The following is a 229,381-nucleotide window of genomic DNA, read 5'->3' as shown; positions in this document are numbered from 1 at the left end:
TACGTCTCGTTCAAATATGGCGAACAGGAAAGAGAGAAAGAAGGTCGTCATTTCAGTGATTTAACCGAATCAGGCCTGACCGCGCTGGTCAGCCCATTACCGGATATTCAGGTGGTGTCGATGTGGACGACGCAGGATAAACGCCCGGATCGTGCGGAAACCTGGCTTAACGCCTTGTTACGCAAAGATTAACTCCACTGCTCTGACTATCCTCTACACTCAAATCTCACACCATCATGAGGAAAGGCGATGTCGATTATCAAAAGCTATGCCGCTAAAGAAGCCGGGGCAGACCTGGAGCTGTTTGAGTACGACGCGGGTGAATTGGGTCAGGAAGATGTGGAAGTACAAGTGGATTATTGCGGGATCTGCCACTCGGATTTGTCGATGATCGACAACGAGTGGGGCTTCTCTCAATATCCGCTGGTCGCCGGGCATGAAGTGATTGGTCGCGTGGTGGCGCTGGGTAGTGCCGCGCAAAACAAAGGGCTGAAAGTCGGTCAGCGCGTGGGCATTGGCTGGACGGCGAAAAGCTGTGGTCACTGCGACGCCTGTATCAACGGCGACAATATCAACTGCCAGGAAGGCGCGGTGCCAACCATCCTTAACCGCGGCGGCTTTGCCGACAAAATCCGCGCGGGCTGGCAATGGGTGATCCCGCTGCCGGATACCATTGATGTCGAGACCGCCGGGCCGCTGCTCTGCGGTGGCATTACCGTGTTTAAACCGCTGCTGATGCACCATATCACCGCTACCAGCCGTGTCGGGGTCATTGGAATTGGTGGGCTGGGCCATATCGCCATCAAACTGCTGCGCGCGATGGGCTGTGAGGTGACGGCGTTCAGTTCGAACCCGGCGAAAGAGGCCGAAGTCCGCCTGATGGGCGCGGATTATGTGGTGAACAGCCGCGATCCGGGGGCCTTAAAAGCGCTGGCGGGCCAGTTCGATTTGATTATTAACACCGTAAACGTTGATTTGCAGTGGCAGCCGTATTTTGAAGCGCTGGCCCACGGCGGCGCGTTCCATACCGTTGGCGCAGTGCTGAAACCGCTGGAAGTCCCGGCCTTTACGCTGATTGGCGGCGACAGAAGTGTGTCCGGTTCCGCGACCGGTACACCGTTCGAGCTGCGTAAGCTGATGAAGTTTGCCGGGCGGGCGAAGGTGGCACCGACTACCGAGATGTTCCCGATGTCGCAGATTAACGAGGCGTTGCAGCATGTGCGTGACGGGAAGGCGCGTTACCGCGTGGTGTTGAAAGCGGATTTCTGATGTTCCCTTCACCCCTGCCCTCTCCCACGGGGAGAGGGAGAAAACCCGCACTCACATTTGTATCAGGAGCCAGGCGTAGCGAGGATAAGCGCAGCGCATCCGGCTAATGGCGCTGTGCGGCCTGATGCCATCACCCCTGCCCTCTCTCACAGAGAGAGGGCGAAAACCCGCACTAATATTTGCATCAGAAGCCAGGCGTAGCCCGGATAAGCGCAGCGCATCCGGGAAATGGCTTACTCCTTCGCCAGCGCCGCAAACACCTCTGCAATCGCCACGGCACCGGGGTCGGTGACGCCTTCCAGACTCTCACTGTTCACATAGGACGAACGGCCCGCGCCAGCGGTCTGCATGGTCGCGGTTTTGGCGGCACCCGCTTTTGCGGCAGACGCTGCGGCATCCAGCCCGCTATCGCGCAAGGCTTCCAGCGCCGGTTGCAACGCGTCGATAAGCGTCCGGTCGCCTAAGTCCGCGCCACCGTAGTGTTTCATCTGGTGTAGCCCACGGAGTAACGCCTCCGGCAAAGATTTACCATCATGAACAGCCTGACCTGCGGCGGTAAAGAAGATGGACATCAGCACGCCGCTGGAACCACCCATTACTGTTGCCAGCCGCTCGCCCACCAATTGCAGCAACTGCGCGGTGTTATTCAGCGGCAGCGCACCCTGCTCCAGCAAATGGATAATTTCCCGCGCCCCTTCGGCAAACGTCGAGCCGGTATCGCCATCGCCCACTTTGGCATCCAGCGCATTCAGGCGATTTTCGAGATCGACAAGTGTACGCGCCGCCGTCGAGACCAGCGTTTTTACCTGTGGGTTTTCCGACGGTTCGATTTCCAGTTGGTTATAAACCGGGTTGTGGCGCTGGGTTTTCATCGGCGCAAAAGGCACCGGTTTTTGCCAGCCGACGGTCTGTACATCGGCATTAATGGCTTTCTCAAATGTCTCGTTCAGGCGTAACAGCGAGAGGGAAAAGCCTTTCATATCCAGCGAACTGACCAGCGGCGCGGGGCCAATCAGATACGCAATCTGATCTTTTAGCGCCGAGTGTGCCAGCTCTTTGGTGAGCAGGGCCATTTCGAGCGCTGACACACCGCCCAGGTTGTTGATTAACACAGCAACGCGGTCATCCCCGGCCTGTGCTTTCAGCAGTGCAACCAGCGTCTCAATCAACTTCTGGCTGTTATGCGAGTCCACCGTGCTCGCGCCCGGCTCGCCGTGAATGCCGAGCCCCAGTTCCACCTGCCCATGCTGGATGCGGTCGTCTTCATCGCTGCTTCCCGGCAGGTTGCAGGTCTCCATCGCCAGCCCCAGGCTCCAGACACTCTCACTGGCCTGTCGGGCGATGTCGCGCACTTCGCTTAAGGATTTACCCTGCTCGGCGGCATAGCCTGCGATTTTATGCACCAGCGCCGTTCCGGCGATGCCGCGCGGCTGTTTATTGTCCGGCAGGGCGATGTCGTCGGCGACGATCACCATCTCTACTTTCAGACCGTAGCGTTTGGCTTTTTCTGCCGCGAGGCCGAAGTTAAGGCGGTCGCCGGTGTAGTTTTTAACGATCAGCAGGCAGCCCCGGTCACCGGTGACGGCAACGATCGCGTTGAGCACAGCATCAACGCTTGGCGAAGCAAACACGTCGCCGCAGACGGCGGCAGTGAGCATTCCCTTACCTACGAAGCCAGCGTGTGCGGGCTCATGGCCGGAACCGCCGCCGGAGATCACTGCAACACGGGATTTATCCCAGTCGGCGCGGGCAACAATACGAATAGCGGGGTCGATGTCGAGGCGAACTAAATTGCCGTGGGGAGCGGAAATCACCATTCCTTCAATGGCGTCATTGACCAATTGTTTTCGGTCATTAAAGAAGAATCTGGACATAGCTTCCTGAATTTTTTGAGAACCGTAAGGAAAGCGTAGCCAGGATAAGGGAAAGTGTGTCGATGAAATAGGGTGAGTTTAGTGCGGCCAGGCGCTCTCTCCCACAGGGAGAGGGAGAAAGCAGCCCGGATAAGGCGAAGCCGCATCCGGGAACAGAACAGAAACCTAGTTCTTACGCATCAGCAGCCAGAGGCTAATCAGGAAGAACGAAGTACTTGGCAGTAACGCGCCGATAATCGGCGGAATGCCGTATACCAGCGTCAGCGGGCCAAAAATCTGGTCCAGCAGATAGAATACAAAGCCGAAGCTGATACCCGTCACCACGCGCACGCCCATCGGCACGCTACGCAGCGGGCCAAAGATAAACGACAACGCCATCAGCATCATCACCGCCACGGAAAGCGGCTGGAAAATTTTGCTCCACATCTGGAGCTGATAACGCCCGGCATCCTGGCCACTTGATTTCAGGTATTTCACATAGTTGTGCAGACCGCTAATCGACAGCGCATCAGGGTCCAGCGCCACCACGCCCAGCTTGTCCGGCGTGAGGTTGGTCTTCCAGGTACCGGTCAGCGTCTGTGTACCGGTCACTTGTTTCGGGTCGGTCAGGTTGGATTCATCCACCTGCGACAGCCGCCACAGCCTGGTGTCTTTATCGAACTTCGCTAAAGCGGCATAGCGAACGGACTGCAAACGACGCTGATCGTTGAAGGAGTAAATACTCACCCCACCCAACTCATCATCGCTCTTCACCCGCTCAATATAGACAAAGGTCTCGCCATCTTTCGCCCACAATCCCTGTTGGGTGGAGAGCAGCGAACCGCCATACATTGACTGTGCGCGCTGGTTACGCGCCATTTGCTCGCCCTGCGGCGCCACCCATTCGCCAATCGCCATGGTTAACAGCACCAGCGGGATGGCAGTTTTCATCACTGACAGCGCCACCTGCATACGGGTGTAACCCGAAGCCTGCATCACCACCAGTTCACTACGCTGAGCCAACATCCCCAGCCCCAGGAGCGCGCCAAGCAGCGCCGCCATCGGGAAGAAAATCTGAATATCTTTCGGCACGCTGAGAATCGTGTAAAGCCCCGCCCCCATCGCGTCATAGCTGCCCTGCCCGGCCTTTTTCAACTGGTCGACAAATTTGATGATGCCAGAGAGCGACACCAGCATGAAAAGCGTCATCATGATGGTGGAAAAAATGGTTTTGCCGATATAGCGGTCAAGTACGCCAAACGCCTGCATTATACCGCTCCTTTGCCCATCACACGGGCGCGAATCCGACGCATCGGTACCGTGTCCCACAAGTTCAGACCCATCGCCAACGCCAGGTACGCCAGGTTAACCGCCCACATCCAAATCATCGGATCGATTTTGCCTTTTGCGGCATTGGATCGCAGGGAAGTTTGTAGCAGGAAGAACACCAGATACAACAGCATGGCGGGCAGCATCGACAGCACGCGTCCCTGGCGCGGGTTCACCACGCTCAGCGGCACGACCATCAGCGCCATCATAAATACGGTGAATATCAGAGTAAGACGCCAGTGTAACTCGGCCTTAGCGCGTGGGGTATCCGTGCGCCACAGCGTATCAAGCCCCATCTGCTCGGTATCGTCCGGGTCCAGCGTCACCGCCTGGTGGCCGATAATCGCCTGATAATCTTTGAAATCAGTAACGCGGAAATCACGCAACAGCGCCGTCCCTTCAAAGCGGGTGCCGGTGTTCAGGGTCACGACCTGAGAACCATCTTTCAGTTGTGCAAGATGGCCGGAATCCGCTACCACCACAGAGGGGCGGGAATTGCCTTTCGTGCGAATCTGCGCCAGGAAAACATCATGGAATTTGCTGCCTTCCACGCTTTCGATAAACAGCACCGAGTTACCGTCAGAGGCTGGCTGGAACTGCCCTTGCGCCAGTGCGGCCATGCCAGGGTTGGCTTTGGCGTCAGCCAGCACCGATTCCTGATGGCGCGATGACCAGGGGCTAAGCCACATGACGTTTGCCGCCGCCAGCGCACCGGTGAACAGCGCCAGAATCATCGCCGCTTTGACCAGCACCGCCCGGCTCAGGCCGCAGGCGTGCATGACCGTAATTTCACTCTCGGTATAAAGTTTGCCCAGCGTCATCAGCAGACCGAGGAACAGACTGAGTGGCAGGATAAGTTGCGCCATCTCTGGCACACCGAGGCCCAGTAGCGAGAGTACCAGGTTCGTGGGGATTTCGCCGTCGACCGCTGCGCCGAGGATCCTTACCAGTTTCTGACAGAAAAAGATCAGAAGCAGGATGAAGAGGATCGCAAACTGGCTTTTTAGCGTCTCCCGCGCAAGATATCTTATGATTATCACTTTATATTACGCCCGTAAAAACCAGTCTTTTTACTGGAAAATCGCTTGTTTCGTGGCTTAAACGTCATTTATTCTCTTGAGTCGTCGAAATCATCGCTAAGATTAATATACTCAGCGGTAAAACGTATCCGACCCGTATCTGACGTGCCGAAACCTAAGTATCGTTAAGATTAACACGAAGTCACCGCAACAGCGGACATGAGTTACGAAAGCTTGCAATTATATACTCAATGGATTTCGAGTTGCAGAAAGGCGGCGAGACTGTGAAGCCCCGGAACTTACGTTCAGTAAGTGGCTGGGGTAAGCAGGCGCAAGCCAACGCATCTGCGGTTTGAAAGAGGTCGAGTATATCTGTAGCCCCTGCTGTTGTCTTTAAGATTCAGGAGTATAGTGCATGGAGTTCAGTGTAAAAAGCGGTAGCCCGGAGAAACAGCGGAGTGCCTGCATCGTTGTGGGTGTTTTTGAGCCGCGCCGTCTCTCTCCGATTGCCGAGCAACTCGACAAGATCAGTGACGGCTATATCAGCGCACTGCTGCGCCGTGGCGAACTGGAAGGCAAACCGGGCCAGACCCTGCTGCTGCACCACGTTCCAAATGTCCTCTCCGAACGTATTCTGTTGATTGGTTGCGGCAAAGAACGCGAACTGGATGAACGCCAGTACAAGCAGGTCATTCAGAAAACCATTAATACCCTGAATGATACTGGTTCAATGGAAGCCGTTTGCTTCCTGACCGAGCTACACGTTAAAGGCCGCAATACCTACTGGAAAGTTCGCCAGGCGGTTGAAACAGCAAAAGAATCTCTGTACAGCTTTGACCAGTTGAAAACCAACAAGAGCGAGCCGCGTCGCCCGCTGCGTAAAATGGTCTTCAATGTACCGACCCGTCGGGAACTGACCAGCGGCGAGCGCGCAATCCAGCACGGTCTGGCGATTGCTGCGGGCATCAAAGCGGCGAAAGATCTCGGCAACATGCCGCCGAACATCTGTAATGCGGCCTATCTGGCGTCTCAGGCGCGTCAACTGGCGGACTCTTACAGCAAAAATGTCATCACCCGCGTAATCGGTGAACAGCAGATGCGCGAGCTGGGGATGCACTCTTACCTCGCGGTCGGCGCAGGCTCACAAAACGAATCGCTGATGTCGGTAATCGAATATAAAGGTAACCCGTCAGAAGACGTGCGTCCGATTGTCCTGGTCGGTAAAGGTCTGACCTTCGACTCCGGCGGTATCTCTATTAAGCCGTCCGAAGGGATGGACGAGATGAAGTACGACATGTGCGGCGCGGCGGCAGTGTACGGCGTGATGCGCATGGTGGCCGAACTGCAATTGCCGATTAACGTCATCGGCGTGCTGGCGGGCTGCGAAAACATGCCGGGCGGGCGCGCTTATCGTCCGGGCGACGTGCTGACCACCATGTCCGGCCAGACCGTTGAAGTGCTGAACACCGATGCCGAAGGCCGTCTGGTGCTGTGCGACGTGCTCACCTATGTTGAGCGCTTCGAGCCGGAAGCGGTTATCGATGTGGCGACCCTGACCGGCGCATGCGTGATTGCCCTGGGCCATCACATCACCGGGCTGATGTCGAACCATAACCCGCTGGCGCACGAGCTGATCGGCGCGTCCGAGCAGGCGGGCGACCGCGCATGGCGTCTGCCGTTGGGTGATGAGTACTACGAGCAACTGGATTCCAATTTTGCCGATATGGCGAACATTGGCGGTCGTCCGGGCGGCGCGATTACCGCTGGGTGCTTCCTTTCCCGCTTTGCCCGTAAGTACAACTGGGCGCATCTGGACATCGCCGGTACCGCGTGGCGTTCCGGTAAAGCCAAAGGCGCAACCGGTCGTCCGGTGGCCATGCTGTCGCAGTTCCTGCTGAACCGCGCCGGGTTTACTGGCGAAGAGTAAGCGAAATCCCCTCACCCTTCCCCTCTCCCCTAAAGGGCGTGGGGACGGCATTCTCCCTCTCTCTTGAGGGCGAATGACCGGGTGAGGGTGTACGATTTAAATTCACCACAAGAAGCCCCATATCATGAAGAACGCCACGTTTTATCTTCTGGACAATGAGACCACCGTCGACGGCCTGAGCGCCGTGGAACAACTGGTGTGTGAGGTTGCCGCAGAACGTTGGCGCAATGGCAAACGCGTGCTGATTGCCTGTGAAGACGAGCAGCAGGCGCTGCGACTGGATGAAGCGCTGTGGGCAAGGCCGCCGGAGAGTTTTGTACCGCATAACCTCGCCGGAGAAGGCCCCAGAGGCGGTGCGCCTGTTGAGATAGCCTGGCCGCAAAAGCGCAACGGCAGCCCGCGCGATATTCTCATCAGTTTGCGGACAAACTTTGCAGATTTTGCCACCGCTTTCACAGAAGTGATAGACTTCGTTCCTTACGAAGATTCTTTGAAACAACTGGCTCGCGAACGCTATAAAGCCTATCGCATGGCTGGTTTCAACCTGAACACGGCAACCTGGAAATAATGGAAAAGACATACAACCCCCAAGAGATCGAACAGCCGCTTTACGAGCATTGGGAAAAGCAGGGCTACTTCAAACCGAATGGCGATGAAAGCCAGGAAAGCTTCTGCATCATGATCCCTCCGCCGAACGTCACCGGCAGTTTGCACATGGGTCACGCCTTCCAGCAGACCATCATGGATACCATGATTCGCTACCAGCGCATGCAGGGCAAAAATACCCTGTGGCAGGCCGGTACCGACCACGCGGGTATCGCAACCCAGATGGTGGTTGAGCGTAAGATTGCCGCCGAAGAAGGTAAAACCCGCCACGATTATGGCCGCGACGCCTTTATCGAAAAAATCTGGCAGTGGAAGGCAGAATCCGGCGGCACCATTACCCGCCAGATGCGCCGTCTGGGCAACTCCGTGGACTGGGAGCGCGAGCGCTTCACCATGGACGAAGGCCTCTCCAACGCCGTGAAAGAAGTCTTTGTCCGCCTGTACAAAGAAGACCTGATATACCGTGGTAAGCGCCTGGTGAACTGGGACCCGAAACTGCGCACCGCGATTTCCGACCTCGAAGTGGAAAACCGCGAGTCCAAAGGGTCCATGTGGCACATTCGCTACCCGCTGGCTGACGGCGCGAAAACCGCCGACGGCAAAGATTATCTGGTTGTCGCCACCACCCGTCCGGAAACCCTGCTGGGCGATACCGGCGTGGCGGTGAACCCTGAAGACCCGCGTTACAAAGACCTGATCGGCAAATATGTGGTTCTGCCGCTGGTGAACCGCCGTATTCCGATCGTGGGCGACGAACACGCCGACATGGAAAAAGGCACCGGCTGCGTGAAAATCACCCCGGCGCACGACTTTAATGACTACGAAGTGGGCCGTCGTCATCAGCTTCCGATGATCAACATTCTGACCTTTGATGGCGATATCCGCGAAACGGCGGAAGTGTACGACACCAAAGGCAACGAATCCGACGTCTACTCAAATGAAATCCCGGCGGAGTTCCAGAAACTGGAACGCTTTGCAGCGCGTAAAGCGATTGTGGCTGCCGTTGACGCGCTCGGCCTGCTGGACGAGATCAAACCGCACGACCTGACCGTACCTTACGGCGACCGCGGCGGCGTGGTTATCGAGCCAATGCTGACCGACCAGTGGTACGTGCGTGCTGACGTGCTGGCGAAACCGGCGGTTGAAGCGGTTGAGAATGGCGAGATCCAGTTTGTGCCGAAGCAGTACGAAAACATGTACTTCTCCTGGATGCGCGATATTCAGGACTGGTGTATTTCCCGTCAGTTATGGTGGGGTCACCGTATCCCGGCGTGGTACGACAACAACGGCAATGTCTATGTGGGTCGTAACGAAGCCGAAGTGCGCCAGGAAAATAACCTGGGCGCCGACGTTGCCCTGCGTCAGGACGAAGACGTGCTGGATACCTGGTTCTCCTCCGCCCTGTGGACCTTCTCCACCCTCGGCTGGCCTGAGAACACCGACGCGCTGCGTCAGTTCCACCCGAGCACCGTGATGGTCTCTGGCTTCGACATCATCTTCTTCTGGATTGCCCGCATGATCATGATGACCATGCACTTCATCAAAGATGAAAACGGCAAGCCGCAGGTGCCGTTCCATACCGTCTACATGACCGGTCTGATTCGTGATGACGAAGGCCAGAAGATGTCCAAATCCAAGGGTAACGTTATTGACCCGCTGGATATGGTAGACGGTATCTCTCTGGCGGATCTGCTGGAGAAACGTACCGGCAACATGATGCAGCCGCAACTGGCGGAAAAAATCCGCAAGCGCACCGAGAAGCAATTCCCGAACGGCATTGAGCCGCACGGCACCGACGCCCTGCGCTTCACCCTGGCCGCGCTGGCCTCAACCGGTCGCGACATCAACTGGGATATGAAGCGTCTGGAAGGTTACCGTAACTTCTGTAACAAGCTGTGGAACGCCAGCCGTTTCGTGCTGATGAATACCGAAGACCAGGATTGCGGCTTCAACGGCGGCGAGATGGTACTGTCGCTGGCTGACCGTTGGATCCTGGCGGAATTCAACCAGACTGTGAAAGCCTACCGTGAAGCGCTGGATAACTTCCGCTTCGATATCGCCGCAGGCATCCTGTATGAATTCACGTGGAACCAGTTCTGTGACTGGTATCTTGAGCTGACCAAGCCAGTGATGAGCGGCGGTTCTGAGGCAGAGTTGCGCGGCACGCGTAACACGCTGGTGAACGTGCTGGAAGCGCTGCTGCGTCTGGCGCACCCGATCATTCCGTTTATCACGGAAACCATCTGGCAGCGCGTGAAAGTGCTGAAAGGCATTACCGCCGACACCATCATGCTGCAGCCTATCCCGCAGTACGATGCGTCTCAGGTGGATGAAACTGCGCTGGCTGATACCGAATGGCTGAAACAGGCGATCGTGGCGGTACGTAATATCCGTGCCGAAATGAACATCTCCCCGGGCAAACCGCTGGAGCTGCTGCTGCGTGGTTGCAGTAAAGATGCGGAGCGTCGCGTGAATGACAACCGCAGCTTCCTGCTGAATCTGGCGCGTCTGGAAAACATCACGGTTCTGCCAGCCGATGATAAAGGTCCGGTTTCCGTGACCAGGATTATCGATGGCGCGGAGCTGCTGATCCCAATGGCGGGTCTGATTAACAAAGAAGACGAGCTGGCGCGTCTGGCGAAAGAAGTGGCGAAGATCGACGCGGAAATTGACCGTATCGAAAGCAAACTGTCCAACGAAGGTTTTGTGGCGCGCGCACCGGAAGCGGTGATTGCCAAAGAGCGTGAGAAGCTGGACGGCTATGCAGAAGCCAAAACCAAGCTGATTGAACAGCAGGCCGTTATTAGCGCGCTGTAATCGCAACGGCTTTGGTATCCCCGGTAAGCGCCAGCGCCACCGGGGACAATTCCCGGATAGCGGCGTAAACGCCTTATCCGGGCAACGTTTCAGGTAGCCCGGGTAAGCGCAGCGCACCCGGGAACCTTCCTCAGAATACCGCCGGGAAGAATGACAGCCCGCGCGCCAGCAGATTCGCCGGATCTTTTGCCGGTTGCTGACCGTGGTTTTCCAGCGTCAGATTCTGCAACTCACCGTGAACATGCGTATTTTCCAGCACATAGCGGGTAAAGCGGACTTTCGCCCATGGATATGCCAGGAAAAGCGTAATCATGCACACCAGCGTATTGCTGATAGACAACCACAGCACGCGCCCAATAGTCACGGTCGATGAGAAGCGAATATGCCCGGCCAGCGTGACCTGCCCGTAAATATAATTACGCATTTTCACGAAGGCATAGATAAAGCAGACAATAATACCGAACAGGTAAACCAGATAGGCCAGCGCGATTTTGCCGTAAAATGGCCCGGCTAACATCGCCAGTTGTTCGGGGCTATCGCCCACCGCCTGGGAATATTGCATCAGCGTAAAGAAGGCCGGCACGATGATAAACAACGCCAGTGCCAGGAACGGGAAGAGCAGCAGCATCGAGAACAGCGCTATCCAGATGCACTTCTTGATGGAGTAGGTTGCGGCAAATTTCTGCGTACCGTACTGCAGATTATTCACCAGCATGCCATACCACTGGGCGGTATAAACCCCCTGCATAATGGCGGAACCCAGCAGCAACGCCAGTGTACCAACGCCAATACCCACAATAATCGCGGTATAGGAACCCATGCTGAGAGTGCTCGACATAAACAGCGAAAACACCACCACAGAGACCGTCATAATTAACAACGGGCAGCCCAGCATGACCCACCAGGCGCGCAGCGGGCTGGCGTAAAAGCTAAAGCGCACATTATTAATTTCCGTCATCAGGAATTGATAACGCAGGCCCTGCGTCACCAGCCATGGGAAGAAAAGTAAAAACAACCCTATCATACATAGGGATAACACCACGTTATTATGCGCCATGTTAATCAGGAATATGATATACAGCACCATGAGGCACAGCCAGCCTACAAATACTGACCGGCCGGTGGCATGATAAGAAAAACGCGCCCCTTCCAGATCGGTATTCTCATAAAAATAACGGCGGGCACGCACCAGCGCCCAGGGCAGGAACAACCCGAGGGTGACGATGGTGAGTAAAACGTTTACCAGCCAGATCCAGAAATATCCCGCGCCACTGCCCTGGAACACAAAATTCCGGGAAGGCGTCGCCGCAGCACCACCATTTTCGAAAGTCATAACAATCCTTATCGTAAATCAGAAACAACGCTAATTAAGCCATAGAAATATTGCGGTATTTTTATTTCCGTTATTAAGTTTAGTAAACTTTGTACTAAAAATGTAGCGCCCAATATTACTGGTCTTGTCAGCGCAGAAAAGTGATGGTATGGCAGGAAAACGACGATAAAAGCAAATAAGGCCGAAGCAGAGTCCGGCCTTTTGGTTTTATATGAAAGGAGCTATCGGCATCACGCCGCGGGAAAGCAGGGCGATAAAACCTTTTTCAACCCGCTCGTCATGATCCGTCAACACTACGTCGTCCAAATCTCCTTCAACATGGGTATGAAGGGCCTGGTAACGGATAAAACGTATTTTCATCCACGGATACGCAAGGCCAAGCGTGATCCCGGAGACGAAGACCAGCATAACCAGTTGTACCACAACGCCATAGAACGTCAGCGTGGAAGCAAAACGAATACAACCATCCGCCAGCGTCAGTCCATTCACAAAGTGGTTGCGGAACGCCTGCCAGATATAGGCCGATGAGAGCAAAATGGCGCCCAAATAGAGCATATAGCACAGCAGGATTTGCCCCGGAAATCCTGAGAGCACATCATCCCCGGAACCGTTAATCCCTCGCAGCATCGCCATACTGCTATAGGATGTCGAAAGTAAGTAAAACATTAACCCCAGAAACGGAACCAGAATACATAAAGAAAACAGACAGGCTTTAATGCAATATGTCGTACTGACGCGAATATCGAATTCATGCACACCGAACTGGCCGCCTTTGCCGATCAGAGAAAGCCATTTGGCATAAACGTAGCCATTGGTCGCACTCATTCCCACGATACCGATAAGCGCCAGAATAATAACCTTCACCAGTAAGCCATCAAAATCGTAACCGCTGAACATCATATTCCCGAGACCATAGATAACCACACACAGCAAAATAAGCAGTAGCGTGGGCAGGCCCATTATTATCCACCAGGCATTTTTCATTGAGCAATGAAAAGCAAAACGAACATTATTTAGCGTGGTCATCAGCGCATTGTATTGCAGGCTTTTCACCATAAAGAAAGGCATAACCAGCATCAGCAAAAAAATCACCAACGATCCCATTAAGGGATGGAGAAGTTCTGCCACAATAATGAGAATAAAAAGAAATATTGACATCAATAGCCAGCTCAGAAACAGCGCACCGCCCTTTGCATGATAGCCAAAGCGCGCACCGTTCAATTCCATGTTTTCGTATACGTAGCGCCGGGAACGTACCATCGCCCAGGGGATATATATCCCTAGAGTAATCACGCTCAGTAGAACATTAACCAGAGAGATAAGAAAATAATCCACACCTTTGCCATGAAATATAAATGTCTGCCGACAATTATTCTTATAACGGATATCACCGTTCATAACCACATCATCCTTAAATATAAACATTGATTTGATAAATAATGATTATCACTTCCGTGAAGCATGCTACGATAACGTATGCCTTAATAAATCACAGCACAATTAAACGACTTGCAGCTACTTTCAGAGAGTGCTATTAAATACGCATATAAATGCATATATTTTTATTGAGTGAGTGTATGAATGTTGTGGCCAAGCAGAGCGTGACATTACGCCGGATGACTGCCAGTGATAATGCCGCGATTGCCTCCGTTATTCGTCGGGTTTCCGCCGAATACGGTCTTACCGCTGATAAAGGCTATACCGTGGCGGACCCCAATCTGGACGAGCTGTACCAACTCTACAGCCAGCCGGGGCACGCCTATTGGGTAGTGGAACAGGATGGCCAGGTGGTGGGCGGCGGCGGTGTCGCCCCGCTGAAATGTAGCGAGCCGGATATCTGCGAACTGCAAAAGATGTATTTCCTGCCTGCCGCGCGCGGTCAGGGGCTGGCGAAGAAACTGGCGCTGCTGGCGCTTGAACACGCCCGTACGCAGGGCTTCACCCGTTGTTATCTGGAAACTACCGCGTTCTTAAGAGAGGCGATTGGCCTGTATGAGCATCTCGGATTTAGCCATATCAGCGGGCCGCTGGGCTGTACCGGGCATGTAGATTGCGAAGTGCGAATGCTGAAAACACTCTAAGTGTTCCCGGTCCTTTCCTTTTCTATGGGAAAGGACCGGAACCTCATCTTTACTGGTTCTCCGGCGCCATAATCAGACGAATCATTCCCGCAGCCTGATCCTGTGGCAACGTCAGCACGTTACGCCACAAATCCTGCACAATGTCGCAGGCGACTTTTTCTTTGCCGACGCCTTTGCGCGGGTCCGGCATGATCTCAATATCCTGACCGTATTTCTTGACCAGCGCTGCAATAATTGGCTGCAGATGCTGCTGTGCGTCCTGGCGCTCTTTATCTGTCACCGTGTGTCGGTTGACGCCGTAGGCAGCGCGCATCATCGCGGCATCAATATTCATGCGTTTCATCAGGAAATCGCTCGACAACATTTTCGCGGGATTGATCCCCCCTTTCACCGCCGGGAACAGGAAACGGAAGCAATTATCATCGCTGACTTTCTGAATGGCCACGGTTTGCTCCATATTGATCTGCATATAAGCAATCACATTCTCATCCGGGGCGTTTTGTAAACGCACCATCTGCACTCCGACGATCTGCGGTTGAATATAATCAATAATCTGCTGAGGAGTTTTCCCCTCTTTTTCCATTTTTTTCGCCGTGCTGCGAATAGTTTCCAGCAACTGCGGTTCTTGTTCACGCAACACCTGGTATGTCGGCATGCTGCTTATCGCACGGAACGCCACGTCCATTTGCGATTCACCGCTATTTTGCAGTAAGGGTGCAATATACTGCCGATAGCCCAGGTTCCAGGCCGCAATAGCAACCGCGATAATCACCGCCGAGGTGATGCCGCCGATTTTCCCTTTCCGGCGCAGGTACTGCGTAAGTGCTGCCGCCAGGCCAGCGACGAGGGCGGAGAGTAGAATAGACGTCCAGTTCATTTCAGGTTCCTTGTAACCATTTTGCTGATTGTTGTACCAGCCCGGCGAGGATTGTCACCTGGCGAGCGAAATAACTACGGATTCTGGCAGGTCAGCCCGGCACACCGCTGTGAAAACGAAACTCGGGATCCGGCGAGGTGATCAATTCGGCTTCGATCTCACCGAAATAGCGAACCCGTGGCGCGATATCCGTTTCCGAGACCTGTTGTGCCAGCGCAAGATAATCCTGATAGTGGCGGGCTTCGGAACGAAGCAATGACAGATAGAATTTCTGTAATTCCTCTTCCAGATGCGGAGCCAGCGCGGCAAAACGTTCGCAGGAGCGCGCCTCGATATAGGCACCGCAAATCAGCTTGTCGATAAGCGTAAGCGGCTCATGGGTGCGTACACCTTTGAGCATCCCTTTCGCATAGCGACTGGCAGTGATCTTCACATAAGGAATATTGCGGGCAAGCATAGCTTCGCGTACCTGCCAGAAATGGTGCAACTCTTCCTTGATAAGCAGCACCATGCTGTCGATCAGCGCCCTGCCCCACGGATCATCCGCTTTCGGCATCGCACCTTTGGCGATCTGCTTGTGCAACGCTACAAAGTCCGGCTCCGGCCCTTCACGAAAGGTAAAAGCTTCATAGGGTTTCAGCCATTCAAGCAACGCATCGGCCCCATTTTTATCCGCCACATATTTACGCACCAGTAGCATGGCGGTTTGCGCGGCTTTCAATTCGCAGACCATATGATCGGTGAGCAACAGCGGAAGGTTTTGCGGTTCGCGGGCTTTATCTATCCAGGCCTGAGGTGTTGGGCAATGCAGAAAATGTAAAACCGGGGAGAGTATTTGCGGGTAATCCATGGCTGTTCCTTGCACTGCGGCAGCCGTAGCTGCCGCACAGGGAAGACTTAGTGACGCACGCCGTCGTCGTCTTCATCCTCGTATTCATCTTCGTCGCCGTCTTCGTCTTCACCGTTCGGGTCTTCGTAGTAGGTGCCCCAACCGTCATATTCGACGTCAAATTTCTCGGCCAGGTTAATCAGTTGTTCCACCTGCGCGTCAATCAGCTCGGCTTTCAGGGCGGATTCGCTCAGAATGTCGCAGCAAATCACGACTTCGCCCTCTTCGAGCTCCAGCTCTTCCGGCTCGGTCACTTCGTAACCCAGTTTAAACGCTTCGACGGCCACTTTTTCCAGCGTCTCGAAGTCATCTGCCGACAGGTGATGCTCAATGGTGTAGAGCGCATCAGGATCGCTGCCATCTTCCAGCAATTCTTCAATAATCAGACGCGTCTCTTCGCGCTGTTCTTCCAGGTGTTCCGGGTTCGCCATGGCTCATTCCTCATAATGTGGCAGATAGAGATATTGTCACATACCGTTGGCAATGCCTCCACTCCTGGCGGAAAAGATTTATTCATTTGGCTTGCAAATGAATATTCATACATATAAATTGAATTTTAATTCAATAAGTGGCTTTAGCCAGGTGAGGGAACCATGTCGTCGTTTTACCAGAAACATTTTTTGAAATTGCTCGATTTTACTCCTGCTGAAATCAACGCTCTGCTGCAACTCGCCGCCAAACTGAAAGCCGATAAGAAAAACGGCAAAGAAGAACAAAAACTTACCGGCAAAAACATCGCGCTCATCTTCGAAAAAGACTCAACTCGCACCCGGTGCTCTTTCGAAGTTGCCGCATTTGATCAGGGCGCTCGCGTCACCTGGCTCGGCCCAAGCGGCAGTCAGATTGGGCATAAAGAATCAATTAAAGATACCGCACGCGTACTGGGCAGAATGTACGACGGTATTCAGTATCGCGGTTATGGCCAGGAGATTGTCGAAACCCTGGCGCAGTTTGCCGGTGTTCCGGTGTGGAACGGCCTGACCAATGAGTTTCACCCGACGCAGTTGCTGGCTGACCTGTTGACCATGCAAGAGCACCTGCCGGGCAAAGCGTTTAATGAAATGACGCTGGTTTATACAGGCGACGCGCGTAACAACATGGGCAACTCCATGCTGGAAGCGGCGGCAATGACCGGGCTGGATTTACGCCTCGTCGCCCCGACAGCCTGCTGGCCGGAAGCCAGTCTGGTAGCGAAGTGTAAAGCGCTGGCGGAGAAAAACGGTGGCAATATTACACTGACCGAAGATATCGCCGCAGGGGTGAAAGGGGCAGACTTTATCTACACCGACGTGTGGGTATCGATGGGCGAGGCGAAAGAGAAGTGGGCCGAGCGCATTAACCTGCTGCGTCCGTATCAGGTGAATAGCCAGATGCTAACGCTGACCGGTAACCCGGATGTGAAGTTCCTGCACTGCCTGCCTGCATTCCATGACGACCAGACGACGCTTGGCAAGAAGATGGCGGAAGAGTTCGGTCTGCATGGCGGAATGGAGGTGACCGACGAGGTGTTTGAATCGACGGCCAGTATAGTGTTTGATCAGGCGGAAAACCGCATGCACACCATCAAAGCGGTGATGGTCGCGACTCTGGCTCAGTAATCACTTCCACAGCGTGCTACGCCTACCGTGGCTACACTCAGGCGTAGATACAGTGAACATCTCCAGCTTTTTAGCTACGGATAATCGTTTTGCCGCATAACAACCACAGCGACAACTTTGTAACCGGTTGGCGCAGAGCGTGCAGCGAGGGGGTTGGGCCCCCGCTGAAATCGGTGAGACGAAGACCGATGACAAGGGCAGGCCGTCAGGGATGGGGCGAGTAACGCGAGTCAAACCGACCGCAGGCAGCGGGACGGGAGGCGAACGCAGTGCGAAGCACCGATTTCTTTGCGGGGCCGCGGGGATTGTAAAGGGGAACGCGGTGTTCCCCTTTTACCCGTTCACATGTTTGGAGGTGATATTCCGCCATGAATATACGGTGGACGGAACCCACCTCCCGAGCCGCATTTTTCCCCTCACCCCGGCAGGATGAGGGGAAACGGGTAACGCGAGTCAGGCTACTAAAACCTTCACAACCACTTTACGTACCTGTGCGGGCGCGCCCACGGCACACAGCGGTTTATGGACTTCGCCTGGGTAAAACACCACAAAATCCCCTTCGCTCAACACCACCGTTTTTTCCTGGCCGCCTTCCGGCAGGAACGCGATATCTTTATCTGCCAGCCAGTCGGTGTCCGGCGCGCCTGCGGGCAGCGTACTGAATGTCATCCCTTCCTGACCTTTGAGCACAATCTGGATATCCAGATAACGGGCGTGATATTCCGCGCGACGCTCGGCAAACGGCTGAGTCATGTCTTCCGAAACCAGATAAAACAGGTTGTTACCGTCAATATCATGCTTCCCGGTCGGGGTGGCATCCGTCACGTGGGCTTTGACGTGTTCAATGGCCTGGCGCAGTTCTTCCGGCAACCAGCTTTGTAAGTGGTGAATGTTGCCAACGATCATAGCTATCTCCTCAAGATAAAACATCGTTTCATTTTTAGCTTTTATACGGAAAAATGGCGATGCTCACCACCCCTTTTTAGCGAAGAGTTGCGCTTGCGCATGTTTATTCCACCGGGTTGTCAGTACGACTATTCACACGCCCGCAAAGTAATTATTTATTTATTAAATGTGCATTTATATGCAAATAAACCGATTGCCTGACGCAAATGTTGCATTAATCGCTTGAAACCGAAAAGTAGCTGAGTATAATCGCGGACAATTTGCCGGGAGGAAGCATGGTCCAGTGTGTTCGACATAATGTCCCTGGGCGTCTGAAAAAGGACGCAGGCCTGCCGTTTTTCTTCCCGTTGCCCACCCCATTCCATAGCCCCTCTATTGAGGGGCTTTTTTTTGCGCAGTCGTCAGGAGATAAACATGGCTAACCCGCTATATCAAAAACATATCATTTCCATAAACGATCTCAGCCGCGAAGAACTTGAACTGGTGCTGAATACTGCCGCCCGGCTGAAAGCCAACCCGCAGCCGGAGTTACTCAAGCACAAAGTGATCGCCAGCTGCTTCTTTGAAGCCTCAACGCGTACCCGCCTGTCGTTTGAGACCTCCATGCATCGCCTGGGGGCGAGCGTGGTGGGCTTTTCTGACAGCAGCAACACCTCGCTCGGCAAGAAGGGCGAAACGCTGGCGGATACGATTTCAGTTATCAGCACCTATGTGGACGCGATTGTGATGCGCCACCCACAGGAAGGCGCCGCCCGTCTGGCGACCGAATTTTCCGGCGGCATTCCTGTTCTGAACGCGGGCGACGGTGCTAACCAGCATCCGACTCAGACCCTGCTGGATCTGTTCACCATTCAGGAAACCCAGGGCCGCCTGGAGAACCTCAACATCGCGATGGTCGGTGACCTGAAATATGGCCGCACCGTGCACTCGCTGGCGCAGGCGCTGGCGAAGTTCAACGGCAACCGTTTCTATTTTATCGCCCCGGATGCGCTGGCTATGCCGCAGTACATTCTCGACATGCTCGATGAGAAAGGGCTGGCGTGGAGCATTCACGCCAGCATCGAAGAGGTGATGGCTGAGGTTGATATTCTGTATATGACCCGCGTGCAGAAAGAGCGTCTGGATCCATCAGAATATGCCAACGTCAAAGCCCAGTTCATCCTGCGCGCCAGCGACCTTATCGGCGCACGCGGCAACATGAAAGTACTGCACCCGCTGCCACGCGTTGATGAGATCACTACCGACGTGGATAAAACGCCGCACGCCTGGTATTTCCAGCAGGCCGGTAATGGCATCTTTGCGCGCCAGGCGCTGCTGGCACTGGTTCTGAATAGTGATTTGGCTCTGTAGGAGGAAGCGACAATGACACACGACAATAAACTCCAGGTTGAAGCGATCAATCGCGGTACGGTGATTGACCACATTCCGGCACAGGTAGGTTTTAAGCTGCTGACGCTATTCAAGCTGACGGAAACTGAGCAGCGTATCACTATCGGTCTGAACCTGCCGTCAGGCGAAATGGGCCGCAAGGATCTGATCAAAATCGAAAATACCTTCCTGACGGATGAGCAGGTTAACCAACTGGCGCTGTATGCCCCGCAGGCGACGGTAAACCGCATCGACAACTATGAAGTGGTGAGCAAGTCTCATCCGAATCTGCCGGATCGCATCGACAGCGTGCTGGTCTGCCCGAACAGCAACTGTATCAGCCATGCTGAACCGGTCGCCTCCAGCTTCGCGGTGAAGAAACGCCCACACGATATCGCCCTGAAATGCAAATACTGTGAAAAAGAGTTTTCGCATTCTGTGGTACTGGCAGGGTAATTGATGCAAAGGTGTACTCAAGTCAGTGACTGGGGCGAACAAACCTGGCCAACAAGCATGCAACTTGAAGTATGACGGGTATAATGAGCCCCGACCTTATTACCGCTGTAATTCAGGAGAAATCATGAGCAAAACTATCGCGACGGAAAATGCACCAGCAGCAATCGGCCCTTATGTTCAGGGTGTTGATCTCGGCAGCATGATCATCACCTCCGGTCAGATCCCGGTGGATCCAAAAACCGGTAGCGTACCGGACGACGTTTCTGCCCAGGCGCGTCAGTCGCTGGAAAACGTGAAAGCTATCGTGGAAGCCGCAGGCCTTAAAGTGGGCGATATCGTGAAAACGACGGTGTTTGTGAAAGATCTGAACGACTTCGCTACCGTTAACGCGACCTACGAAGCATTCTTTACCGAGCACAACGCCACCTTCCCGGCGCGTTCGTGCGTAGAAGTGGCGCGTCTGCCGAAAGATGTGAAAATCGAGATTGAAGCCATCGCAGTACGCCGCTAAGGCTTTCCCGGATGCGGCGCAAGCGCCTTATCCGGGCTACCCGCTCGTAGCCCCGGTTAGCGCAGCGACACCGGGGATCTCCCCCGCACATGCCTTAAAGTGACTCATCTGCCAAAGGCGGTAAAAATCGCGATTGAAGCCATCGTGGTACGCCGCTAATCTCGCTGAAAACATATTAATAGCCGCCATGGAGGGGTGATCATGGCAAAAGTACGTTTCACTGAGGAGCAAATTGCTGATTTTCTTCAACAATCCAAAAATGGGGTTCCCAACAACGTATTGTGCGAGAAATTTGGATTCAGCCCGAGCACGCTTCGACGCTGGCAAGAATTACACGCCCAACGGATACGCGGTGAGTTAAAACAAGCAGAAAAAACCGCGTCCTACGTCTTTCTGGGCTTCCTGATTTCGACTTTACTGCTCGCTTTTATTTTCTCAAAACCGGTTGCCAGTTGCGTCATTCCCTTTGTTTTACTTTACTGCCTGAGTTACATCCGCCGCTATCGCGCGCTGTCTGCAGAACATATCAAGGAAGGAGATACCTCCCTCGCACGTTCAGGCTTAGGAACGAATAATGTCTTTTATCAGTTAAGCTGGTGCCTGATTATTCTTTTCCTCTGCTCACTGGGGTATCTGTTCGTGCACCTGACCTTGAGATAATCGACCTGAACAAAACGGCTTCAGGTCGATTATTACAGCAAGTTACTGCCAGCCATACCGGCGGCTGTAGAACCCTTTTACCATCTGCGTCAGCGTCATGTATCCGGCCAGGATCGCAATCAGCCACGGGAAGTAAGAGAGCGGCAATGCCTGCAGTTGCAGATAGCTTGCCAACGGCGAGAACGGCAGCGCGATACCCACCAGAATCACCATCAGCGTCATCATGATCAGTGGCCAGGCGGCGCGGCTTTGAATAAAGGGCACGCGACGAGTACGGATCATATGCACAATCAACGTCTGTGACAGCAGCCCTTCCACAAACCAGCCCGACTGGAACAGGGTCTGCGCTTCCGGCACATTCGCCTTAAATACCCACCACATGACGCAGAAGGTCAGAATGTCGAAAATGGAGCTGATCGGGCCGAAGAAGATCATAAAACGACCGAGATCGGCAGGATTCCAGCGCTGCGGTTGACGAATCTGCTCGTCATCAACGTTATCAAACGGAATCGCCACCTGGGATACATCATAAAGCAGGTTCTGAATCAGCAAGTGCAACGGCAACATGGGCAGGAAGGGCAGGAAGGCGCTCGCCACCAACACGCTGAACACGTTACCAAAGTTAGAGCTGGCAGTCATTTTGATGTATTTCAGCATGTTAGCGAAGGTTTTACGCCCTTCAATAACCCCCTCCTCCAGCACCATCAGGCTTTTTTCCAGCAGGATGATATCGGCCGCTTCACGGGCAATATCCACCGCGCCATCCACGGAAATGCCAATGTCTGCCGCGCGCAGCGCCGGCGCGTCGTTGATGCCGTCACCCATAAAGCCCACCACGTGCCCTTCACGACGCAGCACGGTCACAATCCGTTCTTTGTGCATCGGCGTCAGACGGGCAAACAACGTGGTACGTTTTGCCAGCGCCGCCAGTTCGTCATCACCCAGATGCTCAATCTGGTTGCCCGTCACCACCTCGCCGACATCCAGCCCCACCTCCAGGCAGACTTTCGCCGCCACCAGCTCGCTGTCGCCGGTCAAAATTTTCACCGTCACACCGTTGGCTTTCAGCGCTTTCAGCGCCGGTGCCGTGGTCTCTTTCGGCGGATCGAGGAACGCAATGTAGCCTTCCAGAATCAGGTCTGATTCGTCCACACGATGGTAATCGCCGCTGCGTGCCGGGAGATATTTGGTTGCCACCGCCACCACCCGCAGCCCCTGGCGGTTCTGCGTTTCGGTGACGCGCTGAATACGGCGCAGCATGGTTTCATCCAGTGGCACGATATCGCCGTTGTAACGCACCTGGCTGCAGACGTTGAGGATCTCCTGCAACGCCCCTTTGCAAATCAACTGGTGTGCATCCGCGTTTTCGGCGACCACCACCGACATGCGACGACGCTCGAAATCAAACGGGATCTCGTCAATTTTCTGCCAGCGGGTCGAGAGCGTCCGGGCCGCTTCTGCTTCCACCCCTTCCAGCACCGCCGTATCGAGCAGGTTTTTCAACCCGGTCTGGTAGTGGCTGTTCAGCCAGGCACAGTGCAGCACCCGTTCACTGACTTTACCGGCGATATCCGTGTGGTTTTCCAGCACGATTTTATCCTGCGTTAACGTACCGGTTTTGTCGGTACACAGGATGTCCATAGCGCCAAAGTTTTGAATCGCATCCAGATGCTTGACGATCACTTTCTGTTTTGACAGTTTCACCGCCCCGCGTGCCAGCGTAGAGGTGACGATCATCGGCAGCATTTCCGGCGTCAGCCCCACGGCAACCGAGAGCGAAAACAGCGCCGCTTCCCACCAGTCACCTTTGGTGAAGCCGTTGATCAGCAGCACCACCGGCGTCATCACCATCATAAAGCGGATAAGCAGCATGCTGACGCGGCCAATGCCTTTCTGGAACGCATTCGGCTCGCTCTCTTGTTCACTCACCCGCCCGGCCAGTTGTCCAAACCAGGTGTTGCCGCCCGTGGCGATAACTACCGCCTGCGCCGTGCCGCTCACCACGTTGGTCCCCATAAAACAGAGGGTGTCACTTTCCAGCGGGTTGGTCTGATCCGCCGCACGGGTTTTTGCCACTTTTTCTACCGGCAGGGATTCACCGGTCAGCGACGCTTGCGCCACGAACAGATCGCGCGCCTGCACCACACGCAGATCAGCCGGGATCATATCTCCCGCCGCCAGCTTCACGATGTCTCCCGGTACCAGTTGGTCGAGCGGGATCTCCATCCAACGGGTTTCCCCCTGCTCATTGGCTACACGCAGCACCGTTGCGGTATTGCTCACCATCGCTTTCAGCGCATCCGCCGCTTTGGTGGAACGCGCTTCCTGGATAAAGTTCAGGAAGGTCGAGATAGCGACCATCAGCGCAATCACCCCGGCGGCAAACAGATCTTCCGACGCGTAGGAGAAAATACCCAGACAGGTCAGCAGCAGGTTAAACGGGTTGCGATAGCAGGACCACAGATGCGCCCACCAGGGCACCGGACGCTGACCGGGGATCTGGTTAACGCCGTGCTTTTCCCGCGCGTCCTGCACCTCTTTTTCATTCAGCCCTTCCGGATGGCTGTTGAGCTGTTGCCACAGTTCGGCGAGTTCCATCGTCGACAGCGCCAGGCAGCGATCGCTTAGCGAAGCCGGAACCTCGACGTGTTGAATATTAGCGGCGTCAGGCAGCGGGTCGCGCTGAACGAGACGGCGAGGTAAGTGGCGGTTAAGCCGGACCAGGAGTCGGGTGATATTTTTGAACATAGTAGTCATCCTTGCCCCCGCATCACGCGGGTGCCACTACACGTCATCCTTCGCGATGTCGCTTTGTTGGCTCGACATATCACGAAAGATGTTGTGCATTGCCGCAGGCACGGGCCATCCGCGCCAGCAGGCGTTTTCAGTTATGCAGGGACGTTTTGCGTCGCTGCCTTACGTTTCCGGTAAGGCAGCAAAGGCGGGCTTACCGGAAAGAGTGTCTCCGTCGCGGGAGAGGTGCGGGATCAGGGTCCATAAAACCTCCGGTAAGGGTGAAAAGAGTACGATTTCAAGCGTCGTTATTATAACTCCGGTGAATTAAACCGAACGTAAACCAGACTTTACCCATTGTCGTTTGGTTGAGTACTCACCAAACTTTCTTTATTCTGCTATCCGCCCAGAAGAGGAACAGGACAGGACGCATGCAAAACCGGCTGACGATCAAAGACATTGCGCGTTTAAGTGGCGTTGGGAAATCAACGGTGTCTCGCGTGCTGAATAATGAAAGCGGTGTAAGTGAACGTACCCGCGAACGCGTGGAAGCGGTGGTCAATCAACACGGTTTTTCGCCTTCCCGTTCCGCACGCGCCATGCGCGGTCAGAGCGATAAAGTGGTGGCCATCATTGTCTCCCGTCTCGATTCTCTTTCGGAAAACCTGGCAGTTCAGACCATGCTCCCTACCTTCTATGAACAGGGTTATGACCCGATCATGATGGAAAGCCAGTTCTCGCCGGATTTAGTCGAAGAACATCTGCATATGCTACGCCGCCGCAATATTGATGGCGTGGTGCTGTTTGGCTTTACCGGCGTCACGGAGAAGCTGTTATCCTCGTGGCGCGCCTCGCTGGTCCTGCTGGCGCGGGATGCCAAAGGGTTCGCCTCCGTCTGCTATGACGACGAAGGGGCCATAAATCTGCTGATGCAGAATCTCTACGATCAGGGCCATCGTCACATCAGTTTTATTGGCGTACCGCACAGCGACATCACCACAGGCAAGCGTCGCCACGAGGCCTATATGGCGTTTTGCGAGCGCCATCAACTCATCCCCAATTTCATTTTGCCGGGTCTCGCGATGAAACATGGCTACGATAACGTCGCCAGCGTGCTGACGCCCGACACCAGCGCCCTGCTCTGTGCAACGGACACCCTTGCCCTGGGAGCCAGCAAATATTTGCAGGAACAGCGCATTGATAACCTGCAACTGGCGAGCGTGGGGAATACACCGCTGATGAAATTTCTCCACCCGGAGATCGTCACCGTTGATCCCGGCTATGCCGAAGCAGGCCGCCAGGCCGCGGCGCAACTGATCGATCAGGTCAATGGCCGCACCGATCCACGTCAAATTGTGATCCCCGCCCACCTCGCCTGAGCCCCCTCTCGCACGGTTTATTGTGATCTTCGCTTGGTTTCGGGAACGTTCCCATTTTCAGTTATTGAGCCAATGGATATGCTTGCGCACATTCATCAGCAGTCATTATTTCTCTCAGTGGGGCATCACGATGAGCAAAGTCAGACAAGAGGATCTCGCCAGGCTTATTGAACTGGTCGGCGGACGTGAAAACATCGCTACGGTGAGTCATTGCATCACCCGCCTGCGTTTTGTCCTGAACGCACCGGACAAAGCCGACCCAAAAACCATCGAAACGCTGCCGATGGTCAAAGGCTGCTTTACCAACGCCGGGCAGTTTCAGGTTGTTATTGGTACCGACGTGGGCGACTGGTATCAGGCACTCATCAGTGCCATCGGCCAGGCCTCTGCCGATAAAGAACAGATCAAACGTGCGGCGCGCCAGAACATGAAATGGCACGAACAGTTGATCTCACACTTTGCCGAGATTTTCTTCCCCCTGTTGCCTGCGTTGATCAGCGGCGGTTTGATCCTTGGCTTCCGTAACGTCATTGGCGATCTGCCGATGAGTAACGGCCAGACGCTGGCGCAGATGTACCCCGGCCTCAAAACCGTCTACGACTTCCTGTGGCTGATTGGCGAGGCGATTTTCTTCTATCTGCCGGTGGGCATCTGCTGGTCGGCGGTGCGTAAAATGGGCGGCACGCCGATCCTCGGGATCGTGCTGGGCGTGACCCTCGTCTCTCCACAACTGATGAATGCTTACCTGCTCGGCTCCCAGGTGCCGGAAGTCTGGAATTTCGGGCTGTTTAGCATCGCCAAAGTGGGTTATCAGGCACAGGTTATTCCTGCCCTGCTGGCCGGTCTGGCGCTGGGGCTCATTGAAACGCGCCTTAAAAAATGGGTGCCGGATTACCTCTATCTGGTGGTCGTGCCGGTCTGTTCCCTGCTGCTGGCTGTGTTCCTCGCTCATGCCTTTATTGGTCCGTTCGGCCGCATGATCGGCGATGGCGTGGCCTTCGCGGTACGCCATCTGATGACCGGCAGCTTTGCGCCCATTGGCGCGGCGCTGTTTGGCTTCCTCTATGCGCCGCTGGTCATTACCGGTGTGCACCAGACGACGCTGGCTATCGACATGCAGATGATTCAGAGCATGGGCGGCACCCCGGTGTGGCCACTGATTGCGCTCTCTAACATTGCTCAGGCATCAGCGGTAACCGGGATCATTATTGTCAGCCGTAAACAGAACGAACGTGAAATCTCCGTCCCGGCGGCTATTGCGGCTTATCTCGGCGTGACCGAACCGGCAATGTACGGTATCAACCTGAAATACCGCTTCCCGATGCTCTGCGCGATGGTCGGCTCCGGTCTTGCCGGGCTGCTGTGTGGCCTGAACGGCGTGCTGGCAAATGGCATTGGTGTCGGCGGCCTGCCGGGCATCCTCTCCATTCAGCCCTCTTTCTGGCAGGTGTTCGCACTGGCGATGGCCGTCGCGATTATCGTGCCGATGGCGCTGACCTCGGTGGTTTACCAGCGTAAGTTCCGCCAGGGCACGCTGCAGATTGTGTAACTTTTTTGGGGCGCGATTGCGCCCCTTCGCTTTTACCAGGAAATCATTATGAATACCCTTCCTCACTGGTGGCAGAACGGTGTCATCTACCAGATCTATCCGAAGAGCTTCCAGGACACGACCGGCAGCGGCACGGGCGATTTACGCGGCGTGATTATGCGCCTCGATTACCTGAAAACCCTCGGCGTAGACGCCATCTGGCTGACACCGTTTTATATCTCACCGCAGGTGGATAACGGCTACGACGTAGCCAATTACACCGCAATCGACCCGCTCTACGGTACGCTGGAAGACTTTGATGAGCTGGTCGCTCAGGCCAAAGCGCGCGGTATTCGCCTGGTGCTGGATATGGTATTTAACCACACCTCCACGCAGCACGCCTGGTTTCGTGAGTCTCAGGATCCCGCCAGCCCGTACCGCAGTTTTTATATCTGGCGCGATGGCACACCGGATGAACTTCCCAATAACTGGCGCTCGAAGTTTGGCGGCAACGCCTGGCGCTGGCACGCGGCAAGCGAGCAGTACTATTTGCATCTCTTTGCGCCGGAGCAGGCGGATCTGAACTGGGAAAACCCGGCAGTGCGCAGCGAACTGAAAAAGGTCTGCGAATTCTGGGCCGATCGCGGTGTCGACGGTTTACGCCTGGATGTGGTCAATCTGATCTCCAAAGATCAGGATTTCCCGGACGACCATGACGGTGATGGCCGTCGTTTTTATACCGACGGGCCGCGTGCCCATGAATTCTTGCAGGAGATGAGCCGGGATGTTTTCCAGCCGCGTAACCTGATGACGGTAGGTGAAATGTCATCGACCTCGCTGGAACATTGCCAGCAATATGCCGCGCTGGACGGACGCGAGCTGTCGATGACCTTCAACTTCCACCATCTGAAAGTGGATTATCCCGGCGGTAAGAAGTGGGAGCTGGCGCGCCCGGATTTCGTGGCGTTGAAATCGCTGTTCAGCCACTGGCAGCAGGGCATGCATAAAGTGGCGTGGAATGCGTTGTTCTGGTGTAACCACGATCAGCCGCGCATTGTGTCGCGCTTTGGTGATGAAGGCGAACTGCGCGTGCCGTCTGCCAAAATGCTGGCGATGGTGCTGCACGGTATGCAAGGGACGCCCTATATTTACCAGGGCGAAGAGATTGGGATGACCAACCCGCATTTTACGCGAATCACCGATTATCGGGACGTGGAAAGCCACAATATGTTTGCCGAATTACGGGCCAGCGGACGCGATGCCGATGAGCTGTTGGCGATTCTGGCCAGTAAATCCCGCGATAACAGCCGCACGCCAATGCAGTGGTCGGGCGAGAAACATGCCGGGTTCACAACCGGTGAACCCTGGATTGGCCTGTGTGATAACCGCGACGAAATTAACGCGCAGACGGCGATGAACGATCCGGATTCAGTGTTTTATACCTATCTGCGTCTGATCGCCTTGCGTAAAGAGCAGCCGATCCTGACCTGGGGCGATTATGAGGATTTGCTGCCCGCGCACCCATGGTTGTGGTGTTATCGCCGTCAGTGGCTGGGGCAGACGCTGGTGGTGGCGGCAAACCTGAGCCGTGAATGCCAGCAGTGGCAACCTAAAGAGATGCCAGGGCAGTGGCAGCCGATCATGAGCAATTACGCCGAAATTTCCCCGGCGCCCGGTGAGATGACGCTGCGTCCGTTTGAAGCGGTATGGTGGCTGCAATCCGACGACTGACCTGGCCCCGGATGGCGGCGCAGGCGCCTTATCCGGGCAACGACCGGTTTTCTCCCTCTCCCCCGGGGGAGAGGGTTGGGGTGAGGGGAATATGCGGCTCAGGTGGTGGGTTCCGTTCACCGTATGTTCATGGCGAAATGGATCTCCCGAACACGTGAACGGGTAAAGGGGAACACCGCGTTCCCCTTTACAATCCCCGCGGCCCCGCAAAGAAATCGGTGCTTCGCACTGCGTTCGCCTCCCGCCCCGCTGCCTGCGGTCGGTTTGACTCGACGTCCTGTCTCGACAAACCTCAGTCCGCCATCCCTGGCGGCCTGACCTTGTCATCGGGTCTTCGTCTCACCGATTTCAGCGGGGACTCAACCCCCCTCGCTGCACGCTCTGCGCCAGGGGGGCACAAAGATGTCGCTGTGGTTGTCATACGGGAAAACGAGTCAGCCGTGGCTAAAAAGGTTGAAGATGTTCATAGTATCTACCCGCCCGTAGCCCCGGTTAGCGTAGCGACACCGGGGAGTGCGTTATATCCGCGCGTCCTATTACCTTACTGTTTTTGTTGAATAATTAATCAGATTTTTCTTGGTAGAATTTACAAAGCCGCCAGTGCCCGCCGTTTGTACTCTCCCTTTTTTACTTTGTTCTGAATCAAAAAAATCGCAAACTTGTTTGATGCAAATCACTATATATAGAACTTAGAATGCACGCCGACCCAACATATTGTATTAATCGTCTATTATTCCAACAAAGCAACGGCATCGACGCTGGCCGGAATTGTGGATAACAAGGGTCAGGATTCGGGGAACTCACTGTCGCAACAACACTTACCTCCAGTGAATAATTCCTCACCTCTGTGGATAACCTGTTTTTAATATGGAGTGATCATGACACCGCATGTGATGAAACGAGACGGCAAGAAAGTGCCGTTCAAATCAGAGCGCATCAAAGAAGCCATTCTGCGTGCAGCTAAAGCAGCGGGAGTCGATGACGCGGACTATTGCGCCACCGTCGCAGAAATTGTCAGTCAGCAGATGCAAAACCGTTCACAGGTCGACATCAACGAAATCCAGACCGCTGTCGAAAACCAGCTCATGTCCGGTTCCCACAAGCAGCTCGCGCGTGCCTATATTGAATATCGCCACGATCGTGACATCGCGCGTGAAAAACGGGGCCGCCTGAACCAGGAAATTCGCGGGCTGGTGGAGCAGACCAACTCCGCACTGCTGAACGAAAACGCAAACAAAGACAGTAAAGTCATTCCGACCCAGCGCGACCTGCTGGCCGGTATCGTTGCCAAACACTATGCCCGTCAGCACCTGTTGCCGCGCGATGTGGTACTGGCGCATGAGCGTGGTGAAATCCATTATCACGATCTCGACTATTCGCCGTTCTTCCCGATGTTCAACTGCATGCTGATCGACCTGAAAGGCATGCTGACCCACGGCTTTAAAATGGGCAATGCGGAAATTGAGCCGCCGAAATCCATCTCTACCGCAACCGCAGTGACCGCGCAAATTATCGCGCAGGTCGCCAGCCACATTTACGGCGGCACCACCATCAACCGTATCGACGAAGTGCTGGCGCCGTTTGTCACCGCAAGCTTTGCCAAACACCGTAAAGTCGCCGACGAATGGCAAATTCCGGATGCCGATGGCTACGCACACAGCCGCACGGAAAAAGAGTGTTACGACGCCTTCCAGTCACTGGAATATGAAGTCAATACGCTGCACACCGCCAACGGCCAGACCCCGTTCGTCACCTTCGGCTTTGGTCTTGGCACCAGTTGGGAATCGCGTCTGATTCAGCAGTCGATTCTGCGTAACCGCATCGCGGGGCTTGGTAAAAACCGTAAAACCGCCGTGTTCCCTAAACTGGTGTTCGCCATTAAAGATGGCCTGAACCATAAGTTTGATGACCCGAACTACGACATCAAACAACTGGCGCTGGAGTGCGCGAGCAAACGCATGTACCCGGATATCCTCAACTACGATCAGGTCGTGAAAGTGACCGGCTCGTTTAAAACCCCGATGGGCTGCCGCAGCTTCCTCGGCGTGTACGAAGAGAACGGCGAACAGATCCACGACGGGCGGAACAACCTGGGCGTCATCAGCCTGAACCTGCCGCGCATCGCGCTGGAAGCCAAAGGCAACGAAGCCGCGTTCTGGAAACTGCTGGATGAACGTCTGGTGCTGGCGCGTAAGGCGCTGATGACCCGTATCGCCCGTCTGGAAGGAGTGAAAGCGCGTGTGGCGCCGATCCTCTATATGGAAGGGGCCTGCGGCGTGCGTCTGAAAGCGGACGACGACGTCTCTGAAATTTTCAAAAACGGCCGTGCGTCTATCTCGCTTGGCTTTATCGGCATCCACGAAACCATCAACGCGCTGTTCGGCAAAGAGCATATGTTCGACAGTGAAACGCTGCGTGCCAAAGGTGTGGCGATTGTAGAGCGTCTGCGCCAGGCGGTGGATCAATGGAAAGAAGAGACCGGCTACGGCTTTAGCCTCTACAGCACCCCGAGTGAAAACCTGTGTGACCGCTTCTGCCGTCTGGATACCGCTGAGTTTGGCGTAGTGGATGGCGTGACGGATAAAGGTTATTACACCAACAGCTTCCATCTCGATGTCGAGAAGAAGGTAAACCCGTACGATAAGATTGATTTCGAAGCGCCATATCCACCGCTCGCCAGCGGGGGGTTCATTTGCTACGGCGAGTACCCAAATATTCAGCACAACCTGCGTGCGCTGGAAGATGTCTGGGATTACAGCTATCAGCATGTGCCCTATTACGGGACCAATACGCCGATTGATGAGTGTTACGAGTGTGGTTTTACCGGCGAGTTCGAGTGTACCAGCAAAGGCTTCACCTGCCCGAAATGCGGCAACCACGATGCAGCACGTGTATCGGTGACCCGCCGCGTGTGCGGTTATCTCGGTAGCCCGGACGCCCGTCCGTTTAACGCCGGGAAGCAGGAAGAAGTGAAACGCCGGGTTAAGCATCTGGGGAATGGGCAGCTAGATTAAGTTTTTTACCGACCTCTCCCCCTCACCCTCTCCCTCAAGGGAGAGGGGACCGATCGGAAGCAGCTTCAATTACTGTAACTTACCTGATCCGCGCTTTTCGCAAAGCAATTGGCGTCAGGACAAGGCGGCAAACGAGCGAATCCCGGAGAGCTTACATAAGTAAGTGACCCGGGTGAGTGAGAGCAGCCAACGCAGTAATGGCGTCAATTGAGAAGTGAAAATGAGGTTTCATCAATACTACCCTGTCGACATCGTCAACGGCCCCGGCACGCGCTGCACCCTCTTTGTTTCCGGGTGCGTACACGAATGTCCCGGCTGCTACAACAAAAGCACCTGGCGGTTAAACTCCGGCAAGCCGTTTACCAAAGAGATGGAAGACCAGATCATTGACGATCTCAACGACACCCGCGTCAAGCGCCAGGGGATCTCGTTGTCCGGCGGCGATCCGCTCCATCCGCAGAATATCCCGGATATCCTCAAGCTGGTGCAGCGCATCCGCACCGAATGTCCGGGCAAAGATATCTGGGTCTGGACGGGGTATAAGTTAAACGAGCTGAACGACGCGCAAATGGCCGTTGTCGATTTAATTAACGTGCTGATCGATGGGAAGTTTGTGCAGGATCTAAAAGACCCGGCGCTTATCTGGCGGGGCAGCAGCAACCAGGTGGTGCATCACCTGCGATAGTAAAACCCCGGCACAGATGCCAGGGTTATCAGTAGCCAGGATCAGGCGCTTGCGCCGCCATCCGGGTTTTCCCCGGCGGCGCGATGCTGCCGGGGCGACGAAGACACGTGATACAACGAGCCTGAACGGATTATTTCGCCACGATAAAGCGTTTGGCGTCATCCATATAGGCTTTGTCGCCTGCAGGGGCGATAATCGAACCAAAGTTCATGTGCGCACGCAGTTTCCAGCTCGCCGGGATATTCCAGGTACGCTGAACATCCGCATCCACCAGCGGGTTGTAGTGCTGGAGGTTAGCGCCAATGCCTTTCTCTGCCAGTGCCAGCCATACCGCATATTGCGCGATACCTGAACTATGCTCTGACCAAATCGGGAAGTTGTCGGCGTAGGCGGCAAACTGCTCCTGCAGCCCGGTCACGACGTCCTGATCTTCAAAGAACAGCACGGAACCCGCGGCAGCGGCAAAACCATCGAGTTTATCGGAGGTGGCGTGGAAGCTCTCCGCCGGAACAATTTTTCTCAGTTGCTCACGGACCAGTTCCCAGAATTTATTGTGCTCATTACCCAGCAGGATCAGCGCGCGAGAACTCTGCGAGTTGAACGCAGATGGCGCTTGCTTGATGGCGTCCTGAATCGTCTGAACAACGTCATCTTCCGGCAACGGCAGGTCTTTGCCCAGTGCATAAATAGTTCTGCGTTGTTTCGCTAAAGCAAGGTAGTTCTCTGGCATAACGCCTCCTGAAAGCGTGGTGAATTCCAACGGAGTTGAGATGTGCGTGACAGGCTGCTCCCGGGAAAGTAATGCGTTCAAAATTCGCTGAAACGAGTTCATGGTTCGCTGATTCCTGTCGGTCCCTTAAACGAGAGCAAACACCCCGCTGGCTGTTTGCTCTGACTGTGAAAAGAGTAGCCCTGCCAGCCAGTTAGGGAAAGCAGAACTATTTGTATCTATCATTCAAAAAAAGTGAAAGAACCCTTAGTGTGATTATTTACTAAACATATTTTTATTACTGCCGATAATGACGTAGTCTCGTTCTTTCCCGCGTAGATTCATCATCCAACGAGGCAGAAGGCTCCTTGCGTCAGGTCCTGGATTGCATTTTTCGGAGATGACAATGAACGGTATTGATAAAATTACCGCCGTAAGCGCAGGCACACTCGGTGATCCTCATTTATCGAATAATGAAAGTACGTTTGGTCTGCGAAATAAACCTAAATCAGCAGATGCTAATTCTGACACTAATAGCTCTGGCAGAGATGATAGCAGCACCAAACTTTCGCTATCGTCCAAAACAGCGGAGGAAATTAAGAAACAACATCAATTAAAACAGGAAGAAATAAAAAAGACTGACTACACCCTGGAGATGACGGGCATCCCGCTATTTCATGGTCGGCTGGTCTCGGTGGTGAAATATCCTGACGGGAGTGAAGAGATGGTTGATGCCCTCTCTGGCGTCAAATTAACGGCGCAAGACCTGCAGCAACAGTTTAGTCGCTCTACAGAAAGCGTTCAGGAATCGTTAAATATAGAGATGGCAAACATTGCAGGGACGCCGGGAGAGACTATTAAATCTCACGCCGGTAACGCAGAATAAATATTAAAAAATATAATCAATCTTGCTTGCGGAATAGTAAATCATTTACTACGCACACAGATATATAAAATAAGAAAACCTTATTTCCGCCAAGGAAAATAAGCACAAGGTTTAAATAGAATATTCGTTTTACTCTTTCGGAATATTAAGCAGTAACGTCTGGTCAGGTGGGGCGCGTTGTTTCAACGCGCAATCCCCATTAAAAGCGGCTAACGCATTCCATGGCTACGGCTTTAAATGACATGAAATCCTTACAGGCACTCAATCGGGATGCTGCCCGCTCGCGTAAAAACGTGACGAAAATATCGTATATTGCCATCGCCTCCTCATATTCACTTTTGCTAATGGCCAGCAGGAAAATAACGTGAGCCGTCTCCTCTCCCCACTGAATACCCTGGGGCACCAGCACCGTATAGACCACCGTCTTTTGCGCCAGCAGGCCCAGCGAGTGCGGCAGCGCGATCCCCTCACCCAGCATGGTGCTGACAATCGCTTCACGTTCCACGACCGAGTCGAGGAAATCCGCATCCACAAACCCTTCCCGCTGAAGCTGGGCACAAAGCGTGGTGAACAACGTTTGTCTGTCTAACGGCTGGTCGATAATCGTGAAATGCGAAGCATCGAAATACTTTTCCAGAATCCACGGCCGCGTTCTGTCCACCAGCACCAGTTTGCCGATCTGTTCAAGCTGGTAGTCCGTCGGGAACGGCGCAATGGTCACAATCGGCTTCTCTTTATCGCTGATCCTTGCCGTGGAGATAACAAAGTCTTCGCTAATGGCCTCGCACTGCTCATAGTCGCGCAGCGTCAGCGTACGGGTGACCTCTATTTGTGGATATTTGCGTTGCAGCACTGCCTCAATCATTCGCGCCATCGCGTTACCCGCATCGCACACCAGCATCACCCGCGGCTGGCGCTGATAGCCAATGTTGTAATGCCGCTCCAGCCCAACGCCGATGTGCAGGACCAGAAAACCGACTTCGTTTTCGCTGATCACATACGGCGTATATTTCCCCCAACTGGAAACCGCGGCCAGCGTCATGTCCCACGCCATCGGGTAGTGCTGTTTGATGTTATCCAGCAACGGATTAGGGATCATGATTTGATAACGCACCCGGGTGATCATGGTCTTGATATGGGTAAGCAGATCCGCATGTAACTGCGCATCGTTTTGCAGGTTGTAGTTATAGTGGGTGTTGATGTAATTGAGGATGTAATTGACCAGCGCTTCGTCATCGTCCGCACTGATGGCGCTGGGGGTAATGTCCTGCAACTGACGCCCGGCGATATGCACCCGCAGCCAGTGGACTTCCGAAGCCGCCAGCGGTTTTTCGGCAAGCTGTTGCAGCACGGCGGCAATCTCGCGCGCAGCATCCCGCACATTCTCGTCACCGTCTTCGGCGGTGAATTCTGACAGCGGAAACCCTTCGCTGATACGGCGTACCGCTACCGCACAATACAGGCGGATGAAGCGCTCACCCTCATCGGTCAGCCGAATATGATGCCGGGTAAAAACATCGCGCAGAATCACCGCCAGTTGCTCCGGTATCCCTTTATTGAGCGCCTCTTCGGTGACAAGCGGGTTGCGGGCATTCTGCTGCGTCAGTTCCCAGAGCAAATCCGTCAGGCAGGCACGCAGCGCCATTTCGCTGCCAAACAACTTCATACCGTGACGCGGCCGGGTTTCCAGCGTCAGGCGGTAGCGGGAAAACCACTCCCTCACCTCCGCCATGTCATTTTGCAACGTGGCGCGACTGACAAACCACTCGTCCGCCAGATCCTCCAGCTTGATGGAAAAGGCCGACGTCAGAAAACGCAGCAGAAGATGCTGTACCCGCTCCGCTCCGCTACGGGGGATACGCAGCGTGCGCGGACGCTCTGCCTGAAGGGTCTGATAACGGCTGGCATCGTCAATTTTGAGCTGATAACCGCTGCCACGGTTGAGGATAAACTGTGCACCGTGGCTTTCCAGCAAAGCATTCAGCGCAGTGATATCAGCCCGGACGGTACGCGTGGAAACCGACAGCCGCTGCGCCAGTTCATCCTGCGGCAGCGTCTCGTTCTGCAACATCATAAACAGTTGCGCTAAACGTTGGTTGGGGAATCGCACGTCGTTGTCCTCTTAACATGGCTTTTCTCCCCCTCCCTGAGGGAGAGGGTCGGTGTGAGGGTGTGTTAACCCACGCGCTGTTGGGTTATCGCCAGCAACTGGCGGACATCCGCAGGGCGGGTATCGCCGCTTACCTTATCAATAATAGAACTATAAATATGAGGAATGATTTTACTCACCCCTGCGTCCAGTGCGATCTGCAAAATCTCACCAAAGTTCTCCAGATCGATACCGCCTGTCGGCTCCAGCCAGAAGTCATAACGCGCGCACGCTTCCGCCACAGCCAGGTACTCTTCGCGACATTTCAGGCCGCCCATCGGGAAATATTTAATCGAACTGCCGCCCATGTCTTTGAGCAGTGCAATCGCCGTTTCCACCGGGACGACGCCATCCGCTGCCTGGCTGCTGAGCGGCCCGGTAGAGATTTTGACCAGACCCGGCGTGCCCGTTGGCGACACCAGACCGTTCACCACGGTCGCGTTCTGCCCGAGCAGCGCACGGCTGGTCGCCACCCCGGTAAAGACCTGGTTAACATGCTGCGGCTGTACTTCGCGGGAGATGGCGCTTACCATCGCCGACTGGTTCGGATCACCCGCTCCCAGGCCCACGGAGAGGGCATTGTCGATACGCGCCGCATACTCACGCATGTCTGCCACCGCGCTTGCCACATCCGGGTAGTTTTTGGAGAGTACCCCCACCAGCACATGACCTTCTGCGGCCTCGTAAATAGCGCAGGCATTCTCTTTGCTCCCCGCCAGCACATTCAGGCAGACACGGTCATGGTAAAAATTGGGCGTCAGTTTCATGCGCGGGGCTCCTTATTCAGTTCTTCGGCGATACGGTTCGCCACAATGTCCAGTTGTTCAGCGCTCACGCTGCGTACATCAGCTTCGATGATCCCTTCATTGGCTTTGTAGCCACGAAAATAAATGGCGTATTCCCCCTGTTTCAGGGCACTGACCAGCTCGCCGGTGGCAATGCCGGTGATCGCTTCATCAAACTTGATTTCGCTACGGGCGATATCACGACCGGCGCTGTCCCACACCACGCGGGCGCTGACGCCGTTGAGGGTGTTCAGCCTGTCGATAAACGGCGTCATTTTGGCGACCATCTCTGCGCCGCTCTCTTTGGTGGCGCTCAGATAGTGCTCGATGGCACATGTCAGTCCGAGGATGCCCTCTTTACCCACTTTCATGGCGCGCCCGATCCCCGCCGTCTGGCGTTTGACCCACTCCACGTATTGTGTTCTGCCGATGACCAGCCCGCTGGTTGGCCCTTCGATCGCCTTCGCACCGCTGTAAATCACCAGATCAGCCCCGGCACGGTAATAGCACTGCAAATCTTCTTCCGCCGCCGCATCCACAATCAGCGGCAGGTTGTGTTTACGTGCCACTACCGCCGCCTGTTCCACACTCAGCATGCTTTTTTGTACACAGTGGTGCGATTTGATGTAGAGGATTGCCGCCGTGCGCGGGGAGATGGCCGCCGCCAGTTGGTCGGCAGAGCACTCGTTGGCATAGCCTGCTTCAACCACCTTTCCACCGCCCAGCGCCACCATGGTGCCCACCGGGGCGCCGAAGTTGACGTTATGGCCGCGTGGCAGGACGATTTCGTTGTTCTCAATCGGCGTGCTGTGCAGGTTTTCCAGCAACCAGTCGCTGTCTTTCACCAGTACCGCCGCCACCGACTGGGCGATCCCCGCCGAGGCGCAGGAGACAACCGTCGCCCCTTCCACTTCCAGCAGCTTCGCAATGTAGTCGCCGGTTTTGTTCACCAGATCTTTCATTTCGAAGTAGTGATTCATGCCGTTCAACACGGCCTCAGCGACTTCCGGGCGCGGTGTGGAAACCCCCAGCATCGTCATGCGCCCGGAGGCGTTAATGACTTGCTTTAACTGATATTTTTCATAAATCGAAGACATGTTCCGCACTCCCTTGTTCGGTCATATAGCCCTTGCCTGCGCGAATAGCGGCAAGCGGCGTGAGTAACAGGTCGGCCTGCAGGGTGTCGTTTTCCGCGTCACGAAAGAGCGCGGGCTGACGGCGCAGGTCGAAAATGGTCAGGTCGGCGTCATAACCTACGGCAAGCCGGCCTTTGCGACGCAAACGCAGTCCGTCGGCGGCATGGTCGGTCACACAGGCAATCACCTGTGGCAGCGACATGCCAATAGCCAGGAATTTGGACATCACTTTCGCCAGCGAGAAGACCGGGCCGTTGATCCGGTTGCGGCAGTAGATATCAGAACTGATAGTCTGCGGCAGGATGCCAAGGGCAATAGCCTGTTTTGCGACGGCAAAACTAAAACTGGCGCTACCGTGGCCGATATCCAGACGCACGCCGCGCGCAATGGCACGCGTAATAGAGGCACGCAGTTCGCCGGATGGCGTCAGAATGCGGTTGGGTTTGCCGTTATAGCAGTGGGTGATGATGTCGCCGGAAGTCAGCAGATCGGCAATCTCATCCAGGTTCGGTGGGTTGTTACCGATATGAACCATCAACGGCAGGTCGCCGTTCTCTTGCTGGATTGCTTTGGCGCGCTCTAATGGCTTAATGCCGTTCTCACCGACGACGCTACTGCTCATACGCGCTTTCAGGCCGACGATAAAATCCGGATGGCGTTTCACCGCGTCGCGCGCGGCATCGGCGTCAATATTCGCCATGTTTGCCAGTTCGTTTTGCGCGATTAGCCCAACGCGAGAGATATTCAGTAGCGCATAGACCTCGGTCACCGCCTTGCGGGTAATGGCATAAAAGTCATCAATGTCGTCTGCCCCCGTACTCCCCGCATCAATGACCGTGGTCACACCCGTCGCGATACCGACGCTGTCCGGCAGGTCATTGTAAATCGGCGATTTGGAGTAGCAATGGACGTGGGAGTCAATCCAGCCCGCACTCACATAATGCTCACCACCTAAATCAACGGTTTTCATCGCCGGGCCGCTAATGTCGCCCAGCGCCGCGATGTTACCGTTTTCGATGGCGATATCCGTCACCGTGTCATCCACCAGACGCGCCCGGCGCAGGAGTAAATCAAACATGCGAATCTCCAGTGATAGCGGGCGCTTACGCGCCCGGTCAGATCAAAGTGCAATCGGGAAAATGGAGCCCAGCAGCATCGCCCCGAGAATGGCGCCCCCGGTAATCGGTTTTTGCCAGAGGTAGAACAGCAGCGCGCCAATCAGAGAGCCGATGCCGATAGGAATCGACGCGGTCATCGCGCTGAGGATTATTAACGGGCCAAGGAAACGGCCGGAAGCATTGCCCGCCCCCATCATGACGTCCGCCCCGTAGGTGGAGTCGCTCTGGTTGATGGTGAACTTACGCGCCAGGATGATGATGTAACCAATCGCCAGGCCAATCACCAGGCCGGTCGCCAGCGAAGCGATAAAGTTGGTCACCGGGAACATAATCCCCGCGCCCAGCAGTAGCGCGGGAACGCCGAGGCCAACGCCGGTTTGAATCGCCCCGCCGATGTCCAGAATCCCCACCAGTGAACCTTCGATAATGCGGGCGAACAGGAAGCTCGCGCCAAAGGCCGCCACCGCGCCGTACGCGCCGGTATCAATTCCCGATTTCAGCATCGCCACAAACGCCACTTCGTTAAAGGCACCGATTCCATAGAGGTAGTACATATGGGTCCCGGCGAAGACGCCGGAAGAGAGCAGACCGACAAAAATCGGGAATGACCAGTCGGCGTACCAAAAACCTTTATTCTGTTCCATCATCGTTCCTTACTTGCCGCTGAGCGAGTTATGGATGAGCTCCAGCCAGTTCGGCGCGCTCAGGTGGAAGGACTGGATCATTTTCAGATCGAAGCCACGGAAGAAGGCGCTCAGGACAAACAGGGCCACAATGGCGCTCATCATCACTTTGGTGACGCGATGCCAGCCGCTCTCTTCCACACCTTTACCAATCAGAATACCCAGCACCAGGCCCGGCACGGCGTTACCCATGATGAGCTGCGCGGCACCGCCAAAAACGGTGGCCCAGAAGCCGGATTTTTTCCCCGCATCGATCGCCGCCAGCCAGAAGATTACCGGCATGACGGTGTTGACCAGCAGGTTCGCCGCAGGCACCAGAACTTTCACCGCCGTCACCTGTAGTGCCGCCGGAACGGAGGAGGCCGTCAGGTTAAGGAAGGTCACGACGATCATGCCGATCAGGCCGCAGGCGATGGCCATCTTTTTCGGATCGTGGAGGGTTTCGCCGACGTTGCGGTTTTTCACCATCAACGCCGCCGCGCCCCAGTTCGGAATGATGCGATGATCAACGTCCTGAGTGAAGGAACCCGCCGCTACGGACGAGGCCCAGGCATTGAAGAAGAAACCTAACCCAAAGGAGAAGTGAGAAGCCGGATCCCCTTCACAGGAATTCAGCTCGCCGAGTGTACGAAATGCGCCCATCCCTTGCGTGGTTGGCGCATGAAACATGCGTGCAGCCCCAGCGCCTACCCCGACGCCCACAAGGCCGCCGATGATGAGCGATTTTATTAAAATTATCAGGAACATCAGTCTGCCCTTTTAGTCAAAATCAGCGTTGCGTGACGAAATCCACTTTGTCGAGATTGATGGCGGTCACGTTGACGGTGACATCCAGCTCCACGCTGTATGTCCGTCTTTCGCGGCGCAGAAAGAAGAACAAAAAAGCCTCTTTCCGCGTCGTTTCATGCGCATGAACAACCTGCACGTCCTGTGGCTCTATACGCAGTAAAATGTGCGGCGACGCTTTCATCACCGCGGCCTGAACATGGTTCAGCGCATCGGAAAACGCGCGCGCTTTCGCCTCGCCTTTCCCTTTAACCCTGACCGTGGTGGTGAACTGTTCTTTCATGGTTACGCGCCGTATTTTTTCTGCCACGCCTGCACCAGGCGCTCGCCTAACTCTTCTTTATCCATAAAGCCGAAACCCAGTACATTGCAGCCTTCGTTGATGGCGGTAACGCCCTCTTCAACCGAACGCATGCCGTATTTGGCTTTATAGCCGTGTTTGTTTTGCGCGGTGATAGCCCCCGCGCCGCCGCTGCCGCAAAACGAGATGCCGAACGTCGCGTTTTCCGCTTTCATCACATCGCCCAGCTTCATATCCGCCGCCACACCCGGCACCACCACGGCGCGCCCACCGGCTTTCTCAACACCTGCCGCCACTTTCTGGCCTTTCCCCAGACGGTCGCCAATCACTACGGTAATCTGTTCCATTGTTCGCTCCTTACAGGTTGTCTTTTGCCACTTCGAAGTGCACCGACAGTAGCCAGGCTTCTTCTTCCGGGAGGTTGCCAAATTGCGCCACGACGTCGCGGGCAAGTTGCATTGATTCAGGCGAGATTTCGTCAAACAGGCTGGCATCCACCTCCGGTAGCGGCTCGCCAGTCACCGACCGGTGCGCCATCGCGCGGACATGCGAGGTCAACATCTGCTGCTGCACCGCGTTAGGCGTGATGTTGTGCTGGCTCAGCAAGGTGTATACCTGCGTGAGCATATGCCCGGCCAGGCTTGCCGTTTGTTCCGCCCCGTCTCCAGCGTCGTTCATTACCGCTCCGTTTTTCACTCGTCTTACCCCGTTAATGGCCTGGAATAAAACTAACGTTGCAGGTTAAGAGTTTGTAGCGAGGAGTTTTCCACTTTGAAGTGGAAAGCCGGGAGACTTTAGTGATCTGCGCCACATTAATGCGCCCCTCCGGGGCTTTTCACTGTGCAGCGCTCACAGCTTTGATGGAAAAATGCGGAAAAACGGGGCTATGGGAGAATAAAAAAACGGCCAACATAAAGGGAAAAGTGTGACGAGATAAGGGTTCCTTATGAAAAAGGGTTAAAGGGCCGTTTTTAGCGCCTGCAAAAAGTAGTCGGTAAACGAGGAGACAATCGGCAGCAGCGGCCTGATCGGTAAGCGCAGCAAATGCATGGGCCGCGGAGGTGGCAGGTAGTCTGGTAGTACCGGGCAGAGCCGGCCGTCGTCGATATCCTGTTGTAACGTCAGAACAGAGTGCTGCACTATCCCCAGCCCGGCGAGCGCCGCCTGGCGTATCGCCTCGCCAGAATCGACCATCAGACGCGGTGTAATCGCAATCTCCAGCTTCCCGGACGGGCCTTCCAGTTGCCAGCTATGATCCGAGCGCCACTGGCTGAAACTGATGCAATGATGCTGCCTCAGATCTTGTGGCGTGAGCGGCGTGCCGTGGCGTTGCAGGTATTCGGGGGAGGCGGCGAGGATCATACGATACGGCGGAAGCGGAATGGCGACGATCCCGTCATCGTTGATATTGCCAATGCGTATCGCCAACTGGAAGCGCTCTTCAATCAGATCCACTTTCCGGTCGGTCAGCACCATTTCAGCATCGACCCCAGGATATTGCTGCAAAAATCGCGACAGGATGGGGGTGAGAACGCGCTGGCCAAAGGTCACAGGCGCGCTGATACGCAGCATGCCCGCGACATTGTCATACAGATGGTTTGCCAGCCCGTCCGCCTCACGAATGGTGGCAAGGATCTGCAGGCCATACTGGTAAAAACGCTGGCCGGCATCCGTCAGCCCTTGTCGCCGGGTCGTCCGGTGAATCAACTGGCATCCCGTTCTGGCTTCCAGTTCGCGCACATGTTTACCCACCATCGCCGGGGTGATGCCCAGCTCTTCCGCCGCCGCGGTGAAGCTGCCGCAGGTTACCGTGCGGACAAAGGACTCAACGCATTTTAAGTAATCCATTCACCACTCCAATTCTAAACTCCGGCTATCAAATCAACATAACAGAGTCCACTTTATCCGCCCATGACAGGGAGGAATAATCGTCACATTACCCTCTATTAGGTCATTTTATTATGCAATCACTGGTTTTCGATGAGTTTGGCTCTGCCGACGTGTTGTACTTGCGAGAGAGCGCCACGCCGCAGCCAGGGCCGGGCGATATTGTCGTTGAAATTTCCGCGGCAGGGCTTAACTTTGCCGATGTCTATCGGCGACAGGGACGCTATCCTCTTGCCGGAGATGCCCCCTGGACAGCGGGTTATGAAGGGGCCGGGCGCGTGGTGCAGGTCGGTGCGGGGGTCAGCGGCTGGCAGCCGGGGGATCGTATTGGCTTTACCGATGTGCCGCTGGCACATGCCAGCCACGTTATCGTGCCGCAAACCCATGCAATTCACCTTCCCGACTGGCTTAGCGAGGCGCAGGCCGCCGCCGTGCTGTTGCAAGGGTTAACCGCTGATTACCTGATCCACGATGTACTGCCGGTGTTGCCGGGGATGCGCGTTGCCGTACTGGCCGCTGCCGGTGGTGTTGGGCGGCTATTGACGCGGATGCTCGTCCACCGGGGCATTCAGGTGCTTGCCGTAGCATCAAGCCAGGAGAAGCAGGCCATCTGCCTTGCCCACGGGGCGGAAATTGCGGTGGGTTATGACACCTGGCAGAAACAGGCCGCAGGCTGCGATATCGTTTTTGACTCCGTCGGCAGCACCCTGTTGCAAAGCCTCGAAGCCGTGAAAGAAGGCGGCCGCGTGGTGCTGTTTGGTATGTCAGGAGGAAAAATTCCGGCCGTGGATCCTGCTGATTTTTTACTGAAATCCTCCGGGGTGCTGGGGGCCGATCTGTGGACTTACTTGACCTCGCGGGAGCAACGTCAACGGCGGGCGGATCGCCTGTTCGGGCTTATCAACGAGGGTCATGTCTCGCTGCCCGATATCACCACGTTTTCACTGAGGGAAGGGGCAAAAGCGCATCGTTTGCTGGAGAACCGGGAATTTAGCGGGAAAATCGTACTTGTCCCGTAGCGGGGAGAGAAGCGGGGCATTTGCCCCGCTTCGGGATAGTTAGCGGAACTTCTTGTGGTTGCTGTTGCGGGTGGCTTTGAAATCTTCAGCCGCCGCTTTTGCTTCTTTGACTTTGCCTTCGTTCGCCAGTTTCAGCGCGCCGTCGATCTGACCAATCAGCGTTTGCATCCCCTGGTGGTAGTCTTTCATTTCAGGGCTGTCCGGTGCTTTACCTTCCAGCTTCGGCGGTGTCGCTTTTTGCGCATCTTCGGCAGCCGTGCGCATTTTGGTTAACGCATCTTTAATGGTGGCGGCGTCATCTGCCTTCTCAACCACTTTAAGATTGTCATTCAGGATGCCCATGTCGTCTTCAAGATCGGCGGCGAATACATTTGCCGAACTCAGGACAAGGGTGGAGACAGCTAACATCGCCAGCAGTTTTTTCCGCATTGCTCACTTCCTTTTTTATTATTAAAAAAAGCCATACCCTCAATAATTCGAGATTCAGGCAGCCGGAAAACGTGTGAATTCGAGCCGTTTACATGGGTAAACGGCGGGGTGCGCACGTACAGCCAACGCGCCTGTAACCTGAAATATGGCGGGCATTACTGACCGGCGATTTTCATCTCCGGTAACAACACTGAACCACACTGAATATTACTACGTGTTTCGATATCGTCAGCAATCGTAACGATATTACGCCACATATCTTTCAGATTTCCTGCAATGGTGATCTCACTTACCGGGTACTGAATTTCACCGTTTTCCACCCAGAACCCCGCCGCACCGCGGGAGTAGTCGCCAGTAATACCGCTAACGCCCTGCCCCATCAGTTCAGTAACCACCAGACCGGTACCCATCTGCTTAAGCAATTGCTCAAAGCTCAGGCCGCGCCCGGCGATCCGCCAGTTGTGGATCCCGCCCGCGTGCCCGGTGCTTTTCAGCCCCAGTTTGCGTGCGGAGTAATTAGTCAGCAGCCACTGCGTTAATACGCCATCTTTGATGATGTCGCGACGCTCTGTGCGCACCCCTTCACTGTCGAACGGCGTAGAGGCCAGCCCTTTCAGCAAATGCGGATGTTCTTCAATGGTCAGCCATTCCGGCAGAATTTGCTTACCCAGCGAGTCAAGCAGGAAGGTGGATTTGCGGTACACCGAGCCACCCGCAATTGCCCCGACCAGATGCCCGAACAGGCCGGTCGCCACTTCATGACCAAAAATGACCGGCGCTTTCATGGTGGAGAGTTTACGCGGAGCAAGGCGAGAGAGCGTACGGCGCGCACACTCTTCCCCCACCCATTCAGGGCTTTGCAAATCGCGAATATCACGGCTGATGGTGTAAGCGTAATCGCGCTCCATATCCCCATTCTCTTCGGCGATAACGCAGCTTGAGAGTGAATGACGCGTGGAGGCATAGCCCTGCAGCATACCGTGGCTGTTGCCGAAGACTTTGACGCCGTAGTGGCTGTTAAAACTACCGCCTTCGGTATTGTTAATGCGCTTGTCGGCTTTCAGCGCCGCCTGCTCTGCGCGTGAAGCCAGATCAATGGCTTCGTCTGGCGTCACCTCCGCCGGATGGAAGAGATCCAGATCCGGTGCTTCGAAGGCCAGTAGCTCTTTATCCGCCACCCCGGCAAAGGGATCCGGCGACGTGTAGCGGGCGATATCCAGCGCGGCCTGCACGGTGCGGGCAATCGCATCCGGGCTTAAATCGGTGGACGACGCGCTGCCTTTGCGATTTTGATGATAAACCGTAATGCCTAACGCACCGTCGCTGTTGAATTCTACGTTCTCCACTTCACCGTAGCGCGTGCTGACGCTGATCCCGGTGGTCTTGCTGACAGACACTTCCGCACCATCCGCTTTTCCGGAGGCCAACTCCAGCGCGGTAGAAACCGCTTCTTCCAGTGCTTTGCGTTGTTGTGCAACTTGTGTGATTACTTTCATCGCCAATGCCATAATTAGAGGAGAGAATCTTTGAAGTCTAACAGAGAACCGTTTTTCAGTGCGCCCCTTAACTGGTAACATTAGCCTCTTTTTTGAGGAACCTGAGATGACAAAGCAGCCCGACGACTGGCTCGACGACGTTCCCGGTGACGACATCGAGGACGAAGATGATGAGATCATCTGGGTCAGTAAGAGTGAAATTAAACGCGACGCCGAGGAATTAAAACGCCTGGGCGCAGAACTGGTAGACCTGGGTAAAAATGCGCTGGAGAAAATCCCGCTCGACCAGGATCTGCGCGACGCCATTGAACTGGCGCAGCGCATCAAGATGGAAGGCCGCCGCCGCCAGTTACAGCTGATTGGTAAATTGCTGCGTCAACGTGACGTTGAGCCAATTCGCCAGGCGCTGGACAAGCTGAAAAACCGCCATAACCAACAGGTGGCGTTTTTCCACAAGCTGGAACAGCTTCGCGACCGCCTGATTGAGGAAGGTGATGACGCCATTGCGGAAGTGTTAGGCCTGTGGCCGGACGCGGACCGTCAGCAATTACGTACGCTTATCCGCAACGCGAAGAAAGAGAAAGAAGGAAACAAACCGCCGAAATCCGCGCGTTTGATTTTCCAGTACCTGCGCGAGCTGTCCGAAGCCGCAGAGTAATCTCCCCCGGATGTGCGGCTCGCCCCGCACATCGCTTTTCCTCTTTTCCCTGCCAATTCGTTTCCCCGGCCTTTTCTGGTTCTCTACTTTATTGCCGTAAATAACTAAATATGTACCTGGTACGTTTTCAATTTGCATCATGTACCCGGTACACTTATAGTGAACTCAGGAGTGGCTAAGGATCAGGGATTGATATGTTCACTTTTATTGAACTGCTGGGTTTCAGTAAGCGACGCCAGGCGCTTTTACCTGATGACGAATACCGGGCGTTTCAAGAAATGCTAATTGAAGATCCAGAAGCTGGTGACACCATCGCGGATACCGGTGGATTTAAAAAGATTCGCTGGCGTCGGCCCGGTATGGGCAGGCGCGGTGGTATCAGGGTGATTTATTACACGCTGACGAGCAAGGGGCGTATTTATCTGGCTTTGCTCTACCCTAAGAATGAAATGGATAATTTGACGGAAGCTCAAAAAAAAGCGCTTAAGCAATTATCCGACATGCTGGTATAACGCTAAAGCTCTGTAACTTCCACCAGGCGGCAAAGTCCGTCTACGAGCAGCGATGAGAGACAGATGAAAGACGAATTATTTGCCGATCTGCTGGCCAGTGCAGAAGAGATGGTGCGCATTGAAAAAGGCGAACATATTCCACTGCCGGAACATGTGCATACGTTTAGCGAGATTGATGTAAAAGCGATCCGTGAGGCAACCGGGTTAAAGCAACAGGATTTTGCCGTGGCGGTGGGCGTCAGCTATGACCTTGTCAAAAGTTGGGAGACAAAGCGCCGTCAACCCACAGGGGCGCCGAGAAAACTCCTCCTGCTCCTGCAGGCGAACCCATTTATCATTAATCAGCTAAAAGCCATTTAATACCCACCCTTTGCGCCACTCGTATCAGTACCTGGTGGCGCGATAAATGTCCTGTCATCTTCCCCTCACCTCGCTTGCCTGGCCTTCCAGGGATTTAAAAATTCTCTTACCTATGTTTTATCTATCTTATTGATATCCCAAGGCCAATTAAGCTGAATCGTTAAAGCTGAAATCATCCTGGTTCACAGATTTTATGCATGAACCTTCATGATTACATAGTTAAAAGCGATCAATAGCAGATTTTTGATCACTCAATTGCGCTTAATTACGCCAGATGAAACGGATCACATTTTTTAGCGTCAGCAATTATTAGATTTCAGGGGTCATGAAAATAATCGATTCAGCAAAAAAGGAATAAAAATGAAGAAAGCCCTGGTGTTATCAACCCTCGCTCTGCTTATTTCTGGCAACGTCTGTGCAAAAACATGGTTGCTGACAAGCGCTGAAAGCGGCGTAGAACAAGGAAACTGGCAGGTCACCAGCCAGCAGCTGAAAATTAAAGATCAGACTTTCAGCATTGAGCAAAAAGTCCTGCACGGCGGCAAGCAGGAAGGCAGTAAAATCATCACCATCAGCAGCCAGAATGGCCTGACTATCACTCTGAGCCCGACTCGCGGCATGAATTTGCTTCGTGTAGAAGGTTTTGGTGTGCGGATGGGCTGGGATTCACCGGTAAAAGAGGTGGTTAACCCGGCGTATATGAATCTGGAAAGCCGCAATGGTCTGGGATGGCTGGAAGGATTCAACGAAATGCTGGTGCGCTGCGGCTATGAATGGACCGGCCATCCGGTCACCGCTGACGGGCAGATTTATACCCTGCACGGCAAAGTGGGCAACACCCCGGCCTCACAGGTTTCCGTGGATGTCAGCGAGAAAGCGCCGTATGAAATTCGCATTCGTGGGCTGGTAAAAGAGAGCACCTTCAAAAAAGCCGATCTGCAAACCGAAATGGAGCTGAGCTATATTCCGGGCAGCAACAGCTTTACCCTGCATGATGTGCTGACCAACCATGCTGATTACGCGCACGATTACCAAATCATCTACCACAGCAACTTCGGCACGCCGATTCTGGAAGAGGGCGCGCGCTTTATCGCCCCTGTTGAGAGCGTCAGCCCGTTCAACGATTACGCCAAAGCCGGGCTGAAAAACTGGCAAACCTATAGCGGCCCGACCAAAGGCTTCGATGAAATGGTATTTAACTTCAAACCACTGGCTGACGCGCGTAAAGAGACCGTGGCGGCGGTAATTAACAAAGCCGGGGATAAAGGGGCGGCCATCAGCTTTAACACCCAGCAGTTGCCGGTGCTGACGCTGTGGAAAAATACCGACACCCTGAAACAGGGCTATGTGACGGGGATTGAACCGGGTACCAGCTACGCCTATCCGGTGACCATTGAACGCGAACAGAAACGTGTGAAGAAACTTGAACCGGGCCAGAGCACCCGTTTCGACCTGACCTACACCCTGCTGCACAACGCAAGCCAGGTGAAGGATGTGGAAAAACGCGTCGCTGATATTCAGGGAGCTAAAGCACCGCAGATCATCGACACGCCAATCGCCAAAGAGTAAGCATAAAAAAACCGCGCCATTCCCATCAGATGGCGCGGTTTCCTGAACATCTCACGCTTAACGTCTGCGCAATCCCGCTTTCTGGTCGAAAGAAAGATCGCTCAATTACTCTGCGACCGCTTCGGCTTTTTTCGCCAGCCCGTCCAGCAGTTTTTGATGGATGCCGCCGAATCCGCCATTACTCATCACCAGAATGTGATCGCCAGGCAGCGCAGTTTTGAGGATCATCTCTGCCAGCGCGTCGACATCGCCACTCCAGTGCGCAGGGACCACGCACGCGTCAGCCACTTCCGCCACTTGCCACGGAATATGCTGAGGCTGCAACAGGAAGACTTCATCGGCACGCCCCAGAGAAGGCGCCAGATCGTCCTTGCAGATGCCCATTTTCATGGTATTTGAGCGCGGTTCCAGCACCGCAATAATGCGCGCCGTTCCCCCCACTTTGCTGCGCAGGGCAGCCAGCGTCGCCAGAATCGCCGTCGGGTGATGCGCGAAATCGTCATACACTTTGACGCCATAGGCTTCACCGCGCAGTTCAAGGCGGCGACGGGCGTTCACGAACGAGCCCAACGCATCGGCAGCATCGGCTGGCGCAACCCCCACATGACGGGCAGCGGCAATCGCCATCAGACCGTTATGCATATTGTGTTCGCCGACCAGACCCCACTTCACCTGACCAACAGATTCACCGTCCAGCAGCACTTCCCATTCAGAGGCATCGGTGGTCAGTTTTTTTGCCTGCCAGTGTCCCTGTTCGCCCACCAGCTCCTGCTCGCTCCAGCAACCCATCGCCATTGTCTGTTTCAGGTTGATGTCGCTTTCAGGCCAGATGATCTTGCCCTGCCCCGGTACGATACGCACCAGGTGGTGGAACTGTTTCTGGATCGCTTTCAGATCGTCGAAAATGTCCGCATGATCGAACTCAAGGTTATTGAGGATCAGCGTACGCGGGCAGTAATGGACAAATTTCGAACGCTTATCGAAAAACGCGCAGTCATATTCATCGGCTTCGATGACAAAAAACGGGCTTTCCCCTAAGCGAGCAGACACCTCGAAGTTGCCCGGCACGCCGCCAATGACAAAACCGGGTTTATAACCGCAGGCTTCCAGAATCCAGGTCGCCATGCCTGCCGTGGTCGTTTTGCCGTGTGTGCCCGCCACTGCCAACACCCAACGGTCACGCAACACAAAGTCATGCAGCCATTGCGGGCCTGAAACATACGGAATGTTTTTTTCCAACACCGCCTCAACACACGGGTTCCCGCGCGTCATGGCGTTGCCAATGATGACCAGGTCCGGCGCGTTATCAAGCTGACTGGCGTCGTAACCCTGAATAAGTTCAATGCCTTGCTTCTCGAGCAGGGTGCTCATCGGCGGATACACATTGGCGTCCGAACCCGTTACCTCATGACCCAGTGAGCGCGCCAGCAGCGCCAGCCCACCCATGAAGGTGCCACAAATCCCCAAAATATGAATGCGCATTCGTCTCTATCCTTCTTATCTACGGCGCACATTTTACCCTCTTGTCTCACACGACGGAAATGCATTTAAGGATAATCCGTATTGTGCTGGCGCGATTCACCTGTGCGCTAACATTTGAATCTTTGTTAATATTGTTGCAGTCACATTACTCCATATAAAATGTAGGGACAGGGTATGAAAACGTTAGGTGAATTTATTGTCGAAAAGCAGCATGAATTTTCCCATGCTACCGGTGAGCTGACTGCACTGCTCTCGGCAATAAAACTGGGTGCCAAAATCATCCATCGAGATATCAACAAAGCGGGTCTGGTTGATATCCTGGGTGCCAGTGGCGCCGAGAACGTCCAGGGTGAGGTGCAACAAAAACTCGACCTGTTTGCCAATGAAAAACTGAAAGCCGCGCTGCGTGCGCGCGATATTGTCGCGGGTATTGCCTCTGAGGAAGAGGACGAAATCGTTGTTTTCGAAGGCTGTGAACACGCGAAATATGTTGTGCTCATGGATCCACTGGACGGCTCCAGCAACATCGATGTTAACGTTTCTGTCGGTACCATCTTCTCTATCTACCGCCGTGTTACGCCGGTAGGCACACCTGTCACCGAAGAAGATTTCCTGCAGCCTGGCAATAAGCAGGTTGCCGCGGGTTATGTGGTTTACGGCTCGTCCACCATGCTGGTCTACACCACCGGCTGTGGCGTACATGCCTTCACCTATGACCCGTCCCTGGGTGTGTTCTGCCTGTGCCAGGAGCGTATGCGTTTCCCGGAAAAAGGAACCACGTACTCCATCAACGAAGGCAACTACATCAAATTCCCGCTGGGCGTGAAGAAGTATCTCAAGTTCTGTCAGGAAGAAGATAAGTCCACTCAGCGCCCGTACACCACGCGCTATATCGGCTCACTGGTGGCGGACTTCCATCGTAACCTGCTCAAAGGTGGGATCTACCTGTACCCGAGCACCGCGAGCCACCCGGAAGGGAAACTGCGTCTGCTGTATGAGTGCAACCCGATGGCGTTCCTGGCGGAACAAGCTGGCGGTAAAGCGAGTGACGGTAAAAACCGTATTCTGGATATCGTGCCGCAAAGTCTGCACCAGCGCCGCCCGTTCTTCGTTGGCAATGAGCACATGGTGGATGATGTAGAACGTCTTATGCGTGAGTTCCCGGACGCGTAAGTTCGGCATCTGGTCCCGGGTGCGCTTCGCGTACCCGGGCTATAACCGGATAAGGCATTGATGCCGCATCCGGTTTTTTTGATTAATGCACAAAAGTCCGTTTTACACGTTCAGACATGCGGAAATAGGGTATCCAGATACAGCAAGCCACGATCGCGCGAATGAGGGTGCGTGCATCGTCATAGCCAAATGGAAGGTTCATCAGCGCGTTCGCCAGCCACAAATCCACGCCCACAAACACCACGCCGTAAAGAAGAAAAATGATGTAAGTAACTGGTAACTGGCGCTTTTTGCGCAGAAAGAGACTGCCCACATAAATAACGAGCAGGAATTGCCCGATAAACCCAAAAAGCTCAAAGTAAATGACCGCAAGCCCACTGGTGGTAAAGCTACTGCTGAATTCAAGCAGGGCGCGCGCGGTATTGTTAATGGCAAAAATACTCAACACTAACGCCACGAGCAGCCCCAGCGCGGGGAGATACAACCAGCCACCAATTTTCTTAAATTCTTTGGTCTCACACGCTTCGCAGTAATCGCTGCCCTTAAGCGCTTCGTTATCACACTGAATACAAATGTGTTTTCTGATCTCTTCCTGTGTGTCCATCTATCCTTACCCTGTATAAAAAATCCCGCGCGAACCTGCGCGGGGCTAATTATTATGCAGTTGGCTGCAAACGGAAAGAGGCCATCGCCTCCAGCAGTTCGCGGGACTGCTCTTCCAGCGAGCGGGTCGCGGCGGAAGATTGCTGCACCAGCGAGGCATTTTGCTGTGCCGTTTCGTCCATCTGGCTGACTGCGATATTTACCTGCTCAATGCCACGACTCTGTTCCTGCGACGCACTGGCAATTTCACGCATCAATTTGGTCATACGCATAACTTCGGACGCGATCTCATCCATCGTTTCACCTGCCTGCATCGCCAGGTCGCTGCCTTCGGACACATGGGCCTGAGAGCTACTGATGAGCTGGCGGATCTCTTTGGCCGCATCACCGCTGCGGCTTGCCAGGTTACGCACTTCGCCTGCCACCACGGCAAAGCCGCGCCCTTGCTCGCCTGCACGGGCTGCTTCAACGGCGGCATTCAGCGCCAGAATGTTGGTCTGGAAAGCGATACTGTCAATCATGCTGAGAATATCGGCGATACGGCTGGAACTGTCTGAAATATCGCGCATCTTCTCAATCACATAGCAGACCATTTCACTGCCGCGATCGGCAGTATCAGATACCGATTTCGCCAGTTGATGCGCCTGGTCGGCGTTATCCGCATTCTGTTTCACCGTGGCGGTGATCTGCTCCATGCTGGCGGCGGTCTGCTCCAGCGACGTTGCCGTTGATTCGGTACGTTGCGCCAGGTCGACGTTACCCAGCGACAATTCACGGCTGCCCGTATCGATTTGTGAGCTGGCATCACGCACGCGGGTAACGGAGTTAATGAGCGAATGACGCATATTCTCAATCGCTGCATTCAGGCGGTTGAACTCTTTACTGGCGGTACTGACGCTAACGGATGCCAGGTCTCCGGCGGCAACATGCTCCAGTTGGACAATTGAAGCATCCAGCGGTTTAAGCAGCATATGGCGCATTGCCAGCCAGGCCAGCACGATAATGCCCGCCGCAGCCAGTGCAACGACGACAATCAGCATCATCACAAAATTTTTGCTGGTCTGGACCGCGCTTACCTCAGCTTTACCACGGTTTTCGCCCCAGCTAAGAAACGCTTGAATATCGTTATCAAACTGCCGGGAAACCGGAACTAATTTGTTCTCCAGCAGATCATAATAGGCATCCGCGCTTTGTTGGTTTAACGCTGCCTGCATCGGCTTAATGCCCTGGTCCAGGTACACGCTGTAGCTTTTCGCAAGCTGAGCCAGCAGCGCTGCGCCCTGCTCGTCATCCACGCCCGCTTTAATGACGCTGTCCAGCGACTTACGCCCCTGCTCAATTTCGCTGTTAATGATTTTGACTGCACTGCCTGCATCGGCGAGCAGACCAACTTCCATCATGCGTACAGCCTGGCCCGACTCATTACGCGCACGCAGAATTTGCGTATAGCCTTCATTGAGGCGCGCCATCTTCTCACCTTGCAGAACGCTAATTCGTTCCAGGGAGGAGGAGCTTTTGCTGAGGGCATAAATTCCCATGCCGCTCACCACCAGCAGCAGGAAAGTCATAATAGCGAGGAGGGAAAGCAAACCAGTACGAAGCGAGAGCGTTCTGAGCATGATAGTTTTTCCGGTAGCAGAGATTCTTTCAGGCGTAAAATAAGCCTCATTGGCAGGTTATCGACCGCCACCGGAAAAACTTTACTTCTTTTTAATTATTTCAATGTGTTACTGCCTTGTTGCCGCTGTGCTAACGCGTGTAACAGGCGAGCTCTGGCGATTCTCCCATAGCACCGTAAGACCACGTTGTAACGCGATAAAAATAAACAATAAAATGCCGATCGCGATTTTGGTCCACCAGGAACTCAATGTTCCGTCAAAATTGATGTAGGTTTGGATCAGCCCCTGAATCGCTACACCGAACAGCGTACCCAATACCGTGCCCACACCACCGCTTAGCAGCGTACCGCCAATGACCACCGAGGCAATCGCATCCAGTTCAACCCCAACACCGGCCAGCGCATAACCCGCCTGGGTATAGATTGAAAAGACAATGCCTGCCAGCGTCGCCAGCCCGGTCGAGAGCATATAGATACGAATGGTGGTGCTGCGCGTTGAGATCCCCATCAGGTTCGCCGATGTTGCGCTGCCGCCAATGGCATACACTTCATTGCCAAAACGGGTACGGTGGGCAAGGAAAATCCCGATGACCACAACCCCTAACATCAGCAGCCCCATGGCGCTCAGACGCCCGCCGCCGGGAATCAGCCACGACAGGCCGGACAGAGTGTCATAGACCGGGTGGTTAATCGGGATCGACTCTTCGGAGACCAGATAACTGACACCGCGTAAAAAGAACATTCCGGCCAGGGTAATGATGAACGCAGGGATTTTCAGCGCGTCGATCAAAAGCCCCATAAACGCGCCAAACGCACAGCCCATCACCAGCACCAGCGGGAAGGCAACCAGCGGCGATATCCCCCAGAAGCCAATGGCTTTCGCCAAAAATACCCCGGTGAAAGCAATCACCGAGCCCACGGAGAGGTCTATCCCGCCGGACAGAATCACAAAGGTCATACCGACAGCGATAATGCCCAAAAAGGCGTTATCGGTCAGGATATTACAAATGACGCGTGTGGACGCAAAACCGGGAAACTGCGTCAGACAATAGAGATAACCCAGGATAAACACGCCCAGAGTGATCATCAGCGGTAAATTACGTTTTATCATGACCGCGCGCTCCTTTAATCAGTGCGATAAAGCGCGGCGACTGAACAATCAGTACGCACAGCACCACCACCGCTTTCACCACCTGGTTAAGCTCCGGCTGGAAGCCGGAGAGCAAAATTCCTGTATTCATGCCCTGAATAATCAATGCCCCTACCACCGACAGCACAAGGTTAAAGCGCCCGCCCATGAGCGATGCGCCACCAATCACCACGGCGAGGATGGCATCCAGCTCCAGCCAAAGGCCGGCGTTGTTGGCATCAGCCCCGCGGATATCCGCCGCCACAATCACCCCGGCGATAGCCGCACATACGCCGCTTAGCACATAGGCCAGCATCACCACGGTGCGGGTATTCACCCCGGCATTTTTCGCCGCGCGGATATTAATCCCCACCGCTTCAATAAACATGCCGAGCGCCGTTTTACGGGTAAACAGCCAGAAGATAACCAGTGTGGCCAGTGCGATAATGACCGGTGTCGGGAACAGCAAGAGCTTACCGCTACCAATCCAGGCCAGATTGGGCGCGTTGAAAGTGACGATTTGCCCGGAGGTAATCAGTTGCGCCACTCCGCGTCCGGCTACCATCAAAATCAGCGTGGCGACGAACGGCTGGATCTTTAAAATCGCCACCAGAACGCCGTTCCACAGACCAGCGAGGATCCCCGTCCCCAGCGCGGCAAGCAGCACTATCGGCAAGCCGTATCCGGCCACGGTCATTGACGCGGCGGTCGCCCCGGCGATGGCCATAACCGCACCGACGGAGAGGTCGATCCCTCCGGTCGCGATCACCAGCGTCATGCCGATGGCCAGTAACGCCACGGGCGCGGCACGGTTGAGAATATCAATCGGGCTACCAAACAGGCGGCCATCCTGTAGCACAATCTGGAAGAAATGGGGCGCCACCAGGCTATCCACCACGAGCACCAGAATCAGCGCCAGTATTTGTGGCGTCCCTGTGGGCCATTTAAAGCGGCGCTTCGGCTGCCCGGTTTGCGGGAGTGATTGAGGCATCACACTGTACTCCTTATGCCGCAATGGCATTCATGATCGCCGGGACCGACAGCTCAGCAAGCGGGATTTCCGCTATTTGCTTGCGATCGCGCATGATAATTACCCGGTCAGCGTAGCCCACCAGCTCTTCCAGTTCCGAAGAGATAACCAGTAGCGCCAGGCCGTCCGCGCACAACGTTTCAATCAGGCGGATGATTTCCGCATGCGCTCCGACGTCGATGCCACGCGTTGGCTCATCGAGGATCAGGAACTGCGGTTTGGTCAGCAACCAGCGGGAAAGGAGCACCTTCTGTTGGTTACCGCCGGAGAGAAACTCAATCGGCTGTTCCGCACTCGGCGTACGGATCCCTAACTGGCGGATAAAACGCTCCGCAATGGCGTTTTGATCGCGCCGGGGAATTGGCCGTAGCCAGCCGCGCTGCGCCTGCAAAGCGAGAACGATATTTTCCCGCACGGAGGCGGCGGCAATAATGCCGTCCGTTTTACGGTCTTCAGGGCAAAAACCGATACCGAGGCAGGAGGCCTGATGCGGTGAGCGCAGCGTCTGGGGCTTACCCTTGATCATCGCATTGCCGCTGTCGGCGGGCTTAATCCCGAAGATAACCTCGGCGGTTTCGGTGCGCCCGGAACCCAATAGCCCGGCCAGGCCTACGATCTCACCGGGACGAACCTCCAGATCGAACGGTGCTATCAGCCCTTTCTTACCGAAGCCTTTAAATGCCGCGACGGGTTTTTCGCTCAACAGGGTACGTCCCGCACGTTGCAAGGCGTTATTGTCCAGTTCACGTCCCAGCATCATTTTTACCAGCTCAATTTGCGGCAGTTCTCGCGTGTCGCGGCAGCCAACAAAGCTGCCATTACGCAGAACCGTGATGCGGTCGCTCACCTCGTAAACCTGGTCCAGGAAGTGGGTCACGAAAATCAGCGCAACCCCTTGCGCGCGGAGCTGGCGCATCAGGGTGAAGAGCATTTCTACTTCCTGGGTATCCAGGCTGGCGGTGGGTTCATCCAGGATCAGCACTTTGGCAGAAAGGTCGATGGCACGGCAGATCGCCACGATCTGCTGCATGGCGACGGAATAACGGTTGAGCGGCTCGCGCACATCGAGGGAAAAGCCGTAAGACGCCATTAACTCGGTGGCGCGTCTTTCCATCTCTTTGCGGCATATAAAGCCGAAACGACGCGGTTCGCGCCCAATAAACAGGTTATCCGCTACCGACATGTTCGGCAGCAGGTTGACTTCCTGGTACACCGTACCAATGCCCAGTTGCTGCGCATGGGCGGTGTTTTTAGGCCGGATTTCATTGCCTTCCAGCCAGATGGTGCCGCTGTTTGCATGGTAGACGCCCGTTAAGGCTTTAATCAGCGTGGATTTTCCCGCACCGTTTTCACCGAGTAACGCCATGATTTCGCCCCGACGCAGACTGAAATTGACGTTATCCAGCGCTTTAACGCCCGGGAAGTACTGGCAAAGCCCCTCTGTACGGAGGATCTCCTGGTGTTGTTCGGTGGTCATTATGCTCTCCCCCTGTCCCTCTCCCCGAAAGGGGGAGAGGACATATCGCGACAATAAGCAGGCGTACCCTCACCAGGCAGCCCTCCTCTCCTTTCGGGAAGGGGGCTGGGGTGAGGGTAACAACGGCTTAGTAGCCCATGTTTTTCTTTTTCTCTAACTCTTCTTTCGCCGTATCCGGCAGGTAGAGCGTGGATTTGGTGATGGTCAGCTTCTCAGGCAGGGTGCCGTCTTTTTTGTATTTTTCCAGCGCATCAAACGCCGGCCCGGCCATGTTCGGCGTCAGTTCGACGCTGGCATTGGCTTCACCGTCGATCATCGCTTTGTAGATATCCGGCACGCCGTCAATAGAACCCGTCAGGATGTCTTTGCCCGGTTTCAGACCCGCTTCTTTGATAGCCTGAATGGCACCGATCACCATGTCATCGTTATGGGCATAAACCATGCAGATGTTTTTGCCGTTGTTCTCCGCTTTAATAAAGCTTTCCATGACCTCTTTCCCTTTACTGCGGGTGAAGTCGCCGGATTGAGAACGAATGATTTTGATGTTGGACGCTTTAGAAATGGCATCGGCAAAGCCTTTCTTACGGTCAATCGCCACGCTCGCGCCTACGGTGCCCTGCAGTTCAACCACGTTACACGGTTTACCAGCGACGGTTTTCACCAGCCAGTCACCAATGAGTTGCCCTTCCAGCACGTTATTGGCGGTCACGGTGGTCATATAGAGGGATTTATCTTTCACATCAATTGAGCGGTCGAGCAGGAATACCGGGATTTTTGCATCTTTCGCTTCTTTCAGTACCGGCTCCCAGCCTGTTGCCACAACAGGTGCAATAAAGATGGCGTCCACGCCCTGGGCAATGAACGAACGCACCGCTTTGATCTGGTTTTCCTGTTTTTGCTGACCGTCAGCAATTTTCAGGGTAATACCGCGTTTTTGAGCTTCGCTTTTAGCGACGTTGGTTTCGGCGGCTCGCCAGCCGGATTCTGATCCGACCTGCGAAAATCCCACGGTTAACGGGGCGGCCATCGCCATAGACGACATGGCTGCTGAAACTGCTGTGACAAGAAGTAAGCGCTTCCACATAGGTGTATCCTCGTAGGGTTATTGTTGGCTACAACTTCGCCTGCGGGAAAACTATAGACAATTGGAGATGTAACAGAATGCGTTACATCACAAATCAGAAAAGTGAATAAATTGTTAGTTGCCAGTTGAGATCTGGCGCGCGAAAAGAGCCAGGTCGATCGCCTCTGCATCATGCTTTGAAAACACACAAATTTTCATTCAAAGACACGTCCAATTTATGCAGTGTAATCGCTTTCACATTTTTATTCAGGATGCAGCTATCTTTATGGACAATCCGGCTACATTTTCTGAAAAAAAAGGGGGCGTCAGGTGTGTCGCAATGTAAAACAAGCAAAGACATTCCCGATGAGTTGGCTATAATACCCGGCACTTGTTTGCCACACATTTTAAAGGAAACAAACATGAGCTTACTCAACGTCCCGGCGGGCAAAGATCTGCCAGAAGATATCTACGTTATTATCGAAATCCCGGCTAACGCAGATCCGATCAAATACGAAGTCGATAAAGACAGCGGCGCGCTGTTCGTTGACCGTTTCATGTCCACTGCGATGTTCTATCCGTGCAACTACGGCTACATCAACCACACCCTGTCTCTGGACGGTGACCCGGTAGACGTGCTGGTCCCAACGCCGTACCCGCTGGAACCCGGCTCTGTCATTCGCTGCCGCCCGGTTGGCGTGCTGAAAATGACCGACGAATCTGGTGAAGATGCCAAACTGGTTGCTGTACCGCACACCAAACTGAGCAAAGAGTACGATCACATTAAAGATGTGAACGACCTGCCAGAACTGCTGAAAGCACAGATCACTCACTTCTTCGAGCACTACAAAGACCTCGAAAAAGGCAAATGGGTGAAAGTAGACGGTTGGGACAACGCTGAAGCGGCTAAAGCTGAAATCGTTGCGTCCTTCGAGCGCGCTGCGAAGAAGTAATCCGTTTTATCTGAAAAACCCTGAACGCGGATAACGTCGGACAGGGTTTTTTTATGTCTTATTCCTCTGTCCTTCTCTGTTCCTGCCCTTTCAGCGCCCGTTTCTTAATCTGTCATAAAAACGTCACAAAATTCTTTTTCCATGCGTTTGAACGATATAACCCAAACACGCCCCACAACCGCCTTCCGACCTCTGTAAAGTCCGCCCCACGCGGGTCGATACCTCTTTTGTGACCATGCTCTTTCATTCCACCGGGGAACAACATGAAACTTAATCACTTCACAATTGGGCAACGACTCGGCCTGATGGCAACTCTGTTACTGCTGGCAACGCTGTTTATCGGCTTGCGGGGGCTGGCGATAAACAGTGACAGCTTTGGGCAGAATCAGAAAATGATGGCAACGGAGAAGGTGCTTGTTGAGAGCATTGATACCGCGCGTAACGCCCAGGTGCAGTTCAAAATCCAGGTTCAGGAATGGAAGAACACGCTACTACGCGGCTCTCAGGGACAAGAGACTTTTGATAAATACAAAGCCGCCTTTGTTTCCCAGAGCCAAAAAACGCAGCAACTGCTGGAAAAACTGAGCGCGATGTTGCCACAACTTGGCATGGATAACGCACAGGTTGAACAGACTCGCAAGCTCCATGCTGAGCTTGAAGCACACTACCTGAGCGCACTACAGCAATACGATCTGAGCGACCCTACCAGTGCCCAGCGCGTCGACAAACTGGTGACCGGCATTGACCGGGAGCCAACACGGATGATTGACGAGGTAGTAGAGCGGACGCTGAAACACGCCAATGCCATTCACGTGGAGACGGACGCGCGCAACCTGGCGCAATATCAGCAAACCCGCCTGATGTTGCTGATCGCCATGGCGCTGACCATGCTGGCCGGTGGGATTATCACCTGGTGGCTGGTGCGCAGCATTACCCATCCGCTGGCACAAGCCGTTACCGTTGCCCGCACGGTGGCCTCTGGTGATTTGCAGACAACCTTTAGTATCACCGGGCGCGACGAGACAGCCGAACTGATGCACGCCTTGCAGGAGATGAACGGCAACCTGACCCGCATCGTCCACGGTGTTCGCCACAGCACGGAATCCATAGCCTCGGCATCGGTGCAAATTGCCACCGGTAGCCGGGAACTCTCTTCACGTAACGAGGCGCAGGCGAGCGCGCTGGAAGAAACGGCCGCCTCCATGGAGGAGCTCACCTCTGTGGTGAAAAGCAACGCCGAGAACTCGCGTTTTGCCAGCACTATCGCCCGCGACGCATTCACTATCGCAGGCCAGGGCGGCCAGGCCGTGGAGCGCGTGGTGCAAACCATGAGCGACATCCACCAGCTCTCCAGCCAGATTAATAACATCATCGGTGTGATTGACAGTATTGCCTTCCAGACCAATATCCTGGCGCTGAATGCCGCCGTCGAGGCCGCACGCGCGGGTGCCGAAGGACGAGGTTTCGCTGTCGTTGCCTCCGAAGTCCGCGCCCTGGCGCAACGTTCTGCCTCTGCGGCGCGGGATATTCGTAACCTGATCGACAATTCCGTTAACCGTATCGCCGAAGGGAACGCGCAGGTACAAAGCGCCGGTTCCGCAATGACTGAAATTTTGCGTAGCGTGCAGCAGGTGAGCGAGCTGGTGGAGTCCATTTCCGCCGCCAGCAAAGAGCAGAGCACCGGTATCGATCAGGTGAACGTGGCGGTGACGCATATGGATACCGCAACCCAGCAGAACGCCACGCTGTCGCAGGAATCGTCGGCTGCCGCGCATCAAATGCAGCGCCAGGCAGAAGAGCTGTTAGAAGCCGTAAGCCAGTTCAAATTGCGGCAAAACGCCGCGTAATCAGCAGCAGCGCCATTCGCCTTTGAGTCGGAGGGCGCTGCATCTCCCCCGCTTTCATTAACTGTGCGATTCTTTATCCCCGAATTCATCACGCTTTGGTAAACATATACCTCTACAATGCATACCGTTGTGTGATTGCCCCCCAAGCCCGAAATAACCACAAGGAAACGTATCTCTATGCCACGGTTTCGTTTGCACTTTATCTCCCTGCTGACCGCCTTTTGCCTGCCAGCTTTTGCTCACCCGCTCACGCTGGAGACCGTAAAAAAAGCCGAGGACCAGCTTAACGCACGAGTGGGCTATGCCGAATTGAACCTAGCCAACGGTCAGATGCTGGGCAGCTATCGTCCACAAGAACGTTTTCCCATGATGAGTACTTTTAAAGTGCTACTGTGCGGCGCGGTCTTATCGCGGGTGGATGCCGGGCAGGAGCAGCTTACCCGTCGTATACAGTATCGTAAGCAGGACCTGGTCGCGTACTCGCCGGTAACGGAAAAACACCTTACCGACGGGATGACCGTGGCCGAACTGTGCAGCGCCGCCATCACAATGAGTGATAACACGGCGGGCAACCTGCTGCTGTCTGCGATCGGTGGACCGTCCGAACTTACGGCGTTCCTGCGTAAAGCGGGCGATCGGATCACCCGTCTCGACCGATGGGAAACCGCGTTGAATGAAGCGTTGCCTGGCGATGAGCGTGATACGACAACGCCTGAGGCCATGGCGCAGACGCTACGCCAGCTTCTCACCGGCAAGATACTGACACCAGCATCACAGCAGCAATTAATGGCCTGGATGGAAGCAGATAAAGTCGGTGGGCCGCTGATTCGCTCGGTCATGCCAGCGGGCTGGTTTATCGCCGATAAAACGGGAGCGGGGGAACGGGGTTCTCGCGGTATTGTTGCCGCGCTGGGGCCTGATGGCAAACCGGCCCGCATCGTCGTTATCTACATCACCGAAACGCAGGCGACCATGGACGAACGAAACAAAAAAATCGCCGACATCGGCGCATCGCTGATTAAGCACTGGTAACCGGACAACGCCTGCGGGACAAAAAACAACGCCACCCGAGGGTGGCGTGTTTGTATTAATACTGGTCTCTGTCTAACCAGTTGCCGGTAGGGATAAACGTTTTCCCCTCCACCGGCCGTTGGTACACATACATCCAGGCGCTGCCATAAGGCGTCTGGATAAGCTGCCGTTTATATTCGCCCCCAGCGGTACGTAGCGCGTCCAGTTCGCCAAGCGTTGTCGCATCAATGCGGTAAACTTCACCCAGCACACTGCCATCACCTGGTACAGCGCCAGGGTAGTGCCCCAGACTGTAGAGTTGATAATCTTCAACGCAATAATCGCCCAGCCACTGAGCATTGGTCATCCAGTGGCTGTTGCCTTGCTTGCGTCGTAAACTGCCGTAGACAAATATTCGCATTGCTAAAACTCAAACTGATAGAGCAGATCAAGTGCCTGATCTAAGCCAGACACCGCTTCCAGATACAGCTTAGGCATCAGGCGATAACGTAACGTGAGAGTCGCCAGTGAGTCAAAAATACCCACACCATATTTTACCTGTAGACCCGGCAGTACATAGCCGCTGACCACCACCTGGGAGGAGTCTCCCACCCCTTCGGTGTCCAGCGCCAGATTGCTTACGCCAAACGTCTCGCCGATTTTACCCACAACCTGACCACTTTGTGCAACCCCCAGGCCCACTAAGGCTGAAGTCATTGCCGCACTATCGCTTTGTCCGCTCTCCAGACCCTGCCCGCGAAGCAGGTAAGAGAGCGCCTCTTGCTGCGACATCGCCGGGTCGGAGAAGATCTCCGCTTTCGGTTCATCTGCCGTGCCGGTAATACGCACCCCGGCGGTCACGTCGTTCTCGGTGGCATCCGGGTTACGAATCGCCTCGATATTCAGCAGCGGCTGATCGACGGGGCCGGAGAAAATCAGCTCCCCCTTACGCACAATCAAATCCTGACCATAAGCGTGATAGCGCCCTTCCGGAATATTGATTTGCCCGTTAAGGCCAAGCCCTTGTTGATCCTGAGTGACTTTCAGATCGCCGGTCAGCCGTGCTTTCAGTCCGAAAGCATCCATCCGCACATTATTGCCGACATGCACAATCAAATTACTGTTAATCGGAATCGCCGCGCTTTTCGGTTTTTCCGGTTTCAGATCCGCATTGAGCATCACTTCATCACTGGAGGTGCCAACCGCGCTTTCCGGCAAATCATGCACGACGATCCGCGCCCAGGGCACATCGACCCGGCCATCGAGCGTAAACAGCGTCGGCGTAGCCTCGAACACCAGGTCAGGGGAGACGTCCAGACGCACCATAGGCGGCACGGTAATGCGCACCTTGCTCCCCTGTGCCGCCACGCGGGCACGCCAGTTGTTAATCTGGCTCCAGTCCGCATCACCGCTCAGGTTAATCTGTCCACGCTGGGTCCGCACCACCCCTTGCAGGGTCGACGTGGTGCCATTGAAGTTCATTGCCAGTTGGCTGGGCTGCATATCGAACGGCATGAAGTTACCTTCCACATCCACACCGTTGAGCTGCATCTGCCCGAACAATTGCGGGCTTTGCAGATTCCCGCCGAGCCGTAGGTTAGCGTTCAGCGTACCCGCCGCTTTCTCGCCGCGCGTAAAGATGGCGTTAGCCATCGCCAGCGAGAAATTGCGGATATTAACGTTACCGCCAAGGTTACGCCGCCCCTGCGGATCGGTGACCTGCACCTGCCCGTCAAACTGTCCGTTATTGGTCAGACGGATCAGCCAGCCTAAATCCGCACGGTTATTCTGCAACTTCGCGTTAAGGTTCAGCGTTTCGAAGGCGACCGGCAGCGGTGCATCGTTCACGACCTGGGTCACTTTGACGTTACGCCCGGATAGCGTCACTTCACCCTGCGGCAAGCCTTCTTTGGTGGCATCCCACGAGACATCAGCCTTACCGCTAAATGTGCCGCTGGCCTGGGTGGTATCCGGCATAAAGGGTTTCAGCATCGCCAGGTCGAAGCGGTTCAGATTGACCACCGCACGCCCCTGCGCCCCGGCATCAATCGTCTGCGGCACGCAAAGCTCCGCATTCGGGTTGGTCCAGCAGTGTGGCCCAATACTGATCTTCTGTTCCTGATTACGGTAATCCAGCGCGATTTCACGGTTCAGGGCAACTGGCCCGACGGGCGTGGTGAAACGTGTATCGCTAAGAGTGCCCTTCCAGCGCTGTTCGTTGCGATCAAAACTCCCGGCCAGTTTTAACTGCCCGGCGACCGGCTCGCCCTGCACCCGCAACTCAAGCTCGTGCTGCTTTTCACTGCCTTTGGCAGCAAGCGTTGCCAGGCTGATATTCACCCCAGGCTGAGAGAGGCGTTCAACCCGCACATTCATCGTACCGGCAAGCTGATCGGTCGATTTCACATCCCCTTTCACCAGGACACGGGCTACACGCAGCGCTTGCCAGCGCAGATTGTTGGCGGTGATATCCGCCATTACCTGTGGCGCATCCACCGTACCGCGAATATTCACCAGTCCTTTAGCCGTACCGCCCAGCCCTGGCAGTGCGTTATCCAGACCTGGCGCGTCGATGTTGGCATCCAGGTTAAGATCTTTTACCCCCAGTTCGCCTTTGACATCGGCTTTGTTGCGTCCCAGTTCCAGATGCAGCCCTGGAATGGTCCACTGCATATAGCTGTTGCCTTTAAGCTGCCCGTCAACGCTGACTTTATTTTGTTTCACGTTCCCGGCGAGTTTCAGCTCCGGGATATCAAGCTGCCAGGTTCCGCCGTAGAGACTGCCGCGCATTTTCGCCAGCCCGTTCAGTTTTGCAGGCCAGTCCGGGAAGGTTTTTGCGGTGTTGATACCGTCCAGCGTTAACTCACCGCGCCAGCTAATCGCCTGCTGCCAGTCGAGCAAGGCTTTGAGTTCGGTTTTCCCTTCCAGCGCGGCTACGCTCAGCTTGTCGATGCTGATTTGCTGCTCGTTACCTTTACCGTCCAGAGTGATGGTGGCTGGTGGTACGTCCTGACCCTTTACCGCCGTGCGGAACGACAGCGTGTAGTCAGTCATTTTGCCGGTCAGCTTGAGCTTAAGGTCGTCGGCCTGATACTGTTTTTCACCGGTAAATGGCCAGTAGAGCTGCTCGCTGGTGATGTCCAGATTGAGCGGCAGCCCCGCCTCGGCAAGCTGTGTTTGCCCACGCAGAACAATATCCACCGGGCCGGACAGGTTGACGCCAAACTCCAGTTGCTTGCGCATCTCGCCGCCGACTTTGAGTTTCACTTTCTCGCCTTTCATCGGATCGACATTCAGGGTGCTGTTGAGCGTGATATCCACCGGCCAGTTATCCCGCAATGTCGCTGTGCCCATGGCATTAAGCGTGCCCTGATTTGAATCGATATCGAACGCATCAAGCTTCATATTGCCGTCAATGCTGCTCACTTTGAGCAGCATATTGCTGACCGTAATATCAGTGTCGCCGGTTAAGCGAAGCTGCTCACCGCGAAATTCTTCAATATTGAGATTGAGCGGCAGATGCACATCCGTCATCTGCGGCAGCAGCGGTTTGGCGAAGAGTTGCTTAAGGGATTCACCCAGCGGCAGTTCATCCGGTTTCGGATTCTCAACCTTCGGCTCCACCACCTGTTCCTGCGCCACCTTCGCCACTTTCGGCAGGGCAATCAGCAGGCCGCTCAGCGAGGTGGGTTTCAGGGTCAGGTTCTTCTCTTCCCAGTTCAGGGCAGAGGAGAAGTTCATGACGGAGACGGTCGTGTCATCAATATTGATATTGACGTTATTGAGGGCCACGCGGCTTAACGTAATGGGATATGGCGTGGAAAGGTTTAACGGCCCGTTATCCTCTTCTTTCACCGGCGCGGCAGGTGGCATCTTTTTGGTATCGATGACCACATTGATATCTTTTAGCGAGATATCGTTCACGCACAGGCTACTGTCACGCAGGCAGCCCAGTTTCACCGCCAGATGAAACTCTCCTGCATTCACCGCGATACCCGGCTGATCGTAACGAATGTTTTTCAGCGATAAATCGCGCCAGCCGCCGGTCACCTGGCCGATTTCCAGCCCCGGAACCCAACGGTTGGCGGCCTTAAACAGCAGATGTAACCCGCTCGTCGTCCCGACGAGAAAAATAACCGTCCCCAGCACTAACAGGATAAACACCAGTACGCCGAGGCTTATCTTCTTCCATAAACTCATAATTCAGGCCCCAAACCGATGTAAAACTGTAATCCGTGCTCGTCTTTATCGCCGACCGGAACGGCCAGATCGAATTTGATCGGGCCAACCGGTGATTGCCAGCGCACCCCGACGCCGGTACCGGTTTTGAAATCACTGCGGCGGATATCGCTCACGGCCTCACCGCTGTCGACAAAGACCGCGCCCCACCATTTACCCGTCACGTTGTACTGATATTCCAGCGATCCGGTGGCCATTTTCGAGGCCCCGATCAGCTTTCCGTCATCATCCTTCGGCGCGATAGATTTGTATTTATAGCCGCGAATGCTGCGATCACCCCCGGCAAAGAAGCGCAAATCCGGCGGTACGCGGTTAAAATCGTCGGTTTCAATCCACCCCAGGTTGCCACGGGCCACAAAACGGTGGCGGTCATATAACGTGCGGATCCAGGCGTTTTGCGCCTGCATCACGATAAACTCCACATCCGAGCCCCAGGCGGTGCTGGAGTAATCGATGGAATAACGCTGGGAATCACCCCAGGTCGGCATCAGGCCGCCGCGCGAACGGGTACGGCTGATCATCACCCCCGGATAAAGCAGCATGGTGGTGTTGGTTACGCTCGCCTGCGTAAAGTGGTCGAGGCTCCAGCGCAGATTAATGGCGCGCTGCCAGCCGCTGGAGAGATCCCAGTAACGGGACACCGCAAGCGTGGTGGAGTCCGCTTCGGTATCATTTAAATCGGTGCGCTTAAATCCGCCCTGAATCAGATAATATTGCTCAAGCGGGTTTTTGAGCAGCGGAACTTTGTAGCTGAAATCAAGCTGTTGTTCCGGCGCAGAGACGCTGGCAGTGGTGGTAAAGCTGTGGCCATAGGAGTTTATCCACGGTTTTTTCCATGTGGCTTTGACGCGCGGACCTACGTCGGTGGAATAGCCGATGCCCGTCTCAATGGTATTTTCAATACGCGGTGCGACGACACCTTTTAAAGGTAGTACCTTGCTTTCTCTGGCTTTATCAAACTCCGGCGCCACCACCACCGAGTTAAACCAGCCGGTAGCCGACAGGCGGCGGTTAAGTTCCGCCAGATCTTTGGTCTGGTAGTAATCACCTTTTTTAAACGGCACCAGATTTTGCAGATACTCTTCGCGGATTTGCGAACCTTCGAAGGTCACATCTCCGAAACGGTAGCGTTGGCCGCTGTCATAGTCGATATCCCAGAATGCCTGATGCCGGTCAAGCGCGATGCCCAACTGGCTGTGGTTGTAGTGGCTATCGAAATAGCCTTTGCGCAAGGCAACGCGGGTCAGTGATTTCTTAAAACCGTCGTAATCACCGTGGTTCAGCACCGTGCCTTTTTCCGGGCGCTTTTTTAGCAATGCAATATAATCTTCATCGGTACGTGCACCGCCGCGCAGGATCACATCCGTGCCGCCGATGCGTACCGGTTGTCCTGCCGAGACACGCGCAATCAATACCTGCCGCCCTTTCGCCGGCGGTGGGCGAAGCTCGAACTCGATAGTGGGTTCGTAATATCCCAGCGCTTTCAAACCTTCACGGATGGCGTCATCAACACGCGCCTGAAATCGCTTGTCCGGCGTCACTTCGTCGCTCTCGATGGTGGAAAGCTGAGCGCGAACATTTTTCTGCAGCGCTCCGGTCAACCCTTCCAGTTGCAATCGGACGTTTGCCGACATGGCGCTATGGCTTGCCAGCAACAAACCGGCAAAACATAAAGTACGGATTTTTGGCACGTTTTCTCCTGAATATCCCTTGTTCCCACCCCTGGAAGGAAACGTCAACACCGCTCCGCGGCTTGTAAAAAATCCAATATGTGGATTGAAAAACGGACGACACCCCAAATATTTCTTATGTTTAAATCTAGTCTGATTTACCGCGTTTATTGTGTTAAAAGAGACGCTTCGTTACAACCTTAACCGCAATTTGCGCTTATGGGAGGCCTCACCATGAGTCTGTTTGATAAGAAAAACCTTGTTACTCAATCGGATGCGTTACCCGGACGTAACACGCCAATGCCCGTTGCCACGCTACATGCTGTTAACGAGCACTCCATGACAAACGTGCCGGAAGGGATGGAGACCGCTTATTTCGCAATGGGTTGCTTCTGGGGCGTCGAACGTCTGTTCTGGCAACTGCCCGGTGTCTACAGCACGGCGGCAGGTTACATGGGCGGTTATACGCCGAACCCAACCTATCGCGAAGTGTGTACCGGACAGACGGGCCATGCCGAAGCGGTTCGCGTAGTGTATGACCCGTCGGTGATCAGTTATGAGCAGCTTCTGCACGTGTTCTGGGAAAACCACGATCCGGCCCAGGGGATGCGTCAGGGCAATGACCACGGCACGCAATACCGCTCCGCCATTTATCCGCAGACGCCCGAGCAGAGCACCGCCGCCCACGCCAGCCTCGAACGTTTCCAGGCGGCAATGCGGGCCGCTAATGATGATCGAACTATTACAACGGAGATTGTTAACGCACCGCCGTTCTACTATGCCGAAGACGATCATCAGCAATATTTGCATAAAAATCCCTATGGATATTGCGGCATTGGTGGCATTGGCGTTTGCCTGCCGCCGCAACTGGCCTGATATTCCTTTATTACCGGTTCAGCTTCCTGAACCGGTTTTCACGAAGCACCTGCCCCCTGGGAATTCTCGCTTTAACTTTCGCTATTCTTTCTCAACCGGCCACGCTATTTACTCGTCATTACTGGTTTAATTTCGCATGCCTGAACTGTATTACGAGATAAGTGTATCCTGTTAATTTTATTGAGAAGTTTTTTATCTTTTCCACGTTTTGAACTTAAGTAAAATCTGTCATATATAACAATCTTTTTCATAAGCGTATTTCAGATAAATTTCCATTTAAGAGTGACACCACCTGTCGCAATATGCTCTTAGTATGTGTTACACACGTTGTAAGCGTGTTTTTGAGAAAGCGATGTGAATACCACCTGGAGGGAGATTTTATATGCCTTACTTAGCAGAAAGGATAACCACTCCACACGGTCAACTACTGGGCGTTAAAATCTACCCAAGAAAAACGCTTGTCCTGAACAGCCTCGAAAAAAAAAGAACTTATCTTTTTGATTTAATGAATGCCATTGGCAATAAAGCCGATTTTTTTAAAAAGCGTGATTTGTTCTGCCTGGTCTCCATCACCGATGAAGAGATCGCAATGCTATTAACGTTCGACTTAGTATTACAGGCAACGCTGGCTCGACTTCCTTTTGTAAAATTACAAATCAACCAAACATTTGAAACAGCCATACAGGATTTAGCAAAAAGTAAAAATGGTATCTGGCTGAGTCATGTAGGGAATGAAAACGCGCCCTTTACGCAGTACTGTGAGGCAATCGTTTTGGATGAAACCTTTACGAACAACGAGCTAAACAAAAATACGTTTCCGTATCTTATCCAAAATTTAAAGCGTTATTGCGAAAAAGTTATTATAAAAACAGACAATAATATTAACCGTCGGGCACTTGAAGAGGCGGGCATTTGGGCCTGTTGCGGACTTTATGCGCCAATACCGTTCAGTAAGGTGCATCAGTTGATGTAACCCCTTGTTGCGAAACGCCCTGCCCATTTGCAGTGTCATTTATTACGAAATGAATATGAATTGATATTTTTATTTATTTTTTAACATATAAACAGTGGAAAACTCCAGAATATCCTCAGGTAAGGAAGGACGTCTTACGACCATAAAAAAGCCGCCTTCATGGTGAAGTCAGTGCCAGCACCATTACTGCTTAACAACGTTCTTTGCACAAGTGACAATGTACAAATGCGCTAACTATCAAAGAAATAACCTTTGATAGGTATATATATTGATATTAATTATCGATCAATAAATGATTGATTAATAACTTTTAGCGATCAATATTAGATATATCTAGGCATTAACAAGGAAAGGATATGGACCGGGTTAGCGTAATACCCATTCACAGCCTGAATGGCACAATTGTTGGATTTTCAATGGACTGTAGCGATCATCCCCCGCACAGCCATCACCTGAAGTATTGTTCTGACTTCTCTGTCGAAAATGGGCTTTTGTTTTATGTTAACAACCCCAGGAATCTTACAGATACTGCAGAACAGTTTCCACACCTGACATTAATGAAACAGGAAGATCCTGCGTTATTTGGGCTATGGCGGGAAAACGTCCGCCAGGCCGTGGTGATTAATCGAGACTTCTACCATAAACAGGTGCAGAAACCCACTTTCCCTGAACTGATTAAGAACATCCGAAAATCATATTCGGATCGCGTCATTATCGACGGCGTACAAAGTACGTGGGAATTTTCAGTACTACAGGATTGCGGCATCTGGGCGGTTCAGGGCTACATGTATCGCTCAGTTCCCTTAAAGAAACTGGAGTGGTTGCTTTAATCGTTACGAAAGAGAATACGACCGTAATAACGAAAAGGTCACATCCACAAAATAGAAATTAAAGGCAAAACCTTAGCGCGAGTAAAAGGAAGTAATAGCGTGCCACAGGAATATATAAAAATCCTCTTATTACTCCTTTTGCTCTTTCATTGACGCATTGCTCACCCCTGTGGATAAAGGCTACACCTGAAAAGCGACTACGCATTGCGCCATTAGAGCAAGAAACGAACTCACAAATGAGAAAAACTCCCATCAACATGTAACAAACTGCTTACACTGCTGGCAGGCTGTAACACGCTTACGCTATACTAGCCGTCGAAATTGTAGGTCCACCGCTTCGGACTCGCTTTCAATGTGTTTACCACAAGGATTTTTCAACTTCCCTCCGAGGATCCCGCTTATAGCTGGATAAATTATGTTAAACAGCATCTTAGTCATACTCTGTCTGATAGTCGTAAGTGCATTCTTCTCGCTATCTGAGATTTCGCTTGCCGCTTCCAGAAAAATAAAACTGAAACTGCTTGCCGATGATGGCAACGTCAATGCGCAACGCATTTTAAAAATGCAGGAAAACCCCGGCACCTTTTTTACCGTGGTGCAAATCGGCCTGAATGCCGTTGCCATCCTGGGTGGTATCGTGGGTGATGCCGCTTTCTCCCCCGCGTTCTACAGCATCTTAGTCACCGTGGTGTCGCCAGAGCTGGCAGACCGTCTGAGCTTTATTATTTCGTTCTCGCTGGTAACGGGGATGTTTATCCTGTTCGCCGACCTGACCCCGAAACGCATCGGTATGATCGCGCCTGAAGTTGTGGCTTTGCGCATTATCAACCCGATGCGCTTCTGCCTGTTTCTCTTCCGCCCGCTGGTGTGGTTTTTTAACGGCATGGCTAACATTATTTTCCGCATCTTCAAGCTGCCAATGGTGCGTAAAGACGACATCACGTCTGATGATGTCTATGCCATCTTCGAGGCTGGCGCGCTGGCCGGGGTGCTGCGTAAGCAAGAGCATGAGCTGATTGAGAATGTGTTTGAGCTGGAATCGCGCACGGTACCATCGTCAATGACATCGCGCGAAAACGTGGTGTGGTTTGATCTGCATGAAGATGAGCAAAGCTTAAAACGAAAAGTCGCTGAAAACCCGCACTCCAAGTTCCTCGTATGTAATGAAGACATTGACCATATCGTTGGTTACGTCGACTCAAAAGACCTGCTTATTCGCGTACTGGCTAACCAAAGCCTGGTGCTGAGCAGCGGCGTACAAATCCGCAACACGCTTATTGTGCCGGATACGTTAACGCTCTCCGAAGCGTTGGAAAGCTTTAAAACGGCAGGTGAAGACTTTGCGGTCATCATGAACGAGTATGCGTTGGTGGTGGGGATTATCACCCTCAACGACGTAATGACCACGCTGATGGGCGACCTGGTCGGTCAGGGGCTGGAAGAACAAATCGTCGCGCGTGATGAAAACTCATGGCTGATTGACGGCGGCACGCCAATTGATGACGTGATGCGGGTACTGGATATCGACGAGTTCCCTCAGTCCGGCAATTACGAGACGATTGGCGGCTTTATGATGTTCATGCTGCGCAAAATCCCGAAACGTACCGACTCGGTGAAGTACTCCGGCTATAAGTTCGAAGTCGTGGACATTGATAACTACCGTATCGACCAGTTGCTGGTCACGCGGATTGATAATAAGGCCACGGTGTTAACGCCAAAGTTGCCGGATGCTGAAGAGAAAAGCGAATAAGCGCGACGGCAAATCACTACATAAAAGGCGGCGTAATTTCCGCCTTTTTTCTTGCCTGCCATTCAGCGGCGATTCTCCCCTGAAAACATCAACGGCTCCCTGACGGAGCCGTTTTTGTTGTACTGCGATTACTGCATAGCATAGTGGGTTGGTTAAGCCATCTCAGTTTGCAGACGCATAACCTGACGGTTGACTTCGGACATCACAGTAAAGTGCTGTTTGTCCTTCACTTTCGGGATAAGGATCTTGCCTTTATCAAACTCGAAAGCGCCAACGTCCTTGATGTACAACCGTCCACGGAACAGGATTTTCACGTACTTAGCCACCTGAAGTGGGTTGTAACGTTGGAAAATTTTCATTTTTGTATCTCCTGCTAAGTAATACGCCCTTGCGGTGCCACGCTTGGCCCAACAGTGATGAGCGCAAATTTTGGTGCTCAATGAGCATAGTTCAGAAACAACATGAGACCTAGTATGTATAAGTTTATTTACCTTTTGATTACAGTTATTCAGAATTTTCTTTTCAGCGCTTACGAACAGGCAGTATAAGTCGTCGTTTTTTCGCCGTTATGTGCGTTAACCCGCAAACTGGCATCCCGTTTGCGGGAAAAGCACATTGATCGCACTTATGATTAAAAGGTTGAGTTAAGTGGTCGGATCACCTGCAAACAATAAAAGGAAACACCATGACCTTACGTAACATCCTGGCAGCCACCTGCCTGCTACTGCCGCTCCTGGCGCAAGCCCACAATTTTGAAACCAGCCAACGAGTACCGCCTGTGGGCATCGCTGACAGAGGGGAATTGATTCTCAATAACGATAAGTTTAGCTACAAAAACTGGAACAGCGCGCAGCTTCCTGGCAAAGTGCGAGTGGTGCAACATATTGCCGGTCGGACCTCTGCCAAAGAGAAAAATGCCGCGCTGATTGAAGCGATCAAGGCCGCAAATTTACCTCACGATCGTTACCAGACGACGACCATCATCAATACAGATGATGCTATCCCCGGCTCAGCAATGTTTGTGCGCAGCAGTATTGAGAGCAACAAAAAGCTCTATCCCTGGTCACAGTTTATTGTCGACAGTGATGGTGTAGCGCGAAAGGCCTGGCAACTGGATGAAGGCAGTTCAGCCATCGTTGTGCTGGATAAAGACGGACGGGTGCAATATGTCAAAGACGGCGGGCTGACACAGGCGGAAGTGCAGCAGGTCATCGCCCTGCTGCATAAATTACTCGATAGTCAGTAAATCGACACCCGAAAGCCGGGGTTCAGGAAAGATTCACGCGGCGTGTAATCCAGGGTTTTTCCCTGCCAGTCGTGAACATGTGCCCCGGCTGCCACGGCTACCGCATGGCCTGCCGCCGTATCCCAGACGCTGGTCGGCCCGAAACGCGGATACAGTTGAGCCTGTCCCTCTGCCACCAGGCAGAATTTCAGCGATGAACCAATCGCGGTCGTCTGATGTTCGCCCAACTGGGTTAAATACTCTTTCAGTTCGTCATCCGCGTGGGAACGGCTTACCACCACCAGCGGCGGACGCGCGTCACGCACTTTAATCTGCGTCCGCGTGCCGTTTTCCTCTTTCCACGCTTTACCTTCCGCCGCGCAATACATCACTTTAAGCACCGGGGCATAAACGACGCCAAGTACCGGTTTCCCTTTTTCAATCAGGGCGATATTCACCGTGAACTCACCGTTACGCTTTATAAACTCTTTGGTGCCGTCCAGCGGATCGACCAGCCAGTAACGCTGCCAGTGCTGACGAACGCTCCAGGAGGGGGGATCTTCTTCCGACAGAACCGGAATATCCGGCGTCAGCGCCTGTAGCCCGCCAGCAATCACCGCATGCGCGGCAATATCGGCGGCCGTTACGGGGGAATCGTCGGATTTGCTGGTTACATCCATCGGCTTATTGCCGTCGTAGACCTGCATAATGGCATCGCCCGCTTCTCGCGCGAGCTGACAAATGGCTTCTAACATCATCCACCTCTTATTTATGGCAGTGGGGTCTTTACCCTCAATAATTCACATTGCGGGAAGGCGGCAAGTGAGTGAATCCCGATGCGCTTACCTCAGCAAGTGATTCGGGTGAGTGAACGCTGCCAACGCTCATGCAACATGAAGTATCACGGGTATAACTCATTGTTTTACTTATATCGCATTCAGGTCGAATCTGCCAGGTGTGATAGTTGTTGCATTTATGTGGCAAATTTCATGGCAGAATTCACAATTCTGTAAGCAACAAAATGTACATATCATTTCTTTTGTGGCTCAGATCTAAAAAGGACACCTCTGATGATTAAGTTTAGCGCAACGCTCCTTGCCACGTTGATAGCAGCCAGCGTACAAGCGGCGACGGTGGATCTCCGGATTATGGAAACCACTGATTTGCATAGCAACATGATGGACTTTGATTACTATAAAGATTCTGCGACAGAAAAATTTGGCCTGGTGCGTACCGCCAGCCTGATCAATGCCGCCAGAAAAGAAGTCAAAAATAGCGTGCTGGTGGACAACGGCGACTTAATTCAGGGCAGCCCGCTCGGTGATTATATGGCAGCCAAAGGGCTGAAAAAGGGCGACATCCACCCTGTCTATAAGGCGCTGAATACGCTGGACTACACCGTGGGCAACCTCGGCAATCACGAATTCAACTATGGCCTGGATTATCTGCACCGGGCGCTGGAAGGGGCAAAATTCCCCTACGTGAATGCCAATATTATCGATGTCAAAACCCAAAAGCCGCTGTTTACTCCGTATCTCATTAAAGAGACCGCCGTTACCGATACCGATGGTAAAACACATACTCTGAAGATTGGCTATATCGGCTTTGTCCCGCCGCAAATCATGGTGTGGGATAAAGCCAACCTGAGCGGCAAAGTCACGGTTAATGACATCACCGAAACGGCGAAGAAATATGTGCCAGAGATGCGCGAAAAAGGGGCCGACCTGGTGGTGCTGGTTGCCCACTCCGGCCTCTCTTCTGAACCTTATCAGGCGATGGCGGAAAACTCCGTCTACTACTTAAGCGAAGTCCCCGGCGTTGACGCTATTCTGTTTGGCCATGCCCATGCGGTCTTCCCGTCGAAAGATTTCGCCGCCATTAAAGGAGCGGATATCGCCAAAGGAACCTTAAATGGCGTGCCGTCAGTGATGCCAGGAATGTGGGGCGACCACCTCGGCGTGGTGGATCTGGTATTGAATAACGATGCCGGGAAGTGGCAGGTCGCTTCGTCAAAAGCCGAAGCGCGCCCGATTTATGACGCCGCCGCCAAAAAATCGCTGGCCGCAGAAGACAGCAAACTGGTGGAAATCCTGAAACACGACCACGATGCCACCCGTCAGTTCGTCGGCAAGCCTATCGGTAAATCCGCCGACAACATGTACAGCTTCCTCTCCCTTGTACAGGATGACCCAACCGTCCAGGTTGTCAACAACGCCCAGACCGCTTATGTGAAGCACTTTATTCAGGGCGATCCGGATCTGGCGAACCTGCCGGTCTTGTCTGCCGCCGCCCCGTTCAAAGCAGGCGGACGTAAAAACGATCCGGCCAGTTTTGTCGAGGTCGAAAAAGGGCAGCTCACCTTCCGTAACGCCGCCGACTTGTATCTCTACCCCAACACACTGGTGGTCGTGAAAGCGACGGGCAAAGAGGTGAAAGAGTGGCTGGAGTGCTCCGCCGGGCAGTTTAATCAGATCGATATCAACAGCACGAAGCCTCAGTCACTCATCAACTGGGAGACCTTCCGTACCTATAACTTCGATGTGATTGATGGGGTGAAATACCAGATTGATGTGACGCAGCCTGCGCGTTATGACGGCGAGTGCCAGAGCATCAACCCGCAAGCTGAGCGTATTAAAGATCTGACCTTTAACGGCAAACCGATCGATCCCAACCAGGTGTTCCTGGTGGCAACCAATAACTACCGCGCCTATGGCGGTAAGTTTGCGGGAACGGGTGACAGCCATATCGCTTTTGCCTCGCCGGATGAAAACCGCGCGGTGCTGGCAAAATGGATAACCGACGAATCGGCAAAAGCGGGAGAAATCCACCCGGCAGCGGATAACAACTGGCGCCTGGCGCCGATTCACAGTAATACGGCGCTGGATATCCGTTTCGAAACCTCACCTTCTGAGAAGGCGGCCGCGTTTATCAAAGAGAAAGCGCAGTACCCGATGAAGAAGGTCGGTACGGACGAGATTGGCTTTGCGCTCTATCAGGTGGATTTAAGTAAGTAAGCTCGTTTATCCCGCAACTGTAGCCCGGACAAGGCGTTCACGCCGCCATCCGGGTTCACTCAGGCGGCGCGGTCGTCTCGCGTCGCCAGCACCTGCGGCAAATTCAGCTCAATCCAGTCGGCCAGCGCGGCCACTTTCTCGCTCACCTGCTCACCCAGCGGCGTCAGGCTATACTCCACATGCGGCGGCACCACCGGATACGAAATGCGGTTAATAAAACCGTCCATTTCGAGCGCCTGCAGCGATTGCGCCAGCATCTTTTCGCTGACACCGCCCATTTTGCGGCGTAAATCGCTGAAACGGTGGGTGCCGTGGCGCAGCGCCACCAGAATCAATACGCCCCAGCGGCTGGTCACGTGTTTAAGCACCTCACGGGAGGGGCACTCCTCAGCAAACAGATTACCGTCGCGCATCCGCTCGCTCAGGGTGGGATTTATGCCTTCCATACTTACCTTTTTGTACGTACTTACTAAAAGTTAGTTAAGGTGATAGTGTGCCACAACACAAGACAAATACGAAGAGGAATCATCATGATCGCAATTACCGGCGCTACAGGCCAACTGGGCGCACTGGCTGTTGAAGAATTACTGAAAACCGTCAAAGCGAGTGAGCTCGTCGCGATTGTACGTAACCCGGCAAAAGCTGACGCACTGGCTCAGAAAGGTGTCGTCGTTCGCCAGGCCGACTACGGCGACCAGGCGGCGCTAACGGCGGCACTGTCGGGCGTAGAAAAACTGCTGCTGGTCTCCTCCAGCGAAGTGGGCCAGCGCGCCGCGCAGCATCGTAACGTGATCAATGCAGCCAAAGCGGCAGGGGTGAAATTTATCGCCTATACCAGCCTGTTGCATGCGGATAAATCTCCGCTCGGTCTGCATGTTGAGCACGTTGAAACCGAAAAAATGTTGGCTGATTCCGGCATCCCTTACGCCCTGCTGCGTAATGGCTGGTATACCGAAAATTACCTGGCCAGCGCCCCGGCGGCTCTGGCTCATGGTGTCTTCATCGGCGCTGCGGGAGACGGCAAAATCGCCTCGGCCACCCGCGCAGATTACGCCGCTGCCGCCGCACGCGTTATCAGCACAGAGGGCCATACCGGGAAAGTCTACGAACTGGCCGGTGACAGCGCCTGGACACTCAGCGAACTGGCGGCTGAACTGAGCAAACAGAGCGGTAAACCGGTGGTGTATCAGAACCTGAGCGAAGCCGATTTTGCGGGTGCGTTAAAGGGTGTTGGTCTGCCAGATGTGTTCGCTAACCTGCTGGCTGACTCGGATATCGGTGCCTCGAAAGGAGGTCTGTTCGATGACAGCCATACCCTGAGCAAGCTGATTGGTCGCCCGACCACCCCGCTCGCGGAAAGCGTCAAAGGCATCCTGTAGCTGTTACAGGCTGGTTAATTTTTGTAGCACGCCGCCGGGTCATCCTTAATAATGAGAAGATGACCTGAGCGGAGGCGAAAAGTGGAAGGCGTACCGGAACAATTCTTTGACGAGAGAGACAGCGCGCGTTTTCGCCACCTGGCGCAATTGCCAGGGGTGGAGTTGTACCATGCGCATATCTCCCGTTATGCCTTCGAACCCCACACCCACGAAGCCTTTGGTATTGGCGCAATCGAAGCGGGTGCCGAACGCTTTCGTTATCGCGGTACGCAGTACGTTGCGCCTGCCAATTCCGTTGTCACCATGAACCCCGACGAACTGCATACCGGTGAGGCTGAGACCGCGGATGGCTGGCGCTATCGCATGATCTACCTTGACCCCGCGTTGCTGGAAGAGGTGACCGGTATCCGCCACTGGTGGTTTAGCGATGCTACTCGCCACGATCCCCTGCGCACAGTCAAGATTTGCCGCCTGATTCATGGACTCTGGCACACCGAGGATTCGCTGGCGCAAAAAGGGATGCTGCTGGACCTGATCGACACCTTCACACCGCTTGCACGTCACGCGCCGGTCAGTCAGGAAGGCGCTCATCGTTTTGAGCGGGTCCGTGACTATCTGCATGACAATTTTATGCACCCCCTGACGCTGGATGAGCTGGCGCAGGTGGTCTCGTTGAGCCCGTACCATTTTCAGCGTCAGTTCAAAGCCCATTTTCACGTGACACCCCACCAAATGCTGATGGCGATTCGTCTGTGGCGGGCGAAAGATTTCCTGACCCACGGGATGCCCGCCGCCGAAGTAGCCGCAGCCACCGGGCTGACTGACCAGTCACACCTCACCCGCGCCTTTACGCGTCGTTACGGCATTACCCCCGTGCGCTACCAGAAGCAGGTCGTCCGGCGCTAATGCGCAATCTCATACAATATTCCGTTCCCCTCCTTTCCTACACTGTGACGGCAAACAGAAACGTCAGGTGGAAGTATGATTAGTGGTGTGTTGTATGCCCTGCTCGCGGGGATGTTGTGGGGGCTTATTTTTGTCGGGCCGTTAATTGTGCCGGATTACCCGGCGGCATTGCAGTCAACCGGTCGTTATCTGGCGTTGGGGATAATTGCCCTGCCGCTGGCGTGGCTGGGCCGCCAGCGTTTACGGCAGTTAACGCAGAAAGACTGGCTCACCGCGCTGGCGCTGACCATGATGGGCAATCTCATCTATTACGTCTGTCTTGCCAGCGCCATTCAGCGCACCGGGGCACCGGTTTCGACGATGATCATTGGCACCCTGCCGGTTGTTATCCCGATATGTGCAAATCTGCTCTACAGCCAGCGTGACGGTAAACGCACCTGGACCAGCCTCGCCCCGGCACTGCTCTGTATTACGGCGGGACTGGCCTGCGTCAACATAGCCGAACTGCACGGCGGCCTGCCGGCGTTCTCCTGGTGGCGCTATGGCTCCGGCATTGCCCTTGCGCTGGTTTCCGTCGCCTGCTGGGCGTGGTATGCGCTGCGTAACGCCCGCTGGCTGCGGGAAAACCCGGACAAGAACCCGATGATGTGGGCAACCGCGCAGGCACTGGTGACACTCCCCGTCTCTTTACTCGGCTATGCTGCTGCCTGTCTGTGGCTGAGTGCGCAACAGCCTGATTTTGCCCAACCCTTTGGCCCGCGCCCCGCGGTGTTTCTCGGTTTGATGTTCGCGATTGCTGTGCTCTGCTCCTGGGTCGGCGCTATGTGCTGGAATGTTGCCAGTCAGCGTTTACCCACGGTTATTGTCGGGCCACTGATTGTTTTTGAAACCCTTGCGGGCCTGCTTTATACCTTCATGCTACGTCAGCAAATGCCGCCGTTGCTCACCCTCTGTGGTATCGCCCTGGTGGTTTGCGGCGTGGTCATGGCCGTACGCGCGAAGCCAGAAAAGCCTCTGGTTCAGTCAGTTTCAGACCACGGTTAATCGTGGTCTTGTTTACCCTGCCCCGAAAGGGGTATATCATCGAATAAAAGATGCATTTAAAATGCATGTTATAATTTCTGATGAGGTAACTGCTATGGCTTTCCGTGACCAATCCCTGGGTGAACTGGCGCTATCCATTCCACGTGCGTCAGCGCTGTTTCGTAAATACGATATGGATTACTGCTGCGGCGGTAAGCAGACGCTGGAGCGCGCCGCGTCCCGCAAAGAACTGGATGTTGGCATCATTGAAACCGAACTGGCAAAGCTGGCAGAGCAGCCCATCGAGAAAGACTGGCGCATCGCCGCCTTGAGCGAAATCATCGATCACATTATCGTGCGTTACCACGACCGCCACCGCGAACAACTGCCGGAGCTTATCCTGCAGGCGACCAAAGTGGAGCGCGTACATGCCGATAAACCCAACGTGCCAAAAGGGTTAACCAAATACCTGACCATGCTGCACGACGAGCTTTCCAGCCACATGATGAAAGAAGAGCGCATCCTGTTCCCGATGATTAAAGAGGGGATGGGCAGCCATGCGATGGGGCCAATCAGCGTGATGGAAAGCGAGCATGATGATGCAGGCGAACTGCTGGAAGTGATCAAGCACATTACCAATGGCGTGACGCCGCCGCCGGAAGCCTGCACCACCTGGAAAGCAATGTACAACGGTATCAATGAATTGATCGACGACCTGATGGAACACATCAGTCTGGAAAACAACGTTCTGTTTCCGCGTGCCCTCGCTGGAGAATAAGCAAAGGCGCCCCTGAGAGCGCCTGATTCATGGAAGTCTTTAGAGCCGCCTGCGCGGCTCTTTTTTATGTCTGCCGGATGCAAGGTCTACGAATACTAGCGCATACCTGCCAGGCGTTTTTTACCCACAATCAGCCAGCCCGCGCCCAGCACAATAAACCAGATTGGGGTGACGATCAGCGCCTGACGAGTGTCCTCTTCGAGCGTCAGCAACACCAGTACGAACACAAAGAACGCCATGCATACCCAGCACATCACTTTGCCAAGCGGCATTTTGTAGATGGACGCTTCATGCAGTTGCGGACGCTGTTTACGGTAGACGAGGTAAGAGCAGAGGATAATCGTCCAGACAAACATAAACAGGATGGCCGAAACGGTGGTAATCATGGTGAACGCCGCAATCGCACTTGGGTTCACGTACAGCATCACCACACCGCCCAGCAGGCAGATACAAGAGAAGGTCAGCCCTTTCGCCGGTACCGCACGTTTAGAGAGCTTACCGAACGCTTTTGGCGCCACGCCATCTTGCGCCAGGCCGAACAGCATACGGCTGGTGGAGAACACGCCGCTGTTCGCGGAAGACGCAGCAGACGTCAGCACCACAAAGTTGATAATGCTCGCTGCGGCAGGCAGGCCCACCAGAACAAACAGTTCAACAAACGGGCTCTTATCCGGCACCACGGAACTCCATGGGGTCACGGACATAATCACAATCAACGCAAACACATAGAACATAATGATGCGGATCGGAATGGAGTTAATCGCGCGCGGCAGCGACTTTTCCGGGTCTTTGGTTTCTGCCGCTGTCGTTCCGACCAGCTCAATCCCCACAAAGGCAAAGACCGCGATCTGGAAACCGGCAAAGAAGCCGCTGATGCCTTTCGGGAACCAGCCGCCGTCATTCCACAAATGCGCAACAGAGGCTTCGACCCCGGTCGGCGATTTGAAACTGGTCAGCACCATCACCAGACCAACAACAATCAGCGCCACAATGGCGACGATTTTGATCATCGCGAACCAGAACTCCATCTCGCCGAACATTTTTACGGTGGCAAGGTTCAGGCTCAGCAGCACCAGGACAATGGTCAACGCCACTATCCAGTCGGATAATCCAGGGAACCAGAATTGTGCGTAAGCGGTGATCGCCACCACATCGGCCATCCCGGTGACTACCCAGCAGAACCAGTATGTCCAGCCGGTAAAATACCCCGCCCACGGTCCGAGCAGGTCGGCGGCGAAGTCGCTAAAAGATTTGTACTCAAGGTTCGACAGCAGCAACTCACCCATCGCACGCATGACGAAAAACAGCATGAACCCGATGATCATATAGACAAAAATGATCGACGGTCCTGCAAGGCTGATGGTTTTCCCGGAGCCCATAAACAGCCCGGTACCGATGGCACCACCTATAGCGATTAGCTGAATATGACGGTTTGTAAGATTGCGCCGTAGCGATTGTTCAGTCGAAGCCTCTTCGTCAGCCACGACTTTTGCCTGATCTACCATGTTTATATCCTGTCTGTGTTGTTGAGGCTCTTCTGGCCTTTAATTGCATACTTCGCCCATTCGCGGACGCAACGATATTAGGTAAGAATGGGTAGGATGAATACTCTGAATTAAAAGAGATGTTAAATATTTGTTTAAAGTGAGCAGCATATCACTCAAATTAGGGGATGGAGTTCACAAAAATACACCGCAATGCGCGCATAGCAAGATAAAGTATCGAAACTAATTCATTTAATGAATGATTCACGCAACATCGTCTTCCTCTCCCCTGACGAGGAGAGGAAAACATCGGGAAGATTACAGGATTTCCAGTAATTCCACTTCGAATACCAGGGTGCTGAATGGCGGGATGGACGCGCCCGCGCCACGCTCGCCGTAGGCCAGTTCGTGCGGAATCGTCAGTTCCCATTTGGAGCCAACCGGCATCAGCGTCAGCGCTTCGATCCAGCCGCCAATCACGCCGTTTACCGGGAATTCAGCCGGTTCGCCACGCGCGACGGAGCTGTCGAACACGGTACCGTCGATCAGTTTACCGGTGTAGTGAACGCGAACACGGTCAGTACGCGCCGGGATAGCGCCTTCGCCCTGATTGATAACGCGGAACTGCAAACCAGACTCCGTGCTGTTCACACCCTCTTTCTCACGGTTTTCGTCCAGATATTTCACGCCTTCTGCCGCCATCTCTTCAAAGCGCGCACGACGCACTGCGTCCGCACGTTCGTGGATTTCACGCAGCGCACGATGAACAACATCCACCGGCACAGCCGGTTGTTTACCTGCCAGGGCGTCAGCAATACCGGCGACCAGCGCTTCCGGCAACAGCCCCTGTAAGCCGGAGTCGCTAAGCTGCTGCCCTACCTGCAAACCAATGCCATAGCTGGCCTGCGCTTCGATCGTGTCAAACGTTGGGGTTGTCATGGGTTTTCCTTTCATCACTTTTTAAGGTAGCGCGCAGCATAACAGCCACGCCGCAGCGGGTAAAACTTTGTCGTAGTAAAGATGACAAATCGCAGAGAAACAGAAACAATACTCCCGGTAAGATAATTCTCATTATGATGTCACGAGACAATGCATCACACAGCCAATCAGGTAGTTAGCCATCTATACTCAACGAGACAGGATAAATAATGACGCGGAGCAGGAGGAAAGCCATGCCCGGGCGATTTGAACTGAAACCTACCCTGGCGAAAATCTGGCACGCCCCGGATCATTTTCGCATTCTGGACCCGCTTCCGCCGATGCACCGTCGTGGGCTGATCCTTGCGGCGTTGTTGGTTATTATCGGTTTCCTGCTGCCCACCCCGAAAGAGACGGTGACGCCTCCCGCCTCTGTCGGGCGCGAAGCCCAACTGAATCTTCAGTCACAATCCCAGCCGCAGACACAATCGCAGCCTTCACAACCGCTGGTGACGTCACAGCCGGTGCAAAACCAGCAACCTGCTCCTGTCCTTAACGAGGAGCCGCAGGCCGTGCAGGAGCCGATACAACAGGAGCGTCCGGTCGCCGAACACTCTGCCCCTGCAGCCTCTTCCGCTGGCGGTATTGAGCAGCAGTGGCGCACCTACCGTGTCGAACAGGGCAAAACGCTGGCCCAGGTTTTCCGTGACCACAATTTGCCGCCAACCGATGTCTATGCCATGGCAAAAGTAGAAGGCGAAGGCAAACCGCTCAGCACCCTGCAAAGCGGCCAGATGGTGAAAATTCGTCAGAACGCGAATGGCGTAGTAACCGGGTTGACGATTGAAAATGGCAGCGGCCAGTCTGTCTTGTTCACTCGCCAGCAGGACGGTAGTTTTATCCGGGCACGATAAGCCTCCTGGCCGGGTGAGCAATAACGCTACCCGGCCAGAAGTTAATCGGCTTTTCGGGAGACCTTGTTCACCCACCAGATGCCGGAGCACACCAGCATCAACGCAATCGCGTATTTGAGTTCGATAATATTCTCGCCCAGAAAAATAGCCGACAATAACGCACCTGAGACCGGGATTAAGAAGTTAAACGGCGCAATCATCCCCACCCGATTGTACTTGAGCAGAATGCTCCACAGCGCAAACGCAACCGAGGAGAGCAGCGTCAGGTAGCCAAGAATCGCCACCGAGGAAGGGCCATGCACGGTAAGCTCGCCGCCAAAAACATATCCGCCGACCGCGAGCACGACGCCACCAAACCCCAGTTGATAACCCGTCATTACCAACGGATCGACCGTTTGCGAGATCCGCTTACCATATAGCGTCGATGCCGAGAGAATAAACGCCGCCAGAACCACAAAGCCATCCCCCATCAGGCTAAAGCTGAACTCCATCAGGCCACTATTGAGGTTAACCACCATGACGCCAGCAAACCCCAGAACGCAGCCAAGGGTTTTGTTATAGCTCAGTTTGTCATTCTGGTAGATAAAGTGGGCCAGCAGCACGCTAAAGAAGGTGCCTGTCGCATTCATAATTGAACCTTTTACCCCAGTGGTGAAGGCCAGACCAATATAGAAGAAGACGTACTGGAGTGAGGTTTGCGTGACCCCGAGCAGTGCCAGTTGGCCACACTGATGGAAAGAGAGGCGAGCCAGCGGGCGGCGGCGCTGCGCCAGCGCAAGCAGTAATAACAGTAGCCCTGCGAAGAAGAAGCGATAGCCAGCAAAGACGATTTTCGAAGGGATATCATCCACGTCAATCTGGAAAATCTCATAACCGCTTTTAATCGCCGGGTAGGCGCTTCCCCATAATAAACAACAGAATGCTGCTCCTGCATACGCCGCATTTTTACGGGCAAAGAGCGGCGGCTGGTGTATCGTTTCCATACATTCACCAATTTAAAATAACGTTTTATTTTTTAATTATTGCGGAATAGCCAGGAAATGGAAACAGATATGCGAAAACAGAGATCAGGTTGTGAGCTCGAAGGGATAAAAAGGAAAAACCAGAGGGATAAAAAGCAAAACGCCGGCACAAGGCCGGCGTTTTTACGCAACGTCAGAAGCTAATTACTCAGCAACAACGTTAACGATCAGTTTAGCGAATACTTCGCTGTGAACCTGGAAGTCCACTTCGTGCTCACCAGTGGTACGCAGAACGCCGTTCGGCAGACGAACTTCGCTCTTAGCCACTTCAACGCCAGCTGCAGTTACAGCGTCAGCGATGTCGCGGGTACCGATGGAACCGAACAGTTTACCTTCGTCGCCAGATTTGGAAGCGATGGTTACAGTGCCCAGTGCGTTGATTGCTTCAGCGCGAGCGTTAGCAGCCGCCAGAACGTCAGCCAGTTTGGCTTCCAGTTCAGCGCGACGAGCTTCGAAAAACTCAACGTTTTTCTTGGTAGCCGGAACAGCTTTACCCTGTGGAACCAGGAAGTTACGAGCGTAGCCCGCTTTAACGTTTACCTGATCACCCAGGCTGCCCAGGTTTGCTACTTTATCAAGCAGAATAACTTGCATTACCTTATCCTCTTAAAGTCGTATTAATGGACCGTGCCCGATTACTGATGACGATCAGTGTACGGCAGCAGAGACAGGTAGCGAGCGCGTTTGATAGCGCGAGCCAGCTGACGCTGGTATTTTGCACGAGTACCGGTGATACGGCTTGGGACAATCTTACCGCTTTCGGTGATGTAGTTTTTCAGCGTAGCGATATCTTTATAGTCGATCTCTTGAACGCCTTCCGCGGTGAAACGGCAGAACTTGCGACGACGGAAATAACGTGCCATATGGCTAGTCTCCAGAATCTATCAATTCAATCTGCTCGGCATGCAGAACCATTTTAGTCAGACCGTTCTTTGCCTTGTGGCAAGAGATGAACCCCTGAACGGTTACTGCGCTACCGACCGTTATACTGTGAGTAATGGCCTGGTTTTCGTGTCCGCTAATGATAACGGGCATTTGGCACCACGCCTGCCGGTGAAACCCGGCTTCCTCCTGCACAGAACGGTGCTCAAGCACGAACTGGCAGTGAGGAATTCCTGATGGGCTGACCTTTCGAAGGGGGGTCCTGCACACGGTGCCGGACAACACCAGACGGTTGGTCATCAGAAATTACTCTTCAGAATCCCCAGCATCTGCATCATCTGCGGTTTCGTTTGCGAAATCATCGCGACGCTCACGGCGCTCGTCTTTCGCTTTAACCATCGGAGATGCTTCGGTAACAGCGTGTTTAGTACGCATTACCATGCTACGGATAACGGCATCGTTGAAGCGGAAGTTTGTTTCCAGCTCATCGATAACTTCCTGCGGAGCTTCAACGTTCAGCAGAACGTAGTGTGCTTTGTGCAGTTTGTTGATCGGGTAAGCCAGCTGACGGCGGCCCCAGTCTTCCAGACGGTGGATCGTACCTTCTGCTGCAGTGATTGCACCAGTGTAACGTTCGATCATGCCCGGAACCTGTTCGCTCTGGTCAGGATGGACCATAAAAACGATTTCGTAATGACGCATCGAATTGCTCCTTACGGATTATTCAGCCTCCTGTCTGGGTCAGCCGCGGCCCATGGAGGCAAGGAACGTGATTAAAGGGCGGCTGAAAAATTGACGCGTCATAATACTTATCTCGCCCCCCAAACTCAAGCTGATTGCACAAATAATTCGCACTAAGCGCAAAGCCGCTTCACAGAGCGGGATTAGAATTAGACAAAATGGATACGGCAATTTTTTGAACGACAGCATCAGAAATGGTCGCGATACGTTCTGGCGGGAAAGCGTAAACTTTAAATACACCCCAATGACACGGGAGGAAAGATGTTCTGAAGGTCACAACATAAGCAGTAATGGAGCACAATATTATGAAAAACATCGCAATCTTACTCACAGCGCTACTCCTTAGCGCCAATGCGGCGGCAGCCATCAAAATTGACGGGCGGCAAGCCAAAAACATGGATGATGTGCAGAGCTTAGGCGTTATCTACATTAATCATAACATCGCCACTGAAAGCGAAGCGGATCAAGCACTCAAAGTCGAAACTGACGCGAAGGGTGCGAAGTATTATCACCCGGTCTTACTTCGGGAGCCGGGCAGCAATGGCCTTATTCACGCCAGCGCTGACATTTATCGCTAGTACACACAGACCAGTTACCCTTGCCATTATTAATCGCCCTCTTCCATGAGGGCTTTTTTTTGCACATCATTAAATGATAATTATTTGTACAGTATGCTTATCAAAACCGCAGGCCGCTGATCTAATAGCATCTTAATAACCTGATTATCCGGAGCGATATCGTGTTTGTGCGTTTTGCAACCCTGGGCCGTATCCCGCAAGGCGTTTGGGTGCTCGGCGGCGTAAGTCTGTTAATGGATGTCTCGTCCGAGATGATCCACAGCCTGTTACCTCTCTTTATGGCGACCACATTAGGTGCCAGCGTCATTGTCATTGGCCTGATCGAAGGGATGGCAGAGGCAACTGCGCTTATCATTAAAGTGTTTTCCGGCGTACTCAGCGACTATCTGGGTAAACGCAAAGGACTAGCCCTGCTGGGATATGGCATGGGTGCGCTTAGCAAACCGCTGTTTGCCCTGGCTTCCTCCTCCGGCCTGGTATTCGGCGCGCGAATGATTGACCGCGTTGGCAAGGGGATCCGTGGGGCACCTCGCGACGCGCTGGTTGCCGATGTGACGCCCCCCGACATTCGCGGTGCCGCATTTGGCCTGCGCCAGTCGCTGGACACAATCGGTGCTTTCCTTGGTCCGCTGCTGGCCGTGGCGCTGATGTTTCTGTGGGACAATGATTTCCAGTCCATCTTCTGGGTGGCAGTGCTCCCAGGCACACTGGCTATCGCTCTGCTCTATTTCGGGCTTGATGAACCCAAAACGCCCATTATCAAAAAGCGCACCAACCCGCTCACCCGTGAGAACCTGAAAAAACTCAGTAGCGCTTACTGGTGGGTCGTTGGACTGGGCAGCGCCTTTACCCTCGCCCGTTTTAGTGAAGCCTTTCTGGTACTACGCGCACAGCAGATGGAGATTCCACTGTTTGCCATTCCGCTGGTAATGGTCGCAATGAACCTGGTGTACGGTCTGATGGCCTACCCCTTTGGTAAACTGTCCGACGGCATGAGCCACAGTAAAATGCTGCAGGCAGGCCTGCTGGTGCTGATTGTCGCCGATCTGGTACTGGCGTTAAGCCACCACTGGAGCACGTTACTGCTCGGCGTTGCCCTGTGGGGTATCCATATGGGAATGACCCAGGGCCTGCTGGCGGCGATGATCGCCCATACCGCGCCAGCAGAACTGCGCGGCACCGCGTTTGGCATGTTTAACCTCATGAGCGGCATCGCTCTGCTGTTGGCCAGCGCCGGGGCCGGTATTTTGTGGGAAACCCTGGGCGCAGCATCAACATTTTATGCAGGTGCCGTGATCTGCCTGATTACGCTAGCAGGGATGCGCTGCATACCGTCAGCCTATCGTCAGGCATAAAAAGGCTCCGGAATCAGACCAGTAACATCCCGAAGGCGTACACATTCCGGAGCATAATTTTCTAATAGTCCGCACGAAGCATAGCTGATGCCGGGGAAACTCCTGCGGTGCTGCGCCTGGCCGGAACTCTAGTCACTGCCCGTAATAGGCATTTGGGCCGTGCTTACGCATAAAGTGTTTATTCATCAGATAATCATCAATCGGCTTTAACGCCGGGTTGATACCTCGGGCAATCCACGCCATCCGGGCAACCTCTTCCATGACCACCGCATTATGAACGGCGTCGGCGGCATTTTTCCCCCATGCAAACGGACCGTGTTGGTAGACCACCATTCCCGGCGTATGCAATGGGTTATTGTTGCCCAGCGTCTCGACAATCACCTTACCAGTGTTGAGTTCATACTCTTCCCGTACCTCCTCTTCAGAGAGCGCACGGGTACAGGGAATATCGCCAAAGAAATAATCTGCATGGGTGGTGCCAAGCGCAGGAATGGCCAGACCCGCCTGCGCCCAGGCTGTGGCATGCGTGGAATGGGTATGCACAACACCGCCAAGCTGAGGGTAGCGTCGGTACAACTCAAGGTGTGTTGCGGTATCGGAAGACGGGCGCCACTGCCCTTCCACCCTGTTGCCCTGTAAATCCACCACGACCATGTCATCTGGTTTCATGTTCTCGTAGGCAATACCGCTGGGTTTAATCACCACCAGCCCGCGTTCACGATCAATAGCGCTGACATTTCCCCAGGTAAAGGTCACTAATTCATAGCGCGGCAAATCCATATTGGCGTCAAACACCTGCTGCTTAAGCTCTTGCATTATGCCGCCTCCACCAAACCCGCGTTTGCCATACGCGCTTTCACCCAGTCGCGCGCTTTTAGCACCTCTGCCGCCGGATCTTCTGCCGTCTCGCTCCACATCTCGATCAAGTACGGACCACAGTAGCCGCTCTCTTTGAGCGTGGCGAAACAGCGTTCAAAATCCACTACGCCGGTGCCAAAGGGGACGTTTTTAAAAACGCCGGGGCGCGTGTCTTTGACATGAACCGCCACGATATGGCCGACGCCCGCCAGCAGTTCCATCTGCACGTCGTTATCCCAGGCTGAAAGATTGCCGATATCCGGGTAGAGCTGAAACCATGGGTTATTAAGGTAGTGCGCGTACCCCAGCGCTTTGCTGATCGAATTCATCAGCGGGTAATCCATAATTTCCATCGCCAGGGTTACCTGTGCGCGGCTGGCCATTTCCACGCTCTCTTTGAGTCCGTCACGAAAGCGGCGGCGCGTCTCATCATTCGCCTGCTGGTAGTAAACGTCATAACCAGCGAGTTGAATCACCCGGATACCGGTATCCTGCGCAAACCGGATAGCCTTGCGCATGATCTCCAGCCCCTGGTTACGTACCGCGTCATCTTCGCTGCCCAGCGGAAAACGCCGGTGCGCGCTCAGACACATTGAAGGAACGCGAACGCCTGTTTCCGCTATCGCAGCTACCAGTGCCAGACGCTGCTCAGGGTTCCAGTCGAGGCGGGCCAGACGGGTATCCGTTTCATCTACCGACATTTCGACAAAATCAAAACCCAGCGTTTTCGCCAGTCGCAACCGTTCCAGCCAGCACTCCCCGGCAGGGAGTGCTTTTTCGTAGATACCCAGCGGGATCTGTTTTGACAACATACCCGCTCCTTAGCCCCACAACTGAGCAATTGAGCGCTTGAACTGACGCGCCGCTTCAACCGGATCTGCGGCGTCGCGGATACTGCGCCCGGCAATAAAGACGTGAATGGGAATGCCCTTGAACAGCGGCAAATCCTCCAGCGCCAGTCCGCCGGTAACCGTCACCTTAAAGCCCATTTCGGCCAGTTTTTTCACCGCGCTGATATCCGCCTCACCCCATGCGACCCCTGCCGCCTGCGCATCACGGCTGCGGTGATAAACGACTTGTTGAATGCCTGCATCGCGCCACTGCTGCGCCTGTTGCCACGTCCAGTAACCGGTCAGTTCAATCTGCACGTCGCCGTTAAACTCTTTCGCTACATCCAGCGCGCCTTTCGCGGTGTTAATATCGGCGCAACAGATTACGGTCACCCAGTCGGCATTGGCTTCAAAGCACATTCTTGAAAGGATTTTCCCGGCATCGGCAATTTTGGCGTCGGCCAGTACGATTTTGTGAGGATACAGCGCCTTAAGATCGCGAACAGCCCGAACGCCCTCGCCAACACATAAAATGGTCCCAACCTCAATAATATCCACTTCTTCGGCAATTAAGCGGGTGGTTGCATAAGCGTGTGACAGCGTCTGGTTATCCAGGGCTACCTGCAACATCGGTAAATCAGACATGTTTTTTTGCTCCTTATACAGACGCCGCCGTGGCGCTATCAATTAAATCCAGTACCTGCTGCGCCGTGCGACAGGCGCGTAAACGGTCAAAATTCGCTTCATCTTCAAACAGGTTGACGATTTGCATGATGCCGTCTTCCTGATGCGTACGCGCATCCACTGCCGCCAGAGTGATAAGGATGTCGACCGGGTCGTTGTCCTCGTGATTAAAAACCAGCGGTGTTTTGAGGGTCACCAGCGCAAAGCCATTTTTCTTCACCCCTTCTTCCGGGCGGCCATGGGGCATGGCAAGCCCCGGGGCAATCACGAAGTACGGTCCAAACCGTTCCACACCGTCCAGAATGGCCTGGTAGTAACGCGGTTCAACAACCTCAGCCCCTACCAGCAGATCCACGCCAAGCTTCACCGCCTCCTGCCACGTACTGGCCTCTGCCTGCAAGCGAATCGCATTGTTCTCCGCCAGCGAGTCACGTAATTTCATAGTGAGTCCTTATTTCACATCCTGTGCAAAATGGGCGTTGATGACTTCCATTAGCTTCGGACCAAAATCAGCGGCAGAGAGCATATTGCGTACCCCGACCACGTATTTATTACCGGAGACTTCGATTTCACTGGCGACATGGGTAGAAGCAATGATGATGTCCGCCCCGCTCAGCTCACTTTTGTATTCCCCCACCGCGCAGCTGTTCACCGTATGGTCGACCTTTTGTTGCGTCAAAAACTGGTCAACTTTCATTTTCATGATCATGGAACTACCTTGCCCACAACCACACACAGCCAGAATACGTACGGTCATAATCAAACTCCTTTTTAAACAGAGTGTTCTGTCAGTTGTTTTTCCGCGTCTTCCTCAGCACGCAGGGCGCGACCGGCAAAGAACATGTAAGCCAGCGCAATCAAAATCATCACAGCCATAAACGCGATCCCCACGGAGGCAAAGCCTTGCATCATTGGCGGTGCCAGGATGGACCAGTCAGCCATTCCCATCCATGCGCTCATTCCCGTCAGTTTTACCGCCCAGACACAGCCAAAAATTTCGATCATGCCCATCACCAGGCAAATCTTGATGGCGGCACGCCAGCCGCCGAAGTGGTTGGCAAAGACGCCAATGGTGGCGTTGGAGAAAAACATCGGGATAAAGCCAGGAATGATGAGAATGGAGGAGCCGCAGGCAATCAGGATGCCGACCGCAATCAACTGGCCGATAGTCCCCCACATAAAGCCCCAGACCACCGCGTTCGGCGCGAAGCTATAAATCGCCGCACAGTCAATCGCCAGCACAGCCCCCGGAATCAAGCGCTGAGAAATACCGTTGAAGGCTTCGGAAAGCTCGGCGACAAACATACGCACGCCCTGGACGATAATGAAAATCGCCACTGCAAACTGGAAGCCGGTTTGCAGGATATAGACCGTCCAGTGAGTTTTCCCCGCCATCGCCTGAACGGTATCAAGGCCAAAAGAGAGCAGAATCGCGCCGAAGAAAACCGTCATGACAATGGCGGTAGAGACGATGTTGTCATGGAAGATATTCAGCCAGCCCGGCAGTTTCAGATCTTCAACGCTTTCCTCTTTTTTCCCAAGGTACGGCGCGATTTTGTAAGCGATCCAGGAGGCGAACTGCTGCTGGTGACCGATAGAGAAACCGCAATTATCTGTCACTTCCTGTGTTGGTTTGTACATCATATTGGAGGTAATGCCCCAATAGAGTGAAACCAGCACGGCGGCACAGATAATGGTGGTCCACATGGAGTAACCGAGAATAAAGAAGAACACCGCAATCAGACCGGCCTGCTGGAACATGATATGCCCGGTCAGCATGATGGTGCGAATGCCAGTAATACGCCGCAGCAGGACGTAAGTAATGTTTAGCGCCAGGGCCAGCAGTACCGCATAACCCACCCAACTGTACGCGTCGCCCATACGTTCAATGGTCGCCATCATTGACGCGTAGGTGTCAGAAATCGCACCGTTGATGCCGTATACGTCAGACATTTTGGCAACCACCGGTTTAAACGTGCTGGTCAGGATCCCCGACCCCGCCTGCAGCAACATAAAGCCGATGATCGTTTTGATCGTGCCTTTAACGATAACGCTGACACTTTTTCTCAACAGGATATAGCCAATACAGGTCACGATCCCCAGCAGCAACGGGGCATTGGTCATCACCTGATTAAAAAAGACAGTGAAGACGTTGTAGAGAATCTCCATAACTCGCTCCAGTAAGAAAATGGCTGCATTTGTGCAACGCAGCACAAGGTGAAAACACTCTACCAATCATAAATAATCACAAAAAGATTGTTTTTGATTAATTGTGATGCATCACGCAATTTATTTCCCCATTCTCATTACACATACATATCCAGTACAAGAAGCCGCAAAACAATTTATTAAATTCATATAGTTAATAAAAATAGCAAAGAAATCAGCATGCAAAGCGTATCGTAGCAACACAATCACAATGCGATTTAACACGCCAAACCCTGTTGCGATCATGATGAAACTGTGAAAATATAAATCACAAGTTATCACAATATGATTTATTTTGATTAAACAGGTAAGGAGCGACACCATGAGTAAGATTGAAACCATTACCCGGGAATCATGGATTCTGAGCACTTTTCCCGAGTGGGGAAGCTGGCTTAATGAGGAAATTGAGCAGGAACGTGTCGCTCCCGGCACCTTTGCTATGTGGTGGCTGGGCTGTACCGGTATCTGGCTGAAATCAGAAGGAGGTACCAATGTGTGCGTCGATTTCTGGTGCGGTACGGGCAAGCAGAGCCACGGTAACCCATTGATGAAAAAAGGGCATCAGATGCAGCGCATGGCAGGTGTTGAAAAACTGCAGCCAAACCTGCGCACCACGCCGTTCGTGCTGGATCCGTTCGCTATTCGTCAGGTCGATGCCATCCTCGCCACTCACGATCACAATGATCATATTGATGTAAACGTCGCCGCTGCTGTCATGAAAAACTGTGCCGGTGATGTCCCCTTCATCGGCCCACAGACCTGCGTCGATTTATGGATTGGCTGGGGTGTACCAAAGTCACGCTGTATCGTCGTCAAACCGGGTGATGTCGTTCGCGTAAAAGACATTGAAATTCATGCACTTGATGCGTTCGATCGCACCGCGTTAATTACCCTGCCTGCAGAGCAAAAAGCGGCTGGCGTACTGCCTGACGGCATGGATCAGCGTGCAGTTAACTACCTCTTTAAAACTCCCGGCGGTACGCTATACCACAGCGGTGACTCGCACTATTCCAACTACTATGCGAAACATGGCAACAAGTACCAAATTGATGTGGCATTGGGTTCTTACGGCGAGAACCCGCGCGGCATTACCGACAAAATGACCAGCGCCGACATACTGCGTATGGCGGAAGCGCTAAATACAAAAGTCGTGATCCCATTCCACCACGATATCTGGTCTAATTTTCAGGCCGATCCACAAGAGATTCGTGTTCTGTGGAACATGAAAAAAGACCGCTTACAGTATGGCTTTAAGCCTTATATCTGGCAGGTGGGCGGGAAATTTACCTGGCCTGTGGATAAAGATAATTTCGAGTATCACTACCCACGTGGTTTTGATGATTGCTTTACTATCGAGCCCGATTTACCGTTTAAGTCCTTCCTCTAAAAGCTGGAGCGGGTGCCGTTGTACCCGCTTTTATCATCAGTATCGCGCACTTATCTTTAGTAATTTCAGGCTATTTCAAATATCATCTTTTCACATCATTAATCATCGGAATAGCTCATGACGGAAGCGCAACGACATCAAATACTGCTGGATCAACTGTCGCAGACGGGCTTTATTACGGTTGAAGAAGTGATCGCCAGCCTGGGCGTATCTCCTGCAACCGCACGTCGCGATATCAACAAGCTGGATGAAAGTGGCAAACTTAAGAAGGTGCGTAACGGCGCCGAAGCCATCAGCCAGCAGCGTCCGCGCTGGTCGCCGATGAATATCCATGAGGCACTGCACCACGATGAAAAAGTACGTATCGCCAGAGCCGCATCACAGCTCGTTAGCGCTGGTGAAAGCGTAGTGATCAACTGTGGATCAACTGCCTTCCTGTTGGGCCGTGAAATCTGCGGTAAACCGGTACAAATCATCACTAACTACCTACCGCTCGCCAATTACCTCATCGAACAAGAACACGAAAGCGTGGTCATTATGGGCGGACAGTACAACAAGACGCAGTCCATCACCCTGAGCCCGCAAAGCAGTGAAAATAGCCTCTATGCCGGTCACTGGATGTTTACCAGCGGCAAAGGGCTGACGGCAGAAGGTCTTTATAAAACCGACATGCTGACGGCCATGGCCGAACAGAAAATGCTGAACATGGTGGGAAAACTGGTCGTTCTGGTAGATAGCAGCAAAGTCGGTGAGCGTGCGGGTATGCTGTTCAGTAACGCCGATCAAATCGATTTGGTGATCACCGGAAAACAGGCCAACCCCGAAATCCTCAAAAAACTTGAGGATCAGGGAGTTAAAGTGATGCGCGTGTAGTTAAAGATGCTCGGTGAAAAAGCGGACGGTGGCCGTCAGGGCGGTGGGTGTTATGCGATGTTTTACGCCTGCTTCCCACAGGCAGGTTAACTGCTCGTCCAGACGTGCAGCTGCCAACGCCTGCTGCAGACGTAATGTTTCGGCTGCGGGTACCACATCGTCCTCCTCCCCATGCCAGAGAAAAAGTGGACGGTTGGCAAGCTGTGCTAATTGCCCGCTGATATCCCATTTTGCTAACGGCGCGACAATCGCATCAAACGCCGCCTGCTCTTCCGGTGTTGTCACCTCCAGCGGAGGAAAAAGGGAATTCGCCAGGGTGGAGAAATAGCCAGAACCCATCAGGCAGGCAACGCTTCGGACCTCCGGAAACTGCGTCATAATACCGAGCGCCGTCATGCCGCCCATCGATGCGCCCCCTACGCCCAGCCTCTGATTGTCGATCAATCCCTGCTGATACAGTGCCGCTTTCAGCGCCGCAAACTCCGTAAAATTACCCTGCAAAATTTGCCAGAAACGCTGTAGCCGCCGCGTTTCATCACCGTCAAACCGGGCTCCATGCTCCGGCGCGTCAGGCATAACGACCCGAAACCCTGCCTGAGCCAGCGCCACGGCAAAATAGCTATAAACCAGCTTGGAGGAGGTAAATCCGTGGTAAAAAACAATACAGGGTAATGGCTGTGCCTCTTTTCCCGCCGGGAACGCGTGTAATGCTTCAATCCCGGCAAAATGCCGTACATCGAGTTCTATCATTAGCCTCTCCTTGATCTATAGTGCTGGTATGCCATCACGCCTTCGAAGGTGCAAGTCAACGTTCGCATATCAAGTGTTAGCATTGTGATAAAGATGCTGCGCCGATCGCATTTTCATTCGAAACTTATGTTGGCAATAGCAAAATTGGGAACATTCCCCTCTTGCCTGTTTATTATGGAACTACACTATGGCTATCAGGAAACATGAAAATATGATGCGCTGGTTTCTCCCCCTTGTTATGGCGCTGTTTTTGAGTGGATGTAGCGTGCTGGAAGGTAAACCACAGTCCGCCCCGCCCGTCAGCGATCATCCGCAGGAGATAAGTCGTAATCAGACGCAAAACCTGCATGAAATGGGTGCATTTAGCGTATCGGTGCTGGGTTCGCCTATGGACGTTGAAGACGAAATAAAAGCCAGAGCTACCGCTGAAAAAGCGGATTACTACGTCATTCTGATGATGGATGACACGGTCATTCCAGGCCGCTGGTATGCAAGGGCTATGTTGTATCGTCATTAAGTAAACGTCTGGGTTTAAGGAAGATTTACACTGCTTTGCGTCCTTTTATGTTTGCCTGTGCACAATGGAATGTATGGAATTTTCGCGCGATGGAGTGCCCTGGAAAAAATCGGGGTAACGTGGAATGGAGCTGATATGAAACGATCTCTTGCCTTAAACTCACTGTTGCTTTCTACAGGCTTAGCCAGCATAACAGCGCAGCCAGCAGAGTTCGCGAGCGCTGACTGCGTCACCGGGCTGAATGAAATTGGCCTGATTTCTGTCAACAACGTTTCCGGAAGTCCACAGGATGTGGAGCGTGTCATCGCGCTGAAGGCTGACGAACAGGGAGCATCCTGGTACCGTATTATTCAGATGCAGGAAGAACAACGGGCAGATAACTGGCGGGTGCAGGCCATACTTTATGCCTGACATGCCATATACCCGAAAAGCCACTTTTAGAGTGGCTTTTTTCTTTACCTCATTGTTAACAATGAGTTACGAAAACAAAACTTTTTAGTAACATTTAGTTACATTGACACATTAAATGTTATCGAATAATTGCCGTTGAAGGTGCTGACATTCTTTTCAGCGGATATTTTATGAGCGCCTTTTTTAGTCGCATTGGACTCGGCACCAAACTTTCTCTTCTAACGGGCACAAGCGTAGCCGTGCTTTTTCTGGTTTTCACCTTTCTGTTAAGCAATAAAGCCAGCCAACAACTGGAAACGCTGGCGGTGGAAGATCTCCATAACCAGTCCACGGGCGTTCAGGATATGGTAGAAATGTTTAACAGCAGCCTGAGCGAAGAGGTTGAAAGCTATACCCGTCTGTTCAGCAGTTTTTTGCCTCAACCTGTGACCATCGATCAGGCGCAACGCCGTGAAATTAACAGTATTAGCGTTCCCTTGCTAAAAGGGGGCGACAGTGACCTTCATGAAAACAATGCCATTGTTGATGATTTTCTTACCCGCACCGGGGCTATCGCCACGCTGTTTGTGCGCAGTGGCGATGACTTTGTGCGCGTTGCTACCTCGTTACGTAAAGAGAATGGCGATCGTGCGATAGGTACGAAACTGGACAAAGCCAGCCCGGCTTTTGCTCCGGCGTTGAAAGGCGAAACCTACCGTGGGCTGGCCTTATTATTCGGTAAGCGCTACATCACGCAATACCAGCCGGTAAAAGATAACAACGGCAATACCATAGCCATCTTATTTGTCGGCGTGGACATCACCCACTCATGGGAGATCATGCGCAGTAAGATCCTCGGACGCCAGCTTGGTGATAGCGGCCATTTCTACGTACTGGATCGTAATAATGGTAAGAACTACGGTAATTACCTGTTCCACCCCAGCGAGGAGGGTAAACGCCCGCAGTGGGATGAGCGCGATCTGAATACCGTTCTGCAACAGACTACCGGTACGCTGGAACAGCAGCGCCCCGATGGCCATCGACAAATGCTCTCATGGATAACTGTGCCCGGCTGGAACTGGACGGTGGTGGGCGAAGTCGACAAGGCGGCATTACTCAATGATGTCAACACGCTACGCAATCAGTTCCTGATAGCCGGGCTGGTTCTCTCTTTGCTGTTTGCCGCACTGTTTGTGGTGATTGTCCGCCGCTGGCTGACACGCCCTCTTCGTGATGCCATTGGCCTGGCCAGCCGCTATGCGTCGGGCGATCTGCGGGCCAGTCTGGAAGTCAAACGTCAGGACGAAGTGGGGCAACTCATGGATGCCATCAACGGGATCGGCAATGGCTTGCATACCATTGTTTTACAAGTGCGTAAATCTGCCAGTGATATTCACCACGGCACCAATGCGCTTGCCGCCGACAGCACTGAAATCAGCGAGCAAATTAACAAGCAGGCCAGTAGCGTCGAGGAGACCTCAGCCAGCATGGAGCAACTTGCGGCGACACTACAGCAGAATGCCGCCAATATGGAAGAGATGCAGTCGCTGGTGAATGAAACCGCCCGGGAAGTACAAAAGGGTGGCATAACCGTCGAAGAAGCGGTTGCCACCATGGACGCGATTCGTACCGCCTCTCAGCGAATTGCCGACATCACCCATGTGATTGAATCTATCGCCTTCCAGACCAATATCCTGGCGCTTAACGCTGCGGTTGAAGCCGCTCGCGCCGGGGAACATGGTAAAGGATTTGCCGTCGTGGCCCAGGAAGTACGAGCGCTCGCAGCCCGCAGCGCCAATGCGGTAAAAGAGATCGATGAACTGACCAGCGATACGCTCAAAAAAGTCCATGAGGGACATACGTTATCCAACAATACCCGGCAGGCAATGGGCTCTATCACCGCGCATATGAACCACATTAACCAGTTGGTTAACGAGATTAACAACGCCTCTCATGAGCAGTCGGCAGGGATTAATCAGGTCAATATCGCCATGACGCATATTGGTGAAGCCACGCATATTAACGCAGGACGGGTTTCGCGCAGTGAGCAAACCGCTGGCGCGCTGCGCGAAAAAGGGGCGCATCTGACGGAGGTGGTCCGCCTGTTCAGCCTCAAAACGGACTAACCGGCACCGCCCGTGGCACGCAGCAGCAGGTCACTTTGAACCTGCTCAGCCACAACAGACGCGCCACGTATATCCAGCATCATCCGGCACCAGGCTTGTGCTATTGACGGGGGAGCGAACTGCAACAATTGCGCCCCCGTCGCCAGCAGATACAGTTGCCGGGTAATTTCCCGCCCTTGCGCCTCAAGAGGTTTACGCAACTGTTGCTGTAACTGACGCCATGCACGATCAAAATGCCTGTCCTGACCTTTGACCGCGCCAAACACATCGTGCAACAACTCACTGATGCCCTGCTGTTTAGCCAGCACGCGTAAAACATCAAGACACATAATATTGCCGGAGCCCTCCCAGATACTGTTCACCGGCATTTCCCGGTAAAGCCGGGGAAGCTCGCTCTCCTCGCAATAGCCAATGCCGCCCAGCACTTCCATGGCTTCGGCAACAAAGGGCATACCCGCTTTGCAGACCGCGAATTTCGCAACGGGGGTAAACAGCCGTGCCCAAAGCGTCTCTTCCGGCTTAGTGCGACCATCCCAGGCACGGGCAAGGCGAAATAAAAACGCCGTCTGCCCTTCCAGTTGCAACGCCATCCGGCTAAGGACTTCCCGCATCATTGGCTGGTCGACGAGATTTTTTCCGAATGCCTGACGCTGATGAGCATGGTACAGGGCTACGGAAAATGCCCGGCGCATCAGACCGTGGCTCCCCAACGCACAGTCAAAACGGGTCAGACCGCCCATTTTGAGGATTTGACGCACGCCGTCGCCCTCTTCTCCTACCAGCCAGCCGCTGGCCTCGCAAAATTCTGCTTCGCTGCTGGCATTTGAGCGGTTACCCAGTTTGTCTTTCAGACGTTCGAGCCGCACACCGTTGCGCTGTCCGTCAGGTAAAAAACGCGGCACAAAAAAGCAGGAGAGGCCGCCTTCCGCCTGCGCCAGGACCAGATGCGCATCGCTCTGCGGCACCGAGAAAAACCATTTGTGCCCCACCAACCGGTAGCTGTCACCAGTGCGTTGCGCCCGCGTGGTATTACTGAGCACGTCCGAGCCGCCCTGTTTTTCCGTCATCCCCATGCCAATCAGCAAACCGCGCTTTTGGTTGCCTGGCGCGAGATGCGGGTCGTAACGGTCGCTCATCAGTGGTTTGAGCCAATCCTGAAAAGGCGCTGGAAGGGAATGCTGCAATAGCGGCGTGGCGGCAAAGGTCATGGTTACCGGGCATAACGAACCGGCTTCCACCTGTGCATGGAGCACAAACCGCGCGGCGCGGGCAACAAACGAGCCACTGCGCGCGTCCTCTTCCCATGCCAGGTTATGAACACGGTTGGCGCACAGGCCTTGCATCAGTAAGTGCCATGCCGGGTGAAACCGTACATCATCGAGTCGTGCCCCCGTCGTGTCATAACGCAGCAGTTCCGGGGGATTAACGTTGGCCAGCCTGCCGAGCTCCAGCGATTCTGCCGTACCCAATTGCTGGCCGATACTGGCCAGTAAATCAGAATCCCAGGCTGCGCCTTCACGGATAACAGCGTCATACAGGGCTCGGTCAGAAAGGAAAAGATTGCTGTTATTCAGGGGGATGGGTTGATTAAAAACGGTATGCGTTTGCCAGTGCATCTGTTTGCCCTCCATCAATGGCATCGGCAATAAGTATGGGCAGATGGCCGGTGTTCCGCCCGCGATAGCGGTCACAAAACGGTGCGTATGGGTGCTTTCTGTTTGCGTTACCCGAGCTTAGCGGCGAGGCTTAACGATATGAAACCAGGAACGGTGACGCCCATGACAACAACACATGCACAAAAAAGAGCGCTGGTCGCAGGCTCAATCGGTAATTTCATCGAATGGTACGAGTTTGCGGTCTATGGCTTTCTTGCCACGGTGATTGCGAAGAACTTTTTTACCCTCGAAGGTGAATCTGCTATCACCAGTCTGATCCTGACCTATGCCGCCTTTGCCGTCGCCTTTTTCTTCCGTCCGTTGGGTGCGGTGGTGTTTGGCCGCATGGGTGACCGGATAGGCCGTAAGCCAACGCTGATTATTGTCCTCGTACTGATGACCCTGGCGACAGCGGCCATTGGCGTGGTGCCGGTTTATGCCAGTATCGGCGTCGCCGCACCGCTGCTTATTACCGGCCTGCGCATTTTGCAGGGGCTGTTTGCCGGTGGGGAATATGGCGGGGCCGTCTCGCTGATGACCGAGTTTGCCCCAAAGGGTAAGCGCGGTTTGTACGGTGCGTGGCAGTCATTGACCGTCGCCCTCGGTCTGCTGGCAGGGGCCGGGGTCGTAGCATTGTTGTCAGCATTACTTAGCCCGGAGGCCCTTCATGACTGGGGCTGGCGTATTCCCTTTTTCATCGCCATTCCTATGGGCGCCGTTGCGCTCTGGCTACGCGTTCATATGGAAGAGACACCCAGTTTTGTACATCAGCAAGCGCAGGCCGCTCCCCCTCAGGCGGCCAGTTTCGCCAGTACGTTAAAAGCTATTATCACCGGGATTGGTCGCCTGATGGTCTGGTCAGCGGCGGGTTATACCTATCTGGTGATTATGCCGACCTACCTTCAGTCGGCGCTGCACACCGGCTTTAACCAGGCATTGTTGATTGCGGTGATTTCTAATGCCGGGTTCGCCCTGACGATTATCCCCTCCGGCATGCTGAGCGATAGGATTGGTCGACGCACCGTGATGGTCACCGCCGCAGTGCTGCTGCTCATCCTGGCGCTGCCGCTGCTGAAAGTGTTACAGGCGGAATCAAGCACGATATTTATCAAGGCGGTGGTGGTGTTTATCGCCGGTGGACTGGTGGGGATGCTGGCAGGGCCTGGGCCCGCCATGCTGGCTGAGATGTTCCCGACCAGGGTTCGTTATACCGGCCTGGGGCTTGCTTATTCGCTGTCGAATGCGATTTTCTCAGGCTGTGCGGGGTTGATCATTACCGGACTGATTAAGCAGACGGGGAATCTGGATATTCCGGCGTATTACGTGATGGCAACGGCGGTGGTCAGCGTGATTGCGCTGATGACGCTCAGGAAGGATGATCATCAGCGTTCACTGGAGGAATAGTGCGGTCTGATGCCCTCACCTTGCTGGCAGTAGTGCGGTCTGATGCCCTCACCCCGGCCCTCTCCCACGGGGAGAGGGAGCAAACACTAAAAACAGCAACTAACGTTGCCGTTTTGCTTTTACCTCCACAGGGAGAGGGAGTAAACACTAAAAACAGCAACTAACGTTGCCGTTTTGCTTTTACCTCCACGGGGAGAGGGGGCAAACACTAAAAAGGCAACTTACGTTGCCTTTTGCGGTTTATTTTGTGCGCTGGCGAACGGCTTCGAACAGGCAGATACCGGTGGCAACCGACACGTTCAGTGACGACACGCTGCCCGCCATCGGAATGCTGATCAGCTCATCGCAATGCTCGCGTGTCAGACGGCGCATCCCCTCACCTTCCGCACCCATCACCAGCGCCATCGGGCCGGTCATTTTGCTCTGGAACAGGGTGTGGTCTGCTTCACCCGCAGTACCGACAATCCAGATATTCTCTTCCTGTAGCAGACGCATGGTGCGCGCCAGATTGGTCACGCGGATCAGCGGGACGTTTTCCGCCGCACCACAGGCCACTTTTTTGGCGGTCGCGTTCAACTGGGCAGATTTGTCTTTCGGTACGATGATGGCATGCACGCCAGCGGCATCGGCGCTACGCAGACAGGCGCCGAGGTTATGGGGATCGGTAACGCCATCGAGAATCAGGAAGAAAGGCTGGTGGAGACTGGCGATCAGATCCGGCAGATCGTTTTCCTGGTACTGACGACCCGGTTTCACGCGAGCGATGATGCCCTGATGGACCGCGCCTTCGCTTTTCTCATCCAGATATTGACGGTTAGCGACCTGAATCACGACACCCTGCGCTTCCAGCGCATGGATCAGGGGCATCAGGCGTTTGTCTTCGCGACCCTTAAGAATAAAGACTTCCTGAAAACGCTCCGGAGCGCGTTCCAGCAGGGCCTGCACCGCATGGATGCCGTAAATCATTTCACTCATCAATGGTACTCATTTGAGGCGATATCGCCGGGTTAAAGAAGCTGTGAGACATTCACATCGTCCCATTATAACCGACATAGCCTTCAAATCGACTGCTGAACGTTCAACCGTTCACCACCGCGCGTCTGGCCTCGTGAGTCACCGGGTATTCAGGCAGCCGCGCACTCAGTAAATAGCGCGTGTAGTCCTGCGTCGGCTGGGTGAAGATGCGCTCGCTCTCCCCCTGCTCCACAAGCTTGCCGCGGTACATTACCCCCACACGGTCAGCAATATGGCGCACCACGTTTAAATCGTGAGAGATAAACAGATAGGCCAGCCCGTATTCCCGCTGGAGTGACATCAGCAGGTTGAGGATTTGCGACTGAATGGAAACGTCCAGTGCGGAGACGGGCTCATCGCAGATAATGAGCTTCGGTTTAAGAATCAACGCCCTGGCAATGCCGATTCGCTGGCGCTGACCGCCGGAGAATTCATGTGGGTAGCGGGTAGCATCCTGCGGGCGTAGCCCCACATGCTCCAGCATTTCCGCGACCTGTGCTTTGCGGTTTTTGACACCGTGAATGATAAGCGGCTCCTCCAGGCTGTAGCCAATGCTGCGCTTTGGGTCGAGGGAGGAGAGCGGGTCCTGAAATATCATCTGCATCTCCCGACGCACCCGCTGCCACTGCGTGGCACTTTGCCCCAGCAAAGGCTGTCCCTCAAAGTGCACCTCGCCACCTGAGGCTGGCGTCAGCCCCAGAATCAGCCGCCCGGTAGTGCTTTTACCGCTGCCAGATTCCCCCACCAGCGCCCAGGTTTCCCCGGCGTTAATCGAGAAACTGACGTTGTCCACCGCCTGCACCGTCTGCCCATGGCGGTGAAAAGTTCTGGATAAGTTGTTCACCTGCAAAAGTGCCGTCATCCCGGTACCCCCTCCGTTTCGTCTGCGCGCCAGCAGCGCACGTTGTGATGTTCACCGTTTACCTTTCGCAACGCCGGCGGTTGTGCCCGACAACGCGGCTGCGCCAGCGGGCAGCGATCGGCATAGGTACAGCCGGCCGGCAAATCATGCAGCGAGGGAACCTGGCCGCGAATTTCTGCCAGCGGGGTTTTTGGCTTATGCTCCACCGATGGACGAGCCGCCAGCAGTGCGCGCGTGTAAGGATGGCGCGGGCTGGCAAAAAGCGTGTGGACGTCGCTCTCTTCGACGACCTGACCGGCATAGAGCACCACTACACGCTGGCACAACCGCGCCACCACGCTGAGATCGTGGGTAATAAACACGATACCCATGCCCGTCTGCTGTTTGATGTCATCCAGCAAGTCGAGGATTTGTGCCTGGATAGTGGCATCCAGAGCGGTGGTGGGCTCATCGGCAATCAGCAGCGCCGGGGAGGTGGCAATCGCCATCGCGATCATCACCCGCTGGCGCATCCCGCCGGAGAGCTCATGGGGCCAGGCGCTGGCACAACGGGCAGGGTCGGGTATGCCGACCTGTTCGAGCAGTCTGAGGATTTTTTCCTGCCGCTGGCGGCTCGTCAGCGTGGTGTGTAAGCGTAAACTTTCCGCAATCTGATAACCGATGGTCATCACCGGATTGAGGCTGGCAAGCGGGTCCTGGAAAATCATCGCCATATCGCGACCGCTGCGCTGGCGACGCGCCCTGGCGGAGAGCGTATGCAACGCCTGGCCTGCCAGCATCACCTCCCCTTCAATCCGCGTCGTGCGGGGTGAGAGCAGCCCCATCAGGGCCTGGGCGGTGACGCTTTTACCACAGCCTGACTCGCCAATAATGCCCAGCGTTTCATGGGCATTAACCTCAAAAGAGACGCCGCGCACGGGGGATATCACCCCCTGACGGGTGGCGAAATTGACTTCAAGGTGCCTGACCTGTAGCAATGTCTCAGCCATGACGCCCTCCCTGTTTCAGCAAGCGCAGCACACGGCGCGGCAGTGGTTTCAGGCCAGGGTCGGCGCTGTCGCGCAGATCGTCGCCGATAATATTCAACCCCAGAATCAGCAGCACAATGGCCACGCCGGGGAAGAAGGTCATCCACCAGGCGGTAAAGATCACCGCTTTTCCCTCCAGCAGAAGGTTACCCAGGCTGGGCATCGGCGGGGGCACGCCGGAACCGAGAAAACTGAGTGCCGCCTCGGTGAGAATAGCGACCGAGAAGACCCAGCTCACCTGCACGATAAACGGCGACACCACATTCGGCAGCAGATGCAGCCAGATAATGCGCGAGGCCGACGCCCCCTGCGCCCGCAGCGCTTCGATAAAGTTTTTCTCTTTGATGACCATCGCCGCGCCGCGAATCACGCGGGCAATCGACGGTACGTAGACCAGCGATAACGCCAGCACCACGTTGCTGATTTTTGGCCCCAGCACGCCAACAATCGCAATCGCCAGCAGCAGCGACGGGAAGGCAAAGAGTCCGTCGCAGACGCGCATCAGAATGCGATCCACCGGGCGATACCAGGCGCACAGCAGACCGATGGCCAGGCCTGTTACACCTGCAATTACCGCCACCGCCGCACCCACCGACAGCGATACGCGCACCGCCAGTGCGACACGCACAAAGAGATCACGACCAAAGTTGTCGGTCCCGAACCAATGTTGTAACGAAGGCGGTTTCAGGCGGCTGAGCGGATCAATGCTGTAAGGGTCGTAGGGGCTGAGGGCGCTGGCAAAAAACGACAGTAGCACGATCGCCAGCAACAGCGCGGGCCAGATCCAGATTCCGGGATTTTTTCCGATCATCATCGGCTTTCCCCCTCAACGGACAAGCGTGGATCGGCAAGGTAGCTCAGCAGATCCACCGCCAGATTAACCAGCACATAGCACACGGTAATCAGCAGTACTACGCCCTGAATCACCGTCACGTCGCGCCGTTCTATCGAGTCAACAATCAGTGAGCCAACGCCGGGAATGCCGAACACGCTTTCAATGACAATCGTGCCCGTCACCAGCGAGGCGAAGGATTCCCCACAAATAGTCAGAATCGGGATCAGCGCATTACGTAACGTATGGCGCAGCAGCACCAGCCGCTCCGGCACCCCTTTCGCCCGCGCCGTGCTGATAAAATGTTCCTGCATCACATCCAGCATCACCGCCCGGGTCATACGAGCAATCAGTGCCGCAATGCGCAACCCCAGCGCAAACGCCGGCAGGGTGAGATACCAGACGTTAAGCCACAGCGAGTCGTTGGTAGAGCGGTACCCCACCACCGGGAACCAGCGCAACTGGACGGCAAAAAAGAAGATCAGAAACAGCCCCAGCAGAAAGCCGGGGACTGACATGCCTAAGGTGGCGAGCGCACGAATGGCTTTATCGATGACACCGCCATGTTGCCAGGCACTCACTACACCGCCGAGTAGTCCGAGCACCAGCGCGATAGCCTGGGCATAGAGCGCCAGCGCCAATGTCGGGGTCAGATGCTGTAAAAAGAGGGTCATCACGCTGGTATTAAGAAACAGCGAATGACCGAGATCGCCCGTTAATATGCCAGCAAACCAATTGACAAACTGCACCAGCAGCGGCCTGTCGAGTCCCATCTGTTGGCGCATAGCGGCAATGTCAGCCGGGCTGGCATCGTTACCGAGGATAACCAGCGCCGGATCGCCCGGCGCCAGATGAATCAAACAGAACACCACCACCGAGACCACCAGCAGTACCGGCAGCAGCGCCAGCAGGCGGTGAAAGAGGTATCGTTTCATCGCCTTCTCCCGTCAGGGCTGAGTGACGCTCAGGTTCCACAGAATCGGCCCGCTCAGATCCTGATAACCTTTAACGTTATTTTTGATGGCGACCGCATCCGGCGTGGTGCGTCCCAGCACAATCACCGGCAGGTACTGCCAGAGCAGGACGTTGAGTTTATCCACCAGCGGACGCGTCTCTTTCAGGGTTGCGGCCTGTTTGATGGCATCCAGCACGCCGTCAATTTCCGGGCTATCGCTTAATCCCGGGAATTTCGCCCGCGAGTCGAGGAACGGATACTGATGCAGCACCTGGCGCATGGTGAACTCCAGCGCACAGAGATCGAAGTTTTTCGGATCCTGGCGGCGCTGCAGCACCGTCGGCCAGTCGTAAACATCAAGACGGGATTTCACGCCAATCTGTTTGAGCACCTGCTGGGCGACGATCGCCAGGTTATACAGCTCGGCATACTCTTTGGTGGCGATAATCACCACCTCTTCGCCTTTATAGCCCGACTCTTGTACCAGCTTGCGTGCCTCATCCAACTTATGCTGATTCCAGTAAGGCTTACCGGCATCGCTGTACCAGTCCACCTGATCCGGGAAGCCCAGCGATGGCCCCTCTTTAAAGAAGCGCGGATCGCTATAGCCCGCCAGCAGAGTCTGGTGCACATCCAGCGCCAGGTTAAACGCCTGGCGCAGCTTGACGTTGGCAAACGGCCCCTGATTTTTATTAAACAGATAAGTGATAAGCGAACCACCGCTTTGCGGCTGGAACAGCGAAATGTCCGGCGCGCTGGCGAGGGTATCAATATTGTCCTTCGGCAACTGGAACACCAGGTCATACTCCCCGGTCATCGCCCCCGCCAGGCGGGTCGATTCGTCGGTGATATAGCGGAACCAGATGTCTTTGACGTCCGCTTTTTTCTGCCCGGACAACCCGCTGGCCGCTTCGGTACGCGACACATACTGGTCGTAACGGGTCAAATGCAGATAATCTCCGGCTTTAAATTCCGCCAGCTTGTAGGGGCCGGTGCCAATCAGTTCAGTGACCGGTTTTTTGCTGCTGTTCGCTTCATCAATAATGCGTTTCGGCATGATGGCAGCGATGTTTTTCACGTCCGCCAGCACGTTGAGAGTAATGAGCGACGGCGCGGGCAGGGTAAAGGTGACGGTCTTGTCGTCGACTTTGCTGAACTGTACGCCCGGCAGGTTGGCCTTGCCCTGCGTCGACACAGTGAGCCAGCGGTTCATGGACGCCACCACGTCATCGGCGGTGAGCAGTTGCCCGTCATGGAAGTGGACGCCATCACGCAATACGAAGGTGTAGGTTTTGCGATCGTCGCTTAAGGTGTAGCTCTGCACCAGCTCCGGCACCGGCTCGTAGCGGGCATTAATGGTAAATAGCGTCTCGAAGATATGGCGGTCCACATCCGAAGTGGCGTTGTTGGTGGTGAGATACGGGTCCAGCGTTCCCGGACGGTTACCGTAAGCGATATTGAGCGTGGCGTTCCGGTTAACGGTTTCTGCCTGCGCATTCCCCAGAGGTAAAACCGCCGCCAGCATCAGCGCGGCGGCAGAAAACAGCATTTTCATTATGTTGTGGCTCCAGTCGGGTATCAGGCAGCCTGGGTCGCAGTGCTGCGCCCGGCGAATTCATCTTTGGTTTCCTGCAACAGCGCCGCATCGGTCAGTAAACGCAGGCCGGTACGGGCCAGCACCTGCGCGCCGGTGACCAGGGCTTCGTAGCCTTTTACCGAGTTCGCCGCTTCACGGAATGCCACGGTGTGACCGATAAGATCGTCCGGGCCGATTTTGATATAGGGGTGTCCTGTTGGAACGGCATGGCTGATATCGCCCGCATCCGTTGAACCCAGCCCCTCTTTCTCTTTCAACTCGACCTCTTCCCCGGCGGCGGTAAACTCTTCCAGCAGCACGTTATTAAGCGTGTGGTTGATATTGAAATCACGCGGGCCAACCTGATGCTCAATTTTCACCGTGGTGCCGGTTGCCAGGGCAACGCCTTCGGCAATGGCGCGGATGCGCGGCTCAAGCGCCAACACCTCTTCGCGGGTATGGGCGCGAATGTAGTAGTGGGCGGAAGCGTATTCCGGGATCACGTTCGGAGCCTGACCGCCGTTAGTGATAATGCCGTGGACGCGAATCCCATCCGGCAACTGCTGGCGCAACACGCTGATGCCGTTGTAGAGCAGGACCAGCGCATCCAGCGCGTTCACCCCTTTGTGCGGCGAGCTCCCCGCATGGGAAGGCTTACCGTAGAAATGGAAATAGAGATGATTGTTGGCCAGCGACGGGCCGGAAAGGCGGGTTTTGCCTGCCGGGTGCACCATCAGTGCGACATCAACATCATCAAGGAAGCCATGCTCAACAAAGCGGGCTTTCACGTTGCCGTTCGGGCCGCCTTTACCGCGCAGTCCGCCCTCTTCCGCCGGAGTGCCGAGCACCACCACTTTACCGCCGGTCTGATCCAGCACCTGACTTAAGGCTACCGCCGCCGCAATGCTGGTGACGCCAATGATGTTGTGCCCACAGGCGTGACCAATGTCGATCAGCGCATCGTATTCCGCCAGATACGCAATGGTTGGCCCCGGTTTGCCGCTCTCTTTGACGGCGTAGAAGGCGGTCTCGTGTCCGGCCACGTTGGAGGTCACGGTAAAGCCATGCTTCTCCAGCAGTTGGGTCAGCACCCCGTTGGCGTAATACTCGTTATTCCCGGTTTCGGGATGGGCATGAATATCTTTGGCTATCGCCACATACTCGTCGCGGTGCTGATGAATGCTCTCTTCCAGACGGTCTCGTAATTCGCTCGTGCTCATTGCTTCCACCTCAGTGATGTCAGTTGATTCATTCCCGACACCGGGAACAGGGAGTTAACCTAAATGACGTTTCGCCTCCTGGCGGACGCGGTGTAAAACGTGCTGCTTGATTTCGCCGTAACGCGGGTGCTCCGCCAGCGTTTCAATGTCGCGCTCGCGGCCAAAGGGCAGAACAATCTCTTCGACGATTTTTCCCGGTTTGGCCGACATCACCAGAATGCGGTCGGCCAGAAACAGTGCTTCTTCCACATCGTGGGTGACGAACAGTAGCGTGGTGCCGGTCGTCAGCCAGGCTTCACGCAGCAGCTCCTGCATCATCAGACGGGTTTGTGCATCCAGTGCGCCAAAGGGTTCATCCAGCAGCAGTACTTCGGGCCCCGGCAGCCAGGCGCGGGCCAGCGCCACACGCTGCTTCATACCGCCGGAAAGCTGCCATGGCGCATGCTGCTCAAAACCTTTCAGGCCCACGCGGTTCAGCCAGTCCTGCGCCCGCGCATTGACCTCTTCTTTTTGATAACGACCCAGGCGCGGGCCAAAGGTGACGTTATCCAGCACCGACAGCCACGGGAACAGATTCGGCTGCTGGAAGATCATGCCGCGCTCCGGCCCCGGCTGCCGCACCGGTTTTCCGCTCGCCAGTACGCGGCCGCTGTCCGGTTTGGTAAACCCGGCGACCAGGTTGAGAATGGTGGATTTGCCGCAGCCCGACGGCCCTAACAGCACGACAAACTCCCCTTTATCGAGGGTGAGATTGATCTCCTCCAGCACCGTAAACGGCTGCGGTTTTGCCGCAAACGAAAGGGAGATATTTTCAAGCTGGATAGCACTCATTATTCTTTCCCCGCCCACGGGACAAACAGACGTTGTAGCCCCAGCAGTAATAAATCCAACAGATACCCCGTCCCGCCCAGGAGCAGGATGCCGAGCATGACGATATCGGTACGTAAATAAGAGCTGGCGTTGATGACCATCCAGCCGAGGCCTGAACTGGCGGCGACCATCTCAGCGGCAATCAACGAGGTCCAGCCAATACCAATAGAGAGCCTGACGGTGGTAAAGAGATCCGGCAGGGCATCCGGCAGCACCACGCGCAGGAAAATCTGCCCTTTGGTGGCGCCCAGCGTTTGCGCGACCCGTATGCGTGCCCGCCCAATCCGCTCCACCGCCGCCGACGCCCCCACCACCACACTCAGGAAGGTGGCGATAAAGATCAGGAAGAATTTCGACGCTTCCCCTATCCCCAACCAGACCACGGCCAGCGGGATTAGCGCGATTTTCGGTAACGGACGCAGGAACTGCACAAACGGGTTAAGCACCGCGGACAAACCGGGTGACAGCCCCATCAGCAGTCCGAGCGGGATACCCAGCACAATCGCGACCGCAAAGGCGCTCAGCGCACGGGCCAGGCTCACCGCCACGTGCTGCCAGAGCGGGACCTGGCGGTAACCGTCCGCCAGCAGCTCTTCGGCCGTCAGGCCAATATCGGTGAGTGACGGCAGTAACAGCGGGTCCACCCATTGCCGGGTGGCCGCCAGTTGCCAGAGCGCGAAGAAAACCGCCACCGAAAACACGCTGATGGCGATATGCTGACCTACTTTCATTTTGCCGCCGCTTCCCGGATGTAACGGGAATCAATCGCCGTGTCCCAGTTGTCCGGGATATCCTGCTTACGAATTTCGCCAATGCCTGCGAGGAAGTTAGAGGTTTTGGTCAGCGCCTTGCCAATGCCGCTATGGGTGGTGTCGGTGCCGTTACCCAGCCAGGCCGCAGTGCCCTGCTCAGCAAGCGTTGGGTACTCCAGCCCGCCCAGGGTATTCGCAGCGGTGGTGACCGGTGCGCCCACTTCTTTCGCAACAATGGCGGCAGCGCTTTCCGGGTCTTTCTTAAACTCGTCGACTTTCTGCTGATGCACGCGCAGGAAGGCGCTCACTGTTTCCGGGTACTGTTCGGCAAAGGCCTTACGTACCACGTAGTTGTTGTAAATCAGGTAGCCATCTTTCTGCAGATCTTTGGTGGCAAAGACCTGATGACCGCCGGAGGATTCCAGCTCCTGCGCAAAGGGGGCCCAGACGTAACCTGCGTCAATATCGCCGCGTTTCCACGCTGCCACCATCTCTGCCGGGCGTAAAGGCAACAGCGTTATTTTGCTGCGATCGAGTTTATTGACGCTAATTGCCGCTTCCAGCGCATAAGCCGCCGTGGAATTTGGCGGATAGGCCACGCGTTTCCCTTCAATATCTTTAATCGTGTTGATGCCGTCTTTGCCAATTAAACGTTCATAGCTGGCAATAACGCCTGAAACACCAATAATTTCCACAGGCAACTTACGGACAATACCCGCCGTTGCCGGACTGGAGCCGAAATTGGCAATATCAATCGCATTGCTGGCGAAATAATTAAGGGCATCGGCACCGGAGGCAAATTGCACCCATTTTACCTGGCTGTGTAAGGCTTTATCTAAAGAGCCGTCGGCTTTGGCGAGCATTAATACCTGCGAGCCGCCGCTATAAGCCACGCGAACTTCAGGAGGATTGGCGGCCATACTGATATTGGCCCACAGGCTGCCTGCTGCGAGTAATATGCCGAGCGTTTTTTTCATTTCTTTTTCCTTGAGGTAAATGCGAGTCATCTTTCCCGCAAAGCAGGGGAAAATAGTCAATTAAAGCGTGTTGTTTTATGCCAGTTGCGTGAGGCGATAATCCTGCCAGAGGCGGGAACATCGTTCGGCCAGCGATTGTGCGGGGTCGTGCGTAAGTGACAGAAACGGCGCTTCCACCGCACGCAGAGCCACCGGGACTTCCGTGCAGGCCAGCACCAGTTGCTGCGCGCCGCGCGCCATCAGCGCCAGCGCCTGTAATGAGAGCAGCTCGCCACCCTCGGCCAGTTTGCCGCGCTTCACCGCGTAGCAGCCGGGCACAAACCACTCAGCCAGCTCGTCTTCGGTAGGCGTGATGGATTCAATGCCCTGCGCTGCCAGACGCTGCTGAAACCAGCCGGCGTCCAGCGTCCCTTTGGTGGCAATGATGCCGACACGTTCGGGCTTTTTCGCCACCGTTAGCAGCGCATCCAGGGTAGCATCCACGATATGCAGAATGGGCGCATCGCTGGCGGCGCTCAGTTGCGGATACCAGTGGTGCGCGGTGTTGCAAGGAATAGCGATATGGCTCGCCCCCGCCTGATTCAATTTTTCAATGCCTTCAAGCAACTGAGGCAACGGCGTCGGACCAGCCCCGGCCAGCGCCTTTTGCCGGTCGGCGATTTGCGGCACATTCCACACTACCGACGGCAGGTGGTGTTGATCGCTCTGCGCCGGTGTGGCGTCGAGCAATTTGTGCTGAAAGTCGAGCGTGGCGAGCGGCCCCATGCCGCCCAGCACGCCAAGCAAAAAGGGCTTAGCCATGACGGGCATGCGCCTCCAGCACCTGGCGATAGCCAAACAGACCAACGGAGCCACCGGTGTGGATAAACACCACGTTCTCATCCTTGCGGAAATGGCCCTTGCGAATCAGGTCGATAAGCCCGGCCGCCCCTTTCCCGGAATAGACCGGGTCGAGAAGAATGCCTTCATGGCGGGCAAAGAGGGTCAGCGCCTCCAGCATGCTCTCGGTCGGCAGACCGTAGCCGTCACCGACGTAATCGCTGTTCGCCACCACCGCCTCACGCGGTAGCTCACCCGGCACACCCAGCAGCGCCAGGGTGCGCGAGGCCAGATTCCAGACGTTCTCTTCCTGCTTCGCCTTCGGTGCGCGAACGCTAATCCCCAGCACTGGCACCTGGCTGTTGGTGGCGGTAAACCCGGCGACCAGCCCGGCTTGTGTACCTGTACTGCCGGTAGCGTGCACGACATGATCAATACGCAAACGTAACTGTGAAGACTGGTACAGTAACTCTTCGGCACAGGCGACATAACCCAGCGCACCAATGGGGTTAGAGCCACCGCCAGGGATAATGTAGGGGTTATGGCCCTGCTCACGTAGCGTCGCGGCATAATCTTCCATTGCCTGCTGCATATCGGTGCCGCCCGGCAGATGGGCAACGATTTCGCCACCCAGCAAATCATCCAGCAGGACATTCCCGGAGCGTTGATAGTCTTCGCCAAAGTCGGTAACGCGTTTTTCCAGCAGCACTTTTGCGGCCAGCCCAAGTTTCGCCGCGCCGGCAATAGTCTGGCGCACATGGTTAGACTGGGTCGCCCCCTGAGTAATGATCACATCGGCTTTGTTCTCCAGCGCATCGGCCAGCAGAAATTCCAGCTTACGGGTTTTATTGCCGCCGCTGGCAAGCCCTGTCGCATCATCGCGCTTGATCCATATTTTCGGACCACCGAGTAATGCAGAGAGATTATTCAGAGGCTCCAGGGGAGTGGGAAAATGGCCGAGCGAAAGTCGGGGAAAGCGCGCCAGATGCATAACGACTCCTTGCTAAATAAGCGAATAACAGATGGGAGTCACTATACACATCAGAATCTGAGCGCTAATCACCAATAATAAATATCGATTCTCACAATTTAGCTAAGTCAGAGAAATAACCGTCCGGCGGGCTATTTCTATTACACGCGGGAATATATTACGTTAAAAAAGAATAACCCCTCTGCATAGAGAGGGGTTATCAGACGGTATTTCAGCGCTATTTATTCAGCGTCTTTCTTTTTTGACGCACGCTTCGCTTTAGTCGCTGCGGCAATTTTTTGCGTCTTCGCGGACGGCTTTTTCACGTTTCTTTCTTTCTTCGGTTTCGCGGGGCTTTTCGCTTTACGGAATGCGCTGTCGGGTTCGAAATTAACTTTCTTACCGGTCTGACGACGTTTACCCGACGGCTTCGCGCCGTTACCTTTCTTCGCGTTTTCACGTGCGGTTTTACCCACATTACGCGGCCCGCGTTCGCTGGAAATCAACGAGAAGTCGATTTTACGCTCGTCCATATTGACCGCTTCCACACGCACTTCCACTTTGTCGCCCAGACGGTAAGTCTGGCCGCCCGATTCGCCAATCAGACGCTGGCCCACCTGGTCGAAGCGATAGTAGTCGTTATCGAGCGTGGAGACGTGCACCAGACCATCGATAAACAGATCGGTCAGGCGTACAAAGAAGCCAAAGCCGGTGACGCTGGCAATCACGCCAGGGAAGGTGTTGCCCACATGGTCCTGCATAAAGTCGCATTTCAGCCAGTCAGAGACTTCACGGGTCGCTTCATCCGCGCGACGTTCAGTCATTGAGCAGTGCTGGCCCAGTTGCAGCATCTCTTCCATAGAGTAGTGCCAGCCGCCGGTTTCAGTGCTGTTGCCGGTATGGCCCTCATCTTTCGCCAGCAGATATTTGATGGCTCGGTGCAGCGACAGGTCAGGATAACGGCGGATCGGCGAGGTAAAGTGTGCATAAGATTGCAGCGCCAGACCGAAGTGGCCGCGGTTTTCCGGATCGTAGACCGCCTGCTTCATGGATCGCAGCAGCATGGTTTGCAGCATCTCATGATCGGGACGATCGGCGATGGACTCAAGCAGTGCTGCATAATCCGCAGGCTCAGGCTTGTTACCGCCCGGTAGCTCCAGACCCAACTCCGCCAGAACGGTACGGAAAGAAGTGATCGCCTCAGTCGTTGGCTTGTCGTGGATACGGAACAGCGCAGGCTCATTCTCTTTCTCAACGAAACGCGCCGCTGAGATATTCGCGAGGATCATGCACTCTTCAATCAGTTTATGGGCATCATTACGCTGAGTTTGCTCAATGCGCTCAATTCGACGCTCGGCGTTGAAGATAAACTTCGCCTCTTCGCTCTCAAAGGAGATGCCGCCACGTTCGGCACGGGAGGCATCAAGTACTTTATAGAGGTTGTGCAGCTCTTCGATGTGCTTAACCAGCGGCGCATACTGCTCGCGCAGATCCTGATCGCCCTGCAGTATATGCCAGACCTTGTTATAGGTCAGACGGGCATGGGAGCTCATTACCGCTTCGTAGAAGGTGTAACTTGTCAGACGCCCCTTTGCCGAGATGGTCATTTCACAGACCATACACAGACGGTCAACCTGCGGGTTGAGTGAACACAAGCCGTTGGAGAGCACCTCCGGCAGCATGGGCACGACCTGGGATGGGAAATAGACCGAGGTTCCACGAGCTCGCGCCTCATCATCCAGCGGCGTGCCCGGACGGACGTAATAGCTGACATCGGCAATAGCGACCCACAGGCGCCAGCCGCCGCCGCGTTTTTTCTCACAATAAACGGCGTCGTCGAAGTCACGGGCATCTTCACCATCGATGGTGACCAGTGGCAGGGAACGCAGATCTATGCGGCCCACTTTGGCCTCTTCCGGCACCTGCTCTTTCAGCCCTGAAACCTGTTTTTCAACCGCAGGCGGCCAGACGTACGGAATTTCATGGGTACGCAGCGCCATATCGACAGCCATGCCGGTGCCCATATTGTCGCCCAGTACTTCGACAATTTTACCGATGGCTTTAGTGCGACGGGTCGGGCGCTGGGTCAGTTCAACCACCACCACAAAGCCCATGCGCGCGCCCATGATCTCTTCTGGCGGGATCAGGATGTCGAAACTCAGACGGCTGTCATCCGGCACCACAAAGCCGACGCCCGCGTCGGTAAAGTAACGGCCAACAATCTGACCGGTTTTCGGTACCAGGATGCGCACAACACGCGCTTCACGACGACCTTTACGGTCGGCACCCAACGGCTGGGCCAGAATCTGATCGCCGTGAATACACATTTTCATCTGTTCGCTGGAGAGGTACAGATCGTCTTTGCGGCCTTCTACGCGCAAGAAGCCGTAGCCATCGCGGTGACCGATAACCGTTCCTTTCAGCAAATCAAGGCGTTCTGGCAGGGCGTAACACTGACGGCGGGTAAAGACCAGTTGTCCGTCGCGCTCCATGGCGCGCAGGCGGCGGCGCAGTGCTTCGTTTTGCTCTTCGCCTTCGATATTGAGTTCAATTGCCAGCTCTTCACGGCTGGCTGGTTTTTCGCGTTTTGTTAAATGTTCGAGGATAAATTCGCGGCTGGGGATGGGGTTTGTGTATTTTTCAGCTTCGCGTTCCTGGAAAGGATCGTGTGACATAGCGGTTCCTCCGTTGTCATCTCTGGTGAAAGTCCCGTTATCTTTCACGCTACCTCTTTGTTGGCTTCTTTCACTCGCCCCGTCACTTATTGATATAAGCGCCGGGGGAATTCGTTCAGTTGCCGCCGCGATGTAACGCGAAATTCTCAGGGTTTTTATCCTTCCACCAGCAGTAATTTGTAAAGCGGTTGATTCTCTTCAACCAAATCGGCCAGCGTGTAGTTATCCAACTCCTTGAGGAAACTTTGCACAGCCTTAGAAAGCGCCCGCTTAAGGCGGCAGGCGGAAGTAATATGGCAAAACTCACTGCTACAGTTAACCAGCGCCAGCGGTTCCAGGTCACGCACGACATCGCCAATGCAGATATCTTTCGCCGCCCGACCAAGGCGTATCCCGCCGTTTTTTCCTCTGACGGCAGCAACGTAACCTTCACGACTAAGTTGATTGATTATTTTGACCATATGATTACGGGACACACCATAGATTTCAGTGACCTCGGTAATGCTGGTCATCTTTCCTTCCGGCAAGGAAGCCATGTAAATCAGTGCGCGTAATCCGTAATCCGTAAAACTTGTTAACTGCACATCTACCTCAGTAAAAGGGAGAAAGGTGAGATACCTACAGGTATTGACTCTATTGATGATAAACCAGCCAACAGTGATGCCGCTAATTTATTTGAACTGAAGGGGAAAAAAGCAGGAAGAGAGGGGCCTGCAAGGCAAGCCCCCTGGATCATTACGCGTCGAATGGGTCGCGCAGGATCATGGTTTCTGTGCGGTCCGGACCGGTAGAGATAATATCGATCGGCACGCCAGTCAGTTCTTCAATGCGTTTGATGTAATTCAACGCCGCCTGCGGTAACCCGCTACGCTCTTTCACGCCAAAGGTCGATTCAGACCAACCCGGCATGGTTTCATAAATCGGCTCAATACCTTCCCAGTTGTCTGCCGCCAGCGGAGTCGTCGTCACTTCACGGCCATCCGGCATACGGTAAGCAACACAGATCTTCACTTCTTTCAGGCCGTCCAGGACGTCCAGCTTGGTCAGGCAGAAGCCTGACAGGGAGTTGATCTGCACAGCACGACGAACGGCAACGGAGTCCAGCCAGCCGGTACGACGACGACGACCGGTGGTAGCGCCGTATTCGTTACCCTGTTTGCACAGGAACTCGCCGATATCATCGAACAGTTCTGTCGGGAACGGACCCGCACCCACGCGGGTGGAGTAGGCTTTGATGATACCCAGTACGTAATCCACATAACGCGGACCCAGGCCAGAACCTGTTGCCACGCCACCTGCGGTGGTGTTAGAGGAGGTGACGTACGGATAGGTACCGTGGTCGATATCCAGCAGCGTACCCTGCGCGCCTTCGAACATCACGAAGTCGCCGCGCTTACGCGCCTGATCCAGCAGATCGGAAACATCAACCACCATCGCGGTGAGGATGTCGGCAATCGCCATGACATCGTCCAGCACTTTCTGGTAGTCAACCGCTTCAACTTTATAGAAATTCACCAACTGGAAGTTGTGATATTCCATCACTTCTTTCAGTTTGTCAGCAAAGGTCGCTTTATCGAACAGGTCGCCAACACGCAGACCGCGGCGAGCAACTTTATCTTCATAAGCTGGCCCGATACCACGACCGGTGGTGCCGATAGCTTTCGCACCGCGCGCTTTCTCACGTGCCACATCGAGCGCAACGTGATAATCAAGGATCAGCGGGCATGCTTCGGAGAGCAGCAGACGTTCACGAACCGGGATACCACGGTCTTCCAGTTCTTTCATCTCTTTCATCAGAGCAGCAGGAGACAGCACAACACCGTTACCGATGATGCTGGTCACATTGTCACGAAGAATGCCTGATGGAATAAGATGGAGGACGGTTTTTTCACCGTTGATTACGAGAGTATGGCCTGCGTTGTGACCGCCCTGGTAGCGAACAACATATTTAGCCCGTTCAGTCAGAAGATCAACAATCTTCCCTTTACCTTCGTCACCCCATTGGGTGCCCAGTACGACGACGTTGTTACCCATTTTTTCAAAATCACCGTTTGCTTAAAAATGGATTCTACCATCGCTTTTTCAGATATACAGCACTTTTTGTACCCAAAATGAGGCAAATCCGACCGTTTTTTGATCAGCCAATCGTTTTCCTCAACATGTAGTAGATAACGATACCGGCGACCACAAGACCCCCTCCGAAGCGACGCAGCAGGTTGTCTGGCAATGTACTCATCGTGGCAATCATGCGACGCCAGGCTCGGGGATAAAGCATTGGACCGAGCCCTTCAAACACCAACACGAGCGCCAGTGCCAGCCAGATTGTTGCGTTCATTTTTTATCCTTATAAAAAGAAAACCACCGCCCTGATGGGCCGGTGGTTTTTACTTATAAAATCGAGACGTCAGTTTAACGTGTCGCGGAAGTCGGTGTCTTCATGTAACGGAAGAAATCGCTATCCGGGCTGAGCACCATCACATCCTGGTTGCTCTGGAAACTGCTTTCGTAAGCACGCAGGCTACGGATAAAGGCGTAGAAGTCAGGATCCTGACTAAAGGCGTCAGCAAACAGTTTCGCCGCTTCGGCATCGCCTTCACCACGCAGGATACGGCCCTGACGCTCAGATTCTGCCAGTGTCTTCGTGACTTCATAATCGGCTGCTGCGCGCAGTTTTTCAGCCTCTTCCTGACCCTGAGAACGGTGGCGACGGGCAACCGCTTCACGCTCAGCGCGCATACGGTTGAAGATCGCTTCCGACACTTCGGTTGGCAGGTTGATCTGCTTGATACGCACGTCAACGACTTCAATACCCAGCGCCGCCATACTGTTCGGGTTCACCACTGGCACTTTACCGTTGGTTTCAGCCTGAACGCGCTCTGCTGCTTTAGCGATTTCGTTATCCGCCGCTGGCGTTGTCACTTCGTCTACCGTACCCGCAGAACCGGAGTTCAGCGCGTCACGCACTTCCAGCGTCAGGCGGCCACGAGAATCGGTCACGATATCTTTGACATCCAGGCGACCAATTTCAGAACGCAGACGGTCCGAGAACTTACGTTTCAGCAGTACTTCCGCCTGAGAGACGTCACCGCCTCCCGTCGCCAGGAAGTAACGGCTGAAATCGCTGATTCGCCACTTGATGTACGAGTCGACAATCAGATCTTTCTTCTCTTTGGTCACGAAACGATCAGCCTGGTTATCCATCGTCTGGATACGCGCGTCCATCATTTTAACTGACTGAATAAAAGGCACTTTAAAATGCAGACCAGGCTCATAAATTACCGGCTTTTTATCGCCGTCACGTACCACGCTGCTGAACTGGAATTTGATCCCGCGTTCACCCTCTTTTACGACAAAAATAGAAGTGTAGAGCACTACCAGCGCGATGATGATAATCGCGATAACTGACTTACGCATCGTTATTCCCCCTGACGCTGATAGTCGTTACGCTGCGCGTTAGCGCGGCGTTGGTCCATAATGTCGCCCTGACTGATAGACGATGAATTGCTCGCACCGCTGTTACCGGAAGAGGACGCAGGCGGCAGGCGCAGAAGGTTGTTCGCGCCACTGCTATCGCTCTTTGCCGCAGGTGCATTCCCGCCTTTCAGCATCTGATCAAGCGGCAGAACCATCAGGTTGCCACCTTTATCGTTGACCAGCACTTTACGGGTGTGGCTCAGCACTTTTTCCATGGTCTCGATATAGAGACGCTCACGGGTAATTTCCGGTGCGGCTTTATACTCAGGCAGAATCTTCGCAAAGCGAGCCACTTCACCCTGGGCTTCCAGAATGGTTTGGGTCTTGTACGCGCGCGCTTCTTCCAGGATACGCTGCGCCTGACCGTTTGCACGAGGCTGCACTTCGTTGGTGTACGCTTCCGCTTCACGGATGAATTGCTGCTCGTTTTCACGTGCGGCAATCGCATCATCAAAGGCGGCTTTGACCTCTTCTGGCGGACGCGCCGCCTGGAAGTTGACGTCCAGCAGGGTGATACCCATGTTGTACGGTCTGATGGTCTCTTCCAGCTCACGCTGGGTATCGCTACGGATAACGGTACGGCCTTCCGTCAGAATGCGGTCCATGCCGTATTTGCCAATAACGCCACGCAGCGCGCTGTCTGTCGCCTGGCGCAGACTGTCATCCGCGCTGGTTACGCTATAGAGGTAACGTTCAGGATCGGTCACGCGGTACTGCACGTTCATTTCGACGCGCACGACGTTTTCATCAGACGTTAACATCACGCCGGACGCCGCCAGCTCGCGAACGGATTCGACGTTTACCGCCGTCACGTTATCGATAAAGGTCGGTTTCCAGTTCAGACCTGGCTCTACCAGATGACTGAATTTGCCGAAACGGGTCACAACGCCACGTTCCGCTTCTTTAATGGTGTAGAACCCACTGGCAGCCCAGATAATCACGGCAGCAGCCGCGACGATGCTGACGATGCGGCCGCCAACGTGGCCACGCGGGCCGGAAGGTTGTTGGCTTGCGCCACCTGAACCGGTGCCTTTGCCACCACCCAGGCCGCCGAGTTTTTTGCTCAGCTTACGGAAGATATCATCCAGATCAGGTGGCCCCTGATCGCGACCGCCTTTGTTTCCATTTCCCTCAGAGTTGCCGCCTGGTTTGCTGCTTCCCCACGGGTCGCGGTCTTGTCCGTTGTTACCGGGCTGATTCCACGCCATGTATGTGCTCCATATTTGTTATGCGGTTTTACCCTTCATGCTTCGGGCTGCCTCTTTATTGGCGGCCTTGATTTGCCGCCACGATGCAACCCAAATTATTTTAGGTACCCCAAAAGGGGAAAATCCTTCTGGCCAACCGGTCAGACGACGTAGTCTTCCAGTGCCGGTTCTTGTTTACAGAGGCGACGCCAGTCCACAATCGGCATACGCACCTGTATGCCCAGACTCCCGTCTTCCTCCATCCACTCTTTTTCGATGGCCTGAAGCTGATAAAAACGACTTCTCAGACGACCTTCTTTTGCCGGCAAACGCAACGTATGCTGCGCAACCTCGCCAGACAGCCGCTCTGTTAAAGCCTGGAATAACAGTGGTACGCCGACTCCGGTCTGAGCGGAAAGCCACACCCGAATCGGTTTATTTTCATCATCACGGTCAATACGCGGCTCAAAATCATCCAGCATATCGATCTTGTTCATCACCAGCAGCGTCGGGATTTCATGTGCGTCGATCTCCTCAAGCACAATGTTCACCGCCTCGATGTTGTCAGCGACACGCACATCGGCCGCGTCTATGACATGCAATAGCAGCGTCGCCTGCCGGGTTTCCTGCAACGTCGCTTTAAACGCCGCCACCAGGTCGTGAGGCAAATGGCGAATAAACCCAACGGTATCCGCCAGTACGGTTTCACCTACGTCAGCAACATCAATACGACGCAGGGTCGGGTCCAGTGTGGCGAATAGTTGATCCGCCGCGTACACCTGGGCCTCGGTTATCTGATTAAACAGGGAGGATTTGCCGGCGTTGGTATAACCCACCAGCGACACCGTTGGAATATCCGCTTTCATGCGCGAGCGGCGTCCCTGTTCACGCTGCTTTTCCACTTTCTCAAGCCGCGAGAGGATTTGCATAATACGATTACGCAGTAAACGACGGTCGGTTTCGAGCTGGGTTTCACCCGGGCCACGCAAACCAATCCCGCCCTTCTGTCTTTCAAGGTGGGTCCAGCCACGCACTAAACGCGTCGCTAAATGGCGCAACTGCGCCAGCTCAACCTGCAGCTTACCTTCATGGGTACGCGCACGCTGGGCGAAAATATCTAATATCAAACCTGTACGGTCGATAACCCGGCATTCACATAACGCTTCAAGATTACGTTCCTGGGCCGGACTCAATGCGTGATCAAATAAAACAACAGAAGCCCCTGTCGCTTTTACGGCTTCCGCAATTTCGACAGCCTTACCTTCACCTACAAAATACTTAGGGTGCGGTGCTTTACGGCTACCAGTAATCACCTGCATTGCTTCGACACCGGCGGAAGAGACCAGAGATTCAAACTCCTGGAGATCTTCCATATCTTTGTCTTGCGAAAAATAGATGTGTACCAGCACCGCCTGCTCACCGGCTTCATAACGGTCAAACAAGCGTAAACTCTCCTAAAATACCAGCGGGGAACTCAGAATCCTGGCTCCCCGACATGGAAAAACAGCCATCAACCTTATTCGGTTTCTTCGCTGTCCTGCTGCGCAGAGGACTGAGCATTGCTACCGTGATGGTAGTTACTGCCAGTGCCGCCGCCCGCGTTATTGCTATGATGAGAAACCGGGCGAGACGGAACAACAGTGGAAATAGCATGCTTGTAGACCATCTGGCTGACCGTGTTTTTCAACAGGATCACGAACTGATCGAAAGACTCAATTTGCCCTTGCAGCTTAATACCATTCACCAAATAAATTGAAACTGGAACACGTTCCCGACGCAGTGCGTTCAGGAACGGATCTTGTAAAGATTGCCCCTTAGCCATTCTATCTTTTCCTTATATGCTTGTTTTGTACTTAGAACCCGGGAGTTCTGAAAACTGCGTAAAATTTTGCGCACGATACAACTTGATTGTACACATTCAATTCGCGATCGCACCAATAACCTGTAACACTTCGTTGTATGACTCTTGCGGCTTTTCACTGTCTAACCAGTGAACGCCATCCCAGCCACGCAACCAGGTTATTTGCCGCTTTGCTAACTGCCTCGTGGCGCAAACACCTCTGTAAACCATTTCGTCGTAGGATATTTCGCCTTCAAGATACGACCACATCTGGCGATAACCCACACAACGAACGGAAGGCATATCCGTATGCAAATCTCCGCGAGCAAAAAGCGCCCGCACTTCTGCTTCAAAACCCGAAGCTAACATCTGATGAAAACGCTGCTCAATTCGCTGATGGAGCAGTTCACGGCTCGCCGGGGCGATGGCGAACTGATGCACCTGATACGGCAGAGTATCTCCAGACGTTTGCGTCAGATCTGTTAAAGTTTTACCCGAAATGAAAAAAACTTCCAGTGCCCGGGAAAGCCTTTGCGGATCATTTGGATGGATTCGCGCTGCGGCTACAGGATCAATAGTCTGTAGCTGCTGATGCAACGCGTCCCATCCACGCTCTGCTGCTTGTCTTTCAATCTCTGCTCGTACCGCTGGATCCGCTGATGGCAAAGGGGACAACCCTTCCAGCAGTGCTTTAAAATAAAGCATCGTGCCGCCAACCAGCAGCGGGATGCGCCCTTCTGCGGTAATCTCCGCCATGGCTGCCAGCGCATCGCGGCGAAAATCGGCCGCGGAATACGCCTGCGCCGGGTCGAGAATATCCAACAACCGGTGCGGAGCGGCGCGTAATTCAGCGGCAGTCGGCTTCGCCGTACCAATATCCATCCCTTGATAGATAAGGGCTGAATCCACGCTTATCAACTCAACTGGCAAAACTTTACGTAACTCAATGGCTAATGCCGTTTTGCCAGAGGCCGTCGGCCCCATCAAAAAAATAGCCTTAGGCAGGCCAGCCTTGCTTACATCACTCATGTTTCAGGGCATTCATCGCCATAGATAAATCAACAGGTTGTAACAAACCATCTGGCGGGGTCTTAACCAGATGCGGACAAAGACGTTCGACGTCGGTAAGCAGACTAATGGCTTGCGCCATATTCCACTGGGTATGTTCGCTCGCCAGATGGCGGGCCAGCCAGTGGGAAACATTCACCGCATCAATCTCTGTCTGCTGCGCCAGGTAGCCTATCAGTTCAGGAATCAAGATTTGTAAATTTTGTTGGCGTAAGGGTAAAGGCACGGCGCGAATCGTAACGTGTTGACCATCCGGCACAAATTCGATACCCATTTCGGCCAGTACCGGTTGCGCGCGTTTTAACGCGGCATTTTCTTGTGAGGATACTTTCAGACGCACGGGAATGAGTAGCGGCTGTCCGCACACCGGCCCGCCGGTCGGCGACAATTGCGCCTGTCTCAGCCAGCGCTCTGCCACGGGCAACGCCAGTAACGCGACCTGACCGCCGCGCTCAAGCAAAGCAAAGGCAGGCGCGACAACCGTCAGCACCCGACCAAAACTCTGGCTGTGCGCGTCCAGAACGGGAGCGACTTCTTTTACGACATCCGCTTTACGCTCCGCCGCCGGGGTTTCCAGCAACTGGCGGTACAGCGCGCCTTGCTGCTTCTGATAACCCGGCTGTGCGTTTGGCCATGAAGGCACACGTGCGGAACCTGCCGAAGCAGCCCCTGATGAAGCAGACGCTCGCGTCGTGGGCTCGCGCATCACAGAGGGTTCTGCGAAGTGATTGCGCCCGGCGGCGATGCGGTTTTCCGGTATCGGGCGCGGCGCTGGTTCGTCTTCCAGCGGCAAGGCGGTTGCTGTCTGCTGTTGCAGCACGCTCAGCACACCCTGGTAGATAAAATCATGCACCAGCCTTGACTGGTGAAAACGCACCTCATGTTTTGCCGGGTGCACGTTCACATCAACCTGGTGCGGGTCTATCTCTAAATAGAGGACAAAGGCAGGCTGCTGATCGGCCCCAAGCTTGTCTTCACAGGCCTGGCGAATCGCGTGGTTAATCAGGCGATCGCGCATCATGCGGCCATTGACGTAGCAATACTGGATTTCAGCAAACGCGGATGTGGTCGCCGTGGGCTCAGCCACCCAGCCACGTAGCGCCAGGTCGCCATGCTGCCATTCGATTTCCAGCGCCTGTTCCAGAAATGCAGTACCGCAAATAGCCCCCAGCCGACGCTCTTTTTGCCCGTTCTGAGTCACCGCACGGTACTGACGCATCATCTTACCGTTATGGCTCAGGTTGATGGTGACATCAAAACGCGCCAGCGCGATGCGTCTTACGACTTCATCAATATGGCCGAATTCGGTTTTTTCGGTGCGCATGAATTTGCGCCGCGCCGGGGTGTTATAGAAGAGGTCCAGCACTTCCAGGGTGGTGCCCACAGGATGGGCGGCAGGCTTAACGGTCACGTCCATATCACGGCCTTCCGCATAAGCCTGCCAGGCCTCCTGCTGTTCGGCGGTGCGCGAGGTGAGCGTCAAACGCGAGACAGAGCTGATACTGGCCAGCGCTTCACCGCGAAACCCCAGACTGATGATGGCTTCAAGATCGTCAAGCGAGGCAATTTTACTGGTGGCATGACGTGCCAGCGCCAGCGCCAGCTCATCTTTTTTAATGCCGCCGCCATTATCGCGAATGCGGATAAGCTTCGCCCCACCGCGTTCAATATCGATATCGATGCGGGTCGCGCCCGCATCCAGACTGTTTTCCACCAGTTCCTTCACCACCGACGCAGGGCGTTCCACCACTTCGCCTGCGGCGATTTGGTTCGCAAGCTGTGGCGGCAAAACCTGAATCGGCATGAAGTCTCCTTAATTAAGCAATCCGCTGGCAGGCGCTGCGGCGTTAGCCATTTGTCCACTGCCCCCCTGCGGCGCAGATTGCAGAGGGTGTGCAAGGAAATAGTTGCGCAGCCCCGTGTAGATTGCTTCCGCAAGCTGCTGCTGGTACTCATCGCTGCCCAGCATACGCTCTTCGCTGTTGTTACTGATAAACCCGGTTTCAACCAGCACTGACGGGATATCCGGCGAACGAAGTACACCAAGGCTTGCGTGTTCCGGATGTCGCTTATGCAGCGCGCCAATACGCGCAAGCTGAGTGATCATACTGCTGGCGACATCATAACCGACACGCTGAGAATGGCCGAATTGTAAATCCAGCACCGCCTGGCTCAGGTAGGGGTCAGACTGACTGTTCGCCAGCACATCGCCCGCGCCGCCCAGCAGTTCGGACTGTTTCTCATGCTGCTCAAGCCAGCCCGCCATTTCACTGTTGGCGCGACGGTTAGAAAGCACCCAGACGGACGCGCCGGTAGCATCGCGATTCGGTGCGGCATCCGCATGAATCGACACCAGGAAGTTTGCGTTTTGTTTACGCGCCACGTCCGAACGCCCCATCACCGAGATAAAATAATCGCCATCGCGGGTCATTACGGCTTTGAACATGGGGTCGTCATTCAGCAAAGTACGCAGTTTACGCGCCACGGAGATAGTGACGTTTTTCTCCTGAGTGCCGCCAGGACCAATCGCACCAGGATCCTGCCCGCCGTGCCCGGCATCGATAGCAATAATGACTTTACTGTCCCCGGAAGCCGGACGCGCCTGTGCCGCAGGACGAACCGCCGTATTGCTGCTGGTGACGCTGGTGATGCGATCGTTGCTGCCACTAAAAGGATTACGACCGGGTTGGGTCTGCACCGGTTGCGGCGTGACAGCAGGCGTCTCAACGCGTTTCGCTACCACTTTTGGCGGCGGAGGCGGCGGCGGCACATCGGCATCAATGGTAAACACCACGGTATAACCTGAGCCGCTTTGCTGTTTCACCGCGCGCGTTTTACCGTTTTGCGTTAAATCGACCACCAATCGCAGCGACTGGTTATCCTTCGGCGTGCCCGAACGAATGCTTCTGACCAAATTGTTACCGCTGAACTGGAGCGGCAACCCCTGAATTACACCGGTTTGTTTGATATCCAGCGCAACGCTTCGCTTCCCTTCCTGAGAAAAGGCATATTCCGGATCGCCCATAAAACTGAACGTGATACGGGCCTGGTTATCCCCATTGGAAACCTGAATATCTGACAAACTCGCCGCACCGACCTGCATGCTGAATAAAATCAGTGCGGTCATTAGCCAACTTTTAACGCGATAAATCATCCCGTCATCCCTTAGATTAACCGGCCAAACGAGCCAGCAATGCATCGCCAGATGAGGATACAGCAGTAATGCGCGCCTCACGCCCCTGCGCCTGGTAATCAATATGAATTTCGACATCCGGGTCAGGCAGCACACCCGCACCTTGTTGCGGCCACTCGACCAGGCAAATAGCGTCGTTGGCAAAGTAATCGCGGATCCCCATAAATTCCAGCTCCTCAGGATCCGCAAGGCGATACAGGTCGAAGTGGTACACATTCAGCTTATCGAGTGTGTAGGGTTCAACCAGCGTATAGGTCGGGCTTTTAACATTCCCGTTGTGACCCAGAGCCTGCAGAAAGCCCCGGCTGAAAGTGGTTTTACCCGCACCCAGGTCGCCGTACAGGTAAATCACTGTCGCGCCATTGCAAGCCTGCGCCATGCGTTGCCCCAACGTAAGGGTCGCCTGCTCATCAGGTAAAGGAATTACTCGATTCATCATCTTCTGTTTCAATAACGTCCGGGTTAACTACACGCACCAGCGTGGAAAAAAGATCGGTTGCCAGCATGCCCCGCATCCCTTGTCGCGCCGCCAGCACATCTGCTGCGACACCATGGGCGAGACAGCCTGCGCAGGCCGCGTCATACAGTTCAAGCTTCTGCCCCAGCATTGCGCCGATAATGCCAGACAGCACATCTCCCATGCCGCCGCTGGCCATCCCCGCATTACCAGCATCAATAATACTGACCTTGCCGTCAGCGCCCGCCACCACCGTACCCGCCCCTTTCAGAACGACAATGCCTGCGTATCGTTGTAGCAGACGTTGCGCAGAAAGTAAGCGATCACTTTCAATTTCTGCAACGGAACAGCCAAGCAGGCGCGCAGCCTCGCCAGGGTGCGGCGTCAGGATGCGATTGTGACGTTTATCGGGATTGATTGCCAGAAGGTTCAGCGCATCGGCGTCCCAGAGCATCGGTTTGCGGAAATTCTCAACTTTCTGCAGGGCTTTTTTGCCCCACTCTTGCTGACCGAGCCCCGGCCCAATGACCACCACATCGGCCCACTCCAGACTCTCTTCAAGGCTCTGTGGTGTGAGTTGATGTACCATCAGCTCCGGGCGGGCCGTAATGACAGGCGCAATATTTTCGCTACGCGTGAGTACACGCACCAGCCCCGCCCCCGCCCGCAGCGCCGCTTCGCCCGTCATGCGGATAGCGCCAACGGTGCCATGATCGCCGCCAATGATGACCAGCCGACCATGGGAGCCTTTATGTGAAGTGGGGCGACGCGGCCTAAACCAATGGGGAAGGAACGTCGCATCAACGCGGGTCAGTAAAGTTTGCTGCCCGGCCAGCCAGTTTTCCAGCCCCAGAGCATGATAATGGAGCACACCGACGACATCACGGGCCTTCCCGGTCAGCAATCCCGGTTTCAGGGCGATAAAAGTCACGGTATGCGCGGCCTCAATGACCGCACCAGGCGTTGTACCGGTCTGGGCCAGTAAACCAGAAGGAATATCCAGCGCCAGGATCGGAGCCGGATGTGCATTAGCCTGGGTTATCAGAGCCGCGCCAGGCTCTTTTGGTGCGCTGTTAAGCCCTGTGCCCAGCAAACCATCAATAATCAGATCGACGCCTTCCGGCCAGATGATATCAGCAGCATGGATGACACCTCCGGCGTTCAGCCAGGCTTCTCGCGCCGCCTGCGCCTCTTCCGGCAGCGGCTTGCTCCCCTCAATAGCCAACAGGGTCACCTCAATGCCTGCGGCCGCGGCCAGACGTGCGACAACATAACCATCGCCGCCGTTGTTGCCATGGCCGCACAGCACGAGCCAGTGTCGCGTTGTGGGATAGTGTTCCCGTGCGACGTTGAACGCGGCTTCACCCGCCCGCTGCATCAATTCAAACAGCGTAATCCCAAGGCTATCTGCCGCCTCCTTTTCCGCCCGCCGCAGTTCATCCGCAGGCCAGATGGAGTGTGGTATACTTGCTGCGTATTTCTTCATTGTATGGTCCGTCATGTCAGAGCCCCTCGATCTCAATCAATTAGCGCACAGCATCAAACAGTGGGGCACTGAACTGGGTTTTCAGCAGGTCGGTATCGCTGACACCGACCTTTCCGCCAGCGAACCTAAGCTGCAGGCATGGCTGGACAAACAATATCATGGCGAAATGGAGTGGATGGCGCGACACGGCATGATGCGCGCCCGTCCACACGAGCTTCTGCCCGGCACCTTGCGGGTTATCAGCGTAAGAATGAACTATCTCCCCGCAAATGCCGCCTTCGCCAGCACACTTAAAAACCCGGCGCTGGGCTATGTCAGCCGCTACGCGCTGGGCCGCGATTATCATAAACTGCTACGTAACCGATTAAAGCAACTCGGTGAAAAGATCCAGCAGCATTGTGCTTCGCTGAATTTTAGACCGTTTGTGGATTCTGCGCCCATCCTTGAACGCCCATTAGCTGAAAAAGCCGGGCTTGGCTGGGTAGGTAAGCACTCACTAATCCTTAATCGCCAGGCCGGATCATTCTTCTTCCTCGGCGAGTTACTCATTGATTTGCCCCTGCCTGTCGATCAGCCCGTTGAAGAGGATTGCGGTCGCTGCGTGGCCTGCCTCACCATTTGCCCGACCGGGGCGATTGTCGAGCCCTATACGGTCGATGCACGCCGCTGCATCTCTTATCTCACCATTGAGCTGGAAGGGGCGATTCCGGAGGAATTCCGCCCGTTAATCGGTAACCGCATCTATGGCTGCGACGACTGTCAGCTTATTTGCCCGTGGAACCGTTTCTCGCAATTAACAGATGAAGCAGATTTCAGCCCGCGCAAGGCGCTACATTCGCCGGAACTGATTGAATTGTTTGCATGGAGCGAGAGCTGGTTTTTGAAAGTAACGGAAGGCTCGGCGATTCGCCGTATCGGTCATCTACGCTGGCTGCGTAATATTGCCGTCGCGCTGGGTAACGCCCCCTGGGATGAAGCCAATATACGTGCGCTGGAACAACGCCGGGGTGAGCACCCACTTCTTGATGAACATATAGAATGGGCCATTGCGCAACAGGTGGAAAAACGAAATGCCTGCGTGGTGGAAGTACAGACACCGAAGAAACAACGCCTTGTGAGGGTTATCGAAAAGGGGTTAATACGTGACGCCTGAGCCATCCACAGCTTGTGAATAAAATTAAAAACGCATTGCGTTTCAATGCCCACAAAATCGTCAAGTGATCCCATTAACAATTTAAGATGAATTTTTTATTAAAAAATTCAGTAATTTAAATTGATACTATTCACCAGGCGAAGCGATCGGGATTTCAAATGAAGGCAGGCGTTCTGTGGATAAGTCTGTTTACAAGAATATGTAAGGACGAAAAAAATCGTCCGCAGCATGTGCTTTCCGCTGTGGATAATTTAATGGAGTAAAAATTTGGAGCGGGAAACGAGACTCGAACTCGCGACCCCGACCTTGGCAAGGTCGTGCTCTACCAACTGAGCTATTCCCGCTTGGGTGGTGCGTATCTTTCGATACTTTTCAAATTTTGGAGCGGGAAACGAGACTCGAACTCGCGACCCCGACCTTGGCAAGGTCGTGCTCTACCAACTGAGCTATTCCCGCATAATCTCTGGTTTCACGTTGCAACAGCTTGGCTACACGTGCATACCGGCGATTGATGGTGCATTCAAATTTTGGAGCGGGAAACGAGACTCGAACTCGCGACCCCGACCTTGGCAAGGTCGTGCTCTACCAACTGAGCTATTCCCGCAAACATCATTTTTCTTGCTGTCGTAATTTCACATTTCTGTGTCGTCACGGGAGGCGCATTATACGAGAATTCCTTTCTCCTGCAAGCCCCCCGAAAACGATTTTTTAAATTTTTCGTTCAAGTGCTCGATTATTCGTCATCTTGCCTGTTTTTGCGCCGGACGGACTACCTTACTCTCTTTTTCATCCATCCGGGCACTCTTTTTACAGCTTAATAAAATGTTCGCGATAGTAGGAAAGCTCGGCCACAGACTCACGGATATCATCCATTGCCTGATGCGTGCCCTGCTTTTTGAAACCGTCGAGAATTTCCGGTTTCCAGCGACGCGCTAACTCTTTTAAGGTGCTGACGTCCAGATAACGATAGTGGAAGTAAGCTTCCAGCTCCGGCATGTACTTAAACAGAAAACGACGGTCCTGACCGATACTGTTGCCACAAATTGGCGACTTGCCCGCTGGCACCCACTCTTTCAGAAATTCGATGGTCGCCAGCTCTGCCGCGCGATCATCAAACTGACTTGCCTTGACGCGCTCCACCAGACCGCTGCCAGTGTGGGTACGTACGTTCCAGTCATCCATCAACGCCAGCTGAGCGTCAGACTGATGAACCGCAATTGTCGGCCCCTCCGCCAGGATATTCAGATTCGCGTCGGTAACCAGGGTCGCGATTTCAATAATACGATCGCGTTCCGGATTCAGCCCGGTCATCTCCAGATCGATCCAAATCAGGTTGTTTTCATTTGCACTCATGCTATTTTCCACCCTTCTCGCGTCATATTCAGCGTGACTATATTCATCTAAAATAGCGTGTATCATAAAGGTTTTGCCCATCCGGGGCGACCAGGAGCCAGTACGATTGAGTAAAAATAAACTCTCCAAAGGACAGCAACGCCGCGTCAACGCGAATCATCAGCGCCGGTTAAAAACGTCTGTGGAGAAAGCCGACTACGATGACAACCTGTTTGGCGAGCCGTCTGAGGGCATAGTGATCAGCCGCTTCGGCATGCACGCGGACGTTGAAGCCGCGGATGGCACCGTACACCGTTGCAATATTCGTCGTACCATTCGTTCACTGGTCACCGGCGACCGCGTCGTCTGGCGTCCGGGCAAAGAGGCGGCGGAAGGGGTGACGGTAAAAGGCATTGTCGAAGCCGTACACGAGCGCACGTCCGTACTGACCCGTCCTGACTTTTACGATGGCGTAAAACCGATCGCGGCAAATATCGATCAGATCGTGATCGTTTCAGCCATTTTGCCGGAACTCTCGCTCAATATTATCGATCGTTATCTGGTGGCCTGCGAAGCGTTGGAGGTTGAACCGCTGATCGTACTGAACAAGATCGATCTGCTGGACGATGAAGGCATGGCCTTCGTCAATGAGCAGATGGATATCTACCGCAAAATCGGTTATCGCGTGTTGATGGTATCCAGCCATACCCAGAACGGGCTGCTGCCACTTGAGGACGCATTAACTGACCGTATCAGTATTTTTGCCGGGCAGTCTGGCGTGGGCAAATCCAGCCTGCTGAACGCCCTGCTCGGTCTGCATGAAGACCAAATCCTGACAAATGATGTCTCTGATAACTCCGGTCTGGGCCAGCACACTACGACAGCCGCCCGTCTTTATCACTTCCCGCACGGCGGCGATGTGATTGATTCTCCCGGGGTGCGTGAATTTGGACTCTGGCATCTGGAGCCGGAACAAATTACTAACGGCTTTGTCGAATTCCATGACTATATCGGCCACTGCAAATACCGTGACTGTAAACACGCCAGCGACCCAGGCTGCGCCATCCGCGAAGCCGTCGACAAGGGCAAAATCGCCGGGACGCGGTTCGAAAATTATCACCGTATTCTTGAGAGCATGGCACAAGTAAAAACGCGTAAAAGCTTTTCTGAATCCGATGACTGACAACTAAGCTAAGCGTCGTTAGAATCGTCCCCTTTTTTGCAAAGACCTGGCGATAGCGCCGGGTCAGGAACGACAAAAACAATGGCCTGGAGGCTACCTTGTTAAACTCATTTAAACTTTCGCTTCAATACATTCTGCCGAAACTGTGGCTCACTCGCCTGGCGGGCTGGGGCGCAAGCAAACGCGCGGGTTGGCTGACCAAACTGGTTATTGATCTGTTCGTCAAATACTACAAGGTCAATATGCAGGAGGCGCAAAAGCCGGACACCGCCAGCTATCGCACCTTCAACGACTTCTTCGTGCGCCCGTTGCGTGACGATGTTCGCCCGCTGAACACCGATCCGAACATCCTGGTCATGCCCGCAGACGGCGTGATAAGCCAGCTTGGTAAAATCGAAAACGACAAAATCCTGCAGGCGAAAGGCCACGATTACAGCCTGGAAGCCCTGCTGGCAGGCAACTACCTGATGGCAGATCTGTTCCGTAATGGCTCTTTTGCTACCACGTACCTGTCACCGCGTGATTATCACCGCGTGCATATGCCGTGCAACGGCATTCTGCGGGAAATGATTTATGTACCGGGCGACCTGTTTTCGGTTAACCACCTGACGGCGCAGAATGTGCCAAACCTGTTTGCTCGTAACGAGCGCGTCATTTGCTTGTTCGATACTGAATTCGGCCCGATGGCGCAAATTCTGGTCGGAGCCACGATTGTCGGCAGTATTGAGACAGTCTGGGCCGGTACGATCACCCCGCCGCGCGAAGGCATCATCAAACGCTGGACCTTTCCTGCAGGCGAGAGCGATGGTGCAGTTGCGCTGCTGAAAGGCCAGGAGATGGGCCGCTTCAAACTGGGTTCAACGGTGATTAACCTGTTCGCTCCGGGTAAAGTGAATCTGGCAGAACACCTGCAAAGCCTTTCTGTGACCAAAATCGGCGAGCCGCTGGCCGTCTCCACCGAAACGCTGGTGACACCGGAAGCTGAACCGACGCCTCTGCCCGCAGAAGAAATTGCCGCCGAGCTGGATGCCAGCCCGCTGGTAGACGACAAGAAAGACGAAGTCTAACGAAGAAGGTAAGCTGTAGTGCGCCTGATTATCATTTTTCTGATGGCCTGGTGCCTCAGCCTGGGGGCCAATGCAGCAACGGCCCCCGATGCCAAACAAATCTCGCAAGAACTGGAGCAGGCCAAAGCGGCAAAAGCCACGCCCGATCAGGCTGAAACCGTCGAAGTGCTCCAGGGCGCGCTTAACGCACTTGAAGAGCGTAAAGGCTCGCTTGAGCGCGCCCAGCAATATCAAGACATTATCGATAATTTCCCCAAACTTTCCCGCACGCTACGCTCGCAGCTAGATAACCTGCGCGATGAGCCAAAATCGGTGCCTGCCAATATAAGCACCGACGCGCTAAACCAGGAAATTCTGCAAGTCAGCAGTCAGTTGCTGGAAAAAACCCGCCAGGCACAGCAAGAGCAGGAGCGCGCCCGGGAAATTAACGATTCCCTGAGCCAGCTTCCGCAACAGCAAACGGATGCCCGCCGCCAGGTTAATGAAGTTGAACGCCGCATCGGCGCGCAAACCAGCAATACGCCGCTCGCGCAGGCACAAAATCTGAGTGCCCAGGCAGAGTCTGCAAAGCTGAGGGCGCTGGTCGATGAACTGGAACTGGCACAGCTATCGGCAAATAACCGCCAGGAGCTGTCGCGGATGCGCTCAGAGCTGGCCCAAAAGCAGGCACAGCAACTGGATGCTTACCTGCAGGCGCTGCGTAATCAGCTCAACAGCCAACGTCAGCGTGAAGCTGAGCAGGCGCTGGAGAGTACCGAACAACTGGCGGAAAACAGTGATAACCTACCGCCCGGTATCGTCGAACAGTTTAAGATCAACCGTGAGCTGTCGCAGGCGCTAAACCAGCAGGCGCAGCGCATGGATCTGGTCGCCTCACAACAGCGTCAGGCGACAAATCAGATGTTACAGGTCCGCCAGGCACTGACCACCCTGCGCGAGCAGTCACAGTGGCTGGGCGCGTCCAATATGTTGGGCGAAGCGTTGCGCGCTCAGGTGGCCCGCCTGCCGGAAATGCCTAAGCCCCAGCAACTTGATACAGAAATGGCGCAGCTTCGCGTGCACCGCATGCGTTATGAAGACCTGGTGAACAAGCAGCCTCAGTTGCGACAGATTCGTCAGGCTGATGGCCAGCCACTGACGGCGGAGCAGAGCCGTATACTCGATGCTCAGTTGCGCACGCAGCGTGAGCTGCTCTCGTCGCTACTACAGGGTGGCGATACCCTGATTCTGGAACTGACAAAGCTTAAAGTTTCTAATAGCCAGCTTGAGGATGCGCTGCGCGAGGTGAATGAAGCCACGCACCGCTACCTTTTCTGGACGGCGGACGTCAGTCCAATGAGCCTGAGCTGGCCGGTTGAAATCGTGCAGGATCTGCGACGCCTGATCTCGCTGGATACCTTTAGCCAACTCGGCAAAGCCAGCGCAATGATGCTAACCAGCAAAGAGACGCTGTTCCCGCTTTTTGGCGCGCTCATCCTCGTAGGTTTCAGCCTCTACTCGCGTAAGCATTTCACCCGTTTCCTTGAGCGTTCCAGCGCCAAAGTTGGCAAAGTCACTCAGGACCATTTCTGGCTGACAATGCGTACGGTGTTCTGGTCGATTCTGGTCGCCCTTCCGCTTCCCGTATTGTGGGCAACGCTGGGTTACGGCTTACAGGAAGCCTGGCCGTATCCGTTGGCCGTAGCAATTGGCGACGGCGTCACCGCGACCGTTCCGCTACTGTGGGTCGTGATGATTTGTGCCACTTTCGCCCGCCCAACCGGATTATTTGTCGCCCATTTCGGCTGGCCGCGTCATCGCGTGGCGCGTGGAATGCGCAACTATCTGATGAGCATTGGTTTTATCGTGCCATTGATTATGGCGCTGATCATGTTCGATAACCTCAATGACCGGGAGTTTTCCGGGTCGCTGGGCAGGCTCTGTTTTATTCTGATTTGTGGTGCGCTGGCGGTCGTCACACTCAGTCTTAAACGCGCCGGGATCCCGCTCTATGTTGATAAGACCGGTTCAGGTGATAACATGCCGAACCGCCTGTTATGGAACCTACTGTTAAGCGCCCCGCTGATTGCGATTCTGGCTGCTGCGGTGGGCTATCTGGCCACCTCGCAGGCACTGCTGGCGCGTCTGGAAACCTCCGTTGCCATCTGGTTCCTGCTGTTAGTGGTGTATCACATTATCCGCCGCTGGATGCTGATCCAGCGCCGCCGCCTGGCGTTCGATCGTGCCCGCCATCGTCGCGCTGAGATCCTCGCCCAGCGCGCGAAAGGCGAAGATGAGACGCCACACTCCACCAGTACCGAAGGATCGGTCGAGATAGATGAGAAAGAGCTCGATCTGGATGCCATCAGCGTGCAATCGCTGCGCCTGGTGCGCTCGATCCTGATGCTTATCGCGCTGCTCTCAGTCATTGTGCTGTGGTCAGAAATCCACTCAGCTTTCGGCTTCCTGGAGAATATTTCTCTGTGGGATGTCACCTCCACGGTACAAGGAGTGGAAAGCCTTGAGCCCATCACTCTCGGCGCGGTGTTGATTGCCATTCTGGTGTTTATCATCACCACGCAACTGGTGCGTAACTTTCCGGCGCTGCTTGAGCTTGCCCTGTTGCAGCATCTGGATCTCACCCCAGGCACCGGTTATGCCATCACCACCATCACCAAATATCTGCTAATGCTGTTTGGCGGGCTGGTTGGATTCTCAATGATCGGGATCGAATGGGCGAAATTGCAGTGGCTGGTTGCCGCGCTTGGCGTCGGTCTGGGCTTTGGCCTGCAGGAGATCTTCGCTAACTTTATTTCCGGCCTGATCATTCTGTTTGAAAAGCCGATCCGCATCGGTGATACCGTGACGATCCGCGATCTGACCGGTAGCGTCACGAAGATCAATACCCGCGCCACGACGATCAGCGACTGGGATCGCAAAGAGATCATCGTGCCCAATAAGGCCTTTATTACCGAGCAGTTTATCAACTGGTCACTGTCGGATTCGGTGACGCGTGTGGTGCTGACGGTCCCGGCACCCGCCGATGCCAACAGCGAAGAGGTAACGCAGATCCTTTATACCGCCGCAGAACGTTGTACGTTTGTGATTGATAACCCTGCCCCGGAAGTATTCCTGGTTGACCTCCAGCAAGGGATCCAGCTATTTGAACTGCGTATCTACGCCGCCGAGATGGGGCACCGTATGCCGCTGCGCCACGAGATTCATCAGTTGATTCTGGCGGGCTTCCGCGAACATGGTATCGATCTGCCGTTCCCACCGTTCCAGATGCGGCTTGAAAGTCTGGACGGCAAGCGCACGGCGCGCACGCTGACATCGGCAGGGAAAGGGAATCGTCCGGCGGGAAGTGTGTAATCTTTCCCCGATGCGCTTATCGGGGCTACTCTGACAGCCTCTCCCACCGGGAGAGGCGTCGATGATCAACGCCATCAAACCGTTGCCCGGATAAGGCGTAGCCGCATCCGGGATGGTGAAGCCGAAAAATCAGGAGCGATCGACGGTAAACGCCATTACCTCGGCGAGGCTTTCCGCCCCCAGCGCCAGCATCACCAGGCGATCAACGCCCAGCGCCACACCGGAACAATCCGGCATACCGGCCTTCAGGGCCTCCAGCAGATTTGTATCCACCGGTTGCTGCGGCAGGCCACGTGCGGCACGCTTGCGATTATCCTGCTCAAAACGCTGCTGCTGTTCGCGGGCATCGGTCAGTTCATGGAAACCATTCGCCAGTTCAATACCTTTGAAGTAGACCTCAAAGCGTTCCGCCACGCGGTGATCTTCGGTGCTGATTTGCGCCAGCGCGGCCTGACTTGCCGGGAAGTGGTAGACAAACGCCGGACGGTCTTTGCCGATATGTGGCTCAACGCCCATGGTGAACAGCAGTTGCAGCAAGGTATCGCGGTCTTCTTCAGTGTCTGCGATATTGCTTAAATCAAGCTTCGCCGCCACTTCACGCAGTTGCGTTTTATCCGCAGAAAGCGGATCGATTTCCAGGTAGCGCTGGAAAGCCTGCTGATAAGAGAGTGATTCCGCTGCCGGACACTCCAGCACCTGTTGCAGAAGGTCATCCACTTCATTCATCAAACGATACATATCGTAGTGCGGACGATACCACTCCAGCATGGTGAACTCAGGATTATGATGACGCCCCATTTCCTCATTACGGAAGCTACGGCACAACTGAAAAACCGGGCCACATCCTGCCGCCAGAAGGCGCTTCATGTGGTATTCCGGGCTGGTCATCAGATAAAGATTCATCCCTTGCGAATGGCCGGGACCAACGAAACGGGTCTCAAACGGGAACAGGTGAATATCGGTTACCGTGGCCTGGCTCATACAAGGCGTTTCCACCTCTAACACGCCGCGATCGGCGAAGAAACGCCGAATTTCCGCCATAATTGCTGCGCGTTTTAATAAGTTAGGGATGGATGCGCTCGGCTGCCAGGTTGCCGTCTCGCTCATGGTACGTTCTCCGAATTCAAACAAGGGCACGAAGTCTACCCGTATCAGCTCAGAGAGACAAATTTTGAGCGGAATAAGGTTCACCGACGGGAGGTAAAATCACTAAAGGTTGGGAGTTTTGTAATTAAATTAATCAAAATCAATGATGTTTTAGGCCATTCATACGTTAAAAAAATCGAACAGGTCAAATTTCCCTCACCATCCTAAGATTATAATGCATACCAATAAAGGAGCAGTGGAATCGTATTCGAGGCCCTGGCTGGTCAGATCAGAAAGGGTTGCGAAATAACAATAATCAGGAGGAATGTCGTGCAAACTTTTCAAGCCGATCTTGCTGTAATTGGCGCGGGTGGCGCGGGTTTACGTGCCGCCATAGCAGCCGCCCAGGCAAATCCAAATGCTAAAATCGCCCTTATTTCAAAAGTTTATCCCATGCGCAGCCACACCGTGGCCGCAGAAGGCGGTTCCGCAGCCGTTGCACAGGATCATGATAGCTTCGAGTACCATTTTCACGACACTGTAGCCGGTGGCGACTGGCTGTGCGAGCAGGATGTCGTTGACTACTTTGTCCGTCATTGCCCCACCGAAATGACCCAGCTTGAACTCTGGGGCTGCCCGTGGAGCCGTCGCCCCGATGGTTCTGTCAACGTTCGCCGCTTTGGCGGCATGAAGATCGAACGCACCTGGTTTGCCGCAGATAAAACCGGCTTCCATATGCTACACACCCTCTTCCAGGCATCACTTCAGTTCCCGCAAATTCAGCGTTTCGACGAGCACTTCGTGCTGGATATTCTGGTCGACGATGGCCAGGTGCGTGGGTTGGTCGCGATGAACATGATGGAAGGCACGCTGGTGCAGATTCGTGCCAACGCGGTCGTTATGGCGACAGGCGGTGCGGGTCGCGTTTACCGTTACAACACCAATGGTGGTATCGTCACCGGCGACGGAATGGGCATGGCGCTTGCTCATGGCGTACCGCTGCGTGATATGGAGTTTGTCCAGTATCACCCCACCGGGCTGCCGGGTTCCGGTATTTTGATGACGGAAGGCTGCCGTGGCGAAGGCGGTATCCTGGTCAACAAAAACGGCTACCGTTATCTGCAGGATTATGGCATGGGGCCAGAAACCCCGCTGGGCGAACCGAAGAACAAATATATGGAGCTGGGGCCGCGCGACAAAGTGTCTCAGGCGTTCTGGCATGAATGGCGTAAAGGCAACACCATTTCGACCCCGCGCGGCGATGTCGTTCATCTCGACTTGCGCCATCTGGGTGAGAAAAAACTGCTGGAACGTCTGCCATTTATTTGCGAACTGGCAAAAGCCTACGTTGGCGTGGATCCGGTAAAAGAACCGATTCCGGTACGCCCCACCGCGCACTACACCATGGGCGGTATCGAAACCGATCAGCAGTGCGAAACCCGTATCAAAGGGCTGTTTGCTGTGGGTGAGTGTTCATCTGTTGGTCTGCATGGCGCAAACCGTCTTGGCTCAAACTCGCTGGCAGAGCTGGTGGTGTTTGGTCGTCTGGCAGGTGAACAAGCAATGGCGCGTGCCGCCTCCGCGACAGCAGCCAGCGACGCAGCGCTGAATGCACAGGCCGCCGACGTTGAGCAACGCCTGAAAAATCTGGTCAATCAGGAAGGTACAGAAAACTGGGCGAAAATTCGCGACGAAATGGGTGAGTCAATGGAAGAAGGCTGCGGTATCTACCGTACGCCAGACCTGATGCAAAAAACCGTTGATAAACTGGCGGAGCTGCAAGAGCGTTTCAAACGCGTGCGCATCACCGATACTTCCAGCGTGTTTAATACCGACATCCTTTATACCATCGAACTGGGGCACGGCCTGAACGTCGCCGAATGTATGGCTCATTCCGCGCTGGCACGTAAAGAGTCGCGCGGGGCGCATCAACGTCTGGATGAAGGCTGCACGGAGCGCGATGACGTCAACTTCCTCAAGCACACCCTGGCGTACCGGGACGCAGACGGTACTACCCGTCTCGATTACAGCGACGTGAAGATAACGACGCTGCCGCCTGCGAAACGTGTTTATGGTGGCGAAGCGGAAGCCGCTGAGAAGAAGGAGTCGACCCATGGCTGAGATGCAAACCCTGAAAGTTGAGGTGGTGCGATATAACCCGGAAGTGGATACCGCTCCGCACAGCGCCTTTTATGATGTGCCTTACGATGAGCAAACGTCGCTGCTGGACGCGCTGGGTTATATAAAGGATAACCTGGCGCCGGACCTCAGCTATCGCTGGTCCTGCCGTATGGCGATTTGCGGCTCCTGCGGCATGATGGTCAACAAAGTGCCGAAGCTGGCCTGTAAAACGTTTTTACGTGACTACACGAAAGGGCTAAAAATCGAGGCGCTGGCCAATTTCCCTGTTGAGCGCGATTTAGTGGTCGACATGACCCACTTTATCGAAAGCCTGGAGGCCATTAAGCCGTACATCATTGGCAATTCTCGGACACCGGATCAGGGGCCGAACAAGCAAACCCCGGCGCAGATGGCGAAATACCATCAGTTCTCCGGCTGTATCAACTGTGGCCTGTGCTATGCGGCATGTCCGCAGTTTGGCCTCAATCCGGAGTTTATTGGCCCGGCGGCCATCACGCTGGCGCACCGCTACAACCTGGATAACCGTGACCACGGGAAACAGCAGCGTATGCCGCAGTTGAACAGTCCAAATGGCGTCTGGAGCTGTACCTTTGTGGGCTACTGCTCGGAAGTGTGCCCGAAACATGTCGACCCGGCGGCCGCTATCCAGCAGGGCAAAGTGGAAAGCTCGAAAGACTTTCTTATCGCCACTCTGAAACCACGCTAAGGAGCGCATCATGACGACTAAACGCAAACCCTATGTCCGGCCAATGCCGTCGACCTGGTGGAAATCGCTGCCGTTTTATCGCTTCTATATGCTGCGTGAAGGAACAGCGTTACCGGCGGTATGGTTCAGCATCATTTTGATCTGCGGACTTTTTTCCTTAAAACATGGCCCGGAATCCTGGGAAGGATTTGTTACCTTCCTGCGAAACCCAATAGTGGTGATCCTGAACCTGATTGCCCTGGCGGCAGCGTTGCTGCACACCAAAACCTGGTTTGAACTGGCGCCAAAAGCGTCGAATATCATCATCAAAAGCGAAAAGCTTAAACCCGAGCCGGTTATCAGAGGGCTGTGGGCCGTGACCGTGCTGGCGACGGTGGTCATTCTTTTCGTTGCACTGTTCTGGTAAGGAGGCCAAAGGTGATCAATCCAAACCCAAAACGTTCCGATGAACCCGTCTTCTGGGGGCTGTTCGGCGCAGGCGGCATGTGGAGTGCGATTATCGCGCCGGTGATGATTCTGCTGGTTGGCGTGCTGCTACCGCTGGGTCTCTACCCCGGTGAAGCGCTCGGCTACGAACGTGTACTGGCATTCGCCCAAAGCTTTATCGGCCGTGCGTTTTTATTCCTGATGATTGTTCTGCCGCTATGGTGCGGGCTGCACCGTCTGCACCATGCCATGCATGATATTAAAGTCCATATCCCCAGCGGGAAATGGGTCTTCTATGGCCTCGCCGCTATTCTGACCGTGGTCACACTGATCGGGGTCATCTTCCTTTAATTCACCTCGCTCTCCCGCTCTGGCGGGAGAGCATTTTTCCCGCCAGCTTCTACACTTAAGTAAAAAACTGAAAGGAAAAAATCATGCGTTTGTTGCCGATTATCGCAACGGCTGCTGCAGCATTTTTGGTTGTAGCCTGTAGCTCTCCTACTCCCCCTTCTGGCGTCACCGTGGTGGATAACTTCGATGCGCAACGTTACCTTGGCCGCTGGTATGAAATTGCCCGCTTTGACCACCGCTTCGAGCGTGGCCTGGAAAAGGTGACCGCGACCTACAGCACAATGGATGACGGCGGCATTCAGGTCATCAATAAAGGCTACAATCCGGAACGCGGCATGTGGCAACAATCGGTCGGGAAGGCGTACTTTACCGGTGATACGCGTAAGGCCGCACTTAAGGTCTCGTTCTTCGGTCCTTTCTATGGCGGCTATAACGTCATTGCGCTGGACAAAGATTACCGATATGCGCTGGTATGCGGGCCGGATCGGGACTATCTGTGGATTTTGTCACGCACACCGACGCTTCCGGATGCGGTGAAAAAACAGCTCGTTGATATCGCAGCCCGCGAAGGTTTTGCGGTTGAAAAACTTCTGTGGATAAATCAGACCCTTTAAGGCGTACTGAGCTTGAGGCCGATAATCCCCGCGACAATCAGTGCCAGGCTTAGCAGGCGCGCGGGATTCGCCGATTCACCGAATAACACAATCCCCGTGATAGCAGCCCCCACGGCGCCAATGCCTGTCCAGACGGCATACGCCGTTCCTGTGGGCAGGCTTTTCATCGCCCATGACAACATCACGACGCTAACGATCATCGCCGTTACGGTAATCACGCTGGGTACAAGGCGGGTAAAACCGTGCGTGTATTTCAGGCCAATAGCCCAAACGACTTCAAGAAGACCAGCAATAAAAAGAATTATCCATGACATAGGTGGCTCCAGTGCGGGGCCGTCCCCATTGAGTGTTGCGCAATCGGGTCGTCCCGACAGGCTGGTTGAGAGAGATAAATTTTGACCTGGTTACAAACGGAATGCAATTTTTGCGGAATTGCGCAGATTTAAGTGACTTAAAGCAAGAAATAGCTACAGATAGCAACGCAGTTCGCGCATTTATTCCCCATAAGTACCCCCTATGATGAAGTGCTGCCAGCAACGGGAAGCCGTGCGTCAATATTCTTACTGCGAAGAAAAATATGTTTAAAATTCTCTTGATTGACCGTTGTTACTTCACCCGTACGGGGCTGGAAAGCTGGCTCAATCAGACTGACTTTTTCCCGGCTTCATTCCTTGTGACTTCGCTGAATAACCTGATGCTGGCAAAAGAACATATTGTGCAATGGCAGCCGGACTTGATCATTGCCGATCTTTACGGCTTTAAGAATGATCTCCACCATATTCAGCAACTTTCCTCACTATTCACCGCCTGCGGAAAAGATAACCACCTTATCCTTTTGCAGTCAGGGGAAGATGCTCAACTCATGGCGTATTGTGCCCAGTATCAGGTACAGGCAACGCTGCAAAAAAGCGAGTCGATGGAAACGCTGGCTAAAGTCATTGCTCATGCCGTTCTGTCCCGCCCCGTGCGAACCGGGCCACAAATAGCCACCCCGTTGCTCACACGCCAGGAAGAAAAAGTACTGTCATTGTGGATGGAAGGCCGCAGCAATCAATCTATTGCGTCCAAAATGAGCATCAACGGTAAGACGGTGTATACCTACAAGCGCAATATTCGGATGAAGCTGGGAATGGGTAACCGCTTTACACCGTTCCTTTCGCTTCCCGAAGCGCCGGACAACTTGCAAGATAACCTGAATTAACGGTACGGCACTGGCCGTACCGCGTACTGGCAGGAATTACTGCTGCGCTTTTGTCGCTGCGCCAGAAATAGCGCTACCACCCTCAGAGATATCCTGACCGACACCACGCGTGGTGTTACAAGCAGTCAGCGCTGAGGAAAGAACCAGTACAGTAAAGATCGCAGCAAATGTCTTCTTAACCATAATATCTTCCTTATGTAGCCAATATTGTTTGTGCATAGCCACTTAAGGATAGACAAGATTGCGCAACCTGGCGGAATGTCGGCGATTTTTAGGACGACAGGAAGAAATTAACTCGCAGCGTGTGAGATTGAGTTGCCGAGATGTTTGATGTCTTCACCAAAGCCACGCGCGGTATTGCAGCCCGCCAGCAAAGTGGTGGTGAGAATAAAGAGTGCTACAAGACTGAGAAGACGTTTCATCATTCCTGCCCTGGAAAAGCAAAGGTGCAATAAGGTGAGCGCACCAACATTTCACAATAGACAAATCATTCAGGCTGCATTGTGGCGACAAGGCAGAAATCCCAGCAAACTATTTATCAGGTTAACTGGGGTTTCTCTAAGCACAGCCAACAAAGAGGCAGCCTAAAAGATAAAGTGAATTACTTCACGCGGGAGACATACTCGCCGGAACGCGTATCCACTTTAATCACTTCGCCGATCTGTACGAACAGCGGAACTTTAACCACTGCGCCAGTGCTCAGCGTAGCCGGCTTACCACCGGTACCCGCGGTATCACCTTTCAGACCTGGATCGGTTTCAATGATTTCCAGTTCAACAAAGTTCGGCGGAGTCACAGCGATCGGACGGCCATCCCACAGCGTCACGATGCACTCAGCCTGATCCAGCAGCCATTTCGCGCTGTCACCAACGGTTTTCGCATCGGCAGCCAACTGCTCGAAGGTTTCGTTGTTCATGAAATGGTAGAACTCACCGTCGTTGTAGAGGTAAGTCAGGTTCATATCGATAACATCTGCGCCTTCGGCAGAGTCAGTAGATTTGAAGGTTTTTTCTACACGGGTGCCAGTCAGCAGGCGACGCAGTTTAACACGCGCAAATGCCTGACCTTTGCCTGGTTTAACGAATTCGCTGGCTTCAACTGCATAAGGTTCGCCGTCGAGCATGATTTTAAGACCGGCACGAAAATCGTTGCTATAGTAAGTCGCCATAAAGGCCCTCTAAAAATGTTAACTGGTAGCTAAGCCACAAAATGGCGCATATTGTAACCCTAAATACCCCATCCAGAGAAGATTGGTTAGTGCAACTTGCCGATGTAATAACCGATCCAGATGAACTCTTGCGTGTTTTAAATATAGACACTGACGAAAATTTAACCGCCGGACGCGAAGCAAAACGCCTGTTCCCGCTGCGCGTGCCCCTTGCTTTTGCCGCGAGAATGAAAAAAGGCGACCCCAACGATCCGCTTTTACGTCAGGTCCTGACGGCGAGAGAAGAGTTTGTTGCCGCCCCAGGATACAGCACCGATCCGCTGGAAGAGCAGGAAAGTGTGGTGCCTGGCTTGCTGCATAAGTACCGTAACCGTGCACTGCTGCTGGTTAAAGGTGGCTGTGCGGTAAACTGCCGCTACTGCTTCCGCCGCCACTTCCCGTATGCGGAAAATCAGGGCAATAAACGCAACTGGCAGGTTGCGCTGGATTATATTGCCCAGCAACCGGAACTTGATGAGATCATTTTCTCCGGTGGCGATCCGCTGATGGCGAAAGATCATGAACTGGACTGGCTGATCGCGCAGCTTGAAGCCATTCCACATATCAAGCGCTTGCGTATTCACAGCCGGCTGCCGATTGTCATTCCGGCGCGGATCACCGACACACTCGTCTCCCGCCTTGCAGGTTCTTCCCTGCAAATTCTGCTGGTGAACCATATCAATCATGCCCAGGAAATCGATGACGACTTTCGCGCGTCTATGGAAAAATTGCGGCGGGCGGGTGTAACACTGCTTAATCAGAGCGTGTTGTTGCGCGGCGTTAATGATAATGCCCGCACGCTTGCAGACCTCAGTAACGCGTTGTTTGATGCTGGCGTGATGCCTTACTACCTGCATGTGCTGGATAAAGTTCAGGGCGCGGCCCATTTCATGGTAAGCGATGATGAAGCGCGGGAAATTATGCGGGAGCTGTTGACGCTGATCTCAGGCTATATGGTGCCGAAACTGGCCCGGGAAATTGGCGGTGAGCCCAGCAAAACACCACTGGATTTGCAGTTACGGCAACAATAGAAGCTAACCGTTCAAACAGAAAAGTGGTGCAGGGATGCATCGCTTTCCTGTATTTAAGAAAACGATAGTGTTTTCTCATCCAGCCTCGATTTTTTAGCATATCTGATTGTTCACTGCTTTTATTATGGTATTTTAATCCTCTTTTTAAGTTTATATCAGATAATATATTCACCAATTCTATTTTTTCAGTTGGATATATAATTTTTAACAATGGTTATGGAGAACCATAATGGAAATGAATATTACGGGTGTCAACGCAGGCGTAATACGTAACAATGACGAGTTCCTCGCCGTCGCGCTAAAACTAAACATTAAAAAGAGTGACACAAAGCTGCTTTTCTTTCCGGCTTTAACTTTACGCGATCTTTTTGTCGCCATGGAATATCATCTCTCCAAGCAAAAAGAACTGGACGGTACTCGACGGGATGATTTCATCGCAGCGCAAACTGCGGTAACTAAAGCAATGCACGGCCATATTCCTGAGTTAAAAAAGGAAGAACTGGAAAAGGCAGATATAAATTATCGCGTAAACGCCATTGATAATTTCACCTACGATGAAGGGAAACTCATTTTCACGTTGCAGTTACATAATAATGAAAAGTTCACCTTCGAAGTTCATGAGCTGCAAATAGAGTTGCTTACCCATGTTTTAATTCATGCCATTAATAACGCTGGTATGCGAGACCTGGCATTGCGTATCTCTTCGTTACTGGATTTTCTTCCACTATATGATGTTGATTGCCAGCCTGACGGTAAGATGGTCTACGATACCTATACCCAGCCGGAGTGGAAAACAGCATTGTTTGATCATTATTTAATTCTTCTGTACCACTATGCCGGGACAAAGAAAAAATCCACTTTCTGCGGTACGGTGATCAAAACCAGAAGCCTTCCCGATACTCCTGAAATCCAGGCGATCGCCAAAAGACTGTTGGCTTTCAGCCCACGGCTGGGAAAACTCGCCAATAAAGCCTGTCAGGTACACATTCAGGCTATTAACGTGCAAGAGGGTGAACCGCTTAATCTGGATAGATGCATGCATACGCTGAACCAGATACGCCATCAGGTCACGGTGAAACCATCTGTAAAAAAAGCCAAAAAATAATATAGCGAAAACGCTGCCACGATATTCCGTGGCAGCGATAGAATTACCAGCACCTGAACAAAAGGTGCGACGCTATTACAGTAAAGCCCTGCTTTAGAACGTCTCCCAACCTGCATCATGGCCTGCAGCCGCAGACACAGGGGACATTTTAAGAGGACGTTTAGGGGCTTTGGACGCGGCGGCGGCCGTTTGTATCCCCGGTAAACGGAATACATCAACCAGTTGTTGCAGCTTGACCGCCTGATCTTCCAGACTTCCCGCAGCAGCAGACGATTCCTGAACCAGAGCGGCGTTCTGCTGTGTTGTCGTGTCCATTTCAGACATGGCCTGAGCAATCTGCGCAATACCCCGATTTTGCTCGTCAGACGCTGCGGCAATTTCCTGCATCAAATCTTTCACCTGGGTAACGGAGTGAACAATCCCACTCATACTTTCACCCGCCAGATCGACCTGTTTTGCACCTTCTTCTACAAAATGGACTGACTCGCCGATGAGCGCTTCAATCTCTTTTGCAGCCTGTGAGCTGCGCTGAGCTAATGAACGAACCTCTCCGGCAACAACGGCAAACCCGCGCCCCTGGTCGCCCGCACGCGCAGCCTCAACGGCGGCATTGAGCGCCAGAATATTGGTCTGGAACGCGATACCGTTAATAACGGTGGTAATTTCAGAGATGCGGCGTGAGCTTTCGATAATATCTTTCATCCGACTCACGGCATTCCCCACAACAATACCGCCCTGACTCGCCGTATCGGACGCGGTAACAGCCAGCAAACTCGCCTGTTGGGCGTTTTGCGCGTTCTGTTTTACCGTCGAGCTCAGCTCTTCCATACTGGCCGCAGTTTCAACAACGGCGGCAGATTGTTGTTCAGTACGCGCTGACAACTCATCATTGCCTAAAGAAATTTCGTTTGCCGCAGTATTTACCGAAGCAGAAGCATTTCTCACCATACTGAGGGATTCCGCCACCCGCTCAACGAGATGGTTAAATGCCGTGATGGCATGGCCAATTTCATCCTGGCGGCCGGCCGGCAGATTTTTGCTGAGATCAAGGTCTTCACTGATCTGCACCATGCCATCTCTCATGGCATTTAAACGGCGACGAATATTTAAAACCGTAAGCAGACCAAACAGCCCAAGAAGAATGGTGGCAGCCAGCGTTGCGCTCACTGATAAAATCAGTGCCTTGCTAATAAGCGATTTACTGGCTGCATTCGCCTGAACAACTAAAGAGGTGTTGTAGTCAATCTGATCATTAAAGTCAGCAAGTAGTGTAGCAATTTTATCTGCGATTAATCCGCCTTTTTGCATGGCTGTAATAATCGCCTTGCGGTCATTGGATTCTGATATTTTAAAATATTGATCCATCGCTCCACGGAACGCCTGTAAATCTGCAAGTGTTTTATTGCTAAGCTCTACGTCGCGCGGGTCTGAAGCTAATTCTTTGATATAGTATTGATGTTTTGCAAGGAGCTCATCATAAATTTTATTGGCATTTTGTTTAATGACATCCATTTGCGCCTGGTCTTCGGTTAAACCATGCAAATAAAGTTGCGAACGAACGCCAGTAGCCTGAATCATTTCCTTATTCATTGTCGTCAGGCTGGGAAGAATGTTTTCCTGGAAATAATTAGTGTCCTCACTAATTTTTGATAAAGAAATCATTGCAATGATATTCGTGCCAATCAAGCTAATGATAAGTAGAGAAAAAGCAAGTAATAACCGTTTGGTGATGTTCATCATACCTCTCCAATTTAACTTTAGTATCTTAGATATATCATGATGAATAACCACCATGAGGGAGAGTCCTTTCACACTTCGGTTTTATTTATCGGAGCGCTTTATTAAAACTTTAGCGTTAAGTTAACTTTTACTTTACGAATTGAAAAAAAGATGTGAAAACTCTCACACAAGTGAAAGCTTAAGAAATCTTAATATACGTAGGAGATAAAAATAAAAGACGTTCGATTTTAATTTATAAACCAATAAAAAATATGATTAAAAATTAAAGAGTTACGATTAAAACGCGAGTTTAGAAAAATAATATGAAAAATAAAACATACAGACAACATCAGGATCACTGCTCCCATTTATAAATGGGAGCAATGCAGCTTACGTTACTGCGGGCATTTATAAACCTGACCGGTCATTTCGCTGGCTGTCGGCACGAAGCTGGACATAAAGCCTTGTGTCGGGCTGGAGACGCTGAACAGCACGTTGCCGCCCATTTGCGCAGCCTGGTTACGCAGGTCGTTAGCCGCACCGCGCATTGAACCACCCTCTTCACCATGCTGACCAGAAAGCCAGTTGCTTTGTTTACCCGTTGCGGTACCCAGATACTGACAGTTTGCTGCAGGTTTATCTTCTACGAAGCGAACATTCTGCCCGCCCGAAGAAAGCTCATTACCGGCGCTACAGCCTGCCAGTAACAACGTTGCGCCGACAATCCCTGCTAAATATTTAACGTGCATGTTATTCCCCACAATCAATGAGCTGGACGTCTTGCGTCCGTGTCTGAATCTTATACTAAAAAGATGACCAAAAGAAAAACCCCCGGCCATTTCTGCCCGGGGGTTTTTCAATTCTGGGAGATGAACACCCAAATCATTCTGGCTGCAGGAAGGCGGCAAGTTTGTTAATCCCCAGGAGCTTACTCAAGTAAGTGACTGGGGTTAGCAAACGCAGCCAACGCATCTGCAGCCTGAAGGATGCAGGGTGTGGGCAATTACATCATGCCGCCCATACCGCCCATGCCGCCCATACCACCAGCAGCACCTAAGTCAGGCGCGTCGCCTTTCGGCAGGTCGGTCACCATGCACTCGGTGGTGATCATCAGGCCGGCTACAGATGCCGCGTACTGCAGCGCAGAACGGGTCACTTTAGTCGGATCCAGGATACCCATCTCGATCATGTTGCCGTATTCTTCGGTAGATGCGTTGTAACCGTAGTTACCGTCGCCCGCTTTCACGGTGTTAGCCACAACAGACGGCTCTTCACCGCAGTTCAGCACGATCTGACGCAGCGGAGCTTCCATTGCGCGCAGCGCAACTTTGATACCCACGTTCTGGTCTTCGTTCTGACCTTTCAGGCCAGCGATTTTGCTTGCTACGCGGATCAGCGCAACACCACCACCCGCAACCACGCCTTCTTCTACCGCAGCACGGGTCGCGTGCAGGGCATCTTCAACACGTGCTTTTTTCTCTTTCATTTCAACTTCGGTAGCAGCACCGACTTTGATAACCGCAACGCCGCCGGCCAGTTTGGCTACGCGCTCTTGCAGTTTTTCACGGTCATAATCGGAAGTCGCTTCTTCGATCTGCTGACGAATCTGACCAACACGGCCCTGAATTGCCGCTTCGTCGCCCACGCCATCAATGATGGTAGTCGTGTCTTTGTTGATCACAACGCGTTTCGCCTGGCCCAGGTCTTCCAGAGTCGCTTTTTCCAGCTCCATACCGATCTCTTCGGAGATCACGGTACCGCCAGTCAGGGTAGCGATGTCCTGCAGCATAGCTTTACGACGGTCGCCGAAGCCCGGTGCTTTAACCGCAGCCACTTTCACGATGCCACGCATGGTGTTGACAACCAGGGTCGCCAGCGCTTCGCCTTCAACGTCTTCTGCGATGATAACCAGCGGTTTGCCTGCTTTCGCAACGGCTTCCAGAACCGGCAGCATTTCACGGATGTTGGAGATTTTCTTGTCAGCCAGCAGGATGAACGGGCTTTCCAGTTCTACTGCGCCAGTTTCCGGCTTGTTGATGAAGTAAGGGGACAGGTAACCGCGGTCAAACTGCATACCTTCAACCACGTCCAGTTCGTCCTGCAGACCGGTACCGTCTTCAACGGTGATCACGCCTTCTTTACCGACTTTGTCCATCGCTTCTGCGATCAGTTTACCTACGGTTTCGTCGGAGTTAGCGGAGATAGTACCAACCTGAGCAATCGCTTTAGAGTCAGAGCACGGTACGGACAGTGCTTTCAGCTCTTCAACAGCGGCCAGAACGGCTTTGTCGATACCACGTTTCAGGTCCATCGGGTTCATGCCCGCAGCCACAGCTTTCAGGCCTTCGGTGATGATAGCCTGCGCCAGTACGGTAGCGGTGGTGGTACCGTCGCCTGCAGCGTCGTTCGCTTTAGAGGCAACTTCTTTCACCATCTGAGCGCCCATGTTTTCGAACTTGTCTTCCAGTTCGATTTCACGTGCTACAGAAACACCATCTTTAGTGATGGTCGGCGCGCCGAAGGATTTATCCAGCACTACGTTACGGCCTTTCGGGCCCAGGGTCACTTTAACTGCGTCTGCCAGTACGTTTACGCCGCGCAGCATTTTCACACGAGCGTCGTTACCGAATTTTACGTCTTTAGCTGCCATTTTAATCTTTCCCTTAAATTCGTATGTTCAGTGTCGTTCGCGGATTACGCTTCAACAATTGCCAGAATGTCGCTTTCGGACATGATCAACACTTCTTCATTGTCGATCTTCTCAGCTTTAACACCGTAACCATCATTGAAAATCACGATGTCGCCCACTTTCACGTCCAGTGGCTGCACTGTACCGTTTTCCAGGATGCGGCCCTTACCGACAGCGATGATTTCGCCACGAGTTGATTTGCCTGCTGCAGAACCGGTCAGAACGATGCCGCCAGCGGATTTAGATTCAACTTCTTTACGTTTGACGATCACACGATCATGTAACGGACGAATACTCATTGATAGCTCTCCTTTGAGAAAGTCATTATCAGTTATGGGTGACGCCGGCCCGCAATCGGTTCTCCGGCTGGTGACCAGAGAGATGGGGATGGGTTTTTCCCCCTTCAAGGGGGGACTTTAAAAAAAATTCGCACAAAGCCCCTGGTCGGCAAGAAAAGGGAAAACGCAATCCGTGAGAAGAGGCAGGCGCACCAACAGCCATAAGTAAAATTGATTGTGATAGCATTATCCCACTTTACTTTGCGATGACGTGCGGGATACGGGCCATGAGTGGACTGAAACAGGAGCTGGGGCTGGCTCAGGGAATTGGGTTACTTTCAACATCGTTACTGGGCACCGGGGTTTTTGCCGTTCCGGCGCTGGCTGCGCTGGCGGCAGGTAACAGCAGCCTGTGGGCCTGGCCTGTGCTCATTCTGCTGGTCTTTCCGGTCGCTATCGTCTTCGCCGTTCTTGGTCGTCAGTTTCCCAGCGCGGGCGGCGTCGCCCATTTTGTCGGCATGGCGTTTGGCTCACGACTGGAGCGCGTCACCGGCTGGTTATTTCTATCAGTGATCCCGGTGGGGTTGCCCGCGGCGCTGCATATCGCCGCCGGTTTCTGGCAGGGGATGTTTGGCTGGCAGGGCGCGCAACTGCTGATAGCCGAGCTTGGCACCCTGGCACTTATCTGGCTCATCGGGACGCGCGGTGCGGGTTCCAGCGCTAACCTGCAATCCATCATTGCCGGGCTTATCGTTGCATTGATCTTCGCCATCTGGTGGCGTGGTGGGCTCTCCTTTAGCGCCCTGTCTTTTCCGGCTCCGGCCGAGGTTCCCCTCTCCGGCATGACCGCCTCGCTGGCCGTGATGTTCTGGTGCTTCGTCGGCCTGGAAGCCTTTGCCCATCTGGCCTCGGAGTTTAAGCATCCTGAACGCGACTTCCCCCGCGCGCTGATGATTGGCCTGATTCTGGCCGGCTCAGTCTACTGGGCCTGTACCGTGGTGGTGCTGCATTTCCCGCTCTGGCATAGCGCAGGAGCCGCGGCGTCTTTACCGATCATCGTCGTTGATCTGTTCGGCAAGCAGGCGCAGTGGATTGCCTGCATCATCGGTTATCTGGCCTGTTTTGCCAGTCTCAATATCTATATTCAGAGCTTCGCCCGGCTGGTGTGGTCGCAGGCACAATATAAGCCGCAAAGCCCGCTGGCGCGTTTGTCCTCCCGACAAATCCCGCTTAACGCGCTGAATGCCGTCCTGATTTGCTGCGTTATCTGTACGCTGGGTATCTACGCATTTGCCATTAATCTCGACACGCTCATCATTTATGCCAACGGCATTTTCATTCTGATTTATTTGCTGTGCATGCTGGCAGGGTGCCGCCTGTTGAAAGGGCGTTATAAAGTGCTGGCCTGGGTGGGCAGCATTCTGTGCTTACTGCTGCTGGCCATTCCTGGCTGGAAGAGTCTGTATGCGATTGTGATGCTGGCAGGTCTGTGGGCATTTTTACCCAGGCGCGGCGTGGCGGTTCAGCGGTCGTAAGCCCGGAAGGCGGCTTCGCCTTTTCCGGGCTACAAAATGTTTAGCGATCGTCTTTGTTATCCAGGCGGTCGCGCTGATCATCTTTGCGCTGGTACTCCCCTTCAAACGTATTACCAGGCCCGGTACTAAAGCCGCCGCCCGGCATACGGGAAAAACGTAAATGCGGCATCAGCTTAAGCGTCAGATGTTTTTGTACTGGCGGTAACAGCAGCAGTAAGCCGAGGAAATCGGTAAAGAACCCCGGCAGCACCAGCAGTAAACCTGCAATAATCAGCGACACGCTTTTAATCATCTCGGCCGCCGGGCTTTCCCCTGTCGCCAGCTTTTGCTGCATCAACAGAAAGTTTTTGAAGCCCTGATTACGCACCAGAGACATCCCGATAACCGAAGTAAAAATGACCAGGATAAGCGTCATCAGCACGCCAAACACATGCGCCACCTGAATGAAAATCGATATCTCGATGTAGACGTATAAAAAAACAGCAATCAGCGGTATCCAGCGCACTGGTTTCTCCTCAGTGAACAGACGCTACTGGCGCCTGTCGGTAAATTTTTGCGATTCGCATAGTTACTGAGATGGTGACAACCGCCGGAAAATTCAATTTTCCGCGGAAACTATTTTTTCCAGCGCTGCGATAGCGGTGATTCATTTCACAGATTAATGATTCTGATAAAGCGGCTAAGATAATAAGTGATCCAGATTACGGCTTTTCGCTCGGATCAGCATATGATCGCAGATATCTGGCCGATTAAGGGGATAATCGTCGGCCCGAAATCACACATAACCACATATATACTGTGTGTTTGGTGTATTCATTCGTAGCTTGATAAAGAAGGTTCACATGTTAAACAACATTCGTATCGAAGAAGATTTGTTGGGCACAAGGGAAGTTCCAGCGGATGCCTATTATGGTGTGCATACTCTTAGAGCGATTGAGAACTTCTACATTAGTAACAGCAAAATCAGCGACATCCCGGAGTTTGTCCGGGGAATGGTAATGGTGAAAAAAGCGGCTGCTCTGGCCAACAAGGAGCTGCAAACCATTCCTAAGAGCATTGCGAACACCATCGTGGCGGCATGTGATGAAGTCCTGAATAACGGCAAATGCATGGACCAGTTCCCGGTCGACGTCTATCAGGGCGGCGCAGGGACATCAGTAAACATGAACACCAACGAAGTACTGGCCAACATCGGTCTGGAGCTCATGGGCCACCAGAAAGGCGAATACCAGTACCTCAACCCGAACGACCACGTTAACAAATGCCAGTCCACCAACGACGCCTACCCGACCGGTTTTCGTATCGCGGTGTATACCTCCATCCTCAAGCTGGTCGATGCCATCACTCAGTTAGGTGAAGGTTTTGAACACAAAGCGGATGAGTTCCGTGACATCCTGAAAATGGGCCGTACGCAGTTGCAGGACGCCGTTCCGATGACGCTGGGACAAGAGTTCCACGCCTTCAACGTACTGCTGAATGAAGAGACGAAAAACCTGCTGCGCACCTCCGAGCTGCTGCTGGAAGTGAACCTCGGCGCAACGGCTATCGGCACACGTCTGAACACCCCGGAAGGCTACCAGCAACTGGCGGTGCAAAAACTGGCGGAAGTGAGCAACCTGCCTGTAGTACCGGCAGAAGACCTGATAGAAGCGACCTCCGACTGCGGTGCTTACGTGATGGTACACAGCGCGCTGAAACGCCTGGCCGTCAAAATGTCCAAAATCTGTAATGACCTGCGGCTGCTCTCTTCGGGTCCACGTGCGGGTCTGAATGAAATCAACCTGCCGGAACTACAGGCAGGCTCGTCCATCATGCCGGCTAAAGTGAACCCGGTCGTGCCGGAAGTGGTGAACCAGGTGTGCTTCAAAGTCATCGGCAACGACACCACCGTAACCATGGCGTCCGAAGCGGGCCAGTTACAGTTGAACGTGATGGAGCCGGTGATTGGCCAGGCCATGTTTGAGTCCATCCACATTCTGACCAACGCCTGCTACAACCTGCTGGAAAAATGCGTCAGCGGTATCACGGCTAACAAGTCTGTATGTGAAGGCTATGTCTATAACTCGATTGGTATTGTGACCTACCTCAACCCGTTTATTGGCCACCATAACGGTGACATCGTCGGCAAAATCTGCGCCGAAACGGGCAAGAGTGTGCGCGAGGTCGTGCTGGAGCGCGGTCTGCTGACGGAAGCGGAGCTGGATGATATTTTCTCCGCACAGAACCTGATGCATCCGGCCTATAAGGCGAAGCGTTATACCGATGAAAGCGAACAGTAACACTGACGGCTAAAGCCACAAGGCACGTCAGCTCTGACGTGCCTTTTTTTTAGCCTGCAGTAAAAAAAATCATTCTCATTTCATCAACAAGGAAGGCAATTATGTTTGCTGCAGAACTTGTACTCGTCCTGCTTGCTATTTACCTGGGGGCCAGACTCGGCGGTATCGGCATCGGTTTTGCCGGTGGTTTCGGGGTGCTTGTACTGACACTCTTTTTTCAAATCAAACCCGGCGCTATACCCTTCGATGTAATTGAAATCATCATGGCGGTTATCGCTTCTATTGCCGCGATGCAGGTGGCAGGGGGCATGGATTACCTGGTGAGCATTGCGGAGCGTATGCTGCGCCGACATCCGAAATACATTACTTTTCTCGCCCCGCTGGTCACGTGGTTTATGACCATCCTGGCGGGTACCGGTCATACGGCGTTTTCTACGCTGCCGGTCATTACCGAAGTGGCGAAAGAGCAAGGGATTCGTCCTTCCCGCCCACTTTCCATTGCCGTCGTGGCTTCGCAAATCGCTATTACCGCCTCCCCCATCTCTGCGGCTGTCGTCTTTTTTGCCGGCATCCTGGAACCGCTCGGTGTGAGTTATCTGACGCTGCTGGCGATCTGTATTCCTGTTACGCTGATTGCCGTTATGCTGACGGCTATTGTGTGTAACTTCCTCGGCGCTGAGTTGAAAGATGATCCGGTTTACCAGGAGCGTCTGGCAAGAGGGGAAATCAAACTGCGCGGCAGCAAAGTTTTCGAGATGAAACCGCATGCCAAACGTTCCGTGCTGCTGTTCCTGGTTGGTATTATCGCCGTCATGCTGTACGCCACGGCAATCAGTCCGAACGTAGGTCTTATCACGAACCCGGTATTGCCACGTAACGAAGCGATTGTGGTGTTCATGTTAACCATCGCCACGTTGATTTGCCTGACCTGTAAAATCAACACGGGCGATATTCTCAACGCCAGCACCTTTAAATCGGGTATGAGCGCCTGTATTTGCGTCCTGGGCGTGGCGTGGCTGGGCGATACCTTTGTGAAAAACCACATTCAGGATATCCAGACTGTGGCCGGCAACCTGCTCAACAGCTACCCGTGGCTGCTGGCGGTGGTGCTGTTTTTCGCCTCTACCCTGCTTTACTCTCAGGCAGCAACCGCGAAAGCGCTGATGCCTGCGGCACTGATGCTGGGTGTCAGCCCGCTGACCGCCGTGGCATCGTTTGCTGCGGTATCCGCATTGTTTGTCCTGCCAACATACCCAACGCTGCTTGCGGCGGTGGAAATGGACGATACGGGTTCAACGCGTATCGGCAAATATGTGTTTAACCATGCCTTTTTGGTTCCGGGCGTCATCGCCATCACCCTGTGCGTGATACTCGGTTTCGTAATTGGCGGTATTCTGTTGTAAAAGTGGTTAAAAACGGGCCGCACTGCGGCCCGTTTTTCGTGTGCGTGATATAGTCCCCTTTTCGCTGCGAAGAGGTTAACGATGAACACGCCTGATACTGTTGTTGTGCTCTGTACCGCCCCGGATGAAGCGACGGCCCAGGAGCTGGCCGCCAAAGCGCTGGCCGATAAGCTGGCTGCCTGCGTGACCCTCCTTCCCGGCGCCACCTCTATGTACTACTGGGAGGGGAAGCTGGAACAGGAATATGAAGTACAGTTGTTGCTCAAAACTGACGTTGCACACCTTGAAGATCTCTTCGCCTGCATAAAATCGCATCACCCTTATCAGACCCCAGAATTACTCGCGATACCGGTTACTCACGGAGATTTTGATTACCTCTCATGGCTCAACGCATCCTTACGCTGATTCTGCTGTTATGCAGCACACCGGCCCTTGCCGGGTTATTTGACGCCCCCGGACGGTCCAGTTTTGTTCCGGCCGATCAGGCCTTTATGTTTGATTTCCAGCAACAGGAAAATGAACTCAAGCTGAACTGGCAGGTGAAAGAGGGCTATTACCTCTATCGCCAGCAAATCAAACTCACTGCGCAGCAGGCGGAGATCGCCCCGCCACAACTGCCTTTCGGCGAGCCGCATAACGATGAGTTTTATGGCAAGAGCGAGATTTATCGCCAACAGTTGCACCTGCCGGTGACCATCACCGAGGCGGCCAAAGGCGCGACCCTGACAGTGATCTACCAGGGCTGTGCGGACGCCGGGTTCTGTTACCCGCCGGAAACCAAAGTGATTCCGTTGAGTGAGGTGAAAGCCACTGCCCAATCCATCCCCCCTCGCCCCTCCGGGGAGAGGGCCGTGGTGAGGGGCAATGACGATACGGCTCCAGCCGCGCTGCCCTTCTCCGCCCTCTGGGCGCTGCTGATTGGCATTGGCGTGGCCTTCACCCCCTGCGTCTTACCGATGTACCCGCTTATCTCAGGCATCATGCTGGGGGGGAAACAACGCCTTTCAACGCCCCGCGCGCTGCTGCTGGCATTTATCTATGTGCAGGGCATGGCGCTGACCTATACCGCGCTGGGCCTGGTCGTGGCGGCGGCCGGTCTCCAGTTCCAGGCAGCACTCCAGCATCCGTATGTGCTGATTGGCCTGTCGGTGGTTTTTCTTGTGCTGGCGCTGTCGATGTTTGGCCTGTTCACCCTGCAATTGCCCTCCTCGCTGCAAACCCGCTTAACGCTGATGAGCAACCGCCAACAAGGTGGTTCCGCAGGCGGTGTGTTCGCTATGGGGGCGATTGCCGGGCTGATTTGTTCCCCTTGCACCACAGCGCCGCTGAGCGCCATCCTGCTCTATATCGCCCAAAGCGGTAATCTGTGGCTTGGCGGCGGCACGCTGTATCTGTATGCCCTGGGGATGGGATTGCCGCTGATTTTGGTTACCGTCTTCGGCAACCGCCTGCTGCCGAAAAGCGGCCCGTGGATGGCGCAGGTCAAAATCGCCTTTGGCTTTGTGATCCTGGCGTTACCCGTTTTCCTGCTTGAGCGAGTCTTGGGTGATAACTGGGGTTTACGCTTATGGTCGCTGCTCGGCGTCGCCTTTTTTGCCTGGGCCTTTATTGCCAGCCTCGGCGCAACCCGCCCGGTGATGCGCATTGTGCAAATCGTCCTGTTAGGTGCGGCGCTGGTTTGCGCTCGTCCCTTGCAGGACTGGGCCTTTGGTCAGCCAGCGGCGCAAAACCAGGCGCATCTGTCATTTACTACCATCAAAACCGTGGATGACCTTAATCAGGCGCTTGCACAGGCCAAAGGTCGCCCGGTGATGCTGGATCTTTACGCCGACTGGTGCGTGGCGTGCAAAGAGTTTGAGAAGTACACCTTTAGCGATACGCGGGTTCAGGCAGCATTAAAAAATTCCGTGTTATTACAGGCGGATGTCACAGCCAATAACGCACATGATCAAGCGCTGCTGCACCATTTACAGGTTCTGGGCTTACCCACCATTGTGTTTTTTGATGCGCAAGGCCACGAGCAACCGGCACAGCGGGTCACGGGGTTTATGGATGCGCCTGCCTTTACGGCACATTTGCGCAATCACACACCGTAAACAACACTTGGTTGGGGACGCAGGCTTCTGACAACGGAGGAACTTACCGTGCAACGTGAAGATGTTTTAAGTCAGACACTTCAATTATTTGAATTAAGAGGGATTGCTGACACCACGCCGGAAATGGTCGCGGAGCGCATTGACTACCCGTTAGAGGAGTTTTTGCGTTTCTGGCCTGATAAAGAAGCGCTGTTTTACGATGCGCTACGCTATCTCAGCCAGCAGGTTGATATCTGGCGCAGGCAGTTATTACTCGATGAAGAGCTGACAAAAGAGCAAAAATTGCTGGCGCGTTATGGGGCGTTGACGGATTGCGTTAGTAACAATCGCTATCCGGGCTGCCTGTTTATCGCCGCCTGCACCTTTTACCCCGACCCGGACCATCCGATACACCAACTGGCGGATCAGCAAAAGCAGGCGGCCTTCGACTTCACCCATGACCTGTTAACCCAACTGGAAGTGGACGACCCGACAATGGTCGCGAAACAGATGGAGCTGGTGCTGGAGGGTTGTCTAAGCAGGATGCTGGTCAATCGCAGCCAGACCGACGTCGATACCGCCCGACAGCTCGCAGAAGATATTCTTCGTTTTGCATGTTGTCGCACGGGCGGTGCATTGACCTGATCAGTGCATAAACCCGGCCCAGGCGGAAATCAGCAGGCAGAGCGCCATCGCCCGTTGAAACCAAATCAGCGATGCCGCACTGCGAAAGAGCCGGTTTACCGCTTTGCCCAGTAGTGTCCACGCGCCCAGGCAGAGTACCGAAATGAGCAGGAAGCTCAGTGACAAAAATGACACTTCGCGCACGGGATGCGCGCCGTTCGGGGCAAACAGACTGACCACGGCCAGCGCCATCATCCAGGTTTTGGGATTAATTAGCTGTAACATGGCCGCCGCTTTGCCGCTAAAGGGTTCACCACTCTTCTCGTTCAGATCCGCTGCCGGGGCGCTAAAGAGCTGCCAGCTCATCCAGCTTAGCCACAATGCACCGGCCCAACTCATCCCCTCACGAAGCAACGGATACCCTCGCAGTATCTCTCCTGCCCCCGCCCCGGAGATAAACACAATAAGGCTTGCTGCCACACATGCCCCGAGCACCGCAGGTAGCGTGGCTCTGATGCCATAGCGTTGACTGCTGGCAAGGATCAGAATATTGGTCGGGCCGGGCGTTATCGACGCCACAAAGGCAAACAACATAAATGGCAGGTAGCTGTAGAGCATGTTCACAGTCGGGACTCCTTATTCTCCGTCCTGTGACTTTGGCGTTATTTACGGATGTCGTCTGGAAGATTTGTGCAAAGTTTCCGGTAGTGGGCTGGCGATAGCCGATATGCCCGCTGGAACCAGCGTCCCAGATGGCTTTGATCGGCAAAGCCCAGCGCAGCCGCCACGTCCGCCGGTTGTTCGCCGCGCGCCAGCTTGCTTCGGGCATTGGCCAGCCGCAGTTGAATAAGCCAGGCATGGGGGGAGAGATGAAATTCGCGCTTAAAACAACGGGTCAGGGTAAACCGGTCGGTACCCGTTTCGCGGGCCAGATCGGACAGGCCGATGTTTTCCCCCATATGGGCATGCAAATAGTCCCGTGCGCGATGAGCCACCGCTGCGCTTTGCAGATGCGACGGCAGGCGCTTGCGCCACTGGCTGTGCCGGGTAAGCTGCCCGAGCAGATCATCCATGGTGCTTTGCTGCACAATGCGCATCTCTTCGCTGTGTAGTGAATGAAAGGTCCGGGCGATCGCGCCAGCAAGCAGTGGCTCGCGCGCCATCGTGCGGGAAAAATGCAGCGAATAACTGGAAGGGACGGACTCGTACAAACCCCGGAGGGTGGAACTGAGCCACGCTTCATCGAGGTAGAATGTCAGGTAGGTGAAACCGCCTTCAACCGGCGCGTCACCATCGTGAATTTCACCAGGCTCGAGTAAGAAGGCATCTCCCGGCGTACTGCGATGACGTTCACGGCGGCAATGAAATTCCTGCGTTCCGCTGAGGGTGATACCCACCAGATAGCTGTCGTGCCAGTGCGGATCATACGCATGGCCTTCAAAGTGGGCGCGAATTGTTTCGATGCCAGTGTCCGCATGTTGCCGCAGTTCCAGCCAGTTATTAGCCATATTGCCTCCGAAATCCCCGGGAACAGCATTACTCTCCCGTGCGGAAAAAATCTGGAAGATTTGTGCAATACGCCGTTTTGTGGCGCAGAATCACTCAGACTGCCGCAAACTTGAGCAACTGAACAGCATTTTTTGAAATAGAGTTGACGCATTACATTGATTAGGGTTTAATGCGCCCCGTTGCCCGGATAGCTCAGTCGGTAGAGCAGGGGATTGAAAATCCCCGTGTCCTTGGTTCGATTCCGAGTCCGGGCACCACTTATTCAGAGAACCCAGCCTATGGCTGGGTTTTTGCTTTTCTGCAACCGGACTCTCCATCGAACTCCGTTCGATTATTCGCCGCAAGCGGCTCACCCCTACGGGGCCAGCGCGACGCGCGCGCTGTTCAACGCCTCCGGCGTTAGTCCGAGTCCGGGCACCACTTATTCAGAGAACCCAGCCTATGGCTGGGTTTTTGCTTTTCTACGACCGGACTCTTCATCGAACTCCGTTCGATTATTCGCCGCAAGCGGCTCACCCCTACGGAGCCAGCGCGACGCGCGCGCTGTTCAACGCCTCCGGCGTTAGTCCGGGTCCGGGCACCACTTATTCAGAGAACCCAGCCTATGGCTGGGTTTTTGCTTTTCTGCAACCGGACTCTCCATCGAACTCCGTTCGTTTTGTAGATACGGTGAATGTCTTCCACCTTTTTTAGCCACGGCTGACTCGTTTTCCTGCATGACAACCACAGCGACAACTTTATAACCCGCTGGCACAGAGCGTGTATTTCGCCATGAACGTAAGGTGAACGGAACTCACCTCCCGAGCCGCATATTTCCCCTCCCCTGGCTGGAGCTCCCCACAAGCAGCACCTATACTGCGGTCATGCTTTAACCATTCCCCTAAAGCTTATGACAACCCAAACGCTTACCCGTCAATGGCGTCTGCCTGGCGCTATCGTAGCAGTGATGTTATTGCTGGCCGCCGCTTTCGCGCTGCATGCGCACTGGAATGCCTTTATCCAGTGGTGCCTGGCAACCCAGATTACATTGCACCGTTATCTGGTGATGTACCTGCTGCAACTGAATAACCATCAGTATGCCGGGGGGCTGTGGCTACTGACCGGTTCGTTCTTTTATGGCGTGTTACATGCGGTTGGGCCGGGTCACGGAAAATTTATCGTCACAACCTATCTCAGCGCCAACCAGGAGAGCCAAACCGCCGCCCGCGTCATCCCGTTTCTTGGCAGCCTGATGCAAGGGGTGAGCGCCATTCTTTTTGTCTTTATCCTCGCGGTAGGTTTTAACCTCGCCTCTGGCGATCTCAGTGAGAGCCGCTGGTACGTTGAGAAAATCAGCGCGTTTATGGTGGGTGGGTTTGGCGTCTGGCTCATCGTCAAAGCGATAAAAACCATCAAACCGCAAAAAATGAAAATCACTGCCATGAGGCCTCTGTCTCACCGGCATTCTGACGACTGCGGCTGCGGAAACCACGGTGTGGGAATCAGTACGCAGGGCGACTGGAAAACACGTCTGGGCGTCATACTCGCCATTGGCGCACGCCCCTGCAGCGGCGCAATCATGATTTTGCTCTTTTCTAACGCGCTGGGCATTGTGAGTTGGGGGATCGCAGCCGTAATGACAATGGCATCCGGTACCGCATTGTCGATCATGGGTCTGTCACTCGCAGTGCGTTATGCCCGCAACCGCACGGCTGCCTTTTTTGGTGACGAGAGCGGCAGCATGCCATGGCTGGTACCGGCACTGAATATCGTCGGTGGCCTGGCGCTGATTTTGTTCGCCGTGGTGTTGTTCTTAACCGTCGTTCCGGTCAGTCCTGGCGGTGATTATATTGCGGCGGGCTGCTGATAAAAAAGCCCGGTACGTGAACCGGGCTTTGTCTGTTACTCGTTAATCCTTGGGTGCTGGTCGACAAGGCGTGAGCGTTTCGCCTGTAGCTCAGCAATTTCCGCATCGATGTCTTCGATTTTCTGTTCAATATTATCGTGATGCTCGCGCAGGATCTCTTTTGCCTCCTGGATATCGGAGGCCGCAGGCGTCGCACCTTTTAATGGGCGGTTCGCCGTCTCCTTCATCGTAAGCCCAGTGATCAGGCCTATCACCGCAACAACCATCAAATAATAAGCTGGCATCATCAGGTTCTGAGTACTTTCAACCAGCCAGGCGGCCAGTGTCGGGGTCAGGCCAGCCACCAGCACCGAAATGTTAAAGGCACTCGCCAGTGCGCTATAACGAATGTGCGTCGGGAACATTGCCGGCAAGGTCGATGCCATCACGCCAATGAAACAGTTGAGAATCACGGCCAGCATCAGCAATCCCGCGAAAATCAGCCCCGTCACGTTGCTGTTGATCAAGATAAATGCCGGAATGGACAGCGCAAACAGCGCCACACTCCCCAGAATAATAAAGGGACGGCGGCCAAAACGGTCGCTGAGTAAGCCCATCACAGGCTGAACAAATAGCATACCGACCATAATCGCGATAATAATCAGCACGCCGTGGTCTTCTGAATAGTTCAGGTTATGCGACAGATAGCTCGGCATGTACGTCAACAACATGTAATAGGTGACGTTGGTCGCAATCACCATACCGATACAGATCAGCAAACTACGCCAGTGCTTTGTCGCAATCTCTTTGAAGGAGACTTTCGGGCCGTTTTGCAGCCCTTCGCGATCGCCCTGCTCCAGTTTATCCACGTGCTGCTGGAACGCCGGAGTCTCTTCCAGCGCATGGCGCAAATAGAGACCGATTATCCCCAGTGGCAACGCCAGGAAGAAGGGAATACGCCAGCCCCAACTGAGGAAGTTTTCTTCACCGACGACGGTGGAGATAAGCACAACGACGCCCGCACCGATAACGAAGCCCGCTATCGAACCAAAATCAAGCCAACTGCCCAGAAAACCGCGTCGACGGTCCGGGGAGTATTCCGCTACGAAAATTGATGCACCGGTGTATTCCCCGCCTACTGAAAACCCCTGTGCCATTTTGCACAGCAAGAGCAGGACAGGCGCCCAAATACCAATAGAGGCATACGAGGGAATAAGCCCAATACAGAATGTACTGACGGACATAATCACAATGGTGATAGCGAGGATTTTCTGCCGCCCATATTTATCGCCGAGCATCCCGAAAAACAAACCACCCAGCGGGCGAATCAGGAACGGAACGGAGAAGGTCGCCAGCGCGGCAATCATTTGCACACTGGGGTTGGCCTCAGGAAAAAACACTTTACCCAGTGCGTAAGCTACGAACCCATATACGCCAAAATCAAACCATTCCATCGCGTTACCGAGTGAAGCGGCAGTTATTGCTTTTCGCAACTTACCGTCATCAATGATGGTTACATCGCGCAGCGTAATAGGTTTAACTTTCTTCCTTTTTAACATGATGTCCTCTTTTGACTTTCGCCCTGAACCGCGCATTTGATATGCCATACCAGCATTGCGCGTATTAAGCCGTTCATACCGACTTACCTTGTTCAAGCGTAGCAGGTTTACTTACACTGGCTGGTTACAGCCTGTACAACCGAACCTGTTGACGCCTGGCAGGGCGTTGTTTAACCGCCTTTTACCCTAACAGGGTTTAAAAACGTGATCAACTTCACACAAAATATCCCTGTGATTACGCCCACAATTCTGGCAATCCCCTCCTCTTTCTGCCGGAACTGCGTTTTACTTAACGAGAAAAAACGTTTTTAACTTATAGAATACCCGCAGTTGCTATTTACACTGATATGCCATACCCCCCGTGATTATTATTCTGCTAGCTGTATCCATTCACCTTTTTACAGAAACTATGTAACGCAAAGTTATTTAATTGTTCACATATAAATCTTTACACGGAATATGTGATGAAGATAACTAAAACACTGTTTTATTTTCATTGAATCAATATTCCAATGATCGCATCATACGTCCAGACACAAAACAGACAAGGATAGCGAGGGTGCTCCCCGGAAAGGAATAACAGCTCCGGACATTGAACAAATTCAAACCAGGAAGGTTTAACTCATTGAATAGTATGTTTTTATTTTCTCGATCATTGCACATGATGAGATATGAGGATTCATAATGAAAATCAAAGCCACCATTGAACGCATCCCCGGTGGGATGATGTTAATACCTTTGCTGCTTGGGGCAATTTTAAATACGCTGGCACCTAATACAGGCGCTTATTTCGGTTCTTTCACCAAGGGCATGATCACAGGTACGGTACCTATTCTTGCCGTTTGGTTTTTCTGTATTGGTGCGTCAATTGATTTACGCGCCACCGGGACCGTCTTACGCAAATCCGGCACGCTGGTACTGACAAAAATCGCCGTTGCCTGGGTAGTGGCAATGATCGCCGCCACCTTTATCCCGGAAGGCGGTATTCAGACCGGTTTCTTCGCCGGTATCTCCGTGTTGGCTATCGTTTCCGCGATGGACATGACCAACGGCGGCCTGTATGCCAGCCTGATGAACCAGTACGGCACCAAAGAAGAATCGGGCGCATTCGTGCTGATGTCACTGGAATCCGGCCCACTGATGACCATGGTCATTCTGGGATCTGCGGGCCTGGCATCCTTCGAACCGCACCACTTTATCGGAGCTGTACTGCCGTTCCTGATTGGCTTTACGCTGGGCAACCTCGACCACGATCTGCGCGCGTTCTTTAGTAAAGCCACACCGGTACTGATCCCGTTCTTCGGCTTCGCGCTGGGTAATACCATCAACCTGAAAGTGATCCTTGATACCGGTCTGCTGGGTATCGTCCTGGGTATCGCGGTTATCATCATCACCGGTATTCCACTGATTATTGCCGATAAAGTCATTGGTGGCGGTAACGGTACGGCAGGTGTCGCCGCCTCATCGGCAGCCGGGGCTGCGGTAGCAAACCCGGTGATCATTGCGCAAATCAACCCGGCGTTTGAACCGGTAGCCGCCTCCGCAACGGCGCTGGTGGCAGCAAGCGTGATTGTAACGGCGATTCTGGTGCCCATCATCACCGCACTGTACGCCAGACGGTTTGGCGAAGTGCCTGAGACGACCAAAACGGCAGACAATCCCGCCGCATCGCTCAATCATTAAAAAAAGCCCCCGACGTGACACGCCGGGGGCTTCTCTTTGCCTGTTTATCGCTATGTCCTGCAATTAGCCATCAACATTGGTTAATTGCAGGACACACCTTTTTACTCACCGAAAATCTCATCCACCATGGCAGTGGCTAAGCGCGATGCCGAACAGAGCCTTGGCATACCTAACGCGACTGTCTGCCAGCTTTGGGTCACCGACCAGCAAATAGGGTGACGATCCGCATCGCACCAGTCACCAAGCCAGCCCAGCAGATCTTTATAATCCATCAGGCCCGGTGTCGCAGGCGTTGTCAGCCACTGGTGATAAAAATGGCGAGTGGCAGGCGCAGCATTAATACCCTGCGCCAGAAAATCAGAGGCCATCGCACGCAGGTTATCTTTCAGCATGGAAGCCACCTCGCTACTCGCCAGGCGGCAGGCATCGCCAAAAGCGCCCCAGCGTAACTCTTCCAGCGCAACATAGCAGCGCCCCGCCATCGACCAGCCGTTATAATTCCCGGCCCGCCAGCGGGTAAAAATTTGTTCGCTGTGATTTCCCGCCTGTACCGTTAAGCCACGCTGGCCGAGCGCTTTCTCTTTCCAGCTCGCTCGCTGGCTAAAGTGCTCAATTAACTCATCATATTGCTGCTGGTTGCCCGGTGTGTTGGCGGGACGGCGCTGCTCAGCCTGCTGTAATGAGACCAGACGCTGGGTGATACGCGTCAGCGCAAGATGACCGGGGTCGAGCATACTGGCGAGCTTTTCCGCAAGCCCCAGACGCAACGAGTCATTCTCATTTAAGACACCGGACATGGCCCACGGGCGCAGTTGGGTCTGCGCCATCACTTCCTGGGTCAGTCTTTCACGAAACAACTGCTGTTGGGGCACAATCTGACTCTGGCGAGGCGCATCGGCACCCTGCACTAAATCCACAATGAACTTCGGATGAATGCACTCAAGCGTTCGCCCAGGCCCTTCCAGTAGTCGATTTTTCATAATTACTCTGCTGCGAATAGTGTTTGGATATCATCGCGTAAAAGACGTGCATCTTCCTGAATCCAGTTAGCTGTTTTGATGCAGTGTCGCAGGTGCTGCCGCAATGCTAACACTGACGATTCGTTTTGCTGACGAATCGCCAAACTGTCACGCAAACTATCTTGTAGCCCCGCCAGGCTCAGCGAGAACTCAGCAAAGAACGTCGCCATTCCCGCCGTAACAGAAACATCGACCTGCGCAGCCAAAGCTTTACGAATTTGTTCACAAAAATGAGCAACATGCTGGACGAGCTTGGTATGTAATGACGCCACATCAATGACGTAGCGTGTGCGGGTCACGACGTAATCATCCCATCCCCAGCTCGGATTATTTAACCAACGAGAAACCGTTTCCCGTACGCTTCCGCTACGCGGCGCCTGCCCTGCCGGGGTGTCTTCCGGCGCGATCGCGTTGGTAAAAAGCTGGCGGGTATTAAAATTGAGTGCGCTTGCCTGGAATGCGGGGAAACTGATACGCGCCCGGAAACCCGCGTGGCTGAGCTCTTCTTTAATACGCATCTCGATCGGGCGCATCGCATCATTGAGAGAGCGGGTCAGGGTATTTTCCAGTTGGTCAAAACGCATCGCCAGTTCACGGCCGATCTTCTCCTGTGCGGTGACAAAAATCGCTTCGCAGGAGGAGCGCATTTTGCTCAGCACAATCTGCGCCTGCCCTTCATCTTCCAGCACCAGTTGGCCTGGCGAAACTCCCGCCTCAAGACGCAGGTCGGCCTGACTTTCGTTGGCCATTTCCATGATCCTGCCATCACTAAACCAGGCGTTAATAGCCCCAACGATTTCCACTTGTTGGCTATTAATGAAGAGGTCCGCCGCCGCCAGCGCTTCATCCACCTCATGATCAATCTCATCGCTGACGCGCTCCTGACAGCTTTTCAGTAGCGTCATATCTTCTTCAAGGCGGCTGATATTGTGCTCAAGGTTCTCAAACGCGACCGTCAGCCCTTGATAGCGGAAATCAAGGTATTCCCGGGCGCTCTGTGCGTAGTTAAGCAACTTATGCGACGCCGAACGCAGGGCATACAGCGACGCGTTGGCGTGCGCAGCATGCAGCAGCTTGCGAATAGGTTGCTCAAACAGCGAATCTTCCCACAACAGATCGGCGGCGTGATGGATATGTTCAACATCATCCAGGTCAGCCATTCTCCAGCGTCGGCCCAGCGCCGCTTCGGCAAAGTCCTGCACCCAACGCTGCTCTTGCGGGTCGGGTAATTTCCCATGTTGTTTGATTTCATGGCGAGCGCGGTTTGCCAGATAGCCCCACATCGAGGAGACGGGGAAAATCTGCGTCGGATTAATGTAGCCTTTCATTAATGTCCCGGCGATCAGCGCCCGCACCTGTTCTTCGTCATCGCTGTTACGGTCTTTCTGATCGAATTTATTAACCAGCGCATACAGCGGAACGGAGCGCCCAACGGCGGAAATCGCGTGGCGCACCTCTTCATCAGAGATCGACTTAAGCTGGGTGTAATCCATCACCGCCAGTACCGCAGACGCTCGCGCCAGTTGTTCATTGAGCATCTTGTGCAGATGCGGCTGTCCCGCTTCGTTTGGCCCAGGGGTGTCGAGCAGCGTCAACTGGCCCAAATCATTTTCAAGTCCCGCCAGGTGAACAAACTCAACTTCAATAACCGGGATATTCTCTATGGAGGCGTAAGCGGAGAAAGGAAAATCAACATCCAGCGCTTTCGACAGGCGCACCAGATCGTTAAGGCTCTTTAAACAATGGAAAATGGGCTGCGCGCCCAGATAATGTTTGTCAAACGCATCCCCTTGTGCGATGCGTTCGAGCAGGGCACTCATGTCTTTATCGATTTCGAGTTTTTGCGCCAGCTTTTCACGGTCATAGGTATAAAGCCGCATCTGGAGTTGCTGGGTCAACGTATCGATTGGCCCAACATGGGCGAAATGCAGTACAGGCTCTTTCTGGCCCGGCGTGTGGCGGATTAATGTCGGCAGCGCCGTCATCGGACGGTTGCGATTAGGCAAAACCTCAGTGCCCACAATCGCGTTGATCGTGGTCGATTTACCCGCTTTCATCGTCCCGACAATCGCTAACACCATCTCCAGGCGGGTGATTTTCCGTAATTCGTTGTGCAGAGTGGCTTGCTGCGTCTCGATGCCGCGAGCACTAAAATGTAATGGCAGTACATTTGCGTTATCTGCTTTGCCGGAAGCCGCCTCATCAAGCGTTGCAATCGGCAGGGCTTTGAGCGCCTGCAGATTCTGCAAGGAGAGCTGTAACAATCTCTCTGCTTCCTGGCTTAATTCGAAAATTGTCTGTGTGTGCATGATAAAAGTCTTTCCTTAACGCAAATTTCTTACTTTTATTAAGCCGTGATGTTTTATTTGTGAAGTTTCGGCTTTTATAATTACGTGTGGAAAATATCTTATAGAAGATAAATGCCTGATGGGAATCAGGAAAAATGCATTTTCTCGGTAGAGACTGACAGAGCACGCAGTCCCGGACATAAAATGGCTGGGAGATAGAGAGCGTAGCTCATTTTCAAGAACGACCAGGATATATCGTCATTTATTTACCCCCCCAATTTGCGAGGTAATTAACTGTCTTCGGTAGAAGACCCTGCTGATATGACAGTATGCTAATTATTAACACCGGTTGCGTCACCTCACCTTATCTGAATTGGCAATGGGTAGCAATTTCCCGTCGAAAATATTCTAAATATCATACATAAGGGTTTACCCCTAATCAGATGGGCTTAGCATCGCTTAAGCTAATGACAGGGTATGTCACTTCTATCACCTTTTTTATCTTTTTCTGAAAAAAAGAATAGCAACAGTAATTATACGGACATGCTGTATAATCGCGGACTTTTCTGGCATAAACCGCCTTTTTCGCTGGCCTGTTTCCAGCATCATACGTACTTTTTGAGGATACCCCCATGCAACTGCCAAACTGCCCGAAATGCAATTCCGAATACGCTTATGAAGATAATGGCATGTTCATCTGCCCGGAATGCGCCCATGAATGGAATGACAACGAAGCTGCTGCCGAAAGCGATGAACTGATTGTCAAAGATGCCAACGGCAATTTACTGGCCGATGGCGACAGCGTCACTGTCATTAAGGATCTGAAAGTAAAAGGGAGTTCTTCCATGCTGAAAATCGGCACGAAAGTGAAGAATATCCGTCTGGTCGAAGGCGATCATAACATTGACTGCAAAATTGACGGATTTGGCCCAATGAAATTGAAATCCGAGTTCGTTAAAAAGAACTGATAGCCCTCTTTCGCGCCTGCGAATTAGAACTCATCTTCCAGTCGGCGCTCTTCGTCGTCCAGTTGGCGACGCTCCTGATCGAGCTGGCGCTGCCGGTCATCTAACTGGCGGCGTCGGTCTTCAAGCTGTCTGCGCCGGTCTTCATAGCGTCTGCTCTGCTCGTCGCTTCGACGGCGATCGTCATCATACTGCCGATCATCGTCATCGCGGCTATCGCTGGGGTGATACGCATCATTAATTGCCCGCTGAATATTGCCGATGGCGTCATCGACAATATCAGCACGGGCGATTTGGCTGGTAAGAGAGAGTGCGCTGATAAACAGCAGGGTTGCGTAACGTTTCATAAAGCCAGTCTCAACAGTGGGCTGGCTTTACGTTAATCAAGCGCTGTTCTCACGAGTAGCGGAGGAATCTCAAACTACGCCGGGTAACAGTTTACAAACCGTAGCGGTCAATAATCTGCCGGTGACGCTGTTCATCCAGCCCGCCTTTAATAGCAACGCCAAGCCAGTGCACCGGATGCGGCCAGTCCCGTGTGAGCGTGAGCAACATACTGTCCACTTCCTGCGGCAGCATCGATAGCGGCGTAGCCAGATTAAAGTACACGCCAGGCAGCGGCTCTTGAGGATTTTCGCGGTCGATTATTTCATAATCGCCTTCGCTACTCACCCATACTTGCCCACCCAACTCGCGCACTTTATTCTCAAACTGACCAAACAGCTCCTCGCCCGGATAAACGCCATCAACAAACCATGATGGGGCATACTCACCCTCTTCAATGATTTCGACAGCGTCATAAAGACCGATAAAATACTCCCGCTCGGCTTCATCTTCCGGAGGGGTATTGAGCAGTTCGACATCAAATACTACGCTGTCGCCTAAATGCTGCTGCGCTTTCGGCCAGGCTGGCTGGAAGACTCTGGCCGTCGCAGGCCCGGTACGCTGAGCAAGGTAGTAAACGTAGTCGTGCTCTTCCCGGAAACGTAGCCGTACCGCTCCCCAGTTTTCTTCAATGGGGCCATCTTCGCTGTCGAATTTCATCCCCAGCTTCGTTCCGGCCTCGCGCACCAGCGCCCACTCCTGCTGAATACTCGCCGCGGTGATCAGATCCCACAGAACATTGTTTGTCTCTTGTTCTTGTTCCTCAAGCATCGCAATAGCGCGCTGAAGACGTGGGATAGCCCGCTCGCTGGCGCGCAGTTTCATTGCCGCGCGGCTCGCCATTAACAGCGGTGCGATCTTAGTGCTGCCTTCTGGCGTCGCGAGCATCGACTCACTCAGGGATTCCAGCGCTGCCCAATCCTCATTGCCAAAGGCTACCTGCATTTCGAACCAGTACGCGACATGGGGGAGCGTCTCGTGATAGTCCTTAGCGAGGGTTAAAACCTCATCGAACCGCCGCGTACGCAACAGCACACCCAGCAACTCGAACAGAAGAGGAGATTCAGTGTGTGGATGGCGTGACCGCCAGGTTTGCAGCAGCGCGATGGCTTCATCAGCAGCATGGCACGCCTCCAGAGCGGATGACGCCAGCGCAACCAGTTGTTCATTATCAGGCAACTGCATGGCCGCCAGTTTCAGCCACTCCGCTTCCTGTTCAGGGTCACGCGCCTCATTTTGTTTGCTGCGCTCGTCAAGCCAGTCATACAGCTCATGGGCAGGAACCGGGAGCAGCACCTCTTTTTCCATGCCAGCAATCTCACGTTCAAGATCGGCCAGAACGCGGTCAGCCCCCATCTGTTTACGTAAACGCGGCAAACAGGCTTTTGCCTGACCTAACGCCCGGCGGGCAATCCAGGTCGCATTGCGCGCCAGCGCCAGACGAATATGTACAATTGCGGTATCTATTGCAGCCCGCCAGGCCTGCCGGGCGATACGCTGTTCAAGGATTTGCTGTAATGAGACGCCCGTCTGCCAGTTGTTGTAAGAGGCATCGTGGCGGCAAAGCTGGTCAATGATCCTCACCCAGCGGACGACGCCGCGCGTTTGCAGTTGCTTCCAGTGGATAAGGCTATTGCAGGCATCATCCAGCCGCCCCATACAGGCATAGGCCTCAGCGCGGATCATCATTCGGGTAAGCCGTATCTGTTCGGCGCTGCCTTCCAGTTCTTCCGGTTCGCAGAGGGGTTCAATCACCGCCAGCGCTTCTTCATAGCGCCCCAAATAGATCAATGCTTCGGCTTCGTTTTCCAGCAGGCCAGTGACATCAGGTTCCCCTGCATCACGCACTTTCTTTATCTGCCCCCGAATGTAATCCAGCGCCTGCTGCTTCTCGCCTTTATCGACCATGGCACAGAATTGCTCGTCCGATAAGCACTGGAAGCAGCTCCATAACGGCGTAATCCGCGCCATCGTTTCCTGACACACGGCAATACGTTCATCCGCCCAGCCCGGACCGTCGATATTGCCGTAGCAATCGCTGAGATCCTGCGTCACGCAAACGGATTGCGGGCAATCAATCGCATCCGGCTGATGGGCACGCTCAAAGAAGGTCACCGCATCCCCCAGCGCTGTCTCGCCTTCGCCCATTCCCAGCCGGTGGCGCATCTCCCAGTGACCGATAAAGACCTCAAGCCAGGGATTGCCGGCCGTTTTCTTAAATGATCGCGCTTCCGGCAGTAACGCTTCGCTCACATCGGGCTTAACGTCACAAATGGCGTTAATCAATTTATTCAAATGATCGGTAATATAGGGTTGGCCTGCAGCGTGAAGATCCCTTTCATATTGGTTATACCATTGCCATATATCCATTTTATTGCTCCCCTTTATTTGCAAGAAATTGCGTCATTATTATCTGGTTAATATTATCCAGCGCCTGATGAAAATCATTGGGTCCCGAACGTTGTAATTGAAAAGATAAGATGACCTTCATGCTTTTCAATAACTGACAGGCAACGTCAGTGTTTTTCCCGTTTTGCCAGGAAGCAGAAAGCGCCTTGATGGCCGGATTATTAAAATTAATATAGAGCTGTTTATCGGACTGTTCGCTGATCCGTTGAGTAAACTGCCGTGCCAGCATCAGCGCCGCAGTACTCATACGTCGGTCGGCGTCATCCTGTTCCAGCCGCTGTTTTAATTCCACTTCGCGATTCGGTACCACCACAAAGGGGAGCACCGCGGGCTCAAATCGTGAAATAACGCTCTCTTCATCATCGGCCAGTTGTTCACGCCACCACTGCTCTTCCTGTTGGCTAATTTCATGGCAGGAGAACAAAGACTGGTTGCCGCCCGTGGTGCCAATTTCAATTAACCGCGCTGAATAGAGCGTGGCCCAACGGCGAAGAAACGGTATAACGGCATAACGATGCCCCAGCGCGACGGGGCGCCCGGAGAGGCGAAATAGCATCTCTTCGAAAGAACTCTCTTCTCCCGGCATCACCAGTAGCGTATTTTGCTGGCGCAGACTGCGAACCGGAATCTCGCCTTTCGAGGTCGGAATGAGCAAATCATCTTTGAGCAGATCAAACAGCCTTTCGTCGCAGATCGCTGCACCTAACAGCGCTTCATTATGACGAAGCAGCACACGCCGCCAGATAGCCGGCTGGTTTTTCGCCAGTTCACCCAGCCCTTTAATTAACCCTTCGGCTAATGCATGCTGGGTTGCGAAATAGGCGTCATCACGTTGTAAATCTTCCCGATTCGCCGTGGGTGTCAGGACGTTGGACTCCACGACGCCGCCAACAAAACCGGCCCACAGTGGCAGCAGGTCGTGTGCCTGATCGTCGAGCAGCATGCCACGCAAAAAGAGCGACAAATTACGGTTATCGCTGGTGCCATAAGTCGCGCCATCCTGGATCCAGAGAATGCCGACCACATCGCTTTTGCCAGAAGGGGTGATATCGATGGTGCAAATAGGGGTAAAAGTGCGTTCAAACCGGCTGGCAAATTCAATGTTCTGCTTCTGCCGAAGCCCCGGATGGAGTACGACTGCCGGGTCGGAGTCACGGCGCCAGGGTGGCGAAAGATGGTTGACCGCCGTCTCCGATTGCCCCACAAACAGCGGTTCACGCATCAACACGCAGTAGCGGCCAAGCAGCGTTTCCAGCAGCGGATTATCCGCCAGGTAGCTGAACTCATCTTTAAGGTTGAGAGTGACCGTAAAGCCAGGCTCCCTGGGCAGGGCAGATTCGATGCGATACGTCTCGCCGTTATCGGAACGATAAACCCAACCTTCCTGCGGCGTTTTCCAGGACGTGGTATGGACAACAACCTGTTGTGCCAGCACGAAAGAAGATAAGAAACCCAGACCGAACATACCGATGAGGCCGGTATCATCATCCTCCTGGCGCAATTGCCGCGTATAGCCGATGCCGACCGTTGCCAGGAATTCATGGATTTCTTGTTTTGTCAGGCCCGCACCCGAGTCATAAATGGTAATCGTTTTATTCTGCGGGTTGCCGGTAACCCGAATTTCAGGCGTGAAGGAAGAATCAACCTCCTCCAGCCTGCGCCGGACTATCGCATCATGCGCATTCTGTACAAGCTCACGCAACGCAACCATGGGCGTGGAGTAAAGATGTTTACTTAACACCTGCATAAGGCCATGCAGATTTACCGCTGTATCATGCTGCTCAATAGCGACGATCTTATTATCCATAATTTTTTCAGATCTCTGATTTTTCAATTACATTGCAAACAGGTAAGTATAGGTGCAGCTACAAAAAAATCGCGGCTACATATTATTATTTTCAGCCAGGAAGAATAAATCGATAAAATCTTAAAGGATATTGATTAATAGAATATGAATTATTTCGACTGATACTTTTCCCTGTTATGTGACGCAACATATTTGAGTAAAATGACAAGTTCATTAATTGCTATCGCGCGCCATAACGAAATGGAATAGAATTTCGCTGTTTGCTCTCTCCGTATTATCGCGGCTGCTGAACCCGATCAATCGAAGAAGAGAAAAAGCAATGGAAACACCCCGTAGCCGGGACTGGCGCCGTGCCCAAAAGCGGCGCAATAAATCCCGTGATGTTCACACCGCGCTTTTACGTTTTCGTGGCGAAAAAAACTGGAAGATGCTGTATCTGCGTTCTGAAAAAGTAGCGCGGGCCGCACAACTGGGGATTGAGTATCCACGCGTACCCCGTCAACAAAGGGCGAGGCGCGGCCTGGAAGAGTATCTGTTTGCCAATGAACGTCCTTTTCATATGTAGTCGTAATCAATGGCGCAGCCCCACGGCGGAACAGGTGTTCCGCCGTTATCCCGGGCTTAACGTCCGTTCTGCCGGGACCAGTCGTAATACCAAAAAACGGTCTGTGCCGAAGGGTTGCAGTGGGCAGATGTTATCTGTGTGATGGAGCAGAAACATAAAAACCGCTTAATGGCCGACTATCGTCGTATCATCGACAATAAACCGCTTCACGTTCTCGATATCCCCGATGACTACCGCTACATGGACCCTGCGTTGATCGCGCTGCTCGAAGAGATAGTTCCCCCGATACTTGGCCTCGCCACATAGTCCCAGTGTTCAGGGGCGCGTCAATGGCCGCTACGCCGCAATCCGTCGCAGCGCCTGTGCCAGTTGCACGCGGGTAAAGGGTTTTCGCAACAGTTCAACATCCGGTAGCGCAGGGTTATGCGCCGGGCGTAAATCCTGTCCGCTAATCAGTAACAGCGGCAAATGCGGGTAGTGCTGACGGGCGAAATTAATCACTTCCGCGCCACTCATCTGCCCCGGCAGCATCAGGTCGCTAATCAGCATGCCGATATCCTCCGATGCCGCCAGCAGCGCCATCGCCTGTTCACCGCACTCCGCCTCCAGCGTTAAATACCCTAACCCATGTAACTGTTCGCAGAGGGTTTGTCGTACATCCGCTTCATCCTCCAGCACCAGGATTAACTTATCAGTACGGTCAGCTTCCTGTGCGGGCGCCTGCTCGACCGGGCTGATGACCTGTACCGACGCGCGTGGAAGTTGTAAACGTACCGTGGTTCCCTGGCCTGGCGCACTATCAATAGCCACCCGTCCACCGGACTGGCGCACAAAGCCGTAAACCATCGACAGCCCCAGGCCGCTGCCGCTGCCGGTCTGCTTGGTGGTGAAGAACGGCTCGAAGACGCGGGCCTTCACCTCCCCGGACATGCCGCAACCTCTGTCGATCACTTCCAGTACCACCATATCCTGTCTGCGTCCGTCGCTGCGCGTCACACGCTGGTTCCATGTACGGATCTTGATTGTCCCTTTCTGCCCTTCCATCGCATCCCGCGCGTTCATTACCAGATTGATGATGGCGTTTTCCAGTTGGCCAACATCAATCCATGCAGGCCAGGCCGGTTGCTGAGCCTCAATCTCCAGCGTCAACGTGGCAGGAAGAGAATGACGCATCAGCTCGCTTAAGTTCTCCAGCAGCGGCTGCATCTCCACTGCATGAGGGTGCAGAGATTGCTTACGCGAGAAGGCCAGCAAACGCTGGGTCAGCATCGCCCCACGCTCAGCCGCTTTTAGCGCACGGGAGATACGCGGGGCATCCGGCGATTGCGGGTTCACCAGTTCCAGGCTACCGATAATGACCGCCAGTAAGTTATTGAAATCGTGTGCCAGCCCGCCGGTAAGCTGACCGACGGCTTTCATTTTCTGGCTGTGCAACAGCGCCTCTTCCAGGCCCTTACGTTCCGTTCGGTCCAGCACGACATTGACCATTCCGCGCCCCGGTACCGGGCTAAATCGCAGCTCAATAGTGCGGTTATCCGCCAGACGAAGCTCCTGCGGTTTTGGCATGGGTCGCGCGAGGTTCTCCTGCACATGGTCCGGCAGCTCACTCACCTGACGCAGCAGGCTCTGATAGTGCTGCCCGCGTTGCAGCGCCTCGGCAGAGAGGCCAAGCAGCAACGGATACTGCGGGTTCCACACCACCAGGCAGCCCTGGCTGTCGAACAGCGCAAAGCCGTCACGCATGGCATGGAAGGTGGTCTCCAGTTGGGTGCTTTTCTCTTTGAGCAACTTAGAGGTGTGCTCAAGCGAGGCGGTATTGCGGGCGAAGACGTTAAAGGCGCGCGCCAGTTCGCCCAGTTCATCGCGCCGTTGCAGCGCTGGTACAGGAACATCCGGCTCACCGCGCGCCAGACGAGACATCGCACGGGAAATCGCCGTTAAATTCGACCCCAGATTGCGGTAGATATACCAGCCAGCAAACCCGGTAATCACCAGCGCCAGCAGGGCAAAGGCGCTGATAAAAATAATGATCGAGCGCATTTCACTGTGACTTTGCGCGGTCCGTTGCTCAGAAGCCTGCGCCACCTGGGCAACGTACTGATTGATATCGGTATTGAGAATGGCGACCAGCGCTTTGATATGAAACATAAACCAGCTTATCGCCAGATCGCTCTCATCCAGTTGCGCCGCCAGCGGGCCGAGCTTTGCCAGCTCATCGTTGAAATCCTGCAAAATGCCATTCACCACCGGGCTGTCGGTGCGCTCTGGCAACTGTGCGCGGATCTCCATCAGTTGCTGGATCGTCGGGCGCGGCGAGGGGGTACGGATGGCAGCGGCCAGTAGCCTGTCCATTTCGCCCAGTAAACGGGGATCGCCAATCGCAATGCCATCGCGCTGGTTAAACGCCTGCAAATGGCGCAGATAACTTTGGTTCTGATACAGCGAACTGAGTAGCGCATTACGTTCAAGATGGCGGCGCTGACCACGCTCCAGCATCTGCGTCACACTCTGTTCCAGTTCATTGCTGCGCCAGGTAATGCGCTCCACCAGTTGTGGTTCCAGTTGGGCCAGCGGGGCACGGGCGAGTTGTTCCAGCGATTTTTGCAGCGCCATTTGGGTCGCCTTAAGCCGTTCCGCTTCGCTCTTATATTCCAGCGCCCCGACCACCTGCGAAAGGCGCACCGCCGCCGTGGCGACATTTGCCGTATCACGCGCAAGGTTCATACTGCCGGTCATGTCATCCAGCGTCTGCTGCTGCACCTGCTCCTGGATTTGGCTGGCATGGCGAAACCCTAATACCGCAACGCCGCAAACCATCAGGGTCACGGCCATCACCAGCAGGTTGAAGAACAGTAACCGCCCGCGCGCGCTGGCGAAAAAAGAGTTGTGCCGATAGGGCATAGCGGGCTCCGTTGTCTGTGTTCCCCTCACCCTAACCCTCTCCCCGGAGGGGCGAGGGGACTGTTCGGTGCGGGCTGGGGTGAGGGTGAAGGAAGTTATGTTGCGTAACTGTGATCTTCGTTAACTATTCAGCAATATGACAAATATGAACGCCCAATGTCATTCTGCATTTATTTCATCGTGGTGGACTGCAAGTATTGATAACCCTTGCAGGAGTAAGCCATGAGCAAGACGCCGGTTCTGGAGATGCGCAATATTGCCAAAGCGTTTGGCAAGTTTTACGCGCTCAAAGGCGTGGATCTGACGGTATATCCTGGCGAAATCCACGCACTGATGGGGGAAAACGGCGCGGGTAAAAGCACCCTGATGAAGATCCTCGCGGGGGCATACACCGCCACCAGCGGCGAGATATTAATTGACGGACAGTCATTTAATATCAAAGGGCCAAAAGACGCGCTGGCGGCTGGCATCACGCTGATCTATCAGGAGATGCAGTTAGCCCCCAATCTGACCGTCGCCGAAAATATCTTTCTTGGCAGTGAGATTTCCCGCGGTGGGCTAATTCAGCGCCGGGACATGGTCGCTCAGGCGCAAAGCGTGATTGACCGCCTCGGCGCTCAGTTCAAAGCCAGCGACCTGGTGATGAAACTGACCATCGCCGAACAGCAACAGGTCGAAATCGCCCGCGCCCTGCATCGTAACAGCCGTATTCTGGTGATGGATGAACCCACCGCCGCCCTCTCCTCTCGTGAAACACACCGCCTGTTTGAACTGATCATGCGTCTGCGCGACGAAGGGATGGCAATCATCTATATCAGCCACCGCATGGCAGAAGTGTATGAACTTTCCGACCGGGTTAGCGTCCTGCGTGATGGTCAGTATGTGGGCAGCCTGACCCGCGACAAACTCAACGCCTCAGAACTGGTACGTATGATGGTGGGCCGCCCGCTCAGCGATCTCTTCAATAAAGAACGCGATATTCCACGGGGCGATGTCCGTCTGAACATTCATCACCTCACCGACGGCAAAAAAATCCAGCCGGTCAGCTTGCAGGTACGTGCCGGAGAGATCGTTGGCCTTGCCGGACTGGTGGGTGCAGGCCGTTCAGAGCTCGCACAACTGATTTTTGGCGTGCGTAAAGCTACCGGCGGGGTGATTGAAATCGATGGCGAACCGGTGGTTATCCACTCCCCGCGAGCCGCCATTGATTTAGGCATCGGCTTCCTCACCGAAAACCGCAAAGAACAAGGGTTGTTTCTGGAGCTGGCCGCGCAGGAAAACATCACGATGGCGACCATTGAACGCGATGCCAGTTACGGCCTGCTCGACCGCAAAAAAGCGCAATCCATCTCTGATGACGCCATCAAGTTACTCAATATCCGCGTGCCCCACTCTCAGGTGCGGGCGGGCGGTCTTTCCGGCGGCAATCAGCAAAAACTGCTGATCTCCCGCTGGGTCGCCATCGGGCCGCGCATCCTGATTCTCGATGAGCCCACACGCGGCGTCGATGTCGGGGCCAAAAGCGAAATCTATCGCATCATGAGCCAGATGGCGCGTAAAGGGGTGGCCATTCTGATGATTTCCAGCGAGTTACCGGAGGTGGTCGGTATGAGCGACCGCGTGTATGTGATGCATGAAGGCAGTATCGCCGGTGAACTGGAAGGCGAACGTATTACCCAGGAAAACATCATGACGCTGGCGACCGGCGTGAACGAATCCCATCATCAGGCGGTGCACCATGACTGAATCGAAAGAGACCTCTGCCACCACGCCACAACAGGTGGCGAAATCGGCCTCGGCGAAAAAAATGCTGATGGGCGATCTGATGCAAACGGTCGGCATCTTGCCAATCTTGATCCTGATCGTCGCAGTATTTGGCTTTATCGCACCAAACTTTTTTACGGAAAGCAACCTGCTGAATATCACTCGTCAGGCGTCGATCAACATCGTGCTGGCGGCGGGGATGACCTTCATCATTTTGACCGGCGGTATTGACCTGTCAGTCGGGTCCATCCTCGGCACCACGGCAGTGGCGGCGATGGTGGTGTCGCTGATCCCGGAACTGGCTTTCCTTTCCGTACCCGCCGCGCTGATGCTCGGTCTGGTGCTGGGGTTGTTTAACGGCGTACTGGTCGCGTTCGCCGGGCTTCCCCCCTTTATCGTTACGCTTGGCACCTATACGGCGCTGCGCGGCGCGGCTTACCTGCTGGCGGACGGCACCACGGTCATTAACTCCAGTATCGGGTTTGAGTGGATCGGCAATAACTATCTCGGACCGATCCCCTGGCTGGTGGTGATTGCGCTGGCGGTGATTGTGGTCTGCTGGTTCATCCTGCGTCGTACCACCCTGGGCGTGCACATTTATGCCGTCGGCGGCAACATGCAGGCGGCGCGTCTTACCGGTATCAAAGTGTGGCTGGTACTGCTGTTTGTCTACGGCATGAGCGGCCTGCTGTCTGGCCTTGGCGGGGTGATGAGCGCGTCTCGTCTGTACAGCGCCAACGGTAACCTTGGTATGGGCTACGAGCTAGACGCCATCGCGGCGGTCATCCTCGGCGGCACCAGTTTCGTCGGCGGCATCGGCACCATCACCGGTACGCTGGTCGGGGCGCTGATTATCGCCACCCTGAACAATGGCATGACATTGATGGGCGTTTCTTACTTCTGGCAACTGGTGATCAAAGGGGCGGTGATCATCATTGCGGTGCTGATAGACAAATACCGTACCCGACATCATCAAAGTGCATAACAACAAGATTTCCCTGAAAACCCTACGTGAGGAAAGAATATGCGTTTGAAGCCGTTAGTCACCGCGCTCTGTGCTGGCGCACTGCTTGCCGCAGCGCCATTTGCGCAGGCAAAAGAACTGAAATCGATCGGGGTAACGGTAGGCGACCTTGCCAACCCGTTCTTCGTGCAAATCACCAAAGGGGCGGAGCTGGAAGCACGTAAACTGGCGGGCGATAAGGTGAAAGTGACGCTGGTTTCCAGCGGCTACGACCTTGGCCAACAGGTGGCGCAAATCGATAACTTTATCGCCGCCAAAGTGGACATGATTATCCTCAACGCCGCGGATTCGAAAGGCATTGGGCCTGCGGTCAAACGCGCGAAAGATGCCGGTATCGTCGTGGTCGCCGTTGACGTTGCGGCGGAAGGGGCAGATGCCACTATTACCTCGGATAACACCCAGGCCGGAGAGATGGCCTGTAAGTACATTACCGACCGTCTGAAAGGCAAAGGCAATGTGGTCATCATCAACGGACCGCCGGTCTCTGCGGTACAGAACCGTGTGGAAGGCTGCCAGACCGAATTCAAGCGCCACCCGGATATCAAAGTGCTGTCGTCTAACCAGAACGCCAAAGGCAGCCGCGAAGGGGGTCTGGAAGTGATGACCTCGCTGCTGGCCGCGAATCCGAAGATCGACGGTGTGTTTGCGATTAACGATCCAACGGCGATCGGCGCCGATCTGGCTGCTAAACAGGCACAACGTAACGAGTTCTTTATCGTTGGCGTGGACGGCAGCCCGGACGGTGAAGAGGCGTTGAAACGCGAGAACTCGCTGTTTGTCGCGACCCCGGCGCAAGATCCCCAGGTAATGGCGGCCAAAGCGGTGGAAATCGGCTATGACATTCTGCAGGGGAAACCCGCGCCGAAAGAGCCTGTGCTGATCCCGGTGACGATGATCGACAAGAAAAACGTCAATACCTATAAGGGCTGGACGGTTAAGTAAGTGCGGTTTTTTCCCCTCGCCCCTGCCCTCTCCCCATAGGGGAGAGGGAGCAAACCATCCCCTCGCCCCTGTGGGGAGAGGGAGCAAACCATCCCCTCGCCCCTGTGGGGAGAGGGTTAGGGTGAGGGGCACAACGCGCTCAAATGCCATCAGGAGATAGCCATGAAACGCTCCGAAATCAATGAAATCCTCGGCCATACCCGGCAATTCTTTTCCATGCACGACGTCCACTTGCCGCCCTTCGCCAGTTTTCCCCCAACCAAATGGCATCAACTTGATCACGATAGCTGGCGCGAAGTCTTCGACTTAAAGCTGGGTTGGGATGTCACCGCTTTCGGCGGTGATAATTTTTACACCCAGGGGCTCACCCTTTTCACCCTGCGCAATGGTTCGCCAAATGGCGCCCCTTACGCCAAATGCTATGCGGAAAAAATCATGCACGTGCGCGACGGGCAGGTCACACCCATGCATTTTCACTGGCGCAAACGCGAAGACATCATTAACCGTGGCGGCGGCAATCTGATTATTGAGCTGTGGAACGCCGGCGCGCATGAAGAGACGACGTATACCAACGTGAGCGTAGTTATCGACGGTTGTCTCCAGACACATACAGCGGGCAGCCAGTTACGCCTCTCACCAGGGGAAAGCATTTGCCTGCCGCCCGGTCTGTACCACAGCTTTTGGGGCGAGTCCGGTTTCGGCGATGTGCTGGTCGGCGAAGTGTCGTCGGTCAACGATGACGAACATGACAACCACTTCCTGCACCCGGTAGATCGCTTTAACGACATTCTGGAAGACGAACCCGCACAGCTAGTGCTGTGTAACGAATATGGTCTGTTTCTGAGCTAAGGAGAATACGATGGCTTTGATTTCGCTTGCCCAGGGTTTGGCGCACGCCCGTGAACATCACTATGCGCTGGGCGCGTTCAACGTGCTCGACTCCCACTTTTTACGCGCGCTGTATGCTGCGGCGAGACAGGAGCGTTCGCCTTTCATCATCAATATCGCCGAGGTGCACTTCAAATATGTCTCCCTCGAATCACTGGTGGAAGCGGTGAAATACGAAGCCGCCCACCATGACATTCCGGTGGTGCTTAACCTCGATCACGGCCTGCATTTTGAATCCGTGGTGCGCGCCTTAAGGCTGGGCTTTACTTCGGTGATGTTTGATGGCTCTACGCTGGAATATGAAGAGAATATTCGCCAGACGCGGGAAGTGGTAAAGATGTGCCATGCGGTGGGCGTCTCGGTGGAGGCTGAACTCGGGGCCGTTGGCGGCGATGAGGGTGGCGCATTGTATGGTCATGCGGATGAAGCCTGGTTTACCGACCCCGCCAAAGCGCGTGATTTTGTCGACCGTACCGGTATCGACACCCTCGCCGTCGCCATTGGTAACGCCCATGGTAAATACAAAGGGGAACCGAAGCTCGACTTTGCTCGCCTGGAGGCGATTCGCCAGCAAACCGGCCTGCCGCTGGTGCTCCACGGTGGTTCCGGCATCAGTGACGCGGATTTCCGGCGCGCTATCGGGCTTGGCATCCATAAAATCAATTTCTATACCGGGATGTCGCAAGCGGCGCTGGACACCATTGAAGCACGCATGGCCAACCGCCAGCCTCTCTACGACGAATTCGCCCAGCTCTTGCTGAGCGTGGAAGAGGCCATCACCGACACCGTTGCCGGGCAGATGCGCGTCTTTGGTAGCGCGGGGCAACTCTGATGGAAAGAAAAGGAGTTATCGCCGCCGGAAACATGCTGGTCGATCATGTACACCAGATTGTGCAATGGCCGGAGCGTGGCTGGTTAGCGGAGATCACGCAAAGCGAGCGTTCTACCGGTGGAGCGCCGCTCAATGTCCTGCTGACGCTGGCCAAAATGCGCACGGGCATGCCGCTTCAGGCGGTGGGGCTGGTGGGTGAAGACAGCGACGGGGATTACATTATGGCGATGCTCGACCAGTATCATGTCAATCGCCAGCATGTACAGCGCACCAATTCTGCCCCGACTTCCATGTCGCAGGTCATGACCGATCCAACCGGCCAACGCACCTTCTTCCACTCCCCCGGCGCCAACCGTCTTCTGGATCTCCCGGCATTCAATAGCCTGGACCAGACTATGAAAATCTTCCATCTCGGCTATCTGTTGCTGCTCGACAGCCTTGACCTGCCGGATGAGGAGTTTGGTACCCGCAGCGCCCGCCTGCTGGCACAGATGCGCGAGCAGGGTTACGAAACCTCTCTCGATCTGGTCTCCCGCAAGGGCGATCCGCGTTATCAGCCGCTGGTGATGCCCTGCCTGCCGTATCTGGATTATCTGGTCATCAACGAGATGGAAGCGGGAGAATTTAGCGGGCTGGAGATGCGCCAGCCTGACGATTCGCCGCATATCGCCAACATCGCCACGGCCGCCTCGCAGTTGCTCGCCGCCGGGGTACGCCAGCGCGTGGTGATCCACTGCCCGGAGGGGGCATGGGGCGAGGAACCAGGCCGCGAGGGCCAGTGGATAGCCACCCAGATGCTCACGCAGGAGGAGATCATCGGTAGCGTCGGTGCGGGAGATGCGTTTTGCGCCGGGCTGCTCTACGGCTGCCACGAACACTGGCCGCTGGCGCAAAGCATTCAACTGGCCCACGCCTGCGCCCGGGCAAGCCTGCTTTGCGCGAACGCCATCGACGGGGCGAAATCGCTGGAAGAATTAAAACAAGAGATCGACGGCGCGCCGTAGCGCCGCTACGCCGCCTGTTCGCTGTGTACGACATCCGCCGCAAAAACATAGCCCAGCCCGCGTATTGTTTTGATTAACGCGGGTTGATGCGGGTTGATCTCAATTTTGCGGCGCAGACGCATGATCAATACATCGATAGTGCGGTCAAACACCTCAATGCTTTCACTGTGGGTCAATTCCAGCAGTTGCTCACGGCTGAGTACACGACGCGCGTTTTGTACCAGCGCCAGCAGCAGGCTGTACTCCCCCTGGGTTAAATCGACGGTTTGCCGACGGGGGTCGCTAAGCTGGCAGCGTGCGGGATCAAGATGCCAGCCATTAAAGGCATACCCGGCCATTTTCATCGTCTGCACATCCGCCGCCAGCGCCCCCGTGCGGCGCATCACCGCCTTCACCCGCGCCACCAGCACCCGTGGGGTAAAGGGTTTGCCAATATAGTCATCAGCCCCCATTTCCAGCCCCACTACCACATCCGATTCACTGCCCAGCCCCGTGAGCATAATCACCGGCAGCTCAGGGCGTTGTTTCTGCAGTTGGGTAAGCACCATCAGGCCGTTGATGTCCGGCAGAACCATATCGAGCAACACCAGCGCAATTTCAGGATGCCGTGCTGCCACGGCAATCGCATCCAGCCCGTTATGACACACGTGTACCGTAAAGACGTGCTCGTTCAACACATCCCTGAGCAGTTCGCAGACCGCCACATCGTCATCCACTACCAGAATCGCAGGTTTCATTGTCCGCATCCGTCAGGAAAAGTGATTCGTTGCTTTATTTTATTTGGCGGAACCATAAAGGCGGTGAATTAATGCTGTTTTTATAATCGCGGTCACATCCCCTCGCCTTCGTCACGTCAAATTTGACGATGGCCTGCCCTTCGTCAGTATTTTGACCAAAATTCGGACGTAAAATCAGGCAATACCCACAAAAGAAGCATGGCATAGAAGATGCATAATGGGTCGAGTGAGCGCGCAAAGCGCGATCTTTCTTAACTGGAGCGATAGCGATGAAAAAAGTCGTCACGGTTTGTCCGTATTGCGCCTCAGGTTGCAAGATTAACCTGGTGGTGGATAACGGAAAAATCGTTCGGGCGGAGGCTGCGCAAGGAAAGACCAACCAGGGTACCCTGTGTCTGAAAGGCTACTATGGCTGGGATTTTATTAACGATACACAGATCCTTACGCCTCGTCTGAAAACCCCAATGATCCGTCGCCAGCGTGGCGGCAAACTGGAAGCCGTCTCCTGGGATGAAGCCCTGGATTACGTTGCCACTCGCCTGAGCGCCATTAAAGAGAAGTATGGCCCGGATGCGATTCAGACAACCGGCTCGTCCCGCGGTACGGGGAACGAAACCAACTACATAATGCAAAAATTTGCGCGCGCCGTTATTGGTACCAATAACGTGGACTGCTGCGCACGCGTCTGACACGGCCCATCGGTTGCAGGTCTGCACCAGTCGGTCGGCAATGGCGCAATGAGTAATGCCATTAACGAAATCGATAACACGGATCTCGTGTTTATCTTTGGCTATAACCCGGCGGATTCGCACCCTATCGTCGCTAACCACGTGATTCGGGCGAAACAGAACGGGGCAAAAATCATCGTCTGCGATCCGCGCAAAATCGAAACCGCGCGCATTGCTGATATGCACGTTGCGTTGAAAAACGGCTCGAACATCGCGCTGTTAAACGCACTCGGGCATGTGATTATTGAAGAAAACCTGTACGACCAGGCGTTCGTGGCCTCGCGTACCCAGGGTTTTGAAGAGTACAAAAAAATCGTCGAAGGCTATACGCCGGAGTCGGTGGAAGAGATCACGGGCGTGTGCGCTGCGGATATCCGTAAAGCCGCCCGCATGTATGCCGGTGCGAAAAACGCCACCATCCTGTGGGGCATGGGCGTAACCCAGTTCTATCAGGGCGTAGAGACGGTACGTTCGCTGACCAGTCTCGCCATGCTGACGGGCAACCTGGGTAAACCGCATGTTGGGGTGAACCCGGTACGTGGGCAGAACAACGTCCAGGGCGCCTGCGATATGGGTGCGCTGCCGGATACTTTCCCGGGCTACCAGTTCGTCAAAGAACAGGCTCACCGCGATAAATTCGCGAAAGCCTGGGGTGTCGCCGGGCTGCCCGCGCATACCGGTTATCGCATCAGCGAACTGCCGCACCGCGCGGCACATGGCGAAGTGCGCGCCGCGTACATCATGGGGGAAGATCCGCTGCAGACCGACGCAGAACTCTCCGCCGTGCGTAAAGCGTTTGAGGATCTGGAACTGGTCATCGTGCAGGATATCTTTATGACCAAAACCGCGTCGGCGGCGGACGTCATATTGCCATCCACCTCCTGGGGGGAGCACGAAGGTGTGTTCACGGCGGCTGACCGTGGCTTCCAGCGCTTCTTTAAAGCGGTGGAACCGAAGTGGGATCTGAAAACGGACTGGCAGATTATCAGTGAGATTGCCACCCGTATGGGCTACCCGATGCATTACAACAACACGCAGGAAATCTGGGACGAATTGCGTCATCTCTGCCCGGATTTCTACGGCGCCACCTACGAGAAAATGGGTGAGCTGGGCTACATTCAGTGGCCGTGTCGCGATACATCGGATGCCGATCAGGGGACGTCGTATCTCTTCAAAGAGAAGTTCGACACCGATACCGGGCTGGCGAAGTTCTTCACCTGCGACTGGGTCGCGCCAATCGACAAACTCAACGATGAGTTCCCGATGGTGCTCTCTACCGTGCGTGAAGTGGGCCACTACTCTTGCCGTTCGATGACCGGCAACTGTGCGGCGCTCTCGGCACTCGCAGATGAACCCGGCTACGCGCAAATCAACACCGCTGATGCCGCGCGCCTCGGTATTGAAGATGAAGCGCTGGTGTGGGTGAACTCGCGTAAAGGCCGGATTATCACTCGTGCGCAGGTCAGTGAACGCCCGAATAAAGGCGCGGTGTACATGACCTACCAGTGGTGGATTGGTGCCTGTAACGAGCTGGTGACGGAGAACCTGAGTCCGATTACCAAAACGCCAGAGTACAAGTACTGCGCGGTGAATGTGGAACGTATTCCCGACCAGCGTGCTGCCGAGCAGTATGTGATCGACGAGTACAACAAACTGAAATCGCGTCTGCGCGAAAGCGCACTGGGCTAATAGCGGCGTACAAAAAAACGGGGTGTGATTATCGCACCCCGTTTTATTTTGTTATTTATGACATAACCATTAAATGATTATGGTTTTAAATTAAGCAGCCTTGAAATAACCGGCAAAATATTCTCTTCAAACGCAGCGCGTTCAGGTTCGCGTTTTTCACTTAAAAAATCGTCAGAAATGGCAATATTACCGCCGCCGTGCTCGCTCTTACGGCTCAGAGCATAATGAAATGTCCGCATCTCGCCGACGCGCGAAATGGAGTAGACCTCATTAAAACGGCTGAGATCTTTTTCCGGCAGAAAGGGGGCTTTCTTCGTTATTCGCCCGGTGCCGACATCAAAAATAAGCACTTCCGCATTCTTTAGGGTGTAGATAAGCCCGTACCCCGTCAGAACAGCGCCGAAAAGCAGAAACACGATGACGGATTGCAGTGTCCTGTCGTTCATTTGCGTCCAAATAAACGTGCCGACCAGCAGGGCAATACCGGCCGCGACAAATACCAGTGCGCTACCGACCTTCCACGGACGATAGACCAGGCGCCGGTCAGTCAACTCTACCAGCAAAGGGGCTGGCATCAGGCATCTCCTCGCGGGCTGATACCCAGAAAGGCTTCCGTCTCTTCCATCATAGCCTGCGGCGCTTTCTGGCCGGGGCCAAACTGCCTTATCGGCATTTTCGAGGTTTTACCGTCAACGTTAAAGACCACATTGACAATACTGTTACGAATAAGGCCAAAAAAGCGGTACTGGCGAATCAACTCAAGCCCGGCGAAATTATCCAACGACTGGTTGTATGTCGTTTTGCCGCCGCCGTTCTGGATATAAAAAATGCGTTTATCTAAATCAAATACCATCTTTATGCGCAGCGTCGCCAGCATCACGCCGGCAATGGCAAATAAAACGAGCGCGACAATAATACCGCGCAGTGATGATTCATGTTTGAAATAGGCATAAACGCCCATCGCAGCAAACGCGATCGCCAGGGCTATTTTCAATCCCTTTTGATTTTTAACAATATAGCGATTGCCTTCATGTAGATAAAAGTCTGACATTCCTGAACTCTCCGTATCATCAGGGTAACGTTAAACGCGTGCTAATATCCGCGACAGACGTATTATGGCTACAATTACTTAATCTGCTATAAAAAAATCGCCCCGCAATTTAGGAGGCGACAGTCGACGTACATATATTATATGGCCCGGTAAGGGAGATTACGCCGCGACCAGCTCAATGCGATTACCGTCCGGGTCGGCAATCACCGCTTCATAAAACCCATCGCCGGTCCATCTCGCCGGGCTTAGCAAACACCCGTTAGCCTGCGCTTTTTGCGCCATCGCGTCCACCTCATGGGTACCGCCAACGGTAATCGCGATATGCGCCCAGCCGACAAACTCCGGGTTAGCCGGCGCATCATCAAGCTCAGGCAAGGCCATCAGTTCAATGGTCGGCCCCTCGCTCAGGGAAATGAAGTGCGAGGCGAAGCCAGGACGGTTTTTACTGAGATAGCGTTCGTTGCTCTGCCCGCCGAACACTTCCTGCCAGAAAGCGACCTGCGCATCCAGGTTGCGCGTCCAGAGCGCGACGTGTGCAATTTTCATCTTTTATCTCCACAGTGGTTATGCCCGGTAGCCGCATTGACAAGGCGGTTCATAATGCTGGATCATGCTCATTATTGCTCGATGACATTTCAATAAAGAGGCTTTATGCTCGATTATGCAGCTTTTCCGCAACAGCGACAAGCACGTATTCGCCAGCTTTTGCAGGAAAACGGACGCGTTGTCTGTGCAGAACTGGCCAGCCAGATGCAGGTATCTGAACATACTATTCGCAGGGATTTACAAGAGCTTAGTCATTCAGGCGTGTGCAAAAAGGTCTATGGTGGCGCGGTACTACAGTTGCCGGAGGCTGGGAATTTTCACAGTCGCAAAGTGAAAAACAGTGCAGAAAAGGACAAGATCGCGCAGCAATGCGCAGCGCTGGTGAAGCCAGACACCTGTATTTTCATTGATGCCGGTACGACGAATCTGGCCATCGCCAGAGCCCTGCCTGCGGATATCCGCATCACAGCGGTAACGAACTCACCCGAAATCGCCGTCGAACTCATGAAACGCTCGCACAGCGAAGTGATCCTTCTGGGCGGGCAGATTCATCAGGCCACGGGAGGCTGCGTTGGCAGCGGTGCCGTTGCGCAGATTCAGGAGATGTTATTCGATCAGGTGTTTATTGGCGGTTGCGCTATGGATCCAGATGTTGGGCTGACGGGGTTTGATTTTGCCGACTGCGAATTTAAAAAAGCGGTGCTGAAACAGAGTAACCAGACGGTTGTTGCCCTGACGGCAGATAAACTGCCCGGCGTGGCACGCTATGTTGTGGCACGGCCTCAGGCGCTTGACGTGATAATCGTTGAAGCGAATATCAGCGATGCACTGCGTACCGTATTAAAGGAACAACAGATTACCGTTATCACGGCCTGAAACAAGAAGCGCCGCCTCCCTGACGAAAGGCGGCGTGACGATTACAGATCGGCCGTCTTGTCGAACTTGCCGAGCATTTCACGCTCGTAAGCCGCGGCTTTTTTGCGGTCAAACTTGTGTTCCCACTTGGCGATAACCAGTACCGCCAGCGCATTACCCACGACGTTCAGGGCGGTACGCGCCATATCAAGGATACGGTCAACACCCGCAATAAAGGCCAGACCTTCCAGCGGAATGCCCACACTGCCCAGCGTTGCCAGCAACACCACGAACGAAACGCCCGGCACACCGGCAATACCTTTAGAGGTAACCATCAGCGTCAGCACCAGAATGATCTCCTGGCCCAGCGACAGGTCGATACCGTAAAGCTGGGCAATAAAGATGGCAGCAATACTCTGGTACAGAGTAGAACCGTCGAGGTTAAAGGAGTAACCGGTGGGTACCACGAAGCTGGTGATGGACGCTGGCGCGCCATAGGCTTCCATCTTCTCAATGATACGCGGCAGCACACTTTCGGAACTTGCAGTGGAGTAGGCCAGGATCAGCTCATCTTTCAAAATGCGGATGAGCGTCCAGATACTGAGTTTGCACATCCGCGCCACCAGTCCCAGCACCACCAGCGCAAAGAACAGCACCGCAAAATAAACCAGCACCACCAGTTTCGCCAGCGGCCACAGGGACGCAAAACCGAAGTTCGCGACCGTTACGGATATCAACGCAAATACACCGACCGGCGCGTAACGCATCACCATATGGGTCACTTTGAACATGGTTTCAGAGATAGAGCGGAATACCGTAACCAACGGTTCGCGGTGCGTGGCAGGGAGTGAAGAGAGCCCCAGCCCAAACAGTACCGAGAAGAAAATAATCGGCAGCATTTCGCCCTTCGCCATCGAAGACACGATATTGGTCGGCACCAGAGACAAAATCGTGTTCATCAAGCCATGCGCGTGGCTTTGCACTTCTGCCGTGGTGCTCTGATATTTCGAAATATCCACCGCCGCGAGTTGTGACATATCAATGCCCGACCCCGGCTGGAAGACATTCGCCAGCGTAATACCCAGCACAATGGCCACCGTGGTGATCACTTCGAAATAAATAATGGTCTTGGCGCCAATACGCCCCAATTGTTTCGCATCACCCACACCGGCAATACCCACCACCAGCGTGGAGATAACAATCGGCACAACAATCATTTTGATCAAATGAATAAAGATATCGCCTGCCGGAGACAGGAGATTCGCAATCAGCCATTCGCGGCTGTCGCTGTGATAATGCAAGTAACTGCCCAGAAGAATACCCAGCACCAGGGCCAGCAGAATCTGCCAGGCCAGGCTGACTTTCAAATTTTTCATAACTCGAGACATCCTCAATGAAGCGACCTTCCCGGTGGGGAACGACTCATACGGAAAGGGTATGGTTAGCGTCACACGCTCTTGCGGGGTTTTTTAACGCGCATTATCAGTACCATTTGCAGGGTGTAGGGCGCAACCCTTTACCAGAAGGGGTATTGACTGAATTTATGCATAAAAACGCTTTTTTATGCCATTTATCATACATAACCATTTGTTATGAAAAAACTTTTTTTCAGCCATTTTTAGATAATTAATTGCGGCAATTATTTTCCTTCAAAGATTCATTTGTTCAGTTTTCATACTGTTCAGTCAATGCGTGATCTATAGCGCAAATAATAAACAAACCAGGCAAAGCCCCTATAATTAACGTTTATTTGACATATTATTAACATCCTACAAGGAGAGCAAAAGCCATGAGCCAAATCCATAAACACGATATTCCCGCAAATATTGCGGAACGTTGCCTGATCAATCCGGAGCAGTACGAGGCTAAATATCAGCAATCCATTACCGACCCTGACACCTTCTGGGGCGAGCAAGGCAAAATCCTTGACTGGATTAAACCCTATCAGAAAGTGAAAAACACCTCCTTCGCCCCGGGTAATGTTTCCATTAAATGGTACGAAGACGGCACGCTGAACCTTGCGGCCAACTGTCTTGACCGCCATCTTGCCGAACGTGGCGACCAAACCGCCATCATTTGGGAAGGCGACGACGCCAGCCAAAGTAAACATATTACCTATCGCCAGTTGCATACAGATGTCTGCCGTTTTGCCAATGTACTGACAGACCTGGGCATTAAAAAAGGCGACGTGGTGGCTATCTATATGCCCATGGTTCCGGAAGCCGCAGTCGCGATGCTGGCCTGTGCGCGTATCGGTGCCGTCCACTCGGTCATTTTCGGTGGCTTCTCGCCGGAAGCCGTTGCCGGACGCATTGTGGATTCCAGCTCCCGGCTGGTGATCACCGCCGATGAAGGCGTACGTGCCGGGCGTAATATCCCGTTGAAAAAGAATGTCGATGACGCGCTGAAAAACCCGAATGTAAAAACCGTTGAGCATGTCGTGGTACTTAAACGTACCGGCGGCAACATCGACTGGCATGAAGGCCGCGACCTGTGGTGGGACGCCCTCACCGCCAATGCCAGCCCGCAACACCAGCCGGTTGAAGTCAATGCCGAAGACCCGCTGTTTATCCTCTATACCTCCGGTTCTACAGGCAAGCCTAAAGGGGTACTGCACACCACCGGCGGCTATCTGGTTTATGCAGCCACCACCTTTAAGTATGTCTTCGATTATCACGACGGCGACGTCTACTGGTGCACCGCCGATGTCGGCTGGGTCACCGGCCACAGCTACCTGCTGTACGGACCGCTGGCCTGCGGCGCGATTACCCTGATGTTCGAAGGGGTGCCGAACTGGCCGACGCCAGCGCGTATGAGCCAGGTTGTGGACAAACACAAGGTCAATATTCTCTATACCGCGCCCACGGCTATCCGTGCGCTGATGGCGGAAGGTGACAAAGCGATTGACGGTACGGACCGCTCTTCGCTGCGCATTCTCGGTTCCGTCGGCGAGCCCATCAACCCGGAAGCCTGGGAGTGGTACTGGAAAAAAATCGGCAACGAAAAATGCCCGGTCATGGACACCTGGTGGCAGACCGAAACCGGGGGCTTTATGATCACCCCGTTACCGGGTGCGATACAGCTCAAAGCGGGTTCCGCGACCCGTCCGTTCTTTGGCGTACAGCCTGCGCTGGTAGATAACGAAGGTCATCCGCAGGAAGGGGCCACCGAGGGCAACCTGGTGATTACCGACTCCTGGCCGGGCCAGGCGCGTACCCTGTTTGGCGACCACGAGCGTTTTGAGCAGACCTACTTCTCAACCTTCAAGAACATGTATTTTAGTGGCGATGGCGCGCGCCGCGATGAAGATGGCTATTACTGGATAACCGGCCGCGTGGACGACGTGCTGAACGTTTCCGGCCACCGACTGGGGACCGCGGAGATTGAATCGGCGCTGGTCTCTCATCCGAAAATCGCCGAAGCCGCGGTGGTGGGCATTCCACACAATATTAAAGGCCAGGCCATCTACGCTTACGTCACCCTGAACCACGGTGAAGAGCCGACCCCCGCGCTCTATACCGAGGTGCGCAACTGGGTACGTAAAGAGATTGGCCCGCTGGCAACGCCGGATGTCCTGCACTGGACCGACTCTCTGCCCAAAACCCGTTCCGGCAAAATTATGCGCCGTATTCTGCGCAAAATTGCCGCCGGGGATACCAGCAATTTCGGCGACACCTCAACCCTCGCGGATCCGGGTGTCGTGGAGAAACTGCTCGAAGAGAAGCAGGCCATCACCATGCCATCGTAACAACGACCCTCACCCTGCCCCTCTCCCTAAAAGGGAGAGGGAATAATAAAAACCCTCCCCAAAGGATTTCGCGTTACAGGAAGGCGGCAAACGCGCATATCCCCAGGAGCATAGATAACTATGTGACTGGGGTGACAAATCTGTCTGGAACAGATTTGAACGTTACTTGTAACGGCCCCGTCAGGGGCGAGGCCCAGTGATGGACCGAGTAACGAGTGCAGCCAACGAACCTGTGGCGCGAAAGACGAAGGGGATACCTCTGGAGAGTTCTGTGATGAATGACACCATTTATCAACGGATAGAAAACAATGCGCATTACAGGGAGCTCGTCGAAAAGCGGCAACGGTTTGCCTTCATTCTTTCCATCATCATGCTGATTATCTATGTCGGTTTTATTCTGCTGATCGCCTTTGCGCCAGGCTGGCTCGGTACGCCGATCTCTGCGGGCAGCAGCGTCACGCGGGGGATTCCGATTGGCATTGGTGTGATTGTGATTTCGTTTTTGCTGACCGGCGTGTACGTCTGGCGGGCAAATGGCGAGTTTGATCGTCTGACAAAAACCGTTCTGCAAGAGGTAAAAGCATCATGAAGCGTGTTCTGACGGCGCTCGCCGCCACACTGCCTTTTACGGCCAACGCCGCCGATGCCATTACCGGCGCGGTCCAACGCCAGCCAACCAACTGGCAGGCGATCATCATGTTCCTGATCTTCGTGGCGCTGACGCTCTATATCACTTACTGGGCGTCAAAACGGGTGCGTTCGCGTAACGATTACTACACGGCAGGCGGTAATATTACGGGCTTCCAGAATGGCCTGGCGATTGCCGGTGACTTTATGTCAGCCGCGTCGTTCCTCGGGATCTCTGCGCTGGTTTACACCTCCGGCTACGACGGGCTGATTTACTCGCTGGGCTTCCTCGTCGGCTGGCCAATTATTCTGTTCCTGATTGCCGAACGTCTGCGCAATCTGGGGCGTTACACCTTTGCCGACGTCGCCTCGTATCGCCTCAAACAGGGGCCGATTCGCACCCTCTCCGCCTGCGGTTCGCTGGTGGTGGTGGCGCTCTATCTGATAGCCCAGATGGTCGGTGCAGGTAAGCTTATTCAGTTACTGTTCGGCCTCAACTACCACGTTGCGGTCGTGCTGGTCGGCGTGCTGATGGTGCTCTACGTTCTCTTCGGCGGTATGCTCGCCACCACCTGGGTACAGATCATCAAAGCCGTGTTGCTGCTGTTCGGCGCAAGCTTTATGGCCTTTATGGTGATGAAGCATGTCGGCTTTAGCTTCAATAGCTTGTTTAGCGAAGCGATGGCGGTTCACCCGAAAGGGGAAGCCATTATGCGTCCGGGCGGTCTGGTTAAAGATCCGATCTCCGCGCTGTCGCTGGGCCTGGGGCTGATGTTTGGTACGGCAGGTTTGCCGCATATTCTGATGCGTTTCTTCACGGTTTCGGATGCGCGTGAAGCCCGTAAGAGCGTGTTCTACGCCACGGGTTTTATGGGTTATTTCTACATTCTGACCTTTATCATTGGCTTCGGCGCCATCATGCTGGTTGGGGCGAACCCGGCCTTTAAAGATGCGGCGGGCGCGCTGATTGGCGGCAATAACATGGCGGCGGTGCATCTGGCGGATGCGGTCGGTGGCAACCTGTTCCTCGGTTTTATCTCCGCTGTGGCTTTCGCCACCATCCTGGCGGTGGTTGCCGGGCTGACGCTTGCGGGCGCCTCGGCGGTCTCTCATGACCTGTACGCTAACGTCATTCGTAAAGACGCCACCGAACGTCAGGAGCTGAAAGTCTCGAAAATCACCGTACTGGTGCTCGGTGTGGTCGCCATCCTGCTGGGTATTCTGTTTGAGAAGCAGAATATTGCCTTTATGGTGGGGCTGGCGTTCTCCATCGCGGCGAGCTGCAACTTCCCTATCATTCTGCTCTCAATGTACTGGTCAAAACTGACCACCCGTGGCGCAATGATTGGCGGCTGGCTGGGCCTGCTGACGGCGGTGATTCTGATGGTCCTCGGCCCGACCATTTGGGTACAAATCCTCGGCCACGCGCAGGCGATTTTCCCGTATGAATACCCGGCGCTGTTCTCTATCGCCGTAGCCTTTATCGGTATCTGGATTTTCTCGATTACCGACAACACGCAAGAAGGTATTCGCGAGCGTGAGCAGTTCCGTGCGCAGTTCATCCGTTCACAAACGGGTATCGGCATCGCACAGGGCCGCGCGCACTAAGCCCCTTTGCCCCGGTCAGCCATGACCGGGGCAATATCACAGTTTTTCCCACCACAAGTGACAGACATCACCTTCTTTGCCGCCAAAAAGCCGATCCCTGTCACAAACATTTCCCCTGCTTTGTAAGCAACATCACGCTTTTGCATCTCCTGCCCCTTCCCGACACGCAGATCGTCGACGGGTACACGACAGCCCGACGGCGCCCCTTTATGCTTATTTCATAGCGACGCCTCCAGACTATCGGCAAAGGCCGCCAGACGCTGGGGGCTCAGTAGCAACGGCAGAAAGAGCGGGCTACCGGGTGGCGGGTTGTTCACCCAGGCGGCAAGCGTATCGGCGTAGCGCAGCAGAGATTGCTGATGCTTTTCGAGTGCTCTGGCAGGCAGGGCATCGTCGCCATAATGATCGCGCCACAGCACATCGGTAACGACCTCTGTTACCCGGCTGAACATCTGGCTATAGATATCCGCATTGCGCCAGGCGGCCAGTAACGTCTCCATCGAATCATCCGGGCAGGTGATTCGCGGCAGCAGCTCGCGCAGGGTTTGTACGGCATTGGCCGCCAGGAAACAGGCGTTTTGCTTTTCCAGCGCAATAAGCTGGCGCTGTTCACCGCCCAGGTCACGATCGTCCGGTGGCATCAGCGGCTGATATGCCTGCAGCCAGTTGGCGCTGCGCGTATCCATATGCAGCAGTTGTTGCGCCTGCGCCAGGCTTTCCGGGATCTGGCTTTGGTAATGCAGGCGTCGCCCCAGCAGATTAGGGGTTTTACACAGCCAGTCGTAGCTGGAATGAAATAATGCGGCAAGGCGGGTTTTATCCTGCGGCTGACGAAAGCGCAGCCCATGCTGTTCGACCCAGTCGTCAAAAACGTGGCCCTGCGTCTGATTGGCCGCCGCCAGGCCCAGCAGATTGATGGCGTTGACCGAATCCATGACGCGGCTGTCCGGTAGCCACTGCCAGCTTACCCGGCAGGTAATGGCTTCCACGCTGTTGTCCGTCGCGCCGATGGCCCAGCTCAGCCGTCCGCTGATTTCATCGGCAAGCCAGCACGGCAGTGCTGTCCAGCCGTAACCGATGCCAAAGAGATCGTATTCGATCCATTTTTTATGATCCGGCAGAGTGACGATATGCGGGTGATTGGCAAAACCGGGGTGGTAATCGAGTTCCGTAGCTTTGATCGAGGCGCGAACGTCATGAGGCAGCGTTGCCAGTACGCCCGACAACTGCTGGCGCGGCCAGGAGTCATCAATAAAGTCGCGCAGGATCAGTTTTTTTCCGGCGCCGCGCAATTGCCGCCAGACCTGACGCAGACTTTTTTGCCACTCTACCGTCTGAAAAGACGGGGTCGTCAGGCTAAGAATGATACCGCTCAGATGGGGTAATTCGTTTAATAACGGGGCCAGCGTTGTGGAATAAAAGTGGTTCCAGAAATCCGGAGTGCTTTTATCGTCGAAAGCAAACTCCGGGAATTTACGCTTAATAATATCGTCAGCGGGCGCGGCCTCCCCCTGCAACCAAAAAGACAAATTATTCGCCGCCAGATACTGGTTCACCCGTTTTAAATAGTGCAACGCGTAGTGCTGTTGATGAATGAGATTTTCCACATTCATTTTCTGACTCAATGGCGAGGGCGTTGCCAGCAGTGAAAATAACTCCTGCTGATGAAGAATGATGCCTGTAAAGCCGTGTTGCTTAGCGCTTTCAACACCTTGCATCAACCATGGCCAGTGCCAGATAAAGGTGCTGTTGAGTTCCATTAATTGATGGGCAATACGTTTCATGACTTCATCCAGGTCATTTACTCTCACAGATAATAATTGAGGATAGTATGAAAAAATATGCCCTGGTCGGCACAGGTGGGCGCGCCGGATTATATATTTCTGCGATTGGCGGTCAGTGGAAAGACAATGCGCAACTGGTGGCATTTTGCGATACCAACCAGACGCGGATGAATTACGCCAATACATTATTAAAAAACGAAGGCGCTGCTCCGGTATCCACCTGGAAAGCCGCGCAATTCGAGGCGATGATCCGCGAGACGCGTCCGGACATTATTATCGTCACCACCATGGACCGCACCCATGACGACTATATCGTACGGGCGCTGAAAGCGGGCTGCGATGTGATCACTGAAAAGCCGATGACCATTGATGAAAAACGGGCGCTCCGTATTCTCGATGCCATTGAAGAGACCGGGCACACCGTTCGCGTGGCGTTTAATTACCGCTATGCGCCGCACCACAGCAAAGTGCGCGAACTGCTGATGAACGGCACCATTGGCGAGGTTTACTCCGTCCACTTCGAATGGCTGCTCAACACCGAGCACGGCGCCGATTATTTTCGCCGCTGGCACCGGGAAAAACGCAACAGCGGCGGTTTGCTGGTCCACAAATCCACCCACCACTTCGACTTAATGAACTTCTGGCTCGCTAGCTACCCGGAGCGCGTCTACGCCGAAGGCAGTCTGCGTTTTTACGGCAAAGAGAACGCGGAAAAACGGGGCGTGACCGGGTTCTATCCACGCGCCCACGGCTATGCGTCGGCCACAGAAGACCCGTTTGCGCTGCACATGGCGGACAATCCGCAGCTTAAGGCGCTCTATCTGGACGCGGAGCATGAAGATAACTACTGGCGCGATCAGAGCGTATTCAGCGATGGCATCACCATCGAAGATACCCTTTCCGTGCTGGTGAAATACCAGAACCAGTGCCAGCTCAGCTATTCGCTGAATACGTATTTGCCCTGGGAAGGGCTGAATGTGGTGTTTAACGGCAGCGAAGGCCGACTGGAGATGCAAATCGTCGAAAAATCGTATGTGAACGCCGGGGGCGAGCGCGCAAACGAGGGAAGTCTGGAGTCCTGCAATATTACTGTCTTCCCGATGTTTGCCGCCCCCTGGGAGGCCAGTTTTACCCTCGGCGAGGGCGGCCACGGCGGCGGCGATAACGCGATGCTTGCCGATCTGTTCGGCACGCCGGGTAACGATCCGCTCAGGCGTGCCGCCGATCACCGCGCCGGGGCAATGTCTATCCTGACGGGCATCGCGGGCAATATTTCCATGCAGCAACAGCGCCCGGTCAATTTCCGTGAGTTCGAACTGGTATCGCGTTTGAAAAAACAGGGCTAAAACAGTAGCCGCGCCACCAGCGGCGCGGCCAATACCGTCACCACGCCGGAGAGCATCATCACCAGGCTGGCGACGACGCCTTCCTGCTGGCCCAGCTCGTAGGAGCGGGCGGTTCCCGCGCCGTGAGACGCCGCACCAAACCCCGCGCCTTTTGCCATCCCTTCGCGAATGGAGAGGCGCAAAAAGAGCACATCCCCCACCGCCATGCCGAATACCCCGGTAATCACCACAAACAAAGCGACCAGATCCGGCTGTCCGCCCAATGGCCCTGCCGCCGCCAGCGCAAACGGCGTCGTCACCGAACGCACCGCCAGGCTGCGCTGAATGTCATCCGGCAGGGTAAAGAGACGCGCCAGCCACACCGAGCTGGTTACGGCGACCACCGTTGCGGTGATAACGCCCGCGGAAAGCGACATCCAGTGGCGACGAATCACCGCGAGGTTGTCATACACCGGTACGGCAAAGGCAATGGTCGCCGGGCCTAATAACCAAAGCAGCCAGTGAGATTCACCGATATAACGCTGCCAGGAGATATGCCCGAACACCAGGATCAGCACCAGCAATATCGGGGTGAAGACTAACGGCATTAACGGGAGTTTATGGAACCGGCGGTACAGGCGCTTATTGAGAAAATAGATAACCAGCGTCATGACCAGGCAGAGCACGCTCAGGGCAAAATCATTCATGATTCAGCCTGCTGATTTCGAAGCGATAAACCTTATCAACCACCCAGGCTGTGGCCCCCAGCACCATCAGGGTACTCAGGGCAATAACGGCAAAAATACGCCAGCCTTCCACCATCAAAAGCTGAGTGTAATTCACCACGGCGACGACGGCAGGCACAAAGAACAGTAACATTTCGGCCAGTAGCCAGCGCGCGCCGGCCCTCACCCAACTCAGGGGAACCACGCGACAGACAATCAGCGCCAGCATCAGGATCATGCCAACCAGGTTAGCGGGAAGGGGAAGATGCAGCCACTGCACCAGATATTGCGCCACGATAAACAGCCCGGCATAGATAACAACCTGAACCGGCACCTGCAGTCGACGCACAATGGCAGGCGTAATACGACCTAACGCCATATCCATAGATAATTCTCGCGGAAATGAGACAGAGAGCACAGTATAGGGAGCCGCTACTCCATACTGAAATGAATTAAACTCATCGCAGGCATAGTTTAAAGGAATAATTATGGACATCAGAACGCTGCGCTATTTTGTGGAAGTGGTGCGTCAGCAAAGTTTCACTCGCGCAGCGGAACGGTTGTTCGTCACCCAGCCGACAATCAGTAAGATGTTGAAAAATCTTGAAGATGAGCTGAACTGCACGCTACTCATTCGCGATGGACGCAAATTACTTCTCACTGATACCGGGCGCGTGGTGTTCGAGCGCGGGCTGGCTATCCTTGCTGAGTTTCGCCAGCTTGAGGCAGAACTTGGTGATATCAACCATTTAAATAAAGGGCTGCTGCGCCTCGGCATCCCCCCAATGGTCGGAATGCTGATGGCCGGGCCGATAGGCCTGTTTCGCCAGCGCTATCCCGGCGTTGAGCTGAAAATCTCCGAATTTGGCGGCCTGACGGTCCAGCAGGCGGTCACCAATGGCGAACTGGACCTGGCGATGACCGCCCTGCCTGTCGAGGAGGATAGCGGCCTTTCTACCCTGCCGCTATTCAGCCATCCGCTCTGTGTGCTGGTGCCGCGCTCCGGCGACTGGCTCAACATTCAGTCCATCACACCTGAACAGTTGGCCGGGCACCCGCTGCTCATCTATAACGAAGATTTCGCCCTCAGCCGCCAGCTTATGCAGCTCTTTAACGACCACGGCGTGAAGCCGCGAATTGCCGTGCGTAGCGGGCAGTGGGATTTCCTGGCTGCGATGGTACAGGCCGGCGTAGGGATCGCGATTTTACCGGAGCCCATTTGCCAGCGCCTGGATAAACAGACGCTGCGCTGGGTCCCGCTGGAGAGTGATTTACGCTGGCATCTGGGGATGATTTGGCGTGAAGGGAGCTACCTTTCCCGCAGTGCACAAGCCTGGCTGCAATGCTGTGAAGGGTTCTGGGTGAATATGGATATTGCGGATGTGCCGCTGGGCGAAGGAAAGAAGTAATCAGACCGGGAATGCCCCGGCAAGTGGATGCTATAACTACAGCGAGCACAATCCATTGTCTTCTCCCCTTTGGAGCAAGGAGAAAATGCGGCTCAGTAGGTGGGTTCCGTTCACCGTATGTCCATGGCGAAATTTCACCCTCGAACACGTGAACGGGCGAAGGGGAACACCGCGTTCCCCTTTACAATCCCCGCGGCCCCGCAAAGAAATCGGTGCTGCGCACTGCGTTCGCCTCCCTCTCCCTGTGGGGCTGAGGAATCCCCACAAAAATGCGAGCACGAACGGTCCCCTCTCCCTGAGGGAGAGGGCCAGGGTGAGGGGGAAAATGCGGCTCTGATGGTCATTCCGTTCACCTTATGTTCCTTGCTTTTCTGTCGCGACAGAACCCGTGAACGTGCCAGGGGGCTCACCGCCACCCCCCTGGCGACCCGGGCTCCCGGCCAGGAAAATCGCCGCTGGCGCGGTCCATGATGCTTATGTCGGCTGACTTTCGGGTCGGGGACCAGCCTGCGTCCTTGCAGGCTATCCCCTTCGCCCGCTTCCCTGCGGGCGGCCCCGGTCAGCCGCCAACGCCTCATCGATTTTCAGCCGGACCCTGTCATCGCTGTCACTGTTTTATTCTTATTAAGCAGCGTTATCGCTGTAAAACGTAAAATTACTGGGGATTCCTCAGCCCTTTGTGGAGTGGGGATAAGGGAGAGGAAACTTACTTTTTCTCGATTAACAGCGCTTCCATCAAATCAAGATCGTGCAGCATCTTCTGTAACGTCTCATTGCTGATTTGCCGTGTCGCGCGCAGATGGTAAAGCTCAGCGCGTTCCGCACGCAGGGCCGCCAGGCGGAAACGGCGTTCAAGGTTCTCTTCCAGCAGCGAGCTTTCTGCGTTATTACGCCCATCCGCACGACGACGCAGATTACCAATCACCCTGGAACTCACTTCGGTGAGCAGTTGGTTGTCGATATTCTCTTCCGCATCGGCTGCCATACGCTCTTCCATTTTCTGAATCGCGACAATCGCTACCTCGGCAATCATCGCCCGCGCCTGTCGTTCTTCATTGTACTGCAGGGAATGGTCGCGCACTTCAATATGCTGCAACAGAGACGGCAGTGCCACAACGCCAACAAACAGCGAGAACAGAATCACCCCGGCGGCAAGGAACACCAGCTCATAACGTGCCGGGAAACCGATGCCATCAGGTAAAAACAGCGGAATAGACAGCACACCGGCCAGCGTAATCGCACCGCGCACGCCTGCGAAGGTGGCAATCAGCAGCTCACGCGTACTCCAGGAACCGAACTCCATCGGTTTTTTGTGCAAAAAGCGCACGCTGAATCTTTTCATCGTCCACAGCCAGCCAAAACGCACCAGCATCAGCGCGCAGTAAATCAGCACGATGTCGGTAAACAGCATCCAGGTTTCCACATTCGGATCGGCTTCTGCTGCTGCCAGCGACGATTCGAGAATGCCTGGCAGTTGCAGGCCTAACAACAGGAACACCATGCCGTTAAAGACAAACTCCAACATCGCCCAGGTGCTGTTGGCACGCAGACGCATAGCGAGCGGCGCAGTGCGCATTACGCCGGAGCGGGTAATCGTCATACCGGCGGCCACCGCGGCGAGGATACCGGAAAAACCAATGTGTTCCGCAATCAGATAAGAAGCGAACGGCAGCAGGAACAGCAGCACGATTTGTGTAGCGGGCTCATCCCCCCCCCAGCGACTCAGAAAACGCAGTGAACGACCGTACAGCCAGCTCACCACGAACCCGGCGAAAATGCCGCCAATCGCCACCTTCAAAAATTCAACCGTCGCGCCGCCAATGGTAAACACCATCGTACCCATCGCTACCGACACGGCGAATTTGAGCGAAACAAGACCGGATGCGTCGTTCATCAACGCTTCGCCCTGTAAAATTCCCATGATTTTCTTCGGAATACGCCCTTCCCCCACAATGCCAGACAGCGCCACCGCATCGGTGGGCGACAGCACTGCAGCCAGGGCAAAAGCAGGCACCAGCGGAATGCCCGGTACCAGCCAGTAAATCAGAAAACCGATCCCGACGACGGTGACTACCACCAGCGCCAGCGCCAGGCCAAAGATCTCCCGTCCATGTTCAAGAAATTCGCGCGTGGGCGTTTTCCAGCCATCGGCAAACAGCAATGGCGGAATAAACAGGACGAGGAACAGCTCCGGATCGAACTCCACATGCAACCCAAACGTGGGGAAAGCCAGTAGCGCACCAATGGCGATTTGCATAAGCGGAAGTGGGATTTGAAATGGCATTACTCGCGTGACTACGCCCGAGAGCGAAACCACTAAGGTCATGATGAGGATGGTAAAAAAGATTTCCATGCGTTCCCTGTTTGCGATGTTCTTATTAAGGCGTCATGCCTTGATGATAGAACATTCAGCTTAACGCAAAGGAAACAGGATGTGCGCAAAAAATGAAAACGGGCGGCCTGAGCCACCCGTTACACATGAGACAAGGGAATCAGATTGCCCAGCCGCCTGCGTAGAAAATAACCAGCGCCACGGCGATAACCACAGTACCGATATTCAGTTTACGGAAATCACCTGAGACCACGCGGCCAATTACCAGAGAGGCAAAGCCGATCATGATGCCGGTAACAATGTTACAGGTCAGCACGATGAATACTGCGGTGATAAGACCGGACATCGCATCAACAAAGTCAGCAAAGTCGATTTTCGCCACGTTGCTCAGCATCAGCAGACCTACGTACATCAGCGCTGGCGCAGTCGCATACGCCGGAACCAGGTAGGAGAGCGGAGAGAGGAACAGAATCAGCAGGAACAGCACGCCAACGGTGATCGCTGTCAGGCCGGTTTTACCGCCTGCCGCCGTACCTGCCGCAGACTCAATGTATACCGCCGCAGGCGCAGCGCCCACCAGACCGGAGAACACGCTGCTCAGGGAGTCGGTGGTCAGCGCTTTGCCGCCATCGATAATCTGGCCGTCTTTATCCAGCAGGTTCGCCTGACCGGCTACCGCACGGATAGTACCGGTCGCATCAAACACCGCCGTCATCACCAGCGCCAGTACGCTTGGCAGCACGACCGGATTCAGCGCGCCAACGATATCCAGGCTGCCAATCAGGGAGTTGCCTTTGTCATCGCTCAGCGATGGCATAGCGAAAATACCGGAGAAGTGCACGCTCGGGTCGAAGATGAGTCCGACAATAGAAACACCGATGATGGTCAGCAGGATGCCGCCCGGAACTTTCAGTTTTTCCAGACCGATGATGACCGCCAGGCCAATCAGCGACATGATCACCGGGAAGCTGGCGAAATGACCCAGCGTGACGGGCAGGCCGTCCAGCGGATTCTTGATAACCAGACCCACGCCGTTCGCCGCGATCAGCAGCAGGAACAGACCGATACCGATACCGGTGCCATGCGCAACACCTTGCGGCAGGTTGCGCAGGATCCAGCTACGAATGCCTGTTGCGGAAATGACGGTAAACAGCACCCCCATCAGGAACACGGCACCCAGAGCGACCGGAACGCTGATATGTTGGCCCAGCACCAGGCTAAACGCGGTGAACGCGGTCAGTGAGATAGCGCAACCGATAGCCAGTGGCAGATTCGCCCACAGGCCCATGACGATCGAACCGACACCGGCAACCAGACAGGTAGCGACAAACACCGCCGCTGGCGGGAAGCCCGCTTTACCAAGCATGCCAGGCACAACGATAACGGAATAGACCATCGCCAGAAACGTGGTTAAACCAGCAACGATTTCCTGACGAACAGTACTGCCGCGAGCAGAAATTTTAAATAAGGCGTCAAGCGAACCGCCGGTACGCGCAGAAGGCGTAGACATAGGAAACATCCCCTGAGAGTTTTTATCTTTCGTTGATATGCGAGGCGGACAGTGTCCACTGCCTGTTAAACGTCGTCTCCCTGAGCTGCGATGTGACGAAGGGGTGTCACAAAAAGCAAACGATTAACTCCGCGCATACAAAACGGTTGGTCAAAAAAGGCAAACGATTATCCAGCGTTTAGATACCGCTTTTCAACTGAACTTTGCCGCTTTTTGCTAATTTTCGCTTATGACGACGAAGAATTGACCGGCTGATGCGCAAACGTTATCGTCCCTGCGCAACTTTGCAACATTTCGCGATCAATATTACGTACCGGGGAGATCCAAAGGGCCGCCCTGCTCAATCGCCCGTTGCCAGGCCGGGCGCATTTCAACTCTCTTTTTCCATGACTGGGTATGAGGAAGATCGGCAATGCCGCCGCGTGACAGCAATGCGAAAATCGGAAAACTCATCTGAATGTCGGCCATGCTTAACTGCTCTCCGGCAAACCAGGGCTTCACGGCCAGTTGCGACTCGATATAACGCGCATGGGTTTCAATTTGCTTGTTTAGCCAGGCTTTCTGGATGCCCTGACCAAGCATTTTTCCTATCGTTCGCATACCAAACGGTACGGGTGGTTTACCGAGGCTGGCAAAAACCAGCTTCATCAATAATAAAGGCATCAGCGATCCTTCGGCGTAATGCAGCCAAAAGCGATACTGCTGACGCATCTCTCTATCATCAGGCTTAAGCAGGCTATTTGTATCGTAGGTCTCCTGCAGGTATTCCAGAATTGCGCCGGATTCAGCGAGGATCAGACCGTCGTCTTCCAGTACCGGTGATTTGCCCAGCGGGTGCACTTTCTTAAGTGACGCAGGGGCCAGCATGTTTTTTTCACGTTGATAAGGAATGAGTTGATACGGTAAACCCAGTTCTTCCAACGCCCACAGAATGCGCTGAGAACGAGACTGGTTCAGGTGGTGAACTTTAAGCATGACAGGCTCCCGCTGAGTTATTCGAATTAACTATAGAAAAACATGCTCTTTGGATGAAAAATTTCCTAAAAAAAAGCGTCATGATGTGGCGAAATTTTCGCCATTGCCTAGACTAAAAGTGTCAGCACAATCCGGAACCTCCAACATAATGAGGGGTGCTGATGTCGGGGGAAACCCTCCCATAACAGAATGGGATAGAGAGAAAGACAAAGACCGGACCGACTAAAGCGCCCCAGTTGGGCGCTTTAGTTTTTTGTATTGCTGTAGTCCCGGTAAGCGACAGCACCACCGGGGGAATATGTTTCTTTAGCTAATCGCCTTCCAGCAGCCTTGCCCCCGTCCCCTGAGCGCCTAACTGGTCTCCTGGGTTTCGCAGCGGGCAATCACTATGCGACAAACAGCCACAGCCAATACACCCATCCAAATCATCACGTAACGCCACCAACGTGTGAATACGCCTGTCCAGTTCCTCGCGCCACTGCGACGAAAGATGCTTCCACTCTTTCGCGCTCAGCGTATGTCCTTCCGGCAATACGCCAAACGCATCGCCGATGGTTGACAGAGGAATACCAATACGCTGGGCGATTTTAATGATCGCCACATAGCGCAGCACATCGCGCGTATAGCGCCGCTGGTTACCGGCATTACGGGTACTTTTTATAAGCCCTTTGCTTTCATAAAAATGCAGCGCGGAAACGGCCACCCCGCTGCGTTTCGCCACTTCACCCGGTGTGAGCAGCGCCTTGAGACGCGGTGTTCTCTTTTCCATAAAACCTCTTTACCTCAAGTTAACTTGAGGAATTATACTCCACCGCAGACAAAACGACGAATCGAGAAAGAGGCAGCTCTATGTCCCATCAGCAAATTATTCAGACCCTTACGGAATGGATTGATGAACATATCGACCAACCGTTGAACATTGATGTAGTCGCCAGAAAGTCAGGCTATTCAAAATGGTATTTGCAGAGAATGTTTCGTACCGTGATGCATCAGACGCTGGGAGATTACATTCGTCAGCGCCGTCTGTTACTGGCTGCGGAAGCACTGCGTACTACGCGGCGTCCCATTTTTGATATTGCGATGGATCTGGGTTACGTTTCGCAACAAACGTTTTCACGCGTGTTTCGTCGGGAATTTGATCGGACACCCAGCGACTATCGCCACCAGGCGTAAATGTCGCCGGGATGATTACTTTAGCGAAGGTGGCTGCGCAACCCAGGCTTTAAACTCCTGCGGCGGCAGAGCCTTCGCAAAATGCCAACCCTGACAGTACTGCACGCCACGCTTAAGTAACCAGGTTACCTGTTCTGCTGTTTCCACCCCTTCCGCGATAATTTTCAGGCGCAAACTGTGTGCCATCTCAATGATGTGTTCGGCGATCAGGTGGCTGGTACTATTGGTCGTCAGCGTATCGATAAAGGACTTATCAATCTTTAAAATATCGACGTTGAGGGAGTACAGATTGTGCAAGTTCGAGTAACCGGTGCCGAAGTCATCTATCGCCACCTCGTAACCCGCATGGCGAAACGCCTGAATGACCGGCGTGGTTTTAGGAACATCAATAAACCCACGTTCGGTTACTTCGATTTTAATTTGTTCCGCGCGAACAGAATGCTCCCTGGTTTTATTGGTAATAAGTGCAATCAGGCGGGAAGAATGGAAATCGACAGCTGATAAATTAATCGAAATATAAAGATGCGGCCATGCCGCTAAGAATTCTCCTAGATCATTAAAGACTTCATCAACGACATAATCGGTAACCCGCTCAATCATTCCTTCTTTTTCTGCCAGCGGAATGAATTCCGCCGGGCTCATTACCGGGCCATTAAAACCCGGCCAGCGCAATAATGCTTCTGCGCCTACGCATTGGCCGTTTTTGATATCAATAATGGGCTGGTAATGAAGTTCAAGCTGGTGTTTGGTTAATGCTCTGTGCAGCATTCGTCGTGGAGAGTTAAACTCTTGCCGTGTTCGCGACCACATCAATAAAATAATAATGCTACAAATCATGCCTAACGGCAGTGTTAATGTTGCCTGATGATAAAGATACTGAAAATAAGTGTCGCTGGAGGTCGAAACAATGATTGCAATTGGACGTTTATCAGAATGGTCTATTGTGTAAAAACGGCCATTATCTTGAAAGGTAAGATCATTTTTACGGACAAGCTTTTCCAGCGTTTGTAGATCGGCCTGATCACTGACGGAAAAAAAGAGACCCGTTACCGTATCGTAAATACCATAAGCCAGCGTGCTGTCGTCTGACATCACCTCGCTGTAAGAAAGCGGATTAACTACCGCGACATAATTTCCTTTCTGCATATAGACCATTTTATATCCGGGATAAAATGGCGTATCACGATAGTAATAAATAGAGATGGCTGGCTTTTTTTTATACTCGGGAGGCGAAATAGCATACGATTGCGTAGGGTAAAAAGCTGTCGAGCATACAAACTGTTCGCCGCGCGCGTATATTAAATCGGCAACATACAGGCTACCGCGAATGATATTGAGCATGTAGTTACGATGCTCAGGGGAACAAACCTGACCTTGATATTTTTCAGCGGAGCTTCGGGCCAGGTCGACTTGTCCGATAACCCGTTCAGTTTTATCTAAAGCAAGTTGCGCAAAAGAACGAAGATGTATACCTGTTTCTTTTACTGCACGGATGTGTGCAAACCATAGCGACAGCATCACCGGTAGGAGCACTACCATGATGATCCCGACGACTCTCAGCATCTTACGCTGCGCGCTATGATTCATTTCCGCCTATATCCCTGCATTTAGTGTGCCTGTAATGAAGGCAGGATGCTTTGATAAACAGGTGATTACGTTGCATGAATCATACGACATTAGCAACTTACTTTTTTCATTAAAAACCTAATATTTGGTTATGACGATAATATTTGCCCGTAAGGCAAACTAAAAGTATGCGTTGTGTTTATATTAAGGAAAATATTTATCCAGTCGCCAGTCAGGGTTTTTAGTTTACGCAACAGACAATAGTTGATTAAGTCAAACTCTCCGCAGGATAAAAAAAAGACAGGCCGATCGGGTATTTTTTCATCTATTGCGTAGCCTTCCGGAAGGGAGTCGGGAATATTTATAAAATTGCTTCTGCAATCACAGTTCGGCTACGCCCGGTACGCTTCGCGTCGTACAGCGCATCGTCCGCAAGCGTAAGCAAAACTGAAGTATCGACCTCCCCTCCGGTGACAAACACAACACCTGCGCTAAAGGATAAGGTTATCTTTTCATCCCCGTTAAAAAGCGGTTTATCGACCAGCGCAGCGCGAATCTTTTGGCTAAAACGCAGCGCAGTCTGACTGTCCGTTTGCGGTAATAAAATCAGAAATTCCTCTCCTCCCAGACGACCTAACGCGTATTCCGGCGTGCTGAGCTCACGGATTTTCTCGCAGAAATGGTGCAGTGCAGCATCTCCCGTAAGGTGGCCCCAGCGATCGTTGATGTTTTTAAAATGGTCCAGATCCAACATAAGGATACTGAAATGACTATCGGGATCTCCCGGCTCACAGGCGGCAAGCGCCTCTCTGAACTGCCGTAATATAGAGAACCTATTAAAGCACCCCGTCAGGTCATCGGTCGTCGCTTTCACCGCCAGTTGCTGCTCAGCCTTCTTACGTTCGGTAATGTCCAGCCCGATACTGAGAATGGATTTATCCGGGAGCAAAATATTTGACCACAATACGGTTAATACTTCGCCAGTGCGCCTTACCGGATGCCATTCATACATATCCACAGCAGGCGAAGCGCTGACAGAAGCCCGGACCTTATGACGGACCTCATCATCAGGGAAAAACAATGCTAATGGATCAGGTTGACAGTTTAACTCCTCAATTGACCAACCAAACAGCCGTTCGCACTCCCCATTCCATAATATACAGCGGTTGTTTTTATCAAATGAATTCATTAATACGGGGGCGCGATCAAATAACACTTTATATTGCGCAACAATGCGATGCATTTCTCTGGTCATGCGCTCTTTAGCAATAATACCGGCGAGATAATCTTTTAATTTCTCGACAAGAATGATCACCACACTTTTAATGATACTCATTGAAAATAACGGCTGCGGAAACGCCAGGAAGAAATATCCCTCTACCCCATGAGCGCTTGAAATTAATTTACAAAGAATACCACCATGGAATTTATCAGCAGCATGGTGAGTAGGAGAAAATAATATTGTACCAACCTGTCGTCGCCAACAGATAACACGCCACGCATGTTGATTGCGCCGCAATTGCGACTGTTCCAGAAAGGTTTGCGCATCGCCCAGGGTGCATGGAATCTGCCCCGCGCTCTCATGCTGGAAATCTCCATCCTGCTCTACCACAACCCAGGAGAGCGTTGAACCTACTGCACTATTAATTGCCTGTAAAATTTCTTTTAGCGTGCGTTGTGCACTGAAGCATGGCATCAACTTCGCCAGGATAGTAAGCGCCACCGCGCCATCATCCACAGGAATGGCGGTATTTTCTTTTTTCATTTTTTTTTCAGTCACAGATGATTAAACACCGGACCATACCCACAATGAGCTGTACAGGAAAAACGAAAAGCTAAATTCCGATGACCAACGCTGACTTACAAAAAATGCAGCGAAATGCGTTTAAAAGACGCCAGTTGAGGATATATCCATGCAGATCAGAAATCTGAAAAATGGCATTCAGATATATATAGCTATTCGATCAAGAATAATCGACTTTCCAAAAAGTGCCAACCCAGGCAAAATATGAAAAAAAATCATAAAGTTACTATCTTTTTGAATTTATTAGCATTCTTATTCTTCATAGCAAAACGCTATCATCACGCCCGGTTACCCCCTACGCCTTCTAACAAAATGCCCCTTTGCACAGAAAATTTTGCTCATTTGCACACTGGCGAATAAAAGAACAAATGTGATATAGTTCACACATTCTTGAGACAGGGAACACTGTTTCAATGTAGAACGTTACTTCTGCAGATTTTCTGCGCCTGCACACATCGCTCAGGCTCATGGCGTCACCCACCTGTGCCTGAAAGTTTTCTTTCGAGGATCGTTTTCATGGCTACATTAACCACCAGTGTCGTTCTTCTTCGTTGGCAGATACTGAGTGCAGTGCTGATGTTTATGGCCAGCACATTGAACATTCGCTTTCGTAAAGCAGATTATATTGGTCTGGCTGTGATAAGCAGCGGCCTTGGTCTGGTAGCAGCCTGCTGGTTCGCAACGGGCCTGCTGGGCATTACGATGGTCGATGTCCATGCCGTCTGGCACAACGTCATCAATATCATGACGGAGATGTCAGAGAAATCTTCCCCCGAATGGCCGATGGTGATTACCTGACAGCAATCCCTTCTTTAGTAAAAAGCTCCCGCGTGGAGCTTTTTTATTGTCAAAGTTCCGCTGACACGAAAAGTGACAAATAACGCCTGCAAATAACAAAAAACCCCGCAGTGCGGGGTTTTGTCGATACGTTTCCCATAACGGGTCGCGCTGATAAGGCCGATGGCCTGCACTCAGAACGGAATATCGTCGTCAAAGTCCATCGGCGGTTCGTTAGACGGTGCCGGCGCAGACTGCTGTGGGCGAGATTGCGCGCCGCCGCTGAACTGGTTACCGCCCTGCGGCTGCTGAGGTTGGCCCCAACCGCCCTGCTGGCCCTGGCCGCCGCCCATATTGCCGCCAGCCGGAGCACCGCCACCCTGACGGCCACCGAGCATCTGCATGGTGCCGCCCACGTTAACCACGACTTCGGTGGTGTATTTCTCGGCGCCGGACTGATCGGTCCACTTGCGGGTACGCAGTTGACCCTCAATGTAGACCTGAGAACCTTTACGCAGATACTCACCGGCCACTTCTGCCAGTTTGCCGAACAGCACAACGCGGTGCCATTCAGTCTGCTCTTTCATTTCACCGGTCGCTTTATCACGCCAGGATTCGGAAGTCGCCAGCGTAATGTTGGCCACTGCACCACCACTCGGCATATAGCGTACTTCCGGGTCCTGGCCCAGATTACCGACGAGAATCACCTTGTTTACGCCTCTGCTGGCCATGATCGTGTCTCCTGAAAAACATTTCTAAATAGTGTAAGCGCGGGAGTGTACCATTTCCATGCGACATGTTCATAGCTGCGAAGGATCTTCCAGAGTTGTCGCGCGGACTCAACATTGTTGCACATCCCCTCTGAATTTGCATTCCAATACTGTATATCCAGCCAGTTTAAATTGTGTCATAATTAGCCGTTTCTGACCGCTGGTTGTCCTTCCAATCGACCAGGCATGCCGAGTTATTACCGGGAAAGGTGAATGGATAAGATCGAAGTACGGGGCGCGCGCACCCATAATCTCAAAAACATCAACCTCGTCATTCCACGCGACAAATTGATTGTCGTTACCGGTCTGTCGGGTTCGGGTAAATCGTCACTGGCTTTCGACACTCTGTATGCCGAAGGGCAGCGTCGCTACGTTGAGTCTCTTTCCGCTTATGCCCGTCAGTTTCTTTCGCTGATGGAAAAGCCTGACGTTGACCACATTGAAGGGCTCTCTCCTGCTATTTCTATCGAGCAGAAGTCGACCTCGCATAACCCGCGTTCCACCGTCGGGACCATTACCGAAATTCACGACTATCTGCGTCTGTTGTTTGCCCGCGTAGGTGAACCCCGCTGCCCGGACCATGACGTTCCGCTGGCGGCACAGACCGTGAGCCAGATGGTCGACAATGTGCTGGCGCAGCCGGAAGGCAAACGTCTGATGCTGCTGGCGCCGGTAATAAAAGAACGTAAAGGTGAACACACCAAAACGCTGGAAAACCTGGCAAGCCAGGGTTATATCCGCGCGCGTATTGACGGTGAAGTCTGCGACCTTTCCGATCCGCCGAAGCTGGAGCTGCAAAAGAAACACACCATTGAAGTCGTGATTGACCGCTTTAAAGTGCGCGAGGATCTGGCGCAGCGTCTGGCAGAGTCCTTCGAAACGGCGCTGGAGCTTTCCGGTGGCACGGCAGTGGTCGCCGACATGGACGATCCCAAAGCCGAAGAGCTGCTTTTCTCGGCCAACTTCGCCTGCCCGATTTGCGGCTACAGCATGCGCGAGCTGGAACCGCGCCTGTTCTCGTTCAACAACCCGGCAGGCGCCTGCCCGACCTGTGACGGGCTCGGCGTGCAGCAATATTTCGACCCTGACCGCGTGATTCAGAACCCCGAGCTGTCGCTGGCGGGTGGCGCAATTCGCGGCTGGGATCGCCGTAACTTCTACTATTTCCAGATGCTGAAATCGCTGGCGGACCACTACAAGTTTGATGTGGAAGCGCCGTGGGACAGCCTCAGCCCAACCGTGCATAAAGTGGTGCTGTTCGGATCCGGCAAAGAGAGTATTGAATTCAAGTATATGAACGATCGTGGCGATACCTCCGTGCGCCGCCATCCGTTCGAAGGCGTGCTGCACAATATGGAACGTCGCTATAAAGAGACGGAATCCAGCGCGGTACGCGAAGAGCTGGCGAAATTTATCAGCAACCGTCCCTGCGCCACTTGCGACGGTACGCGCCTGCGCCGCGAGGCCCGCCATGTTTTCGTTGAAAATACGCCGCTGCCGGCCATCTCGGACATGAGCATCGGTCACGCTATGGACTTCTTCAATAACCTGAAGCTGTCCGGCCAGCGCGCGAAAATCGCTGAAAAAGTGCTCAAAGAGATTGGCGATCGCCTGAAATTCCTGGTGAACGTCGGTCTGAATTACCTGACGCTTTCCCGTTCCGCGGAAACCCTTTCCGGCGGCGAGGCGCAGCGTATCCGTCTGGCAAGCCAGATTGGCGCAGGTCTGGTGGGCGTCATGTATGTGCTGGATGAGCCGTCAATCGGCCTGCATCAGCGTGATAACGAACGTCTGCTCGGTACGCTGATCCACCTGCGTGATCTCGGTAACACGGTCATCGTGGTCGAGCATGATGAAGATGCCATTCGCGCCGCAGATCACGTGATCGATATTGGCCCTGGCGCTGGCGTGCATGGTGGCCAGGTGGTCGCCGAAGGCCCGCTGGAGGCGATTATGGCGGTGCCTGAATCCCTCACCGGGCAGTATATGAGCGGCAAACGGCAGATCGCCGTCCCGAAAAACCGCGTTAAAGCCGATCCGGAAAAAGTGCTTAAACTGACGGGAGCACGCGGCAATAACCTGAAAGACGTGACGCTGACGCTACCGGTAGGGCTGTTCACCTGTATTACCGGTGTTTCCGGTTCAGGTAAATCCACCCTGATTAACGACACGCTGTTCCCGATCGCTCAGCGCCAGTTAAACGGTGCCACCATCGCCGAACCCGCGCCTTATCGTGATATTCAGGGGCTGGAACATTTCGACAAAGTGATCGATATCGACCAGAGCCCGATTGGCCGTACGCCACGTTCCAACCCGGCGACCTATACCGGCGTTTTCACCCCGGTTCGTGAACTGTTTGCCGGCGTGCCGGAATCCCGTTCGCGCGGCTACACCCCAGGGCGTTTCAGTTTTAACGTCCGTGGTGGACGCTGCGAAGCCTGTCAGGGTGATGGCGTAATCAAAGTTGAGATGCACTTCCTGCCGGATATCTACGTGCCGTGCGACCAGTGCAAAGGCAAGCGCTATAACCGCGAAACGCTGGAGATTAAGTACAAAGGCAAAACCATCCATGAAGTGCTGGATATGACCATCGAAGAAGCCCGTGAATTCTTTGATGCCGTCCCGGCGCTGGCGCGCAAGCTGCAAACATTGATGGACGTGGGCCTGACGTACATCCGTCTGGGTCAGTCAGCCACCACGCTTTCCGGCGGTGAGGCGCAGCGCGTGAAGCTGGCGCGCGAGCTGTCGAAACGTGGCACCGGCCAGACGCTCTATATTCTGGATGAACCGACCACCGGCCTGCACTTTGCCGACATTCAGCAACTGCTGGACGTTCTGCACCAGTTGCGTGACCAGGGCAATACCATCGTGGTCATTGAGCATAACCTGGACGTCATCAAAACCGCAGACTGGATTGTCGATCTCGGTCCGGAAGGCGGCAGCGGCGGCGGGGAAATTCTCGTGTCCGGCACACCAGAAACCGTCGCCGAGTGTGAAGCCTCACACACGGCGCGATTCCTGAAACCGATGCTGAAATAATCTTCCGGGCTGAATTACGCCCTGGATGATGCGGAGTAAAGCTGTTGCCTGATCTGTTCAGGCAACAGTTCTATCGCCTGTTTGTATGAGGCGTCCACAAGGTAGTAAATCTGTGAATCCGGGAGCGAGCCGTCGAGATAGACGGTGCTCCAGTGCGATTTGTTCAGGTGTTTGCTTGGGCGCACGTCGCTATGCTGCTGACGCAGTAGTTCAGCCAGTTCCGGGCTGGTTTTCAAGGACGCTGCCGGGCGGCCTTCCACCTCTTTCACCATCGCAAACAGCACGTCAGACACTTTTATCTGCGTGGCCTTCCAGTCGCTGTGTACGCTCTGCTCTGCACCCGGCTTCGCCATGCAATACTGCAATAACTCCGAAATTGTCATCTTTATTCCCCTTGTAGCGTCGCGATGATTTTTCGCGAACCGCCGTGGATACGATGCTCTCCCAGCCAAATCCCCTGCCACGTCCCAAGCTGAACGCGCCCGCTGGCGACAGGAAGTAATAACGACACACCCAGCATGGAAGACTTGATATGCGAAGGCATATCGTCAGCGCCTTCGTAGTCATGCTCGTAGTGGGCGTTATCCGGCACCGCTCGCAGAAAATGCTGCTCCATATCGTGACGTACAGTGGGGTCACAGTTTTCATTGAGGGTGAGAGAAGCGGAAGTATGCTGGAGGAGCAGATGCAACAAACCTGTTCTGATGCGGGACAGATCGCGGATCTGCCCCAGCACCTCATCAGTGATCAGATGAAAACCCCGGGGTTTTGCCCCGAGAACAAGAGTCTGTTGATACCACATCTGCTGCTTCCTTTTAAAAGACGAATCTTTTTAAGTGTGCAGCAAGTCGGCGAAAGGTAAAACCCGACAGAACAGATTTGCTTAAAAAAACAACAATTCAATCTTAATATTCGGAATTTACGATCACCTCTTCACCAAACGCCCCGGCTTGTGGCAGCGGGCGGTAGGTTGAATTCGAAGCGCGCAGGATACGTATCGGGCGGGCTTCACTCCCTTTCGCCGCCGTAATGTCTTCATCCGAATCGCCGTAAAAGATTTTGATTTGCTTGTCGGCCAGCCACTGCGTCTTGCTGTTCTGCCCGTCTTTCACCCCGGCAAAAATCACCGGATTCATATTCGCCGCCGGAATCAAAAAATCATCCTGCAAGGTTTTGGTCACGCTTTCCGTCGCCGTCTGCGTGCGTCCGGTAATGAAGTAAATGCTGTCGCCGCGTTTCACATGTAGCGCGATCAGCGCCCGCGCGATCTCTTTTGGAATACTGAACTCATCCCAGCCGTTGTTCATTTTCTCCCAGAACTCCGGGTTCTGGAGATAGGCTTCACTATCCGGGGAGTACATTTTTTTACCGCGCCAGAAGCCGGGGCTGGAAAACAGGACCGTATCGTCGATATCAAACCCGACGGCCATCGGTGGGCGGTCCACCAGGCTGTGTTCGATCTGTGCGACGGAGACCCAGTGAATGGGCGCTTGTTCGGCCAGTTTGGCAACGTTGGTGCCTGTGCTATCCGGAGTCGGCGTAGAAGCCTGAGCAAAGAAAGCACCGGCGAGCGAAAACGATAAGCAGAGGGCTAATGTGAACTTTCGCATGTTTATCCCTAAATTTTCAGTCCGTTATTGTCAGATAGCGTGCTAAGCATCAAAAAGCTCTCTGACCATACCCTCAGGGACGGGTGAAAGGAAGGCGTTTCTGCGGTTTCATCATCATAAACCGGAATATTTGTAGCAGGATCGCGCCATTTTCCTCCCTGACGGGAGGAAAATATGCGTCGTTTACATTACAGCAGCAAATGCGTGAGCAACGCGATGCACATTGCGGCTATTAAGCCCGGCAACGCACATACGCCCGCTGGCAATGAGGTAGACACCAAACTCTTCACGCAGACGATCAACTTGTGCAGCACTCAGACCGGTGTAGCTGAACATGCCGCGCTGTTTAAGCAGATAGTCAAAGTTTCGCCCCGGAACAGCCTCTTTCAGCACGTTCACCAGCTCCTGACGCATAGCCAGTATGCGCGTACGCATTGTCTCGACTTCCGCCAGCCATGAGGCTTTCAGCGCCGTATCGCCGAGCACCGTCGCAACAACCTGTGCACCGAAGTTCGGCGGACTGGAGTAGTTACGACGCACCGTCGCTTTCAACTGCCCCAGGACGCGAGAGGCTGTTTCCGCATCCTCACAGACAATGGAGAGACCGCCTACGCGCTCGCCATAGAGTGAGAAAATTTTGGAGAACGAGTTGCTGACCAGCGCCGGTAAACCCGCATCAGCAATCGCACGGATCGCGTAGGCATCTTCTTCCATACCGCCGCCAAAGCCCTGGTAGGCAATGTCGAGGAAAGGAATCAGGTTGCGGGCTTTCAGCACGTTTACCACCTCATCCCACTGCGCATTCGTTAAATCTGAACCGGTTGGGTTGTGGCAGCACGGATGCAGCAGAACGATGCTCTTCTCCGGCAGGGTAGCGAGTTTTTCCAGCAGCGCGGTAACGCGCACACCATTGGTTTCACTGTCGAACCAGGGATAGGTGCTGACCTTAAAGCCCGCGCCTTCAAAAATGGCGACATGGTTTTCCCAGGTGGGATCGCTGACCCACACACCGGAATCCGGGAAGTAGCGTTTCAGGAAATCAGCACCCACTTTGAGCGCACCGGAGCCGCCCAGTGTCTGGATCGTTGCAACGCGTTTTTGCGCCACAACCGGATGTTCCGCACCAAACAATAGCGGCACAATGGTGTGGCGATAAGTATTCAGACCTTCCATCGGCAGATAGAGAGACGCCCCCTGCGGCTGGGCATTGAGGCGGGCTTCCGCTTCGGCAACAGCCTGTAGCTGCGGGATGATGCCATCTTCGTTGTAATACAACCCAATGCTGAGGTTAACTTTGTCGCTGCGCGGGTCTTCTTTAAAACGCTCCATCAGGCTGAGGATGGGGTCGCCAGCGTAGGCGTCAACTTTTTGAAACACGAGGTGGTTCTCCAGGTTTACAGTAGGAAGGATAAGACACAATAAACCGGAAGCGAGAGAAGGTCGAGCGGGATGTGTGTGCTGCGTTTAGGCAGTGTCGTCTGATGCCCTCACCCCGGCCCTCTCCCACAGGGAGAGGGAGAAAACCAAACGCCAGCACGGGCAGAATCGTAGCCCGTATAAGGCGCTTGCGCCGCATCCGGAGAGGGTCGACGCTGCGTTAATCGACGTATTTCAGGGCAGCGCGCGATGTCAGGCGTGTAATTAATTCGTAGGCACTGATCCCTGTGGCTTCCGCAATGCGCTCGACGGGTAAACCTTCCCCCCAAAACACTACCGGGTCTCCGGCGGTATCTTGCGCATCCGGGCCCAAATCGACGCAAATCATATCCATCGCCACCCGACCAACAATCGGGACTTCGCGACCGTTAACCAGCACAGGCGTACCAGACGGCACCGAACGCGGATAACCATCGCCATAGCCCATCGCCACCACTCCAAGGCGCGTGTCACGCTCACTCACCCAGGTTCCGCCATAACCAACCGCATCACCCGCTTTATGCTCACGCACGGCAATCAGGCTGGAGGTCAACGTCATCGCGGGCTGGAAGCCAAAATCTTCCCCCCATGGATGGCGATCAAGCGGCGAAACACCATACAGAATGATGCCAGGGCGCACCCAGTCAAAATGGGCCTGCGGCCACAGCAGCGTGCCACCGGATGCAGCAAGAGAACGCTGCCCTGGCTTGCCGTTGCTAAAGGTGGTGAAGATATCGAGCTGACGTTCTGTCACACCACAGTCCGGCTCATCGGCACGGGCAAAGTGGCTGACAATATTCACCGGCTGGCGCACATTTTTACACTGGCTCAGACGCTGGTAAAACGCCTCCGCCTCAGACGGGTGAAAGCCCAGGCGGTGCATACCGGTATCAAGCTTCATCCACACGGTAACAGGCTCATCCAGATGCGCCGCTTCCAGCGCCGTGAGTTGTTCCGCGCTATGCACCACCGTATCGAGATGGTGAGCAGAAAGCAGAGGGAGCTCGTCAGCGGTAAAAAACCCTTCGAGCAAGAGGATGCGATGGGTAATGCCCCCCTCACGCAGGCGAAGGGCCTCTTCGAGACGGGCGACGCCGAAAGCGTCGGCATCGGGGAGCGTTCGCGCGGTCTCAAGAAGACCGTGTCCGTAGGCGTTCGCTTTCACAATCGCAACCAGGCGGCTGGCGGGAGCCAGTTCGCGCAGACGTTGAAGGTTGTGTCGCAGAGCGCGGCGGTTGACTACAACAGTTGCCGCTTGCATTTGAATTCCTTGCCTTGAAGAAAAATAAACCATCCTCTAAATCATTTGAGTTGCAGCAAGGCGGCAAGGCCATGAATCTCCGGGGACGTAGCCGACACCGCTGTAGCTCAAAGGATGACGAGGATTATTCGTCGTCGTACTGTGGACCCGCATAATTATCAAAACGCGACCACTGTCCGTTAAAGGTCAAACGCACCGTACCGATCGGGCCGTTACGTTGCTTACCAATAATGATTTCAGCGATCCCTTTTAAGTCGCTGTTTTCGTGATAAACCTCATCACGATAAATAAACATGATCAAGTCGGCGTCCTGCTCGATGGAGCCGGATTCACGCAGGTCGGAGTTGACCGGGCGTTTATCCGCACGCTGTTCCAGTGAGCGGTTAAGCTGCGACAGCGCAACAACCGGCACCTGCAGCTCTTTCGCCAGTGCTTTCAGAGAGCGGGAAATCTCTGCGATCTCAAGAGTACGGTTGTCGGACAGCGACGGCACGCGCATCAGTTGCAGGTAGTCGATCATGATAAGCCCAATGCCGCCATGCTCACGGGCAACACGTCGCGCACGGGAACGCACCTCGGTCGGCGTCAGGCCGGACGAGTCATCAATATAGATATTGCGTTTTTCCAGCAGGATGCCCATGGTGCCGGAAATACGGGCCCAGTCCTCGTCATCAAGCTGGCCGGTACGAATGCGCGTCTGGTCCACACGTGACAGGGAGGCCAGAGAACGCATCATAATCTGCTCTGAGGGCATCTCAAGACTGAAGACGAGAACCGGTTTATCCTGCAACATCGCCGCGTTTTCAACGAGGTTCATCGCAAAGGTGGTTTTCCCCATAGATGGACGCGCAGCGACAATGATCAGGTCCGATGGCTGTAGACCCGCCGTTTTCTTGTTGAGGTCATCATAGCCCGTATTCACGCCAGTAACGCCGTCGTGAGGCTGCTGGAACAGCAGCTCAATACGCGCAACGGTCGCCTCAAGCACATCCGCGATGTTTTTCGGGCCTTCGTCTTTATTGGCTCGGCTTTCCGCAATTTTGAAAACCCGTGACTCAGCAAGATCGAGCAGGTCTTCACTGGTGCGCCCCTGAGGGTCGAAACCCGCATTGGCGATTTCGTTGGCAACGGAGATCATCTCGCGCACAACTGCACGTTCACGCACGATGTCTGCGTAAGCACTGATGTTCGCCGCGCTTGGCGTGTTTTTGGACAGTTCAGCCAGATAAGCAAAGCCGCCGACAATATCCAACTGCCCTTGCAGTTCCAGCGATTCTGCCAGCGTAATCAGGTCAATGGGTTTACCCATCTCCTGTAGACGGTGCATCTCAGTAAAGATATGGCGATGCGGGCGGGTGTAGAAGTCATCCGCCACAACGCGCTCGGCAACATCGTCCCAGCGCTCGTTATCCAGCATTAAACCGCCCAACACCGACTGTTCCGCTTCAATGGAATGGGGCGGCACTTTCATCCCCTCGACCTGAAAATCGCGGGGTTCAGTCTGTTTGTTGAAGGGTTTATTTCCTGCCATAGTGAATGGAGTTACCAACGTAATGAATGGTTCGAAAGATTATCATTCGGGAGGAAGCATGGCGACAAGAATTGAATTTCACAAGCATGGTGGCCCTGAGGTATTGCAAGCTGTCGAGTTTAATCCCACCGATCCGGCGGAAAATGAAGTCCAGGTCGAAAATAAAGCCATAGGGATTAATTATATCGACACCTACATTCGTAGTGGGCTGTATCCACCCCCGTCATTGCCGAGCGGCCTGGGGACCGAGGCGGCGGGCGTGGTCAGCAAAGTGGGTTCTGGCGTCAAACATATCAAAGCGGGCGATCGCGTGGTGTACGCCCAATCCGGACTTGGTGCCTACAGCTCCGTGCACAATGTCCTGGCAGACAAAGTCGCTATTCTGCCCAATGCCATCTCGTTCGAGCAGGCGGCGGCCTCCTTCCTGAAAGGGCTCACTGTCTTTTATCTGCTGCGCAAAACGTACGAAATTAAACCTGATGAAGCATTCCTGTTCCATGCGGCGGCGGGTGGCGTAGGGCTAATTGCCTGCCAGTGGGCGAAGGCGTTGGGGGCAAAATTGATCGGTACTGTCGGCTCCGCGCAGAAAGCACAGCGGGCCTTACAGGCTGGCGCATGGCAGGTGATTAACTATCGCGAAGAGAACATTGTTGAGCGCGTAAAAGAGATAACCAACGGGAAAAAAGTCCGCGTCGTGTATGACTCGGTGGGTAAAGACACCTGGGAAGACTCCCTCGATTGCCTGCAGCGCCGTGGCCTGATGGTGAGCTTTGGTAACGCCTCGGGGCCAGTATCAGGCGTCAACCTGGGTATTCTCAACCAGAAAGGTTCGCTGTATGCAACCCGCCCTTCCCTCAACGGCTACGTAACAAATCGCGAGGAGCTTGAAGAGGCCAGCAATGAGCTGTTCTCGCTGATTGCCAGCGGCGTGATCAAAGTGGAAGTTGCGCAATCGCAGAAATTTGCCCTTACCGACGCACGACGCGCACACGAGGTTCTGGAAAGCCGCGCAACGCAGGGGTCGAGCCTGTTGATTCCGTAAATTCACGTTGCAGTCAGGCGGCGAGAGCGTGAATGCCTGAGTGCTAACTCAAGCCAGTGACCGGGATGAATGAGCGCAGGTAATGCATCTAAGGCTTGAAGGATGGCTTCGGTAGAAAGAATTAGGGCTTCCCGAAGGAAGCCCATTCTTTTTTTAGTTCGGCTGTATGTAGGGTACAGCTCGATGAATTCGTTAACGCGGCGATAGTGACAGATTTGATAAGTAAATCCTATTCGGTTCTTAGCAAAGCGCCCGGAAAAGTGTCGAGGTTGTGATCAAGTACTCAATACTTTAGTAACGCCAACGGTTATTGCGCTGATATTGAGGAATTTTTGGCGTTTTGACTGCCCGGATAATCCACACCACCGCAACCGCCAGTAACAACCAGGGCAACAGCTTGATCATCAACGCAAAAAGGCCGCCCAAAAACATCACTGCCGTTGCCACCAACAGTGCCGCCAGAATACCCAGCAATGAAACACCGGTGGCGAGTAGCACAACAAAAAAGCCGATAACAAACAGTAATTCCAACATGGCGCGCTCCTGGTAAACAGATAATGGCATCGGGACGATGACTTACCAAATGCATTACAAGAAGCGTGCCACATTTAGTTTATTGATTTCTAAAAGAAAAGGCTCCGCATGGTGATGTAGAGCCTGGTGAATTTGACCATTTTTTAGCGAAATTATTCGCGGTTTGCCACAAGACTCAGCGCGTGTTCCAGCACTGCGACGTCGGCCCCGGCTTTATGTGCATTTTCGCTCAGATAGCGACGCCACTGGCGCGCCCCTGGGATCCCCTGGAACAGGCCCAGCATATGGCGGGTAATATGCCCGAGATAGGTCCCCTGCTGCAGTTCACGCTCAATATAGGGATACATTGCCCGAACCACCGCTACAGGATCCGCATCCACCACATCCGCGCCGAATATTTCCCGATCAACACGCGCCAGAACGCCCGGATTCTGATACGCCTCGCGTCCAACCATCACACCATCCATATGCTCCAGATGGGTTTTGGCCGCCTCCAGCGAAGTGATACCGCCATTAATCGACATGGTGAGATGGGGGAAATCTCGTTTAAGCTGGTAGACACGTGGGTAGTCCAGCGGGGGGATTTCACGGTTCTCTTTCGGGCTTAAGCCGGAAAGCCAGGCTTTACGCGCATGGATGATAAACATCTCACATTCGCCCCTGCCGGAAACCGTGCTAATAAAATCGCAGAGAAATTCGTAGCTATCCTGATCGTCAATGCCGATGCGGGTTTTCACCGTCACCGGAATGGATACCACGTCGCGCATCGCTTTGACGCAATCGGCCACCAGTTGCGCATTGCCCATCAGGCACGCGCCGAACATGCCGTTCTGCACGCGATCGGACGGGCAACCTACGTTCAGGTTGATCTCATCATAACCGCGCTGTTCTGCCAGTTTCGCGCAATGCGCAAGCTGCGCCGGATCACTCCCCCCCAACTGCAATGCTACCGGATGTTCTTCTTCGCTGTATGCCAGATAGTCGCCCTTGCCATGAATAATAGCTCCCGTCGTCACCATCTCTGTATAGAGCAGCGTATGGCGTGAAAGCAGGCGCAGGAAATAGCGGCAATGGCGATCCGTCCAATCGAGCATCGGCGCAATGGAGAAACGGTGAGCGGGATAAGCAGCAGGCTGATTTTCTGGCGACATGGCGAATAAACAGGCTTTAGGTAAAAAAGGGGCGCTACTATAGCACAAAGAAAAACCGGAGGCGCAAGGCCTCCGGTTGTGCATCAGAATGTCATGCTCAACTGCGCACCGGCACCCCAGGTTTTGTTCTCACCCACTAACCCCATTAAATCAACGTGCACGCGGTTAAATGGCGCAAAACCGACACCGCCGGTGAAGACGTTGCTTTCATCGCCTTTGACATCAGCGCGATAACCGGCACGAACCGCCAGCCAACTCAGGGGACGAACCTCCGCACCGACGCCAACAAACTGCGAGTTTTTCTCGCTCTTAAAGCCTTTGGTTTCCGTCAGATCACCATCGGCACTCAGCGTCAGCAGATCGTTATGCCACGCCGCACCCGCGGTGACTAATGGGCTGATTTGGTAGGTATCTTTGTAGTTTTTAACCTCACCGGTTCTGCCATTGGTGATAAATACATCTTTGGTGTCAATGTTACGCGAGACCAGGTTTTGTCCACTCAGACCGACGGTGACGTTATCTGTTAAATCTGCCGCCAGGCCAACATCAATGTTAAAGCCCGTGTCGTCCTTGCGGTACTTACTGTTGTTCCATTGGTTTTTGTCGTAATCATAAATCGAGGTGGTGTAGTTATAGATCCACGACTTTTGCAGTTTTGGCGTAACGCCCACGGAAAGCGGAACACCGCCCACGTCAAACTGGTGCGCCATGGCGATACCAAAATCCGTAATGATGGCCGCACGGCCTGATGCCGTGGAGTTAAGATTTTTTGTGATTTCGCCTGAGCCATTAGGTGAGAGTACGGCCCCCAGGGCAACGCCCGTGGCTACCGTATCGCTGTTCTGGATATTGCGAAGATAGGTGATATCGTCCTGATCAATATTCGAATTAACGCGGGCGTGCGCGTAACCTTTGGTCACAAAGGCAACAGACAACACATCGTTAGGAATCGTGACGGCGATACCGGCCCCGGCATTCGCACTCGCGGTTTTACCCTCCAGATAATCAAGCGAATCCGCCAGATCTTTTGCCGCTGACTGGAACTGATCAACAGTACTAACGGGGTTAAGCAGCACTTCCCGCAGGGTAAGGTTATTAACTATGTCCTTGTAATAATCGATCTTATTACTGATATCATCAATTTCATCACGCAGGTTGTCCTCATCAGTTATCCGCGCACCCACGGTCGGTAAGATGACCGTAACATTGTCTTCCGGTTTTGCTTTTGCCAGCAACGCCGGGTTAATGAATGCACCACTGCCGTAATTTGCGGAGGCAACACCTGTTCCCCCCATCGCATCATTACGCGCCTCTGCCCAGGTATTTGCCGCTCCGGCTTGCTTTGCCACGAAAAAGGAGACAGCGATAGCGACCACCGAAAGTTTAAGATTGTTTTTCACAGTATGCGTCTCGTAATCAAATGAGTTTTATGACCCTGTTAGTTGTGACATGGACAGGGAGGCTCTATTGCTGCGAATAACATCCAAAAAATATCCTATTTCTACTGAATGTAATAAAGCGTTACAGAAGATGTTGTTATATGAAGTGACCATCAATATTTATAGAAGACGCATGGCGATTGCGAAAGGTGAAGGCGCGGTCGTGATCTCGGCGTTTAGTACAGAACATGGTAAAGTGGGGGTTCATATTGCCATTTCATGAGAGAACGCCTATGGATAAGTCCACTTCGCAAGAGATGCTCGCGCAGGCCGAAAAACTGTGTGTGCAACGCAATGTGCGCCTGACTCCTCAGCGCCTCGAAGTGTTACGCCTGATGAGTCTGCAGCAGGGGGCAATAAGCGCTTATGACCTGCTCGATCTTCTGCGTGAGGCAGAGCCGCAAGCCAAACCTCCCACTGTCTATCGCGCGCTGGATTTCCTTTTAGAGCAAGGGTTTGTGCATAAAGTGGAATCCACTAACAGCTACGTACTTTGTCATCTTTTCGATCAGCCAACGCACACGTCCGCAATGTTTATCTGTGACCGTTGTGGTGTGGTAAAAGAGGAGCAAGCGGAGGGCGTGGAAGATATCATGCATGCGCTGGCGGCAAAACGCGGTTTTGCGCTACGCCATAATGTCATAGAAGCACATGGATTATGCGCTGATTGCGCGGAGGTTGAAGCGTGTCGACACCCCGGCAAATGTCATCATGACCACACGATTCAGTTGAAAAAAAAATCGCGCTAGTCGCGATTTTTCTCTTTTAAGCAGGTGAGGCAATCGAGGGTGGTACATCCATGTACCGTTCGGGCAGGGTAGCCATTGAGGGTTACACATTAGGGGGATGTGAAGGCTACCAGCGGTAATCGTTCCGCGTTTCCCAATCCACGACTTCTTTTTCTGCCTGATCTTTGGCGTAGCCGTAGCGTTCCTGAATTTTACCGACCAACTGGTCGCGTTTACCTTCAATGATGGTCATATCATCGTCGGTCAATTTACCCCACTGTTCTTTCGCTTTACCTTTGAATTGTTTCCAGTTGCCGCTGACTTCGTCTTTATTCATCGTCGTCTCCTCATCATTGGTCATGAACAGCGTTATTCCTTTCGTTACGTTCTTAATATCCTGAACGTGATAATTATTGTAGTTAAGGATAGCGGCCATGATTCTTTATTCGGAATTTTTAACCATCGGAAAGCAAATTACCGGAATAGATATGCGGAGCAAAACCGAGCGAGATCAGAGGGATAAAAAAGAGGTTAAAGCTTTGTCAGTAAAAGCAAGCAACCGTGACAGCAGGCATGCCGCCACGGCTCAGAAGGGTGTTACAGCCATTCACCATTGCGGATAACGCCAACCGCCAGACCTTCAATGGTGAAGTTGTGATCGCGCAGGTCCACCACAATAGGGGAAAACTCACTGTTTTCAGGCAATAGCTGCACGGTATTGCCCTGCTTTTTCAGCCGCTTGACCGTCACTTCATCGTCAATACGCGCTACAACAACCTGCCCGTTGCGAACATCCTGGGTTTTATGCACCGCCAGCAGATCGCCATCCATGATGCCGATATCTTTCATCGACATACCGCTTACGCGCAGCAGAAAATCAGCGTTAGGCTTGAAGAGAGAAGGATCGACCTGATAGTGCCCTTCAATGTGCTGTTGCGCCAGCAAAGGTTCGCCTGCAGCGACGCGCCCGATAAGCGGCAGCCCAATATCCTCTTCTTCTTCAAGCAACAGACGAATACCGCGAGACGCGCCGGATACAATCTCGATAACACCCTTACGCGCAAGCGCTTTCAAGTGTTCCTCTGCCGCGTTTGGGGAACGGAACCCCAACTGTTGCGCGATCTCCGCACGCGTCGGCGGCATACCTGTCTGGTTGATTCGATCGCGAATAAGATCGAACACCTCTTGCTGCCTGGCCGTTAAAGCTTTCATTCCGCCCCCTGGGTGTATATACAGTTATGCTGTGAGTATATACAGTTAAAGGCGATTTTGAAACCAAAATTAAGCAAAAAACGCGGACTTAACGCATTTCTGGAAGCGCTATCGAAAATAGCCCCACAGCAGAGAAACCCAGGTAAACAGTGCCAGGAGAATGGCCATCAATACCGCGGCAGACCCCATGTCTTTCGCACGCCCCGAGAGTTCGTGATATTCAGACCCAATACGGTCAACCACGGCTTCAATCGCACTATTAAGGATTTCCACAATCATCACCAGTACGACAGAGCCAATCAGCAGAACGCGCGTAATCGCATCTACATCCAGAAAAGCCGCAATGATAATGGCAATAACGACCGCAACACCTTCCTGACGAAAAGCAGCTTCGTTAATCCACGCTGCGCGCACCCCTTTCCATGAATAGCCTGCCGCTTTAATGATGCGGGTAATTCCGGTGGTATTGTTGGCCATCAAAAAAAACCTTTTTATGTAATGAACGTCAATGTCTATGTAAGCTTATAGAGGTAGAAAAGAAATTCTGCGGACTTTCTGATATTCTTGCCGCGCAATGGCATTATTAACCAGAGGCTTTACATCGTTTATGTCCGGCTGGCCACGAATTTACTACAAATTACTTAATTTACCATTAAGCGTGCTGGTAAAAAGCAAATCTATCCCGGCGGAACCCGCCCAGGAATTAGGGCTCGATACGTCGCGTCCTATTATGTACGTTTTGCCTTATAACTCGAAGGCAGATTTGCTGACCTTGCGCGCTCAGTGTCTGGCACACGATTTGCCCGACCCCCTCGAACCGCT

Annotated in this window: 214 protein-coding genes, 4 tRNA genes and 2 pseudogenes (2 of these 220 only partly in view); 90 read left to right on the top strand and 130 right to left on the bottom strand. The window is 54.0% G+C overall.

Features of this window, described 5'->3' with window-relative positions:
* Both IP582_RS02705 and IP582_RS02700 read left to right on the top strand, forming a co-directional pair.
* A protein-coding gene (locus IP582_RS02705) for a bifunctional 2-polyprenyl-6-hydroxyphenol methylase/3-demethylubiquinol 3-O-methyltransferase UbiG (RefSeq protein WP_193795001.1) crosses the window boundary here: on the top strand, positions 1-192 show its end. It extends 387 nt beyond the left edge of the window; only the last 192 of its 579 coding nucleotides appear in the window; its start codon lies off the left edge, out of view; it ends in the stop codon at positions 190-192.
* A 57-nt stretch (positions 193-249) separates the two neighbouring features.
* Positions 250-1,269 carry an NAD(P)-dependent alcohol dehydrogenase gene (locus IP582_RS02700; protein ID WP_193795000.1) on the top strand — a complete coding sequence of 340 codons (1,020 nt, stop codon included), beginning with the start codon at positions 250-252 and terminating at the stop codon, positions 1,267-1,269.
* A 233-nt stretch (positions 1,270-1,502) separates the two neighbouring features.
* On the opposite strand, the gene IP582_RS02695 is transcribed toward IP582_RS02700, so the two are convergent.
* The 4 genes from IP582_RS02695 to IP582_RS25255 form a co-directional block, all read right to left on the bottom strand.
* A complete protein-coding gene (locus IP582_RS02695) occupies positions 1,503-3,143 on the bottom strand; it encodes a dihydroxyacetone kinase subunit DhaK (RefSeq protein WP_193794999.1) in 1,641 nt (546 codons plus the stop codon).
* 165 nt (positions 3,144-3,308) lie between these two features.
* Positions 3,309-4,391, bottom strand: coding sequence for an LPS export ABC transporter permease LptG (gene lptG, locus IP582_RS02690; protein WP_039076900.1), 1,083 nt, complete (start codon positions 4,389-4,391; stop codon positions 3,309-3,311).
* Positions 4,391-5,491 carry an LPS export ABC transporter permease LptF gene (gene lptF, locus IP582_RS02685; protein ID WP_193794998.1) on the bottom strand — a complete coding sequence of 367 codons (1,101 nt, stop codon included), beginning with the start codon at positions 5,489-5,491 and terminating at the stop codon, positions 4,391-4,393. The genes lptG and lptF overlap by 1 nt, the downstream gene beginning before the upstream one ends.
* 64 nt (positions 5,492-5,555) lie before the next feature.
* Entirely contained in the window at positions 5,556-5,606 is a 51-nt protein-coding gene (locus tag IP582_RS25255) for a hypothetical protein (protein WP_216637209.1), read from the bottom strand.
* 279 nt (positions 5,607-5,885) lie between these two features.
* Between IP582_RS25255 and pepA the strand changes: the two genes are divergently transcribed.
* The 3 genes from pepA (at position 5,886) to IP582_RS02670 (ending at position 10,820) form a co-directional block, all read left to right on the top strand.
* Positions 5,886-7,397 carry a leucyl aminopeptidase gene (gene pepA / locus IP582_RS02680; protein WP_039076902.1) on the top strand — a complete coding sequence of 504 codons (1,512 nt, stop codon included), beginning with the start codon at positions 5,886-5,888 and terminating at the stop codon, positions 7,395-7,397.
* Between the two features lie 124 nt (positions 7,398-7,521).
* Positions 7,522-7,965: a DNA polymerase III subunit chi gene (gene holC / locus IP582_RS02675; RefSeq protein WP_039076903.1), complete on the top strand. Its 444-nt coding sequence runs from the start codon at positions 7,522-7,524 to the stop codon at positions 7,963-7,965.
* Positions 7,965-10,820: a valine--tRNA ligase gene (locus IP582_RS02670; RefSeq protein WP_193794997.1), complete on the top strand. Its 2,856-nt coding sequence runs from the start codon at positions 7,965-7,967 to the stop codon at positions 10,818-10,820. The genes holC and IP582_RS02670 overlap by 1 nt, the downstream gene beginning before the upstream one ends.
* Positions 10,821-10,950: 130 nt before the next feature.
* Here IP582_RS02670 and IP582_RS02665 read toward each other — a convergent pair whose 3' ends face one another.
* Positions 10,951-12,153, bottom strand: a complete 1,203-nt coding sequence (locus IP582_RS02665) for a YjgN family protein (RefSeq protein ID WP_039077716.1) — start codon at positions 12,151-12,153, stop codon at positions 10,951-10,953.
* 207 nt (positions 12,154-12,360) lie between these two features.
* Positions 12,361-13,551 (bottom strand): YjgN family protein, encoded by a 1,191-nt coding sequence (locus tag IP582_RS02660; protein WP_193794996.1) that lies wholly within the window; start codon positions 13,549-13,551, stop codon positions 12,361-12,363.
* Positions 13,552-13,730: 179 nt separating this feature from the next.
* On the opposite strand from IP582_RS02660, the gene IP582_RS02655 reads away from it, so the two are divergent.
* Positions 13,731-14,234 (top strand): GNAT family N-acetyltransferase, encoded by a 504-nt coding sequence (locus IP582_RS02655; protein ID WP_193794995.1) that lies wholly within the window; start codon positions 13,731-13,733, stop codon positions 14,232-14,234.
* Positions 14,235-14,283: 49 nt separating this feature from the next.
* On the opposite strand, the gene IP582_RS02650 is transcribed toward IP582_RS02655, so the two are convergent.
* The 3 genes from IP582_RS02650 to rraB all read right to left on the bottom strand — a co-directional run bounded on the left by IP582_RS02650 (position 14,284) and on the right by rraB (position 16,431).
* A complete protein-coding gene (locus IP582_RS02650) occupies positions 14,284-15,111 on the bottom strand; it encodes a topoisomerase II (RefSeq protein ID WP_193794994.1) in 828 nt (275 codons plus the stop codon).
* Between the two features lie 91 nt (positions 15,112-15,202).
* The gene (miaE, locus tag IP582_RS02645) at positions 15,203-15,961 is read right to left on the bottom strand and encodes a tRNA isopentenyl-2-thiomethyl-A-37 hydroxylase MiaE (protein ID WP_193794993.1); all 759 of its coding nucleotides are present in this window, start codon (positions 15,959-15,961) and stop codon (positions 15,203-15,205) included.
* Positions 15,962-16,008: 47 nt separating this feature from the next.
* Positions 16,009-16,431 (bottom strand): ribonuclease E inhibitor RraB, encoded by a 423-nt coding sequence (gene rraB / locus IP582_RS02640; RefSeq protein WP_039077721.1) that lies wholly within the window; start codon positions 16,429-16,431, stop codon positions 16,009-16,011.
* Between the two features lie 162 nt (positions 16,432-16,593).
* Here rraB and argF point away from each other — a divergent pair, with 162 nt between their 5' ends.
* Positions 16,594-17,598, top strand: a complete 1,005-nt coding sequence (argF, locus tag IP582_RS02635; protein ID WP_193794992.1) for an ornithine carbamoyltransferase — start codon at positions 16,594-16,596, stop codon at positions 17,596-17,598.
* A 453-nt stretch (positions 17,599-18,051) separates the two neighbouring features.
* On the opposite strand, the gene IP582_RS02630 is transcribed toward argF, so the two are convergent.
* The gene (locus IP582_RS02630) at positions 18,052-18,504 is read right to left on the bottom strand and encodes a YhcH/YjgK/YiaL family protein (RefSeq protein ID WP_039077728.1); all 453 of its coding nucleotides are present in this window, start codon (positions 18,502-18,504) and stop codon (positions 18,052-18,054) included.
* A 275-nt stretch (positions 18,505-18,779) separates the two neighbouring features.
* Here IP582_RS02630 and pyrL point away from each other — a divergent pair, with 275 nt between their 5' ends.
* The 5 genes from pyrL to IP582_RS02605 all read left to right on the top strand — a co-directional run bounded on the left by pyrL (position 18,780) and on the right by IP582_RS02605 (position 21,499).
* Positions 18,780-18,926 carry a pyr operon leader peptide gene (pyrL, locus tag IP582_RS02625; RefSeq protein WP_072039708.1) on the top strand — a complete coding sequence of 49 codons (147 nt, stop codon included), beginning with the start codon at positions 18,780-18,782 and terminating at the stop codon, positions 18,924-18,926.
* Positions 18,919-19,854, top strand: coding sequence for an aspartate carbamoyltransferase (pyrB, locus tag IP582_RS02620; protein WP_039077730.1), 936 nt, complete (start codon positions 18,919-18,921; stop codon positions 19,852-19,854). The genes pyrL and pyrB overlap by 8 nt, the downstream gene beginning before the upstream one ends.
* Positions 19,855-19,866: 12 nt before the next feature.
* Complete coding sequence (gene pyrI / locus IP582_RS02615) at positions 19,867-20,328, top strand: aspartate carbamoyltransferase regulatory subunit (protein WP_039077731.1); 462 nt, start codon at positions 19,867-19,869, stop codon at positions 20,326-20,328.
* Between the two features lie 124 nt (positions 20,329-20,452).
* Complete coding sequence (gene ridA / locus IP582_RS02610; protein ID WP_012134342.1) at positions 20,453-20,839, top strand: 2-iminobutanoate/2-iminopropanoate deaminase; 387 nt, start codon at positions 20,453-20,455, stop codon at positions 20,837-20,839.
* Between the two features lie 201 nt (positions 20,840-21,040).
* A complete protein-coding gene (locus IP582_RS02605; RefSeq protein ID WP_193794991.1) occupies positions 21,041-21,499 on the top strand; it encodes a transposase in 459 nt (152 codons plus the stop codon).
* Between the two features lie 42 nt (positions 21,500-21,541).
* On the opposite strand, the gene mgtA is transcribed toward IP582_RS02605, so the two are convergent.
* Both mgtA and mgtL read right to left on the bottom strand, forming a co-directional pair.
* Positions 21,542-24,247, bottom strand: coding sequence for a magnesium-translocating P-type ATPase (gene mgtA / locus IP582_RS02600; protein ID WP_193794990.1), 2,706 nt, complete (start codon positions 24,245-24,247; stop codon positions 21,542-21,544).
* A gap of 199 nt (positions 24,248-24,446) precedes the next feature.
* Entirely contained in the window at positions 24,447-24,497 is a 51-nt protein-coding gene (gene mgtL / locus IP582_RS25515) for a mgtA regulatory leader peptide MgtL (protein ID WP_222557130.1), read from the bottom strand.
* A gap of 166 nt (positions 24,498-24,663) precedes the next feature.
* Here mgtL and treR point away from each other — a divergent pair, with 166 nt between their 5' ends.
* The 5 genes from treR to nrdG all read left to right on the top strand — a co-directional run bounded on the left by treR (position 24,664) and on the right by nrdG (position 32,569).
* On the top strand, positions 24,664-25,611 hold the full coding sequence (gene treR, locus IP582_RS02595; RefSeq protein ID WP_193794989.1) for a trehalose operon repressor TreR: 948 nt from the start codon (positions 24,664-24,666) through the stop codon (positions 25,609-25,611).
* Positions 25,612-25,741: 130 nt separating this feature from the next.
* Positions 25,742-27,160: a PTS trehalose transporter subunit IIBC gene (gene treB / locus IP582_RS02590; RefSeq protein WP_071193507.1), complete on the top strand. Its 1,419-nt coding sequence runs from the start codon at positions 25,742-25,744 to the stop codon at positions 27,158-27,160.
* A 48-nt stretch (positions 27,161-27,208) separates the two neighbouring features.
* The gene (gene treC, locus IP582_RS02585) at positions 27,209-28,870 is read left to right on the top strand and encodes an alpha,alpha-phosphotrehalase (RefSeq protein WP_193794988.1); all 1,662 of its coding nucleotides are present in this window, start codon (positions 27,209-27,211) and stop codon (positions 28,868-28,870) included.
* An 878-nt stretch (positions 28,871-29,748) separates the two neighbouring features.
* Positions 29,749-31,884 (top strand): anaerobic ribonucleoside-triphosphate reductase, encoded by a 2,136-nt coding sequence (nrdD, locus tag IP582_RS02580; protein ID WP_193794987.1) that lies wholly within the window; start codon positions 29,749-29,751, stop codon positions 31,882-31,884.
* A 220-nt stretch (positions 31,885-32,104) separates the two neighbouring features.
* Positions 32,105-32,569, top strand: a complete 465-nt coding sequence (gene nrdG / locus IP582_RS02575; RefSeq protein ID WP_193794986.1) for an anaerobic ribonucleoside-triphosphate reductase-activating protein — start codon at positions 32,105-32,107, stop codon at positions 32,567-32,569.
* 130 nt (positions 32,570-32,699) lie between these two features.
* On the opposite strand, the gene IP582_RS02570 is transcribed toward nrdG, so the two are convergent.
* Positions 32,700-33,299 (bottom strand): nitroreductase family protein, encoded by a 600-nt coding sequence (locus IP582_RS02570; RefSeq protein WP_039077739.1) that lies wholly within the window; start codon positions 33,297-33,299, stop codon positions 32,700-32,702.
* A gap of 385 nt (positions 33,300-33,684) precedes the next feature.
* On the opposite strand from IP582_RS02570, the gene IP582_RS02565 reads away from it, so the two are divergent.
* Positions 33,685-34,164, top strand: coding sequence for a hypothetical protein (locus IP582_RS02565; protein ID WP_193794985.1), 480 nt, complete (start codon positions 33,685-33,687; stop codon positions 34,162-34,164).
* 199 nt (positions 34,165-34,363) lie between these two features.
* On the opposite strand, the gene IP582_RS02560 is transcribed toward IP582_RS02565, so the two are convergent.
* The 10 genes from IP582_RS02560 to IP582_RS02515 form a co-directional block, all read right to left on the bottom strand.
* Positions 34,364-36,274 (bottom strand): transcription antiterminator, encoded by a 1,911-nt coding sequence (locus IP582_RS02560; RefSeq protein ID WP_193794984.1) that lies wholly within the window; start codon positions 36,272-36,274, stop codon positions 34,364-34,366.
* Between the two features lie 65 nt (positions 36,275-36,339).
* Positions 36,340-37,080, bottom strand: a complete 741-nt coding sequence (locus IP582_RS02555) for a KDGP aldolase family protein (protein ID WP_193794983.1) — start codon at positions 37,078-37,080, stop codon at positions 36,340-36,342.
* Positions 37,077-38,195, bottom strand: coding sequence for a DgaE family pyridoxal phosphate-dependent ammonia lyase (locus IP582_RS02550; protein ID WP_193794982.1), 1,119 nt, complete (start codon positions 38,193-38,195; stop codon positions 37,077-37,079). Before IP582_RS02550 ends, IP582_RS02555 begins: the two co-directional genes overlap by 4 nt.
* Complete coding sequence (locus tag IP582_RS02545; RefSeq protein WP_193794981.1) at positions 38,179-39,312, bottom strand: amidohydrolase/deacetylase family metallohydrolase; 1,134 nt, start codon at positions 39,310-39,312, stop codon at positions 38,179-38,181. Before IP582_RS02545 ends, IP582_RS02550 begins: the two co-directional genes overlap by 17 nt.
* A gap of 42 nt (positions 39,313-39,354) precedes the next feature.
* Positions 39,355-39,996 carry a DUF4310 family protein gene (locus tag IP582_RS02540; protein WP_039077744.1) on the bottom strand — a complete coding sequence of 214 codons (642 nt, stop codon included), beginning with the start codon at positions 39,994-39,996 and terminating at the stop codon, positions 39,355-39,357.
* Between the two features lie 9 nt (positions 39,997-40,005).
* Positions 40,006-40,782, bottom strand: a complete 777-nt coding sequence (locus IP582_RS02535; protein WP_039077745.1) for a DUF4311 domain-containing protein — start codon at positions 40,780-40,782, stop codon at positions 40,006-40,008.
* 22 nt (positions 40,783-40,804) lie between these two features.
* The gene (locus IP582_RS02530) at positions 40,805-41,104 is read right to left on the bottom strand and encodes a DUF4312 family protein (RefSeq protein WP_039077746.1); all 300 of its coding nucleotides are present in this window, start codon (positions 41,102-41,104) and stop codon (positions 40,805-40,807) included.
* Between the two features lie 2 nt (positions 41,105-41,106).
* Complete coding sequence (locus IP582_RS02525) at positions 41,107-41,469, bottom strand: SFCGS family glycine-rich protein (RefSeq protein WP_020456288.1); 363 nt, start codon at positions 41,467-41,469, stop codon at positions 41,107-41,109.
* A gap of 10 nt (positions 41,470-41,479) precedes the next feature.
* The gene (locus IP582_RS02520) at positions 41,480-41,818 is read right to left on the bottom strand and encodes a PRD domain-containing protein (RefSeq protein ID WP_075203554.1); all 339 of its coding nucleotides are present in this window, start codon (positions 41,816-41,818) and stop codon (positions 41,480-41,482) included.
* 261 nt (positions 41,819-42,079) lie between these two features.
* Positions 42,080-42,970, bottom strand: a complete 891-nt coding sequence (locus IP582_RS02515; protein WP_193794980.1) for a LysR family transcriptional regulator — start codon at positions 42,968-42,970, stop codon at positions 42,080-42,082.
* 113 nt (positions 42,971-43,083) lie between these two features.
* Between IP582_RS02515 and IP582_RS02510 the strand changes: the two genes are divergently transcribed.
* Positions 43,084-44,028 (top strand): quinone oxidoreductase, encoded by a 945-nt coding sequence (locus IP582_RS02510; protein ID WP_193794979.1) that lies wholly within the window; start codon positions 43,084-43,086, stop codon positions 44,026-44,028.
* Between the two features lie 39 nt (positions 44,029-44,067).
* On the opposite strand, the gene cybC is transcribed toward IP582_RS02510, so the two are convergent.
* A complete protein-coding gene (gene cybC, locus IP582_RS02505) occupies positions 44,068-44,457 on the bottom strand; it encodes a cytochrome b562 (protein ID WP_193794978.1) in 390 nt (129 codons plus the stop codon).
* Between the two features lie 155 nt (positions 44,458-44,612).
* Complete coding sequence (gene pmbA / locus IP582_RS02500; protein WP_039077751.1) at positions 44,613-45,965, bottom strand: metalloprotease PmbA; 1,353 nt, start codon at positions 45,963-45,965, stop codon at positions 44,613-44,615.
* Between the two features lie 94 nt (positions 45,966-46,059).
* Here pmbA and yjgA point away from each other — a divergent pair, with 94 nt between their 5' ends.
* The 4 genes from yjgA (at position 46,060) to IP582_RS02480 (ending at position 49,052) form a co-directional block, all read left to right on the top strand.
* Positions 46,060-46,611: a ribosome biogenesis factor YjgA gene (gene yjgA, locus IP582_RS02495; RefSeq protein WP_108702156.1), complete on the top strand. Its 552-nt coding sequence runs from the start codon at positions 46,060-46,062 to the stop codon at positions 46,609-46,611.
* A 194-nt stretch (positions 46,612-46,805) separates the two neighbouring features.
* The gene (locus tag IP582_RS02490; protein WP_039077753.1) at positions 46,806-47,123 is read left to right on the top strand and encodes a type II toxin-antitoxin system RelE/ParE family toxin; all 318 of its coding nucleotides are present in this window, start codon (positions 46,806-46,808) and stop codon (positions 47,121-47,123) included.
* A gap of 63 nt (positions 47,124-47,186) precedes the next feature.
* Complete coding sequence (gene nadS / locus IP582_RS02485; protein ID WP_039077754.1) at positions 47,187-47,483, top strand: NadS family protein; 297 nt, start codon at positions 47,187-47,189, stop codon at positions 47,481-47,483.
* Positions 47,484-47,843: 360 nt separating this feature from the next.
* A complete protein-coding gene (locus tag IP582_RS02480) occupies positions 47,844-49,052 on the top strand; it encodes an aldose 1-epimerase family protein (RefSeq protein ID WP_071193499.1) in 1,209 nt (402 codons plus the stop codon).
* Positions 49,053-49,157: 105 nt separating this feature from the next.
* On the opposite strand, the gene mpl is transcribed toward IP582_RS02480, so the two are convergent.
* Complete coding sequence (gene mpl, locus IP582_RS02475; protein ID WP_039077756.1) at positions 49,158-50,534, bottom strand: UDP-N-acetylmuramate:L-alanyl-gamma-D-glutamyl-meso-diaminopimelate ligase; 1,377 nt, start codon at positions 50,532-50,534, stop codon at positions 49,158-49,160.
* Positions 50,535-50,708: 174 nt separating this feature from the next.
* Here mpl and fbp point away from each other — a divergent pair, with 174 nt between their 5' ends.
* Positions 50,709-51,707: a class 1 fructose-bisphosphatase gene (gene fbp, locus IP582_RS02470; protein WP_039077757.1), complete on the top strand. Its 999-nt coding sequence runs from the start codon at positions 50,709-50,711 to the stop codon at positions 51,705-51,707.
* 82 nt (positions 51,708-51,789) lie between these two features.
* Here the strand turns inward: fbp and IP582_RS02465 are convergent, their stop codons facing one another.
* The 6 genes from IP582_RS02465 to ytfQ all read right to left on the bottom strand — a co-directional run bounded on the left by IP582_RS02465 (position 51,790) and on the right by ytfQ (position 58,648).
* The gene (locus tag IP582_RS02465; protein WP_193794977.1) at positions 51,790-52,311 is read right to left on the bottom strand and encodes a DUF2569 domain-containing protein; all 522 of its coding nucleotides are present in this window, start codon (positions 52,309-52,311) and stop codon (positions 51,790-51,792) included.
* A 52-nt stretch (positions 52,312-52,363) separates the two neighbouring features.
* A complete protein-coding gene (locus IP582_RS02460) occupies positions 52,364-53,929 on the bottom strand; it encodes a methyl-accepting chemotaxis protein (RefSeq protein ID WP_107223523.1) in 1,566 nt (521 codons plus the stop codon).
* A 108-nt stretch (positions 53,930-54,037) separates the two neighbouring features.
* The gene (gene yjfF / locus IP582_RS02455) at positions 54,038-55,039 is read right to left on the bottom strand and encodes a galactofuranose ABC transporter, permease protein YjfF (protein ID WP_039077760.1); all 1,002 of its coding nucleotides are present in this window, start codon (positions 55,037-55,039) and stop codon (positions 54,038-54,040) included.
* Positions 55,026-56,051: a galactofuranose ABC transporter, ATP-binding protein YtfT gene (gene ytfT, locus IP582_RS02450; protein ID WP_103245020.1), complete on the bottom strand. Its 1,026-nt coding sequence runs from the start codon at positions 56,049-56,051 to the stop codon at positions 55,026-55,028. Before ytfT ends, yjfF begins: the two co-directional genes overlap by 14 nt.
* Before the next feature lie 10 nt (positions 56,052-56,061).
* Positions 56,062-57,564: a galactofuranose ABC transporter, ATP-binding protein YtfR gene (gene ytfR / locus IP582_RS02445; protein ID WP_039077762.1), complete on the bottom strand. Its 1,503-nt coding sequence runs from the start codon at positions 57,562-57,564 to the stop codon at positions 56,062-56,064.
* Between the two features lie 127 nt (positions 57,565-57,691).
* A complete protein-coding gene (gene ytfQ, locus IP582_RS02440; RefSeq protein WP_039077763.1) occupies positions 57,692-58,648 on the bottom strand; it encodes a galactofuranose ABC transporter substrate-binding protein YtfQ in 957 nt (318 codons plus the stop codon).
* 401 nt (positions 58,649-59,049) lie between these two features.
* Here ytfQ and ppa point away from each other — a divergent pair, with 401 nt between their 5' ends.
* The 3 genes from ppa to bla all read left to right on the top strand — a co-directional run bounded on the left by ppa (position 59,050) and on the right by bla (position 62,459).
* The gene (gene ppa, locus IP582_RS02435) at positions 59,050-59,580 is read left to right on the top strand and encodes an inorganic diphosphatase (RefSeq protein ID WP_039077764.1); all 531 of its coding nucleotides are present in this window, start codon (positions 59,050-59,052) and stop codon (positions 59,578-59,580) included.
* A 263-nt stretch (positions 59,581-59,843) separates the two neighbouring features.
* Positions 59,844-61,427 (top strand): methyl-accepting chemotaxis protein, encoded by a 1,584-nt coding sequence (locus tag IP582_RS02430; protein WP_193794976.1) that lies wholly within the window; start codon positions 59,844-59,846, stop codon positions 61,425-61,427.
* A 177-nt stretch (positions 61,428-61,604) separates the two neighbouring features.
* Positions 61,605-62,459: a class A beta-lactamase gene (gene bla / locus IP582_RS02425; protein ID WP_193794975.1), complete on the top strand. Its 855-nt coding sequence runs from the start codon at positions 61,605-61,607 to the stop codon at positions 62,457-62,459.
* Between the two features lie 55 nt (positions 62,460-62,514).
* On the opposite strand, the gene IP582_RS02420 is transcribed toward bla, so the two are convergent.
* From IP582_RS02420 to tamA, 3 genes are read right to left on the bottom strand one after another with little or no spacing between them, the layout of a single operon-like run.
* Positions 62,515-62,859: a gamma-glutamylcyclotransferase gene (locus IP582_RS02420; protein ID WP_039077766.1), complete on the bottom strand. Its 345-nt coding sequence runs from the start codon at positions 62,857-62,859 to the stop codon at positions 62,515-62,517.
* A 2-nt stretch (positions 62,860-62,861) separates the two neighbouring features.
* Positions 62,862-66,638, bottom strand: a complete 3,777-nt coding sequence (gene tamB / locus IP582_RS02415; protein ID WP_193794974.1) for an autotransporter assembly complex protein TamB — start codon at positions 66,636-66,638, stop codon at positions 62,862-62,864.
* Positions 66,635-68,368 (bottom strand): autotransporter assembly complex protein TamA, encoded by a 1,734-nt coding sequence (tamA, locus tag IP582_RS02410; protein ID WP_193794973.1) that lies wholly within the window; start codon positions 68,366-68,368, stop codon positions 66,635-66,637. Before tamA ends, tamB begins: the two co-directional genes overlap by 4 nt.
* A gap of 213 nt (positions 68,369-68,581) precedes the next feature.
* Between tamA and msrA the strand changes: the two genes are divergently transcribed.
* From msrA to IP582_RS02390, 4 genes are all read left to right on the top strand, one after another.
* The gene (gene msrA, locus IP582_RS02405; RefSeq protein WP_193794972.1) at positions 68,582-69,223 is read left to right on the top strand and encodes a peptide-methionine (S)-S-oxide reductase MsrA; all 642 of its coding nucleotides are present in this window, start codon (positions 68,582-68,584) and stop codon (positions 69,221-69,223) included.
* A 382-nt stretch (positions 69,224-69,605) separates the two neighbouring features.
* Positions 69,606-70,196, top strand: coding sequence for a hypothetical protein (locus IP582_RS02400; protein WP_071193491.1), 591 nt, complete (start codon positions 69,606-69,608; stop codon positions 70,194-70,196).
* Between the two features lie 356 nt (positions 70,197-70,552).
* Positions 70,553-71,026, top strand: a complete 474-nt coding sequence (locus IP582_RS02395; protein WP_193794971.1) for a hypothetical protein — start codon at positions 70,553-70,555, stop codon at positions 71,024-71,026.
* Positions 71,027-71,441: 415 nt separating this feature from the next.
* Positions 71,442-72,776, top strand: coding sequence for a hemolysin family protein (locus tag IP582_RS02390; protein ID WP_039077772.1), 1,335 nt, complete (start codon positions 71,442-71,444; stop codon positions 72,774-72,776).
* 152 nt (positions 72,777-72,928) lie between these two features.
* Here the strand turns inward: IP582_RS02390 and IP582_RS02385 are convergent, their stop codons facing one another.
* On the bottom strand, positions 72,929-73,135 hold the full coding sequence (locus IP582_RS02385) for a DUF1107 domain-containing protein (protein ID WP_039077773.1): 207 nt from the start codon (positions 73,133-73,135) through the stop codon (positions 72,929-72,931).
* Between the two features lie 326 nt (positions 73,136-73,461).
* Between IP582_RS02385 and IP582_RS02380 the strand changes: the two genes are divergently transcribed.
* A complete protein-coding gene (locus tag IP582_RS02380; RefSeq protein WP_193794970.1) occupies positions 73,462-74,022 on the top strand; it encodes a YtfJ family protein in 561 nt (186 codons plus the stop codon).
* Here IP582_RS02380 and cysQ read toward each other — a convergent pair.
* Entirely contained in the window at positions 74,016-74,756 is a 741-nt protein-coding gene (gene cysQ, locus IP582_RS02375; RefSeq protein ID WP_193796170.1) for a 3'(2'),5'-bisphosphate nucleotidase CysQ, read from the bottom strand. The genes IP582_RS02380 and cysQ overlap by 7 nt on opposite strands.
* 315 nt (positions 74,757-75,071) lie before the next feature.
* Here cysQ and IP582_RS02370 point away from each other — a divergent pair, with 315 nt between their 5' ends.
* Positions 75,072-77,015: a bifunctional 2',3'-cyclic-nucleotide 2'-phosphodiesterase/3'-nucleotidase gene (locus tag IP582_RS02370; protein ID WP_193794969.1), complete on the top strand. Its 1,944-nt coding sequence runs from the start codon at positions 75,072-75,074 to the stop codon at positions 77,013-77,015.
* Positions 77,016-77,074: 59 nt separating this feature from the next.
* On the opposite strand, the gene IP582_RS02365 is transcribed toward IP582_RS02370, so the two are convergent.
* Positions 77,075-77,461, bottom strand: a complete 387-nt coding sequence (locus IP582_RS02365; RefSeq protein ID WP_039077777.1) for a helix-turn-helix domain-containing protein — start codon at positions 77,459-77,461, stop codon at positions 77,075-77,077.
* A gap of 84 nt (positions 77,462-77,545) precedes the next feature.
* Here IP582_RS02365 and IP582_RS02360 point away from each other — a divergent pair, with 84 nt between their 5' ends.
* The 4 genes from IP582_RS02360 (at position 77,546) to ytfE (ending at position 81,101) form a co-directional block, all read left to right on the top strand.
* Entirely contained in the window at positions 77,546-78,394 is an 849-nt protein-coding gene (locus tag IP582_RS02360) for an SDR family oxidoreductase (RefSeq protein ID WP_193794968.1), read from the top strand.
* An 81-nt stretch (positions 78,395-78,475) separates the two neighbouring features.
* Positions 78,476-79,300, top strand: a complete 825-nt coding sequence (locus IP582_RS02355; protein WP_039077779.1) for an AraC family transcriptional regulator — start codon at positions 78,476-78,478, stop codon at positions 79,298-79,300.
* A 75-nt stretch (positions 79,301-79,375) separates the two neighbouring features.
* The gene (locus IP582_RS02350; protein ID WP_193794967.1) at positions 79,376-80,344 is read left to right on the top strand and encodes a DMT family transporter; all 969 of its coding nucleotides are present in this window, start codon (positions 79,376-79,378) and stop codon (positions 80,342-80,344) included.
* A 94-nt stretch (positions 80,345-80,438) separates the two neighbouring features.
* Complete coding sequence (ytfE, locus tag IP582_RS02345; RefSeq protein ID WP_193794966.1) at positions 80,439-81,101, top strand: iron-sulfur cluster repair protein YtfE; 663 nt, start codon at positions 80,439-80,441, stop codon at positions 81,099-81,101.
* Between the two features lie 95 nt (positions 81,102-81,196).
* Here ytfE and cycA read toward each other — a convergent pair whose 3' ends face one another.
* Together cycA and fklB are read right to left on the bottom strand one after the other, a co-directional pair.
* On the bottom strand, positions 81,197-82,606 hold the full coding sequence (gene cycA, locus IP582_RS02340; RefSeq protein WP_193794965.1) for a D-serine/D-alanine/glycine transporter: 1,410 nt from the start codon (positions 82,604-82,606) through the stop codon (positions 81,197-81,199).
* 297 nt (positions 82,607-82,903) lie between these two features.
* The gene (gene fklB / locus IP582_RS02335; protein ID WP_193794964.1) at positions 82,904-83,524 is read right to left on the bottom strand and encodes an FKBP-type peptidyl-prolyl cis-trans isomerase; all 621 of its coding nucleotides are present in this window, start codon (positions 83,522-83,524) and stop codon (positions 82,904-82,906) included.
* Between the two features lie 233 nt (positions 83,525-83,757).
* On the opposite strand from fklB, the gene IP582_RS02330 reads away from it, so the two are divergent.
* Complete coding sequence (locus IP582_RS02330) at positions 83,758-84,417, top strand: LysM-like peptidoglycan-binding domain-containing protein (protein ID WP_193794963.1); 660 nt, start codon at positions 83,758-83,760, stop codon at positions 84,415-84,417.
* Between the two features lie 41 nt (positions 84,418-84,458).
* Here IP582_RS02330 and IP582_RS02325 read toward each other — a convergent pair whose 3' ends face one another.
* From IP582_RS02325 to rpsF, 5 genes are all read right to left on the bottom strand, one after another.
* Entirely contained in the window at positions 84,459-85,400 is a 942-nt protein-coding gene (locus IP582_RS02325) for a DMT family transporter (protein WP_193794962.1), read from the bottom strand.
* A gap of 183 nt (positions 85,401-85,583) precedes the next feature.
* A complete protein-coding gene (gene rplI, locus IP582_RS02320) occupies positions 85,584-86,033 on the bottom strand; it encodes a 50S ribosomal protein L9 (RefSeq protein WP_039077786.1) in 450 nt (149 codons plus the stop codon).
* Between the two features lie 41 nt (positions 86,034-86,074).
* Entirely contained in the window at positions 86,075-86,302 is a 228-nt protein-coding gene (gene rpsR / locus IP582_RS02315; RefSeq protein WP_000135199.1) for a 30S ribosomal protein S18, read from the bottom strand.
* Positions 86,303-86,306: 4 nt separating this feature from the next.
* The gene (gene priB / locus IP582_RS02310) at positions 86,307-86,621 is read right to left on the bottom strand and encodes a primosomal replication protein N (protein WP_039077787.1); all 315 of its coding nucleotides are present in this window, start codon (positions 86,619-86,621) and stop codon (positions 86,307-86,309) included.
* A 6-nt stretch (positions 86,622-86,627) separates the two neighbouring features.
* Positions 86,628-87,023, bottom strand: coding sequence for a 30S ribosomal protein S6 (gene rpsF / locus IP582_RS02305; protein ID WP_006686337.1), 396 nt, complete (start codon positions 87,021-87,023; stop codon positions 86,628-86,630).
* Between the two features lie 344 nt (positions 87,024-87,367).
* Here rpsF and yjfY point away from each other — a divergent pair, with 344 nt between their 5' ends.
* Complete coding sequence (gene yjfY / locus IP582_RS02300) at positions 87,368-87,640, top strand: DUF1471 family protein YjfY (protein ID WP_039077825.1); 273 nt, start codon at positions 87,368-87,370, stop codon at positions 87,638-87,640.
* A gap of 161 nt (positions 87,641-87,801) precedes the next feature.
* Positions 87,802-88,995: an MFS transporter gene (locus IP582_RS02295; RefSeq protein ID WP_193794961.1), complete on the top strand. Its 1,194-nt coding sequence runs from the start codon at positions 87,802-87,804 to the stop codon at positions 88,993-88,995.
* A 132-nt stretch (positions 88,996-89,127) separates the two neighbouring features.
* Here the strand turns inward: IP582_RS02295 and IP582_RS02290 are convergent, their stop codons facing one another.
* Genes IP582_RS02290 through ulaA form a run of 6 tightly spaced genes read right to left on the bottom strand, consistent with a single transcriptional unit; the run spans position 89,128 to position 93,536 of the window.
* The gene (locus tag IP582_RS02290; protein ID WP_193794960.1) at positions 89,128-89,811 is read right to left on the bottom strand and encodes an L-ribulose-5-phosphate 4-epimerase; all 684 of its coding nucleotides are present in this window, start codon (positions 89,809-89,811) and stop codon (positions 89,128-89,130) included.
* Positions 89,811-90,665 (bottom strand): L-ribulose-5-phosphate 3-epimerase, encoded by an 855-nt coding sequence (locus tag IP582_RS02285; RefSeq protein WP_193794959.1) that lies wholly within the window; start codon positions 90,663-90,665, stop codon positions 89,811-89,813. The genes IP582_RS02290 and IP582_RS02285 overlap by 1 nt, the downstream gene beginning before the upstream one ends.
* A 9-nt stretch (positions 90,666-90,674) precedes the next feature.
* Positions 90,675-91,328, bottom strand: coding sequence for a 3-keto-L-gulonate-6-phosphate decarboxylase UlaD (gene ulaD, locus IP582_RS02280; protein WP_107223536.1), 654 nt, complete (start codon positions 91,326-91,328; stop codon positions 90,675-90,677).
* A 13-nt stretch (positions 91,329-91,341) separates the two neighbouring features.
* Positions 91,342-91,809 carry a PTS ascorbate transporter subunit IIA gene (ulaC, locus tag IP582_RS02275; protein WP_079497699.1) on the bottom strand — a complete coding sequence of 156 codons (468 nt, stop codon included), beginning with the start codon at positions 91,807-91,809 and terminating at the stop codon, positions 91,342-91,344.
* Positions 91,810-91,818: 9 nt separating this feature from the next.
* A complete protein-coding gene (gene ulaB / locus IP582_RS02270) occupies positions 91,819-92,124 on the bottom strand; it encodes a PTS ascorbate transporter subunit IIB (protein WP_039077792.1) in 306 nt (101 codons plus the stop codon).
* A 14-nt stretch (positions 92,125-92,138) separates the two neighbouring features.
* On the bottom strand, positions 92,139-93,536 hold the full coding sequence (ulaA, locus tag IP582_RS02265) for a PTS ascorbate transporter subunit IIC (RefSeq protein WP_193794958.1): 1,398 nt from the start codon (positions 93,534-93,536) through the stop codon (positions 92,139-92,141).
* Between the two features lie 361 nt (positions 93,537-93,897).
* On the opposite strand from ulaA, the gene ulaG reads away from it, so the two are divergent.
* Complete coding sequence (gene ulaG, locus IP582_RS02260; RefSeq protein ID WP_193794957.1) at positions 93,898-94,962, top strand: L-ascorbate 6-phosphate lactonase; 1,065 nt, start codon at positions 93,898-93,900, stop codon at positions 94,960-94,962.
* A gap of 117 nt (positions 94,963-95,079) precedes the next feature.
* Complete coding sequence (gene ulaR / locus IP582_RS02255; RefSeq protein WP_039077795.1) at positions 95,080-95,835, top strand: HTH-type transcriptional regulator UlaR; 756 nt, start codon at positions 95,080-95,082, stop codon at positions 95,833-95,835.
* Here the strand turns inward: ulaR and yjfP are convergent, their stop codons facing one another.
* Positions 95,836-96,585 carry an esterase gene (yjfP, locus tag IP582_RS02250; protein ID WP_039077796.1) on the bottom strand — a complete coding sequence of 250 codons (750 nt, stop codon included), beginning with the start codon at positions 96,583-96,585 and terminating at the stop codon, positions 95,836-95,838.
* Between the two features lie 187 nt (positions 96,586-96,772).
* On the opposite strand from yjfP, the gene bsmA reads away from it, so the two are divergent.
* The 3 genes from bsmA (at position 96,773) to IP582_RS02235 (ending at position 99,618) form a co-directional block, all read left to right on the top strand.
* Positions 96,773-97,102, top strand: a complete 330-nt coding sequence (bsmA, locus tag IP582_RS02245; protein ID WP_193794956.1) for a biofilm peroxide resistance protein BsmA — start codon at positions 96,773-96,775, stop codon at positions 97,100-97,102.
* 135 nt (positions 97,103-97,237) lie between these two features.
* Positions 97,238-97,513 (top strand): DUF1471 family protease activator YjfN, encoded by a 276-nt coding sequence (gene yjfN, locus IP582_RS02240; protein ID WP_039077798.1) that lies wholly within the window; start codon positions 97,238-97,240, stop codon positions 97,511-97,513.
* Between the two features lie 170 nt (positions 97,514-97,683).
* Complete coding sequence (locus tag IP582_RS02235) at positions 97,684-99,618, top strand: methyl-accepting chemotaxis protein (RefSeq protein ID WP_193794955.1); 1,935 nt, start codon at positions 97,684-97,686, stop codon at positions 99,616-99,618.
* Here the strand turns inward: IP582_RS02235 and IP582_RS02230 are convergent.
* A complete protein-coding gene (locus tag IP582_RS02230) occupies positions 99,615-101,234 on the bottom strand; it encodes an isovaleryl-CoA dehydrogenase (RefSeq protein WP_193794954.1) in 1,620 nt (539 codons plus the stop codon). The genes IP582_RS02235 and IP582_RS02230 overlap by 4 nt on opposite strands.
* 162 nt (positions 101,235-101,396) lie before the next feature.
* On the opposite strand from IP582_RS02230, the gene IP582_RS02225 reads away from it, so the two are divergent.
* Entirely contained in the window at positions 101,397-102,677 is a 1,281-nt protein-coding gene (locus IP582_RS02225) for an MFS transporter (RefSeq protein WP_193794953.1), read from the top strand.
* 240 nt (positions 102,678-102,917) lie between these two features.
* Here the strand turns inward: IP582_RS02225 and rlmB are convergent, their stop codons facing one another.
* The 25 genes from rlmB to nnr form a co-directional block, all read right to left on the bottom strand.
* The gene (gene rlmB, locus IP582_RS02220) at positions 102,918-103,652 is read right to left on the bottom strand and encodes a 23S rRNA (guanosine(2251)-2'-O)-methyltransferase RlmB (protein ID WP_193794952.1); all 735 of its coding nucleotides are present in this window, start codon (positions 103,650-103,652) and stop codon (positions 102,918-102,920) included.
* A 103-nt stretch (positions 103,653-103,755) separates the two neighbouring features.
* Positions 103,756-104,553 (bottom strand): ABC transporter ATP-binding protein, encoded by a 798-nt coding sequence (locus IP582_RS02215; RefSeq protein WP_193794951.1) that lies wholly within the window; start codon positions 104,551-104,553, stop codon positions 103,756-103,758.
* On the bottom strand, positions 104,550-105,542 hold the full coding sequence (locus IP582_RS02210; protein ID WP_193794950.1) for an ABC transporter ATP-binding protein: 993 nt from the start codon (positions 105,540-105,542) through the stop codon (positions 104,550-104,552). Before IP582_RS02210 ends, IP582_RS02215 begins: the two co-directional genes overlap by 4 nt.
* Positions 105,535-106,395 carry an ABC transporter permease gene (locus tag IP582_RS02205; RefSeq protein ID WP_193794949.1) on the bottom strand — a complete coding sequence of 287 codons (861 nt, stop codon included), beginning with the start codon at positions 106,393-106,395 and terminating at the stop codon, positions 105,535-105,537. Before IP582_RS02205 ends, IP582_RS02210 begins: the two co-directional genes overlap by 8 nt.
* Positions 106,392-107,348, bottom strand: coding sequence for an ABC transporter permease (locus tag IP582_RS02200; RefSeq protein WP_193794948.1), 957 nt, complete (start codon positions 107,346-107,348; stop codon positions 106,392-106,394). Before IP582_RS02200 ends, IP582_RS02205 begins: the two co-directional genes overlap by 4 nt.
* Before the next feature lie 12 nt (positions 107,349-107,360).
* Positions 107,361-108,923 carry an ABC transporter substrate-binding protein gene (locus IP582_RS02195; protein WP_193794947.1) on the bottom strand — a complete coding sequence of 521 codons (1,563 nt, stop codon included), beginning with the start codon at positions 108,921-108,923 and terminating at the stop codon, positions 107,361-107,363.
* A gap of 23 nt (positions 108,924-108,946) precedes the next feature.
* Positions 108,947-110,164 carry a M20 family metallopeptidase gene (locus IP582_RS02190; RefSeq protein WP_071193469.1) on the bottom strand — a complete coding sequence of 406 codons (1,218 nt, stop codon included), beginning with the start codon at positions 110,162-110,164 and terminating at the stop codon, positions 108,947-108,949.
* A 54-nt stretch (positions 110,165-110,218) separates the two neighbouring features.
* A complete protein-coding gene (locus tag IP582_RS02185; protein ID WP_193794946.1) occupies positions 110,219-110,995 on the bottom strand; it encodes an ABC transporter ATP-binding protein in 777 nt (258 codons plus the stop codon).
* On the bottom strand, positions 110,995-111,765 hold the full coding sequence (locus IP582_RS02180) for an ABC transporter permease (protein WP_079497688.1): 771 nt from the start codon (positions 111,763-111,765) through the stop codon (positions 110,995-110,997). The genes IP582_RS02185 and IP582_RS02180 overlap by 1 nt, the downstream gene beginning before the upstream one ends.
* Entirely contained in the window at positions 111,762-112,763 is a 1,002-nt protein-coding gene (locus tag IP582_RS02175; protein WP_193794945.1) for a glycine betaine ABC transporter substrate-binding protein, read from the bottom strand. Before IP582_RS02175 ends, IP582_RS02180 begins: the two co-directional genes overlap by 4 nt.
* 75 nt (positions 112,764-112,838) lie before the next feature.
* Positions 112,839-113,564 carry an aspartate/glutamate racemase family protein gene (locus IP582_RS02170; RefSeq protein ID WP_193794944.1) on the bottom strand — a complete coding sequence of 242 codons (726 nt, stop codon included), beginning with the start codon at positions 113,562-113,564 and terminating at the stop codon, positions 112,839-112,841.
* A complete protein-coding gene (locus IP582_RS02165; RefSeq protein ID WP_193794943.1) occupies positions 113,557-114,573 on the bottom strand; it encodes a D-cysteine desulfhydrase in 1,017 nt (338 codons plus the stop codon). The genes IP582_RS02170 and IP582_RS02165 overlap by 8 nt, the downstream gene beginning before the upstream one ends.
* 221 nt (positions 114,574-114,794) lie before the next feature.
* Positions 114,795-117,227: a ribonuclease R gene (gene rnr / locus IP582_RS02160; protein WP_193794942.1), complete on the bottom strand. Its 2,433-nt coding sequence runs from the start codon at positions 117,225-117,227 to the stop codon at positions 114,795-114,797.
* A 155-nt stretch (positions 117,228-117,382) separates the two neighbouring features.
* Positions 117,383-117,811, bottom strand: coding sequence for a nitric oxide-sensing transcriptional repressor NsrR (gene nsrR / locus IP582_RS02155; RefSeq protein ID WP_039077809.1), 429 nt, complete (start codon positions 117,809-117,811; stop codon positions 117,383-117,385).
* Positions 117,812-117,962: 151 nt separating this feature from the next.
* A complete protein-coding gene (gene purA, locus IP582_RS02150) occupies positions 117,963-119,261 on the bottom strand; it encodes an adenylosuccinate synthase (RefSeq protein WP_039077810.1) in 1,299 nt (432 codons plus the stop codon).
* A 103-nt stretch (positions 119,262-119,364) separates the two neighbouring features.
* Positions 119,365-119,562 carry a DUF2065 domain-containing protein gene (locus IP582_RS02145; RefSeq protein ID WP_039077811.1) on the bottom strand — a complete coding sequence of 66 codons (198 nt, stop codon included), beginning with the start codon at positions 119,560-119,562 and terminating at the stop codon, positions 119,365-119,367.
* A 74-nt stretch (positions 119,563-119,636) separates the two neighbouring features.
* Entirely contained in the window at positions 119,637-120,641 is a 1,005-nt protein-coding gene (gene hflC, locus IP582_RS02140) for a protease modulator HflC (protein WP_039077812.1), read from the bottom strand.
* 2 nt (positions 120,642-120,643) lie between these two features.
* Positions 120,644-121,909 (bottom strand): FtsH protease activity modulator HflK, encoded by a 1,266-nt coding sequence (hflK, locus tag IP582_RS02135; RefSeq protein WP_039077813.1) that lies wholly within the window; start codon positions 121,907-121,909, stop codon positions 120,644-120,646.
* A gap of 140 nt (positions 121,910-122,049) precedes the next feature.
* The gene (gene hflX, locus IP582_RS02130) at positions 122,050-123,330 is read right to left on the bottom strand and encodes a ribosome rescue GTPase HflX (protein WP_039077814.1); all 1,281 of its coding nucleotides are present in this window, start codon (positions 123,328-123,330) and stop codon (positions 122,050-122,052) included.
* Between the two features lie 74 nt (positions 123,331-123,404).
* Positions 123,405-123,710 carry an RNA chaperone Hfq gene (gene hfq, locus IP582_RS02125; RefSeq protein WP_039077815.1) on the bottom strand — a complete coding sequence of 102 codons (306 nt, stop codon included), beginning with the start codon at positions 123,708-123,710 and terminating at the stop codon, positions 123,405-123,407.
* Between the two features lie 96 nt (positions 123,711-123,806).
* The gene (miaA, locus tag IP582_RS02120; RefSeq protein WP_107223546.1) at positions 123,807-124,757 is read right to left on the bottom strand and encodes a tRNA (adenosine(37)-N6)-dimethylallyltransferase MiaA; all 951 of its coding nucleotides are present in this window, start codon (positions 124,755-124,757) and stop codon (positions 123,807-123,809) included.
* Entirely contained in the window at positions 124,750-126,600 is a 1,851-nt protein-coding gene (gene mutL / locus IP582_RS02115) for a DNA mismatch repair endonuclease MutL (RefSeq protein ID WP_193794941.1), read from the bottom strand. Before mutL ends, miaA begins: the two co-directional genes overlap by 8 nt.
* Positions 126,601-126,609: 9 nt before the next feature.
* Positions 126,610-127,950 carry an N-acetylmuramoyl-L-alanine amidase AmiB gene (amiB, locus tag IP582_RS02110; RefSeq protein WP_071193464.1) on the bottom strand — a complete coding sequence of 447 codons (1,341 nt, stop codon included), beginning with the start codon at positions 127,948-127,950 and terminating at the stop codon, positions 126,610-126,612.
* A gap of 16 nt (positions 127,951-127,966) precedes the next feature.
* Complete coding sequence (tsaE, locus tag IP582_RS02105; RefSeq protein WP_039077819.1) at positions 127,967-128,428, bottom strand: tRNA (adenosine(37)-N6)-threonylcarbamoyltransferase complex ATPase subunit type 1 TsaE; 462 nt, start codon at positions 128,426-128,428, stop codon at positions 127,967-127,969.
* Positions 128,400-129,947 (bottom strand): bifunctional ADP-dependent NAD(P)H-hydrate dehydratase/NAD(P)H-hydrate epimerase, encoded by a 1,548-nt coding sequence (gene nnr, locus IP582_RS02100; RefSeq protein ID WP_193794940.1) that lies wholly within the window; start codon positions 129,945-129,947, stop codon positions 128,400-128,402. The genes tsaE and nnr overlap by 29 nt, the downstream gene beginning before the upstream one ends.
* Between nnr and queG the strand changes: the two genes are divergently transcribed.
* The gene (gene queG, locus IP582_RS02095; protein ID WP_039077821.1) at positions 129,946-131,085 is read left to right on the top strand and encodes a tRNA epoxyqueuosine(34) reductase QueG; all 1,140 of its coding nucleotides are present in this window, start codon (positions 129,946-129,948) and stop codon (positions 131,083-131,085) included. The two genes, nnr and queG, sit on opposite strands and share 2 nt — an antisense overlap.
* On the opposite strand, the pseudogene IP582_RS02090 reads toward queG, so the two are convergent.
* The 5 genes and pseudogenes from IP582_RS02090 to orn all read right to left on the bottom strand — a co-directional run bounded on the left by IP582_RS02090 (position 131,068) and on the right by orn (position 132,438).
* Positions 131,068-131,121 (bottom strand): annotated as a pseudogene (locus IP582_RS02090) (hypothetical protein). The gene queG and the pseudogene IP582_RS02090 sit on opposite strands and share 18 nt — an antisense overlap.
* Before the next feature lie 232 nt (positions 131,122-131,353).
* Positions 131,354-131,429: transfer RNA gene (locus tag IP582_RS02085), tRNA-Gly, on the bottom strand.
* 36 nt (positions 131,430-131,465) lie between these two features.
* Positions 131,466-131,541, bottom strand: a tRNA-Gly gene (locus IP582_RS02080).
* 72 nt (positions 131,542-131,613) lie between these two features.
* Positions 131,614-131,689 (bottom strand) — tRNA-Gly (locus tag IP582_RS02075).
* A 203-nt stretch (positions 131,690-131,892) separates the two neighbouring features.
* A complete protein-coding gene (gene orn / locus IP582_RS02070; protein WP_039077828.1) occupies positions 131,893-132,438 on the bottom strand; it encodes an oligoribonuclease in 546 nt (181 codons plus the stop codon).
* Positions 132,439-132,544: 106 nt separating this feature from the next.
* Here orn and rsgA point away from each other — a divergent pair, with 106 nt between their 5' ends.
* From rsgA to mscM, 3 genes are all read left to right on the top strand, one after another.
* On the top strand, positions 132,545-133,600 hold the full coding sequence (gene rsgA, locus IP582_RS02065; protein WP_193794939.1) for a small ribosomal subunit biogenesis GTPase RsgA: 1,056 nt from the start codon (positions 132,545-132,547) through the stop codon (positions 133,598-133,600).
* A 98-nt stretch (positions 133,601-133,698) separates the two neighbouring features.
* Positions 133,699-134,667: an archaetidylserine decarboxylase gene (gene asd, locus IP582_RS02060; protein WP_039077830.1), complete on the top strand. Its 969-nt coding sequence runs from the start codon at positions 133,699-133,701 to the stop codon at positions 134,665-134,667.
* An 18-nt stretch (positions 134,668-134,685) separates the two neighbouring features.
* Positions 134,686-138,018, top strand: coding sequence for a miniconductance mechanosensitive channel MscM (mscM, locus tag IP582_RS02055; protein WP_193794938.1), 3,333 nt, complete (start codon positions 134,686-134,688; stop codon positions 138,016-138,018).
* Between the two features lie 129 nt (positions 138,019-138,147).
* On the opposite strand, the gene epmA is transcribed toward mscM, so the two are convergent.
* Positions 138,148-139,125: an elongation factor P--(R)-beta-lysine ligase gene (epmA, locus tag IP582_RS02050; protein WP_039077832.1), complete on the bottom strand. Its 978-nt coding sequence runs from the start codon at positions 139,123-139,125 to the stop codon at positions 138,148-138,150.
* Positions 139,126-139,434: 309 nt separating this feature from the next.
* Between epmA and frdA the strand changes: the two genes are divergently transcribed.
* The 5 genes from frdA to IP582_RS02025 all read left to right on the top strand — a co-directional run bounded on the left by frdA (position 139,435) and on the right by IP582_RS02025 (position 143,343).
* A complete protein-coding gene (frdA, locus tag IP582_RS02045; RefSeq protein ID WP_193794937.1) occupies positions 139,435-141,225 on the top strand; it encodes a fumarate reductase (quinol) flavoprotein subunit in 1,791 nt (596 codons plus the stop codon).
* Positions 141,218-141,952: a succinate dehydrogenase/fumarate reductase iron-sulfur subunit gene (locus tag IP582_RS02040; RefSeq protein ID WP_107223980.1), complete on the top strand. Its 735-nt coding sequence runs from the start codon at positions 141,218-141,220 to the stop codon at positions 141,950-141,952. The genes frdA and IP582_RS02040 overlap by 8 nt, the downstream gene beginning before the upstream one ends.
* Before the next feature lie 10 nt (positions 141,953-141,962).
* Entirely contained in the window at positions 141,963-142,358 is a 396-nt protein-coding gene (gene frdC / locus IP582_RS02035) for a fumarate reductase subunit FrdC (protein ID WP_193794936.1), read from the top strand.
* Between the two features lie 11 nt (positions 142,359-142,369).
* Positions 142,370-142,729, top strand: coding sequence for a fumarate reductase subunit FrdD (frdD, locus tag IP582_RS02030; protein ID WP_039077836.1), 360 nt, complete (start codon positions 142,370-142,372; stop codon positions 142,727-142,729).
* Positions 142,730-142,812: 83 nt separating this feature from the next.
* Positions 142,813-143,343, top strand: coding sequence for a lipocalin family protein (locus IP582_RS02025; protein ID WP_039077837.1), 531 nt, complete (start codon positions 142,813-142,815; stop codon positions 143,341-143,343).
* Here the strand turns inward: IP582_RS02025 and sugE are convergent.
* Positions 143,340-143,657: a quaternary ammonium compound efflux SMR transporter SugE gene (gene sugE, locus IP582_RS02020; protein WP_193794935.1), complete on the bottom strand. Its 318-nt coding sequence runs from the start codon at positions 143,655-143,657 to the stop codon at positions 143,340-143,342. The genes IP582_RS02025 and sugE overlap by 4 nt on opposite strands.
* 263 nt (positions 143,658-143,920) lie before the next feature.
* On the opposite strand from sugE, the gene IP582_RS02015 reads away from it, so the two are divergent.
* Positions 143,921-144,544 carry a response regulator transcription factor gene (locus IP582_RS02015; protein WP_193794934.1) on the top strand — a complete coding sequence of 208 codons (624 nt, stop codon included), beginning with the start codon at positions 143,921-143,923 and terminating at the stop codon, positions 144,542-144,544.
* A gap of 36 nt (positions 144,545-144,580) precedes the next feature.
* On the opposite strand, the gene ecnB is transcribed toward IP582_RS02015, so the two are convergent.
* The 3 genes from ecnB to efp all read right to left on the bottom strand — a co-directional run bounded on the left by ecnB (position 144,581) and on the right by efp (position 145,712).
* Positions 144,581-144,727, bottom strand: coding sequence for a lipoprotein toxin entericidin B (ecnB, locus tag IP582_RS02010; protein ID WP_039077840.1), 147 nt, complete (start codon positions 144,725-144,727; stop codon positions 144,581-144,583).
* Between the two features lie 107 nt (positions 144,728-144,834).
* On the bottom strand, positions 144,835-144,969 hold the full coding sequence (locus tag IP582_RS02005; protein WP_193794933.1) for an entericidin A/B family lipoprotein: 135 nt from the start codon (positions 144,967-144,969) through the stop codon (positions 144,835-144,837).
* A gap of 176 nt (positions 144,970-145,145) precedes the next feature.
* The gene (efp, locus tag IP582_RS02000; RefSeq protein WP_039077842.1) at positions 145,146-145,712 is read right to left on the bottom strand and encodes an elongation factor P; all 567 of its coding nucleotides are present in this window, start codon (positions 145,710-145,712) and stop codon (positions 145,146-145,148) included.
* 41 nt (positions 145,713-145,753) lie between these two features.
* On the opposite strand from efp, the gene epmB reads away from it, so the two are divergent.
* A complete protein-coding gene (gene epmB / locus IP582_RS01995) occupies positions 145,754-146,782 on the top strand; it encodes an EF-P beta-lysylation protein EpmB (protein WP_193794932.1) in 1,029 nt (342 codons plus the stop codon).
* Between the two features lie 229 nt (positions 146,783-147,011).
* Positions 147,012-147,887 (top strand): YjeJ family protein, encoded by an 876-nt coding sequence (gene yjeJ, locus IP582_RS01990; RefSeq protein WP_193794931.1) that lies wholly within the window; start codon positions 147,012-147,014, stop codon positions 147,885-147,887.
* A gap of 93 nt (positions 147,888-147,980) precedes the next feature.
* Here the strand turns inward: yjeJ and IP582_RS01985 are convergent, their stop codons facing one another.
* The 4 genes from IP582_RS01985 to IP582_RS01970 all read right to left on the bottom strand — a co-directional run bounded on the left by IP582_RS01985 (position 147,981) and on the right by IP582_RS01970 (position 152,594).
* Positions 147,981-149,627 (bottom strand): methyl-accepting chemotaxis protein, encoded by a 1,647-nt coding sequence (locus IP582_RS01985; protein WP_304489549.1) that lies wholly within the window; start codon positions 149,625-149,627, stop codon positions 147,981-147,983.
* A 374-nt stretch (positions 149,628-150,001) separates the two neighbouring features.
* A complete protein-coding gene (locus tag IP582_RS01980; protein ID WP_039077845.1) occupies positions 150,002-150,355 on the bottom strand; it encodes a DUF4156 domain-containing protein in 354 nt (117 codons plus the stop codon).
* A gap of 254 nt (positions 150,356-150,609) precedes the next feature.
* Positions 150,610-152,256 (bottom strand): chaperonin GroEL, encoded by a 1,647-nt coding sequence (gene groL, locus IP582_RS01975; RefSeq protein ID WP_071194324.1) that lies wholly within the window; start codon positions 152,254-152,256, stop codon positions 150,610-150,612.
* Between the two features lie 44 nt (positions 152,257-152,300).
* Complete coding sequence (locus IP582_RS01970; protein WP_007372708.1) at positions 152,301-152,594, bottom strand: co-chaperone GroES; 294 nt, start codon at positions 152,592-152,594, stop codon at positions 152,301-152,303.
* 266 nt (positions 152,595-152,860) lie between these two features.
* Here IP582_RS01970 and yjeH point away from each other — a divergent pair, with 266 nt between their 5' ends.
* Positions 152,861-154,108, top strand: a complete 1,248-nt coding sequence (yjeH, locus tag IP582_RS01965; protein WP_193794930.1) for an L-methionine/branched-chain amino acid transporter — start codon at positions 152,861-152,863, stop codon at positions 154,106-154,108.
* Positions 154,109-154,148: 40 nt separating this feature from the next.
* Here yjeH and IP582_RS01960 read toward each other — a convergent pair whose 3' ends face one another.
* Complete coding sequence (locus IP582_RS01960; protein ID WP_039077848.1) at positions 154,149-154,613, bottom strand: FxsA family protein; 465 nt, start codon at positions 154,611-154,613, stop codon at positions 154,149-154,151.
* A gap of 337 nt (positions 154,614-154,950) precedes the next feature.
* Between IP582_RS01960 and aspA the strand changes: the two genes are divergently transcribed.
* The 5 genes from aspA (at position 154,951) to IP582_RS01935 (ending at position 160,510) form a co-directional block, all read left to right on the top strand.
* Positions 154,951-156,387 (top strand): aspartate ammonia-lyase, encoded by a 1,437-nt coding sequence (gene aspA, locus IP582_RS01955; protein ID WP_193794929.1) that lies wholly within the window; start codon positions 154,951-154,953, stop codon positions 156,385-156,387.
* 101 nt (positions 156,388-156,488) lie between these two features.
* On the top strand, positions 156,489-157,790 hold the full coding sequence (locus tag IP582_RS01950; RefSeq protein ID WP_193794928.1) for an anaerobic C4-dicarboxylate transporter: 1,302 nt from the start codon (positions 156,489-156,491) through the stop codon (positions 157,788-157,790).
* An 81-nt stretch (positions 157,791-157,871) separates the two neighbouring features.
* Positions 157,872-158,195 carry a divalent cation tolerance protein CutA gene (cutA, locus tag IP582_RS01945; RefSeq protein WP_039077851.1) on the top strand — a complete coding sequence of 108 codons (324 nt, stop codon included), beginning with the start codon at positions 157,872-157,874 and terminating at the stop codon, positions 158,193-158,195.
* Positions 158,171-159,886 carry a protein-disulfide reductase DsbD gene (locus tag IP582_RS01940; protein ID WP_193794927.1) on the top strand — a complete coding sequence of 572 codons (1,716 nt, stop codon included), beginning with the start codon at positions 158,171-158,173 and terminating at the stop codon, positions 159,884-159,886. The genes cutA and IP582_RS01940 overlap by 25 nt, the downstream gene beginning before the upstream one ends.
* A gap of 48 nt (positions 159,887-159,934) precedes the next feature.
* Positions 159,935-160,510, top strand: a complete 576-nt coding sequence (locus IP582_RS01935; RefSeq protein WP_039077853.1) for a transcriptional regulator — start codon at positions 159,935-159,937, stop codon at positions 160,508-160,510.
* Here the strand turns inward: IP582_RS01935 and IP582_RS01930 are convergent, their stop codons facing one another.
* A complete protein-coding gene (locus IP582_RS01930) occupies positions 160,511-161,107 on the bottom strand; it encodes a LysE family translocator (RefSeq protein WP_193796168.1) in 597 nt (198 codons plus the stop codon).
* A gap of 44 nt (positions 161,108-161,151) precedes the next feature.
* Positions 161,152-161,997, bottom strand: a complete 846-nt coding sequence (locus tag IP582_RS01925; RefSeq protein WP_193794926.1) for an AraC family transcriptional regulator — start codon at positions 161,995-161,997, stop codon at positions 161,152-161,154.
* A gap of 182 nt (positions 161,998-162,179) precedes the next feature.
* Here IP582_RS01925 and IP582_RS01920 point away from each other — a divergent pair.
* Together IP582_RS01920 and IP582_RS01915 are read left to right on the top strand one after the other, a co-directional pair.
* A tRNA-Phe gene (locus tag IP582_RS01920) sits at positions 162,180-162,255 on the top strand.
* Positions 162,256-162,887: 632 nt separating this feature from the next.
* Positions 162,888-163,844 (top strand): nickel/cobalt transporter, encoded by a 957-nt coding sequence (locus tag IP582_RS01915; protein WP_193794925.1) that lies wholly within the window; start codon positions 162,888-162,890, stop codon positions 163,842-163,844.
* A gap of 35 nt (positions 163,845-163,879) precedes the next feature.
* On the opposite strand, the gene proP is transcribed toward IP582_RS01915, so the two are convergent.
* Positions 163,880-165,382: a glycine betaine/L-proline transporter ProP gene (proP, locus tag IP582_RS01910; protein ID WP_193794924.1), complete on the bottom strand. Its 1,503-nt coding sequence runs from the start codon at positions 165,380-165,382 to the stop codon at positions 163,880-163,882.
* Between the two features lie 684 nt (positions 165,383-166,066).
* Between proP and kdgT the strand changes: the two genes are divergently transcribed.
* Positions 166,067-167,065 (top strand): 2-keto-3-deoxygluconate transporter, encoded by a 999-nt coding sequence (kdgT, locus tag IP582_RS01905; protein WP_132439768.1) that lies wholly within the window; start codon positions 166,067-166,069, stop codon positions 167,063-167,065.
* A 101-nt stretch (positions 167,066-167,166) separates the two neighbouring features.
* Here the strand turns inward: kdgT and IP582_RS01900 are convergent, their stop codons facing one another.
* Together IP582_RS01900 and crfC are read right to left on the bottom strand one after the other, a co-directional pair.
* Entirely contained in the window at positions 167,167-168,045 is an 879-nt protein-coding gene (locus IP582_RS01900; RefSeq protein ID WP_039077859.1) for a diguanylate cyclase regulator RdcB family protein, read from the bottom strand.
* Positions 168,046-168,047: 2 nt separating this feature from the next.
* Complete coding sequence (gene crfC / locus IP582_RS01895) at positions 168,048-170,393, bottom strand: clamp-binding protein CrfC (protein WP_193794923.1); 2,346 nt, start codon at positions 170,391-170,393, stop codon at positions 168,048-168,050.
* Between the two features lie 611 nt (positions 170,394-171,004).
* Here crfC and IP582_RS01890 point away from each other — a divergent pair.
* Entirely contained in the window at positions 171,005-171,340 is a 336-nt protein-coding gene (locus IP582_RS01890; protein WP_039077861.1) for a zinc ribbon domain-containing protein YjdM, read from the top strand.
* Between the two features lie 23 nt (positions 171,341-171,363).
* Here IP582_RS01890 and yjdP read toward each other — a convergent pair whose 3' ends face one another.
* The 3 genes from yjdP to IP582_RS01875 form a co-directional block, all read right to left on the bottom strand.
* Complete coding sequence (gene yjdP, locus IP582_RS01885; RefSeq protein ID WP_039077862.1) at positions 171,364-171,684, bottom strand: DDRRRQL repeat protein YjdP; 321 nt, start codon at positions 171,682-171,684, stop codon at positions 171,364-171,366.
* A 91-nt stretch (positions 171,685-171,775) separates the two neighbouring features.
* Positions 171,776-174,091, bottom strand: coding sequence for a hypothetical protein (locus tag IP582_RS01880; protein ID WP_193794922.1), 2,316 nt, complete (start codon positions 174,089-174,091; stop codon positions 171,776-171,778).
* Position 174,092: 1 nt separating this feature from the next.
* Positions 174,093-175,937 carry an ATP-binding protein gene (locus IP582_RS01875; RefSeq protein WP_193794921.1) on the bottom strand — a complete coding sequence of 615 codons (1,845 nt, stop codon included), beginning with the start codon at positions 175,935-175,937 and terminating at the stop codon, positions 174,093-174,095.
* A gap of 319 nt (positions 175,938-176,256) precedes the next feature.
* Here IP582_RS01875 and IP582_RS01870 point away from each other — a divergent pair, with 319 nt between their 5' ends.
* Positions 176,257-176,502 carry a hypothetical protein gene (locus tag IP582_RS01870; protein ID WP_193794920.1) on the top strand — a complete coding sequence of 82 codons (246 nt, stop codon included), beginning with the start codon at positions 176,257-176,259 and terminating at the stop codon, positions 176,500-176,502.
* A pseudogene (locus IP582_RS25240) lies at positions 176,480-176,808 on the top strand (low molecular weight protein tyrosine phosphatase family protein). Before IP582_RS01870 ends, IP582_RS25240 begins: the two are co-directional and overlap by 23 nt.
* A 30-nt stretch (positions 176,809-176,838) precedes the next feature.
* Here IP582_RS25240 and IP582_RS01855 read toward each other — a convergent pair.
* Entirely contained in the window at positions 176,839-179,403 is a 2,565-nt protein-coding gene (locus IP582_RS01855; RefSeq protein WP_193794918.1) for an ATP-binding protein, read from the bottom strand.
* Positions 179,404-179,625: 222 nt separating this feature from the next.
* On the opposite strand from IP582_RS01855, the gene IP582_RS01850 reads away from it, so the two are divergent.
* From IP582_RS01850 to IP582_RS01825, 6 genes are all read left to right on the top strand, one after another.
* Complete coding sequence (locus IP582_RS01850; RefSeq protein WP_193794917.1) at positions 179,626-181,149, top strand: sugar ABC transporter ATP-binding protein; 1,524 nt, start codon at positions 179,626-179,628, stop codon at positions 181,147-181,149.
* Positions 181,142-182,152, top strand: coding sequence for a ribose ABC transporter permease (locus tag IP582_RS01845; protein ID WP_039077869.1), 1,011 nt, complete (start codon positions 181,142-181,144; stop codon positions 182,150-182,152). The genes IP582_RS01850 and IP582_RS01845 overlap by 8 nt, the downstream gene beginning before the upstream one ends.
* Before the next feature lie 39 nt (positions 182,153-182,191).
* A complete protein-coding gene (locus IP582_RS01840; protein WP_193794916.1) occupies positions 182,192-183,133 on the top strand; it encodes an ABC transporter substrate-binding protein in 942 nt (313 codons plus the stop codon).
* A gap of 162 nt (positions 183,134-183,295) precedes the next feature.
* Positions 183,296-183,982 carry a D-lyxose/D-mannose family sugar isomerase gene (locus tag IP582_RS01835; RefSeq protein WP_193794915.1) on the top strand — a complete coding sequence of 229 codons (687 nt, stop codon included), beginning with the start codon at positions 183,296-183,298 and terminating at the stop codon, positions 183,980-183,982.
* 10 nt (positions 183,983-183,992) lie between these two features.
* Positions 183,993-184,853, top strand: a complete 861-nt coding sequence (locus IP582_RS01830) for a ketose 1,6-bisphosphate aldolase (protein ID WP_039077872.1) — start codon at positions 183,993-183,995, stop codon at positions 184,851-184,853.
* Positions 184,853-185,857 carry a carbohydrate kinase family protein gene (locus IP582_RS01825; protein WP_193794914.1) on the top strand — a complete coding sequence of 335 codons (1,005 nt, stop codon included), beginning with the start codon at positions 184,853-184,855 and terminating at the stop codon, positions 185,855-185,857. The genes IP582_RS01830 and IP582_RS01825 overlap by 1 nt, the downstream gene beginning before the upstream one ends.
* Before the next feature lie 5 nt (positions 185,858-185,862).
* Here the strand turns inward: IP582_RS01825 and IP582_RS01820 are convergent, their stop codons facing one another.
* On the bottom strand, positions 185,863-186,594 hold the full coding sequence (locus IP582_RS01820) for a response regulator (RefSeq protein WP_193794913.1): 732 nt from the start codon (positions 186,592-186,594) through the stop codon (positions 185,863-185,865).
* Positions 186,595-186,863: 269 nt separating this feature from the next.
* Here IP582_RS01820 and fdhF point away from each other — a divergent pair, with 269 nt between their 5' ends.
* Entirely contained in the window at positions 186,864-189,011 is a 2,148-nt protein-coding gene (gene fdhF, locus IP582_RS01815; RefSeq protein WP_193794912.1) for a formate dehydrogenase subunit alpha, read from the top strand.
* A 77-nt stretch (positions 189,012-189,088) separates the two neighbouring features.
* Here fdhF and IP582_RS01810 read toward each other — a convergent pair whose 3' ends face one another.
* The 3 genes from IP582_RS01810 to IP582_RS01800 all read right to left on the bottom strand — a co-directional run bounded on the left by IP582_RS01810 (position 189,089) and on the right by IP582_RS01800 (position 190,608).
* Positions 189,089-189,586, bottom strand: coding sequence for a hypothetical protein (locus tag IP582_RS01810; RefSeq protein WP_193794911.1), 498 nt, complete (start codon positions 189,584-189,586; stop codon positions 189,089-189,091).
* Positions 189,586-190,062 carry a hypothetical protein gene (locus IP582_RS01805; protein WP_039077878.1) on the bottom strand — a complete coding sequence of 159 codons (477 nt, stop codon included), beginning with the start codon at positions 190,060-190,062 and terminating at the stop codon, positions 189,586-189,588. The genes IP582_RS01810 and IP582_RS01805 overlap by 1 nt, the downstream gene beginning before the upstream one ends.
* A 159-nt stretch (positions 190,063-190,221) precedes the next feature.
* The gene (locus IP582_RS01800; protein WP_108702185.1) at positions 190,222-190,608 is read right to left on the bottom strand and encodes a VOC family protein; all 387 of its coding nucleotides are present in this window, start codon (positions 190,606-190,608) and stop codon (positions 190,222-190,224) included.
* A 105-nt stretch (positions 190,609-190,713) separates the two neighbouring features.
* Here IP582_RS01800 and IP582_RS01795 point away from each other — a divergent pair, with 105 nt between their 5' ends.
* Positions 190,714-191,484 (top strand): DeoR/GlpR family DNA-binding transcription regulator, encoded by a 771-nt coding sequence (locus tag IP582_RS01795; protein ID WP_193794910.1) that lies wholly within the window; start codon positions 190,714-190,716, stop codon positions 191,482-191,484.
* 41 nt (positions 191,485-191,525) lie between these two features.
* Here IP582_RS01795 and gltP read toward each other — a convergent pair whose 3' ends face one another.
* Positions 191,526-192,839 (bottom strand): glutamate/aspartate:proton symporter GltP, encoded by a 1,314-nt coding sequence (gltP, locus tag IP582_RS01790; RefSeq protein ID WP_039077881.1) that lies wholly within the window; start codon positions 192,837-192,839, stop codon positions 191,526-191,528.
* Positions 192,840-193,252: 413 nt separating this feature from the next.
* On the opposite strand from gltP, the gene acs reads away from it, so the two are divergent.
* The 3 genes from acs (at position 193,253) to actP (ending at position 197,446) form a co-directional block, all read left to right on the top strand.
* Positions 193,253-195,211, top strand: coding sequence for an acetate--CoA ligase (acs, locus tag IP582_RS01785; protein WP_107223966.1), 1,959 nt, complete (start codon positions 193,253-193,255; stop codon positions 195,209-195,211).
* A gap of 274 nt (positions 195,212-195,485) precedes the next feature.
* The gene (locus IP582_RS01780; RefSeq protein WP_039077883.1) at positions 195,486-195,800 is read left to right on the top strand and encodes a DUF485 domain-containing protein; all 315 of its coding nucleotides are present in this window, start codon (positions 195,486-195,488) and stop codon (positions 195,798-195,800) included.
* A complete protein-coding gene (gene actP / locus IP582_RS01775) occupies positions 195,797-197,446 on the top strand; it encodes a cation/acetate symporter ActP (protein WP_193794909.1) in 1,650 nt (549 codons plus the stop codon). The genes IP582_RS01780 and actP overlap by 4 nt, the downstream gene beginning before the upstream one ends.
* Here the strand turns inward: actP and IP582_RS01770 are convergent.
* Together IP582_RS01770 and IP582_RS01765 are read right to left on the bottom strand one after the other, a co-directional pair.
* Positions 197,443-197,592 (bottom strand): hypothetical protein, encoded by a 150-nt coding sequence (locus IP582_RS01770; protein WP_158276530.1) that lies wholly within the window; start codon positions 197,590-197,592, stop codon positions 197,443-197,445. The two genes, actP and IP582_RS01770, sit on opposite strands and share 4 nt — an antisense overlap.
* 72 nt (positions 197,593-197,664) lie before the next feature.
* Entirely contained in the window at positions 197,665-199,230 is a 1,566-nt protein-coding gene (locus tag IP582_RS01765; RefSeq protein WP_193794908.1) for a hypothetical protein, read from the bottom strand.
* Between the two features lie 47 nt (positions 199,231-199,277).
* Between IP582_RS01765 and IP582_RS01760 the strand changes: the two genes are divergently transcribed.
* The gene (locus IP582_RS01760; RefSeq protein ID WP_193794907.1) at positions 199,278-200,576 is read left to right on the top strand and encodes a Gfo/Idh/MocA family protein; all 1,299 of its coding nucleotides are present in this window, start codon (positions 199,278-199,280) and stop codon (positions 200,574-200,576) included.
* Here IP582_RS01760 and IP582_RS01755 read toward each other — a convergent pair.
* The gene (locus IP582_RS01755) at positions 200,573-201,262 is read right to left on the bottom strand and encodes an LrgB family protein (protein WP_039077887.1); all 690 of its coding nucleotides are present in this window, start codon (positions 201,260-201,262) and stop codon (positions 200,573-200,575) included. The genes IP582_RS01760 and IP582_RS01755 overlap by 4 nt on opposite strands.
* On the bottom strand, positions 201,255-201,665 hold the full coding sequence (locus IP582_RS01750) for a CidA/LrgA family protein (protein WP_039077888.1): 411 nt from the start codon (positions 201,663-201,665) through the stop codon (positions 201,255-201,257). The genes IP582_RS01755 and IP582_RS01750 overlap by 8 nt, the downstream gene beginning before the upstream one ends.
* Before the next feature lie 103 nt (positions 201,666-201,768).
* Here IP582_RS01750 and IP582_RS01745 point away from each other — a divergent pair, with 103 nt between their 5' ends.
* Positions 201,769-202,689 (top strand): LysR family transcriptional regulator, encoded by a 921-nt coding sequence (locus tag IP582_RS01745; RefSeq protein WP_039077889.1) that lies wholly within the window; start codon positions 201,769-201,771, stop codon positions 202,687-202,689.
* Positions 202,690-203,395: 706 nt separating this feature from the next.
* On the opposite strand, the gene IP582_RS01740 is transcribed toward IP582_RS01745, so the two are convergent.
* The 4 genes from IP582_RS01740 to soxR form a co-directional block, all read right to left on the bottom strand.
* The gene (locus IP582_RS01740; protein ID WP_193794906.1) at positions 203,396-205,042 is read right to left on the bottom strand and encodes a Na+/H+ antiporter; all 1,647 of its coding nucleotides are present in this window, start codon (positions 205,040-205,042) and stop codon (positions 203,396-203,398) included.
* A 139-nt stretch (positions 205,043-205,181) separates the two neighbouring features.
* Positions 205,182-206,531 (bottom strand): guanine/hypoxanthine transporter GhxP, encoded by a 1,350-nt coding sequence (ghxP, locus tag IP582_RS01735; RefSeq protein ID WP_039077891.1) that lies wholly within the window; start codon positions 206,529-206,531, stop codon positions 205,182-205,184.
* Positions 206,532-206,837: 306 nt separating this feature from the next.
* On the bottom strand, positions 206,838-207,506 hold the full coding sequence (locus IP582_RS01730) for a glutathione S-transferase family protein (RefSeq protein ID WP_193794905.1): 669 nt from the start codon (positions 207,504-207,506) through the stop codon (positions 206,838-206,840).
* Positions 207,507-207,816: 310 nt separating this feature from the next.
* Entirely contained in the window at positions 207,817-208,275 is a 459-nt protein-coding gene (gene soxR / locus IP582_RS01725; protein WP_039077893.1) for a redox-sensitive transcriptional activator SoxR, read from the bottom strand.
* Positions 208,276-208,355: 80 nt separating this feature from the next.
* On the opposite strand from soxR, the gene soxS reads away from it, so the two are divergent.
* Positions 208,356-208,679: a superoxide response transcriptional regulator SoxS gene (gene soxS / locus IP582_RS01720; protein ID WP_039077894.1), complete on the top strand. Its 324-nt coding sequence runs from the start codon at positions 208,356-208,358 to the stop codon at positions 208,677-208,679.
* Between the two features lie 15 nt (positions 208,680-208,694).
* Here soxS and IP582_RS01715 read toward each other — a convergent pair whose 3' ends face one another.
* Positions 208,695-210,266: an EAL domain-containing protein gene (locus tag IP582_RS01715; RefSeq protein WP_193794904.1), complete on the bottom strand. Its 1,572-nt coding sequence runs from the start codon at positions 210,264-210,266 to the stop codon at positions 208,695-208,697.
* Between the two features lie 340 nt (positions 210,267-210,606).
* Positions 210,607-212,010 (bottom strand): sensor domain-containing diguanylate cyclase, encoded by a 1,404-nt coding sequence (locus IP582_RS01710; RefSeq protein ID WP_193796166.1) that lies wholly within the window; start codon positions 212,008-212,010, stop codon positions 210,607-210,609.
* A 555-nt stretch (positions 212,011-212,565) separates the two neighbouring features.
* On the opposite strand from IP582_RS01710, the gene IP582_RS01705 reads away from it, so the two are divergent.
* Positions 212,566-212,847 carry a YjcB family protein gene (locus tag IP582_RS01705; protein WP_039077897.1) on the top strand — a complete coding sequence of 94 codons (282 nt, stop codon included), beginning with the start codon at positions 212,566-212,568 and terminating at the stop codon, positions 212,845-212,847.
* A gap of 173 nt (positions 212,848-213,020) precedes the next feature.
* Here IP582_RS01705 and ssb1 read toward each other — a convergent pair whose 3' ends face one another.
* On the bottom strand, positions 213,021-213,557 hold the full coding sequence (gene ssb1, locus IP582_RS01700; RefSeq protein WP_039077898.1) for a single-stranded DNA-binding protein SSB1: 537 nt from the start codon (positions 213,555-213,557) through the stop codon (positions 213,021-213,023).
* Positions 213,558-213,809: 252 nt separating this feature from the next.
* Between ssb1 and uvrA the strand changes: the two genes are divergently transcribed.
* Complete coding sequence (uvrA, locus tag IP582_RS01695) at positions 213,810-216,635, top strand: excinuclease ABC subunit UvrA (RefSeq protein ID WP_193794903.1); 2,826 nt, start codon at positions 213,810-213,812, stop codon at positions 216,633-216,635.
* A gap of 14 nt (positions 216,636-216,649) precedes the next feature.
* Here uvrA and IP582_RS01690 read toward each other — a convergent pair whose 3' ends face one another.
* The 6 genes from IP582_RS01690 to dnaB form a co-directional block, all read right to left on the bottom strand.
* Positions 216,650-217,018, bottom strand: coding sequence for an MmcQ/YjbR family DNA-binding protein (locus tag IP582_RS01690; RefSeq protein ID WP_193794902.1), 369 nt, complete (start codon positions 217,016-217,018; stop codon positions 216,650-216,652).
* A 2-nt stretch (positions 217,019-217,020) separates the two neighbouring features.
* A complete protein-coding gene (locus IP582_RS01685) occupies positions 217,021-217,437 on the bottom strand; it encodes a secondary thiamine-phosphate synthase enzyme YjbQ (protein ID WP_039077901.1) in 417 nt (138 codons plus the stop codon).
* 103 nt (positions 217,438-217,540) lie between these two features.
* The gene (gene aphA / locus IP582_RS01680) at positions 217,541-218,245 is read right to left on the bottom strand and encodes an acid phosphatase AphA (RefSeq protein WP_193794901.1); all 705 of its coding nucleotides are present in this window, start codon (positions 218,243-218,245) and stop codon (positions 217,541-217,543) included.
* Positions 218,246-218,428: 183 nt separating this feature from the next.
* On the bottom strand, positions 218,429-219,622 hold the full coding sequence (tyrB, locus tag IP582_RS01675; protein ID WP_193794900.1) for an aromatic amino acid transaminase: 1,194 nt from the start codon (positions 219,620-219,622) through the stop codon (positions 218,429-218,431).
* A gap of 220 nt (positions 219,623-219,842) precedes the next feature.
* Entirely contained in the window at positions 219,843-220,922 is a 1,080-nt protein-coding gene (gene alr / locus IP582_RS01670) for an alanine racemase (protein ID WP_193794899.1), read from the bottom strand.
* 124 nt (positions 220,923-221,046) lie between these two features.
* A complete protein-coding gene (dnaB, locus tag IP582_RS01665; protein WP_039077905.1) occupies positions 221,047-222,453 on the bottom strand; it encodes a replicative DNA helicase in 1,407 nt (468 codons plus the stop codon).
* Between the two features lie 58 nt (positions 222,454-222,511).
* On the opposite strand from dnaB, the gene IP582_RS01660 reads away from it, so the two are divergent.
* A complete protein-coding gene (locus IP582_RS01660; RefSeq protein WP_193794898.1) occupies positions 222,512-223,495 on the top strand; it encodes a quinone oxidoreductase in 984 nt (327 codons plus the stop codon).
* Between the two features lie 291 nt (positions 223,496-223,786).
* Here the strand turns inward: IP582_RS01660 and pspG are convergent, their stop codons facing one another.
* From pspG to IP582_RS01645, 3 genes are all read right to left on the bottom strand, one after another.
* Positions 223,787-224,029 carry an envelope stress response protein PspG gene (pspG, locus tag IP582_RS01655; RefSeq protein ID WP_039077907.1) on the bottom strand — a complete coding sequence of 81 codons (243 nt, stop codon included), beginning with the start codon at positions 224,027-224,029 and terminating at the stop codon, positions 223,787-223,789.
* Positions 224,030-224,181: 152 nt separating this feature from the next.
* The gene (gene dusA / locus IP582_RS01650) at positions 224,182-225,180 is read right to left on the bottom strand and encodes a tRNA dihydrouridine(20/20a) synthase DusA (protein WP_193794897.1); all 999 of its coding nucleotides are present in this window, start codon (positions 225,178-225,180) and stop codon (positions 224,182-224,184) included.
* Positions 225,181-225,263: 83 nt separating this feature from the next.
* Positions 225,264-226,580 carry a conjugal transfer protein TraF gene (locus tag IP582_RS01645; RefSeq protein ID WP_193794896.1) on the bottom strand — a complete coding sequence of 439 codons (1,317 nt, stop codon included), beginning with the start codon at positions 226,578-226,580 and terminating at the stop codon, positions 225,264-225,266.
* A 272-nt stretch (positions 226,581-226,852) separates the two neighbouring features.
* Here IP582_RS01645 and zur point away from each other — a divergent pair, with 272 nt between their 5' ends.
* Entirely contained in the window at positions 226,853-227,368 is a 516-nt protein-coding gene (gene zur, locus IP582_RS01640; RefSeq protein ID WP_039077912.1) for a zinc uptake transcriptional repressor Zur, read from the top strand.
* Positions 227,369-227,474: 106 nt separating this feature from the next.
* Here zur and IP582_RS01635 read toward each other — a convergent pair whose 3' ends face one another.
* Positions 227,475-227,684, bottom strand: a complete 210-nt coding sequence (locus tag IP582_RS01635; protein WP_039077936.1) for a CsbD family protein — start codon at positions 227,682-227,684, stop codon at positions 227,475-227,477.
* 97 nt (positions 227,685-227,781) lie between these two features.
* On the opposite strand from IP582_RS01635, the gene IP582_RS01630 reads away from it, so the two are divergent.
* On the top strand, positions 227,782-227,970 hold the full coding sequence (locus IP582_RS01630; RefSeq protein WP_193794895.1) for a hypothetical protein: 189 nt from the start codon (positions 227,782-227,784) through the stop codon (positions 227,968-227,970).
* Here the strand turns inward: IP582_RS01630 and lexA are convergent.
* Both lexA and IP582_RS01620 read right to left on the bottom strand, forming a co-directional pair.
* Positions 227,945-228,559 carry a transcriptional repressor LexA gene (gene lexA / locus IP582_RS01625; protein ID WP_039077914.1) on the bottom strand — a complete coding sequence of 205 codons (615 nt, stop codon included), beginning with the start codon at positions 228,557-228,559 and terminating at the stop codon, positions 227,945-227,947. The two genes, IP582_RS01630 and lexA, sit on opposite strands and share 26 nt — an antisense overlap.
* Positions 228,560-228,667: 108 nt before the next feature.
* Positions 228,668-229,036: a diacylglycerol kinase gene (locus tag IP582_RS01620; protein WP_193794894.1), complete on the bottom strand. Its 369-nt coding sequence runs from the start codon at positions 229,034-229,036 to the stop codon at positions 228,668-228,670.
* A 130-nt stretch (positions 229,037-229,166) separates the two neighbouring features.
* On the opposite strand from IP582_RS01620, the gene plsB reads away from it, so the two are divergent.
* Positions 229,167-229,381, top strand: the 5' portion of a protein-coding gene (plsB, locus tag IP582_RS01615; RefSeq protein WP_039077916.1) for a glycerol-3-phosphate 1-O-acyltransferase PlsB. Its footprint extends 2,206 nt past the window's final position; only the first 215 of its 2,421 coding nucleotides appear in the window; its start codon is at positions 229,167-229,169; its stop codon lies beyond the right edge, outside the window.

Origin of the sequence: Citrobacter sp. BDA59-3, from assembly GCF_015167655.1 — a bacterium.
Classification (GTDB): Bacteria; Pseudomonadota; Gammaproteobacteria; order Enterobacterales; family Enterobacteriaceae; genus Phytobacter; species Phytobacter diazotrophicus.
This window is presented reverse-complemented; position numbering and strand designations above follow the sequence as displayed.

What these genes read in the sequence shown, in the direction of transcription:
- IP582_RS02665 (WP_039077716.1), bottom strand. Translation starts at nt 12,153, where the DNA reads ATGACTTTCGAAAATGGTGGTGCTGCGGCGACGCCTTCCCGGAATTTT.
- IP582_RS02420 (WP_039077766.1), bottom strand. Translation starts at nt 62,859, where the DNA reads ATGCGAATATTTGTCTACGGCAGTTTACGACGCAAGCAAGGCAACAGC.
- IP582_RS01750 (WP_039077888.1), bottom strand. Translation starts at nt 201,665, where the DNA reads ATGGATATGGCGTTAGGTCGTATTACGCCTGCCATTGTGCGTCGACTG.
- IP582_RS02395 (WP_193794971.1), top strand. Translation starts at nt 70,553, where the DNA reads ATGGACCGGGTTAGCGTAATACCCATTCACAGCCTGAATGGCACAATT.
- IP582_RS01805 (WP_039077878.1), bottom strand. Translation starts at nt 190,062, where the DNA reads ATGTCAGACTTTTATCTACATGAAGGCAATCGCTATATTGTTAAAAAT.
- IP582_RS01950 (WP_193794928.1), top strand. Translation starts at nt 156,489, where the DNA reads ATGTTTGCTGCAGAACTTGTACTCGTCCTGCTTGCTATTTACCTGGGG.
- IP582_RS02165 (WP_193794943.1), bottom strand. Translation starts at nt 114,573, where the DNA reads ATGCATCTGGCGCGCTTTCCCCGACTTTCGCTCGGCCATTTTCCCACT.
- sugE (WP_193794935.1), bottom strand. Translation starts at nt 143,657, where the DNA reads ATGTCATGGATAATTCTTTTTATTGCTGGTCTTCTTGAAGTCGTTTGG.
- hfq (WP_039077815.1), bottom strand. Translation starts at nt 123,710, where the DNA reads ATGGCTAAGGGGCAATCTTTACAAGATCCGTTCCTGAACGCACTGCGT.
- IP582_RS02330 (WP_193794963.1), top strand. Translation starts at nt 83,758, where the DNA reads ATGCCCGGGCGATTTGAACTGAAACCTACCCTGGCGAAAATCTGGCAC.
- IP582_RS02235 (WP_193794955.1), top strand. Translation starts at nt 97,684, where the DNA reads ATGAGCGCCTTTTTTAGTCGCATTGGACTCGGCACCAAACTTTCTCTT.
- mgtA (WP_193794990.1), bottom strand. Translation starts at nt 24,247, where the DNA reads ATGTTCAAAAATATCACCCGACTCCTGGTCCGGCTTAACCGCCACTTA.
- IP582_RS01925 (WP_193794926.1), bottom strand. Translation starts at nt 161,997, where the DNA reads ATGGCTAATAACTGGCTGGAACTGCGGCAACATGCGGACACTGGCATC.
- IP582_RS01765 (WP_193794908.1), bottom strand. Translation starts at nt 199,230, where the DNA reads ATGAAACGTATTGCCCATCAATTAATGGAACTCAACAGCACCTTTATC.
- ssb1 (WP_039077898.1), bottom strand. Translation starts at nt 213,557, where the DNA reads ATGGCCAGCAGAGGCGTAAACAAGGTGATTCTCGTCGGTAATCTGGGC.
- IP582_RS02550 (WP_193794982.1), bottom strand. Translation starts at nt 38,195, where the DNA reads ATGTCTTCGATTTATGAAAAATATCAGTTAAAGCAAGTCATTAACGCC.
- IP582_RS02200 (WP_193794948.1), bottom strand. Translation starts at nt 107,348, where the DNA reads ATGAAACGATACCTCTTTCACCGCCTGCTGGCGCTGCTGCCGGTACTG.
- yjeJ (WP_193794931.1), top strand. Translation starts at nt 147,012, where the DNA reads ATGGAAATGAATATTACGGGTGTCAACGCAGGCGTAATACGTAACAAT.
- IP582_RS02430 (WP_193794976.1), top strand. Translation starts at nt 59,844, where the DNA reads ATGAAACTTAATCACTTCACAATTGGGCAACGACTCGGCCTGATGGCA.
- IP582_RS02175 (WP_193794945.1), bottom strand. Translation starts at nt 112,763, where the DNA reads ATGAAAAAAACGCTCGGCATATTACTCGCAGCAGGCAGCCTGTGGGCC.
- msrA (WP_193794972.1), top strand. Translation starts at nt 68,582, where the DNA reads ATGAGTCTGTTTGATAAGAAAAACCTTGTTACTCAATCGGATGCGTTA.
- IP582_RS01620 (WP_193794894.1), bottom strand. Translation starts at nt 229,036, where the DNA reads ATGGCCAACAATACCACCGGAATTACCCGCATCATTAAAGCGGCAGGC.
- pyrI (WP_039077731.1), top strand. Translation starts at nt 19,867, where the DNA reads ATGACACACGACAATAAACTCCAGGTTGAAGCGATCAATCGCGGTACG.
- pspG (WP_039077907.1), bottom strand. Translation starts at nt 224,029, where the DNA reads ATGTTGGAATTACTGTTTGTTATCGGCTTTTTTGTTGTGCTACTCGCC.
- IP582_RS02565 (WP_193794985.1), top strand. Translation starts at nt 33,685, where the DNA reads ATGAACGGTATTGATAAAATTACCGCCGTAAGCGCAGGCACACTCGGT.
- lptG (WP_039076900.1), bottom strand. Translation starts at nt 4,391, where the DNA reads ATGCAGGCGTTTGGCGTACTTGACCGCTATATCGGCAAAACCATTTTT.
- IP582_RS01970 (WP_007372708.1), bottom strand. Translation starts at nt 152,594, where the DNA reads ATGAGTATTCGTCCGTTACATGATCGTGTGATCGTCAAACGTAAAGAA.
- IP582_RS01835 (WP_193794915.1), top strand. Translation starts at nt 183,296, where the DNA reads ATGAAACGCTCCGAAATCAATGAAATCCTCGGCCATACCCGGCAATTC.
- holC (WP_039076903.1), top strand. Translation starts at nt 7,522, where the DNA reads ATGAAGAACGCCACGTTTTATCTTCTGGACAATGAGACCACCGTCGAC.
- kdgT (WP_132439768.1), top strand. Translation starts at nt 166,067, where the DNA reads ATGAAAATCAAAGCCACCATTGAACGCATCCCCGGTGGGATGATGTTA.
- fklB (WP_193794964.1), bottom strand. Translation starts at nt 83,524, where the DNA reads ATGACAACCCCAACGTTTGACACGATCGAAGCGCAGGCCAGCTATGGC.
- yjfN (WP_039077798.1), top strand. Translation starts at nt 97,238, where the DNA reads ATGAAACGATCTCTTGCCTTAAACTCACTGTTGCTTTCTACAGGCTTA.
- IP582_RS02655 (WP_193794995.1), top strand. Translation starts at nt 13,731, where the DNA reads ATGAATGTTGTGGCCAAGCAGAGCGTGACATTACGCCGGATGACTGCC.
- epmA (WP_039077832.1), bottom strand. Translation starts at nt 139,125, where the DNA reads ATGAGCGAGACGGCAACCTGGCAGCCGAGCGCATCCATCCCTAACTTA.
- IP582_RS02465 (WP_193794977.1), bottom strand. Translation starts at nt 52,311, where the DNA reads ATGGACACACAGGAAGAGATCAGAAAACACATTTGTATTCAGTGTGAT.
- yjfF (WP_039077760.1), bottom strand. Translation starts at nt 55,039, where the DNA reads ATGATAAAACGTAATTTACCGCTGATGATCACTCTGGGCGTGTTTATC.
- IP582_RS02605 (WP_193794991.1), top strand. Translation starts at nt 21,041, where the DNA reads ATGGCAAAAGTACGTTTCACTGAGGAGCAAATTGCTGATTTTCTTCAA.
- yjgA (WP_108702156.1), top strand. Translation starts at nt 46,060, where the DNA reads ATGACAAAGCAGCCCGACGACTGGCTCGACGACGTTCCCGGTGACGAC.
- IP582_RS02700 (WP_193795000.1), top strand. Translation starts at nt 250, where the DNA reads ATGTCGATTATCAAAAGCTATGCCGCTAAAGAAGCCGGGGCAGACCTG.
- IP582_RS01930 (WP_193796168.1), bottom strand. Translation starts at nt 161,107, where the DNA reads ATGCTCTACAGCTACCTGCCATTTATGTTGTTTGCCTTTGTGGCGTCG.
- IP582_RS01820 (WP_193794913.1), bottom strand. Translation starts at nt 186,594, where the DNA reads ATGAAACCTGCGATTCTGGTAGTGGATGACGATGTGGCGGTCTGCGAA.
- acs (WP_107223966.1), top strand. Translation starts at nt 193,253, where the DNA reads ATGAGCCAAATCCATAAACACGATATTCCCGCAAATATTGCGGAACGT.
- ulaB (WP_039077792.1), bottom strand. Translation starts at nt 92,124, where the DNA reads ATGACCGTACGTATTCTGGCTGTGTGTGGTTGTGGGCAAGGTAGTTCC.
- IP582_RS02040 (WP_107223980.1), top strand. Translation starts at nt 141,218, where the DNA reads ATGGCTGAGATGCAAACCCTGAAAGTTGAGGTGGTGCGATATAACCCG.
- IP582_RS01780 (WP_039077883.1), top strand. Translation starts at nt 195,486, where the DNA reads ATGAATGACACCATTTATCAACGGATAGAAAACAATGCGCATTACAGG.
- IP582_RS02285 (WP_193794959.1), bottom strand. Translation starts at nt 90,665, where the DNA reads ATGTTGTCAAAACAGATCCCGCTGGGTATCTACGAAAAAGCACTCCCT.
- miaA (WP_107223546.1), bottom strand. Translation starts at nt 124,757, where the DNA reads ATGAGTGATGTAAGCAAGGCTGGCCTGCCTAAGGCTATTTTTTTGATG.
- amiB (WP_071193464.1), bottom strand. Translation starts at nt 127,950, where the DNA reads ATGATTTATCGCGTTAAAAGTTGGCTAATGACCGCACTGATTTTATTC.
- IP582_RS01875 (WP_193794921.1), bottom strand. Translation starts at nt 175,937, where the DNA reads ATGGATAATAAGATCGTCGCTATTGAGCAGCATGATACAGCGGTAAAT.
- mpl (WP_039077756.1), bottom strand. Translation starts at nt 50,534, where the DNA reads ATGCGCATTCATATTTTGGGGATTTGTGGCACCTTCATGGGTGGGCTG.
- rlmB (WP_193794952.1), bottom strand. Translation starts at nt 103,652, where the DNA reads ATGAGTGAAATGATTTACGGCATCCATGCGGTGCAGGCCCTGCTGGAA.
- IP582_RS01840 (WP_193794916.1), top strand. Translation starts at nt 182,192, where the DNA reads ATGCGTTTGAAGCCGTTAGTCACCGCGCTCTGTGCTGGCGCACTGCTT.
- IP582_RS01825 (WP_193794914.1), top strand. Translation starts at nt 184,853, where the DNA reads ATGGAAAGAAAAGGAGTTATCGCCGCCGGAAACATGCTGGTCGATCAT.
- pepA (WP_039076902.1), top strand. Translation starts at nt 5,886, where the DNA reads ATGGAGTTCAGTGTAAAAAGCGGTAGCCCGGAGAAACAGCGGAGTGCC.
- purA (WP_039077810.1), bottom strand. Translation starts at nt 119,261, where the DNA reads ATGGGTAACAACGTCGTCGTACTGGGCACCCAATGGGGTGACGAAGGT.
- queG (WP_039077821.1), top strand. Translation starts at nt 129,946, where the DNA reads ATGTCAGAGCCCCTCGATCTCAATCAATTAGCGCACAGCATCAAACAG.
- IP582_RS01685 (WP_039077901.1), bottom strand. Translation starts at nt 217,437, where the DNA reads ATGTGGTATCAACAGACTCTTGTTCTCGGGGCAAAACCCCGGGGTTTT.
- IP582_RS02545 (WP_193794981.1), bottom strand. Translation starts at nt 39,312, where the DNA reads ATGTTTGATTTACTCCTGCGCCGGGCGCGTCTGGTGGATGACACGGTG.
- IP582_RS02510 (WP_193794979.1), top strand. Translation starts at nt 43,084, where the DNA reads ATGCAATCACTGGTTTTCGATGAGTTTGGCTCTGCCGACGTGTTGTAC.
- ulaG (WP_193794957.1), top strand. Translation starts at nt 93,898, where the DNA reads ATGAGTAAGATTGAAACCATTACCCGGGAATCATGGATTCTGAGCACT.
- yjfP (WP_039077796.1), bottom strand. Translation starts at nt 96,585, where the DNA reads ATGATAGAACTCGATGTACGGCATTTTGCCGGGATTGAAGCATTACAC.
- yjeH (WP_193794930.1), top strand. Translation starts at nt 152,861, where the DNA reads ATGAGTGGACTGAAACAGGAGCTGGGGCTGGCTCAGGGAATTGGGTTA.
- IP582_RS02490 (WP_039077753.1), top strand. Translation starts at nt 46,806, where the DNA reads ATGTTCACTTTTATTGAACTGCTGGGTTTCAGTAAGCGACGCCAGGCG.
- IP582_RS01900 (WP_039077859.1), bottom strand. Translation starts at nt 168,045, where the DNA reads ATGAAAAATCGACTACTGGAAGGGCCTGGGCGAACGCTTGAGTGCATT.
- treR (WP_193794989.1), top strand. Translation starts at nt 24,664, where the DNA reads ATGCAAAACCGGCTGACGATCAAAGACATTGCGCGTTTAAGTGGCGTT.
- IP582_RS02385 (WP_039077773.1), bottom strand. Translation starts at nt 73,135, where the DNA reads ATGAAAATTTTCCAACGTTACAACCCACTTCAGGTGGCTAAGTACGTG.
- gltP (WP_039077881.1), bottom strand. Translation starts at nt 192,839, where the DNA reads ATGAAAAATTTGAAAGTCAGCCTGGCCTGGCAGATTCTGCTGGCCCTG.
- proP (WP_193794924.1), bottom strand. Translation starts at nt 165,382, where the DNA reads ATGTTAAAAAGGAAGAAAGTTAAACCTATTACGCTGCGCGATGTAACC.
- ecnB (WP_039077840.1), bottom strand. Translation starts at nt 144,727, where the DNA reads ATGGTTAAGAAGACATTTGCTGCGATCTTTACTGTACTGGTTCTTTCC.
- ulaR (WP_039077795.1), top strand. Translation starts at nt 95,080, where the DNA reads ATGACGGAAGCGCAACGACATCAAATACTGCTGGATCAACTGTCGCAG.
- ytfE (WP_193794966.1), top strand. Translation starts at nt 80,439, where the DNA reads ATGGCTTTCCGTGACCAATCCCTGGGTGAACTGGCGCTATCCATTCCA.
- aphA (WP_193794901.1), bottom strand. Translation starts at nt 218,245, where the DNA reads ATGCGAAAGTTCACATTAGCCCTCTGCTTATCGTTTTCGCTCGCCGGT.
- IP582_RS02230 (WP_193794954.1), bottom strand. Translation starts at nt 101,234, where the DNA reads ATGCACTGGCAAACGCATACCGTTTTTAATCAACCCATCCCCCTGAAT.
- soxR (WP_039077893.1), bottom strand. Translation starts at nt 208,275, where the DNA reads ATGGAAAAGAGAACACCGCGTCTCAAGGCGCTGCTCACACCGGGTGAA.
- IP582_RS02530 (WP_039077746.1), bottom strand. Translation starts at nt 41,104, where the DNA reads ATGAAAGAACAGTTCACCACCACGGTCAGGGTTAAAGGGAAAGGCGAG.
- IP582_RS02480 (WP_071193499.1), top strand. Translation starts at nt 47,844, where the DNA reads ATGAAGAAAGCCCTGGTGTTATCAACCCTCGCTCTGCTTATTTCTGGC.
- nrdD (WP_193794987.1), top strand. Translation starts at nt 29,749, where the DNA reads ATGACACCGCATGTGATGAAACGAGACGGCAAGAAAGTGCCGTTCAAA.
- IP582_RS02325 (WP_193794962.1), bottom strand. Translation starts at nt 85,400, where the DNA reads ATGGAAACGATACACCAGCCGCCGCTCTTTGCCCGTAAAAATGCGGCG.
- IP582_RS01940 (WP_193794927.1), top strand. Translation starts at nt 158,171, where the DNA reads ATGGCTCAACGCATCCTTACGCTGATTCTGCTGTTATGCAGCACACCG.
- IP582_RS02380 (WP_193794970.1), top strand. Translation starts at nt 73,462, where the DNA reads ATGACCTTACGTAACATCCTGGCAGCCACCTGCCTGCTACTGCCGCTC.
- IP582_RS01760 (WP_193794907.1), top strand. Translation starts at nt 199,278, where the DNA reads ATGAAAAAATATGCCCTGGTCGGCACAGGTGGGCGCGCCGGATTATAT.
- rplI (WP_039077786.1), bottom strand. Translation starts at nt 86,033, where the DNA reads ATGCAAGTTATTCTGCTTGATAAAGTAGCAAACCTGGGCAGCCTGGGT.
- IP582_RS02630 (WP_039077728.1), bottom strand. Translation starts at nt 18,504, where the DNA reads ATGATCGTTGGCAACATTCACCACTTACAAAGCTGGTTGCCGGAAGAA.
- IP582_RS01730 (WP_193794905.1), bottom strand. Translation starts at nt 207,506, where the DNA reads ATGCTTAAAGTTCACCACCTGAACCAGTCTCGTTCTCAGCGCATTCTG.
- IP582_RS02660 (WP_193794996.1), bottom strand. Translation starts at nt 13,551, where the DNA reads ATGAACGGTGATATCCGTTATAAGAATAATTGTCGGCAGACATTTATA.
- efp (WP_039077842.1), bottom strand. Translation starts at nt 145,712, where the DNA reads ATGGCGACTTACTATAGCAACGATTTTCGTGCCGGTCTTAAAATCATG.
- soxS (WP_039077894.1), top strand. Translation starts at nt 208,356, where the DNA reads ATGTCCCATCAGCAAATTATTCAGACCCTTACGGAATGGATTGATGAA.
- IP582_RS02210 (WP_193794950.1), bottom strand. Translation starts at nt 105,542, where the DNA reads ATGGCTGAGACATTGCTACAGGTCAGGCACCTTGAAGTCAATTTCGCC.
- crfC (WP_193794923.1), bottom strand. Translation starts at nt 170,393, where the DNA reads ATGCACACACAGACAATTTTCGAATTAAGCCAGGAAGCAGAGAGATTG.
- IP582_RS01770 (WP_158276530.1), bottom strand. Translation starts at nt 197,592, where the DNA reads ATGCAAAAGCGTGATGTTGCTTACAAAGCAGGGGAAATGTTTGTGACA.
- aspA (WP_193794929.1), top strand. Translation starts at nt 154,951, where the DNA reads ATGTTAAACAACATTCGTATCGAAGAAGATTTGTTGGGCACAAGGGAA.
- IP582_RS02225 (WP_193794953.1), top strand. Translation starts at nt 101,397, where the DNA reads ATGACAACAACACATGCACAAAAAAGAGCGCTGGTCGCAGGCTCAATC.
- IP582_RS02365 (WP_039077777.1), bottom strand. Translation starts at nt 77,461, where the DNA reads ATGGAAGGCATAAATCCCACCCTGAGCGAGCGGATGCGCGACGGTAAT.
- ghxP (WP_039077891.1), bottom strand. Translation starts at nt 206,531, where the DNA reads ATGTCTACGCCTTCTGCGCGTACCGGCGGTTCGCTTGACGCCTTATTT.
- cutA (WP_039077851.1), top strand. Translation starts at nt 157,872, where the DNA reads ATGAACACGCCTGATACTGTTGTTGTGCTCTGTACCGCCCCGGATGAA.
- pyrL (WP_072039708.1), top strand. Translation starts at nt 18,780, where the DNA reads ATGGTCCAGTGTGTTCGACATAATGTCCCTGGGCGTCTGAAAAAGGAC.
- IP582_RS01985 (WP_304489549.1), bottom strand. Translation starts at nt 149,627, where the DNA reads ATGATGAACATCACCAAACGGTTATTACTTGCTTTTTCTCTACTTATC.
- IP582_RS02570 (WP_039077739.1), bottom strand. Translation starts at nt 33,299, where the DNA reads ATGCCAGAGAACTACCTTGCTTTAGCGAAACAACGCAGAACTATTTAT.
- IP582_RS01635 (WP_039077936.1), bottom strand. Translation starts at nt 227,684, where the DNA reads ATGAATAAAGACGAAGTCAGCGGCAACTGGAAACAATTCAAAGGTAAA.
- zur (WP_039077912.1), top strand. Translation starts at nt 226,853, where the DNA reads ATGGATAAGTCCACTTCGCAAGAGATGCTCGCGCAGGCCGAAAAACTG.
- ppa (WP_039077764.1), top strand. Translation starts at nt 59,050, where the DNA reads ATGAGCTTACTCAACGTCCCGGCGGGCAAAGATCTGCCAGAAGATATC.
- nnr (WP_193794940.1), bottom strand. Translation starts at nt 129,947, where the DNA reads ATGACGGACCATACAATGAAGAAATACGCAGCAAGTATACCACACTCC.
- IP582_RS02195 (WP_193794947.1), bottom strand. Translation starts at nt 108,923, where the DNA reads ATGAAAATGCTGTTTTCTGCCGCCGCGCTGATGCTGGCGGCGGTTTTA.
- fbp (WP_039077757.1), top strand. Translation starts at nt 50,709, where the DNA reads ATGAAAACGTTAGGTGAATTTATTGTCGAAAAGCAGCATGAATTTTCC.
- IP582_RS02650 (WP_193794994.1), bottom strand. Translation starts at nt 15,111, where the DNA reads ATGAACTGGACGTCTATTCTACTCTCCGCCCTCGTCGCTGGCCTGGCG.
- hflK (WP_039077813.1), bottom strand. Translation starts at nt 121,909, where the DNA reads ATGGCGTGGAATCAGCCCGGTAACAACGGACAAGACCGCGACCCGTGG.
- argF (WP_193794992.1), top strand. Translation starts at nt 16,594, where the DNA reads ATGTCGTCGTTTTACCAGAAACATTTTTTGAAATTGCTCGATTTTACT.
- IP582_RS01755 (WP_039077887.1), bottom strand. Translation starts at nt 201,262, where the DNA reads ATGAATGATTTTGCCCTGAGCGTGCTCTGCCTGGTCATGACGCTGGTT.
- IP582_RS01845 (WP_039077869.1), top strand. Translation starts at nt 181,142, where the DNA reads ATGACTGAATCGAAAGAGACCTCTGCCACCACGCCACAACAGGTGGCG.
- bla (WP_193794975.1), top strand. Translation starts at nt 61,605, where the DNA reads ATGCCACGGTTTCGTTTGCACTTTATCTCCCTGCTGACCGCCTTTTGC.
- yjdP (WP_039077862.1), bottom strand. Translation starts at nt 171,684, where the DNA reads ATGAAACGTTACGCAACCCTGCTGTTTATCAGCGCACTCTCTCTTACC.
- IP582_RS01745 (WP_039077889.1), top strand. Translation starts at nt 201,769, where the DNA reads ATGGACATCAGAACGCTGCGCTATTTTGTGGAAGTGGTGCGTCAGCAA.
- IP582_RS01870 (WP_193794920.1), top strand. Translation starts at nt 176,257, where the DNA reads ATGGAAACACCCCGTAGCCGGGACTGGCGCCGTGCCCAAAAGCGGCGC.
- IP582_RS01830 (WP_039077872.1), top strand. Translation starts at nt 183,993, where the DNA reads ATGGCTTTGATTTCGCTTGCCCAGGGTTTGGCGCACGCCCGTGAACAT.
- IP582_RS01630 (WP_193794895.1), top strand. Translation starts at nt 227,782, where the DNA reads ATGATTCTTTATTCGGAATTTTTAACCATCGGAAAGCAAATTACCGGA.
- rpsR (WP_000135199.1), bottom strand. Translation starts at nt 86,302, where the DNA reads ATGGCACGTTATTTCCGTCGTCGCAAGTTCTGCCGTTTCACCGCGGAA.
- bsmA (WP_193794956.1), top strand. Translation starts at nt 96,773, where the DNA reads ATGGCTATCAGGAAACATGAAAATATGATGCGCTGGTTTCTCCCCCTT.
- actP (WP_193794909.1), top strand. Translation starts at nt 195,797, where the DNA reads ATGAAGCGTGTTCTGACGGCGCTCGCCGCCACACTGCCTTTTACGGCC.
- IP582_RS01740 (WP_193794906.1), bottom strand. Translation starts at nt 205,042, where the DNA reads ATGGAAATCTTTTTTACCATCCTCATCATGACCTTAGTGGTTTCGCTC.
- frdC (WP_193794936.1), top strand. Translation starts at nt 141,963, where the DNA reads ATGACGACTAAACGCAAACCCTATGTCCGGCCAATGCCGTCGACCTGG.
- IP582_RS01795 (WP_193794910.1), top strand. Translation starts at nt 190,714, where the DNA reads ATGCTCGATTATGCAGCTTTTCCGCAACAGCGACAAGCACGTATTCGC.
- uvrA (WP_193794903.1), top strand. Translation starts at nt 213,810, where the DNA reads ATGGATAAGATCGAAGTACGGGGCGCGCGCACCCATAATCTCAAAAAC.
- IP582_RS01715 (WP_193794904.1), bottom strand. Translation starts at nt 210,266, where the DNA reads ATGAATCATAGCGCGCAGCGTAAGATGCTGAGAGTCGTCGGGATCATC.
- IP582_RS02190 (WP_071193469.1), bottom strand. Translation starts at nt 110,164, where the DNA reads ATGAGCACGAGCGAATTACGAGACCGTCTGGAAGAGAGCATTCATCAG.
- tsaE (WP_039077819.1), bottom strand. Translation starts at nt 128,428, where the DNA reads ATGATGAATCGAGTAATTCCTTTACCTGATGAGCAGGCGACCCTTACG.
- ytfR (WP_039077762.1), bottom strand. Translation starts at nt 57,564, where the DNA reads ATGACCACCGAACAACACCAGGAGATCCTCCGTACAGAGGGGCTTTGC.
- IP582_RS02025 (WP_039077837.1), top strand. Translation starts at nt 142,813, where the DNA reads ATGCGTTTGTTGCCGATTATCGCAACGGCTGCTGCAGCATTTTTGGTT.
- miaE (WP_193794993.1), bottom strand. Translation starts at nt 15,961, where the DNA reads ATGGATTACCCGCAAATACTCTCCCCGGTTTTACATTTTCTGCATTGC.
- hflC (WP_039077812.1), bottom strand. Translation starts at nt 120,641, where the DNA reads ATGCGTAAGTCAGTTATCGCGATTATCATCATCGCGCTGGTAGTGCTC.
- IP582_RS01660 (WP_193794898.1), top strand. Translation starts at nt 222,512, where the DNA reads ATGGCGACAAGAATTGAATTTCACAAGCATGGTGGCCCTGAGGTATTG.
- IP582_RS02370 (WP_193794969.1), top strand. Translation starts at nt 75,072, where the DNA reads ATGATTAAGTTTAGCGCAACGCTCCTTGCCACGTTGATAGCAGCCAGC.
- IP582_RS02185 (WP_193794946.1), bottom strand. Translation starts at nt 110,995, where the DNA reads ATGAGTGCTATCCAGCTTGAAAATATCTCCCTTTCGTTTGCGGCAAAA.
- cysQ (WP_193796170.1), bottom strand. Translation starts at nt 74,756, where the DNA reads ATGTTAGAAGCCATTTGTCAGCTCGCGCGAGAAGCGGGCGATGCCATT.
- IP582_RS01980 (WP_039077845.1), bottom strand. Translation starts at nt 150,355, where the DNA reads ATGCACGTTAAATATTTAGCAGGGATTGTCGGCGCAACGTTGTTACTG.
- IP582_RS02170 (WP_193794944.1), bottom strand. Translation starts at nt 113,564, where the DNA reads ATGGCTAAGCCCTTTTTGCTTGGCGTGCTGGGCGGCATGGGGCCGCTC.
- IP582_RS02400 (WP_071193491.1), top strand. Translation starts at nt 69,606, where the DNA reads ATGCCTTACTTAGCAGAAAGGATAACCACTCCACACGGTCAACTACTG.
- IP582_RS01800 (WP_108702185.1), bottom strand. Translation starts at nt 190,608, where the DNA reads ATGAAAATTGCACACGTCGCGCTCTGGACGCGCAACCTGGATGCGCAG.
- orn (WP_039077828.1), bottom strand. Translation starts at nt 132,438, where the DNA reads ATGAGTGCAAATGAAAACAACCTGATTTGGATCGATCTGGAGATGACC.
- nrdG (WP_193794986.1), top strand. Translation starts at nt 32,105, where the DNA reads ATGAGGTTTCATCAATACTACCCTGTCGACATCGTCAACGGCCCCGGC.
- IP582_RS02215 (WP_193794951.1), bottom strand. Translation starts at nt 104,553, where the DNA reads ATGACGGCACTTTTGCAGGTGAACAACTTATCCAGAACTTTTCACCGC.
- IP582_RS02540 (WP_039077744.1), bottom strand. Translation starts at nt 39,996, where the DNA reads ATGGAACAGAATAAAGGTTTTTGGTACGCCGACTGGTCATTCCCGATT.
- IP582_RS01880 (WP_193794922.1), bottom strand. Translation starts at nt 174,091, where the DNA reads ATGGATATATGGCAATGGTATAACCAATATGAAAGGGATCTTCACGCT.
- dusA (WP_193794897.1), bottom strand. Translation starts at nt 225,180, where the DNA reads ATGTCGCCAGAAAATCAGCCTGCTGCTTATCCCGCTCACCGTTTCTCC.
- cybC (WP_193794978.1), bottom strand. Translation starts at nt 44,457, where the DNA reads ATGCGGAAAAAACTGCTGGCGATGTTAGCTGTCTCCACCCTTGTCCTG.
- nadS (WP_039077754.1), top strand. Translation starts at nt 47,187, where the DNA reads ATGAAAGACGAATTATTTGCCGATCTGCTGGCCAGTGCAGAAGAGATG.
- IP582_RS01855 (WP_193794918.1), bottom strand. Translation starts at nt 179,403, where the DNA reads ATGCCCTATCGGCACAACTCTTTTTTCGCCAGCGCGCGCGGGCGGTTA.
- IP582_RS02390 (WP_039077772.1), top strand. Translation starts at nt 71,442, where the DNA reads ATGTTAAACAGCATCTTAGTCATACTCTGTCTGATAGTCGTAAGTGCA.
- treB (WP_071193507.1), top strand. Translation starts at nt 25,742, where the DNA reads ATGAGCAAAGTCAGACAAGAGGATCTCGCCAGGCTTATTGAACTGGTC.
- IP582_RS02525 (WP_020456288.1), bottom strand. Translation starts at nt 41,469, where the DNA reads ATGGAACAGATTACCGTAGTGATTGGCGACCGTCTGGGGAAAGGCCAG.
- IP582_RS01690 (WP_193794902.1), bottom strand. Translation starts at nt 217,018, where the DNA reads ATGACAATTTCGGAGTTATTGCAGTATTGCATGGCGAAGCCGGGTGCA.
- ridA (WP_012134342.1), top strand. Translation starts at nt 20,453, where the DNA reads ATGAGCAAAACTATCGCGACGGAAAATGCACCAGCAGCAATCGGCCCT.
- IP582_RS02180 (WP_079497688.1), bottom strand. Translation starts at nt 111,765, where the DNA reads ATGAAAGTAGGTCAGCATATCGCCATCAGCGTGTTTTCGGTGGCGGTT.
- pyrB (WP_039077730.1), top strand. Translation starts at nt 18,919, where the DNA reads ATGGCTAACCCGCTATATCAAAAACATATCATTTCCATAAACGATCTC.
- IP582_RS02350 (WP_193794967.1), top strand. Translation starts at nt 79,376, where the DNA reads ATGATTAGTGGTGTGTTGTATGCCCTGCTCGCGGGGATGTTGTGGGGG.
- ulaD (WP_107223536.1), bottom strand. Translation starts at nt 91,328, where the DNA reads ATGTCTGATTTACCGATGTTGCAGGTAGCCCTGGATAACCAGACGCTG.
- groL (WP_071194324.1), bottom strand. Translation starts at nt 152,256, where the DNA reads ATGGCAGCTAAAGACGTAAAATTCGGTAACGACGCTCGTGTGAAAATG.
- IP582_RS02555 (WP_193794983.1), bottom strand. Translation starts at nt 37,080, where the DNA reads ATGAAACTGACGCCCAATTTTTACCATGACCGTGTCTGCCTGAATGTG.
- rraB (WP_039077721.1), bottom strand. Translation starts at nt 16,431, where the DNA reads ATGGCGAACCCGGAACACCTGGAAGAACAGCGCGAAGAGACGCGTCTG.
- IP582_RS02535 (WP_039077745.1), bottom strand. Translation starts at nt 40,782, where the DNA reads ATGTTCCTGATAATTTTAATAAAATCGCTCATCATCGGCGGCCTTGTG.
- lexA (WP_039077914.1), bottom strand. Translation starts at nt 228,559, where the DNA reads ATGAAAGCTTTAACGGCCAGGCAGCAAGAGGTGTTCGATCTTATTCGC.
- IP582_RS02460 (WP_107223523.1), bottom strand. Translation starts at nt 53,929, where the DNA reads ATGCTCAGAACGCTCTCGCTTCGTACTGGTTTGCTTTCCCTCCTCGCT.
- IP582_RS01810 (WP_193794911.1), bottom strand. Translation starts at nt 189,586, where the DNA reads ATGCCAGCCCCTTTGCTGGTAGAGTTGACTGACCGGCGCCTGGTCTAT.
- IP582_RS01710 (WP_193796166.1), bottom strand. Translation starts at nt 212,010, where the DNA reads ATGAAAAAAGAAAATACCGCCATTCCTGTGGATGATGGCGCGGTGGCG.
- yjfY (WP_039077825.1), top strand. Translation starts at nt 87,368, where the DNA reads ATGAAAAACATCGCAATCTTACTCACAGCGCTACTCCTTAGCGCCAAT.
- priB (WP_039077787.1), bottom strand. Translation starts at nt 86,621, where the DNA reads ATGACCAACCGTCTGGTGTTGTCCGGCACCGTGTGCAGGACCCCCCTT.
- IP582_RS02005 (WP_193794933.1), bottom strand. Translation starts at nt 144,969, where the DNA reads ATGATGAAACGTCTTCTCAGTCTTGTAGCACTCTTTATTCTCACCACC.
- IP582_RS02670 (WP_193794997.1), top strand. Translation starts at nt 7,965, where the DNA reads ATGGAAAAGACATACAACCCCCAAGAGATCGAACAGCCGCTTTACGAG.
- mutL (WP_193794941.1), bottom strand. Translation starts at nt 126,600, where the DNA reads ATGCCGATTCAGGTTTTGCCGCCACAGCTTGCGAACCAAATCGCCGCA.
- cycA (WP_193794965.1), bottom strand. Translation starts at nt 82,606, where the DNA reads ATGGTAGATCAGGCAAAAGTCGTGGCTGACGAAGAGGCTTCGACTGAA.
- ytfQ (WP_039077763.1), bottom strand. Translation starts at nt 58,648, where the DNA reads ATGTGGAAGCGCTTACTTCTTGTCACAGCAGTTTCAGCAGCCATGTCG.
- IP582_RS02515 (WP_193794980.1), bottom strand. Translation starts at nt 42,970, where the DNA reads ATGGATTACTTAAAATGCGTTGAGTCCTTTGTCCGCACGGTAACCTGC.
- tamB (WP_193794974.1), bottom strand. Translation starts at nt 66,638, where the DNA reads ATGAGTTTATGGAAGAAGATAAGCCTCGGCGTACTGGTGTTTATCCTG.
- rpsF (WP_006686337.1), bottom strand. Translation starts at nt 87,023, where the DNA reads ATGCGTCATTACGAAATCGTTTTTATGGTCCATCCTGACCAGAGCGAA.
- IP582_RS01705 (WP_039077897.1), top strand. Translation starts at nt 212,566, where the DNA reads ATGGCTACATTAACCACCAGTGTCGTTCTTCTTCGTTGGCAGATACTG.
- IP582_RS02145 (WP_039077811.1), bottom strand. Translation starts at nt 119,562, where the DNA reads ATGAACGCAACAATCTGGCTGGCACTGGCGCTCGTGTTGGTGTTTGAA.
- IP582_RS01850 (WP_193794917.1), top strand. Translation starts at nt 179,626, where the DNA reads ATGAGCAAGACGCCGGTTCTGGAGATGCGCAATATTGCCAAAGCGTTT.
- IP582_RS02015 (WP_193794934.1), top strand. Translation starts at nt 143,921, where the DNA reads ATGTTTAAAATTCTCTTGATTGACCGTTGTTACTTCACCCGTACGGGG.
- dnaB (WP_039077905.1), bottom strand. Translation starts at nt 222,453, where the DNA reads ATGGCAGGAAATAAACCCTTCAACAAACAGACTGAACCCCGCGATTTT.
- IP582_RS02695 (WP_193794999.1), bottom strand. Translation starts at nt 3,143, where the DNA reads ATGTCCAGATTCTTCTTTAATGACCGAAAACAATTGGTCAATGACGCC.
- alr (WP_193794899.1), bottom strand. Translation starts at nt 220,922, where the DNA reads ATGCAAGCGGCAACTGTTGTAGTCAACCGCCGCGCTCTGCGACACAAC.
- IP582_RS02205 (WP_193794949.1), bottom strand. Translation starts at nt 106,395, where the DNA reads ATGATGATCGGAAAAAATCCCGGAATCTGGATCTGGCCCGCGCTGTTG.
- IP582_RS01890 (WP_039077861.1), top strand. Translation starts at nt 171,005, where the DNA reads ATGCAACTGCCAAACTGCCCGAAATGCAATTCCGAATACGCTTATGAA.
- ulaA (WP_193794958.1), bottom strand. Translation starts at nt 93,536, where the DNA reads ATGGAGATTCTCTACAACGTCTTCACTGTCTTTTTTAATCAGGTGATG.
- pmbA (WP_039077751.1), bottom strand. Translation starts at nt 45,965, where the DNA reads ATGGCATTGGCGATGAAAGTAATCACACAAGTTGCACAACAACGCAAA.
- rnr (WP_193794942.1), bottom strand. Translation starts at nt 117,227, where the DNA reads ATGTCACACGATCCTTTCCAGGAACGCGAAGCTGAAAAATACACAAAC.
- IP582_RS01915 (WP_193794925.1), top strand. Translation starts at nt 162,888, where the DNA reads ATGACAACCCAAACGCTTACCCGTCAATGGCGTCTGCCTGGCGCTATC.
- IP582_RS02360 (WP_193794968.1), top strand. Translation starts at nt 77,546, where the DNA reads ATGATCGCAATTACCGGCGCTACAGGCCAACTGGGCGCACTGGCTGTT.
- epmB (WP_193794932.1), top strand. Translation starts at nt 145,754, where the DNA reads ATGGCGCATATTGTAACCCTAAATACCCCATCCAGAGAAGATTGGTTA.
- ulaC (WP_079497699.1), bottom strand. Translation starts at nt 91,809, where the DNA reads ATGAAATTACGTGACTCGCTGGCGGAGAACAATGCGATTCGCTTGCAG.
- IP582_RS02290 (WP_193794960.1), bottom strand. Translation starts at nt 89,811, where the DNA reads ATGCAAGAGCTTAAGCAGCAGGTGTTTGACGCCAATATGGATTTGCCG.
- treC (WP_193794988.1), top strand. Translation starts at nt 27,209, where the DNA reads ATGAATACCCTTCCTCACTGGTGGCAGAACGGTGTCATCTACCAGATC.